The sequence below is a fragment of the Saonia sp. genome, from assembly GCF_056326165.1.
Map to the genome: position 1 here is coordinate 1 of NZ_JBWFBN010000001.1, position 230,686 is coordinate 230,686.

General features: G+C 35.7%; 191 protein-coding genes and 2 tRNA genes. 76 read left to right on the forward strand and 117 right to left on the reverse strand.

The window, feature by feature from the left end; all coding sequences use genetic code 11:
- The 8 genes from AC000W_RS00005 to AC000W_RS00040 form a co-directional block, all read right to left on the reverse strand.
- Positions 1-157 (reverse strand): aminotransferase class V-fold PLP-dependent enzyme (locus AC000W_RS00005; protein WP_474745795.1); only part of this gene is annotated, 157 nt, incomplete at its 3' end.
- Between the two features lie 60 nt (positions 158-217).
- Positions 218-1,534, reverse strand: coding sequence for a Fe-S cluster assembly protein SufD (gene sufD / locus AC000W_RS00010; RefSeq protein ID WP_474744980.1), 1,317 nt, complete (start codon positions 1,532-1,534; stop codon positions 218-220).
- Between the two features lie 11 nt (positions 1,535-1,545).
- Positions 1,546-2,298, reverse strand: coding sequence for a Fe-S cluster assembly ATPase SufC (sufC, locus tag AC000W_RS00015; protein ID WP_474744982.1), 753 nt, complete (start codon positions 2,296-2,298; stop codon positions 1,546-1,548).
- A 28-nt stretch (positions 2,299-2,326) separates the two neighbouring features.
- Entirely contained in the window at positions 2,327-3,772 is a 1,446-nt protein-coding gene (sufB, locus tag AC000W_RS00020; protein WP_474744984.1) for a Fe-S cluster assembly protein SufB, read from the reverse strand.
- A 30-nt stretch (positions 3,773-3,802) separates the two neighbouring features.
- Entirely contained in the window at positions 3,803-4,132 is a 330-nt protein-coding gene (locus AC000W_RS00025; protein WP_474744986.1) for a HesB/IscA family protein, read from the reverse strand.
- Between the two features lie 176 nt (positions 4,133-4,308).
- The gene (locus AC000W_RS00030; RefSeq protein WP_474744988.1) at positions 4,309-5,643 is read right to left on the reverse strand and encodes a hypothetical protein; all 1,335 of its coding nucleotides are present in this window, start codon (positions 5,641-5,643) and stop codon (positions 4,309-4,311) included.
- Between the two features lie 26 nt (positions 5,644-5,669).
- Entirely contained in the window at positions 5,670-7,007 is a 1,338-nt protein-coding gene (locus tag AC000W_RS00035) for a hypothetical protein (RefSeq protein ID WP_474744990.1), read from the reverse strand.
- Between the two features lie 3 nt (positions 7,008-7,010).
- Positions 7,011-8,261, reverse strand: a complete 1,251-nt coding sequence (locus AC000W_RS00040; RefSeq protein ID WP_474744992.1) for a choice-of-anchor B family protein — start codon at positions 8,259-8,261, stop codon at positions 7,011-7,013.
- Between the two features lie 64 nt (positions 8,262-8,325).
- Here AC000W_RS00040 and thiL point away from each other — a divergent pair, with 64 nt between their 5' ends.
- Positions 8,326-9,375 (forward strand): thiamine-phosphate kinase, encoded by a 1,050-nt coding sequence (thiL, locus tag AC000W_RS00045; protein WP_474744994.1) that lies wholly within the window; start codon positions 8,326-8,328, stop codon positions 9,373-9,375.
- Positions 9,376-9,377: 2 nt separating this feature from the next.
- Here thiL and AC000W_RS00050 read toward each other — a convergent pair whose 3' ends face one another.
- A complete protein-coding gene (locus tag AC000W_RS00050; RefSeq protein WP_474744996.1) occupies positions 9,378-9,638 on the reverse strand; it encodes a hypothetical protein in 261 nt (86 codons plus the stop codon).
- 259 nt (positions 9,639-9,897) lie between these two features.
- Here AC000W_RS00050 and brnQ point away from each other — a divergent pair, with 259 nt between their 5' ends.
- Positions 9,898-11,193, forward strand: a complete 1,296-nt coding sequence (gene brnQ, locus AC000W_RS00055) for a branched-chain amino acid transport system II carrier protein (protein WP_474744998.1) — start codon at positions 9,898-9,900, stop codon at positions 11,191-11,193.
- Positions 11,194-11,226: 33 nt separating this feature from the next.
- Here brnQ and AC000W_RS00060 read toward each other — a convergent pair whose 3' ends face one another.
- The 8 genes from AC000W_RS00060 to AC000W_RS00095 form a co-directional block, all read right to left on the reverse strand.
- A complete protein-coding gene (locus AC000W_RS00060; RefSeq protein WP_474745000.1) occupies positions 11,227-11,751 on the reverse strand; it encodes a GNAT family N-acetyltransferase in 525 nt (174 codons plus the stop codon).
- A 7-nt stretch (positions 11,752-11,758) separates the two neighbouring features.
- Entirely contained in the window at positions 11,759-12,604 is an 846-nt protein-coding gene (locus AC000W_RS00065; RefSeq protein ID WP_474745002.1) for a bifunctional helix-turn-helix domain-containing protein/methylated-DNA--[protein]-cysteine S-methyltransferase, read from the reverse strand.
- A gap of 250 nt (positions 12,605-12,854) precedes the next feature.
- Positions 12,855-13,523 carry a peroxiredoxin-like family protein gene (locus AC000W_RS00070; protein ID WP_474745004.1) on the reverse strand — a complete coding sequence of 223 codons (669 nt, stop codon included), beginning with the start codon at positions 13,521-13,523 and terminating at the stop codon, positions 12,855-12,857.
- 101 nt (positions 13,524-13,624) lie between these two features.
- A complete protein-coding gene (locus tag AC000W_RS00075; RefSeq protein ID WP_474745006.1) occupies positions 13,625-14,212 on the reverse strand; it encodes a Crp/Fnr family transcriptional regulator in 588 nt (195 codons plus the stop codon).
- Positions 14,213-14,223: 11 nt separating this feature from the next.
- Positions 14,224-15,645, reverse strand: coding sequence for a Gfo/Idh/MocA family protein (locus AC000W_RS00080; protein WP_474745008.1), 1,422 nt, complete (start codon positions 15,643-15,645; stop codon positions 14,224-14,226).
- 106 nt (positions 15,646-15,751) lie between these two features.
- The gene (locus tag AC000W_RS00085) at positions 15,752-16,180 is read right to left on the reverse strand and encodes a DUF1801 domain-containing protein (protein ID WP_474745010.1); all 429 of its coding nucleotides are present in this window, start codon (positions 16,178-16,180) and stop codon (positions 15,752-15,754) included.
- Between the two features lie 19 nt (positions 16,181-16,199).
- Positions 16,200-17,492, reverse strand: a complete 1,293-nt coding sequence (locus tag AC000W_RS00090; protein ID WP_474745012.1) for an aminopeptidase P family protein — start codon at positions 17,490-17,492, stop codon at positions 16,200-16,202.
- A gap of 147 nt (positions 17,493-17,639) precedes the next feature.
- Positions 17,640-17,936 carry a hypothetical protein gene (locus tag AC000W_RS00095; RefSeq protein ID WP_474745014.1) on the reverse strand — a complete coding sequence of 99 codons (297 nt, stop codon included), beginning with the start codon at positions 17,934-17,936 and terminating at the stop codon, positions 17,640-17,642.
- 182 nt (positions 17,937-18,118) lie between these two features.
- Between AC000W_RS00095 and AC000W_RS00100 the strand changes: the two genes are divergently transcribed.
- The 4 genes from AC000W_RS00100 (at position 18,119) to AC000W_RS00115 (ending at position 23,142) form a co-directional block, all read left to right on the forward strand.
- Positions 18,119-20,926, forward strand: a complete 2,808-nt coding sequence (locus AC000W_RS00100; RefSeq protein WP_474745016.1) for a glycosyl hydrolase — start codon at positions 18,119-18,121, stop codon at positions 20,924-20,926.
- 95 nt (positions 20,927-21,021) lie between these two features.
- Positions 21,022-21,735 (forward strand): DUF6090 family protein, encoded by a 714-nt coding sequence (locus tag AC000W_RS00105; protein ID WP_474745018.1) that lies wholly within the window; start codon positions 21,022-21,024, stop codon positions 21,733-21,735.
- A 76-nt stretch (positions 21,736-21,811) separates the two neighbouring features.
- Positions 21,812-22,714, forward strand: coding sequence for a TIGR01777 family oxidoreductase (locus tag AC000W_RS00110; RefSeq protein ID WP_474745020.1), 903 nt, complete (start codon positions 21,812-21,814; stop codon positions 22,712-22,714).
- Entirely contained in the window at positions 22,711-23,142 is a 432-nt protein-coding gene (locus tag AC000W_RS00115) for a pyrimidine dimer DNA glycosylase/endonuclease V (protein ID WP_474745022.1), read from the forward strand. Before AC000W_RS00110 ends, AC000W_RS00115 begins: the two co-directional genes overlap by 4 nt.
- Here AC000W_RS00115 and AC000W_RS00120 read toward each other — a convergent pair.
- From AC000W_RS00120 to AC000W_RS00130, 3 genes are read right to left on the reverse strand one after another with little or no spacing between them, the layout of a single operon-like run.
- Positions 23,135-24,088, reverse strand: a complete 954-nt coding sequence (locus AC000W_RS00120) for a cyclase family protein (protein WP_474745024.1) — start codon at positions 24,086-24,088, stop codon at positions 23,135-23,137. The two genes, AC000W_RS00115 and AC000W_RS00120, sit on opposite strands and share 8 nt — an antisense overlap.
- Before the next feature lie 43 nt (positions 24,089-24,131).
- Positions 24,132-25,085: a succinylglutamate desuccinylase/aspartoacylase family protein gene (locus tag AC000W_RS00125; RefSeq protein ID WP_474745025.1), complete on the reverse strand. Its 954-nt coding sequence runs from the start codon at positions 25,083-25,085 to the stop codon at positions 24,132-24,134.
- Entirely contained in the window at positions 25,063-25,953 is an 891-nt protein-coding gene (locus AC000W_RS00130) for a RimK family alpha-L-glutamate ligase (protein ID WP_474745027.1), read from the reverse strand. The genes AC000W_RS00125 and AC000W_RS00130 overlap by 23 nt, the downstream gene beginning before the upstream one ends.
- Positions 25,954-26,104: 151 nt before the next feature.
- Between AC000W_RS00130 and AC000W_RS00135 the strand changes: the two genes are divergently transcribed.
- The 9 genes from AC000W_RS00135 (at position 26,105) to AC000W_RS00175 (ending at position 42,537) form a co-directional block, all read left to right on the forward strand.
- On the forward strand, positions 26,105-26,782 hold the full coding sequence (locus AC000W_RS00135) for a succinate dehydrogenase cytochrome b subunit (protein ID WP_474745029.1): 678 nt from the start codon (positions 26,105-26,107) through the stop codon (positions 26,780-26,782).
- An 11-nt stretch (positions 26,783-26,793) separates the two neighbouring features.
- Positions 26,794-28,809 (forward strand): fumarate reductase/succinate dehydrogenase flavoprotein subunit, encoded by a 2,016-nt coding sequence (locus AC000W_RS00140; protein ID WP_474745031.1) that lies wholly within the window; start codon positions 26,794-26,796, stop codon positions 28,807-28,809.
- A gap of 9 nt (positions 28,810-28,818) precedes the next feature.
- The gene (locus AC000W_RS00145; protein ID WP_474745032.1) at positions 28,819-29,565 is read left to right on the forward strand and encodes a succinate dehydrogenase/fumarate reductase iron-sulfur subunit; all 747 of its coding nucleotides are present in this window, start codon (positions 28,819-28,821) and stop codon (positions 29,563-29,565) included.
- Positions 29,566-29,681: 116 nt separating this feature from the next.
- Positions 29,682-33,008 carry a VCBS repeat-containing protein gene (locus AC000W_RS00150; RefSeq protein ID WP_474745034.1) on the forward strand — a complete coding sequence of 1,109 codons (3,327 nt, stop codon included), beginning with the start codon at positions 29,682-29,684 and terminating at the stop codon, positions 33,006-33,008.
- 187 nt (positions 33,009-33,195) lie between these two features.
- Positions 33,196-36,234, forward strand: a complete 3,039-nt coding sequence (locus AC000W_RS00155) for a SusC/RagA family TonB-linked outer membrane protein (protein WP_474745036.1) — start codon at positions 33,196-33,198, stop codon at positions 36,232-36,234.
- 10 nt (positions 36,235-36,244) lie between these two features.
- Positions 36,245-37,714: a RagB/SusD family nutrient uptake outer membrane protein gene (locus tag AC000W_RS00160; RefSeq protein ID WP_474745038.1), complete on the forward strand. Its 1,470-nt coding sequence runs from the start codon at positions 36,245-36,247 to the stop codon at positions 37,712-37,714.
- Positions 37,715-37,810: 96 nt separating this feature from the next.
- A complete protein-coding gene (locus AC000W_RS00165; protein WP_474745040.1) occupies positions 37,811-41,080 on the forward strand; it encodes a VCBS repeat-containing protein in 3,270 nt (1,089 codons plus the stop codon).
- A 2-nt stretch (positions 41,081-41,082) separates the two neighbouring features.
- Complete coding sequence (locus AC000W_RS00170) at positions 41,083-41,352, forward strand: hypothetical protein (RefSeq protein ID WP_474745041.1); 270 nt, start codon at positions 41,083-41,085, stop codon at positions 41,350-41,352.
- A 27-nt stretch (positions 41,353-41,379) separates the two neighbouring features.
- Positions 41,380-42,537, forward strand: coding sequence for a methionine aminotransferase (locus AC000W_RS00175; protein ID WP_474745043.1), 1,158 nt, complete (start codon positions 41,380-41,382; stop codon positions 42,535-42,537).
- On the opposite strand, the gene AC000W_RS00180 is transcribed toward AC000W_RS00175, so the two are convergent.
- From AC000W_RS00180 to trhO, 7 genes are all read right to left on the reverse strand, one after another.
- The gene (locus tag AC000W_RS00180) at positions 42,534-43,058 is read right to left on the reverse strand and encodes a GNAT family N-acetyltransferase (protein WP_474745044.1); all 525 of its coding nucleotides are present in this window, start codon (positions 43,056-43,058) and stop codon (positions 42,534-42,536) included. The two genes, AC000W_RS00175 and AC000W_RS00180, sit on opposite strands and share 4 nt — an antisense overlap.
- 343 nt (positions 43,059-43,401) lie before the next feature.
- Positions 43,402-44,055: a 3-oxoacid CoA-transferase subunit B gene (locus AC000W_RS00185; RefSeq protein WP_474745046.1), complete on the reverse strand. Its 654-nt coding sequence runs from the start codon at positions 44,053-44,055 to the stop codon at positions 43,402-43,404.
- A complete protein-coding gene (locus AC000W_RS00190) occupies positions 44,055-44,753 on the reverse strand; it encodes a CoA transferase subunit A (RefSeq protein WP_474745048.1) in 699 nt (232 codons plus the stop codon). Before AC000W_RS00190 ends, AC000W_RS00185 begins: the two co-directional genes overlap by 1 nt.
- 2 nt (positions 44,754-44,755) lie before the next feature.
- Positions 44,756-47,104, reverse strand: a complete 2,349-nt coding sequence (locus tag AC000W_RS00195; protein WP_474745050.1) for a transglycosylase domain-containing protein — start codon at positions 47,102-47,104, stop codon at positions 44,756-44,758.
- Positions 47,105-47,109: 5 nt separating this feature from the next.
- Positions 47,110-47,598, reverse strand: coding sequence for a gliding motility lipoprotein GldH (locus tag AC000W_RS00200; RefSeq protein WP_474745052.1), 489 nt, complete (start codon positions 47,596-47,598; stop codon positions 47,110-47,112).
- Positions 47,591-48,754 carry a PSP1 domain-containing protein gene (locus AC000W_RS00205; RefSeq protein WP_474745054.1) on the reverse strand — a complete coding sequence of 388 codons (1,164 nt, stop codon included), beginning with the start codon at positions 48,752-48,754 and terminating at the stop codon, positions 47,591-47,593. Before AC000W_RS00205 ends, AC000W_RS00200 begins: the two co-directional genes overlap by 8 nt.
- A gap of 165 nt (positions 48,755-48,919) precedes the next feature.
- Positions 48,920-49,951: an oxygen-dependent tRNA uridine(34) hydroxylase TrhO gene (gene trhO, locus AC000W_RS00210; RefSeq protein ID WP_474745055.1), complete on the reverse strand. Its 1,032-nt coding sequence runs from the start codon at positions 49,949-49,951 to the stop codon at positions 48,920-48,922.
- Between the two features lie 291 nt (positions 49,952-50,242).
- Between trhO and recA the strand changes: the two genes are divergently transcribed.
- The 4 genes from recA (at position 50,243) to AC000W_RS00230 (ending at position 53,780) form a co-directional block, all read left to right on the forward strand.
- Positions 50,243-51,250 (forward strand): recombinase RecA, encoded by a 1,008-nt coding sequence (gene recA / locus AC000W_RS00215; protein WP_474745057.1) that lies wholly within the window; start codon positions 50,243-50,245, stop codon positions 51,248-51,250.
- Positions 51,251-51,337: 87 nt separating this feature from the next.
- Positions 51,338-51,757 carry a hypothetical protein gene (locus AC000W_RS00220; RefSeq protein WP_474745059.1) on the forward strand — a complete coding sequence of 140 codons (420 nt, stop codon included), beginning with the start codon at positions 51,338-51,340 and terminating at the stop codon, positions 51,755-51,757.
- Between the two features lie 31 nt (positions 51,758-51,788).
- Complete coding sequence (locus tag AC000W_RS00225) at positions 51,789-52,319, forward strand: RNA polymerase sigma factor (RefSeq protein ID WP_474745060.1); 531 nt, start codon at positions 51,789-51,791, stop codon at positions 52,317-52,319.
- 12 nt (positions 52,320-52,331) lie between these two features.
- Complete coding sequence (locus AC000W_RS00230; protein WP_474745061.1) at positions 52,332-53,780, forward strand: hypothetical protein; 1,449 nt, start codon at positions 52,332-52,334, stop codon at positions 53,778-53,780.
- 51 nt (positions 53,781-53,831) lie between these two features.
- On the opposite strand, the gene AC000W_RS00235 is transcribed toward AC000W_RS00230, so the two are convergent.
- Complete coding sequence (locus tag AC000W_RS00235) at positions 53,832-54,596, reverse strand: lysophospholipid acyltransferase family protein (protein WP_474745063.1); 765 nt, start codon at positions 54,594-54,596, stop codon at positions 53,832-53,834.
- Positions 54,597-54,671: 75 nt separating this feature from the next.
- Between AC000W_RS00235 and trpS the strand changes: the two genes are divergently transcribed.
- Positions 54,672-55,640: a tryptophan--tRNA ligase gene (gene trpS, locus AC000W_RS00240; protein ID WP_474745064.1), complete on the forward strand. Its 969-nt coding sequence runs from the start codon at positions 54,672-54,674 to the stop codon at positions 55,638-55,640.
- A 159-nt stretch (positions 55,641-55,799) separates the two neighbouring features.
- Here the strand turns inward: trpS and dprA are convergent, their stop codons facing one another.
- On the reverse strand, positions 55,800-56,903 hold the full coding sequence (dprA, locus tag AC000W_RS00245) for a DNA-processing protein DprA (RefSeq protein WP_474745066.1): 1,104 nt from the start codon (positions 56,901-56,903) through the stop codon (positions 55,800-55,802).
- A 111-nt stretch (positions 56,904-57,014) separates the two neighbouring features.
- Here dprA and AC000W_RS00250 point away from each other — a divergent pair, with 111 nt between their 5' ends.
- On the forward strand, positions 57,015-57,998 hold the full coding sequence (locus tag AC000W_RS00250; RefSeq protein WP_474745067.1) for an HU domain-containing protein: 984 nt from the start codon (positions 57,015-57,017) through the stop codon (positions 57,996-57,998).
- A 50-nt stretch (positions 57,999-58,048) separates the two neighbouring features.
- Complete coding sequence (locus AC000W_RS00255) at positions 58,049-58,558, forward strand: acyl-CoA thioesterase (protein ID WP_474745068.1); 510 nt, start codon at positions 58,049-58,051, stop codon at positions 58,556-58,558.
- A 3-nt stretch (positions 58,559-58,561) separates the two neighbouring features.
- On the opposite strand, the gene AC000W_RS00260 is transcribed toward AC000W_RS00255, so the two are convergent.
- The 19 genes from AC000W_RS00260 to AC000W_RS00350 form a co-directional block, all read right to left on the reverse strand.
- Positions 58,562-59,788, reverse strand: a complete 1,227-nt coding sequence (locus tag AC000W_RS00260) for a murein hydrolase activator EnvC family protein (protein WP_474745069.1) — start codon at positions 59,786-59,788, stop codon at positions 58,562-58,564.
- Between the two features lies 1 nt (position 59,789).
- Positions 59,790-60,557 (reverse strand): lipoprotein insertase outer membrane protein LolB1, encoded by a 768-nt coding sequence (gene lolB1, locus AC000W_RS00265; RefSeq protein ID WP_474745071.1) that lies wholly within the window; start codon positions 60,555-60,557, stop codon positions 59,790-59,792.
- Between the two features lie 21 nt (positions 60,558-60,578).
- Positions 60,579-61,514, reverse strand: a complete 936-nt coding sequence (locus tag AC000W_RS00270) for a tetratricopeptide repeat protein (RefSeq protein ID WP_474745072.1) — start codon at positions 61,512-61,514, stop codon at positions 60,579-60,581.
- Positions 61,515-61,578: 64 nt separating this feature from the next.
- Positions 61,579-62,595, reverse strand: coding sequence for a sugar phosphate nucleotidyltransferase (locus tag AC000W_RS00275; RefSeq protein WP_474745074.1), 1,017 nt, complete (start codon positions 62,593-62,595; stop codon positions 61,579-61,581).
- Between the two features lie 87 nt (positions 62,596-62,682).
- Entirely contained in the window at positions 62,683-63,117 is a 435-nt protein-coding gene (gene dut / locus AC000W_RS00280; RefSeq protein WP_474745075.1) for a dUTP diphosphatase, read from the reverse strand.
- A complete protein-coding gene (locus AC000W_RS00285; RefSeq protein ID WP_474745077.1) occupies positions 63,107-64,573 on the reverse strand; it encodes a lipopolysaccharide biosynthesis protein in 1,467 nt (488 codons plus the stop codon). The genes dut and AC000W_RS00285 overlap by 11 nt, the downstream gene beginning before the upstream one ends.
- Before the next feature lie 49 nt (positions 64,574-64,622).
- A complete protein-coding gene (locus AC000W_RS00290) occupies positions 64,623-65,123 on the reverse strand; it encodes a hypothetical protein (RefSeq protein ID WP_474745078.1) in 501 nt (166 codons plus the stop codon).
- 211 nt (positions 65,124-65,334) lie between these two features.
- Positions 65,335-66,192, reverse strand: coding sequence for an ATP synthase F1 subunit gamma (gene atpG, locus AC000W_RS00295; RefSeq protein ID WP_474745079.1), 858 nt, complete (start codon positions 66,190-66,192; stop codon positions 65,335-65,337).
- A 127-nt stretch (positions 66,193-66,319) separates the two neighbouring features.
- The gene (gene atpA, locus AC000W_RS00300) at positions 66,320-67,897 is read right to left on the reverse strand and encodes a F0F1 ATP synthase subunit alpha (protein WP_474745081.1); all 1,578 of its coding nucleotides are present in this window, start codon (positions 67,895-67,897) and stop codon (positions 66,320-66,322) included.
- A 2-nt stretch (positions 67,898-67,899) separates the two neighbouring features.
- On the reverse strand, positions 67,900-68,439 hold the full coding sequence (gene atpH / locus AC000W_RS00305; protein WP_474745082.1) for an ATP synthase F1 subunit delta: 540 nt from the start codon (positions 68,437-68,439) through the stop codon (positions 67,900-67,902).
- Positions 68,440-68,445: 6 nt separating this feature from the next.
- Positions 68,446-68,946 (reverse strand): F0F1 ATP synthase subunit B, encoded by a 501-nt coding sequence (locus AC000W_RS00310; RefSeq protein ID WP_474745083.1) that lies wholly within the window; start codon positions 68,944-68,946, stop codon positions 68,446-68,448.
- 79 nt (positions 68,947-69,025) lie between these two features.
- Positions 69,026-69,217, reverse strand: coding sequence for an ATP synthase F0 subunit C (gene atpE, locus AC000W_RS00315; protein ID WP_424350270.1), 192 nt, complete (start codon positions 69,215-69,217; stop codon positions 69,026-69,028).
- 36 nt (positions 69,218-69,253) lie between these two features.
- Positions 69,254-70,360, reverse strand: coding sequence for a F0F1 ATP synthase subunit A (gene atpB, locus AC000W_RS00320; protein WP_474745084.1), 1,107 nt, complete (start codon positions 70,358-70,360; stop codon positions 69,254-69,256).
- A 119-nt stretch (positions 70,361-70,479) separates the two neighbouring features.
- Positions 70,480-70,872 (reverse strand): DUF6168 family protein, encoded by a 393-nt coding sequence (locus AC000W_RS00325; protein WP_474745085.1) that lies wholly within the window; start codon positions 70,870-70,872, stop codon positions 70,480-70,482.
- Entirely contained in the window at positions 70,872-71,099 is a 228-nt protein-coding gene (locus AC000W_RS00330) for an AtpZ/AtpI family protein (RefSeq protein WP_474745086.1), read from the reverse strand. The genes AC000W_RS00325 and AC000W_RS00330 overlap by 1 nt, the downstream gene beginning before the upstream one ends.
- A complete protein-coding gene (locus AC000W_RS00335; RefSeq protein WP_474745087.1) occupies positions 71,077-71,514 on the reverse strand; it encodes a bactofilin family protein in 438 nt (145 codons plus the stop codon). Before AC000W_RS00335 ends, AC000W_RS00330 begins: the two co-directional genes overlap by 23 nt.
- 4 nt (positions 71,515-71,518) lie before the next feature.
- Positions 71,519-74,074 carry a type IX secretion system periplasmic lipoprotein PorW/SprE gene (gene porW, locus AC000W_RS00340; protein WP_474745088.1) on the reverse strand — a complete coding sequence of 852 codons (2,556 nt, stop codon included), beginning with the start codon at positions 74,072-74,074 and terminating at the stop codon, positions 71,519-71,521.
- Positions 74,075-74,209: 135 nt separating this feature from the next.
- Positions 74,210-74,905 carry an ABC transporter ATP-binding protein gene (locus AC000W_RS00345; protein WP_474745089.1) on the reverse strand — a complete coding sequence of 232 codons (696 nt, stop codon included), beginning with the start codon at positions 74,903-74,905 and terminating at the stop codon, positions 74,210-74,212.
- Between the two features lie 31 nt (positions 74,906-74,936).
- Entirely contained in the window at positions 74,937-76,406 is a 1,470-nt protein-coding gene (locus AC000W_RS00350) for a DUF5687 family protein (RefSeq protein ID WP_474745090.1), read from the reverse strand.
- Between the two features lie 128 nt (positions 76,407-76,534).
- On the opposite strand from AC000W_RS00350, the gene AC000W_RS00355 reads away from it, so the two are divergent.
- From AC000W_RS00355 to AC000W_RS00375, 5 genes are all read left to right on the forward strand, one after another.
- The gene (locus tag AC000W_RS00355) at positions 76,535-77,584 is read left to right on the forward strand and encodes a 2Fe-2S iron-sulfur cluster-binding protein (RefSeq protein ID WP_474745091.1); all 1,050 of its coding nucleotides are present in this window, start codon (positions 76,535-76,537) and stop codon (positions 77,582-77,584) included.
- 169 nt (positions 77,585-77,753) lie between these two features.
- The gene (locus tag AC000W_RS00360) at positions 77,754-79,568 is read left to right on the forward strand and encodes a DUF885 domain-containing protein (protein WP_474745092.1); all 1,815 of its coding nucleotides are present in this window, start codon (positions 77,754-77,756) and stop codon (positions 79,566-79,568) included.
- 353 nt (positions 79,569-79,921) lie between these two features.
- Entirely contained in the window at positions 79,922-80,257 is a 336-nt protein-coding gene (locus AC000W_RS00365; RefSeq protein WP_474745093.1) for an arsenosugar biosynthesis-associated peroxidase-like protein, read from the forward strand.
- Positions 80,258-80,333: 76 nt separating this feature from the next.
- On the forward strand, positions 80,334-81,389 hold the full coding sequence (gene arsS, locus AC000W_RS00370; RefSeq protein ID WP_474745094.1) for an arsenosugar biosynthesis radical SAM (seleno)protein ArsS: 1,056 nt from the start codon (positions 80,334-80,336) through the stop codon (positions 81,387-81,389).
- Positions 81,390-81,649: 260 nt separating this feature from the next.
- Positions 81,650-82,276: a TetR/AcrR family transcriptional regulator gene (locus tag AC000W_RS00375; protein ID WP_474745095.1), complete on the forward strand. Its 627-nt coding sequence runs from the start codon at positions 81,650-81,652 to the stop codon at positions 82,274-82,276.
- Here the strand turns inward: AC000W_RS00375 and AC000W_RS00380 are convergent.
- Genes AC000W_RS00380 through AC000W_RS00390 form a run of 3 tightly spaced genes read right to left on the reverse strand, consistent with a single transcriptional unit; the run spans position 82,266 to position 84,758 of the window.
- Complete coding sequence (locus AC000W_RS00380) at positions 82,266-83,315, reverse strand: glycosyltransferase family 9 protein (protein ID WP_474745096.1); 1,050 nt, start codon at positions 83,313-83,315, stop codon at positions 82,266-82,268. The two genes, AC000W_RS00375 and AC000W_RS00380, sit on opposite strands and share 11 nt — an antisense overlap.
- Positions 83,302-83,904, reverse strand: coding sequence for a DUF4254 domain-containing protein (locus AC000W_RS00385; protein WP_474745097.1), 603 nt, complete (start codon positions 83,902-83,904; stop codon positions 83,302-83,304). The genes AC000W_RS00380 and AC000W_RS00385 overlap by 14 nt, the downstream gene beginning before the upstream one ends.
- A 32-nt stretch (positions 83,905-83,936) precedes the next feature.
- Positions 83,937-84,758, reverse strand: coding sequence for a DUF6427 family protein (locus tag AC000W_RS00390; protein WP_474745098.1), 822 nt, complete (start codon positions 84,756-84,758; stop codon positions 83,937-83,939).
- 153 nt (positions 84,759-84,911) lie between these two features.
- Here AC000W_RS00390 and AC000W_RS00395 point away from each other — a divergent pair, with 153 nt between their 5' ends.
- Positions 84,912-85,133, forward strand: coding sequence for a DUF6341 family protein (locus tag AC000W_RS00395; protein WP_474745099.1), 222 nt, complete (start codon positions 84,912-84,914; stop codon positions 85,131-85,133).
- On the opposite strand, the gene purD is transcribed toward AC000W_RS00395, so the two are convergent.
- The 26 genes from purD to AC000W_RS00525 form a co-directional block, all read right to left on the reverse strand.
- Positions 85,128-86,399: a phosphoribosylamine--glycine ligase gene (gene purD, locus AC000W_RS00400; protein ID WP_474745100.1), complete on the reverse strand. Its 1,272-nt coding sequence runs from the start codon at positions 86,397-86,399 to the stop codon at positions 85,128-85,130. The genes AC000W_RS00395 and purD overlap by 6 nt on opposite strands.
- A 164-nt stretch (positions 86,400-86,563) precedes the next feature.
- Positions 86,564-87,547 (reverse strand): UDP-glucuronic acid decarboxylase family protein, encoded by a 984-nt coding sequence (locus tag AC000W_RS00405; protein ID WP_474745102.1) that lies wholly within the window; start codon positions 87,545-87,547, stop codon positions 86,564-86,566.
- Positions 87,548-87,652: 105 nt separating this feature from the next.
- The gene (locus AC000W_RS00410) at positions 87,653-89,005 is read right to left on the reverse strand and encodes an undecaprenyl-phosphate glucose phosphotransferase (protein ID WP_474745103.1); all 1,353 of its coding nucleotides are present in this window, start codon (positions 89,003-89,005) and stop codon (positions 87,653-87,655) included.
- Between the two features lie 55 nt (positions 89,006-89,060).
- Positions 89,061-89,750 (reverse strand): glycosyltransferase, encoded by a 690-nt coding sequence (locus AC000W_RS00415; protein ID WP_476658660.1) that lies wholly within the window; start codon positions 89,748-89,750, stop codon positions 89,061-89,063.
- Between the two features lie 37 nt (positions 89,751-89,787).
- Positions 89,788-90,921, reverse strand: coding sequence for an O-antigen ligase family protein (locus AC000W_RS00420; protein ID WP_474745107.1), 1,134 nt, complete (start codon positions 90,919-90,921; stop codon positions 89,788-89,790).
- A 127-nt stretch (positions 90,922-91,048) separates the two neighbouring features.
- Positions 91,049-92,164 carry a glycosyltransferase gene (locus tag AC000W_RS00425; protein ID WP_474745108.1) on the reverse strand — a complete coding sequence of 372 codons (1,116 nt, stop codon included), beginning with the start codon at positions 92,162-92,164 and terminating at the stop codon, positions 91,049-91,051.
- Positions 92,149-92,790: an LbetaH domain-containing protein gene (locus tag AC000W_RS00430; protein WP_474745109.1), complete on the reverse strand. Its 642-nt coding sequence runs from the start codon at positions 92,788-92,790 to the stop codon at positions 92,149-92,151. Before AC000W_RS00430 ends, AC000W_RS00425 begins: the two co-directional genes overlap by 16 nt.
- Positions 92,768-94,027 carry an O-antigen ligase family protein gene (locus tag AC000W_RS00435; protein ID WP_474745110.1) on the reverse strand — a complete coding sequence of 420 codons (1,260 nt, stop codon included), beginning with the start codon at positions 94,025-94,027 and terminating at the stop codon, positions 92,768-92,770. The genes AC000W_RS00430 and AC000W_RS00435 overlap by 23 nt, the downstream gene beginning before the upstream one ends.
- Positions 94,008-94,985 (reverse strand): glycosyltransferase, encoded by a 978-nt coding sequence (locus AC000W_RS00440; protein WP_474745111.1) that lies wholly within the window; start codon positions 94,983-94,985, stop codon positions 94,008-94,010. The genes AC000W_RS00435 and AC000W_RS00440 overlap by 20 nt, the downstream gene beginning before the upstream one ends.
- A 3-nt stretch (positions 94,986-94,988) precedes the next feature.
- Positions 94,989-95,924 carry a sulfotransferase family protein gene (locus AC000W_RS00445; RefSeq protein WP_474745113.1) on the reverse strand — a complete coding sequence of 312 codons (936 nt, stop codon included), beginning with the start codon at positions 95,922-95,924 and terminating at the stop codon, positions 94,989-94,991.
- Positions 95,917-96,786, reverse strand: a complete 870-nt coding sequence (locus AC000W_RS00450) for a sulfotransferase family protein (RefSeq protein ID WP_474745115.1) — start codon at positions 96,784-96,786, stop codon at positions 95,917-95,919. The genes AC000W_RS00445 and AC000W_RS00450 overlap by 8 nt, the downstream gene beginning before the upstream one ends.
- On the reverse strand, positions 96,776-97,336 hold the full coding sequence (locus AC000W_RS00455; protein WP_474745116.1) for an acyltransferase: 561 nt from the start codon (positions 97,334-97,336) through the stop codon (positions 96,776-96,778). Before AC000W_RS00455 ends, AC000W_RS00450 begins: the two co-directional genes overlap by 11 nt.
- Before the next feature lies 1 nt (position 97,337).
- Entirely contained in the window at positions 97,338-98,636 is a 1,299-nt protein-coding gene (locus AC000W_RS00460) for a flippase (RefSeq protein WP_474745117.1), read from the reverse strand.
- 17 nt (positions 98,637-98,653) lie between these two features.
- A complete protein-coding gene (rfbD, locus tag AC000W_RS00465) occupies positions 98,654-99,517 on the reverse strand; it encodes a dTDP-4-dehydrorhamnose reductase (RefSeq protein WP_474745118.1) in 864 nt (287 codons plus the stop codon).
- Positions 99,514-100,059 carry a dTDP-4-dehydrorhamnose 3,5-epimerase gene (gene rfbC, locus AC000W_RS00470; RefSeq protein ID WP_474745119.1) on the reverse strand — a complete coding sequence of 182 codons (546 nt, stop codon included), beginning with the start codon at positions 100,057-100,059 and terminating at the stop codon, positions 99,514-99,516. Before rfbC ends, rfbD begins: the two co-directional genes overlap by 4 nt.
- Complete coding sequence (gene rfbA, locus AC000W_RS00475; RefSeq protein WP_474745120.1) at positions 100,056-100,925, reverse strand: glucose-1-phosphate thymidylyltransferase RfbA; 870 nt, start codon at positions 100,923-100,925, stop codon at positions 100,056-100,058. Before rfbA ends, rfbC begins: the two co-directional genes overlap by 4 nt.
- Before the next feature lie 34 nt (positions 100,926-100,959).
- Complete coding sequence (gene rfbB / locus AC000W_RS00480) at positions 100,960-102,003, reverse strand: dTDP-glucose 4,6-dehydratase (protein WP_474745121.1); 1,044 nt, start codon at positions 102,001-102,003, stop codon at positions 100,960-100,962.
- A gap of 92 nt (positions 102,004-102,095) precedes the next feature.
- Complete coding sequence (gene cysN, locus AC000W_RS00485) at positions 102,096-103,349, reverse strand: sulfate adenylyltransferase subunit CysN (protein WP_474745122.1); 1,254 nt, start codon at positions 103,347-103,349, stop codon at positions 102,096-102,098.
- 27 nt (positions 103,350-103,376) lie between these two features.
- On the reverse strand, positions 103,377-104,282 hold the full coding sequence (cysD, locus tag AC000W_RS00490) for a sulfate adenylyltransferase subunit CysD (protein ID WP_474745124.1): 906 nt from the start codon (positions 104,280-104,282) through the stop codon (positions 103,377-103,379).
- On the reverse strand, positions 104,275-104,877 hold the full coding sequence (gene cysC / locus AC000W_RS00495) for an adenylyl-sulfate kinase (protein ID WP_474745126.1): 603 nt from the start codon (positions 104,875-104,877) through the stop codon (positions 104,275-104,277). The genes cysD and cysC overlap by 8 nt, the downstream gene beginning before the upstream one ends.
- On the reverse strand, positions 104,862-105,284 hold the full coding sequence (locus AC000W_RS00500) for a DUF2061 domain-containing protein (RefSeq protein WP_474745797.1): 423 nt from the start codon (positions 105,282-105,284) through the stop codon (positions 104,862-104,864). Before AC000W_RS00500 ends, cysC begins: the two co-directional genes overlap by 16 nt.
- 11 nt (positions 105,285-105,295) lie before the next feature.
- Positions 105,296-106,096, reverse strand: coding sequence for a 3'(2'),5'-bisphosphate nucleotidase CysQ (gene cysQ / locus AC000W_RS00505; RefSeq protein ID WP_474745127.1), 801 nt, complete (start codon positions 106,094-106,096; stop codon positions 105,296-105,298).
- Between the two features lie 555 nt (positions 106,097-106,651).
- A complete protein-coding gene (locus AC000W_RS00510) occupies positions 106,652-107,707 on the reverse strand; it encodes a hypothetical protein (RefSeq protein WP_474745128.1) in 1,056 nt (351 codons plus the stop codon).
- Entirely contained in the window at positions 107,707-109,395 is a 1,689-nt protein-coding gene (locus tag AC000W_RS00515) for a DUF6909 family protein (RefSeq protein WP_474745129.1), read from the reverse strand. The genes AC000W_RS00510 and AC000W_RS00515 overlap by 1 nt, the downstream gene beginning before the upstream one ends.
- 64 nt (positions 109,396-109,459) lie before the next feature.
- Positions 109,460-110,959 carry a GH3 family acyl-acid amido synthetase gene (locus tag AC000W_RS00520; protein WP_474745131.1) on the reverse strand — a complete coding sequence of 500 codons (1,500 nt, stop codon included), beginning with the start codon at positions 110,957-110,959 and terminating at the stop codon, positions 109,460-109,462.
- A gap of 6 nt (positions 110,960-110,965) precedes the next feature.
- Positions 110,966-111,835, reverse strand: a complete 870-nt coding sequence (locus AC000W_RS00525) for a M23 family metallopeptidase (RefSeq protein ID WP_474745132.1) — start codon at positions 111,833-111,835, stop codon at positions 110,966-110,968.
- 180 nt (positions 111,836-112,015) lie between these two features.
- On the opposite strand from AC000W_RS00525, the gene tatA reads away from it, so the two are divergent.
- Complete coding sequence (gene tatA, locus AC000W_RS00530; RefSeq protein WP_474745134.1) at positions 112,016-112,201, forward strand: twin-arginine translocase TatA/TatE family subunit; 186 nt, start codon at positions 112,016-112,018, stop codon at positions 112,199-112,201.
- 288 nt (positions 112,202-112,489) lie between these two features.
- A complete protein-coding gene (locus tag AC000W_RS00535; RefSeq protein WP_474745136.1) occupies positions 112,490-114,895 on the forward strand; it encodes an OmpA family protein in 2,406 nt (801 codons plus the stop codon).
- A gap of 69 nt (positions 114,896-114,964) precedes the next feature.
- Here the strand turns inward: AC000W_RS00535 and AC000W_RS00540 are convergent, their stop codons facing one another.
- The 3 genes from AC000W_RS00540 to AC000W_RS00550 all read right to left on the reverse strand — a co-directional run bounded on the left by AC000W_RS00540 (position 114,965) and on the right by AC000W_RS00550 (position 118,908).
- Positions 114,965-115,954, reverse strand: coding sequence for a DUF4837 family protein (locus AC000W_RS00540; RefSeq protein WP_474745137.1), 990 nt, complete (start codon positions 115,952-115,954; stop codon positions 114,965-114,967).
- Between the two features lie 10 nt (positions 115,955-115,964).
- A complete protein-coding gene (locus AC000W_RS00545; protein ID WP_474745138.1) occupies positions 115,965-117,599 on the reverse strand; it encodes a lytic transglycosylase domain-containing protein in 1,635 nt (544 codons plus the stop codon).
- A 118-nt stretch (positions 117,600-117,717) separates the two neighbouring features.
- The gene (locus AC000W_RS00550) at positions 117,718-118,908 is read right to left on the reverse strand and encodes a phosphoglycerate kinase (RefSeq protein WP_474745140.1); all 1,191 of its coding nucleotides are present in this window, start codon (positions 118,906-118,908) and stop codon (positions 117,718-117,720) included.
- Between the two features lie 159 nt (positions 118,909-119,067).
- Here AC000W_RS00550 and AC000W_RS00555 point away from each other — a divergent pair, with 159 nt between their 5' ends.
- Together AC000W_RS00555 and AC000W_RS00560 are read left to right on the forward strand one after the other, a co-directional pair.
- Positions 119,068-120,219: a DNA polymerase III subunit gene (locus AC000W_RS00555; protein ID WP_474745142.1), complete on the forward strand. Its 1,152-nt coding sequence runs from the start codon at positions 119,068-119,070 to the stop codon at positions 120,217-120,219.
- Positions 120,220-120,230: 11 nt separating this feature from the next.
- Complete coding sequence (locus tag AC000W_RS00560) at positions 120,231-120,629, forward strand: DoxX family protein (protein ID WP_474745144.1); 399 nt, start codon at positions 120,231-120,233, stop codon at positions 120,627-120,629.
- Positions 120,630-120,681: 52 nt separating this feature from the next.
- Here the strand turns inward: AC000W_RS00560 and AC000W_RS00565 are convergent, their stop codons facing one another.
- The 6 genes from AC000W_RS00565 to AC000W_RS00590 all read right to left on the reverse strand — a co-directional run bounded on the left by AC000W_RS00565 (position 120,682) and on the right by AC000W_RS00590 (position 128,663).
- Positions 120,682-121,188, reverse strand: a complete 507-nt coding sequence (locus AC000W_RS00565; protein WP_474745146.1) for an OmpH/Skp family outer membrane protein — start codon at positions 121,186-121,188, stop codon at positions 120,682-120,684.
- A gap of 254 nt (positions 121,189-121,442) precedes the next feature.
- On the reverse strand, positions 121,443-122,273 hold the full coding sequence (locus AC000W_RS00570; protein WP_474745148.1) for a class I SAM-dependent methyltransferase: 831 nt from the start codon (positions 122,271-122,273) through the stop codon (positions 121,443-121,445).
- A complete protein-coding gene (locus AC000W_RS00575) occupies positions 122,251-122,808 on the reverse strand; it encodes a hypothetical protein (protein ID WP_474745150.1) in 558 nt (185 codons plus the stop codon). The genes AC000W_RS00570 and AC000W_RS00575 overlap by 23 nt, the downstream gene beginning before the upstream one ends.
- A gap of 123 nt (positions 122,809-122,931) precedes the next feature.
- Positions 122,932-124,800 (reverse strand): tRNA uridine-5-carboxymethylaminomethyl(34) synthesis enzyme MnmG, encoded by a 1,869-nt coding sequence (mnmG, locus tag AC000W_RS00580; RefSeq protein WP_474745151.1) that lies wholly within the window; start codon positions 124,798-124,800, stop codon positions 122,932-122,934.
- A gap of 1 nt (position 124,801) precedes the next feature.
- Positions 124,802-125,227 (reverse strand): rRNA maturation RNase YbeY, encoded by a 426-nt coding sequence (gene ybeY, locus AC000W_RS00585; RefSeq protein WP_474745799.1) that lies wholly within the window; start codon positions 125,225-125,227, stop codon positions 124,802-124,804.
- On the reverse strand, positions 125,220-128,663 hold the full coding sequence (locus AC000W_RS00590) for a hypothetical protein (RefSeq protein WP_474745152.1): 3,444 nt from the start codon (positions 128,661-128,663) through the stop codon (positions 125,220-125,222). Before AC000W_RS00590 ends, ybeY begins: the two co-directional genes overlap by 8 nt.
- 329 nt (positions 128,664-128,992) lie before the next feature.
- Between AC000W_RS00590 and AC000W_RS00595 the strand changes: the two genes are divergently transcribed.
- The 3 genes from AC000W_RS00595 (at position 128,993) to AC000W_RS00605 (ending at position 132,074) form a co-directional block, all read left to right on the forward strand.
- Positions 128,993-129,493 carry an N-acetyltransferase family protein gene (locus AC000W_RS00595; RefSeq protein ID WP_474745154.1) on the forward strand — a complete coding sequence of 167 codons (501 nt, stop codon included), beginning with the start codon at positions 128,993-128,995 and terminating at the stop codon, positions 129,491-129,493.
- A 58-nt stretch (positions 129,494-129,551) separates the two neighbouring features.
- Complete coding sequence (gene gltX, locus AC000W_RS00600) at positions 129,552-131,054, forward strand: glutamate--tRNA ligase (protein ID WP_474745155.1); 1,503 nt, start codon at positions 129,552-129,554, stop codon at positions 131,052-131,054.
- Positions 131,055-131,147: 93 nt separating this feature from the next.
- Complete coding sequence (locus tag AC000W_RS00605; RefSeq protein ID WP_474745157.1) at positions 131,148-132,074, forward strand: SPFH domain-containing protein; 927 nt, start codon at positions 131,148-131,150, stop codon at positions 132,072-132,074.
- A 228-nt stretch (positions 132,075-132,302) separates the two neighbouring features.
- Here AC000W_RS00605 and AC000W_RS00610 read toward each other — a convergent pair whose 3' ends face one another.
- The gene (locus tag AC000W_RS00610) at positions 132,303-133,988 is read right to left on the reverse strand and encodes a glutamine--tRNA ligase/YqeY domain fusion protein (protein WP_474745158.1); all 1,686 of its coding nucleotides are present in this window, start codon (positions 133,986-133,988) and stop codon (positions 132,303-132,305) included.
- Between the two features lie 237 nt (positions 133,989-134,225).
- Here AC000W_RS00610 and AC000W_RS00615 point away from each other — a divergent pair, with 237 nt between their 5' ends.
- From AC000W_RS00615 to AC000W_RS00640, 6 genes are all read left to right on the forward strand, one after another.
- Positions 134,226-136,484, forward strand: a complete 2,259-nt coding sequence (locus AC000W_RS00615) for a T9SS type B sorting domain-containing protein (protein WP_474745159.1) — start codon at positions 134,226-134,228, stop codon at positions 136,482-136,484.
- A gap of 7 nt (positions 136,485-136,491) precedes the next feature.
- Positions 136,492-138,588 carry a PorP/SprF family type IX secretion system membrane protein gene (locus AC000W_RS00620; protein WP_474745160.1) on the forward strand — a complete coding sequence of 699 codons (2,097 nt, stop codon included), beginning with the start codon at positions 136,492-136,494 and terminating at the stop codon, positions 138,586-138,588.
- Positions 138,588-152,909: a T9SS type B sorting domain-containing protein gene (locus AC000W_RS00625; protein WP_474745161.1), complete on the forward strand. Its 14,322-nt coding sequence runs from the start codon at positions 138,588-138,590 to the stop codon at positions 152,907-152,909. Before AC000W_RS00620 ends, AC000W_RS00625 begins: the two co-directional genes overlap by 1 nt.
- A gap of 20 nt (positions 152,910-152,929) precedes the next feature.
- Entirely contained in the window at positions 152,930-153,877 is a 948-nt protein-coding gene (locus tag AC000W_RS00630; RefSeq protein WP_474745162.1) for a PorP/SprF family type IX secretion system membrane protein, read from the forward strand.
- Between the two features lie 49 nt (positions 153,878-153,926).
- The gene (folB, locus tag AC000W_RS00635; protein WP_474745163.1) at positions 153,927-154,286 is read left to right on the forward strand and encodes a dihydroneopterin aldolase; all 360 of its coding nucleotides are present in this window, start codon (positions 153,927-153,929) and stop codon (positions 154,284-154,286) included.
- A gap of 49 nt (positions 154,287-154,335) precedes the next feature.
- Positions 154,336-154,406 (forward strand) — tRNA-Cys (locus AC000W_RS00640).
- Positions 154,407-154,436: 30 nt separating this feature from the next.
- Here the strand turns inward: AC000W_RS00640 and AC000W_RS00645 are convergent.
- The 3 genes from AC000W_RS00645 to rnr form a co-directional block, all read right to left on the reverse strand.
- Complete coding sequence (locus AC000W_RS00645; RefSeq protein ID WP_474745164.1) at positions 154,437-155,099, reverse strand: LysE family translocator; 663 nt, start codon at positions 155,097-155,099, stop codon at positions 154,437-154,439.
- 13 nt (positions 155,100-155,112) lie between these two features.
- On the reverse strand, positions 155,113-155,796 hold the full coding sequence (locus tag AC000W_RS00650) for a head GIN domain-containing protein (protein ID WP_474745166.1): 684 nt from the start codon (positions 155,794-155,796) through the stop codon (positions 155,113-155,115).
- A 62-nt stretch (positions 155,797-155,858) separates the two neighbouring features.
- Entirely contained in the window at positions 155,859-158,051 is a 2,193-nt protein-coding gene (rnr, locus tag AC000W_RS00655) for a ribonuclease R (protein ID WP_474745167.1), read from the reverse strand.
- 597 nt (positions 158,052-158,648) lie between these two features.
- Between rnr and AC000W_RS00660 the strand changes: the two genes are divergently transcribed.
- The 3 genes from AC000W_RS00660 to AC000W_RS00670 are packed head-to-tail and all read left to right on the forward strand — an operon-like array spanning position 158,649 to position 160,443.
- Entirely contained in the window at positions 158,649-159,080 is a 432-nt protein-coding gene (locus AC000W_RS00660) for an RpiB/LacA/LacB family sugar-phosphate isomerase (RefSeq protein WP_474745169.1), read from the forward strand.
- 3 nt (positions 159,081-159,083) lie between these two features.
- Positions 159,084-160,001, forward strand: a complete 918-nt coding sequence (locus AC000W_RS00665; RefSeq protein ID WP_474745171.1) for a cation diffusion facilitator family transporter — start codon at positions 159,084-159,086, stop codon at positions 159,999-160,001.
- A gap of 4 nt (positions 160,002-160,005) precedes the next feature.
- Positions 160,006-160,443 (forward strand): GNAT family N-acetyltransferase, encoded by a 438-nt coding sequence (locus tag AC000W_RS00670; protein WP_474745172.1) that lies wholly within the window; start codon positions 160,006-160,008, stop codon positions 160,441-160,443.
- A 7-nt stretch (positions 160,444-160,450) separates the two neighbouring features.
- Here the strand turns inward: AC000W_RS00670 and AC000W_RS00675 are convergent, their stop codons facing one another.
- From AC000W_RS00675 to AC000W_RS00730, 12 genes are all read right to left on the reverse strand, one after another.
- A complete protein-coding gene (locus tag AC000W_RS00675; protein ID WP_474745173.1) occupies positions 160,451-161,065 on the reverse strand; it encodes a hypothetical protein in 615 nt (204 codons plus the stop codon).
- Positions 161,066-161,068: 3 nt separating this feature from the next.
- Positions 161,069-162,289 carry a DNA (cytosine-5-)-methyltransferase gene (gene dcm, locus AC000W_RS00680; RefSeq protein WP_474745174.1) on the reverse strand — a complete coding sequence of 407 codons (1,221 nt, stop codon included), beginning with the start codon at positions 162,287-162,289 and terminating at the stop codon, positions 161,069-161,071.
- Positions 162,290-162,350: 61 nt separating this feature from the next.
- Positions 162,351-164,465: an outer membrane protein assembly factor BamB family protein gene (locus tag AC000W_RS00685; protein WP_474745175.1), complete on the reverse strand. Its 2,115-nt coding sequence runs from the start codon at positions 164,463-164,465 to the stop codon at positions 162,351-162,353.
- A gap of 133 nt (positions 164,466-164,598) precedes the next feature.
- On the reverse strand, positions 164,599-164,985 hold the full coding sequence (locus AC000W_RS00690) for a GyrI-like domain-containing protein (protein ID WP_474745176.1): 387 nt from the start codon (positions 164,983-164,985) through the stop codon (positions 164,599-164,601).
- On the reverse strand, positions 164,982-166,544 hold the full coding sequence (locus tag AC000W_RS00695; protein WP_474745178.1) for an NAD(P)/FAD-dependent oxidoreductase: 1,563 nt from the start codon (positions 166,542-166,544) through the stop codon (positions 164,982-164,984). Before AC000W_RS00695 ends, AC000W_RS00690 begins: the two co-directional genes overlap by 4 nt.
- Before the next feature lie 48 nt (positions 166,545-166,592).
- A complete protein-coding gene (locus AC000W_RS00700; RefSeq protein WP_474745179.1) occupies positions 166,593-168,221 on the reverse strand; it encodes a S41 family peptidase in 1,629 nt (542 codons plus the stop codon).
- Positions 168,205-168,594 (reverse strand): ribonuclease P protein component, encoded by a 390-nt coding sequence (gene rnpA / locus AC000W_RS00705; protein WP_474745180.1) that lies wholly within the window; start codon positions 168,592-168,594, stop codon positions 168,205-168,207. The genes AC000W_RS00700 and rnpA overlap by 17 nt, the downstream gene beginning before the upstream one ends.
- 15 nt (positions 168,595-168,609) lie before the next feature.
- Positions 168,610-170,472, reverse strand: a complete 1,863-nt coding sequence (locus AC000W_RS00710) for a M1 family metallopeptidase (RefSeq protein ID WP_474745181.1) — start codon at positions 170,470-170,472, stop codon at positions 168,610-168,612.
- 11 nt (positions 170,473-170,483) lie between these two features.
- Positions 170,484-172,103: a S8 family peptidase gene (locus tag AC000W_RS00715; RefSeq protein ID WP_474745182.1), complete on the reverse strand. Its 1,620-nt coding sequence runs from the start codon at positions 172,101-172,103 to the stop codon at positions 170,484-170,486.
- Positions 172,104-172,195: 92 nt separating this feature from the next.
- Entirely contained in the window at positions 172,196-173,056 is an 861-nt protein-coding gene (locus tag AC000W_RS00720; protein WP_474745184.1) for an MBL fold metallo-hydrolase, read from the reverse strand.
- On the reverse strand, positions 173,053-175,272 hold the full coding sequence (locus AC000W_RS00725; protein ID WP_474745186.1) for a SulP family inorganic anion transporter: 2,220 nt from the start codon (positions 175,270-175,272) through the stop codon (positions 173,053-173,055). The genes AC000W_RS00720 and AC000W_RS00725 overlap by 4 nt, the downstream gene beginning before the upstream one ends.
- Position 175,273: 1 nt before the next feature.
- A complete protein-coding gene (locus AC000W_RS00730; RefSeq protein WP_474745188.1) occupies positions 175,274-176,131 on the reverse strand; it encodes a universal stress protein in 858 nt (285 codons plus the stop codon).
- A 211-nt stretch (positions 176,132-176,342) separates the two neighbouring features.
- On the opposite strand from AC000W_RS00730, the gene AC000W_RS00735 reads away from it, so the two are divergent.
- Positions 176,343-178,175 (forward strand): cation:proton antiporter, encoded by a 1,833-nt coding sequence (locus tag AC000W_RS00735; RefSeq protein WP_474745190.1) that lies wholly within the window; start codon positions 176,343-176,345, stop codon positions 178,173-178,175.
- Here the strand turns inward: AC000W_RS00735 and lepA are convergent.
- Entirely contained in the window at positions 178,172-179,968 is a 1,797-nt protein-coding gene (gene lepA / locus AC000W_RS00740) for a translation elongation factor 4 (RefSeq protein WP_474745192.1), read from the reverse strand. The two genes, AC000W_RS00735 and lepA, sit on opposite strands and share 4 nt — an antisense overlap.
- 198 nt (positions 179,969-180,166) lie before the next feature.
- Between lepA and AC000W_RS00745 the strand changes: the two genes are divergently transcribed.
- Positions 180,167-182,575 carry a TonB-dependent receptor domain-containing protein gene (locus AC000W_RS00745; protein ID WP_474745194.1) on the forward strand — a complete coding sequence of 803 codons (2,409 nt, stop codon included), beginning with the start codon at positions 180,167-180,169 and terminating at the stop codon, positions 182,573-182,575.
- 1 nt (position 182,576) lies between these two features.
- Here the strand turns inward: AC000W_RS00745 and AC000W_RS00750 are convergent, their stop codons facing one another.
- On the reverse strand, positions 182,577-183,677 hold the full coding sequence (locus AC000W_RS00750) for a TolB family protein (protein WP_474745196.1): 1,101 nt from the start codon (positions 183,675-183,677) through the stop codon (positions 182,577-182,579).
- A gap of 37 nt (positions 183,678-183,714) precedes the next feature.
- Between AC000W_RS00750 and AC000W_RS00755 the strand changes: the two genes are divergently transcribed.
- Positions 183,715-184,935 (forward strand): M28 family peptidase, encoded by a 1,221-nt coding sequence (locus tag AC000W_RS00755; RefSeq protein ID WP_474745197.1) that lies wholly within the window; start codon positions 183,715-183,717, stop codon positions 184,933-184,935.
- A gap of 11 nt (positions 184,936-184,946) precedes the next feature.
- Positions 184,947-185,939, forward strand: a complete 993-nt coding sequence (dusB, locus tag AC000W_RS00760; protein WP_474745202.1) for a tRNA dihydrouridine synthase DusB — start codon at positions 184,947-184,949, stop codon at positions 185,937-185,939.
- Positions 185,940-185,947: 8 nt separating this feature from the next.
- Here dusB and AC000W_RS00765 read toward each other — a convergent pair whose 3' ends face one another.
- Both AC000W_RS00765 and rbfA read right to left on the reverse strand, forming a co-directional pair.
- Entirely contained in the window at positions 185,948-187,168 is a 1,221-nt protein-coding gene (locus tag AC000W_RS00765; protein ID WP_474745203.1) for an ABC transporter permease, read from the reverse strand.
- Positions 187,169-187,171: 3 nt separating this feature from the next.
- A complete protein-coding gene (gene rbfA, locus AC000W_RS00770; RefSeq protein WP_474745204.1) occupies positions 187,172-187,564 on the reverse strand; it encodes a 30S ribosome-binding factor RbfA in 393 nt (130 codons plus the stop codon).
- Positions 187,565-187,623: 59 nt separating this feature from the next.
- Between rbfA and mce the strand changes: the two genes are divergently transcribed.
- The gene (gene mce, locus AC000W_RS00775) at positions 187,624-188,028 is read left to right on the forward strand and encodes a methylmalonyl-CoA epimerase (protein ID WP_474745205.1); all 405 of its coding nucleotides are present in this window, start codon (positions 187,624-187,626) and stop codon (positions 188,026-188,028) included.
- Positions 188,029-188,112: 84 nt separating this feature from the next.
- Positions 188,113-188,186, forward strand: a tRNA-Ile gene (locus AC000W_RS00780).
- A gap of 34 nt (positions 188,187-188,220) precedes the next feature.
- Here the strand turns inward: AC000W_RS00780 and AC000W_RS00785 are convergent.
- On the reverse strand, positions 188,221-189,321 hold the full coding sequence (locus tag AC000W_RS00785; protein ID WP_474745206.1) for a Gfo/Idh/MocA family protein: 1,101 nt from the start codon (positions 189,319-189,321) through the stop codon (positions 188,221-188,223).
- Positions 189,322-189,457: 136 nt separating this feature from the next.
- On the opposite strand from AC000W_RS00785, the gene AC000W_RS00790 reads away from it, so the two are divergent.
- From AC000W_RS00790 to AC000W_RS00810, 5 genes are all read left to right on the forward strand, one after another.
- Positions 189,458-190,222, forward strand: coding sequence for an SDR family NAD(P)-dependent oxidoreductase (locus tag AC000W_RS00790; RefSeq protein ID WP_474745208.1), 765 nt, complete (start codon positions 189,458-189,460; stop codon positions 190,220-190,222).
- Between the two features lie 122 nt (positions 190,223-190,344).
- Entirely contained in the window at positions 190,345-190,872 is a 528-nt protein-coding gene (locus AC000W_RS00795) for an RNA polymerase sigma factor (protein WP_474745209.1), read from the forward strand.
- A gap of 3 nt (positions 190,873-190,875) precedes the next feature.
- Positions 190,876-191,670 carry a HEAT repeat domain-containing protein gene (locus tag AC000W_RS00800; RefSeq protein ID WP_474745211.1) on the forward strand — a complete coding sequence of 265 codons (795 nt, stop codon included), beginning with the start codon at positions 190,876-190,878 and terminating at the stop codon, positions 191,668-191,670.
- Positions 191,671-191,711: 41 nt separating this feature from the next.
- The gene (locus tag AC000W_RS00805) at positions 191,712-192,581 is read left to right on the forward strand and encodes a DUF4097 family beta strand repeat-containing protein (RefSeq protein ID WP_474745213.1); all 870 of its coding nucleotides are present in this window, start codon (positions 191,712-191,714) and stop codon (positions 192,579-192,581) included.
- A gap of 26 nt (positions 192,582-192,607) precedes the next feature.
- Positions 192,608-193,414: a DUF4097 family beta strand repeat-containing protein gene (locus tag AC000W_RS00810; RefSeq protein WP_474745215.1), complete on the forward strand. Its 807-nt coding sequence runs from the start codon at positions 192,608-192,610 to the stop codon at positions 193,412-193,414.
- Between the two features lie 49 nt (positions 193,415-193,463).
- On the opposite strand, the gene AC000W_RS00815 is transcribed toward AC000W_RS00810, so the two are convergent.
- Positions 193,464-194,855, reverse strand: a complete 1,392-nt coding sequence (locus tag AC000W_RS00815; protein ID WP_474745216.1) for an AGE family epimerase/isomerase — start codon at positions 194,853-194,855, stop codon at positions 193,464-193,466.
- Positions 194,856-195,035: 180 nt separating this feature from the next.
- Here AC000W_RS00815 and AC000W_RS00820 point away from each other — a divergent pair, with 180 nt between their 5' ends.
- The 5 genes from AC000W_RS00820 to AC000W_RS00840 are packed head-to-tail and all read left to right on the forward strand — an operon-like array spanning position 195,036 to position 203,577.
- A complete protein-coding gene (locus tag AC000W_RS00820) occupies positions 195,036-197,879 on the forward strand; it encodes a TonB-dependent receptor (RefSeq protein WP_474745218.1) in 2,844 nt (947 codons plus the stop codon).
- Between the two features lie 19 nt (positions 197,880-197,898).
- A complete protein-coding gene (locus AC000W_RS00825; protein WP_474745220.1) occupies positions 197,899-199,125 on the forward strand; it encodes a DUF4249 domain-containing protein in 1,227 nt (408 codons plus the stop codon).
- Positions 199,122-200,432, forward strand: a complete 1,311-nt coding sequence (locus tag AC000W_RS00830; protein WP_474745222.1) for a DUF4249 family protein — start codon at positions 199,122-199,124, stop codon at positions 200,430-200,432. Before AC000W_RS00825 ends, AC000W_RS00830 begins: the two co-directional genes overlap by 4 nt.
- 38 nt (positions 200,433-200,470) lie before the next feature.
- The gene (locus AC000W_RS00835) at positions 200,471-201,781 is read left to right on the forward strand and encodes a DUF4249 domain-containing protein (RefSeq protein WP_474745223.1); all 1,311 of its coding nucleotides are present in this window, start codon (positions 200,471-200,473) and stop codon (positions 201,779-201,781) included.
- Positions 201,782-201,792: 11 nt separating this feature from the next.
- A complete protein-coding gene (locus AC000W_RS00840; RefSeq protein ID WP_474745224.1) occupies positions 201,793-203,577 on the forward strand; it encodes a hypothetical protein in 1,785 nt (594 codons plus the stop codon).
- A gap of 65 nt (positions 203,578-203,642) precedes the next feature.
- Here the strand turns inward: AC000W_RS00840 and AC000W_RS00845 are convergent, their stop codons facing one another.
- Positions 203,643-204,398 (reverse strand): sulfite exporter TauE/SafE family protein, encoded by a 756-nt coding sequence (locus AC000W_RS00845; RefSeq protein WP_474745225.1) that lies wholly within the window; start codon positions 204,396-204,398, stop codon positions 203,643-203,645.
- Positions 204,399-204,472: 74 nt separating this feature from the next.
- Between AC000W_RS00845 and AC000W_RS00850 the strand changes: the two genes are divergently transcribed.
- The 4 genes from AC000W_RS00850 (at position 204,473) to AC000W_RS00865 (ending at position 211,597) form a co-directional block, all read left to right on the forward strand.
- Positions 204,473-206,284, forward strand: a complete 1,812-nt coding sequence (locus tag AC000W_RS00850; protein WP_474745226.1) for a sodium:solute symporter family protein — start codon at positions 204,473-204,475, stop codon at positions 206,282-206,284.
- A 105-nt stretch (positions 206,285-206,389) separates the two neighbouring features.
- Positions 206,390-210,187 (forward strand): transglutaminase domain-containing protein, encoded by a 3,798-nt coding sequence (locus tag AC000W_RS00855; RefSeq protein ID WP_474745227.1) that lies wholly within the window; start codon positions 206,390-206,392, stop codon positions 210,185-210,187.
- Positions 210,188-210,245: 58 nt separating this feature from the next.
- Positions 210,246-211,331, forward strand: coding sequence for an acyltransferase family protein (locus AC000W_RS00860; RefSeq protein WP_474745229.1), 1,086 nt, complete (start codon positions 210,246-210,248; stop codon positions 211,329-211,331).
- Between the two features lie 35 nt (positions 211,332-211,366).
- Positions 211,367-211,597 (forward strand): (4Fe-4S)-binding protein, encoded by a 231-nt coding sequence (locus AC000W_RS00865; protein WP_474745230.1) that lies wholly within the window; start codon positions 211,367-211,369, stop codon positions 211,595-211,597.
- Between the two features lie 23 nt (positions 211,598-211,620).
- Here the strand turns inward: AC000W_RS00865 and AC000W_RS00870 are convergent, their stop codons facing one another.
- Positions 211,621-212,211 (reverse strand): riboflavin synthase, encoded by a 591-nt coding sequence (locus AC000W_RS00870; RefSeq protein WP_474745231.1) that lies wholly within the window; start codon positions 212,209-212,211, stop codon positions 211,621-211,623.
- Positions 212,212-212,266: 55 nt separating this feature from the next.
- On the opposite strand from AC000W_RS00870, the gene pdxA reads away from it, so the two are divergent.
- The 12 genes from pdxA (at position 212,267) to AC000W_RS00930 (ending at position 223,536) form a co-directional block, all read left to right on the forward strand.
- Positions 212,267-213,313, forward strand: coding sequence for a 4-hydroxythreonine-4-phosphate dehydrogenase PdxA (gene pdxA / locus AC000W_RS00875; RefSeq protein ID WP_474745232.1), 1,047 nt, complete (start codon positions 212,267-212,269; stop codon positions 213,311-213,313).
- A 163-nt stretch (positions 213,314-213,476) separates the two neighbouring features.
- The gene (locus AC000W_RS00880; RefSeq protein WP_474745233.1) at positions 213,477-214,010 is read left to right on the forward strand and encodes a YceD family protein; all 534 of its coding nucleotides are present in this window, start codon (positions 213,477-213,479) and stop codon (positions 214,008-214,010) included.
- Positions 214,011-214,018: 8 nt separating this feature from the next.
- Positions 214,019-214,216 (forward strand): 50S ribosomal protein L32, encoded by a 198-nt coding sequence (rpmF, locus tag AC000W_RS00885; RefSeq protein WP_167963172.1) that lies wholly within the window; start codon positions 214,019-214,021, stop codon positions 214,214-214,216.
- Positions 214,217-214,390: 174 nt separating this feature from the next.
- Positions 214,391-215,389, forward strand: coding sequence for a beta-ketoacyl-ACP synthase III (locus tag AC000W_RS00890; RefSeq protein WP_474745234.1), 999 nt, complete (start codon positions 214,391-214,393; stop codon positions 215,387-215,389).
- Between the two features lie 28 nt (positions 215,390-215,417).
- Positions 215,418-215,897 carry an acetyl-CoA carboxylase biotin carboxyl carrier protein gene (gene accB / locus AC000W_RS00895; RefSeq protein ID WP_474745236.1) on the forward strand — a complete coding sequence of 160 codons (480 nt, stop codon included), beginning with the start codon at positions 215,418-215,420 and terminating at the stop codon, positions 215,895-215,897.
- 97 nt (positions 215,898-215,994) lie between these two features.
- Entirely contained in the window at positions 215,995-217,344 is a 1,350-nt protein-coding gene (accC, locus tag AC000W_RS00900; RefSeq protein WP_474745237.1) for an acetyl-CoA carboxylase biotin carboxylase subunit, read from the forward strand.
- A gap of 182 nt (positions 217,345-217,526) precedes the next feature.
- Positions 217,527-218,165: a hypothetical protein gene (locus AC000W_RS00905; protein WP_474745239.1), complete on the forward strand. Its 639-nt coding sequence runs from the start codon at positions 217,527-217,529 to the stop codon at positions 218,163-218,165.
- 70 nt (positions 218,166-218,235) lie between these two features.
- Positions 218,236-219,348: an NAD(P)/FAD-dependent oxidoreductase gene (locus tag AC000W_RS00910; protein WP_474745240.1), complete on the forward strand. Its 1,113-nt coding sequence runs from the start codon at positions 218,236-218,238 to the stop codon at positions 219,346-219,348.
- 77 nt (positions 219,349-219,425) lie between these two features.
- A complete protein-coding gene (gene lpxD, locus AC000W_RS00915; RefSeq protein ID WP_474745242.1) occupies positions 219,426-220,418 on the forward strand; it encodes a UDP-3-O-(3-hydroxymyristoyl)glucosamine N-acyltransferase in 993 nt (330 codons plus the stop codon).
- Complete coding sequence (locus AC000W_RS00920; protein WP_474745243.1) at positions 220,419-220,865, forward strand: 3-oxoacyl-ACP synthase; 447 nt, start codon at positions 220,419-220,421, stop codon at positions 220,863-220,865.
- Positions 220,866-220,959: 94 nt separating this feature from the next.
- Positions 220,960-222,681, forward strand: coding sequence for an IlvD/Edd family dehydratase (locus AC000W_RS00925; RefSeq protein ID WP_474745244.1), 1,722 nt, complete (start codon positions 220,960-220,962; stop codon positions 222,679-222,681).
- An 18-nt stretch (positions 222,682-222,699) separates the two neighbouring features.
- Entirely contained in the window at positions 222,700-223,536 is an 837-nt protein-coding gene (locus tag AC000W_RS00930; RefSeq protein ID WP_474745246.1) for a fumarylacetoacetate hydrolase family protein, read from the forward strand.
- Here the strand turns inward: AC000W_RS00930 and arfB are convergent.
- From arfB to AC000W_RS00965, 7 genes are all read right to left on the reverse strand, one after another.
- Complete coding sequence (gene arfB / locus AC000W_RS00935; RefSeq protein WP_474745247.1) at positions 223,533-223,937, reverse strand: alternative ribosome rescue aminoacyl-tRNA hydrolase ArfB; 405 nt, start codon at positions 223,935-223,937, stop codon at positions 223,533-223,535. The two genes, AC000W_RS00930 and arfB, sit on opposite strands and share 4 nt — an antisense overlap.
- Positions 223,938-223,946: 9 nt before the next feature.
- Positions 223,947-224,927: a sulfate/molybdate ABC transporter ATP-binding protein gene (locus AC000W_RS00940; protein ID WP_474745248.1), complete on the reverse strand. Its 981-nt coding sequence runs from the start codon at positions 224,925-224,927 to the stop codon at positions 223,947-223,949.
- Between the two features lie 64 nt (positions 224,928-224,991).
- Positions 224,992-227,148, reverse strand: a complete 2,157-nt coding sequence (locus AC000W_RS00945; protein ID WP_474745249.1) for a prolyl oligopeptidase family serine peptidase — start codon at positions 227,146-227,148, stop codon at positions 224,992-224,994.
- A 98-nt stretch (positions 227,149-227,246) separates the two neighbouring features.
- The gene (locus AC000W_RS00950) at positions 227,247-228,236 is read right to left on the reverse strand and encodes an aspartate-semialdehyde dehydrogenase (RefSeq protein ID WP_474745250.1); all 990 of its coding nucleotides are present in this window, start codon (positions 228,234-228,236) and stop codon (positions 227,247-227,249) included.
- 191 nt (positions 228,237-228,427) lie between these two features.
- Positions 228,428-228,832: a large conductance mechanosensitive channel protein MscL gene (mscL, locus tag AC000W_RS00955; RefSeq protein ID WP_474745252.1), complete on the reverse strand. Its 405-nt coding sequence runs from the start codon at positions 228,830-228,832 to the stop codon at positions 228,428-228,430.
- Positions 228,833-228,898: 66 nt separating this feature from the next.
- The gene (gene alr, locus AC000W_RS00960; RefSeq protein WP_474745254.1) at positions 228,899-230,008 is read right to left on the reverse strand and encodes an alanine racemase; all 1,110 of its coding nucleotides are present in this window, start codon (positions 230,006-230,008) and stop codon (positions 228,899-228,901) included.
- Complete coding sequence (locus AC000W_RS00965) at positions 230,001-230,645, reverse strand: thymidine kinase (RefSeq protein ID WP_474745256.1); 645 nt, start codon at positions 230,643-230,645, stop codon at positions 230,001-230,003. The genes alr and AC000W_RS00965 overlap by 8 nt, the downstream gene beginning before the upstream one ends.
- Positions 230,646-230,686: the final 41 nt, after the last annotated feature.

Sequence of the window (230,686 nt, forward strand, 5' to 3'; positions counted from 1 at the left end):
AACCACTATAATATGCTACAATTACATCTATTACCTGTTGCGGAGTTTGCGATGTAGCGGCATTATCCAAATATACCAGAGGTTTCCCATTTACTTCTCGGTAAAGAATGGGAAAATCTTTGCGAATGGCTTGTATGTCTAATGCTGATTTTATCATGTTGATACAGGTCTTATACCCTTCGACTCCGTTCAGGGATACATTGTCAGTAAAAATTAACTATAGGTCAAACCCTAAACGAACACCCAATTTATTGGCAATCAACTTATTTATTCTGGTTTTTAATTCTGGTATTTTTACACTTTCCAACACATTGTTTGCAAAAGCATACATTAACAATGCTCGTGCCTCTTTCTTTGGAATTCCTCTTGATTGAAGATAAAATAGTGCTTCCTCATCCAATTGCCCAATAGTACAACCATGCGAGCATTTTACATCATCAGCAAAAATCTCTAGCTGTGGTTTTGTATTGATAGTCGCTTTATCGCTCACTAAAATATTATTGTTCTGCTGAAAAGCGTTGGTTTTTTGGGCAATCTTATCTACGATGATTTTACCATTGAAAACTCCAGTTGAGTTTTCCCCATAAATACCTTTATAGTCTTGATGGCTTTCACAATTAGGCTCTATATGATGCACCAAGGTATGGTGATCCACATGCTGCTTATCTCCCAAAATAGTAACTCCCTTCATAGTAGAGTCAATGCGCTCTCCATTTTGGTAAAAGTTAAGATTGTTACGAGTTAATTTTCCGCCAAAAGAAAAAGTATGCACTTTAACATGGCTATGGTTCTTTTGAGAAATATAGGTGTTGTCTATTAAAGAGGCCGAATTTGTATCATTCTGAACTTTATAGTAGTCCACAATAGCATTTTTCGCAGCGAAAATTTCGGTAACTGAATTGGTAAAAACCTCATTAACAGTTAAGCTTTGATGGCGCTCTATCACCTGCAATTCTGAATTTTCTTCTGCGACAATCAAATTACGAGGTTGTAACATTAAAGAAGCTTCTGTGCCCGTAGAAAAATGAACAATTTCTACTGGTTTTTTAGGCATTTTGTTCTTGGGAATATAAATAAACGCCCCTTCTCTACTAAATGCCGTATTTAAGGTTGTTAATGACTCGTCTTTAGATGCTACCTTATTAAAATAAACATCAATCACCTGCTTGTACATAGGTTTTGTGAGTGCAGAACTCATTAAACAAATGTCTACCCCATCATGTGTTGTTTCTGAGAGAAAAGAACTGTAAATACCATCTACAAATACAATTTTGTACGTGTCTATCTCATGAATGAAATATTTTTTTACATCCTTATATTCTAGTGCATTTATTTCTTTTGGAAAAATGCTAAAATCTTTCTTTTGAAGCGAATTAAGTGACGTATACTTCCAAGCTTCCTCCTTTTTGGATGGAAACCCTTTTAACTCAAAATTCTTTATGGCCTCTGATCGGATGTCATGCACTGGGCTTTCTACGTCCACATTGTTTTCAAAAGCCAAGAAAGAGGAAACTAATTTTTCTTTTAAACTCATTTTCTAAGTTTTTAAACCGCTACTTCATTTTTAAGCCAATCGTATCCTTTTTCTTCCAATTCTAAGGCGAGTTCCTTGCCGCCAGATTTTACAATCCTACCATTGTGCAATACATGGACAAAATCTGGAACAATATAATCTAGCAGTCTTTGGTAATGTGTAATCACAAGAACTGCATTGTCTTTACTTTTTAATTTGTTAACTCCGTTTGCCACAATTCTTAAGGCGTCAATGTCCAATCCAGAATCGGTTTCATCTAAGATGGCCAATTTTGGTTCTAACATTGCCATTTGAAAAATTTCGTTCCTTTTTTTCTCTCCTCCAGAAAATCCTTCATTTAATGAGCGAGATAAAAATTTTCTATCTATTTCCAATAATTCCGCCTTTTCACGAATCATTTTTAGCATTTGATTGGCTGGCATATCCTCCAATCCTTTTGCTTTCCGAGATTCATTAATCGCCGTTTTCATAAAATTGGTAACGGAGACTCCTGGAATCTCTACTGGGTATTGAAAGGAAAGAAATATACCTTTATGTGCTCTTTCTTCTGGTGCATCCTCCTCTAAATTTTCACCATTTAATTCAACTGAACCTTTAGTGACTTCAAATTCTTCTTTCCCTGCAATTACTGATGCCAAAGTACTTTTACCTGACCCATTTGGCCCCATGATAGCATGTACCTCTCCTGCCTTAATCTCGAGATTGATTCCTTTTAATATTTCTTTATCCTCTACACTTGCGTGCAGGTTGTTAATTTTCAACATAACGAATGAATTGTATTCTTTTTTATTTTTATCCTACTGAACCTTCTAGACTAATCTCCAAAAGTTTTTGAGCTTCTACTGCAAATTCCATTGGAAGTTTATTCAATACTTCTTTACTAAAACCATTCACAATTAATGCAATCGCTTTTTCAGTATCTATCCCTCTCTGGTTACAGTAAAAAATTTGATCTTCACCTATTTTACTGGTAGTGGCCTCATGCTCTATCTGCGCTGTTTTATTCTTTACCTCTATATAAGGAAAGGTATGTGCACCACATTCATTTCCCATAAGTAGTGAATCACATTGCGAAAAATTTCTTGCATTTTTGGCTCTACTGCCTACCTGTACCAACCCTCTATAACTATTTTGAGACTTACCAGCAGAAATTCCTTTAGAGATAATAGTGCTTTTCGTATTCTTTCCTAAGTGAATCATTTTTGTGCCAGTATCTGCCTGTTGGTAATTGTTAGTAACCGCTATAGAATAGAATTCTCCAATAGAGTTATCTCCTTTTAAGATACAAGACGGATACTTCCAAGTTACTGCTGAACCAGTCTCAACTTGAGTCCAAGAAATTTTAGCATTTTTTTCAGCTATACCTCTTTTAGTTACAAAATTAAAAACACCACCTTTTCCTTCTTTATCCCCAGGATACCAATTTTGAACAGTTGAATATTTTATCTCTGCATCGTCCAGGGCAATAAGCTCTACTACTGCAGCATGTAATTGATTCTCATCTCGAGAAGGTGCCGTACAGCCCTCTAAATAACTTACATAACTACCCTTGTCGGCAATGACCAAAGTTCTTTCAAATTGACCAGTTCCCGCTTGGTTGATTCTAAAATAGGTTGATAATTCCATTGGGCAACGCACTCCTTTTGGAATATAACAAAACGATCCGTCTGAAAATACGGCCGAGTTTAAGGCTGCATAAAAATTATCTTTTTGCGGAACTACAGTCCCTAAATATTTTTTTACCAACTCAGAGTGCTCTTTGATAGCTTCTGATATAGAGCAAAAAATAATCCCTTTTTCTGCCAGTGTTTTCTTAAAAGTTGTTGCTACAGAAACGGAATCCATTACAATATCAACAGCTACACCAGCCAATTTTTTTTGTTCATCCAAAGAAATACCCAGTTTTTTAAAGGTGTCCAACAATTCTGGGTCTACCTCATCTAAACTATTATATTTAGGTTTTTTGTTAGGTGCCGAATAATAAGAAATATCTTGAAAGTTAGGTTTGTTATAAGTAACATTTGCCCACTCAGGCTCTTCCATTTGTTTCCAAGCGCGAAAAGCCTCCAAACGCCACTCCGTCATCCAATCTGGTTCTTCCTTCTTTTTGGAAATAGCAATAACTATCTCCTCACTTAATCCTTTAGGAAAAGTGTCCGACTCAATATCTGTATAGAAACCATACTCATATTCTTTGGTTTCCAGTTCTTTTTTTAATTCTTCTTCTGTATAAGCCATAATTCCCTTTAATCTCTACAATGAGAGAATTTATAGTGAAAAACTTTCTCCACAACCGCAAGTGCGTTGCGCATTGGGATTGTTAAAAACAAAGCCCTTTCCATTTAAACCTCCTGAATATTCCAAGGTGGTGCCAACAAGATATAAGAAGCTCTTTTTATCAACAATAATTCTTACTGAATTGTCTTCAAAAACCTTATCCGCTTCCTCCATTTTATTATCAAACTTCAATTCATAAGACAAGCCACTACAACCCCCGCTTTTTACCCCAACCCGAACGTAATCTTGGTTAGCATCAAAGCCTTCTTCTGCCATCATCATGACAACTTTTTCCTTAGCCGTTTCCGATACTTTAATCATACTAATTGGATTAATTCTAAATAGTTTACAAATATAGTATATAAGTAGGGTTTTACCATATAACCTAACATTATTATAACGAATAAGCGGATAAGGGTTTTCTATGGAGAAATTAACATGAGAAGTTTTAAAATAGCATTACAAGTAAATACGAGCACTATTTACAATTGAGATTGTTAAAATGTATCTCCAAACACTACTGTTCCATCCAATTTTTTTAGAAAAATTTCATCCACTTCTCCACTTCCTTGAAAGGTAAAGTCTAAGCCTTTTAGGTTGTTGGACAAAGAACTAAAATCTAGGTCATAAACAAAATCACCATTAATGTAAAGCTTTCCAAGGCCGTTTTCAAAAATCAATTTAAGAGCCACCCAATCAGAAAAATCCACTCCAAGTTTAGAGGGGTCTCTGTTTTTACCATTTAAGTCAAAAAGCCCTATTTGGGACACACAGCCTTTTATAGATAAAGGAATGCCGATAAATGCGCCATCAAATCGAAGATCTACACTTGTAAACTGACATACGGCAGCACCTTCTTTGTAGGTGTTTCTAATGCGCGTTTCCAAAATAAAGTTTTGGATGTTTATATCACCCATTTCAGTCATGTAATAATAATGAACCCATGGGACTTTAGGCTGCATACTTATATTTTTGTCCTTAAACTGATTTTGGGAAATATACATTCTTCCATCTTTCCTTATAACCTCTTCCTCAGAAAAATAAACTGGCACATCTCCACCATATTCAACTAAGGGCAACCATCCTTTGGATTTTATATAGAGATCATGTTCTTGCATTATAGTATCCCGAACCACAAGTTTAGCCTTAAAATATCCTGGATGATAATATATTGAACTATGGTTTTTATCATTTTTAGACACTTGTTCCCTTAATCTTTCGTCCCATGACTGCTGAATGTATATAGTATCCCTGTCATCAGCAAAAGAAGCGTCATAGTCAAAAATTACAGAGTTGGGAACACCTTCTGTGACCATTTTTCTACTGCTAAATTGATATTCTGATGGATTCAAAGGTTTTAAAGGTTCTTCTGATTTTTTAAATTGGGTCCATCCCAATAAAATCAATAACGTACACAAAACGCCAATTTTTGTTAAACTTCCAAGAGGAGCGATTGATAAAGCCTTGTCTTTCTTACCTGTTTTTAAATTTTTAGAAGTGGTTAAGTTTTGCTCAAAAGCCCTCCAGTTTTCATAGCCAATAAATTGTGATAAAGCATCCATTGTGGTAATCGTTGGACTACTTGTATAGGATATTCTTCCCCAAATTCTCTTAAGTGTTGCCACACTTAGGGTCACCTTGGTCTCTTCATGGATTTTGTCACTAAGGTTTTGATAATCTTTAGTTGTCCATTTTTCACCAGGTCCCCAGCTAAGTTTATCCTCAATTAACTCTAGGCAAGATTTTATATGTGTTTTATCAATGTCCATTTTAGTATATCCATTAAAAGTACTAAAAAGGACAAAAAGGCTAGACAATACATCCTTGTTCAATCTTGTTCAAAAAGAAGCCCTACCAGTTATTTAATTTTAATTACAACCATATCGGACAATCCCTTTCGTTGGGTTTCATTAAAATCTAAACTATGACTTTCCCCAACCAGCATAATTCCTCCATCATTTGTATCCAGTGCATCAAAACCATAATCCAAATTGGTTCCTCCAAAAGATTGCTGCCATAGTAATTCTCCTTCAGAATTTGTTTTTAAAACCCATAAATCGTTCTCTCCTGCATTTGTACTTGCATCCATATCTGAGCTTTTAGAGTTTCCAGAAACTAAAAATCCTCCATCTGTTGTAAGTGTTACATTTTCTGCAGCATCAAATTCTGTTCCGCCATAGGTCTTTTCCCAAACCAAATTTCCAGTATCATCAATTTTAATGAGCCAGACATCAGACTCACCATTGTTCTTTGAAATATCTGTATCATTACTAAAGGTATTGCCTGTAATAACATATCCATTGTCATTGGTTTTGGTCATGCCATACGCAATTTCAATACCTGTGCCTCCAAAAGAATTTTCCCAAACAAAATCACCTGTCTCATTGATTTTTACTACCCAAAAATCGTAGCTGCCTTTGCTGTTGCTAATGTCAAAATCATCACTTTCTGAAAAACCAGCCAAGACAAATCCACCATCATTTGCTTGTACTACAGAATGAGCTCTATCATTGTTTGTGCCACCAAAATACCTACGCCATACAAGATTTCCTTGGGCATCTAATTTTGTTCCCCAAAACTCGCCCACACCATGTCGTGTCCAATAATTTCCTTTTCCAAAATTGCCTTCTCCTCCAGATTGGGTTACATCCAAAAATCCTGCAAAAAAGAATCCGCCATCTATAGTTTGAACAACATCGTACGAATGGTCATGTCCAGAAAAACCAAAACTTTGCTCCCATTCAATTTCACCTGCCGCATCCAATTTTAAGATCCAATTGTCATGGAAACCTTCATTATTACTGCCATCCCCATCATCACTCATGGCATATCCTACAATGGCGTAACCATCATCCTGAGTTTGAACAATACTTTGTCCTCTATCATCTTTGCTCCCTCCATATGTTTTATTCCATTGAAGATTCCCTTCCACATCTAATTTTAAAAGCCAATAATCATTTACGGCCAGGGTTTTGTCGGTTATATCACCATCAATACTATTAGTATAGCCAAAAACGGCAAAACCCCCATCATTGGTAGTAATTATGGCATGCGCAGTTTCATCTCCTGAGCCTCCAAAATTTTTAACCCAATCCAATTCCCCAAGAAAAGTCAATGGCTCCCCCATATCGTTACTTTCCAAATCCTTGGAGCAGGACCATAGGCACAGTAGTGCTACAAAGAATATTTTTTTCATTCTTTAATTTGATTTTTTAATTACAAATAATCCTGAATTTATATCCCCTATCACAATCTTACCGCTTTCAAAAAATGGATAAATGCTCCATACCCCTTCAAAGGCCGCGGTATTATTACTTGGAAATGTGTCAAAAAACCCTGTCTCTGTAATTGTTTCTTGTTCAATTCCAGATATATCCAATATTCTAACTCCTGCCGTATAATTCGCTAAGAAAAATTCATCTCCTTTAACATAACCATTATGATCAATTGCTGATGTTTCACCCAAATAGGTAGTATGCAATATGGGATTGTCCAAATCTGTAAAATCAAAAATCAAAGTACGTGAGTCAAAACCAGAATTAATTTCATCTAACTCATCTCCCAAAATAAAATATGTATGGTCTTCTGTAAACCATCCTTGGTGGGTATATCCAATATTGGGATACTGAATTGTTGAAATTTCAACTGGGTTCTCCTTATCAGTAACATCCACAATAACAACTTGGCTTTCGTTGGATCCAACAAAAATTTCACTTCCAAGATAATCCACATCTGGACCATTATATGTTATCACTTGAGCATCATGAGTGTAACCATTATCTCCAAAGCCTCCCACACCAGTTGGAATTTTAGGGGAATTAATATTAATAAAATGAACCCCTCCATTAAAAGCATCATTCCTATCAGTACCCACTATATATGCAAATCCTGTCTCTTCATTTATGACTATGTTATGGGCGTTTCCAAAACCATTATAATCTACATCTGCACTAAAAACCTCAGGTGGGTTTCCAACATTTCTCAATCTTGTTAAATCAAAAATCTGTAACCCATGGTTAGATGCTTCCGAAACTATATACACGTGGTCTTGATATACTTTAATGTCTCTCCATGAACTGGATACGGTAGCGGTAGGGAGTTTTCCTAAAAAAATAAGGTTCTCGCTATCAGTAATGTCCACAAAGGCAGTTCCATTATCCAATCCCACCAAAGCATATTCTTTGTTTGTTGTTGTATCTGTCCAGCCCCAAATATCATTCCCCGCAGAAGCACCAAATGCTTGTAATGAAATTTGCCCTAATAGATCATACCCATTACATGGATAGATTCCAGCCATGCCATTTTCACAAGGAGTACTTTCAACTATTGGGTCATCTAATGGGTCTCCTGAACTGGGGTTTGAAGAAGCAATCTCTGAACTCTCATTGGAACATGCGCCTGTCAAGAACAGTAAAGCAGCAATTAAAAGAGTTTTTATTTCCGTTTTCATAACAGTTTAAATTTCTTTTTTCATTAAAGATAGAACATAAATTTTTCCTACTTATTTTTGCAATATGTTAGAAGACAAAAATTCTGAAAAAACTTCACTGGAAAAATTAGGAGAGTTCGGACTCATTAAACATCTCACCAAAAGCTTTACTATACAGCATAAATCTACCATAAAAGGGATTGGAGATGATTCCGCTGTGTTAGATTTTAAAGATAAAAAAGCAATAGTTTCCACCGATTTGTTAATAGAAGGCGTCCATTTTGACCTCAGCTATATGCCCCTAAAGCATTTAGGGTATAAGTCTGTGATTGTAAATCTATCTGATATTTATGCAATGAATGCTATTGCAACCCAAGTAACGGTTTCATTGGCAGTTTCCAACAGGTTTCCTCTAGAAGCTTTAGAAGAATTTTACGAAGGAGTAGCACTGGCTTGTAAAATTTACAATGTAGATTTAGTAGGTGGTGATACAACCTCATCAACAAAGGGCATGTTAATTAGTATTACAGCAATTGGGGAGGCAAATGAAATGGATATTGTTTATAGAAGTGGTGCCAAACCCAACGACCTTTTAGTGGCGACTGGAGATCTAGGTGGAGCATATTTGGGTTTACAGGTATTGGAAAGAGAAAAAGAAGTTTTTAAAGTAGACCCTAATAATCAGCCCGATTTATCTATATATTCCTATATAGTTGAAAGACAATTAAAGCCAGAAGCTAGAAAGGATATTGTAGAACTTTTGGAAAAATTAGATGTGCACCCAACTTCTATGATTGACATTAGTGATGGTCTGTCTTCAGAAATTCTTCATTTATGTGAGCAAAGCAATGTTGGTTGTAATTTATATGAGGATAAAATTCCATTAGATCCAACAGTAATTTCTACTTGTGAAGAATTTAAAATGGACAGTACAATGGTGGCTTTAAGTGGTGGTGAAGATTATGAACTGTTATTTACCATTGACCAAAAAGAATTCCCGAAAATAAAGGGCAATCCCAACTTAACTGTTATGGGGCATATGACAGACAAGAACGAAGGTGCTCACTTAATCTCCAGGAATAGCTCTAAAATTCCAATTACCGCTCAGGGATGGAATTCACTTAACAAAGCATAATTTTATGCTACTTGCTTTTGTTTGGAGATTATAGCTTTATGTCTTTTTTTGAAAATATCTTCGAGGGTATCGTTGATTTCCTGTAGCTCTGGAGTTAATTCCGAAAGATTCCCTGTAACATCTGTTGTAACCTCCATGTTACAATGAGCACATTTATATTGTTTAATATGGTGGGTAACCCTTTTAGATACAATATATCTATGCCCAAAAATGTTGCAGAAGAAGGCACTTAATTTATTGCCATTAGTAGTAACTTTATTCATAAGTAGGCGTTTGGTTAGCATAATACGATTGGGGACCGAAAAATGCAATTTATACATTAGGTTGTACTTGTAAATACACTCAAATGAATGCTTTACATATAAACAACGCAGGGGAACTACATTTTATTGAGCGTCCTATATATTTTTTTCTATTTTTTTGTTAAAAAGATGTTTTTTCGATGAACAACACCTAATACTGATTCAATTGCTCTAATGGCAATATATAAAATTGCCCTATCTTTCAAAAGAATTTGACAGAATGAGCAAAAGAAATGACATATTCTTAATATCGTTTGCCTTATTTTCATTATTCTTTGGTGCAGGCAACCTTATTTTGCCACCTTTATTAGGGTTTAAAGCTGGTAACCTTTGGTGGTTAGTAGTTTTGGGATTTTGTGTTTCGGCAGTCTTAATACCTATTTTGGGGATTTTGGCCCATGCTAAATTACAAGGGACCATGTTTAATTTTGCAGAAAAAGTGTCCCCTACTTTTAGTTTGGCCTATTGTCTTTTAGTCTATACTATTTCCATTGCCTTGCCATCACCCAGGACAGCATCGGTTACCCATGAAATTGCTATACAACCATTTTTTGATTCCTCTTCTCTTTTAACCAGCTCCATTTATTTTGCTTTGGTCTTTATTTTTGTCATGAACCGTTCTAAAATCTTGAATATTGTGGGTAAAATATTGACCCCAGCCATTATTTTGATATTGATTTCGCTTATTGGCATAACGCTTTTTTCCTATGATTTTGTTTTTGGAAAAACCACTATAGGAAATCCGTTTACGGCAGGTATTTTGGAGGGCTACCAAACTTTTGATGCCATAGGTGCCGTAGTGGTTGGTGGGGTCATTATTATTTCTATCAACTTAAAAAACAAAGGTGCATCCTATAAAGAGAAAAAAACACTCATTACCCGTGCAGGGTGGTTGGCAGGCTTGGCACTATTTCTAATTTATGGCGGACTCATTTTAACAGGGGCATTGAACAACACAAGTTTTGATGCCGATGTTTCCAGAACAGCGCTTTTATCTGGCATAAGTACCAAAACACTTGGCAATACGGCCAATTTATTTTTAAGTATTTTGGTTGCGCTTGCATGCTTTACCACAGCTGTGGGTATTGTAACAGGCACGTCTGACTTTATAAAATCAAGGTTTAACAATTCACAAAAGGCATACACCATAACTGCTATCATTGGCTGTATTTTGGGTATTGCCATGGGGCAATTTAATGTGGGTTATATTATTGCCGTTGCCGTGCCCGCTTTAACACTAATTTATCCTGTTACCATTGTATTGATTCTTCTAAACGTATTACCAAATAAATATGCCACACCAAGTGTGTTTAAATGGGTGGTTGGCACAACCCTATTGTTTAGTTTGCCAGAGTTTATCCATTATGGTTTGGGGCCTTTGGATATTGGCTTTAATGGTGTAAAGAAATCTTTGTCTTGGATTCCCTTGAGCAAACACCAAATGGGTTGGGTCTTGCCAGCTCTATTGGTTTTCGTTTTGGTGAATGCCTTTAAAAAAAGTATTAGAAATTTTTAATCATAAGCGAAGTAGCCTTTTTAGATTTATAATCTAGTTAAAATAACTAGCTAAATCTATTTCAAACAAGCAGGCAGGTGTATTGTGGTAATGTTCAGGTAACATATCTGTATTTTTTAAATTAAACATTCCTAAAAAGTTAAACCCTGCATTTGTATAATGTTCTATAAGACCAACATTGTTTCCCAACGTATCTAACCTAATATATTGTTTGTTTTGTGATTTGGCATATTCTATTGCCCATGCCACAATCTTTACTACAAAATTGTTTCCCCTAAAATCTGGGTTGGTGGCTATGCGGTGAATATAAATAGCGGCGTCTTTATTTCTTTCCTCCCATATTTGCTCATCACTCAGCGTAATTGCCCAAAGACAGGCAATTTTATTGTTAACGAGCATTTTCCACTGTCTATTTTCCTTTATTTCGGTCACTACAAGTTCTCTTTCAAAATCTGGCCAAACAACAACTGTTTTCTTTGCCTTTTGATAGTTAGATGCAATTTTATAAAGCCTAAAAATTTCATCGATATCGTCTATTGTACAGTTTGTAATTTCCATTTTATACCTATATTAATTGATTCTTAGCCCCTTCCCATCCAATTATTGCAGTTTTACGGGTGTTGCCCCACATATAGCCGCCAAATTCACCACTAGTCAGTATTACTCTGTGACATGGAATTAAAAAAGCTACTGGGTTTTTACCAATGGCTGTGCCTACAGCTCTGGATGCATTTGGATTGTTGATTTGTTGGGCGATACTACCATAGGTTGCCAATTGTCCCATTGGGATTTTTAATAAGGTTTCCCATACTTTTAATTGAAAAATCGTCCCTTTTAAATGGAGTTTAATCTGGTGTAATTTACTCCAATCATTCTGAAAAATGAACAGTGCATTTTGTTGCATCATATCCAATTTTCTATTAAAACCTGCACTTGGAAATTGTTTTTGAAGTAATTCTAATGCCGAATCTTCATCTTTATAAAATGCCATATGACAAATGCCCTTGGGAGTAGAAGCAACAATAATATTACCAAAAGGGCATTCCGCAAAACTATAGTTAATGGTTAAACTTTTTCCGCCATTCTTGTATTCCGCAGGCGTCATCCCTTCTATACCAATAAACAAATCATGGAGACGCCCAGTGCCCGATAATCCTGTTTCATAAGCAGTATCAAACAATGTTTTTTGTTCTTCCCTTAAAAGTTGTTTGGCATATTCAATACTAATGTATTGCATAAATTTCTTTGGACTAACACCCGCCCAATCCTTAAACAACCGTTGAAAGTGAAAAGGGCTTAAGTTAATAGCCTCCGAAATCTCATTTAAAGAAGGTTGGTTTTTAAAATTCGTTTTTATATAATCTATTGCTTTCGCAATTCTATTATAATCAACTTGTTCTTGCTCAGTCATTTCACGTAAATCTTATAATACAAAAGTATATAGTTCGTGAAATCATAAAAACCCGATTGTTGCTAAACTTTAATCTATTTACTCTCTAGTTATATAGCTTCAAAACAACCTTCCCAACTTATAGTGCAGAGTTAAAATTAAGATTGGGCACCTGCGTAAAACGTAGCAATAAAATGTTCTCTTCATAGTGGATTGAGAAAGTAACTTTCCCAATCCACTTAAAATATTAGTAGCCCGTTAAAAATTTAATTTATAATGTTTTATCCAAAAAGTCTATAATCTCCTTTGCACTTATTCGTTTTCTATAATCCCCTCCTTCGGTTTTGGCAAAAGAAATAGTCCCATTTTGTTCTATTATAAATACAGCAGGAATTGGTAACTCTCGTGTATTTTCTGAATAATGTGCATCATAGTCAATTCCCAATTTACCAGCTTCTTCAATAGTACTATCGGAATTTCTGAATACAGTTGTATATTCTTTTGCAACCATATTGTGGTTATCGCTAAGAACGTGGAACTCCAGTTCATTTTTTTCTTTAAAGTTTAATGACTCATCTGGGGTTTGTGATGAAACGGCTACTAATTGGGCATTTGCTTCATGTATTTTTGGAAGTACTTGCTGGTACTGCCTTAAAGCCAAATTGCAATATGGACACCATGTCCCGCGATAAAAGGTTAAGACCACTCTTCCTTGTTTTAATAAATCATAAAGCGAAACAGTTTTATTTACAGCATTTAAGAGCTTAAAATCTATGGCTTTGTCCCCTGTATTTAATTTAAGAATTGATTTGTGCGTTTCATTCAATTCATCAGCGTCATCATCAAATACTTTGAGAGCATCAGCTGGCAGCATTTTTTTTAATGTTGTTCTAAGTTCTTTTACTTCATTTTTGTACGAAGGAATAATTGTTTTTTCCATTTTTAAAATGTTTTAATGATGTTTATAAATTAACACCTCAAAACTCTTTTAAAGAAAGCCTAAATAAAATAAGATAGGACAGGAAATTCTCTTGAACTAGTTCAAGATTTATTTGGTTTTTTGGATCGAATTTTACTTAGAAATTCAGCCGAAACACCTAGATAAGATGCCAAAATATATTGAGGGACACGATTTGCTATTTGTGGATATTTATTGATATAATCAAAATATCGTTCCTCTGCGGTCATGCTAATAGTGCCTATTATTCTATGGCGAGAAAAGGCAAATGCTTTTTCTGTAGACTTTCTAAAATATTCACTTAGTGGATGAATATTTTCGCAGAGGTTTTCTATATCCTCATATTTCATTTGAAAAATAACAGAATCCTCCAGTGCCTCGGCATAATGAGTGGCAGGGGTTTGCATAATGTAACTGTAAAAATCACTTACAAACCAATCTTCTATGCCTATACTTACCGTGTGTTCTTTTCCATTTTGATCAATATAATAAACTCTAAAAGACCCTTTTACGATGTAGTTTCTATACTGACAGACAAATCCAGGTTGAATAATAAACTGTTTTTTCTTTACTCGTGTGGTTTTAATAATAGAAACAAGTTTATCTTCCTCAGATTTATCCAAACTTACATATCGCGAAATGTTGTTTAGAATACTATCGTAATTACTCATTTATTAGGACATCAAAACTCCCTATAAGGGGCATCTAAAAATTCATTGGCCTCTGGCTCTAAAAACCTTGCTGTCTCATTGTCCCAATGCAGTGTTTGGTTAGGAAAACGCCCTGCAATAACCCCCAAAAGAATGGTTTCAGTTAGTCTAGCTGCATAAGAAAAGGGAGCTGTGCATTCATCTTTTCCTAAACAAGCATCCACAAACTGATGGTAATGCTTTGGACCTTCCGAGGCATAGTTACGAATGGGTTTGCCCATATTATGTTCTTTGGATACTTTGGCAATTTCCTTTGAAATATCAACATATTCTCCATCTACGATCATTTTGGGCAATTGCATAAAGTGTGGCAACAAGAGACGTCCTTTTTCACCAATGAACATCGCTCCTTGTTCGGGCAATTCGCCCTCTCCCACCTCTTTGGTATCCAAGGACATTTTATCTTTTACGCTCTGTTCTTCTCCTTGTTTCTTCCCCATGGCCCTTGAGCCGGGCAGCACAAGGTCTTCATGGGCGGTGGGCATACCGGGCCCATCGTACCAAACCCATTTTAATGTTTCGGTCGTATGTTTTGTTCCCGGAAACTCATAGGTAACCATATTATGCTCTGGAAAACCAAACCCAGTTGGCTTTCTGCAATTGTTCGTAATGGTTTTTGGCACATCCAGTTCCAACGCATTGTATGGGGTATCAAAAATATGGACTCCCATATCGCCCAATGTGCCACAACCATAATCCATCACTTTTCTCCAATTACCAGGATGGTACAAACCTTTTTTATACGGTCTTTCGGCCGAGGTGCCCAACCAAAGGTTCCAATCTAGATTTTCTGGTATGGCATCACTTCCTTCAGGTGCCGGGCCATCATAACCCCAGTTTTTTGGTGACCACGCCCTTACACAAGATACTTTACCAATAATTCCCGATTGTATCAACAGCGTTGCCAATTTATAATCATAAAAAGAATGTACCTGAATGCCCATCTGTGTTACCAGATTTTTTTCTGCCGCCATTTTCCGCATCGCTCTAGCTTCGGTCACGTGGTGAGTCAATGGCTTTTGGCAATACACCGCCTTTCCTTTTTCCATAGCCATCATAGAAGCTGGTGCATGGGTATGGTCTGGAGTGGAAACAATAACGGCATCAATATCCTTTGCCATTTCGCCGAGCATTACTCTATAATCTGAATATAATTTAGCATTTGGGTGCAAAGCTTTTGCAGCTACTAAAGCATTAGAGTCCACATCACACAACGCTACAACATCTACCTTGGAATGTGAAGAAATATCCCTTAAGTCTTCCCCGCCCATATTAGAAACACCAATATGTGCTGTCCTTAATCTTTTATCCTTTGTCATTGACCACAAAGATGCTGGTAAAAATGCTGCCGAAGCCAACACAGCTGAGTTTTTAAGAAATTCTCTTTTTTCCATTTTTTAAAATTTAGTTTCCATTCTCCACATATGTCCTTCATTGGCATACGCATGTGAAGTTAATTGATTTAAGGTTAATATTCAAATTGAAAAACCAAGGGGCTTCTTAAATCCCCAATGTGGGTAAATGCTTTACTTTATGGTACATTAAAGCTGCTTTTATACAATATTTTAGCTCTTCTGTTGGAATTTCATCTTCTAAATGAAAAACAATGGCTCTTTTCCCCTCAAACCCAAAAGTATTTTTGAACATTAGCCTAAAAGTCTCCACCAACCTGCTGGTACATTTAAAGTATAGGGCATATTGATTTGGGGTTTTTGGTTTCCAGTCTATTCTAAGGGTACTTCCAAATTTTGTCAAATAACTGGGTTCTCCCCATTTTAGTGTTTCCTCCAGCTTTGTTATTTCATCTATTTCTTCAGCGGACTCAATGACCAGTTTACGAAGATTCAACATTTTGTCCCGAACAAAATCTGGATATCGGTCAAAAACCTGTTTTACTTTGGGGTTGGATTCTATTTGCAGGTTTTTCATCTGATTTTTTTAATCCCATTCAGCTATTCATCAATTCTTCAATCTCCTCAACTTCTATAGGAATATTGTGCATTAAGTTAAAAGGAGTTCCTTTTTCTTGAATTACCACATCATCCTCTATACGGATACCCATCTTTTCCTCAGGAATATAGATTCCTGGCTCCACGGTAAAAACCATATTGGTTTTCATAGGTGTTTTTAGCACTCCATAATCATGTGTGTCCAAGCCAATATGGTGACTTGTTCCGTGCATAAAGTATTTTTTGTATGCTGGCCAATCTTTGTTTTCGTTTTGTACATCAGCTTTGTCCAACAATCCCAATGCTAACAGTTCTGAAGTCATTATTTTACCAACTTCTTTATGGTATTCTGCCCAAATGGTTCCAGGAACCAACATGTTTGTAGCCTCATTTTTAACCCTAAGTACAGCATTGTAAACGTCTTTCTGGCGTTGATTAAATTTTCCGTTTACCGGAATCGTGCGGGTCATATCGCTAGAATAATTGGCATATTCTGCGGCAACATCCATCAATAGTAAATCCCCATCCTTACATTGGTTATTGTTCTGAATATAATGTAATACATTAGCGTTGTTCCCTGATGCTATAATTGGCGTATAAGCGAACCCTTTGGAGCGATTCCGAACAAACTCATGTAGGTATTCTGCCTCAATTTCATATTCCCATACCCCAGGTTTCACAAATTCCAGAATACGTCTAAACCCCTTGTTGGTAATATCACATGCTTTTTGCATCAATTCTAGCTCCTCTGGTTCTTTTACACCTCTGATTTTTTGCAGAATCGGGTTGCTTTTTGCCCATTTATGGGCCGGAAATTTTTTCTTGCAATCTAGTATGAATCGGTCTTCGCGAGTCTGCGTAGTAACTGATTGGCGATAATGTTCGTTCGTATTAAAGTAGATTGTATCGGCCTCGGTCATCAAATCAAAAAACACTTTGTCAAAATCTGACAACCAACAGATGGTTTTTATTCCAGATACTTCTGTAGCTTTTTCTTTGGTCAATTTTTCACCTTCCCAAATGGCAATATGTTCATTGGTTTCTCTTACAAACAGAATTTCTTTTTTCTCTTTGTCCAATGCATCTGGAAAAAGTAACAATATAGATTCTTCTTGGTCGGCACCACTTAAGTAGAAAATATCGCGATGTTGTTGAAAAGGCAGGGTGCTATCCGCACTTATGGGATAGATATCATTTGAATTAAATACAGCAATGCTTTTTGAGTCCATATGACTCATAAACTTCTTCCGGTTTTTAACAAAAAGTTGATTGCTTATCCGCTGATATTTCATAAAAGGTCTTGGGTTTTACCAAAAATAGCAAATCCCAGAGCATGGGGCATAAAAAAGCTATCTAAAATTACTCTTATATACCCACTCGATGGAGAAACAGATAAAAAGAATTCCCTAGATAGCTTAATTATTTTTTAATATTTTTTCTTATTTGGACATGGCATTTTTAATGACCCCAATAATAGCCATTATAACTCCACCGCCAACACCACCGCCAGCAACACTGCCCAAGATGCTTGATATGTCCATGCCATCACCACCAGCTGCAGCTCCAGCTCCAATGCCTAACATTCCTAAGAGTGTTCCTCCTAGTCCGCCACCTAAAATTCCTGAAATTGAATTTCCAAGAGTGCCAAGAGATAAGTTCTTTAATAATTTTCCTGCTACGTTACCACCAACGGCTCCGGAAATAAGTTGAATAATTAACGGTAAATACTCTTCCATGTTTTTATAGTTATTTTAGTTATATGTCAATAAATTAACAAAAATTTAATTTAATATACAATATTAATTATCATAAAATAACATTTTATCATTTTTGGATTCGTCTGTATATCAAATTTTTATGTTTTGCTTGGGACAAACAAATTCATAACTTCACAATGGCTAATTCTAATGAAAACATGATGAAAAATTTACTCTTTATTTCCTTCGTATTCTTTACCTTTTTTGTGCAAGCTCAACAACAAAAGAAGGAAATGGAAACATCTTCTTTGGTTAAAAATATTCCATTTACAAACATTGGTCCAACAGTAATGAGTGGTCGTGTGGTTGATGTAGATGTGAACCCTAACAACCCAACAGAATTCTATGTAGGTTATGCATCAGGCGGGTTATGGTATTCCAACAACAATGGCACTTCTTTTACCCCTATTTTGGATAGTTCTGAAACGCAAAATGTTGGCGACATTGCAGTTGATTGGGCATCGGGGACTATATGGGTGGGAACAGGTGAAAACAATTCTTCCCGTTCGTCCTATGCCGGTATTGGTGTTTTAAAGTCTACGGACAAGGGTAAAACATGGCAAAATATGGGTCTAGAAGACTCACATCATATTGGGCGCATTCTAATTAATCCCACCAACCCAAATGAAGTTGTAGTAGGCGTTATTGGTCATTTATATACCCCAAATGAAGAAAGGGGAATCTACAAAACAACAGACGGCGGAACTACATGGAGCAAAACGTTGTTTGTAAGTAATGAATCAGGTATTATAGATGTTGCTTGTTCACCTACAAATTTTAATATTCAATATGCCGCTTCATGGCAAAAGGATAGAAAAGCCTGGCATTTTGAAGGTGCGGGAACAGGTTCTGGCATATATAAGAGTATAGATGGCGGTGATACATGGACTAAAATATCCACCCCAGAAAGTGGTTTTCCCACAGGAATTGGAGTAGGTAGAATAGGTTTGGCTGTTTTTGATGATGATACGGTATACGCAGTTCATGACAGTCAGTTTAGAAGGGAAAAGAAAGTCAATGATAAAAAGCCCGAAGGCCTACAAAAAGATGATTTTAAATCTATGAGTGTTAATGCTCTTTTAAAATTAGATGATAAAAAATTGAATGCTTTTTTAAAAACCAATGGTTTTCAAGAAAAATACAAAGCAGATAATGTAAAAAACATGGTCCGTGATGGTGCTGTAAAACCTGTTGATCTTGCCAATTATTTGGAAAATGCTAATTCTCAATTGTTTGACACCCCTGTGATTGGTGCAGAAGTGTACCGAAGCGACAATGCTGGTTCTTCTTGGAAAAAAATGAATGAAGAATATATAGATGGCCTCTTCTATAGCTATGGGTATTATTTTGCCCAAATTGCTGTAGACCCCTCTAACAAGGACAATATTTATTTGGCCGGAGTGCCATTGATCAACTCCAAAGATGGGGGTAAAACATATAAATCCATTGATGGTGAAAATGTACACGCTGACCATCATTCTATTTGGATAAACCCAAAAATGCCCGGTCACATAATCAATGGTAATGATGGAGGATTAAACATTACCTATGATGATGGTGCCAGTTGGATTAAGAACAACTCTCCATCCGTAGGACAGTTTTATGCCATTAATGTTGACCATGAAAAACCTTATAATGTCTATGGTGGTCTCCAGGACAATGGTGTCTGGAAAGGAGCTCACAATGGTACTATAAATAACCGATGGCATCAAACAGGGCAAAATCCTTGGAAATCTATAATGGGTGGTGACGGCATGCAGGTGCAGATAGACAATAGAAATTCTAATATTGTCTATACAGGGTTTCAATTTGGGAATTATTATAGGTTAGACTTAGAAAAGGGCAAAAACACTCGTATCCAGCCAAAACATGAATTGGGTGAAACTCCCTATCGCTTTAACTGGCAAACACCCATATTACTTTCTGAACACAATCAAGATATTTTATATTTAGGGGGCAACAAACTTCACCGTTCCTTAAATAAAGGGGATGATTGGGAAGCCATTTCAGATGACCTTACCCAAGGGGGAAAAGAAGGAAATGTAGCTTATGGAACCTTAACTATCATATCGGAATCCAAGTTTAAATTCGGATTAATCTATACAGGAAGTGATGATGGCATGGTTTACCTAACAAAGAATGGTGGAGGAACATGGGCGTTAATTTCCAGTTCCTTACCAAAAAACTTGTGGGTGAGTAGAGTTATGGCCTCAAAACACAAAAAAGAACGGGTATATGTGGCCTTAAATGGATACCGCAACGATGATTTTACACCATATGTGTATAAAAGTGATGACTACGGAAAAACATGGAAAAGTATTGCAAACAATATTCCGGCTTCTCCCGTTAATGTTATTTTGGAAGACCCAGAAAATGAAAATCTATTGTTTGTGGGAACAGACAATGGCCTTTATATTTCGTTTGACCAGGGAGCAACATGGGAGGTCTTCCAAAACGGAATTCCAAATGTTGCTGTACACGATTTGGTTATACAACCAGAAGCCAAACATTTATTGGTTGGCACACACGGACGCAGTATTTACAAAACGGATTTATCATTCTTGCAACAAACAACAAAAGAAATCATGGACAAAGATTTAACCATTTTTGATGTTGAGAACATAAAACACTCTAGTAGATGGGGCAATTCTTATAGCCCTTGGGGCAAACCAAATACTCCAGGGGTAGATGTAAATTTTTACACAAGCAAGCCAGGCACATATACTGCCAGCATTAAAACTATGAATGGAACCGAGGTAAGTTCCACAACCATTGACGCAAACAAAGGTTTTAATATTCTTTCTTATGATGTAGCATTTTCCAAAATAGGTAAGAGCAATTATCTTAAAAAGAACAAAAAGAAATTAATTGAAGCCAAAAACGGTAAAACCTATTTACCAAAAGGAAAGTATATCATAGAAATTTCTGGAAATGGTGCAAGTGAAAAAACGGAGTTTGAGATTGAATGACACAAATGTCATGTAGAGCATAATCGAGATATCTTTATGTAAAATTTCTAAATCGAAACCTTGTTTCTCATTTCGAAATAACAAAACCTAAAAGCATGATTAAATTCTTTCGTAAAATCCGGCAAAATCTTCTTAAGGAAGGCAAAACAACCGAGTATTTTAAATATGCCATTGGTGAAATTATCCTTGTGGTTATTGGAATTTTAATTGCCCTACAAATTAACAATTGGAATGAGAAAAAAAATCAGAGGTCAGAAGAAATAAATTATTACAAGAATATAAAAAGACAATTAAACGAGGATAAAAATGCAATTATTGCGAATATTGACTACAACAATCATTTTCTTAAGCAATTTAAGTATGCCATGAAGGTTATAGAAAAAAATGATAGATTATTAATAGATACTCTAGCCACGATTAGTGTCAATTTATTAGAATTTTCAGATTTTCATCGACAAGGTAATATTTATGAAGCAATGGTTAACAGTGGGGAAATTAAATTGTTGAAGAATCAACAGATTATTGAAAAATTACAACAATTAGAAGAAAAGTATATTTTCATTAATAAGTTAGAGGACACACATTCCCAAGCTGTAATTAAGTTTGTTGTGCCCAAAATTGTAAGTTCATTAAAGGTATATAAAATGAAAGTTGAAAACATTGAAAATATATACTCATTTGAGTTTCAAAACCTATTTGTGCTATTGGCAGACTTAATGAAGGAAAAAAATGAAGCTTATGAAAATGCTATGAGTCGAATAAATAATATAAATAATTTGATTGAGAATGAAATAGGAATTGAAAAATAAATCATGATTAAAAAAAATTCTAAAAACTATTTACCAACAACTTAACATTCCCCATAAATGAACTTTAAATAAAAGTGTGCGAAAAATATTATTAACAGGTGGTACAGGTTTAATAGGTTCTCATTTAATAAAGAAATTGATAGAGAAAGGCTATGCTGTGTCGGTGCTTAGTAGAACAAAATCCACTAAAAGTAATGTTGGTTTTTACCAATGGAATGTGAAAAAAGGAGAGATTGATGTTGATGCCATAAAATCCTGTGACTATATTATTCATTTAGCTGGAGCCAACATTGGAAGTCATAAATGGACATCCAAAAGAAAAGAGGTAATACAAAAGAGCAGAACACAATCTACTGACTTACTTTTTAAAACCGTTAGAGAACACAACCCTAACCTAAAAGCTTTTATTTCTGCCTCAGCTGTTGGTTATTACGGTGCCATAACATCTGATCATATTTTTTCTGAAACGGATGATGCACACAATGACTTTTTGGGTGCAACAACAAAAAAATGGGAACAATCCGTTGACCAGTTTAATGAATTGAATATTAGAACCGTTAAATTAAGAACTGGTGTGGTTTTAACCAGAAACAATGGGGCCTTATCTAAAATGGTAAAACCCATTAAATTATATATTGGTGCTGCTTTGGGCAATGGCAAACAATATATGCCATGGATTCATATTGATGATTTGTGTTCGGCATACATTTACGCCATAGAGAACAAAGAACTGTATGGAAACTATAATATGGTTGCTCCTGAACATGTAACCAATAAAGAATTCACAAAACTGATTGCCCATCAATTAAAAAAACCCTTGTGGCTTCCCAACATTTCTCCCTTTATATTGCGATTGCTTTTTGGAGAAATGGCAGATATATTCTTATATGGGAGCAGAGTATCTCCAAATAAACTTTTGGATACCCGCTTCGCATTTAATTATCCTAAATTAGAAGCTGCTTTAAAAAACTTGTTATGAGAATATGGTCGCTACATCCAAAATATATGGATGCCAAAGGCTTGGTTGCCCTATGGCGAGAAACATTGCTGGCACAACATGTTTTGGAAGGAAAAACGAAAGGGTATAAAAACCATCCCCAGCTAGACCGATTTAAGGCGAGTGAAAAGCCCTTGGAGAACATTAATTTTTATTTATCAGAAGTATATAACGAAGCTGTTTGTAGAGGTTACAACTTTAATAGAGATAAAATAGATTGGAATTTTAACCTGAATCCGATGACCGTTACAACTGGACAAATGGAATACGAAAAAAAACATTTGCTGGGCAAATTAAAAGTAAGGGACATTGATAGATACCAAAATTTCAAAACATTACTGGTTTTTGAACCTCATCCTTTGTTCACTATAATTAATGGAGATATAGAATCTTGGGAAATTATTACCTAATCGCCAAAGGTCTCCCAGGTGAACCCGTAGCTCCTTTAAACCTAATGGGCGTAAAAACGAACATAAATTGGTAAACTTTATCCGCTGCCAAGGTTTCAAAATTCATCCACTCCAGATTAAAGATTCCATTTTTCATGGTCAGTTCGCGGTGCGCATGAAAAATCTCGCCGTCTAAAATAGCATCAGAACCCACCATAGAGGGTTTTTTGGTAATGAGCCATTGTACCACTTCCATACTTATTCTTGGTCGGCGAGCACCATTCATAACAAAATCCGTATGCCAATTGCGCCACCAGCCAAAATTGAACAAAATAGCATCGCCTGGAGTAATCATTTCTTCTGTTATTCCTTGTTTGGATAATGCATCTTTTACTTCTTTTAGGCTTACTTCATATCCATCTACAAGGGTTTCTTTTTCCAAGGAAGCAGCAATATCTATCAACAATCCAGTGGTAATAATGGGCTTAACATGTTCAATTCCTAACTTTTGCAAGCCATATGCGTTTTTCATATCAGCAGCTGAATATCCATTATAAAAAACTTCGGTTGTGGTCCCATCTGCCATATTTACTTGAGAACCAGGGTGGCCTAAACCATCAAACTGAGTTCCCACTTGGCCTATTTGAGCAATTAAAATTTCATCATTAAAAACGGTTCTATTTTCACCAACGGGTCCGTGGGTAGGGAAAGAGGGAATAAATAAATCATAGGTTCTGTTGTCCGGAACAAACATTTCATTCTCATAGATATTTCCCAATTCATATGTTTTCCCTGTTTCTATCCATTTACTGGCTTCCACAATTTTTTCAGGAGTGATCCAGTTAGATGCTCCTGCTTGGTCGCCAGCTCCCCATATAGAATGAGGCCACCAAGGGCCTTTCTCTTTGGTTTGTGCCGTTAAACAAAGGGTGAAAATTAAGATTGGTACTACTAATATTTTTTTCATGTTGGTTGGTTGTTATTATGCTTAAATATACTCTAAATTTCCCTTACCTGCCAACATGGAACAATGCATCTCCCTGATTAACAACCGCTTGGTAATTCACACAAATAACATACCCATCGAAAGGGGCTTTTACTTTCTTGTTTGTTTTAGCATATGTATCTGTAATTAGCCCTAGAACTTGACCTTCATTTACATAACTGCCATTGGTCACTTTTAAAATAAACATCCCAGCTTTAGAAGCACGTATCCATTTACGTTCACTTAAATTGATTGTTCCTTTTTTTTCTTGACCATTAGAAATCATATTAAAGCGGCTCAAAATATTTACAACCCCTTCTATGCCCTGAGAGATGGCATATTCATCAAAACGCATGCTTTCTCCGGCCTCATAAACAATGGTCGGTTTTTTCATTACATAAGCTGCCTTTCTAAAAGAACCACTAATGAGTTTCGCAGGGAAGGAATATGGGGCGTTAAAAATTTCTGCTAATTCTTTACTACTCTCATCCCCATTAGAATAACGTACCTGTGGAAAATTGCTGCGTTGTGCGCCACCTGTATGTAAATCAATCCCAAAATCTATTTGAGGAAGAATTTCTGATGTATAATGATATGCTATTCTACTTGCCAAAGAACCTGTTTTACTGCCAGGGAAACTTCGGTTTACATCTTTGCCGTCTGGTACATCTCTTGAAAAGTGAATAAATCCAAAAATATTGAGAATAGGTACAGCTATTACCGCTCCTTTTTGAATCTTAAATTGTTTGTCCTGAAGCATTCTTCGCACGGCTTCAACGCCGTTTATTTCATCTCCATGTAAACCAGCTTGTACTAATATAGTAGGTCCTGGGTTTTTAGAATTAAAAACATGTACGGGTATGTCTATCAAAGTACCCGTAGGCAAACGTGCAATATTAATTTGCACCAATTTATTTTTTCCTGGAGGCACATCGGTTCCTCCTATTGTAATAATTTTATTTTCTTCTGCGACGTCCATTCTTTTCTACAAACTGAATAATTTCTTTTGCAATATTGACTCCTGTTGCTGCTTCTATTCCTTTTAACCCCGGAGAGGCATTGACCTCTATCAACAAAGGCCCTTTTTTAGACCTAAGCAAATCTACCCCAGCAACACCTAGCCCTAAATATTTTGCGGCGTTCAAGGCAATGTATTTCTCCTTTTCTGTAGGTATAATGGCTTGTGTTTCTCCACCTCTATGTACATTGGCTCTAAATTCACCTACCTCACTGATGCGCTTCATACTGGCAACAACTTTATTACCTACCACAAAAATACGAATGTCCTCTCCATTGGCTTCCTCAATATATTTTTGAATAAGAATACTGGTGTCCATTTTATAAAAGGTGTCAATAATAGATTTTGCAGATTTTTTACTCTCGGCTAAAATTACACCTAAACCCTGTGTACCCTCTTGGAGTTTAATGATTACAGGGGTCCCTCCCAAAATTTTTATTTGTTCTTCTATATTATCTGGGTTTATAGAAAATAAGGTTTCTGGAATGGGAATATTTTTTCTAGCCATTATCTGCAAGGTCCTCACCTTGTTTCTTGCCCTGGTGATTGCTAAAGAACGGGCGGTGCTAAAAACACCGTTCATTTCAAATTGTTTTACAATGGCAGCTCCGTGTCTGGTGACTTTTGTTCCTATTCTTGGAATAACGGCATTAAATTCATTGGTGATATTTTCGTCCCTTAAAAATATTTGTGGCCTACCAGAACCTAGTTTTACTGAACATTTGGTATGGTCTATAAGTTCTACATAATGCCCTAATTTTTCTGCTTCTTCCACTATCCTTTTTGTAGAATACACATTTAAACTAACAGATAATATTCCTATGTCCATTTATGGTGCAATAATTTTAGGTGTAATATCGGCAAAAAAACAGAACGGTGCTTTTAAGGTTCTTTAAATTAATTCTAAATTTAAAAGTATCCCAGTCTAATTTTTGTTAATCCCTACTTGTGCAGTAACTTTGTTGCAAATGACGTAACCAATGAGCGGATTTTTTAAATCTTCGATAGGTAGAAAGTTTACCATGGCCCTTTCTGCTTTTTTCTTGATGTTTTTCTTACTTCAACATTTTGCCATCAATATTTTGTCTGTTATTAATCCAGATGCTTTTAATGAAGTTTCTCACTTTATGGGAACCAACCCATTAATCCAATATGTGCTACAACCCGTTTTGTTATTTGGAGTAGTATATCATTTTGTAATGGGCTTTATTTTGGAGATAAGGAACAAGGGCGCCAGAGCAGTTAAATATGCTAAAAACAATGGCGCGGCAAATTCTACCTGGATGAGCCGTAATATGATTTATAGTGGGTTGTTCATTCTTATTTTTATGGTTATCCATTTTATTGATTTTTGGATTCCAGAACTCAATACCAAATATATTCAAGGAGACATGTCTGGCTTATTGACGGATGGTGAAGGGTATAGGTATTTTGAAGAATTACAGCACAAGTTTTTGCCCCCATGGCGCATTGCCTTGTACTGTTTAGGTTTTATATTCTTGGCATTACACTTACTGCATGGTTTTAACTCCGCTTTTCAATCTGTTGGAGCAAACAATAAATACACAAAAGGTTTAAAAGGATTTGGAAAGGCATATGCTATCTTAATTCCGTTAGGATTCATTTTTATTGCCCTTTTTCATCATTTTAATCATTAATATACAAGCTGATGTCCATATTAGATTCTAAAGTACCTAAAGGACCACTAAAAGATAAGTGGACCGATTATAAAAACCACATAGATTTAGTAAACCCAGCAAACAAACGAAATATAGATATCATTGTTGTTGGGACTGGGCTTGCAGGCGGTTCAGCTGCGGCAACACTTGCCGAGTTGGGTTATAATGTAAAAGCCTTTTGTTACCAGGATTCACCACGTAGAGCACACTCAATCGCTGCTCAAGGAGGTATAAATGCTGCAAAAAACTACCAAGGTGATGGGGATTCTACTTATCGCCTTTTTTATGATACTGTAAAAGGAGGTGATTATCGTTCGCGTGAAGCAAATGTATATCGTTTGGCGGAAGTATCAGCAAATATAATTGATCAATGTGTGGCACAAGGTGTTCCTTTTGCTCGTGATTATGGTGGCTTGTTAGACAACCGTTCTTTTGGTGGGGTTCTTGTCTCAAGAACATTCTATGCAAAGGGGCAAACTGGGCAACAATTATTATTAGGCGCATATTCTGCCATGAATAGACAAATTGCTCGAGGTAAAATACAAATGTACAATCGACATGAAATGTTGGATGTTGTAAAGGTTGATGGTAAAGCTCGCGGTATTATTGCTCGTAATCTTATCACGGGAGAAATAGAGAGACACTCTGCCCATGCCGTTGTAATTGCTTCTGGCGGATATGGAAATGTGTATTTTCTATCCACAAATGCCATGGGAAGTAATGCGACTGCGGCATGGAAAATACATAAAAAAGGAGCGTTTTTCGCCAATCCATGTTATACGCAAATTCACCCAACCTGCATTCCTCGTTCAGGTGATTATCAGTCTAAATTGACATTGATGTCGGAGTCGCTTCGTAATGATGGGCGAATCTGGGTTCCTAAGAATATGGAAGATGTTATGGCAATTCGTGAGGGTCGTAAAAAACCAACCGATTTATCCGAAGAGGAAAGAGATTACTATTTAGAAAGACGCTACCCTGCATTTGGGAACTTAGTGCCTCGTGATGTGGCTTCTAGAGCTGCGAAAGAACGTTGTGATGCTGGATATGGTGTAAATGCAACAGGTGAGGCTGTTTACTTAGATTTTAAATCTGCCATAGAACGCTATGGTAGAGAACAAGCAAAAATCCATGGAGTTTCTAATCCTTCAGCGGATAAAATATATGAATTAGGACAAGCCATCGTTGAAGCAAAATATGGCAACCTATTTCAAATGTATGAGAAAATCGTAGATGAGAATCCATACAAAACACCAATGATGATTTATCCAGCAACCCATTACACAATGGGTGGTGTATGGGTAGATTATAACCTAATGACAACCATACCGGGTTGCTACTGTATTGGGGAAGCAAATTTCTCTGACCATGGAGCAAATAGACTTGGAGCTTCAGCATTAATGCAAGGTTTGGCAGATGGTTATTTTGTTCTGCCTTATACAATTGGTGATTATTTATCCGATGATATTAGAACTGGAAAAATTTCTATTGAAACACCAGAATTTGAGGAAGCGGAAAAAGAAGTAAAAGAAAAAATAGATTTCTTTATCAGCAATAAAGGAACCAAGTCTGTAGATTATTTCCACAAAAAACTTGGGAAAGTAATGTGGGATAAAGTAGGAATGGCCCGTAACGAAAAGGGGCTTAAAGAAGCTATGGCAGAAATTAAGGCTATTCGTGAAGAGTTCTGGAAAGAAGTAAAAGTTACTGGTACAGCAAATGAAATGAACCCAGAATTGGAAAAGGCGGGTCGTGTGGCTGATTTTCTTGAGTTAGGAGAATTGTTTGCTAAAGATGCGCTTAATAGAAATGAATCTTGTGGTGGACATTTTAGAGAAGAATCTGTTGAGTTAGATGGGGAGCAAGAGGGTGAAGCAAAAAGAAACGACAAGGATTATGCTTATGTTGCTGCTTGGGAATATAAAGGTGAGCCTGCAGATGCCATATTGCACAAAGAAGAATTAGAATTTAAGGATATTGAACTAAAACAACGTTCATACAAGTAAAAAGACATTATGAATCTGACACTAAAAATTTGGAGACAAAAAGGACCTCAAGATAAAGGTCGTATGGTGGATTATAAAGTAACCGAAATTTCGGAACATATGTCTTTCTTAGAAATGATGGATGTTTTGAATGAACAACTCATTAATACAGGTGAAGAGCCTGTTGCTTTTGATCATGACTGTAGAGAAGGTATTTGTGGCATGTGCTCCATGTATATTAATGGTGAGGCACATGGTCCAGATAGAGGAGTAACCACCTGCCAATTGCACATGCGTATGTTTAAGGATGGGGACACTATAACAATTGAACCCTTTAGAGCTAAAGCATTCCCTGTAATTAAGGATTTGGTTGTAGACAGAACTTCTTTTGAGCGTATTCAACAAGCTGGTGGATATATTTCTGTAAACACATCTGGTAATACCCAAGATGCAAATTCAATTCCTATTTCCAAACATGCGGCTGACGAGGCGATGGATGCTGCAACTTGTATTGGTTGTGGTGCTTGTGTTGCATCATGCAAAAACTCTTCTGCAATGTTATTTGTTGGGGCTAAAGTTTCTCAATATGCTTTGTTACCACAAGGTCAAGTTGAAGCTATTGACCGAGTAAATAATATGGTGGCCCAGATGGATTTAGAAGGTTTTGGCAACTGTACCAATACTGGAGCTTGTGAAATAGAATGTCCAAAAGGAATCTCTTTAGAAAATATTGCTCGCATGAATAGAGAATTCCTAAAAGCAAACGTAAAGGGATAGATTAATTATTTTCCAATTTTTATTAATGGAAAGTTAAGACTATAGTAGAAGCATAGAGTTTTCCATTATATTCTATATATTGTGTTTGCTTTTATACCAAACTAAATTTTCTTTTCATGACTTCAGTAAAATCAATATCTTGGTTTACAATAGTATCATCATTTCTTATTTTGTCTTGCGGTAATTCTAAAACAAATTCGGAAGCTGATGTAGAAATATTTTCAAGATTAGATTCCAAAAAATCAAATATTGATTTTACAAATACCTTAACAGAGAATGATAGTTTAAATTATTTCACCTACTCCTATCTCTATATGGGAGGTGGAATTTCTACTGGAGACATAAACAATGACGGCCTCTTGGATTTATATTTTACTGGCAACCAAGTTGGCAATAAACTTTACCTCAACAAAGGAAATCTAGAATTTGAAGACATTACTGAAAGTGCTGGGGTTTCTGGAGACAATAGATGGTTCACTGGTGTAACCATGGCAGATGTAAATAGCGATGGTTTTTTAGATATTTATTGTTCTGTAAGTGGGCTCTTTGGCACCAAAAACAATTTATTCTTTTTAAATAATGGTGATGGTACATTTTCTGAAAAAGGGGAGGAATATAAAATCAATGATGGAGGGAACAGTATACAGAGTACCTTTTTTGACTATGACAAGGATGGCGATTTAGACTTATATGTAGCAAACTATCCCCCAACCCCATTTACATCACCCGTTTTCTATTACACCTTTAAAATGAACAACCTGGAAGAAAAGGAATCTGATCACCTATACCGTAATGATGGAGGCTTCTTTACTGATGTTACCAAGGAAGCTGGTGTAGAAAACTTTGGTCTTTCCATTGGAATAGAAGTGGCTGATATAAACAATGATTCTTGGCCAGATTTATATGTTTCCAATGATTTTAGTTCTCCAGATTACATGTATATAAATAATAAGGACAATACATTTAGGGAAGTAATAAAAAAATCTACGGCCAATACTGCTTATTATGGTATGGGATTGGATATTGCTGATTATAACAATGATGGATTCCTTGACATCTTCCAAGTAGATATGGATCCTGCAAAAAACAGGCGGAAAAAAGCCAATATGGCAAGTATGAATCCCCAGTTGTATTGGGATGTTGTAAATGCTGGGTTCCATATACAAAACATGCAAAATGTAATGCAGGTAAATACAGGGGTCATCAACGAGGAGGGGAATCCATATTTTGTAAATGCTTCAAGAATGACTGGTACATCATCAACAGATTGGAGCTGGGGACCTTTGTTTGCAGATTTGGACAATGATGGTTTAAAAGACCTATTTATTTCCAATGGTACACGCAGGGAAATTAATAACAATGATTTTTTTAATTCCATTAAAGGAAAAGGAAAAGAGGAGTTTTTAAAGCTTAGTCAACAAATCCCCTCTGAAAAAATAGACAACTTCGCATATAAAAATATGGGTGGATATGAGTTTAAACAAGCAAATACTCAATGGGGGATTAAATATGAAGGGTTTTCCAATGGAGTTGTCTATGCTGATTTGGACAATGACGGTGATTTAGAAATAGTGCTTAATAATATAGACGATGAGGCTGTAATATTTGAAAATAATGCCGCATCCATAAACAATTATTTAAAACTACAATTTAAAGGAAAAGGAGGAAACACCCATGGTCTTGGCGCAAGAGCCTATATAAAAACCAATGATGGTCAACAAATGCAAGAACTTACATTAACAAGAGGTTTTCAGTCATCAGTAGCACCTGAACTTCATTTTGGTTTGGGAAAAAACAAATTTGTTGATGAATTACGTATTGTATGGCCAGATAAGAAAGAACAGTTACTGCAGAATATTAAAGTAAACGAAACACTAAATATATCTTACGAAAATTCCAAAGAAGTTAACTTACAATCCAAGGAAAAATCTTTATTGTTTGCATCAATAAATGATACACTAAACTTCCCGACATTTATGCACAGGGAAAATCCATACAATGATTTTGCAGAAGAAATATTGCTCCCGCACAGAACATCAACCTTTGGTCCTGCATTAGCCGTTGGAGATTTAAACATGGACGGAAAAGATGATTATTATATTGGTGGAGCTAAGTCCTTTAAGGCTGGTATTTATTTCCAAACTGAAAATGGATTTGAATTACAAAATATGATTTTCTTAGAAAATGATAAAGAATATGAAGATCTTGGCGCCACTATTTTTGATGCCGATGGTGATGGTGACAATGATCTTTATGTGGTAAGTGGTGGAAATGAATTCGCAAAAGATTCGGAAATGCTACAAGATAGATTGTATATCAACAATGGAAGTGGTAATCTAACAAAAAATGAAAGCGCACTTCCAAAAATGATTACCAGTGGCTCTCGCGTTTACCATGCGGATTTTGACAAAGATGGAAAAGAAGATGTATTGGTTTTAGGAAGGTTGGTTCCAAAAAATTATCCTTCACCTGCCAAAAGTTATTTGCTGAAAAATGTAAGTGAGACTGGAATTCCCAGGTTTGGGGATATTACTGAAAGTCATATTCCAGAATTAGAATCTTTGGGTATGGCCACAAGTGCAGAAATAACAGATTTTAACGGAGATGGGTGGATGGACATTATAATAGTGGGCGAATGGATGCCCATAAGAGTGTTCCAAAACATAAAAACAGGGTTTAAAGAAGTTACCAATGACGTAGGGCTAAATGACGACTTAACTGGTTGGTGGTGGAGTATTAAAGGCGGTGATTTTGACAATGATGGAGATACAGATTATATAGCTGGAAATTTAGGTTTAAATTATAAGTACAAAGCTAAAGAAGAAGAGACTTTTGATATTTATTTTAATGATTTTGACAAAAACAATAAAGGAGATATTATATTAAGTTATTATAATGATGGTCAGCAATTTCCTGTTCGGGGTAGGGAATGTTCCTCACAACAAATTCCTGCTATTCAAATTAAATATCCTGATTATGAATCTTTCTCCAATGCGACATTGGAAGATGTATATACCAAAAATGATCTTGAAGAGTCTCTACACTATCAAGTAAAATCATTTGCAAGTGTCTATTTGGAAAATAAAAATGGTAAATTCATAATCCACAAGCTACCAGATGATGCACAGCTTTCGAGCATTAATCAAATTCTTGTAGACGATTTTAATAAGGATGGTCATTTAGACGCTTTGATTGCTGGCAATCTTTTTTGGTCAGAGGTTGAAACGCCTAGAAATGATGCTGGAACAGGTTTACTTATGATTGGTGATGGACAAGGTAGGTTTTCTTCTGTCCCTGCCAACGAAAGCGGTTTTTTTACCCTTGGAGATGTAAAAGACATGGCGTCGGTTAATATAAATGGGCAAAAAGCTCTAATAATAGCCAAAAACAATGCTCCTGTCGAGTATATACAAGCAAAAAGCTCTAATTCATATATTCAATAGATTTAGGTTTTTACTTAATATTTTCTCGATAATTCTTCTATTTTTTGAATATTTCATTGTTTTTTATTGATTATTTTATGATTAATTTACGGAATCGTTTGCGTAAATTTTGGCAAACTCCTATATTTATCCCCTAGTACTTTACATTTTTTTCAAAAAATTAACTAATTTCTTTAAAACTAACGAAATGATTAATCAATTAAAGAAGCAATATTTTCATTTAGAAAGAAAATATTTGCTATTTGCTTTGTTGTGTTCTTTTACTGTATCCTTAAGCGCACAAGACGCTACTGTTTCTGGTACGGTATCAGATGCCAATGGCCCACTACCCGGGGTTAGTGTTATAGTAAGTGGCACCACAAATGGTACTGCAACAGACTTTGATGGAAATTACACAATTTCCAATGTTGCATCAAACGCAACACTTAGCTTTAGTTACATCGGTTATCTGTCACAAACAGTTCCCGTAAATGGAAGAACAACTATTAATTTAACGATGGTAGAGGATTTGGAACAACTTGATGAAGTTGTTGTGGTGGCCTATGGTACTCAATCTCGGGCCTCTGTTACAGGTGCAATTTCATCGGTTGGAGCAGATGAAATTTCAGCTTTGCCCGTAGCCACAGCTGATCAAGCGCTACAAGGTAGGGCTGCTGGTGTTACAGTAACCAATAGTGGTTCCCCTGGTGTTGCTCCTGTAGTAAGAATTAGGGGTGTTGGTTCTCCCAATGGTGGTAATCCTCTTGTTGTGATTGACGGTGTTATTTCCACTGGCCTTGGTTCCATTAACCCAGGTGATATAGAAAGTATCAACGTACTTAAAGATGCTGCAACAGCTGCCGCATATGGTTCACAGGCAGCAAATGGTGTTATAGTCGTAACTACCAAACAAGGAAAGGCTGGTAGAACCGAAGTGGCTTTTAACACATATACAGGTATACAATATGTAACCGAACGTTTTGATTTATTGGATACGGACCAATACTTAACATTTATAGATCAGGCTTTTGGTACTATTCCAAGTAGTCCACTAAGTTCTTCTGGTATTAATACGGATTGGCAAGACGCCATTTTCCAAACAGCACTAATGCAAAATTATGATGTAAGCATGGCTGGTGGTAATGACGCAAGTAATTTTAGAGCCTCTATCGGAATGTTAAAACAAGAAGGTACCATTATTGAAACAGGTTATAACAGGTATAATATTCGTTTGAATAGTAATTTTGATGTAACCGATAAATTAAAAATTGGCCAAACCTTGGCGGTTACCTTTAGAGACAGTAAACCAGAGGTAAATGGAAATAGTACAAATAGGTCTCTTTTGGAACATGCCATTAAAAGTGCCCCTTATTTGCCAATATATAATCCTGAAAACCCAGGAGGTTTCCAAGGACCAACATCAGCATTGGATGGACAGGATGCTGAAAACCCTGTTCGTATTCAAAGAAATGGTACCCGTCTCAATAAAGGGACTCAAGTTTTTGGTAGTGCCTTTGGAGAATATGAAATATTATCTGGTCTAAAATTTAGATCTCAATTTGGTTTGGAATATAATTATGACAACTTTAATCAATTTATCCCTTCCTATGATGATGACAGTAATGGTCAAGCAACACATGCGCAGACTTTTGCTGCTATTACCAAGAACTCATCTACTTTTAGAAGATTTCTCTTCACCAATAGCCTGAATTATAATTTCACCGTTGGTGATAATCACAACTTTGATGTATTGGCTTTGATTGAGAAGAATGAGTCTGTTTTTGAGGGCACCAATACCTCTTCTCAAAATGCGGTCACAAACGATATTACACAACACGGGCCTGATCAAGTGGTTGCGACCTCAACTACTGATGAGGTAGACAAAATAGGTTATCTGGGTAGATTAAACTATAATTACGATGATAAATATCTTCTTTCGGGTTCTATTCGTCGCGATGGCTCATCAAGGTTTGGTCCTAACACCAAATGGGGATGGTTTCCTTCCGTTTCTGCAGGTTGGAACATTGCTAGAGAAAACTTCATGGAGAACTTAAATTTAAACATCCTTAAACTTAGGGCTAGTTGGGGTACTACCGGTTTTGATGGAATTCCAAACTATAGATTCGCAACCACATTGAACCCTAACTGGATATATGTCATCAACGGCAACTCTGTAGGTGGTACTTCGCCAGCTGGGATTCCAAACCCTGATGTTGCTTGGGAAGAGCGAGAAATGTTGAACATTGGTTTGGATATGGGCTTGTTTGAGAACAAGTTCACTGGTGCCATTGAATATTATAAAAATAAGAGTAATGATTTGTTGATCAATTTACCTTTGCCAGGATCATTAGGAAGTTTGGCCTCGACAGTTCCAACAAATATTGGAGATGCCGAAGTAAAAGGTTTTGAAATCAGTTTAGGGTACAATGATTTTAATGGGGACTTTACATGGTCGGCCAATCTAAATCTTTCTACGGCAAAAACTGAAATGTTGAATAAAGGTACAGATGGAATTACAACAGCATCCACTTTTGAAAATTCAATAATCAATGGTCTTCAAGTAGGTGATCCAATCTATGCCTTTTACGGATATAAAACTGATGGTATATACCAAACACAAGCAGAAGTTGAAGCAGTACTGGGTAGTGAACAAACAGCTATTCAACCAGGTGACATTAGATTTGTTGATGTGAATGGAGATCAGCAAATTAATAACGAAGATGTTGTTATGATTGGTCAACCCAACCCTGAAATTACGTATGGACTTAATTTAGATGCCAATTATAAGAATTGGGATTTTAATGTATTCTTTAACGGTGCCGCTGGTCATGAGATATTCAATACCAATATATATGATTTAGAAGGTATGCCAAGAACATTCAACGCAGGAACTGCTGTTTTGGACCGTTGGACATCAACTAATCCCTCAAATTCTATTCCACGTGCGTTTGATGGAAATAATGGTATTAATACTGCCTCATCAGATAGATATTTGGAAGATGGAAGTTTTACTCGTTTAAAAAATGTAACTATCGGCTATACTCTTGGAGAAGACTCTAGACTTTCTGACTACTTCTCAAAATTAAGACTCTATGTTAGTGGTCAAAATTTATTGACCTTTACTGATTATACCGGTCTAGATCCCGAAGTAGGTAACGCAACAAATGCCAATTCAGAATTTGGTGTTGATAGAGGAAACTATCCTCAACCAAAATCAGTAATAGTAGGACTACAAGTAACGTTTTAAAAATAAAATCATGAAAAATAAAATCATTATATGTGTAACCCTTGCGATTGCATTGTTCGTTTCTTGTGATGAGGATTCCTTGTACAAGACCAATCCTAACGAGCTTTCGCCAGAAACATTTTTCGCAACTGCCGCACAAGTAGAATCGGCCGTTAATTCAACGTATGCATCTTTGCAAGAAAGAGGTCTATATTCACGTCATATGTTTTTTATGATGGACAATATGGCACAGGAAAACGGTCGTAACCAACAGCTGGAAGCTGATAAAGTTGAATATATTCAATTTTCGTTCAACTCCAACCATGGGGCTATTCAACTATACTGGGAGGCTTGTTATAGAGGGATTACCAATTGTAACCTAATCATTAACAATGCAGAAAAAATCAATGAAATATCAGATAACGACCTTCCAGGACCAATGAAGAACAAGTTTATTGGGGAGGCCAAGTATATGAGAGCGCTTTATTATTTCTTTTTGGTTACCCGTTATGGCGGTGTGCCCATCAATGATGGTATTAGCACCGAGCACCAACCACGCTCATCTGCAGACGATATTTATAATATCATTATACAAGATTTAACCGATGCTACTACAATGCTACGCTCAAAAGATGTAGAGGACACTGGTAGGGCAACCAGAGAAGCTGCCATTGCCCTTTTAGGAAAAGTTTATTTGTTCAGAAATGACAAAAGTACTGCCCTAACGGAATTTGAAAAAATTTACGGTTCATTTCAGCTAGAAGATAACTATTTTGACAACTTTACTGAAGAAAATGAATTTGGGCAAGAGTCAATTTTCGAAATAGCATACGATGATGAAATTGGAGGGCAACCTTGGGGTATTCCATCAACAGGAACTGCCGAAGCTGGTTTCCGTGGTCAAGAATATGGTCTTTTAAATTGGTACAATGTGCACATTAATGATGATTTATTAGATGAATATGAAGCAGGTGATGGAAGAATACAGGATAATTTTTATCAGCCCGGTGATGATTATTGCTGCGGCACCATCCAGGAAGCTGATTTGGCAGATGCCAGTGGTACAATCTATAGGGCTGGTTGGAAAAAGTACCAAAATTACCATGCCGAGGCATCAGAAGATGCGGCATCGGGTATTAATTTTAAATATTTACGTTATTCCGATGTGTTGCTGATGATGGCAGAATGTGTTTACGAAGCCGATCCAGCAAGAGCCGTAGGTTATATAAACGAGGTAAGAACTCGACCAAGTACAGGTCTGGACCCTTTACCAACAACTTTAACCTCTACCCAGGTTTTTGATGCCATTGTCCATGAACGAAAATGTGAGTTAGCAGGTGAACAAGTGCGTTTTAACGACATTTTACGTTGGGGCAATGCAGCTACAGAATTGGCAGGAAGTAATTTCCAGGCTGGCAAACATGAATTGCTCCCTATACCAGCAGCGGAAATCAATTCCAATGCAGCTTTAACTGATGCTGATCAAAATCCTGGTTACTAATAAATTTGAATTAGTTTTTTAAAAAAAACTCTATTTTAAAAAAACAGCGTGTATAAACACGCTGTTTTTTTATATTGTAAATAAAAGCTTCCAAAGATGACAAAGCGTTTATTTTTATTATTTATAGTGCTAATTGTTGGCTGTAGAAATCAGGAAAAAGGAAAGAAGAAAACATCAGATAGTAGTACACTTTTCACAATGGTTCCTCAAAATAAAACAGGAATAGATTTTGTTAACACTGTAAGACAAACCAATGACTTTAATTGTATTAATTACACATATGCCCTTATAGGTGCTGGCGTGGCGGTTGGGGACATTAACAATGATGGATTGGAAGATATTTATTTTGTATCAAACCAAAAATCCAATAAGCTGTACCTTAATCAAGGAAATTTCAAGTTTAAAGACATTACTACTGCCTCCAATACCTCTGATTCAAAAGGCTGGTCAACCGGAGTTACAATGATTGATATAAATAACGATGGTTGGTTGGATATTTATGTGTGCAAATCGGCCTCACTGAATAATGAGGATTATAGGAAAAATAAGCTGTTTATAAACCAAAAAGATGGATCCTTTAAAGAAGAAGCTGAAAAATGGGGATTGGCCCATGCAGGTTTTTCCATACAATCGTATTTTTTTGATTATGATAAAGATGGAGATTTGGATATGTATTTGGTTAATCACCGGGTGGATTTTGAAAACACATCAAGAATAGAAAAGAGAGAAAATCAAAAATTTTTTCCCGAAACTTCTGACCAATTATTTAGGAATGATGGTGTTCGTTTTACCAATGTAACCTTGCAATCTAGAGTAACAAATAAGGCTTGGGGACTAAGTGCGTCAATAGGGGATTTTAATAACGATGGTTGGCCAGATATATATGTAGCCAATGATTATTTAGCTCCAGACTATCTATACATCAATAATAGAAACGGCACTTTTTCCAATCAAATAAACACACGGTTAAAGCATATTAGCTATAACAGTATGGGTTCCGATTTTGCCGATATTAACAATGATTTTTTGCCCGATTTAATGGTCTTGGAAATGTCTGCTGAAGATCATGTGCGAAGCAAAGAGAATATGCCAACAATGAACACTGAAAGCTTTGAGCGGATGGTAAATGAAAAATATCATTATGCCTATATGGCCAATGTACTACAATTAAACAATGGGAATGGCTCTTTTAGCGATATAGGTCAACTTGCTGGTATTTCCAAAACTGACTGGAGTTGGGGGCCGCTGATTGCTGACTTTGATTGTGACGGGTTAAAAGATGCCTTTATAACCAATGGTGTAGAGCGTAATTTTGCTAATCAAGATTATATTCACAAAGTTCGTAAGAATATGAAGGAACAGATTGAAATGACCAAAATGGAAGTCATTGAATACATGCCCTCCGATAAACTTGCAAACTACAGTTATAAAAACAATGGAGATTTAAGCTTTACCAACACTTCCAAAACATGGGGTCTTGACAAAAAAATAAATTCTAATGGTGCTGCCTATGCTGATTTTGACAATGATGGAGACTTAGATTTGGTTATGAACAACATGTCGGATCAAGCAACACTTTATGAGAATAATGCCACAAACAACTATCTTTCTATTTCATTAATAGGTAGTGCTAAAAATATAAATGCTGTTGGCACAAAAGTTAAAGTATATACAGAAAATAATCAACAGTTACAAGAAATGCAGGTTAGCCGTGGTTATCTGTCCTCCATGACGAATAAGTTAATATTTGGTTTGGGCAACGCTGAAAAAATAAAAAAACTGGAAGTCATCTGGCCAAATGACAATATCACAATAGTGGAAAATTTTGAAGTAAACCAATCAATCAAACTAAACCAAAATACTTCTGTCCATCTCCCACCAACTCTAATAACAGTAAATAGAAAGTTTACCCCCTATAAATCCCAAAATATGGGAATTGATTTTCAGCATCGGGAAAATAAATTCAATGATTTTTCAAAACAAGTGCTACTACCCCAAAAATTATCTCAATCTGGACCTGCAATGGCTGTTGCAGATGTTAATGGTGATGGTTTTGAAGATATTTATTTAGGTGGAGGTAGTAATCAGGAAAGTACGTTATTTCTACAAAACTCATCGGGAAAATTTTCTGAACACCAACAAAACGTTTTCAAAAAAGACTCTTCCTTTGAAGATATAGATGCTATCTTTTTTGATGCGGACGGGGACAAAGATATGGACCTATATGTTATAAGCGGTGGTTACGAGTTTAATCCTAAAAGCCCAAGGTTGCAAGACAGACTATATATAAATAATGGGAAAGGGAACTTCTCTAAATCAACAAATATTCCGGTAATTAAAACCAATAGTAAAACTGTGTTAAATGCAGATTTAGACGGTGACGGTGATCAAGACATCCTTGTTGGTGCCCATGCTATCCCTGGGAAGTATCCATTATCAGATACATCTTATATTTTGGAGAACAACAATGGAAAGTTCGTTCTGGCTACAAACAAATTTGCGCAAGAATTCTCAATCCTTGGGTTAATAAATGACATTGATTTTTCAGACTATGATAATGATGGGGATTATGATTTGATTATTGTTGGTGACTGGCTCCCAATTACAATTTTTGAAAATGAAAATGGAATATATTCAAAAGCAGAACCAACTGTATTTAAAAATACTGAAGGTTGGTGGAATACAATATCTTCCTTAGATTTTGATAATGATGGCGATACCGACTATTTTTTAGGGAATTTAGGAAAGAACAATAAATTTCATCCATCAAAAGAAAAGCCGTTACATATTTATGGAACTGATTTTGATAATAACGGTTCTTATGATATGGTTTTAAGTAAGGTGTATAAAGGAAATTTGGTCCCTGTTCGGGGCAAGGAATGTTCAACTGAACAGAATTCATTTATACAAAATAAATTGACCACCTACAAAGAGTTTGCCAATGCAACCTTAATTGATATTTATGGAGATGAAAAGCTTAAAAATGCTTACCATAAGACAGTACAGACCTTTGTTTCTATTTATGCAAAAAATCTAGGGAATGGTGATTTTGAAATAATAGAATTGCCAAATACCGCTCAAATTGGACCTACTTTGGCTTTTGGTATAACAGATGTAAATGGTGATGGTATTGTGGATGTAATAGGTGCTGGTGCTATACATGAAACCGAGGTTGAAACCATTCGATACGATTCCAATATTGGTTATATACTCTTAGGAAATAAAGATGGTGGTCTAAAACCCTATAAAGATTTAAATTTCTATTTGGGCAACAATACAAAGAACATTAAATTTATTTCTATTAACCAAAACAAGTTTGCGCTTATTGCCAACAATAATGGTCCTTTAGAGTTTTTTAAACTATAATTATGTCCAAAAAATATTCAGAGAACAAAATAAAGGTTCCACGTTTTAAGGAGGAATCTGGTTTTTATACCACGCCCAAACGCTCCAAAATCATGGGAAAGATACGTGGAAAGTACACCAAACCAGAACTGGCTTTTAGAAAGGCTTTATGGGCTACAGGATATAAGGTATTCCAATTTTGGGAAAGTGAAATCAAAAAAGAGTTGGAACATTGTTTGGCAGAAGTGCTGGCACACTTACAAAAACAAAAAATTAATTCCTGCCCTTTTTAGTACATTTATGTACAATAGCCATATCTCATGACTTATAGCAACAAAAGTATTGTTTCAAAATTACCCAATGTAAAAACCACCATTTTTACTACTGTAAATATGTTGGCAAAAAAACACAGTGCAATAAGTCTTTCTCAAGGGTTTCCAGATTATGAAATGGATTCGGACCTTATCAAATTGGTAAACCAAGCAATGAAGGGAAATAACAATCAATATGCCCCTATGCAGGGGGTTTTTTCTCTTCGAGAAGTTATCTCAGAAAAAATTGAAACGCTATATGGCATTAAATACAATCCTGAAACCGAGATTACCATCACGGTTGGAGCTACTCAAGCAATTTTCTCAACCATTTCTGCATTTATTAGACCTGGTGATGAGGTAATTGTTTTTAAACCTGCTTATGACTGTTACGAGCCCGCAATAGAAGTAAATGGTGGGATTCCAGTTTTTGTTCAATTACGAGGAAAAGATTATGAAATTGATTGGCAAGATTTTAAAAGTAAAATAACGCCCAAAACAAAAATGGTGGTTATAAATACACCACATAACCCTAGCGGAACTATTGTTTCTGAAAAGGATATTCTAAAATTACAAGAGATTTTAATAAACACAAATATTCTTGTTGTTAGTGATGAAGCTTATGAGCATATAGTTTTTGATGGAAGGCAACACCATAGTCTCTCAAAATATAATGATTTAGCTTCCAGAAGTTTTATCTGCGCTTCTTTTGGCAAAACCTTTCATGCAACAGGCTGGAAAATGGGCTACTGTGTTGCGCCAAAAGAATTGATGAAAGAATTTCAGAAAACACACCAGTTTAATGTCTTTAGTGTTCACCATCCTACACAAATAGCATTAGCAGAATATCTTAAAGATTCAAAGAATTATCTTGGCTTAAGTGATTTTTTTCAAGAGAAACGTGATTTTTTTCTTGAAGGAATCAAAGACTCAAAGTTTAAATTTTCGCCTAGTGCAGGAACCTATTTTCAGCTTTTGGATTATTCGGCCATAACCAACGAAGGTGATGTAGAGTTTACTGAACGATTAATAAAAGAGTATAAACTGGCTTGTATTCCAATTTCCGTTTTTAATGTTGACAATCTCGACAATAAACAACTAAGATTTTGCTTTGGAAAAAAGAAAGAAACCTTAGAAAAGGCCATAGAAATCTTGAATAAGATTTAATCATATTTCAAATCATAACGCAATAACCAATCGGTTTGCTCATCTCTACCAATAAAATAAGGGTGTGTTCCAAATTTTGAAAAGCCATGGCGCTCATAAAATCTAATTGCCTTTTCATTATGTTCCCAAACTCCTAACCATATATATTCTTTCTGCATTTTGTTTGCCAGAGTTTTTACTTTGCCCAACATCCATTCTCCTATTCTCTTACTCTGAAATTCTTGCGATACATAAATGCGTTCCAATTCCAAGGAGTTTTTTTCTTTTATATCCGTCTGGGCATCCCATTCATTCAATTTAAAATACCCGGTTATAATATCATCGTAGTAAACAAAATAGAAATATGAATTTGGGTTTTGGAGTTCGCGTAAAATCTTTTCCTTCTTAAAAGCAATCTCAATATAAGTTTTAAAGTCTTCAGGGTTGTTTTCAGCTTCAAAAGCATCAACAAATGTTTTTTTGGAAATATGAATTAGCTCCTGTAGTTGGTCAGTCTTGCATTTTTTAATGTGAAGATTCATACAACCAATTTATTCTAAAAATAAAAAAGGAGCAAAACTTATTAGCTTTGCTCCTTTTATTTTGTTTTGGCTTCTAATTATAACATAAATAATTTCTTTGCCAACATCAATACACCTCTATAAAAAGTGTTTCTATTTACATAGATTTCTTCTTCAACAGGCTTGTGGTTAATTTGGGATTCCATAGGTTTTAGGTTTAATACATTGTAAGGTTTGGGTAAAACCTTTTTAATACATTCTAAATATAAAATAAAATAACGCAACATCTAAATTTATGTTGTAAAGTAATTCCATAATGTTGCCAATAAAATGATTGTGATTGCGGCATCGATGAAATGCACTCTTAAATTATCATTTCTGGGATTTCTCCATCAACAGATAAAGTGCCTTCCGTTGCCTTTTCTATGACGTCCACAGAAACTCCAGGAGCTCGTTCTTTTAGAAGAAAACCGTTAGGTGTAACTTCTAAAACCGCTAGGTTAGTCACAATCTTTGTAACACAACCAACTCCTGTTAATGGTAGAGAGCATCTTTTTAACAATTTAGATTCCCCAGCTCTATTGGTATGCATCATGGCTACAATAATATTATCGGCAGATGCAACCAAATCCATTGCACCACCCATACCTTTGACCATTTTTCCTGGAATTTTCCAATTGGCAATATCACCATTCTCCGCAACCTCCATAGCGCCCAAAATAGTAAGGTCTACATGCCTCCCGCGTATCATACTAAAGCTAAGGGCGGAATCAAAAAAAGAAGCGCCCGGAAGCGTTGTAATCGTTTGTTTGCCCGCATTGATAATATCTGCATCTTCTTCTCCTTCAAAAGGGAATGGTCCCATTCCAAGCACTCCATTCTCACTTTGAAATTCCACATTAATATCCTTGCGAACAAAATTCGCCACCAATGTAGGAATGCCAATACCAAGATTTACATAATAGCCATCTTGTACTTCTTGGGCAATGCGTTTTGCTATTCCGTTTTTATCGAGCATTATTTTTGTCTTACCGTTCTTTGCTCTATTCTTTTTTCGTAGTCTTTCCCCTGAAAAATCCTTTGTACAAATATTCCAGGTATATGAATCTCGTTAGGGTTTAATTCTCCTGCAGGAACCAATTCTTCTACCTCAGCAACAGTAATTTTTGCAGCTCCACACATGCATGGATTAAAATTACGCGCTGTACCTTTAAAAATAAGATTGCCTGCTTCGTCCCCTTTCCATGCTTTTACAAACGAGAAATCTGCTTGAAAAGCTTCTTCTAGCACATACATTTTACCGCTAAATTCTCTGGTTTCTTTTTCTTCGGCGACTTCGGTTCCATAACCAGCAGGAGTATAAAATGCTGGGAATCCAGATTGTGCAGCCCTGCATTTTTCTGCCAGCGTTCCTTGGGGTGTCAATTCAACTTCCAATTCCCCGCTTAGCATTTGGCGCTCAAATTCATCGTTCTCGCCAACATAAGAGGAAATCATTTTCTTTATTTGATGCTTTTGCAACAACAGCCCCAAGCCAAAATCATCTACTCCTGCATTGTTAGAGATGCAGGTAATGTCCTTAATCTCTAAACGAACCAACTCTGCAATTGCATTTTCTGGAATTCCGCACAAGCCAAAACCACCTAACATAAATGTCATGCCATTACTGACACCCTCTAATGCTTCTTTGACATTGACTACGGTCTTACGTATCATTTTTAAAAATCTAAGTCTTCCAAATCATCTTCTTGATCAACATCTTGTTCCGTATCCTCTTTATACTTGGTACAATCTACCTCAATGGACAAATTCTCTGGTTTGGGAAATTCTTCAGTGGAAACACCAATTTCCTCATTGGCATAATTCTTTTTCATATAAAGGCCCCAAATAGGCAGTGCCATGGACGCTCCCTGTCCATAATTTATGGTTTTAAAATGTGTAGCTCTATCTTCTCCACCAACCCAGACTCCCGTTACCAAATTGGGAACCATCCCCATAAACCAACCATCACTTTGGTTTTGTGTAGTACCTGTTTTACCTGCAATAGGGTTTGTTAATCCATAAGGATAACCTGTTATTATTTCTTTATAAACATAATTGTCTTTATTAGAGGAATGTCTTAGTCGCGCACCGGCAGACCCTCCTTGGGTAACTCCCTCCATAAGATTTATCATAGCATAGGCCACATCCTTGCTCAACACATCTTTGGTTTCTGGCACATATTCAAACAATACCTGCCCGTTTTTATCCTCAATACGGGTCACCATTACAGGTTTAACATACACCCCTTGATTGGCAAAAGTTCCATAGGCTCCAACCATTTCATATACATTTACATCTGGTGTTCCTAGTGCAATAGATGGTACTTCTAATATCTCTCTAGTTATTCCCGTATTTCTTGCAATAGTAGCAACTGATTTTGGCCCTACCATATCTATTAACTGTGCGGTAACAGAGTTTATAGAATTTGCAAGGGCTTTTTTTAAAGTTAATTCATTACCTGAAAATTTTCCATTAGAATTATCTGGACACCAGGGTTCTGGGTTTCCATGTTTTTCTGCTTCTATACAATATTGAGTATCTGGATAGGAATCACAAGGCGATAATCTTAGTTGGTCAATTGCTGCGGCATATACAAAAGGCTTAAATGTAGAGCCTGCTTGGCGACCTCCTTGAATTACATTGTCATATTGAAAATGCTTGTAATTTAACCCTCCGACCCATGCCTTAACATGACCAGTTTGTGGTTCAATGGACATCATGGCTGTTCTTAAAAAAGTCTTGTAATACCTAATTGAATCCAACGGTGTCATTACCGTATCCTTTTCTTGGGTGTCACTGTTCCAATCAAAAACAGTCATCTCTGTTTCCTTTTTAAAAGAAGCACGTATTTCATTTTCAGATTTTCCCTGTTTTTTCATTTCACGCCATCTATGTGAATTTTTCATGGCCCGCTCCATAATGGCATCTATCTCAAACTGTTCCAAATCTAAAAAAGGAGCTGTCCTGTTTCTATCTGGTGTGTTTTGATTGAAGAATTCCGCCTGCAACTTTTTCATATGCTCTTTTACAGCATCTTCCGCATTGGCTTGCATTCTAGAGTCTACAGTTGTATATATTTTTAAACCATCTAGGTAAAGATTATATCTATCGCGACCATCTTCCATTACCGGTTTAGGGTTTTTATCAATCCAATTGTTCATGAATTTTTGCAAATTCATTCTAAAGTAGGTGGCCAAACCTTCCCTATGATTTTCTGGACTAAAATTAATGTCCATATCCAAAGCCTGCAACGAATCTTTTTCTTTCTCGGTGATATAATCATACTTTGCCATTTGCCCTAACACCGTATTTCTACGATTGCGGACTAATTCTTCCCTTCTAATTGGGTTGTAGTATGATGAATTCTTGAGCATGCCCACCAATACAGCCGATTCTTCTATTTTAAGGTCAATAGGTTCTTTTCCAAAATAAATTCTCGAAGCGGACCGAATTCCATCAGCATTATTAAGAAAATCATATATGTTAAGATACATGGCAATGATTTCTTCCTTAGTATATTGCTTTTCTAATCTGGTGGCCAAAACCCATTCTTTTGCTTTTTGAAGTATGGCTTGCGTCTTTTTTTCCTTTTCACGAGCACCAATAAACAATTGTCTGGAAAGTTGTTGTGTAATTGTACTTGCGCCCCCTTTTTTACCCAAATAAGCCACTGCTCTTAAAGTTCCTCGCGCATCAATTCCTGCATGGTTAAAAAAACGGGCGTCTTCAGTAGCCACAAGAGCGTCTACTAAATTTTGCGGTAAATCTTCAAAAGAAACTGGGGTTCTGTTGTCATCCAAATAAAATTTACCCAACAATTCTCCATCTGAAGATATTATCTGAGAAGCTAAATTGGTTTTGGGATTTTCTAAATGCTCATAAGCTGGCATTTCACCAAAAACCCCCCATGAAGCCAATAAAAATAAGAGTGCAAAAGAAAGAACACCAGTTGCAAACAAAATCCAAAACCACTTAATATATTTAAGGAAACCCTTGTTCTCCTTTTTCTTTACAGCCTTTGCCATAGCTTTTAATTACTTTTTTCAATTTGAAATCCTATATCGGAAATCCCTTCTAAATCCATTATGCCTTCCACATTTCCATTTTTTCTCATGGCGTGGGACAGTCTTACATTATATACGCCGCCGACAGGAAAAACGATGTTTTCCTTATACCATAATTTATTCTCCTTAACACTTCCGTTGCCTTTTCCCATCCACTGCCCATTTGGTAGTGCCATTTCATATTCCAAAGTATCTTTTACAGTCTCGCCGTTAGGGTAGTTTAATTCTGCTATTAAAAAAAGGTTACTGTACTGGAATGTATTGTCGTTTCTTATGTTGATGAATAAATTGTGCGGATTGATGGTGTCCATGTCAGAAAAATTGAATTCCATTATACCATCCATCCGCCAACTGCCATTTTCTGTGCTTTTATACTCCGAAAATAAGATCTTATCATCGTTACAACTACTTGTAAAAATGAGTAAGACTACTATGAAAAACAGTCTTTTATCCATTTTTTACAGGCTTCTTGTTCTTGTTTCTCCTATTTTTGTTCTTGTTTCTGTTCCTTTTTCGCTTTGGTTGATCAAAACGAGTAAGGCTATCTTGGCCAACAACATTTTCAAATACTTTTTTGTCTTCGACTATATTGTCCTCCGAATATTCCTCCAAGCTTTCTACCTTTTCCCCTTTTTTATTTTTTTCCAAAATTTCTGCAACCTGCTCCTTTTTTAAGGTGTGCCAAACTGCAGGTTCATTTCTATAAGAGAACCAAAGGGTTTCTTTAAAAATATCTGATTTCTGACAAAAGGCAAGACCTTTTTCTGTCATAAGTTTGCTGTCGTTCGAAGGGAAATCTTTTAATGCATCCAAATACATGTCTAGCTCATAATTGAGACAGCATTTTAATTTTCCACATTGCCCCGCCAATTTCTGGGGGTTTAATGAAAGCTGTTGATAGCGTGCCGCAGCAGTACTTACAGATCTAAAGTCTGTCAACCAAGTAGAACAACATAACTCTCTCCCACAAGAACCTATACCACCCAAACGTTGGGCTTCCTGCCTATAGCCTATTTGGCGCATTTCTATACGAATACTAAAGGCTTTGGCCATATCCTTTATCAACTGTCTAAAATCCACTCTGTCTTCAGCAGTATAATAAAATGTGGCCTTTGATGCATCCCCTTGAAATTCAACATCAGAAATTTTCATTTGTAAATTAAGAACTATGGCAATTTCACGAGCTCGTTTCTTAATTTCTTCTTCTTTGTTTCGGCATTTCTGCCAAATATCAATATCTTTTTGTGATGCTTTTCGGTATATTTTAGGAAGCTCAGGGTCTTTAAAATCGATTTTCTTTTTGGTCATCTGTACCCGGACCAATTCGCCCGTTAGGGTAACCATTCCCACATCATGTCCAGATTTTGCCTGAGTAGCTACAATGTCCCCAATAGAAAGGGATTGCTTTTCTGTATTTTTAAAAAACTCTTTTCTGCTATTTTTAAAACGGACTTCTACACAGTTAAACTGCTCTTCCCCATTTGGTGGAGACATATTGGAAAGCCAATCAAAAACCGTTAATTTATTACAGCCATCGGTACCACAAGTGCCGTTATTTTTGCACCCTTTAGGCTGGCCGTCTTTACCAGTTGAACAACTGCTACAACCCATGTTTTATATATTGATTTAGTGAAAAGAAATTGCTATTTCACTAAAATAAGGTTCATAAAAATTTACTTAAAGGTAAAGATAGCACAATTTGTTACAGATAAGAAATCTAAGCTTATAAATGGATGTTAAATGAAATCTCGGTTTAATAGTTAAAATATAGCGTAGCTATTTTTTGAATTTTAGTGCCTCTGACCGTCCTTTTTTAAAGATTTTATTGCTTGCATGTTTCCCTTTTCTCAATCTTTTTTGCTCTTCAAAAGGCAACGCGTGTATCTCTTTACAAGCATCAGAACAACAATCGTTCATTTTTTCTGCACAGGATTTACATTGAATAAATAATAGATGGCAAGCCTCATTGGCACAATTAACATGTATGTCACAAGGATTGCCACATTGGTGGCATTTTGCAATTACATCTTGGGATATACGTTCTCCCCTTCTATGGTCAAAAACAAAGTTTTTGCCCATAAATTTATTTTCAAGCTTTTGTTTTTCTACTTGTCTGGCATACTCAATAATTCCACCTTCCAATTGATAAACTTGCTTAAATCCTTTGTGTTTATAATATGCACTAGCCTTTTCGCAACGGATTCCTCCTGTGCAATACATCACCAATTTTTTATCTTCTTTATGGTCTTTTAGATCCTCTTCAATTATATCCAAAGAATCCCGAAATGTATCCACATCTGGTGTAACTGCATTTTTAAAATGACCTATTTCGCTTTCATAATGATTTCGCATATCCACCAATACCGTATCTGGGTCTTCAATAAGCTCATTGAATTTCTCAGCATTAACATGAATCCCTTTATTGGTAACATCAAATGTATTATCGTTTAATCCGTCCGCGACAATTTTATGCCTAACTTTTACCTTTAGTTTTAGAAACGACTTATTGTCTTGTTCTATAGCTATATTAAGCCTAACATTTTCTAAAAAAACAATACTGTCTAAATGTGATTTAAAAGCTTCAAAATTATCCGCAGGGACAGATAATTGAGCATTTATGCCCTCATTGGCAACATAGATTCTTCCTAGGACATCTAGCTCGTTCCAATGAATAAATAAGTGATTTCTAAAAATCTGGGTGTTTCCTATATGTGCATATTTATAGAAAGAGATGGTAAGCCGTTCTCTACCGGCCTCCTCAATCATTGCTGCTCTTTCCTTTGCACTTAATGTATTGTACAGTTGCATGCTATACCAATAGTTTAAGTTAAAGAATATTTTAAAAGGGCAAAGATAGTAATTCGCCTTAAATTAAAAAGAGCTTCGTGAATTACGAAGCTCTTTTAAGGCCATCTCTATATGTTCTCTTTTTCATAGAAATTACAACAAAATGGAAAGAGTATGACCATCGTTGCCCATAGTAAAAACCATGGAATATGAGTTAGTTTGTCTTTAAGATGCATCATTTACAAAAAGGTTGCGTTGGCATTGTTATATGATAAAAGAATTGGTAATTTAGCCTTCCTAACTTAATATATAATGAGCACAGAAAAAGACGCAAAGCTAAAAGCCCTTAAACTTACATTGGATAAACTGGACAAAACCTACGGAAAAGGCGCTGTCATGAAAATGGGGGATAGTGTAATTGAAGATGTAGAGGTCATCTCTTCTGGTTCATTAGGGTTGGATATTGCTTTAGGTGTTGGGGGCTACCCACGTGGAAGGGTTGTAGAGATTTACGGTCCAGAATCGTCTGGTAAAACAACTTTAACCTTGCACGCCATTGCCGAGGCACAAAAAAATGGGGGAATTGCTGCTTTTATAGATGCAGAGCATGCTTTTGACCGTTTTTATGCCAAAAATTTAGGCGTGGATATTGACAACCTTATTATTTCCCAACCAGATAATGGGGAACAAGCATTAGAAATTGCGGATAATCTAATACGTTCTGGAGCAATTGATATTGTTATTATAGATTCCGTTGCTGCATTGACTCCTAAAAGTGAAATTGAAGGCGAAATGGGTGATTCCAAAATGGGATTACATGCCAGATTGATGTCACAAGCCCTAAGAAAATTGACTTCGTCCATAAGCAAAACCAATTGTACCGTGATTTTTATTAATCAATTGCGTGAGAAAATTGGAGTAATGTTTGGAAATCCTGAGACTACAACCGGTGGTAATGCCCTTAAATTCTATGCTTCTGTCCGGTTGGATATTAGAAGGTCTACCCAAATAAAAGATACTGATGGTGCTGTACAAGGAAATAAAACCCGTGTTAAAGTGGTGAAAAACAAAGTGGCGCCGCCTTTTAGGACTGCTGAGTTTGATATTATGTACGGAGAAGGAATTTCTAAAGTAGGGGAAATTTTGGATCTTGGCGTAGAGTACGAGATTATTAAAAAAAGTGGCTCTTGGTTTAGTTATGGAGACACTAAGCTTGGGCAAGGTAGGGATGCTGTAAAAAGTCTCTTGTTAGATAACCCAGAACTGCTCGAAGAGCTAGAAGGTAAAATAAAAGAAGCCCTGAATGCTATAAAAGAATAAGTTAAAATCCCGCAAAAAGCGGGATTTTTTATTTGTAAACGCAACCTTTATTTTTAATTTTCATCTTTAGGAAGAAAATCATGAGTTATGAAGAGGTTGTTTTTCTATATAATTGTTCTATTTGCTGCCATAACTTTAGGGTCTTGCAGCTTGGACAATGATGATGTAAACTTTGAGTTTACCTATTTACAAATTGTAGATGTTGAGGTGCCAGAATCCTTTGACGTAAATGATACTTATCAAATTAATGTTACGTATCTTAGGTCAGATGAGTGTACTTTTTTTCAAGGTTTTGATGTAATTAAGGTAGATCAAACTACACGTGAAGTTGTGGTAGTTGGTTCTGTTTTAACAGATCAAACAACTTGTGTACAGGTGAATCAAGAAGTTCAAACTTCTTTTGATTTTCAAGTACTATATTCAGATACATATCATTTTAAATTTTGGAGTGGGGAAGATGAAAATGGAAATCCTCAATTTATAGAGGTCGATATCCCAGTAAACTAAGCGCTTATAAACTAAATACCTAACCAATATTTTGAGTTTAGACAGGCTCATACACGATTGTAAGAAGGGCAATAAAAAAGCCCAAGAACAACTATACCGCAAGTATGCGAGTGTACTGTTTGGTGTATGCCTAAAATATTCCAGGAATAAGACAGAGGCTGAGGATAACCTTCACGATAGTTTTTTAACCATTTTTAATAAAATAGGCCAATACACCAAAAAGGGCTCTTTTGAAGGGTGGATAAAAAGAATAACGGTAAACACTGTATTACAGAAATATAGAAAAGAAGAATATTTAAACCTGGTTTCGGAAAATTACCAAGAAGAAGCCACTGTGGAAACAAGTTACACGGATATTAGCCTTGCAACATTACTGGGCTATATACAAGAACTCCCAAACAAATACAGAACAACCTTTAACCTTTATGTTTTGGATGGGTATTCCCATAAAGAAATAAGTGACCTTTTGGGAACATCCACAGGAACGTCAAAATCCAATCTTGCAAGAGCAAGAATGATATTAAAAGAAAAAATCGAAAAAGAAAGCATAAACATTGCCTAACGCATTAAAAAAATGAGCAAAAAGAATTTAGATAATTTGTTCCAAGAAAAGTTTAAAAACTTTGAACAGGTTCCAGATGAGAAAGTCTGGAAATCCATCGAAGCTTCTTTGGACAATAATAAAAAAGACCGAAAAATTATCCCCATCTGGTGGAGACTTGGAGGCGTGGCAGCTCTACTGGCCATTTTATTTTATATAATAAATCCTTTTGAAGGTGAAAATAGTAGTGTTGAACCTGTTATTACTGATGTTGAAAACACTGTAGTTCCAGAAAACGTAGAAAAATCAAATTCCGCCAAGGATTTGGGTGTGCCAAATTTAGTTGATGAAGAACAAGTTGTTACTACAGGTGAAATTGATTCCAATTCCAGTAATTTAAATGGCAACAGTATGTCTTCTACAAGTATTTCTGGTAAAAATTCCCAAATTACTTCAGTCAATGCGGCAAAGAATGAATCTAATTTAAAAACATTAAGTAAAAATACCGATAATTATAATTTCCAGTCAAATACTGAAAATGAAGCTGTTGCTGTTCTTAATAAAGTAGATGATTCCAAGGATGAAATTCATGATGTTATCAATAAAAAAGAAAATGAACTTGAAAAAAATCTTTTGAATACCGAAAATGAAGAAGCTATCGCTCTAGTTGATGAGAAAAAAGAAGATGTTTTAGAAGAAACTCTTAAAAAATCCATTTTTGATGAGATAGAGGAAACAAATAAGGAAGATGAAGTAGTGGAAAACAATTCAAAAAAATGGTCTGTTGGCCCAAGTATTGCGCCTGTTTACTATAATGGTATTGGTAATGGGTCTCCTATAGATTCGGATTTTACTTCCAATTCTAAATCCGGAGATGTAAACCTTAGTTTTGGTATTAACGTTTCTTACGATATCAGCAAAAAATTGAGCCTCCGTTCTGGTATTCATCGTGCCGATTACGGTTATAGCACCAATGATATTGCTTTTTCTTCAACTCTAAATGGTTCGGCAGATATAGACAATATAGATTATTCCAAAAGTTCCCGAAATATTGTTGTGGAAAGTAGTTCAAAACCGCAAGCTTTTGCAAATGATGAGACTTCAGCAGCCGATGCCTCTTTGGATGGTAATATGCTACAACAGTTTGGTTATTTAGAAATGCCTTTAGAATTAAATTATGCATTAATAGATAAAAAAATAGGTGTTAATTTAATTGGCGGAGTTAGCTCCATGCTTTTGATAAATAACAATGTTATATTAGAATCTGATGGTCTTGCAACAGAAATTGGAGAAGCCAATAATATAAACCCCATTAATTTTAGTACCAATTTTGGTTTTGGAATAAATTACAAACTTACACCGCAAACACAGCTCAATGTTGAGCCTATGTTTAAATATCATTTGAATACATTTTCTGAGGCTTCCGGGAATTTTCAGCCTTATTCAATTGGGGTCTATAGCGGTATAAAATTTAAATTTTAGAAGATGTTGGTTAGGTAATCACTGTTCTTTACAGTGATGTTTTTAAACGCCTCACAACTCTGTGGGGCGTTTATTTTTTGCATCAGCAACCAATTCGTCATAGATAGTCTCCCGCACTTCTTCCCTTAATGTTGACTTGTCATCTTCATCCAATATTCCGGTTTCCACAAATGAATGTATTTTGGCTCTAATAGGGCCTGGGCTTCCGCTAAGAAAAGTAAACGAAAACCGTTTTTTGTTATCATAAAAAGTCATAGGTACAATGGGAATTTTATGGGCAATTGCCATTCTAAAGGCTCCATCTTTAAATTCATCCAAAACAAGTTTTTCATCAGGCACACCTCCTTCGGGGAAAATACAAATGCTGGAACCTTCATTTAGTCTTTTTTGTGCCCTTCTATAAACACCTACCCTGCTTCTACTGCTATCCCTATCTACCATAATACAAACTCGTTTATAAAAAAAACCAAAGACAGGGATTTTCACAAGTTCCTTCTTGCCAACAAATACAAAAGGGGTTTTGCTTATTTTCAACATCAACATAATGTCTAACATGCTGGTATGGTTTGCAATAAGCATATAGCTTTTTCCTACTTCCATCTTTTGTTCAAATTTAATTTTTGGGACACACCACATACCGTACAGTATAAAATTGGCCCAAACGTTCCTTGCTAACCAAAAAAACTGAGGATATGTTCTCTCTGATATTGAAAAAATAAAAAGTAAGGGAAAAAGCACAAAAATGGGAATGGCCACCAAAATATAGAACCAAATGCGGTAGATTACATGTCCTATATGCCTAAAAAAGGTTCGCATTGTATCAAAAGTAAGAATTTCAAAAGGTTTTTTATGATTTCTTTTACCTTTGTCTCACTTTCATTAAAATAATAAATGGCAAGAATCTTAACAGGAGTACAAAGTACAGGAACCCCACACTTGGGAAATATATTGGGTGCAATTTTACCAGCTATACGAATGGCAGAAAATCCAGAGAATGAAGCTTTTCTTTTTATTGCTGATATGCATTCGCTTACACAAATAAAAGACGGAGCAGTATTGCGAAACAATACTTATGCCACAGCTGCAACCTGGTTGGCTTTTGGCTTGGACATAGAAAAGTCTGTTTTTTATAGACAAAGTGATGTTCCACAGGTAACAGAACTTGCTTGGTACCTAAGTTGCTTCTTCCCATATCAAAGATTAACACTTGCCCACTCATTTAAAGACAAGGCAGACAGGTTAGAAGATGTAAATGCCGGGTTGTTTACATACCCAATGCTCATGGCGGCAGATATTCTGTTGTATGATGCCAATATAGTACCTGTTGGGAAAGATCAATTACAGCATTTGGAAATGACTAGAGATGTTGCTTCCCGTTTTCATGCGCAATTGGGAGAGACTTTTGTGTTACCTGAAGCCAAGGTGCAAGAGGAAACTATGTATATTCCTGGGACTGATGGCGGTAAAATGAGCAAAAGCCAAGGGAATATCATTGATATTTTCCAAACCGATAAGAAATTACGAAAACAAATTATGGGCATACAAACCGATAGTACTCCTATGGAAGAACCAAAAGACCCAACCCATGATAACGTTTTTGCGCTCTACAAAATCTTAGCCTCACAGGAACAGATTGAAGAAATGAGCGCCAATTATTTGGCTGGAAACTATGGATACGGGCATGCAAAGCAAGCCTTGTATGAGGTTATAGTAAACAAGTTTGATGAAGCTCGTGAGAAGTTTGATTATTATATAAACAACCCAAATGAAGTTGATGAAGCTCTAGCAATTGGAGCAGAAAAAGCCAAAAAAGTAGCGAATGAAGTGCTGGCTCGAGTTAGAAATAAGGTTGGGTATTAATTTTAGCCTAACAAACCACCTAGTTTGTTTTTAAAGTTTTACTTCTACTTATCAAAGAATTAGATTCTGATTGGAAAAAGAAAAACATCGATGAAATGCACTATTTATTCATTTCTATCTCTTTTTAAATATTTTACAGACCACGTGGTTTGCTAAATGCTATATAGCTTCAAACAATTTTCCAGGTAAAGGACGTATGGCTCCTTTCATTTCCATGTTCAAAAGGGTAGAAGAAACTTTGTAAACAGGTAGCTTACATTCCAAAGCAATACTATCCAATAACCGCTTTCCATTTTTATGTAAAAAATCATATATGATTTTTTCATCAGTATTAAGTTCAACAAACAATTGCTTTTGTACCGTCTTACTTTCTTTGGTTTTAACTTCCCAGTTCAACAAATAGATTAAGTCAGCTGCCGAGGTCAACATATGTGCTTTTTGTTGTTTTATTAGATTATTGCACCCCGTACTATATTTATCCCCAGCTCGTCCAGGCACAGCAAAAACTTCTCTATCATAACTATTAGCAATATCTGCCGTAACCAAACTTCCGCCCTTCTCTGCAGATTCCACAACAATTGTAGCTTCGGCCATTCCAGCAATGATTCTGTTGCGTTTTAAAAAGTTCTCGCGTTCTGGATTGCTATTGCTCCAAAATTCAGTCATAAAGCCCCCGTTTCTCTCTATTTCAGCAACATACTTAGAATGTACCTTTGGGTATATTTGGTTTAATCCATGCGCCAAACAACCTATTGTTTGCAGATTATACTTTAATGCCGCTTTTTGAATGCAAATATCCACACCATAGGCAAAACCACTAACGATTACCGGATTAAGAGGAGCTAAATCTTCAACCAATTTTTCACAAAATGCAGTACCATAACTTGTAATGTTTCTTGTGCCAACCACACTTATAATTTTTCGATCCATTATGTCAATAGCTCCCTTGCTAAAAATTAAAATAGGGCCATCAATACAATGCTTTAGATAAGCAGGATAATTATCATCCATAAAATAACTGAAAGACACATTACTTCTCTGAATATATTCAAATTCCTGTTCGCCTGCCTCCAAGTGTTCTGCGTCATAAAGACCCTGAATTGTATGTGTGCCAATACCGTTGATTTTTAATAAGTTTTGCCTCTTATCCTCAAAAACGGCCGATGGACTACCACAATGGGAAATCAGCTTTTTAGCCGTAACATCCCCAATATTTGGGATGTTTTGAAGTCTTAAGGCTGCAATCAATTCATCTCTAGTCATTTAAAAAATCTTAACGGTAGCCTACCAAAATACATAATTTAGAATGTTAATAAAAAGTTATGCGACTTATTTTATTCGTCCCTATTTTTTTCAATATTTGTCTTAGAGCCTATGGAAAAATATATAGCTGATTTACTGTATCGATATAACTGTGTAACAGTGCCAAAACTTGGTGCTTTTCTTACACAAGCAAAATCTGCTTATATTCTGGAAAATACCCATACATTTTATCCTCCCAGCAAAGTGCTTTCTTTTAATGAACAGGTGGCCTCCAATGATGGCTTACTAGTTTCCTATATGGCCGATGTTGAAAAGATTTCCTATGAAGATATGTTGATTCATGTAGAGAATTCTGTTGAGGAGTGGAAAACGCAATTAAATAGTGGTAAAAGATTAATGTTACCAAATATTGGCGATATGTGGTTAAATGATGAAGGGAAAATTCAATTTCAGCCTACGCAGTTGGTAAATTATCTTACTTCATCATATGGATTAAAGTCTTTTGTTTCTGCACCTGTAACCAGAGAAGTTTTAAAAGAAGAAGTAATTGAGTTGGAAGAAAGAATTCCTTTTATCATTACTCCAGAAACTAGGGAAGAAGTCGCTGAAAGTAGCTCCTTTAGACCTTATTTAAAATATGCCGCTATTATTTTGCTTGCATTGTCAACGGGTTTTACTGGTTTTCAATTCTATAAAAATACCCTTGGAAATCAAGATGTGGTAAGACAAGATGCCCAAAAAGAAGTTTTTAGAAACATTCAAGAGGCTACTTTCTTTAACACCAAACCTATGGAGTTACCAGCTTTAACCATTGAAGCAAAGGCAAAAAACACTCCCAAGGTTGCGCCAACTCCCAAAAATGGCCAAAAAGTACATCATATCGTAGCTGGCGCTTTTAGAATTGAAGCAAACGCAGAGAAAAAAGTACAGGAGTTAAGGGACAGGGGTTATAATGCAGCATATATTGGCACTAATCCGCACGGACTACACCAAATAAGCTATGATAGTTTTACAGATGCCAAGGAAGCATTGCAATTCCTTAGAAAAGTAAAAAGAACTGAATCTAGTGAAGCTTGGATGCTTTCAGTAAAATAATAATCCCTTCTTTATTTTAAGTAAGTACTATCTTTGCTCAAAATAAAGATATGCAGTCCAAAACGCCCAGTGAATCTATAACCACCATGACGGATATGGTGCTCCCAAGTGAAACCAATTCCTTAAACAATTTATTCGGGGGTGAATTATTGGCCAGGATGGACAGAGCCGCAAGTATTGCTGCTGGTCGCCATAGTAAATGTGTTACCGTAACTGCCTCTGTTAACCATGTTGCTTTTAATATGGCGGTTCCATTAGGAAGTGTGGTGACCGTAGAAGCAAAGGTTTCCAGAGCTTTTAACACATCTATGGAAGTCTATATTGATGTTTGGATGGAAGACGTTGATGGTGGCCGATTAAAAGCCAATGAAGCCATTTATACCTTTGTTGCCGTTGATGACAATGGCAAACCGACAAAAGTTCCAGCTATTCATCCAGAAACTGAGCTTGAAAAGGAACGATTTGCTGGCGCTTTACGAAGAAAACAATTAAGTCTAGTCTTGGCAGGAAAAATGAAGCCCAATGACGCTACAGAGCTTAAGGCGTTGTTTATGGGTTAAGCTTTATAACTGATAAATCCACTCCTCTGGATTTAATTTGGTTGTGTTTTTATACAAATAGAATTTTAATTGGGTTTGTCCATTAGACCGATTGGTATTTATTTCTCCCAATTCTTGTTTAACTACCACTTTGTCTCCTTTTTTTACATACAAATCAGATAAATTATAGTAGGTGCTTATAAAATTTCCATGTTTTATTTGAACACCTTTACTACCCCCTGGAACTGCCAAAATTGCAATAACTTCACCTTCAAAAACAGCGCGAGCCTTGGAGCCCTTGTCTGTTGCTATAATAACACCATTGTTTTGGTGTTTTATTCCAGGATATACGGCGTCGCTATATACACCAAAACCTTTGCTTTTAATTCCTTTTTCAACTGGCCATATTAATTTCCCCTTATTGGCAGTAAAATTATTGGCAATCAAAGTCGCTTCAGGTGTCAATGCAAACGTATTGCTATTGGTAGTGTTTCCAGATGCCTTGTTAGATGCTACAATGGCACTACGAATCAACCTCTCTATCTGTTGGTCTATTTTCCGAGCCTCACTTTTCTTTTTTTGAATAGCCGAAGTGTATTTGCTTTCATTGCTTCTTATGGACCTTAATAATTCTTTTTGGTTGTTCATTTCCCTAGAAAGTGCACTTTTTGTTTTTAAATTCTCGGCTATAAGCACATCCTTTTGCTTTCGCTGTTCAGTAAGTCCTCTATTTAAATTGGCTAGCTCGTCCGTTTTGGAAACAATCTGCTCGCCTTGTTCTTTTCTATACTCCGTATATTGCTTCATATACTGAAAGCGTTTAAACGCCTGAAAAAAGTTTTCTGAGGATAACAGGAACATTAATCTACTTTCTTGAGACTTGTTTTGATATGATTTTTGAATCATATTGGCATATTCCTCCTTTAAGGTCTTTAAATCATCTCTTAACTTAGAAATACTCCGAATGTTAGTATTGATTTGCCTGTTCAATAGATTGGATTGTTGATTAGTAACCCTTATTAACTGCTGACTTATATTAATTTTTTGGTCCAAAGCATCCATTTGATCCAAGACGTTTCCTTTCTCTCTCTTTTCAGCAAAAAGAAGACGATTTATTTCTTTTATTTCATTTTGGAGCTGTGCCCTCTTAGCCTCTAATGCTTTTTGCTCATTGGTTTGAGCAAAAATGGGGGCACACATAAATAGTGTAACTAAAACAACATAAATAAAATGAATGCCTTTATGTTTCATATTACTTTAAAACTACTTCTTTAAAACCTTTTGGTATTTTATATGGAAAATTAACTGATTTATTGAACTCCATGCTCCTATACTTTATATCTATTGTAGTTCTTTCATCATCTTGCAAAGCAACAATGCCAATTTCATTTGGCAAGACTCTTTTCTCTATCTCTTGATAATTTTTATACTGAACTTCTAACAATCTTTTTTCCCAAGGTTGTGAAATTTGCTGAGTTGCCATTTTAAAATTCTGTGGTTCTATTTGAAACAATGCCTTAAATAAATCTTGTGCCTTTCTAGGTTTTAATTCGTAATTGCTATTGTTTACCGAAACATCATACTTTTCTTCTCTTAAGTCAAAAATAGCTTGACCCAACAATAGGTTCTCAACTTTTTCAAAATTCAATTCGGTTCCCAATAAATTGCTTAGATAGCTAAAGTCGCCATCAAAATATTCGTTTTGTAATTTATTATAAAACGACACCCTATTTGGTGTAATATAGACCTTAACCATCCCAAGTGGGGCACTTATCCATATGGCCTTGTCCTTTTCCATACGCAAACTAACACTTACACCTTGTGAAGATTCCCCATCAGAATAATCAATTTTCATTCTGCCAGTAAGCGTTTTATAACTAAGTTGATTATTGTAATGGTTCTTAATGACATTTTTGGCCGCTAAACCATCATCTATCTTACCATCAGTCAAGACCTTATTTGTTTTACAGGAAAACAGTACTAAGGTGGTAATGAAAACCAATATCAACTTTTTTGTCATTTTATAGTGTTTAACCATAATCTACAAACCAGATTTAATTTTACTAAGATAATTATTTGCCTTGCCACTATTTCCAAGTGCATTGAATGCATTTGCCAACTCATGGTAGACTTTATTCATTAAATCCACATCATCCAAAATATAATCCAAAGCCAATTCTAAAATTTCCACAGCTTCTTCTGACTTTCCGTTTTTATTCAAAGCCAATCCATTTACATAATAGAAATAGGGCTGAGAAGGAAAACTTTCCATAGCTTCCAAACTTAAGCTTTCTAATGACTTAAAATCACTTTTGGTCACTAACAACCCTTCAATTTGAAGTTTAAGTTCTTCAACTGGGTTAACTTCTCTCTCTACAACTGTGTTTTTAATGCCTTTTGCGTTAGGTTTAGCTGCATGGTCAATTGAATCCTTGATTTTTGATGTTAAAATTTCTGTGAAGTCAGATTTTTTTATACTCTTCAGTATATTTAATGCTTTATTGTATTTTTTCTGGTTATAATAGACTGTAGCCAAATTCTCTTTTAGCTTGATATTTGTAAATGGAATCTGTGCACTAACACTTTCGATAGTTGTTCCTTGCTTTTGGATGATGTCCACTAAAGTATTAAGATACCAGATATTTTCTGGAGCAGCACTAACCGCATTTATTGCATATTCTTGTGCTGAAACATATTTTTTTGACGCATAGTATGCTTTTGCAAGTTCCGAATCGACCACCTTATTGATAGGGTCTAGGTTTTTGCATTTTAAAAGAAGGTTTATTGCCCTGTCATAATTCTCGATACCCTTTTGTTTTAAAGCTTCAAAAAATGCTTCTTGAAACTCATCTGAATACTCTTCCAGAAAAACCTCAGCGCTCTCTTCTACATCAATCTCTCCTTCTTGGGCGTGGACATCTACGAGGATTACAAACCCAAACAAACAAGATATTAGAAAATGTATACTTGCCTTCATTTCATTCAACAAAAAGATTTTTCGATTCTACTTAAAAATGATATCCAAGTATCAATCACAAAAACTATTCCAGTACTGAATAATCCCCAATACTTATAGTTTCAAATTTACCATTAAAAACCACATGGTTTCCAATCATAGCATTGTCCAAATTAGCACTATTTATTTTGCTATGTGTCTGTATTATACTATTCTTAATGGTTGAATTCTCAATAACAGTATTATTCCCTACCGAAACATATGGGCCAATGGTAGAGTTTTTTAACACCACGTTTTCTCCTATAAAACATGGCTCAATAATATTGGCATTATCCAATTTAACTGAATCCGCAATCAATGCCTCTCCATCTTTTTCCAAAAACCCAAGCATCCTTTGGTTAGTTTCCACAGTTACGTTTTTGTTACCGCAATCCATCCACTCATCTACAGTCCCTGTTTTAAAGACTTTCCCAGTAGCCATCATCCGCTTAATTCCGTCATTTATCTGGTATTCTCCGCCATTTATGATGTTATTATCCAAAACATACTGCAGCTCGTTCTTTAAAACACCTACATCTTTAAAATAATATATGCCAATAACCGCTTGGTCACTTACAAAAGTTTCTGGCTTTTCTACCAATTCTGTAATCTCACCACGCTCATTTAAATTCACCACTCCAAAAGCTTCAGGATTTTCCACTTTTTTTGTCCAAATAACGCTGTCAACTTCCTTGTCTAAATCAAAATTCGCCCTAATCAATGTGTCCGCATATGCAATAACCGCAGGTCCAGAAAGTGATGGTTCTGCACACATTATAGCATGGCCTGTTCCTTTTGGGTCTAACTGACGATAAATAGTAGGCTTGGCATCTAAACTCTGAGCCAATTCTTTTAGGCTCTCAACAACATCATCTCCAAAAAAAGCTGGATCTCCTAAAATAAATGCTATTTCATCAACTTTTTCGCCCAATATTTTAGTGATGTCACTTACCAAACGATGTACAATGGGTTTCCCTGCAACGGGAATTAATGGTTTGGGAACTGTTAAACTATGCGGGCGAAGACGCGACCCACGACCTGCCATTGGAACTATTATTTTCATATTGTTGTATTATTGCTTCAAAAGCAGAAATCTCTTTTTTGAACTAATCATATTTAATGGTTTCCTGCCTTCGCAGGAATTACAATCTTATTTTACTCCTGTACTTCCAAAACCACCTTCTCCTCTTTGAGTTTCGGATAATTTTTCAACTTCTAACCATTCCGCTCTTTCGTGTTTAGCAATTACCAATTGAGCTATTCGCTCTCCAGGTTCCACAACAAATTCTTCGTTGGAAAGGTTCACAAGAATAACTCCTATCTCCCCTCTATAGTCTGCATCTACTGTTCCTGGTGCATTTAACACAGTTATGCCTTTTTTGGCGGCCAAGCCGCTTCTAGGTCTTACCTGTGCTTCAAATTCTATCGGCAGTTCAATAAAAAGACCTGTTTTAATAATGGCTCTCTCTAAGCTTTGTAACGTAACCGATTCTGAAATATTGGCTCGTAAATCCATCCCTGCCGAAGCAATAGTCTCATAATGCGGTAAAGAGTGATTGGAACGGTTAATTATTTTAATCTTCATTCTTAAGAAATATTTTTTTTAGTTTTTCATTTTCTAACTTATATACCAGTCCCAAAAAGAGCGCAAACAGTATGCTGCCAATAATCAAATTCCTGTTAAAAACATAAAACGAAATTGCAGAAAAACTTATCGACACTAATAAATAAAACAAGATTTTTCTCATATTATAGGGTACTGGATAATACCTTCTTCCAAAGAAATAGGAAAGCAACATCATACTGCCATAAGCAGATAATGTAGCAAGGGCTGACGCCATATATCCAATTTTTGGAATCATGGCATAGTTAATCATAATAGTCAAAACAGCACCAATCATTGAAATATATGCGCCATAAATGGTCTTGTCTGTTACTTTGTACCATACAGACAAACTATGATAAATTCCTAAAAAGAAAGCAGCAAGAATTATAATTGGGACTATAGTCATAGCTTCCCAATAATCCTGATTTGGAATAAAAATTACTTTTAACACATCTGAGAATACTATGACCCCCAAAAGAATAACACTTCCAAGAACTACAAAATAATTAGTAATCTGGGCATAGGCTAATTGTGGTTTTCTAGAATTAGAATGGCTAAAAAAGAAAGGTTCTATACCCATTCTAAACGCTGTGCCAAAAAGGGTCATAAATAATGCCAATTTATAACATGCAGAATACTTCCCAACCTCACTTTCTGCAATGTTTTCAGGTAGCAATTCAGTAAGTAAAATACGATCAAAAACCTCATTTATGGTAAATGCAATACCAGCCACAAGAATTGGCAACCCATATTGCATCATTTTTTTCCATAAAGAAACTCCAAACACATAGGGTCTTTTAAAGTAAAGACGTACCATCAATAAAAATGTAACTGCGCTGGCAATAAGGTTTGATATAAAAATGTACGAAATTTCAAAATTTGGTTTGTATAAGCCATTTAAAAATGAATCTGGATTGTTCTCTACAATTTTGGGAAGTACTAAAAGGAAAAAAATATTCAGTCCTAAATTAATAACCACATTCATAATTTTCACCAAAGAATAACGCATGGGTTTCTCCCTTGCCCTTAACCAAGCAAAGGGAACTACAACCAAGGCATCCAATGCAATAATATAAATAGTGTATTTAATGTATTTTTCATCAATCTTAGTAATATCGGCCACTGTATTTTGAAGCATAAGTGCCAATACCAAAAAAATAATAGTGGTCCCAAAAACGGATAACAATGCAGTAGATGTTACTTTGTGCTTATCCCTAGAGCCATTGTAAAATCTAAAAAAAGAAGTCTCCATCCCGTACGCCAAAATCACATTAAATATGGCAAACCAAGCAAAGATGAATGATATTTTTCCATAACCAGCTGTTTCCAAAATGCCAGTATATAAAGGCAGGAGTAAAAACGACAGCATTTTTGGCAACACAGTTGCCAAGCCATATATGAATGTTTGCTTAAAGAGTTTCTTTAGTGGATTCAATACCGTGAAATAGAGTTTAAAAGTAGTTATTTAAACCCTGTGAACAAAGTTAGTTCCGAGGTTTTGCTGCTGGATATATTTTAGGGGCTATTTCCTTTACTTTATCTATTTTAAAGTACTTGGTTTTGCCATTTTCATTAAAACTCAGCACAGCCTCTGTATCATTTAGTTCAAATGGGAACTTCTTTCTATTGTTTTTATCCATTGCAGGAGGTTGATTTCCTGCTTCTTCTCTTGGATCGGCATGCATAATAATATCTGGTTTTGTAGTGGTGTATTTTGCAACTGCAGTTTCCTTATCGTCCATAAAAGAAACTTTGGCAATTCTTCCTCTAAAAAACACCTCTTTTAACTCAACATTATCCATAAGGATTTCTGTCACAGGAATTTTTAACTCATAGCCCGTTCCAGATTGTTCCATACCACCCACCCATTTTTGGGCAGTAACATTTCCTAAAACAAAAGGCACTTCTGTTTGTAGCTTTTTCTGTGAAGAGCAGCCTGAAAATAATAGGGTCATTATTATTCCTGTATATACAAAGTTTCTCATTTTTCTAGATAATTGATTTTATAAAGATATAAAACCAAAAGTAGTGCCAAATACTGAAGAGACAAATATTATGCACAGTTCTATAAACAAAAAACCTCACGGTATTGTGAGGTTTTTTATATTATATGGATTACTGCCTACGCAGGAATGACAAATCATTTAATTGTTCAACGTTTCTGCTCTTTGTAAATTTGGCTTCGCAATGCTACGCCTAATTGTTCAACGCTTCCGCTCCACCAACAATTTCAAGGATTTCATTGGTAATAGCTGCTTGTCTTGCTTTGTTGTATGTTAACTTCAATTGGTCTCTAAGCTCTGTTGCATTGTCCGTAGCCTTATGCATTGCAGTCATACGCGCACCATGTTCACTAGCAAAAGAATCTCGTACTGCTTTGTACAATTGCGTTTTTAGTGACTTAGGAATTAACTGTTCTACAATCTCAACCTTGGATGGTTCAAAAATGTAGTCAGCATTAGAATTAGTATCCCCTTCCAAAGGGACAATTGGCAAAAACTGCTCGCTCATTATAATTTGAGTAGCTGCATTTTTAAATTTGTTATATACCAATTCAATTTTATCATACTCGCCAGTAGTAAATTGCTTCATTAAACTTTCCGCAATCTCAGCTACATTGTCAAATGTAAGATCGTCATAAACACTACTATGATTTGCTATTACATTGAAGTTTTTTCCTAAACTATCATTTGCCTTCTTCCCTATTGCAATAAAATCTACCTGCTTACCTGCATATGTATCGTTTGCTAAAACAATACTTTGTTTTAAAATATTAGTGTTAAAGGCACCACACAAACCTCTGTTTGAGGTAATGGCCACAACTAATACTTTTTCTACTTCTCTATTATCAGCAAATTTGCTTCCACCTTCAGTTAAACTACCACTTAAACTTTGTAAAAGCTCAGTTAATTTATCTGAATAAGGTCGCATAGCAGTAATAGCATCCTGCGCTTTTTTCAATTTAGCAGCAGATACCATTTTCATGGCACTGGTTATCTGCATGGTTGATGAAACCGACGCTATTCTATTACGTATTTCTTTTAAGTTTGCCATTTTATAATATTAAGTATTGAGTAAATAGTAGTTAAACTACATTCTAACAAAACACTTTAAGAATATTAAGCACATAAATAAAAACAACATGTTCTCATTACTTTGTACTTTATATTCTGTACTCTTTTTAATTATACTTCTCAGACATGTCTTTACAAACCGATGTTAAGGTATCAATAACCTCATCCGTAAGTTTACCTGACTTTAATGTATCTAAAACACCTCTATGTTTAGCGTTTAAGAATTCGATAAAATCAGTTTCAAATTCTTTTACTTTATCAACAGGAACATCTTTTAACAAGTTCTTAGAACCTGCATAGATAATTGCTACTTGATCTTCTACTGTAAAAGGGTCGTTTTGTGCTTGTTTTAATATTTCAACGTTACGACGTCCTTTTTCAATCACATTTAAGGTTGCAGCATCCAAATCAGAACCAAACTTAGCAAACGCTTCCAATTCACGGAATTGTGCTTGATCCAGTTTTAATGTACCTGCTACTTTCTTCATTGATTTAATCTGTGCATTACCACCAACACGAGATACCGAAATACCTACGTTAATTGCTGGACGAACACCCTGGTTAAATAAATCTTGTTCCAAGAAAATTTGACCATCTGTAATAGAAATTACATTGGTTGGAATATATGCTGATACATCACCTGCTTGCGTCTCAATAATTGGCAAGGCTGTTAATGAACCTCCACCTTTTACGATTGGTTTTAATGAATCTGGAAGGTCATTCATATTCTTTGCAATACCATCATCTGCAATAACTTTTGCAGAACGCTCTAATAATCTAGAGTGAAGGTAGAATACATCTCCTGGATAAGCCTCACGTCCCGGTGGTCTTCTTAATAATAAAGAAACCTCACGATACGCAACTGCTTGTTTAGATAAATCATCATAAATAATCAATGCTGGTCTACCTGTATCTCTAAAATACTCACCAATTGCAGCACCTGCAAATGGAGCGTATACCTGCATTGCTGCAGGGTCAGATGCGTTAGCAGCAACTATAGTTGTATATGCTAATGCGCCTTTATCTTCTAATGTTTGTGCAATGGCAGCAACTGTAGAGGCTTTTTGACCAATTGCAACATATATACAATATACAGGAACTCCTGCATCGTAAAATTCTTTTTGATTAAGGATGGTATCAATACAAACTGTTGTTTTACCCGTTTGACGGTCACCAATTACCAACTCACGTTGACCTCTACCTACTGGAATCATAGCATCAATTGCTTTAATTCCTGTTTGTAATGGTTCTGTTACTGGTTCACGGAAGATAACACCTGGCGCTTTACGCTCCAATGGCATTTCGTATAAGTCTCCAGAGATAGCACCTTTACCATCAATAGGAAGACCTAATGTGTTTACAACACGACCAACAATCCCTTCACCTACTTTAATAGATGCAATAGTTTGTGTACGTTTTACTGTAGTACCTTCTTTAACATCTCTAGAAGGGCTTAACAATACAACACCTACGTTATCTTCTTCTAAGTTAAGTACGATTCCTTGTAAACCTCCTTCGAACTCCACTAATTCACCGTATCCAACATTAGATAAACCGTACACTCTGGCAATACCATCACCAATTTGTAAAACCGTTCCTACTTCATCCAAAGAAGCTTTAGCTTCGAATCCGGACAATTGTTGTTTTAATATTGCTGATACCTCAGCTGCTTTTACTCCTGCCATCTTTATAGACTATTTGTAAATTCTCTTTTTAATCCGTTTAATTTATTTGCTACGCTAGCATCATATTGCGTATCTCCAACACGCAATACAAAACCGCCCACAATACTTTCGTCAACTTTATTTTCAATAGTGACATTGTTCCCAGTAATCTTAGTTACTTGGGCCAATATTTTCTTTTCCAAATCTGCTGTTAAAGGAACTGCTGTTGTTACATAAGCAATATCCTTTCCTTTTAACTGCTCGTGAAGAATTATATATTTTAAGGCTACGTCTTTTAATAGGTTAATACGCTTATTATCAGTTAGTGTATCAATCAATCCTTTAGTAATCTCATGACTACCTTTAAAAACTTCTTTTAAAGCATTCTTTTTTATTCCACTCTTAGTAACTGGATTGTCTAAAAAATTCTGCAGTTCAGCATTATCCGAAATTGTACTAGAAATAGAACGCATATCTGCATCAATAGCATCTGCTGCTTTCTTCTCGACTGCAAAATCCAAAGTTGCTTTGGCGTAACGTATGGCTGCTCTAGCTTCGTTCATCTTTAATTAGTTCAGTTTGATATCGCCCAACATATCTTCAACCAGTTTTAACTGCTTGCCTTTGTTTGACAATTCTTCTTTGATAACTTTTTCAGCAATTTCTACTGATAAATTAGCTACCTGATTTTTTATATCTGCAACAGCTGCTTTCTTTTCACTTTCGATTGCCGCTTGTGCTTGCTTTATCATTTTATCTCCTTCAGCTTGAGCTTGCTCTTTAGCGTCTGCAACAATTGTGTTTTTTATTTCGCGTGCTTCTTTAAGCAATGCTTCTCTTTCTGCACGTGCCTCTTTCAATAGTTTTTCACTATCCGCAGTAACATTCTGCATTTCTTTTTTTGCATTCTCGGCAGCTGCCAATGCGTCTTTAATACCATCTTCCCTATCGTTTACCGCATTTAGGATTGGTTTCCATGCAAATTTTCTTAATAAAAGAAGTAAGGCTACAAAAAGTATTATCTGCCAAACAAATAACCCAAATGAAAAATCATTAATTAATTTTTCCATAATATTTTTTTTAATTCAATTTGTTATAGGCAATAACTATAACCAACCGTTATAGTTATTGCCTAATAATTGGTTGTTTTTAGCCTACAAATAAAGCTGCAAACCCAATACCTTCAATAAGTGCTGCTGCAATCAACATCGCTGTTTGAATTTTACCAGTAGCCTCAGGCTGACGAGCAATAGCGTCCATTGCTGAACCACCAATTCTACCAATACCGATACCAACACCGATAACAATTAAACCTGCTCCTACTATAGTTGGAATTTCCATAATGTATATATAATTAAAATTAAAAAATTCAATTTATTAATGTGCTTCTTCGTGTTCATGCTCTTCTACTGCAAAACCAAAATATAAAGCTGATAACAGTGTAAAGATATATGCTTGTAATGCCGCTACTAAAACCTCTATTATAGAAAGGAAGAATGCAAGAAACAAACTCAAACCTCCGCCTATCCAATTTTGAAATATAAAAATCAGTGCTATAATACTCATTAGCACTACATGCCCAGCCATGATGTTGGCATATAAACGTATCATTAAAGCAAAAGGCTTGATGAAAACTCCCAGTAATTCAATTGGCGCTAAAATAATTTTCATAGGCCAAGGAACTCCTGGCATCCAAAATATGTGTTTCCAGTAATTTTTATTTCCTGAAAATATCGTGATAATAAAAGTTAGTAAAGCCAATGCTAGAGTAATAGCAATATTCCCAGTAACATTTATTCCAAGAGGGGTGAGCCCCAATAAATTTAAAAACCAAATAAAGAAAAATACGGTCAACAAGAATGGCATATATTTTTTATACTTTTTCTCACCTATATTTGGTTTGGCAATATCATCTCTAATATACAAAACTATAGGTTCAAAGAAACGTCCTGCCCCCTTTGCTATTGGTCCTTTTCCAAAAGATTTAGCCAAGCCTCCAAACAATAAAAACATCAAAATACCAGTGACGAATATCATTACCACATTCTTGGTAATAGAAAAATCTAACGGTTTTGCATTTGAAACATGGTGTTCACTATCATAATCTATTGCACCCTTAGCGTCCGTTTTGTAAATCTTGTTGTGATACAATTTGTAGTAGTTTCCATTGTTTTCAGCAACAGTTTCACCATGATGGAATTTAGAAGAAGAGAAAAACTGTATCCCATTATCCCATAAAATTACAGGAAGAGAAAAACCATAATGTTTGTTCTTTTCTGAATCGGAAAAAAAAGTGAATGAGTGTGAATCTTGTATATGATGATCAATGTCCGCCTTTATTTTATCTCTAAAACTTACCTCAGCTACTTCATGAGTTGAAGGAATCTCATTCGCTTCTTTTGTCTCATGATGCTGAGCAACAGATACAAAAGAAATTAAAAGCAATAAAACTGTAATCTTTTTAATTGAAAATTTTCCTGGCATATCACTCAAATAATCGTGTCTCAAAAATCGGTGCAAATGTAAGCCATTATTGCAAAAAGAAAAAAGCTTTTTTAGAGTTTATTTAATAGCCTTTTTCTTGTAATAAAAGGATCATAAATTTATTCTAAATTTTTAAGCATTTTAGACATGAAAATTGTCTCTATAATCAGGGAAATAACATACGGTACAAAGAACGCAAGAAATTCTAGCCTACTCATTTCCCCATCAGTTTTATACACAGGGTAAAATATTGCAAAAAAGATGATGAACTTTAAAAAACTGCCTGCTATAAAAAGAAAGCCAATCTGGTTTTTGAGTTTCTCCTTTAAAAAAAAAAGAATAATGTAAATTAATGACGCAAGCACACCATTAATCAAATAAGATACTATAATTAAGTTGTCATATTTTGGAAGCCCAGCATATTGTAGTAGTGCAATATGAATAAAGAAAGTGACCCCTAATAATGTTAGAATGATTAGTATAAATTGTACTACAGGGTGAGTTTTTGACATTACTTTTTAAGCCTTTTAAGACGTTGCAAAATTACCCAAATAGAAATTGCCACACCAATTAGTGTGGCAAAAGCAGTAAAAATTCTTTTTTCTGTACCGAAATGATTGTCCAGCCATTTTCCCCCATTGGCAGCCAAAAAAATAATGGCTCCCATCTCAAAAGCAATGCCTGTAAGGATTAAAGCGTTCTTTAATTTACTCTTCTTAGGAGGCTTTTGCTGGTTCATTGGTTTTTATAGCTTCTTGCTTAAAGCCAGAAGTTGTATTAGAAACATTTTTGCTTTTTGCACCCATTGTACAAGCTGCATTAAAGGTAGCCCCTGGTTCAACAGCTAATTTAGCAACTGACACTGTGCCTTCTATTACAGCAGAAGATTTTAAAGACAGCAATTGTGAAACCAAAAGTTCTCCATTAAAACTTCCTTCAATATCTGCATTTACACATTCTACTTTCCCATGAATATAGCCATCTTTTCCGATAACTACTTTTCCAGAAGTTTTTACGTTCCCGTCTAATTTTCCGTCTATTCTAAAATCTGCTTCAGAGATAATATCTCCTTTAATTTTTGTGTTCTTTTCAATCCTGTTCGGTTGTCCGCCTAATTCTGTCATAACTCTGGGTTTTTTGTTGTCTGAAAACATTGTTCTAAGGTTTTGGGGTTAAAACTTGCGCTTTATATTCTTCTATATTTTTATGTACTTGTATTGTTTTATAGTTCTTTGATAAAATTACAAAATTCTCATTAGCAACTTTGTAATCTTTGTTGTTTTTTAACAGCTCTGCATAGCCCAAAGCCCTGTCTTTTGAAGTAAAGCCATGAACTACAATAAATTGGTCTTCCAAATTATAAATATCCTTGGAAACAATATTGCTATATTTCAGTTCCTTAATGGATTTTTGCAAAAGCTCCATCAAAGCAATGGCTTTGTCATTCTCCCTTCTTTTAAAAGGAAATACTACTTTCCAATTTCCTTTTGTTGCGCCAGTTTCCAAAGAAAATTCTTTGGGTTCCAATTTTGGCAATTGATCATCTATCATCTGTTGGGCTTTCTTGCCCTCTGGATTGTTAGGATAGTTAAGTGCAACATATGTAAGGGTCTCTTTAAAATCGTTATAACCCTGTAATCTGCCTATAGCGTTTGCTTTTAGCATTTCAAACTTGGGCACCACTTGATCTCCTGCAAAATTATTGATGTTTGTTTCTGCGCCTGTAATTACTTGTAAAAATTTTTGGTCTTGATATAGTTTAAACAACTTAGCATATTGAGCATCTGGACCATCCGTATTGCCTTCCAAAACTGCTTGAGGGTTCAATAATATTTCCGCATAGCGTGAATTTGGGTGGTTTTTGATAATATTTTCTTTCATTCCGGAAGCCAAATTGCTCCCCGATTCCTCATATATTTTATACAGGTTGTATTTGGATGGAAGTATCAATCGTACTTCTGGGTTAGATTCCAAAACGCTTTCCAGTTTGCCAGCCGCCAAAAGATTCTCTTTAAACTTTTCCTTATAAATAAGCCCTAATTGATAGTTGGCAAAATTTCGTTCGGTTTTTAGACTATCAATAACGGCAACATCTGTCGGTATTTTATCTAAATAGAAATCCAGAGAATATTTTTGTTCCTCCGTTATATTCTCCGCCTCTGTATTTGTTGTAGATACAATTTCTCCTTCTAACCCATCGGTTGGAATAGTTGTTGTTTTGTTAGACCATCTCCAGTTGTCCTCTAAAATACGCTCTCCCCATAAGGTCTTAAAGTCGTTCTTTCCATAACCCAAACTCGTAATGTTATAGAAATAGAATTTACCTTTATTTGCCTTTCCTCCTTTAGTCTCTGCAAATGCTGCTATGCCAGCTGTTACGCGTTCTGTTTCTTTTTTGGCAGCTTCTTCATCCTTTCTTTTTATCTCAGCAATATATTCCTCAAAATAAGCTGTTTGTTTCTCCTTGGGCATATTGTACAAGGCGATTACACTATCTGCATACTGTACCACTTCTTCATAGGCAATAACGTCTTCTAAATTGTCCAATTTCTTTTTTATGGCACGATAAGTTCTTGTGTTCTCTGGTAAGTTAGTCAAGACACTATCATAATACGCCCCGGCACTTTTATATTCATTCTTATCAAAATGATGCTCTGCCAAGTCCGTATAATTAAACGCATTCAATTTGGGTTCGTTTTGAGTTACTCTAAGGGATTTGTTAAAATAGGCCAGTGCCAAACTATCAGATTTGTTTCCCAAATGATATTCTGCAATTTGCCTATATATTTTGTCTAAAAAAGGTCTGTTTTCCCTGTTTTCCTCTAAATCCGTCAAATATTCTAAGAGCTCTTCCTTGTTTTCCTGGGTAACGTTGGTGTTTTTTATTTTTTGTAGATGTGCATTGATCATATACACTCGGGGAGATTTTCTGTTTAAAGCAATCACCTTATCAAAAGCATAGTTGGCACTGTCTTTATGATTTAATTGATTGTACAACTGACCTATAATAAAATAATACCTTCCTTTTTCTGGATTTTTAGTAGTGTAAGTTGATGCTATTTTAAGTTGTTGAATTGCTGTATCAGGAGCATTTAAATTTATATAAGCTTGAGCCATTACTGCCCTTGCATCAGCATATTCTTGATTTTTTAATGTTTCAAACTTAAAGAGCTTTTTTAGATTTTTTATGGCCAATTCTTCATTCTCCAAACGAATGTTCACCTTTTCCCGCCAAATAGTGGCTTCGTTTAGCTTATCGCTCTCTTCATATTTACGAAGGATATAATTAAAAGATTCCAATGCCGGAATGTAACGTTGGTCAAAATATCGAGCCTTGCCCAACAAAAGAAATGCCTCATCAGTCTGTGGGTTACGTTCCACATCCTCAATATCCATACTATGTTTTTGTATGGCCTTAGTAGCTTTTTCTTCAGCAATTATAAAATTTGGGTTGTTGTTTTCAGAATCCAGTTTTATTTCATCTGTCACTTCTAGGCGCTCTATTGGAAGTACTTCCCAATAATCGTCTAGGTACGATTCGTTAAGTGATTCCCTGCCTTCCTCAAAAGCAATGTTCCCATTGTACAAGGTATTGTACTTGGTGTTTAGGGCATGCCAATTTCGATTGATAAGGGCGTCTTTTTTTGTGGAACATGCGTTAAAAACCACAGTCCCCAAAACAGCAGATAAAATAAATTTAAAATGAAGCTTCAAAATTATCGATATTCTTGTCTACTCTTAACAGAAAAACAGGCAGAATATTATATGCTTCATCGGTAAAATGCAATTATTTTTTTGGTTGATGAAATTGCTTTTTTGTGTATTTGGTTCTCCAACCCTGTTCAATGGTTACCCAGCAAAGAAACTTTCTAACTCTTTTAGGGTTTCTTTAGATGTTTCAATGTCTTTTACAATCTCTCCTTTGTTCAGCACTACAATACGTTCACAAACTTCTGTAACATGGATTAAATCGTGGCTAGAAACCAAAACGGTAACATCTTTGTTCTCTGCCAAATCTTTTATTATTCCTTTGAGCCTTATTTGCGTTGTAGGGTCCAAATTGGCAAAGGGTTCATCAAGAATTACGACTTCTGGATTGCCGATAAAGGACGCCACAATACCTACTTTCTTTTGGTTTCCCTTAGACAAATCTCTTAAATACTTTTTCTGTCCCAATATTTCCCCATGAAAAAAATCTTTATAATTGGAAATTAAGGCATTTACATCTGCCCTGTTCTGTCCTCTTAATTCTCCAATGAAGTAAAAATATTCTTCAGGGGTTAAATAGCCAATCAAGAAACTTTCATCAATAAATGCCGATGTAAAAGGTTTCCAATCTTCACTACTATTTACCTGTATATCATTACTTAAAATGTGTCCAGTTGTAGGCTGAATTAAATCTAGCAAGAGGCTAAAAAAAGTGGTTTTTCCAGCTCCATTGTTTCCAACAAGACCAAAACTCTCTCCTTTTGGAATTTCAAGATTTTCTATGTTAAGAACTGTTTGGGTTCCGTATGTTTTACTTAGGTCAGTTGCTTTTATCATTTGTATAATTTAAAATCTTAATCTATAATGTCTACTTTTCTTTGTATGCTAAAAGGGTTTTATATTTCTCCTTTTTATATACCTGTTCTATTTTTTTAAATACCCAGTTTTTAAAAGCAAAACCCAATATGCCCGTTAGCGCAACAAAAATATACCCAGCCGTAGGGCCTAAAGTAAAATGTCCTGCAGCATAAACAACCAAAGGCAATAATAGTTTTGGAAGGGTTAGTAGTAATGTTTTTGCATTAAAAGCCTGTTTGTCTCCAAATGCTTTTTTATTAGATGTTAAATCAATAGGGGTTTTTATATAAGCACCACCCCACAGTACCAAATAGGAGTTAACTCCAATATTATAGATAGCTCCCACCAACACAGCCAGATAGGCATCCCATCCAAAATAAATATAAAATGATGCTATAATTGTACTAACCACTGTGGCAATAAGAATTAAATACCACTTAGAATTTAAATATTCTTTATAAGAAATATTCTGGCTCATCATTAATGGGTAATAGGAACTATCCCAACTAGGGACGTATTGTCCAAAAGTGAACAAAAACCCTCCTGATACAAATATGCCTGCAAAAATCTTCCAAATAGGTCCATCATAAACTTCCACTGCCCCCGTAAAAAATAGCAATCCATAGAAAAGGAACATAACACTCATTATTACTGTTGTCCTTGAACGTTTGTTTCTTTTTATGAGTTTAATATCGTTTTTTAAGAACGTGCCCAATTTTCCGTATTTATCTAACCACGTAAAATCCTCTGTTTTGGCCTCCGTATGTTTTGTGGCCAAGCCACCATCCAAATACATGTTCTTTTTAAAATAGCTGAAAGAAGCATAATACAATCCTATCAAGACCACCCATGGAGTTATTGCGGTCCAAGGAATATCAAATAACCCATCAAATAAAGGAGCGGTATAGGTAGTGACATCAAAGACTTCATAATACTGGCATATTCCCAGAACCCCTATAATTCCAGCAATAATATAAAAAACAACATTCTTATTATTTACTAATACATTAATAAAATTGTTACAGTAAAATAAGGCCATCATCCCCAAATGCCATCCAATGACACCAACCGGTGAATACCCTTTTACCAACAACACAATAGAAAACGGAATAAAGAAAAAGGCATGTGCCCAATTAAAAAATGAGACCACAGTCTTCCCCAGAGAATAATTTACAACCTCACTTTTTTTAAAAGGCAAATACAACAAGGGTTTTATGTTGGTTACTGGCATTTTTTGCAGCATATAGCGCATAACTAAATCCAAAACCAAATAATAGATCATAAATCTATTCACCACCCTTAAAGGGTCCCCCAAACCAGCTTCTTCTATCATAAAATAGGAACCAACTCCCAAGGCCAAGAAAACGGCAATAAAATAGATAGCCCCAAAAATCATTAGTATTTTAAACCAAATCTCTGTTTTAAAAGAAGATGCTCTAAAAAACGATTTCCATTGAAGGTTGATGAAGTGTTTAAACATAATGGCTGGTTAATTTACACTAGGATTAGTAACTAAAATACAATTTTTGTTACACCGCAGGCTATTTTTTTTCAAAACTCAATTAATATGGGCTTTCCTTTCCTTAATTTTGCACAAATTTTTATTTAATGAGCGTTTTTCATTCCCTTACCGTATCTGCCGTTGAGCAATTAACTCCTAATTCTGTTGCCATATCTTTTAATGTACCAGAAACTCTAAAAGAAACCTTCTTATTTATTGCTGGGCAATATATTACCATAAAACATACTGTAGACGGACAAGAACTTAGAAGGGCATATTCTATTTCTTCTTCGCCATCATCCAATAACCTAACAGTCGGAATTAAAAAAGTGGAAGGCGGTACTTTTTCTGTCTATGCAAATGCCCAAATTAAGGCTGGGGATGTTCTAGAGGTTATGCCGCCCGAAGGGCGTTTTGTTTTTCAAGGTGATGGCTCTTCAAAACACATCGCCGCCTTTGCCGCTGGCAGCGGTATTACTCCAATACTAAGTATTGCCCAAACTGTATTAGAAAATAACAATACCAATACTTTTGTATTGGTTTATGGTAACCGAACGCCCCAAGAAACTATGTTTTATAGGGAAATAAGAGAATTATTAAATAAATATACCGATAGGTTTTTTGTTAAGCATGTTTTTAGCCGTACCCAAGAGGATGAGTCTCTATTTGGAAGAATTGAGACCTCAACTGTCAATTATATAATTAAAAATAAGTTCAAGGAAACTTCTTTTGATGCCTTTTACCTTTGTGGTCCAGAGGAAATGATTCATCAGGTTTCCAACACTCTTAAAGATACGGGTGTTTCTGAAGAAAACATCTTTTTTGAACTTTTTACAACTTCTGATGAAGAGGATCTAATGGCGGAAGAATTGGAAGGAAAAACCAAAGTGGAAGTTATCTTAGATGATGAGACCTTCCATTTTACAATGGACAAGAAGAAACTGGTTTTGGATGCGGTCTTAAAAGAGGATATTGATGCTCCTTACTCTTGTCAAGGCGGTGTATGCAGTAGCTGTATTGCCAGAATTGTAGAAGGAAAAGCCGAAATGGTCCAGAACCAGATTTTAACGGACGGTGAAATTGCCGATGGCCTGATTTTAACTTGCCAAGCACATCCTACAACTTCCAAATTAAAATTGGACTATGATGATGTTTAGGTTCTGATACATTTCTGACCTTCAAATCTTCTTTTCTACATAAAAACTGTACCTTCTTTACACGTAAAGTATAAAACCATTTCCATTTTGGAAATGGTACCAGAAAGGGTTATGTTTATACAAGTGTAAAACTATTTAATTTACCTAACTTTTAAACATCTCATCTGCCATGAAAAAACATGTAGCTCTATATAGAACACTAGTCGTTGCCCTAGTTTTTCTGTTATTTTCGGCTTGCAAAGAAACTCCTAAGCAAGAAATAGATCAAACTGAAGAAATAAACCAATGGTTTGATGATAAATATGAAGAATTGCTACAGATGAGCCCTCTAGGACTTACCGCACAGGGGCGTAAAGACCAGTATGATAAAATAGATGACTTAAGTAAAGAAGCTGAGGATAAACAATTAGCTTGGTATACTGCAAGCACTGATGAACTCAAAGAAAAATTTGATTATGATAGCCTTGATGCGTCAGACCAGACTTCCTATGATTTATGGGTATATCAATACGAAACATTAAAGGAAGGATTTGCCTATAGAAATATGGACTATGTTTTTGACCAAATGCGTGGGTTACATGCCCGTCTTCCAAGTTATTTGATTAATTTTCATAAAGTAGATAGTATTGCAGATATGAATGCCTATGTTTCTAGAATTCAAGAAACAGGAAGAGCTATAAATCAATTGGTGGAAAGGGCTAAAGAACAAGCCTCTTTAAATATTCTCCCTCCCAAATTTGCTTTTGAAACTGTAATTACCCAAACTAAGGCATTGATAGATGGTAAGCCCTTACTAAATGATATGAATGGGAAAATTGACGCTCTTTTAGAGAGTGATAAAATAACGACTCAGCAAGCGGACTCCCTTAAAATAACATCAGAAAAAGCTTTAGAAGACCATTTTAAGCCAGCTTATGACAACCTATTGGTCTGGTTAGAAAAAGAAATTGATAATGCAGAAGAAATGCCAACAGGAGTTAGCCGTCATCCTAATGGGGCTGACTTTTATAATTATAGATTAAAGGTTTTTACCACGACCGGTCTTACAGCAGATGAAATCCATGAAATTGGTCTTAGTGAAGTCGCCAGAATAAAACAAGAAATGCTTGCTATAAAGGAAAAAGTGGGTTTTGAAGGAGATTTAAATGCGTTTTTTAAGTTTGTAAATACTGATAAACAGTTTTTCTTTCCAAATACTGATGAGGGGCGACAAGGTTACTTAGATGAGTCTACAAAATATTTGGACGAGTTAACAAAAAAACTGCCAGACTATTTTGGAATTCTTCCTAAGGCTAAATTAGAAGTAAAGCGTGTAGAGGCTTTTCGTGAACAGGATGGTGCTCCCCAGCACTATTCGGCAGGAACACCAGACGGATCTAGATCGGGTACGTATTATGCGCATCTATCGGATATGAATGCCATGCCAAAAACAACCATGGAAGGAGTGGCCTACCATGAAGGAAACCCTGGCCATCATATGCAAATTTCTATTGCCCAAGAATTAGAGTCCGTTCCTAAGTTTAGAACACAAGCAGGCTTTAGTGTATACAGTGAGGGTTGGGGGCTTTACTCAGAGGCCTTAGCAAAAGAAATGGGCGGTTATCAGAATCCATATTATGATTTTGGACGTTTGGTAAATGAAATTTGGAGAGCCATTCGTTTGGTGGTTGATACTGGTTTACATGCCAAAGGATGGACCGAAGCAGACGGGATAAAATATTTTACCGAAAATTCATCCATTTCTGAGGGGGCCATAAAAGCCGAGGTACAACGATACATGGTCATGCCAGGGCAGGCTACTTCTTATAAAATAGGAATGCTTAAAATTCAAGAATTGCGAAAAAAGGCAGAAGTAGAATTGGGAGCAGAATTTGATATTAAGGGATTCCATGATACAGTTCTTGGAGGTGGTGCTTTGCCATTAGAGTTACTTGAGCGCAGAGTCAATGCATGGATAAATTCTAAAAAGAAGGTAATAGGATAATGGTGTAAACTATTTTGCAATGGTTTTTTAATCCGCCAAACATGTATATATTACAATAAGCACTATGTTTTCTGCTTATTTATATTTTTCATGTTTTCAAACTATGTGGTTTGTCTCTAACTTAATTTATTAATCTTATTTTCCTTTTTAGGTCTTTCATCGAAGAAAATTCTTGAGAAATCTTTCATTCTTGCATTTTCAAAGTTTAAAAAACCCTAAAAACAAACCTCATGGTCGGTATCCCGTATTTTTAATTTCTGATAATCTGTAAAGAACCTTTTAGGCTTTCGACCAAAATGCAGTGCATCTTTTATCGTAATTTTAGCTTTTAAAATCACACTAAAAAAATAAAAATGGCAAACTCTTATTATGACCCTTCGGACCTACGAAAATTTGGAAAAATCACTGAATGGAGTGAAGAACTTGGAACAAAATTCTTTGATTACTACGGAAAAGTTTTTGAGGAAGGCGCATTAACGGCACGGGAGAAATCTTTAATCGCCCTAGCAGTTGCTCATGTAGTAAAATGTCCATATTGTATTGATGCTTACACCAAAGATGGTCTGCAACGTGGTATAACCAAAGAAGAAATGATGGAAGCGGTACATGCTGGTGCTGCAATTGAAAGTGGTGCTACACTTGTCCATGGCGTGCAAATGATGAACAAATACAATAAATTATCAATGTAAAATTGTGGTTAGTTTTTGGTTCTTAGTTAAGAATATTAACCAACAACATATATTGCTAACACCCAACACCTAGTTAATGGCAACAAAATCTTTAAAAGCACAAGAAAACGAACTAGCCACCACCAATAAACAGTTGGAAATATTAAATGGTGGTCTTTTTGCAGATGGGGAATTGCCAACTTTTAAGGATAAGATTGCAGAAATAGATCAATTTCCCCTTCGGCCACAAAAACTGGAAATTCTTCAAATAAATGTTGGATACATGTGCAATCAAGTTTGTGCGCATTGCCATGTTGATGCAGGGCCAGACAGAAAAGAGATTATGACCAAAGAAACCATGTGGCAATGTTTGGAAGTAATTAAAAATACTGGAGCCCATACATTGGATTTAACGGGGGGTGCGCCTGAAATGAACCCTAATTTTAGGTGGTTTGTAGAAGAAGCGTCAAAAGCTGGTATTAAAGATTTTATTGTTCGTTCCAATCTCACCATCATACGAGCCAATAAAAAATATTACGATTTACCTGAGTTTTTTAAGAAGTACAATGTCCATGTGGTTTCTTCTATGCCACATTATACAAGAGGCAAAACAGACAAACAGCGTGGAGATGGGGTTTTTGATAAATCTATAAAAGCCCTGCAAGACCTTAATGCTGTTGGTTATGGTATGGCAGATAGTGATTTACGGTTAGATTTGGTTTACAATCCTTCTGGGGCGTATTTACCAGGTAACCAAGCTGCCTTGGAGCATGACTTTAAAAAGGCTTTGAAAGAAGACTTTAACATTCAGTTCCATAATCTATTTGCAATCACCAATTTGCCCATTGCTAGGTTTTTAGATTATTTGATTGCTTCAGAAAACTATGAGGACTATATGTATTCCTTGGTTGAAGCCTATAATCCTGCAGCAGTTGCAAATGTAATGTGTACCAATACAATTTCCGTTAGCTGGGATGGTTGGCTGTATGATTGTGATTTTAACCAAATGTTAGATTTAAAGGTTGCAAGTAAAATAAAACATATTAAGGATTATAATGAAGAAGTGCTCACGGACCGAAACATTATTATATCTCAGCATTGTTATGGTTGTACGGCTGGCGCAGGTAGTAGCTGTCAAGGTACTGTTGCCTAGTTGATTTCTTTAAATTTTATCTACATAATATGCTGAAAACAAATTGTTTGAGTGTATTTTCTTACTTTTTATCCATAAAATAAAACACTTAAACCGACCAGCCGGTTTGTAAACTTTATCAAAAAAAGTGTAGTTCACCCGAATTTCTCCATTTTAACGAATTTTATCTGCTTCTTATCCTTTAGTTTTAACCAAATGCGTGATTCAAGGGTTCTTTGTTACAGACTTAACGGTCTATTAACCATTAAAACCCAAATCTGATGGATAAGAATCTAAAACGCATGGCAACCATGCACAAATTACAAGTAGCAGGATTAGAATTGTTCTACAAAAAAGGATACTATAATACAAGTGTAGATGATATTCTAAAATCTCTTTCTCTTTCTAAAGGTGCTTTTTATCATCACTTTAATTCTAAGGAAGACTTTTTCATTAGTATCATTCAAAATTTAGTTGTTCAAAAAGTATATGGAATGCTAATTGAACCAATAGAAGGAAAAGAAAACCCATTTGTTACTATCGAGAAATGTTTCGAAAATGCTCTTGAAACAGCTGAACACAATGAATTGGACTTTGGTTTTGTACTAAGTAATTTCATGACAGAATTTAATAGAAGAAATCCAGAGATTATGAGATACTTAAAGGATATCTTAAAAATTTGGGAAGTAAATCTTGTTTCTACCTTACAGAAAGGAAAATTAGATGGATATGTTGCAAGACATGTAGATTGTGAAGGGGTGGCCACTTATTTAATTTCTTCATATATAGGTATTAGGTCTATGATGGTAGAAGGAAATTGCAAAGCGTTGAAATATAATTACATACAACAACAAAGGGTGTACTTTAGGTCTTTGTCCGTACAAGAATTTGCAAGTCCTAGTCTATAATTTCTAATATTTTTTTTACAACATTATTGGGGTCAATGGTTTCCATTGCCCTTTCATACCCTTTGGGAAACTTATTCCCGTAAATAGAGGTAGGAATTAATGGGAATTTATTCCTATTAGACACAATTGATTTATTAATCCCTTGTCCAAAAGGAGAAAATCCTGCAAATGGATGAGTTACACCCCATAAGGTTATGGTTGGGATTCCGTACATGGCAGATAAATGACCGTTGCCACTGTCCATAGACACCATTACATCTAAATTAGAGATTACTGAAAGTTCCTCTTTAAAAGAGAGTTTCCCCGCAACTGAAATTACATTTGAGTGCTTTTTGGCAAGTTGATGTAATTGTTCCTCTTCTGTATTTCCACCTCCAAAAAGTAATATTTTATACTTATCGGGATTGTATAGTTTTCTAATAACCTCTTCTATTAAATCAAATGGATACACTTTGCTTTCATAAGCAGCAAACGGCGCTATTCCAATCCATTTTTTAGTGTCATTCCCAATTATTTTTTTTGCCTTTTCAGATAAAATTTCTTTAGATATAAGATGTGGGTTTGATAACTCCAATGAAAAACCTATAGCTTTAAAAACATCAGCGTATCTTTCATGAGTTGTTTTTAGTTGCTTAAAGACTTTGTTTTTTGAAGCGGTAAGGGCTCCTTTTTCTTTTCTTCCTTTATCAATTTGAAAAAAAGGGATATTGCTCCAGTTAAAGTATTTTTTTAAAATATTGCTTCGCAACACATTATGCAAATCAGCCACCGCATCAATTTCTTGGTATTTTAGTTCCTTAAAAAGCCTCCAAAGACCATAAGCTCCTTTGTGCCTTCCTTTTACATCCGCCTCATAAACAGTGACATTTTCTAATTGTGAAAATATAGGTTTAAAAAACGCTCTAGTTAATACTGTAATTTTTAATTCTGGATATTGATTGAGGAGTGTTGCAATAACGGGAACAGTCATAGCCACATCTCCCATAGCCGATAGGCGAATAACCAGTAAATGTGATACTTTTTTATTATTTATTCCCACGAAGAACGGGGTTTAATTCCTCATCATTGTACATCTTCATTTGTTTGTATACTTTCATGTACTTAATGCCATTCTCAATATCAATTAACAATTGGTCAATCGCTGTAGAAAGATCTTTCTTTTGTTCTAATAATATATCAAGCTTGTTTTGGCATTTTTCCAAATGTTGTGGAGATGCATCTGTACGATTTGCCTCTTCTTGCATATGGTAAATCTTTAATGCTAAAATAGAAAGTCTATCTACTGCCCATGCCGGGCTTTCTGTATTAATGGTTGCGCTTTCTTTAGATTGTACCGATTGGTATTTATTGAGAAAAAAGCTATCTATATATTCAACTAAATCCGTCCTGTCTTGATTGCTTGCATCAATTTTTCTCTTTAATATCAATGCTTCGTCTGGGTCTATGTTGGGGTCTCTAATAATATCCTCAAAATGCCACTGCACAGTATCTATCCAGTTTTTTCTATATAATAAATGTGAAATATCATCCTTGTCATAGGGGTTTTCAAAAGGTTGATTTACATCATCTTTAATATGGTAGTCCTCAATACTTTTCCAAAAAATTGAATAAGCCAACTCACTAAACATATGGGAAATTATTTTTTACAAAGATACCGTATTTATTTTATGAGAAAATCTGAGATTGCTATACCAAGAGTGATGACTACTGAACCAATTAATATTATTTCTTTAATATTTTCCCTTTTTATGGATTCTATATAATTGGTGATAAATACTGCCGCGGGAAAAAAGGTTAAAATCAGAAGAGATGTCGACAAGTTATTTAAAACAAAGACTGCAAGTCCAATTATAAGAGATATTAATACCAGCCTAAGTGAAATAATCCTGCCAAGGCCTGTTTTTCCTAGTTTTATAAATGAAAAGAAAATTGTAAAAATGACACTAACAATATATAATACAAACATAATTTGGCCTCTCCAATTTTGGAAAATATCCATGTCAAATTTAAAGGAAAATAGATAATGTTTTTTTATAAAATCTGTGCTGTTTGTAACTGTTAAAAAACAAAATACAATAATGGAAAATGCACAAATAGCAACAATGGGCAATAACCAATTTCTAAAATTTTTTGGCTGGTATAAATAAATGGTTGCAAAAACCAAAACTAAATAGAGTAGAGCCCAATCATAAAATAGACTTGCTATTACCACCCAAATTGTGGCATCAAAAATTTTTTTCTTTACATTGTTCAAGGTCTTTATACTTACTAGCCTTCTTATTGATATTAAAACAAAAAGACTGCACAAGAGCGCCTTGCCGTTTGCCATTACTTCGGGGAAAATTAAGATAAGTAATGTATAAATAAGGATGGTATAGGTGTTAGCTCCTGTCAACTTATTTCTACTTATAACAAAATTGACAACAAAAACACTGAACAATAATGCTCCTAAAGTAAGTAGGTCGAAAAATACTGTTTCCATCAATATGTCTTTTGGAAATAGGAAAAAATTGGTTGCCCAATAAAAAAGAAACAGGAAAGAAAGCACAATGATAAAACTTATTGGCTTTGTTTTTCCAAAAATGCTTGAAATCATCTTGGGTTTTACTATTTTTGTATCGTAAATATAGCTAAGATGAAGTCATTTTTTGAAGGTATAGAAGATTTATTTGTTAATGTGCTTTTTGCTCCCTATGATTTGTTCCGCTTTATGGAAAACTGGTGGGGTTCTAACTCCATTAATTGGATTTTTATGATTATTGGTGCCGTTGCCATGGTTTATTGGATGTTGCAACTTAAAATCTTTAGTGACAATGGTGAGGAAGATAAGAGTATTTCTTCACACTCCTACTTATAGGTCAAACCCAATATCTTTTCGGTAATACATTCCGTCAAAATGTAGATTTTCCAGGTTTTGATAGGATTTTTGTAATGCTTCTTTAAAATTATCTCCAAAGGAAGTAATTGCCATCACTCTCCCTCCATTTGTGACCACATTACCATCATAATGTGTTGTTCCTGCATGAAAGACAAGAGAGTCATTCATGTTTTTATAACCAGTAATTTCTTTCCCTTTTTCATACGCCTCTGGATAACCTTCCGAAACAGTCATTACTGTTGTGGCTGTTCTATCATCAATCTCTAAATCAATTTTATTTAAGGTTTGATTGGCTACAGCTTGAAAAACCTCAACTAAATCATTTTTAATTCGTGGCACTACAACTTCAGTCTCAGGATCACCCATTCTTACATTGTATTCAATTACCATGGGTTCATTTCCAACTTTTATCAAACCAATAAAAATAAATCCTTTATACGGTAATTGATCTCTTTTAAGACCTTCTACTGTAGGTTTAACTATCCTGTCATGGATTTTGTCGTGAAATTCCTTATCAGCGAAAGGGACTGGTGAAATAGCTCCCATACCTCCGGTATTGAGTCCAGTGTCGCTTTCACCTATTCTCTTATAGTCTTTAGCGGTAGGGAGTACTTTATAGTTCTCTCCGTCTGTCAATACAAAAACACTTAGTTCTATTCCAGACAAAAATTCTTCTATTACAACAGTCGTACTCGCGCTACCGAACTTGGAATCCACCAACATGGCCTTTAGCTCCTTTTTGGCTTCTTCTATGTCATTTAAAATTAAAACCCCCTTGCCCGCTGCAAGGCCATCCGCTTTTAATACATATGGAGGAGTCAAACTTTCTAAAAAAGAAAAACCCTCTTCTAAGTTTTCTTTTGTAAAACTCTGGTACGCTGCTGTTGGAATATGGTGTCTCATCATAAACTCCTTAGCAAACTCCTTACTGCCTTCAAGTTCTGCAGCAGCCTTTTGAGGTCCAATTACAGGAATGTGAGCAATTTCAGGGTCATCTAGAAAAAAATCATGAACCCCATTCACCAAAGGGTCTTCTGGTCCTACAACCACCATTTGTACGTTATTGGAAAGCACCACTTCTTTAATGACATCAAAATCATTTACATCAACAGGGATGTTTTCAGCAATTTCAGCAGTGCCTGCATTACCTGGCAACACAAAAAGCTTTCCCAGTTTAGGGCTTTGATACAGTTTCCAAGCAAATGTATGTTCACGGCCTCCTGAACCTAGTATAAGAATATTCATTTTAAAAAATTTGCACAAAAATAAGGGTTGATATTAAAAATGTAGCCCTTTTGGGTTATTAATATTTATCATATCAAAATACATTATTATATATGCGTCTTTTTCAAAAAAGAAAATCCTCAGAATTGTTTCTGAGGATTTAAGCTTATATACATATACTCTATTTACTTTATTCTATCCGTAAAATCTCGATGCTCCGTTCTTTTCAAGTCATCCTTTGAAAGTGTTTTAAAATAGTCAAAGGTTTTTTTCATCCCTTCTTCTCTACCAACCTTAGGTTCCCAACCCAAAATTTCTTTTGCTTTAGTAATGTTGGGTTGTCTTTGCATGGGATCATCCTTTGGTAATGGCTTGTATATAATTTTTTGATCAGTTCCAGTAAGCTTGATGATTTCCTCGGCAAAATCTTTAATGGTTATTTCATGTGGGTTGCCAATATTAACTGGGTCGCTATAATCACTCAACAACAATCTATATATTCCTTCTATTTCGTCATCCACATAACAAAAAGATCTTGTTTGGGAGCCATCACCAAAAACAGTTAAATCTTCGCCGCGCAATGCTTGACCCATAAAAGCTGGAATTACTCGACCATCATTGAGTCTCATTCTTGGACCATACGTATTGAAAATACGAACAATCCTAGTCTCTACACCATGGAAACGGTGATATGCCATTGTAATTGATTCTTGAAACCTTTTGGCCTCATCATAAACCCCTCTAGGACCAATTGTGTTTACATTTCCATAATATTCCTCTGTCTGTGGATGCACCAATGGGTCTCCATAAATTTCCGATGTAGAAGCAATAAGGATTCTTGCGTTTTTGTCCTTAGCAAGGCCTAATAAATTATGTGTCCCCAAAGCTCCAACTTTTAAGGTTTGAATGGGAATCTTTAAATAATCTATGGGACTGGCCGGAGATGCAAAATGGAGTATATAATCCAATTTACCTGGGACATGTACAAATTTTGTAACATCATGGTGATAATATTCAAAATTCTCTAGCTTGAAGAGGTGTTCTATATTTTTTAAATCGCCCGTAATCAAGTTGTCCATGGCTATAACATGGTACCCTTCCTTTATAAAACGATCACAGAGGTGCGATCCTAAAAAACCAGCAGCCCCTGTTATTAATATTCTTTTCATAATTAGCAAAATAATTTAGATTCAAAAATAACTAAGTCCTTTATAGAAGGTAACTAATATTAGATTAAAGCTCTAATTAATAAGTTAAAGTTGCATCATTTGAATCTAATATGCCTTTTCTTCACCTGAAATAGCATTCAGAACTGTTTGTACTATAATTTTTAAATCCAAAAACAAGGACCAGTTCTCAACATAAAAAATATCAAATTTAATTCTATTAAGAATGTCCATGTCATTTTCAATCTCTCCTCTATATCCACGAACTTGAGCTAATCCTGTTATTCCTGGTTTAACAAAGTGACGAAGCATATATTTGTCAACTCTATTGGCATATTCGTTGGTATGTTTGACCATATGCGGTCTTGGTCCCACAACTGACATTGTTCCGAAAAAAACATTGTAAAATTGAGGAAGTTCATCAATGCTCGTTCTCCTAATAAACCTCCCAACTTTTGTCACTCGCATGTCATTTTTAGAAGCTTGAAAATCATCGGCCTCATTGTTAGGGGCCATTGATCTAAACTTATAGCAATAAAATTCCTTGTTGTCGACCCCATTTCTTTTTTGTCTAAAAAAAATCGGCCCTTTGGATTCCAAAGATATTATTATTGCTAACAAAGGTGTTAACCACGTAAGCAAGCCCAAAATCACAAATAAAGAAAATAGAATGTCAAAGGTTCTTTTTATTACTGCATTTATTGTACTGTGTAGTGGAATATCTCTAAGAGAAAGTATTGGGATGTAGTCGTAGTATTCAAATTTTAGCTTTTTGGAAAAAATATTCTTGTTATCTGGAATAAACTTAAGAGTCTTTAAATTGTTATCAGCAAAATTGATAAACTCTGCCAATTCACTGTTTCTAAGCTCAGAAACAGAGCAATAAATTTCATCAATATTCTTTTTATGTATAAAATCAAAACAATTATGTAAGTCAAATGTTTCATCTTTTGGACAAAATTGTTTAATAAATTGATAACCGTATTCTGTTCTTTCGTTAAAAACATTTATTAATTGGTCGGCCTTTTTATTTTTGCCTATTACAACCACGTTCCTAATATTTCCTTTTATTTTTTCCCTATATTTCATAAGCATGATGTGGTTTAAAAACTTTATGGTAGATACAACCATAAAAACGAAAAGAAAATACTTCCCCAAGGCCAGCCTGCTCATTGTTGGCTGCTTAAAAAATCCTATGTATGCATATAAAATCAAGAAGAAGAAGAAGAATTGTATAAATAAAACCCTCAATATGTAGGTGGCTTTTGTATAACGGTATATTTTATAAAAATCGTTCTTTATGGAAAGTATTATCCATGCAATTGAGATATAGCTATGAAAAAGAATGGGGTTTTGAAAATTAATAGGTAAATAATACGCAAATAAATTCATTACTAGCAAATCAATTCCGTAAAAAATTGGATTTATAAAACCAGAGTATCTACCTTGTTTGAAAAACATTTTTTTCAATAAATTAATTATAACTAGCTATAATTAAGGGTGTGTAATTTGTTTTTTATTTCCACTTAATAAAATATTTATATGCAGAAGATAAGTGAATTAATAGTAATCTTATCTTCTTTGCAGACCCTTTCTCTAAAAAATGTACCACTTCTACTAACGGATAATAAAATACTTTTTGTTTGTTTTCGATTATTTTCATGCATATGTCCAAATCTTCCATATACATAAAATATCTTTCATCGAACCCTCCAATGTCTATAAACGATTTTGTTTTAAATAATTGAAAACATCCATTAACACAATCTACAGAGAAGGGAACGGAAAAATCACGATTTAGATAATGTGTTTGTTTATACCTTATAGAAAATAGCTCTCTTAAAAAAGCAACTCTTCTTATTATCAAATCTAATGGCTTAGGGTTTTTTCTTAGCGAATGCTGTAAATCTCCATTGGGGTAAACAATTTTGGGGCTTATTACTCCTATATCATCAGGAAATCCCAAAACAAAATTAATCATGTGGGGTACAACCTTTGATTCAAAATAAATATCAGGATTCAAAATGATATGATATTTGGAATCACATTTGAGCCTCTCAATTATCAGATTGTGTCCGGCTCCAAATCCAATGTTCTTACCCGTATGTATATATTCTACTTCTAATTCCTCTTCAAAAAGACACTTTAGATTATCATTAGAAGAATTGTCAATTACAAAAAGTCTCTTTTTCAACGGTATTTTCAAAAAACTTTTTAACACTAATAATAATTTCTCATCTTCATTATGATAGATTACCAAGGAGGCGGTTAACATTCTTTATATTAGATTTTAAAAATACGTTAGAGAAAATAGCAAAGAAAACAACTCCATGGTGTCTACTTAAAATGTTCTCGGATAGCATAGATACAAAAATTAAAAGTAAAAAAGAAACAAATAAAATGTCTTTAGATGCTAATGCCGATTTCGTTAAGAAAATTAAATTCAATAAAAAAAAAAGGAAACCTACAATGCCCGTTGCAAGCAATATATGAAAATAATAATTATGGCTATTATAGTTTCTTGATTGATAGACTTCTGTGTTATAGTCAGAGTAACATGTATCCAGACTATTCTGTACGTCCCCCAATCCAACCCCTAAAAAAGGGTTTTCTCTAAAGATTTTGATACAGCATAAATATGTGCCTACTCTTAAATTGACTGAATTATGCCTTTTGCCAATTGGTGCTTCCAATTTTGTGACCTTAAACTCATGTATAAACCTAGTCGCAAGAAAGGAGACTTTAGTTACGCTCATAAAGATTAGAAAACCAAGAACAAGAGTGGCATATATTTTTTGCTTCCTGTTAGAAACATATATAATATAAACAGCAATGGCAATAAAAAAAGAAATCAAGCCTATTCTGGAAGATAATAATAGCAGATTTACAACAAAAAAGGTGAATGGCACACCCACAAGTAATTTATGAAAAATTCTCTTCGTCGCTCTAAAATATTCCAACAACAATAAACAGCTAAAAGAATACCACAAAGAAACATATGTTGGATGTAATGAGCCGGACTGTAGCTTAAATACAATTTCACGGAAGGGTAGATTGTAAAATTTTGAATTAAACAATTCCGTATAGGCTCCTTGAGAAACAAAATTTATATCTAAATATAATGCATGACCCAAGCATGTAAGTACAAATACCCCCCCCAAATATTTTTTTTCCAAAGTACTGGGTGTCTTGTTAAAAAAAAACATCACTATTGGTATAATCAATAAGCTAATGCTTTGTAATATTTTTTTAAAACCTTGAGGATAATCTGTTGAATATATTAAGCTTATTAAAAACAAAGGGATAATTGATGAGGTCAATAAAACTATTTTATGGTTTTCCCTAACTCTTGTTTTAAACTCACTTTTTTCATTCATAATGGTGATTAAAATTGAACAAATCACCCAAGCAACTATAAATAATGAGTTTGTGGACATTTTTAACAACGGGAAAAGTAGCATTGAAGCCAAAAAATGTACTCTAATATCTATGTTATTAAAAAATCTAATCATTATTATTTAAAATAAAATTGAAAAAATCTTCCCAGCCTTTTGTAATGGGGTGTGAAATCTCATTCTTTTTATAAGAAAAGAAAACATTTTGTTCATCTATGGCCTTCATCATTATTTCCTTTAATTCCTCTGCCAAATTAGGATTAAAAAAAGCCGCTTTGTCATAATTTCCCAATGTTTCATGAGCATAAGGTAAGTTGGCCAATATAATGGGTTTTTTGTACTCTTTAAATTCTGTAATTGGAAGACCCCATGTTTCTAGTTGGGAAGGAAATATTAAACAACTCGCTAAATCATATTGCTTAAAAACATCTTTTCTCGTTAATAGCCCCATAAAAGTTATGCCCTTAGCATCCTTATATTTGTTTGCGATTTTTTTGGCATACTTATTTAACTGTCCATCTATTGTTATTCTTATTTCGGATTTATTTTGATAAATTTCTGGCAACATTGTATATGCCTCACATATTACTTCAAAATTCTTAAAAGGTCTCGGAAAACTGGGGTAAAAAAATATTTTTTTTCCTTCCATATTCTTCTTATTAGCCAGCAAAGGTCTTGATGGCGTTATGTCCGGATAGGCAACCACAATATTCATTAATCCCCAGAATTTATTAAACTCTTTGCGCATCCAATCCTGCTGAACAACAACATACTTGTTTTTTTTGATATTTATTTTATAAAGATATTTGTAGAATTTTGTAAAAAGGTACACTTTGGGGTTCTCTAGAATCCCTTTATTTTTCATTTTGTAAAATGGTGAGGGATTGTGGCAATAAACATATTGATAATCTGCAATAACGTTTGGCGTAATATCATGAAGGGAAATCCAATGATTAACTCCTATTTTTTTTGATAATTTTTTAAAATAAAAATACTCATAGTACAGTCGAAAAAACCATGCCTTTTTTGATTTAGGAAATTCATAAAACTCTATTCCCTTCTTTACCACACATACGTCTTTGGAATGCACGAGAGCTATTATTTCGTATTGCTCAGAAAAAAATTCGGACAAACACAAAAGACAATCGTTTAAAATTGACAATGGCCCTCCGGAGTCAAAGTTTATGGCAGATATTACAATTTTTTCCTTTATGTTTTCTCCCATTTTTTAGTTTGAACGTTAAATCTCTTTATAACCCTGCCCGGAGTTCCTATTATTAATGAGTAGGGGGGATACTGCCCTTTAATTAATGACATGGCCCCAACAACACAACCCTTGCCTAATTTGGAACCAGAAAGAACACATACATTTTCACCAATCCAAACATCATCTTCAATTAAAATTTTTTTTCCGAATATATTTCTTTCGTCTGGGTGTTTTAAAATGGAAGTATTATTCTCATTGGTATATTGACCATGGTCATGATCGGAAATTAAAACATTGCTGCCAATAAGAACATTGTTGCCTATCTCTATACCATAGGCACATCCAATATGGATATTGTTGTTCATTTTGACCATACTTCCAAATTTCACAGTTGGCGTGCTTTTTTGATTTATTATTTCTCCGCTAAAATTTTTTTTAACCAAAACTTCAATTCTTAAATTCGGCCCAGCGGTAAATTCTTTCCCAAATATTATCTGTCTTTTATTGAGCAAATAAACAGGTTGTCTTAACTTTCTAATTTCCCATCCATAGAAGAATTTTGTAAGCAGCACATCCCTCATCAACCTATAAACATCAATAGTCCCGTATGCCTTAAACACTCTATATATATTTTTTATTCTCATAATTTGACAAATAAAATAAAATAAACATTAGTATTAATCCTAACATTGTGTAGTGTCCTTGCCTTAATAATCTTAATAAGATTAGGACAAATATTCCATTGTTAAACGCCCAAAATAATTTTTCCCGGCCAATGGTGTACTTAATTCTATTATTGAAGAAAAAAAAGAAAAAAAAGAAAACACCAATTATCCCAGTTTCTACAATTAGCCTAAGCAACAAACTGTTGCCATCATCCTTATTTAACCTAAAATGCTCTCTTAAAACAGACTTTGGAACCTCGTCATTAATATGTAAGTCATAATTATAAGAATACGTCCCTAACCCCGTGCCAAACATAGGGCTTTGACTTAGCGCCTTTCTTGTAACTCTATAATTACTATAAAGAGCATACGTACTTAGGTTGATTTTGTCAATTTCATCTCCTGTCACATTCTTGTCAAAAAACAATGAAACTGTATCATCTACTCTAAACTTAACTTCAGGGACTCTATATATAAAAATACTAGTTATGCAAATAGAGACAATTAATAGCCCTAAATATAACGGCTTTTTTAATACAGGGTAAATACTAAATACAACGATCATTAAGCTTAATAACAAGCCTAAAAATCCAATGGATGATTTGGACAACAAAATTACTATAATAAGCATTATTGCTTTTTTCAAACTTATAATAGCTGTAATTTTAAAAACTCTCGCACAAGCAATAAAAATGGCAGGCATAAGAGCGTATACCATGAAAGATGGTTCTTGAAACCAAGCCTGTATTCTATGATTTCTTAATGTTATGTTGCCCATATCAAAACCTAGATAAGAATAATCGACCCCCCATTTAACCTGCATTAAAAAGAAAACAAATTGGACCAGTGCAACAAAGCAAATTAAATATGTAATGCTTAAATAATCTTTTATTATTTGAGTAATATTTCCTCTATAAGAATTTATTAATAACAGAGAAAATATAATATTGAACAATAATAGGGTGGACTGCTTTATATAGCCAAAAATTGGGACTTGTTTTACAACTGGAACAAGTATTAACAGCCCTAGAGCAAGAGCTAAAATCAATATATATATTAGATTAATTCTAATTTTTTTTAAAGTCAGCAGAGTAAAGCCTATAAATAAAAATTGAAAAATATAATTTACCCTAAAGTCAAAATTAAAATTACCCGGCAAAAACAAGTTGTCCAAGAAAACAGTAAGAAAACCTAACCTATTTATCAATTGCCTCATGATAACTTAGTTTGGAATTATAAAGCAATTTAAAGTATAGTTTTATTCTTTCCGGTTGAAATCTAATAACGCGATTAATTATATAAAAAGTTCCAAACAGAAGATGAAATAATATCAATGTTTTTTTAAAAAATTTTTTGTTAAAAAGAAATTTACTTTTTACCCCATAAAAATCTGCCAATTTGGATGAATTTCCAATTGCAGCACCTCCTTTGTGAAAAATTATTGCATCATATTCCACAGCAAAATCCAACCCCTTTTTTTTTGCTCTTAAAGTCCAGTCGTACTCTTCAAAAAACAAAAAATAATCCTCACACAATAATCCAACATTTGTTAAAAAAAAATTTGTAACAAAAAGAGAGGCTCCAATAGGGTAGTCTGGTTTTTTGCTTTTCTTTTTGTTAATCTCAATCATTCCCATATGAGCAATATATTTACCTCCAATACTTTGGATTTCATCAGGTCTATAATATTCCATTAAGATAGATCCAAGCAAATCCACCCTAAGTTTTTTTTGAGAAAAAATCAAGCTATTTAGGGCATTTTTATCTATAACCGTGTCATTATTTAATAACCAACAAAACTTATAATCATTTTTATGTACAACGTATCTTAGCGCAATATTATTTGCGGCTGAAAAGCCCTTATTGCTTTCTGCCTTGACTGTTATAATTTTATTAGTCCAAACTTTAGAACAAAGCTCATGCTCTTCAACAAAATCAATATCTATTGGGGTGCTGGACGGATGTACCAGTTTAAAAAAATTCGTTTCTATATCCTTTAGGTTTCCCTCTCCCCACTTTAATATCCCTTTAATGGAGTCTCTATCTGGTGAATTATCAACAATAATAATTTGGAAATTGGTATATGACTGTTTTAAAATCGATTCCAGACATTCAACCGTATCTTTCCACGATTTATAATTAACTAATATTATATAAACTTTTTCTTTTAACACTGTTTATTCCTTGAACTGGGACCACTCTTTCATACTATTTCCCAATATTATCTTTAATTTCTCAACATCTTTCTTAAAGTAAGACTTTAGAAATTCTTCGTCTTTGGGAATCATTGAGGGGAATTTCTTTTGATTCTCATTAAGAAATTGGTTTTTCATTTCTTTTAAACTTGCCAAAATAGTATCAGGGATAAATTTCTTTGCGCTTGTTTTAAATTTATTGGGTCTTAGTAAGAACTTACTCAATACTCCCTGATTATAGCCCCCGCCCTCATTGAATGTAGTTTGAAGTGAATTTGGAACAAAAGTATGGTCAATTCCTAAAAAATCAAAAATTGTACTGCATGTCTCTAACGGCTTATCAATAAAATTCTCAAACAAAATAATTTTTACATTTTTTTTGCCAAAAACCTTGAATGCTTCTAGAACTGGGTCGGCATACAATGAATGTTTTCTATATTGCCATATATCTCCATAATGGGCTTTTTTTCTTTCCTCTTCTTTTATCATTGCGTTTCTAAAATCTTCCTTTTCATATCCCATTCTAACTTGATGCTTGAAATTTGAATATGTTCTATGTACAGGATTTCTAAGAAGAATACAGACTTTGATGTTTTTACCTAGCTCATCAATAATTTTATTTTTAATTAATGGAAGGTGGTATAAATAGGAAGGTGATACTTCTGCAATAACCCTTTCTTTTTCTACATTCTGATAAATTTTAAAATATTCCTTTTTACTGCTAATTAATTCTCTTAGGACGTTCTTATCCCCTTTTCCATTTACGTTGTTCTTTAATATTTCATAAGAAAAATAATGTAGTTCCTTTTTAGATGGCAAAAAGACATCCGGGTGCTCTTTAATATATTCAAATAAAGACGTGGTTCCCGCCTTAGGCACACCGAGCACTAAAAAATTAGGTTTTATAATTTTATTCATATTTCCATATATCCAATGACCTGTCGAGTATTATCTCAAGGGACTTTATTTCTTTTACAAAAAAATCATTGTAGACTTGTTTTTTTTGATTGTCTGTCAAATTTATTTTTTTTGAAGGTTTTAGGTTTTTTTTGTTTAAAAAAACCATTGTCCTTGATTTCATTTTTTTTGAAAAAAAAAGTTTCCCTCCCCATTTTTTAATTTTATTTGGCTGGTATATAAAATCTCTAAGGATCTTGCTTTTTGCCTCAGAAGCTGGATTGCTTTTTAGATTGTAATTATAGTTATATTTGGGTATTCCAATAAACTCAGAAATTGACTTTATCATTTTACTAGGGTTTTTTATAAATTCTTCAAATAAATATATTTGAACATTTTCTTTCCCAAAAACTCTTATAAACCTCTGTATTTGTTCTGAGTATTTTCCTCTTGATATATAACTATAATGTATTTGATTCCATTTCGAAGTTAGTCTATTTTTCTCTTCTTTAATGGCCTCCAAGTAATTCATTTCCTCATACCCTCTTCGCCTAGTCATTAAAAAATGTGAGTGTGATCTATCAACTGGGTTTCTTAATAGAAAAATTATTTTAACCGTTCCCAAAGTTTTTTTTATCCTTTGAGCACTTTCCTCAAAATAGGCGTACTCAGGGTCAACCTCTCCAAGAACTTGAGCGTCCTTGCCAAAATACGTTTTAAAATAGTGTTCAGCCCCTAATTCATAACTAGAATCGTCCCTAAAAAAATGAGTTTCCTTTATTTCAGGAAGACTTATAAATGGGTTTTGACTCAAAATATCATGCAATGTTGATGTTCCTGCTTTTTGAACACCTACACATAAAAAATTTATTTTATTTTTCATTTCTATACTTTATAAGCTTAGCGGGCACACCACCGACAATAGCATTAGAAGGGACGTCCTTTGTTACCACAGCATTGGCACCAATAATTGCTCCTGAACTTATAGTTACACCTTTTGTAATTACAGCGCCGTGTCCTATCCAAACATTATCTTCAATAATTATTGGCTGTGTAATAATTCCCTGTTGGGTCATTGGGGTAGTTAAATCATCAAATTTATGGTCCGTATCCCTTATTGAAACACTTTGGGCAATCATTACATTGTCTCCTATAACTATTGATTCATTACAACCTATTATGCTGTATGAGCCCAAAAAGGACTTTTTCCCTAAAACAATCTTACCAGATCCTTGAATTATAACATATTTATTCAACTTAGAACCATCTTTCATTATTAGAGAAAGTCCTAATCTATTATAATCGTAAAAAGGCTTTATGCCCACTCCTTTTTCAATTATAGCACCTTTAGAAGCTTTAATTGTTTTTCTATAAAACATCTTGTAAAATGCTGTGTTGCATTTCTGAGATAGTTTGGTGATAATCTTATTCATTTTAATAATTTAAGAAAGTGTAAAACCCCAACCTTTTTTTTATATAAATAATGCACAAAATATTTAATAATAAACCACTCATAAAACTGGCTATTGCCGCTCCATCTATTCCAAACATTTTTATTAAGAAATAATTCATCCCAATATTACAAATTACAGAAATAATGGTGAAATTTCTCATTTCTTTTTGATGAGATGTCATGTTCATTACTTGTCCAACACTGCCAGACAATGCATTTAATAACATTCCTGATAAAATAATAACTAATGTTTTTTCTCCAATAAGATAATCGCTTCCAAAAAGCCCCAATAACTGCTTTCTAAAAAATACAAGTATTACCCAAATAGGTGTAGATGAATAAAAAATGACTCTTGTTGCTTTTTGAACTTCAGTTTTTAATTTTTTTATCTCATTTTTAGCATATAGGCTTGCTATTTTTGGGGCAAGAACTGTGTTAACAGCATTAATAATTATTAATATGATAGCTGCTAATTTATAAGCAGCATTATAAACACCGACTTCTGCCTTTGAAACCATGGAGCCAAGCATAAAAACATCTGTCCAATTAGATAAAAATATAAATGCCATGCTAAACATAAGGGGGAATGAAAAATTAAGCAGCTGTTTATATTTGTAATTGTTAGGATTATTAATCCGTCTTATTGGCTTAAATAAAACCAAGTAAGAAACTAAAATTGTTATTGACAACAAATAAGCATAAATAGCAGCTTGCTCTTTATAATTCATTTTGTAAAAACCATAAAGAAAGAAAAGAAAGAAAAGATAAGGCAATGTATATGTAAAAAGACCATATGTTATAAATTTTTGCTGGCTTCTATAATATTCGGTCAAAAAAGAATGAAATACCACAAAAATCAGAAAGACATTAATTGCATTAAAGTAGGGCACTAATTCAATGTCATGAAAAACAGAAATTGCCAACCATTTTTTTAGACTAAAAAACACTAAAGAACCTACAATACAGCTGCCTGCAAGGATAATAATTGCCTTTTTAATATAGTTGTTTTTCGGCTTGCCATTTAAAAAAAAATTCTTGTCCGCTCCTAGTTTCACCATAAGGAGGGGTATTCCTAATGAAAAAAGGATTGTTAACAATTGTAACAAGGTAAAGGATAGTGAAAATCTTCCATAACCATCAGAACCATATTGGTTAGAAATAAAGATAATCGCCCCATAGGATAAAATCATTCCCATGATTCTAAACAAAAAAACAAAAAAGCTTTTTTTTCCTAGATCGCTTAAAAATCTTCCTTTAATTTGTTCAAATAAGTCTTTCATTAAATTATTTGATTATATTAAAGTGATTTTTTAAAATTATTTAAACAAATGATTAGGCTATCTCTCCAATACGGTATTTTAATATTTAGGTTTTTTTTTATTTTAGATTTATCCATTACACTAAAAGCAGGTCGTTTCGCAGGTGTGGGATAAGCACATGTATTAATAGGAATTAAATTTACATCCATCCCACTTTCATCAAATATTGCTTTTGCAAAATCATACCAACTTGCAACACCTTCATTACTATAATGATATATTCCGTAAGTTCTTTCTTCATGAGTAATTAGTTTTATTATTGCTTTAGCCAGGTCCATGGCATACGTTGGAGTTCCTATTTGATCACATACAATGCTTAACTCAGTTCTATCCCTCCCTAATTTTAACATTGTTTTGAAAAAATTATGGCCATACTCTGAATAGAGCCAAGAAGTTCTTAAAATAAAATGTTCTGCTATAATAGATGTGATAGCTTCTTCTCCTTTTAACTTTGTTTTTCCATAAATTCCCAGTGGTTTTGCTAAATCGTTTTCTTTATATGACTTAGATTGGTTTCCATCAAACACAAAATCAGTTGATATTTGAATAATTACCGCATTAAATTTTTTACATGATTCAGCTAGATATTTAGCGCCGTCCATATTAACCTGTGTTGCTATGACTGTGTCAGTTTCAGCTTTATCAACAGCGGTGTAAGCTGCGCAATTAATACAATATGAAATATTGTTGTTTTTAAAAAAAAATTGCACTGCTTCTTTGTTCGTGATATCTAACTCATCATAATCTACATAAATAAAATTATAATCAGTTAAATTTAAAGCTTGGTCTCTAATGCAAGTAGCCAATTGTCCTTTACCCCCAGTTACTAGAACGTTTTTCATATTCTTGCATCATTAATTTTTGGCAAAATGGCATCTTTTTCCGATACTAAAATTTCATTTGATGATAACTTCCAGTCTATATTTAAAGTTGGGTCATTATAAATTATTCCTCCTTCCGAAGCTTTATTATAATAATTATCACATTTATAAAAGAATTCAGCGGTATCAGTTAATACAACAAAACCATGGCCAAAACCCCTCGGGATAAAAAGTTGTTTATTATTCTTTGCGCTTAATTCTACAGCAACATATTTACCATATGTTGGTGAATTTTGTCTTAAATCTACAGCAACATCCAGAACAACACCACTTAATACCCTCACCAATTTTGCCTGAGAATATTCGCCTGTTTGATAGTGTAACCCCCTTAAAACACCTTTTTGAGAAAAAGATTGATTGTCTTGTACAAAGGAAATTTTTTTCCCAATAGCTTCATTAAAACGTTGCGCATTAAAACTTTCAAAAAAATACCCGCGATTATCTGTAAAGACAGCGGGTTCAATAACAAAACATCCTTTTAATTTAGTTTCTTTTGCTATCATTGATTTTTATTTAGTATTCCCAATAAATTTTTGCCATACCCACTCTTCATTAACGGTTCTGCTAGTTTTATAAATTGTTCTCTGCTTATAAATTTCATTTCATATGCCGCCGCTTCAATGGCGCCTATTTTGAGGCCTTGTCTTTCTTCTATAACCTCAACAAATTGAGATGCCTGCATTAAAGATTGGAAAGTACCTGTATCCAACCAAGCCGTTCCTCTGTCCAAAATACTTACACTTAATTTTTGATTTTCTAAATATACCTTATTCACATCCGTAATTTCTAATTCTCCTCTGTGACTGGGAGGAATATTCTTAGCAATTTCAACAACATCATTGTCATAAAAGTAAATTCCTGGTACCGCATAGTTGGACCTAGGTTCTATTGGTTTTTCCTCTATGCTTATGGCCAATCCTTCATCATTAAATTCTACAACTCCATAGCGCTCTGGGTCATGTACTCTATAGGCATATATTACACCTCCATCTGGGTCATTATTGGATTGCAATAATTTAGCAAGGCCAGAACCGTAGAAAACATTATCCCCCAAAATTAGTGCTACTTTATCCTTGCCAATAAAATCCGCTCCAATGATAAAAGCTTCCGCCAGACCGTTTGGCGCCTCCTGCACGGCATAAGAAAATGAGCATCCATATTTTTTGCCATCCCCTAACAATTCTTCAAACAAAGGCAAGTCTTTAGGCGTGGAGATTATCAAAATTTCACGGATGCCAGCATACATTAATGTTGACAATGGATAATAAATCATTGGCTTATCGTAGATTGGCATTAGTTGTTTACTAACTGATAATGTAAGCGGATGTAGTCTTGTCCCTGAACCTCCAGCTAAAATTATTCCTTTCATGTATTACTTATATATTGTTATTTTTAAATTTGATTTATGAGTACATTTTTTTATAATACTCCTTGTAATTACCAGAGGTTACATTTGACAACCATTCTCCATTTTCTAAATACCAACTAATTGTTTTTGCTAGTCCTTCTTCAAAAGTTACAGATGGTTTCCATCCAAGTTCTTTGTTTATTTTGGTTGCATCTATTGCATACCGCAAATCATGCCCTGGCCGATCTTTAACATAAGTGATTAGCTTCTCACTATATCCTTCTTCCCTTCCTAATTTAGCATCCATTTGCTTACAGAGTAACTTAACTAAGTCAATATTTTTCCATTCGTTAAACCCTCCTATATTATATGTTTCAGAATTTGCTCCTTTACTAAATACTAAATCTATAGCAACGGCATGATCTTCTACAAACAACCAATCTCGAGTATAATTTCCATCCCCATATACTGGTAGTGGTTTTTCATGGATTATGTTATTTATAAATAATGGTATTAACTTTTCAGGAAAATGATTTGGACCATAATTATTTGAGCAGTTACTTATAACATATGGTAAATCATAAGTTTCGCCATATGCTCTTACAAAGTGGTCTGAACTTGCTTTTGAAGCAGAATAAGGAGAATTTGGATTATATGAAGTTGTTTCAGTAAACAAGCCCGTTTCTCCTAATGCTCCATAAACCTCATCGGTACTTACATGATAAAATCTTTTGTTTTTCATATTGCTTTTCCATAGCTCTTTTGCAGCCTGTAATAAGTTTACTGTTCCTATTACATTTGTTCTTACAAAAGCTAAGGGGTCAGTTATTGACCTATCTACATGGGATTCTGCAGCCAAATGTACAATTGCATCAAACGAATACTTTGTGAAAATTTCATTAACAAAAAAAGCATCAACTATATCTCCTTTAAGAAAAGTATAATTCGGTGCTTTTTCAATATCTCTTAAGTTTTCTAGATTCCCAGCGTAGGTTAAAGCATCTAGATTAAAAATATTAAAATTTGTATGCTTTTTCACAAATCTTCGCACTACATGCGATCCAATAAACCCTGCACCCCCTGTAATTAATATATTCATATAATAATTTTTAATATTGCTTCTATATTTTAAAAAAATAGCGCCTTAAAAATAAAGTTTTTAAGGCGCTATAACTAATTTATTAAAGAATTCTACACAATCATTCCTGCGGCTACAGTTTCATTTGTTGCATCATCCACTAAAATAATACTCCCTGTTGTCCTATTATCTCTATAAGAATCTACCATCAATGGTTTTGTTGTTCTTATTTTGACCTTAGAAATGTCATTCATTTGTAAATCCTTATCCTTACTATTTCTATCCAATGAATTAATATCTATCTTATAGATAATTTCCTTAATCATTGCTTTTTGTTCATTTGAAGTGTGTTTAATTGTATATTTTGTCCTTGGTTGAGCTGGTTTATTGTTTAACCAACATAACATGACTTCTATATCCTGAGTTGCTTTGGATTTATTATTGGACCGTACAACCATATCTCCTCTACTTATATCTATATCATCTTCAAGTGTAACTGAAACAGACATCGGTGCAAAAGCCTCTTCAATTTCCCCACTAAAAGTATCAATCGTTTTAATTTTAGAAGTAAATCCCGAAGGCATAACCGTAATTTCATCACCAACTCTTAAAACACCGCTAGCCATTCGTCCTGCATATCCCCTATAATCTATATAGCCTTCTCTTTGTGGCCTCAAAACTGTTTGGACGGGAAAGCGCGCATCAACTTTGTTCGTATCACTGCTTATATGCATCGTTTCTAAAGTGTGCAACATTGGAGCTCCCTGAAACCAAGGCATGTTCTCTGATTTATGTACTACATTGTCCCCTAGTAATGCACTCATGGGTATAAATCGCACATCTTTTACCAACATTTTGGACGAAATTTCTTCAAATTGAGAAACAATTTTATTATAAATTTCTTCTGAAAAATCTATTAAATCCATTTTATTTATGCAGACAATCACATGTGGTATTTGTAACAAGGATGCTATAAATGCATGCCTTTTTGTTTGTTCTATTACTCCGTGTCTAGCATCAATTAAAATAGTCGCCACATTTGACGTTGATGCTCCTGTTACCATATTCCTAGTGTATTGAATATGTCCTGGAGTATCCGCAATAATAAACTTACGTTTGGGTGTTGTAAAATATCTATAGGCAACATCAATTGTAATTCCTTGCTCCCTTTCGTCTCTTAAACCGTCTGTAAACAAGGCTAGGTCTACCCCTTCATGGCCTTTTTTCTTACTTGTGTTTTCTATTGCTTCTAACTGGTCTTCAAATATTGATTTTGAATCATAAAGTAACCGGCCTATTAGTGTACTTTTACCATCATCAACGCTTCCGGCAGTTGTAAATCGCAATAACTGATTGTTATCTAACATAATATAATGTAGCTTTATAATGATTTTTTAAAAATAACCTTGTCTTTTTCTATCTTCCATGGCCGATTCTGACCGTTTGTCATCACTTCTATTACCTCTTTCTGTTTTCCTCATACCCGAAACTTCTTGGGCAATCTTTTCTAAAGTATCTGCATCTGATTCAATTCCACCAGTAATAGTTATATCTCCCAATGTTCTAAAGCGAATTTTCTTGGTTATCACTTCCTCATGATCTTCAAGAACTAAAAATTCAGAATTTGGAATCCAAGTGTCTTGTCTCCATACAACTTCTCTTTCATGGGCAAAATAAAGTGATGGAATGGAAATATTCTCTCGTTTAATATAGTTCCAAACATCCATTTCAGTCCAATTACTAATAGGAAATGCCCTAAAGTGTTCCCCTTGAAAATGTCTCCCATTAAATATATTCCACAATTCAGGACGTTGGTTTTTTGGGTCCCATTGTCCAAAATCATCTCGATGGGAAAAGAAACGCTCTTTTGCCCTTGCCTTTTCTTCGTCCCTTCTTCCTCCACCAATAGCACAATCAACTTTATTCGTTTCAATAGCATCCAAAAGAGTTGTTATCTGCAATGCATTACGAGTAGCATTTTTTCCTCTTTCTTCGGCAACTCTTCCTTCGTCTATTGATTCCTGAACCGAACCAACAATTAGTTCTACTCCCAATTCTTTAATAATATCATCCCTAAACTGAATTGTTTCTGGAAAGTTGTGCCCTGTATCCACATGCATTAAAGGAAACGGAATTTTTGAAGGATAAAATGCTTTTTTTGCCAAATGCGTCACTAATATTGAATCTTTTCCGCCAGAAAATAAAATCACAGGGTTTTGGAACTGTGCCCAAACTTCTCTTAGGATAAAAATCGCTTCGGATTCTAATTCGTCTAAATAATTTAAATAATATTTACTCATTATCTATTAATTCAAGTTTTAATTTGATTTTCTTATATATAATCTCTACTGATTCCTCTATTGTATTTTGGTGTGTAACCTCAATATCTGGGTCTGTAGGGTATTCATAAGGTGCAGAAATACCCGTCATATTTTCAATTTTTCCTTGTCTGGCTTTTTTATATAGTCCTTTTACATCTCGCCTTTCGCACTCCTCTAAACTAGTGTTTACAAAAACTTCAATATAATTGTCTCTTCCAACCGTTGTTTTTATTAATTCACGGTCTTTTTTGTATGGGGCCACAAACGCAGCTAAAACAAGCAATCCAGCATCAATAAAGAGTTTGGAAATTTCCCCTATTCTACGATTATTTTCGGATCTATCTTCGGGACTGAAAGTAAGTCCTTTGTTTATTCCTAAACGCACATTATCTCCATCCAGAATATACGTTTTAATCTTATTGTTAAAAAGTTTTTCTTCCAAAGCGTTTGCTATTGTTGATTTTCCAGACCCCGACAATCCCGTAAAAAAAACAAGAAATGAATTGTGGCCATTTGCAGCTCTTCTTACTTTTCTATCTATTCCAAAATTATGGGCTATTATGTTCTTTTCCACTTTTTTGCTCTATTTCTTTTATCCAAACCAAAATTTATTCTATACCATAATCTCTCGTGAAAATAATAAAGAACCATCTTTGTCAACACCTCTGCAAAACCAATTTTCAATCCTGTTAATGGATTTCCAGATATAAACCAAGATAATAGTATTGTGTCAAGTGTCCCAACAACTCTCCACGTAATTGTTTTTGTTAAATGCCTTTTTTGACTATCCAATAATTTTATTCTAAACCAAACTCTTTCGTGGGCATAGTATAAAATCATTTTAGTCGCCATTTCAGAAATTCCTATTTTCAATCCTGTTAAAGGATTTCCTGTTATAAGCCATGATAAGAATATTGTGTCCAAAGTACCTACCATTCTCCATGTAATGGTTTTCGCAATATGTCTTTTATGTAATTTAATCCCCACTATTATTATTTTACAACAAAATAATCATTTAACAAGTTGCTCTTATTATATTCTAACTCCTTGTTTGTGTGTTTTGAAGTGACTTTTAATCCTACTGCACTACAAATAGCATGACCTGCGGCAGTGTCCCATTCCATGGTTGGGGCAAATCTAGGATAAACATCTGCTCTTCCCTCTGCAACCAAGCAAAACTTTAGGGAGCTACCTTTCGATACAATTTCTATTTCTTTATATTCCTTCTTAAGATTATTAATAAAATCTTGTGTGTCCTGATTCATATGGGAACGACTTCCCACAACTTTTATTAAGTTTTTTTTGGAGCCAGATTGAGATATTTTGTCTTGTTCTTTAAATAGTTCACCTATAATTTTATGGTTTCTATTCAAGATTGTTTTGTATGCATCATTCAGCTCAATACCTGTATAGTAAAGTTCTCTAGTAACAGGAACATATATAATTCCAAGAAATGGAACTCCTTCCTCAACTAATGCAATGTTTACTGTGAATTCTCCATTTCTCTTTATAAATTCCTTTGTCCCATCCAAAGGGTCAACAATCCAACACAATGACCAATCTTTTCTTATTTTATATTCAGTCTGTTTGTTCTCTTCACTTATAATTGGAATGTTTGTTTTTTCCAACTCACTTATAATTGCTTTGTTAGATGCTTTGTCAGCAGATGTTAAAGGCGAATTATCTCCTTTGGTTTCTATTTCAAAACCTTCTTGCTCATAAATAGTCATAATTTTTCTTCCCGCTTCTATGGAGGCTTTAATAGCTGTTTTAAGCAGTTCTAATTTTTTCATATTGCATTTTTATAACACTGTTTGTTGCCCTTTTGGCTAAACTACAATAATTATTTTCCTTAATAGTCTTGACAGAATTTAATCCGTTGTCTTTGATTATTTTTACGGCAAAAATCATCCCAAGTCATATGAACACCATCAATGAAATGGCATACACCAAAATTTTGAATATTCATGATTGTAAAGTTTTAATAATGCATTTTGCAAGATTTTTGGCGTGTGTTGGGTAATCCTTTTGTCATGAGCAAACTAAAACTCCATACAATAAAATCAGATTAAGATATAGAAGCACCATAAGGGTAAGAAGTATGTGGTCTTTTATCAATACTCTCTGAGGACTTCCAATAACACAAAAATTTCTCTAACAATTCATAATTACAAAAGCTCCTTATACAATAATATATTAACTGTTGTTTCATGTTTCTTTTAAATTATCCATAGTATAGGTGAGTTTATCCATTTTGTGAAATTATAATCTGGTGGTTTTTTTCAAATCTTCATACAACATGTGTAAGTCAAGAAAACCTGTGCCTTCTGTAATTAATATACTCATCTTTAATTCTTCTTGTAGTTTTTTAAATATGTACTTAACGACAACAATCCCAACATTATTAATAGAAGCACAAGTAACCCAATTGGCACCCAGAACTTATAACTATACCATATACCCTTAATCTCAACGCCCCTTCTTGGGAAGGATGATATAACATTTAATATACTAGACTTATTGGCCCTTTCAACATTCAACAAAACAAGGTTTTGTTTTAGTTTATCAACCTGATTAATCAAAGCAAGTTCCTTGTTCTCCTCCCCTCCATTTTCCCCAAGCCTTATGTTAGTTCCTTGTAGTGGATTCTCTGCTTCTTTTTCCATAACTCGTTTGTACAAATGTTGAAGAGAATCAATCTCTATCAACTGTCTTTTGTATATACTATCTTGTAATTCTATGTTTTCTTCATTAATTCTATGTTGAAGCTTAAAATATTCGTTTCTAGAAATAGAATTAATTATTGAAGACTCAATTTTTTTTGCAATACTGTTGTTACTAGCCTTAACTGATATAGTATGAAAACGAGCATCTAGTGAATTGAAGTTTTTTAAATAATTTTCAATGTCAATTGCCTTTTGTGTAGTAGTATCTAGGCTTTTTACAAATTTATCAAAAAGCTGTACTTTTTGATTTTCATCAGAGTACGACTCAACGTTTAACTTATCTATATAAGAGGCATCTTCAATTGAAATTCCTAAAGCCTCTGCCAAAGCCACAGAGTCTTTTGCTTCAGCCAATTCATTATAAAAATTAACATTGTTATAAAGCTGCTGTACGCTATTAAAGTTTGGTTCAACTACCATTGTGGATATATATTTTGGCGCCTTTTGTATGTCCAAATAAATTCCAGCTATGAGGCCAAGGATAGCAGCAATAGCAAATTTTAAAAAATGTTTTTGAAGAAAGAGAAGAAAGAGAATTATTAAGTGAAATATCCCTTTAAAAATACTTCCAATAAAATTAAAAAATCTTTTAAATCCATTTCCTATTAATTGAAACAACTGACCCAAATCTACCTCATCAGAAGGTTGTGGATTTTTTGGTTGAACTTGTTTTGCCATTATTTAGTGTTGAATATCTGAGTTAATATTTTATCTGTAATTAAATAGGTAGGTTTAACACCTGTGGTTCCCAAACCACCAGAAGCTAATGTACTTCCCGTTTCCAAAGGGTTGTCAGATGCATAATAAGCATATCTCACAGTAACATTTTCATTGATGCTTTTCCTTATTTTGGAAGCTGACTGAATTGCCTTCTGATAATGAACGCCTTCCATTTCTAAACCAATAACATTCCATGTAGAATCATGGAAAAACTTTAAAATGTCTTTATTTTGCAATGACGTTCCCAAAACCGTTACCATTGTTCCTTCATAAATTTTTAGCCCATGTCCATTAAAATCTTCTGCACACAATGCATTTTCAAAAGGATAATTATCTGCAGTTCCTTCAAAAATATGCGCAGAAGGAATCATAAGATCTCCTTTGCCACCTTCTAAAATACCCGCCTTACCCATTATTGAAATAGAGCTTATATTTAAAAATCTTTTTGGGTGTTTTTTTACTATATATGGTTTTAAAAACTCATCTATAGTCTCATAGGCTTGCTCCCCAAAAGCATAGTCCATTACAAAGATAACAGGTTTTTTCTCATTTGGTATCTCATTGTCAATTTCATAACAGCATACATCTTCTCCCAACTTGGCCATATCAAATATCTGAACATCTATATTGGTTCCAGAGATATCATCAATAGCAATCATACCATTCTTTTTTGCAATTGTCTCCACTTTGTCTCTCAACTCGACATTGTTCGAATCGCTTAATGCCTCATAAATTTCCAGAGAATCTGTATTTTTAAACTCATTTGAAAGGGCCTTTTTTGCAAACAAGCTATTCATTACACTATGCATATTAGCACTAATGATATGAATGGGCCTTTCTAAAAGATTGTGTTTTGCAAGAGTTTCTTTAATTGTATCTGCCCATCTTTCTCCATGAATATGATGCCCTAAACGTTCTCTTAATACAGCGCTAAAGGTTATTGTGCGTTTTTCTCCAGTAGTTTCTTCTTCTATTGCCAATTTACCCAACCAATAAACTATTTTAAGAAATTGTTCTGGGTCTTCCTTAGTTGAAAATTTTCCATAAACATCTAGGGTTTCCTCAAAAGACCTTCCTAAAATGTTTGCAGTATGTATTAAAGCAACCTCCTTTTGGTCTTGAGTAAGCTTTCCTTTTTTAATAGCTTCTTCAAGTTTTTGCCAATCTCTTATGGTTTTGTCTGTATCTTCAATTAAAACCCTGTCACTGATTTTTTTTGATTCTACAAACAAAAATGTAAGGTGGGTAAGTATGTCATAGATATCAGAACGCCCCCTAGTAATCTCAATGTTCATTTGTTCATCATCTATGCGATAACAGTTTCTTCTTCTTTTTGGTGGAATAATCGGTTCTAAATGTGATTTTTTAAAACCCTCATCAGAAGTTAAATTTATAAACCTACACTCCTCTATGCCTTTTGGCAAGCGTTCTAAAACATAAATTAACCCGCTTAATTCTGCCTTTTCTTCTGCAATGGTTCCGTAAATTTCTGGTCTTAAATGAAGCAATGCGTTTCTTAAGGCTTCACCAGATACGCCCGAAGGTTTATAAAAACCTCGATTGAACAAATGACGCATTGTAATGTACAAACGCTCAATTGCATTTGTTGATTCTTGAGCTCTTGTAGTATTCTTTATTTTGCTCATACTTTTCTAAACAAAATTACATCTAATATTTTTGTTAGCAATAATTTAGAAGAAATATCCTTTCTTAAGGTTCTTTTTGAAGTGATAATATATCTGCAACTTTTCTATCATTAGATAAGCGTTGCACTTTGTTTTGCCCGCCAAGTTTCCCAATAGATTTCATGTATTCCACAAAGCCTCCTTTCTTAATGAATAATACTTTTAAGGGTTGAAGTATTTTGCCTTCAATCAAATCATAATAATAGCTATTTTGTTTTTGGAGTGATTTGTCTAAAACCTGAATGAATTTAGAAACATCAGATGGGGTTTTTTCAAATTCTATTAACCATTCATGATAAGGCAATTCCTTTCCCAGAGGTGTAATTTGTGGCGCTACAGTAAACTCATTCACTCTGGCATCTGTTGCATCAATTGCTTGGCGCATTGCCTCCTCTACTTCTTTTGCAATTACATGTTCCCCAAAGGCAGAAATAAAATGCTTTATACGCCCTGAAACTATTATTTTATAGGGTTTTAAAGAAATAAACTGAACGGTATCTCCAAGATTATATGCCCATAATCCCGCATTGGTAGAAATAATCATCACATAGTTAATTCCTGTTTCGACATCTTTAATGGTTATTCTTTCGGGGTTTTCATTAAAAAAATCGTCTGCCTTTACGAATTCATAGAAAATACCAGAATTCAACAACAATAGCATTCCTTTTTCCTTTTGGGAGTCTTGATATGCAAAAAAACCCTCACTTGCCGGAAACAATTCTATACTGTCTACCTTTCTACCGATAAGGTTTTCAAATTTTGCTCTATATGGTTCATAATTTACTCCACCATAGATGAACAACTGAAAATTTTTGAATAATTCTCCAACCTTCTTATTGGTTTTTGCATTTAGCTTCTCAAAATACATTTGGACCCAAGAAGGGATTCCGGCAATAACAGACATATCCTCATGTACCGTTTCATCAACAATGGTATTTACCTTAGTTTCCCAATCCTCTATGCAATTGGTTTCCCAGCTGGGTAATCTGTTTTTTTGTAGATAGCTTGGCACATAATGAGCAGAAATTCCCGAAAGCCTTCCTAGTTTAACACCATTTTTCTCCGTCAATTCAGGGCTTCCTTGTAAAAAAATCATTTTTCCGCCAACAAAATCTACATTACCTGTCTCATAGATATAGTTTAAAATAGCATTTCTAGAAGCTTCAACTTGGTGTTTGATAGATTTTGTACTTATTGGTATATATTTTGCGCCAGATGTGGTGCCGGAGGTTTTGGCAAAATAGATAGGTAGTCCGGGCCATAGAACATCCTTTTCTCCTTTGACTACTTTTTCAACATACGTCTTTAATTCTTCATAATCTCGTATAGGAACACGCGCTACAAAATCTGAATGGGATTTTATTTTAGAAAATTGGTGGTCAGAACCAAATAATGTATCCTTTGCAGTGAAAATTAAGTCTTGGAATACTCTATCTTGTGTTTCAATAGGGTTATTTACCCACTTGGAGGTTTTCTTTGCTATTCTTTTTGCAAACTGTTTTGCTGCTAACGATTTTAAGGACATATAATCTTATTTAAAATCGATATAATCCATTGGATTTACTGGGTTTCCATTGCTCCACAACTCAAAATGTAAATGTGGTCCTGTAGTTAGCTCCCCTGTGTTCCCCACAACAGCAATGACTTCTCCCGCTCTTACCAAGTCTCCTTGCCCTTTATTTAAAGAACCATTGTGTTTATAAACAGATAATAATCCCTCAGTATGTTCTAGGATAATAACGTAGCCTGTCTCAGTAGTCCACTCAGAAAAAATAACTGTTCCGCTAGCGGTTGCTTTAACCGGAGTTTCCTTTGGAGCAACTATATCTACAGCAAAATGCTTCTTTTCTAGGTCATATCCCTGGGAAAGCATTCCAGAAACTGGAGGAAATAAAACAATATTAACATTGTTAACGTCTCTTTCGAACAAGTTGTACTTATCTTCTAAAGCTACTTGAGCCCTAAGAAGAGAATCTTCCTTAATTGGAGTTAAATTTACTGTTGATGGGTCTATTTTAAATTGCTCAAAAAGCGAATCCCTATTTATTTCATTATTTGCGACATCCCCTTTTAATACCATCCTAACATTGTCCAAATACCTATTGGTATAATTTAAAACATTTACCAATGAATCTGTTTTATAAGTAAGCTCCGTAGCCTGTCTTTTTAGTTGTGTAGAAGAGTACCCGGGAATATACTCTCGTAAGGGTGTAAATGCAATTAACAACGTAGTAAGGCCAATTAATAAAATCATTAAAAATGTTCCTGTTACAAAAACATTCAATCTACTTAATTTAAAAGAGATTTTTTCCTCAAAAGTGCTTTCATTTAGTATTACCAAACGGTACTTATGCAAGAGTTTCCTCTTAATTTCTTTCCCTTTTTTTCCTTTTTTGGCCATAGAACACAAATATAAGGTTACTATTGAATTTTAACGAAAGTGATTGCTAATTTATAGAATCCTTAACGGTATCTAAAAACCAAATAGGCATTGGGCAATTAAATATGTTGGTTCCCGTTAATATTAACTGTATCTTATCTCTTTATTTATTACATTTGTTATTACTTAAAATTAATTACTATGATATCATCACATATTTTTTTAGGAATGATAGGGCCGTGGCAAATAGCTATTATCGTTATGGTAATTCTTTTGTTGTTTGGAGGTAAAAAAATTCCAGAATTAATGAGAGGTCTTGGAAGTGGCATCAAAGAATTTAAAGATGCTTCTAAAGAAGAAGAGATTGAAGAAAAAAAAGAAGATTAAATTATCTTTTTAAAAAATAATTATAAACCCATCATTTAAAATGATGGGTTTTTTTGTGTCTAAATGCATAAAAATCATCCTCTTGCATTGTCAGTACAGATAGAGCCTTATCGGTAAAATACATAATTTCTTCGTTTACGACACAAAACCTGTGTTTCACAACAAAAAATATAATTCCTAACTAAGAACCAATAAATTCGAAAATTGAAATTGGCACAAGCATGTGCTGTTCGTTGTTAAAAAACCCAAATTGATGATGGTAGTGGTGTTTTAATAAACATAAAACGCATGAAAACACCTATTAAGGTCTTTATTTTTTTATTCTCTTTTTGTCTGTTCGCAGGTAATCATATTGGTATTAAACCTATGGAACCTGGATTGGCTATCAATCCCTCAAATTCAAAAGAAACCGTAAAAAGCAGAAAATTTGAAAATTTGAAAAACGTAGAAAATGGTTTCTATGTCATTTCCAATGTTTATAAAAACAAAACCTATTTAAATAAAGAGATAAAATCTTTACAAAAGAAAGGCATAGCTGCAAATTTTGTTTTTAATCCAGACAATAAGCTTAATTATCTTTATTTAAAACATTATACTCGCTGGGAAGATGCTTTAATGGCCTGCGAGACAAAATTAGATGGTGCTTATAAAGAAAATTTATGGGTCATGATTGTGGCAAATGAAAGCACGCAGCCAAATATAAAAAACCCTATAGTTAAAGTTGAAGCCATTAGTGTTCCATTAGCTCCAATTAAGAAAAAATTGGTTTCTCAGCAAAAAAATAAAACACCAGACAATAAATTAATTAAAAGAGCAGACGAGTACTTCAACAAAATGTGGTATGCAGAAGCGGCCGAACTTTATGAGCAAGCTCTTTATGGCAACAGGGAAAACCAAACAATGGAGGTCCTACAAAAAGCAGGGGACGCACATTACTTTAATACCAATATGGAAAGAGCTTATTATTGGTATAACATCCTCTATGAAAAATATCAAGGCAGTGTTTCTGCAGATGTTATTTTTAAATATGCACATACATTAAAAGGTTCTGGCAAATATGGTAGGGCAAAAAGGCTTATGAAGCTATATGATAAAATGCCTAAAAACAATGGGACAAATGCTAATAGAAGTAATACTCCCAAAATAAGTCATGAAGCGGTTTTAGACAATATTCTTAATCAAGGTGATAAATTCGAGGTAAAGAATTTGGCAATAAATTCTAAATATTCAGAATTCTCCCCAATGTTCTACAATGAAGACGAAGTTGTTTATGCATCTGCAAAAGATACGTCAGTCTTTACGACCAATACTTATAAATGGAACAAACAACCCTACTTAGATTTATTTGCAGCAAAACTAAACAAAGAAAGCTACGACTTAAGAAACGCTACTAAATTTTCCAAAAAAATAAACACAAAATATCATGAGGCCTCTGTTACCTTTTCTCCAGACAATGAGACCATGTATTTTACTAGAAACAATTATAAAAAGAAATTAAAAAGAGACAAGAAGGGTATAAACAACCTTAAGATATATATGTCCAAAAAAATAGATGGTGTATGGTTAGAAGCTGTTGAAGTACCTTTCAATAGTGACGAATATTCAACTGGTCACCCAGCTTTAAGTCCAGATGGGAAGAAACTTTATTTTGTTTCAGATATGCCTGGAAGCATTGGCATGACCGATATTTTTGTGGTAGATGTACTGGAAGATGGTTTGTTTTCCGAGCCAAAAAACTTAGGGCCAAATGTAAATACTGAAAGAAGAGAGATGTTTCCTTTTATAAATGATGAAAAATTATATTTTTCTTCCAATGGTCATGTTGGTTTAGGTGGGTTAGACGTTTTCGTGGCCACGATAGATGAAGAGGGAGGTTTTTCGGAAATCATAAATGTAGGAGCACCTGTAAACAGTGGAAAAGATGATTTTTCATATATAGTTGATGAGGAAACCCAAAAAGGATTTTTCGCTTCAAACAGAGCAGGTGGAAAAGGGGATGATGATATTTATTCTTTTAAGCGCTTAATTCCTGATGAGGTTGAAGAAAATGCAATTGCCGGTGTTGTTACAGAGCTTATTACTGGCAATGTTATGCCCAAAGCAATGGTAACATTGTTGGATGAAAACAACATCAAACTTAAAGAAATGATGGTTAAAGAAGATGGTAGTTTCATTTTTGAGGATTTAGATGGAAATACAAAATATACCATAGCGACCAAAAAGGAGAGCTACTTTGATGAAGAAGCCCAAGTAAGCACTAAACAAAATGAAGTTGTAAATATTGATGTCTCAATGAGAAAACTAAAAGAATTGATTCTTGTTGAGGAAGGTATAAAGAAGCTTAAAACTGATATGATTTACTTCAACTTTGATAAATTTAATATTAGAAAAGATGCCGCAGAGGAGCTTGATAAGCTAGTTGATGTAATGACCGAATACCAAGACATGGTCATTAAAATTGAATCCCATACGGATTCCTTTGGGGAAAGCGCATACAACAAATATCTTTCTGATAAGAGGGCTAAATCCTCTAGGGACTACTTAATCCAAAAAGGAATATCTCCTGATAGAATTGAAAGTGCTATTGGGTATGGAGAAGAGCGCTTGTTAAACGAGTGTGGTGATGGTGAGCCTTGTAGCAGAGAAAAACACAAACTAAATAGACGATCAGAATTCATAATTGTAAAGATGTGACCTAAAAAATATAGAGCAAACAAAAAGCCATCTTTTTAAGATGGCTTTTTTTATATCTAGATTCTTTACCTAACCTATTTTAAGGGTTTTGAGTATGGCTTCCAGTTCAAACATATAATCTCTTTTCTCAGTAGCGGGGGCAAAAGTAAAGCCTTCTACAACCACCTTTCTTTTATTTGCCTCATCATTGATGATATAGGTTAAAAATGGTCCCGCCATAAAATCATTCTTAACCTCCCATATCCCCCTAACCTCTGCTGCTTTGTTTCCTGCAACTTCTGCTGGAAAAATTGCTGGCGCAAAAGCTTTTTCAGTAATCATATAAGTGGTTTTTCCAGGCATATCAGGTCCGGGAACATACTTTTCTCCTATAGAGTCCCTCATTCTAATAATATCTTTAACAAATGTAGAGTCTGTGTCAAAACTATCTTCTGGCATTGTATAAACAATAATGTTCATATGTCCTTTGGGTATTTGCCTGTCCAACCAAACAAAATTGTCTTCTTGTTTGCCCACTTTATAAACCGATGGGATGGTCATAGAAATCCCAAATTTTTCTTCCAGAACCTTTTCTTTGTTCATAGAACGTTTAAAACGGGTCTGTGCCTCTTCAATTTCTAATGTTTTAAAACTTGTTATAGCGTCTTGAGCTTTATTTTCAATATTCTGCACCAGTTCATCAAGGTTTCTGCCTTTAAAAACACCTATTTTTTGCGGTCTGGCATATAAATTTGTCTTAACATGAGCCACACTCAACGTATCAATATCTACATATAATAAGGTCCTTGAATTTCTTATGGCGCCACTAAATACGCTTTTGGGTATATGGCTAAGTGAAAATTTGGGTTCGTCCCATATCATTCCTTTCAAAGGTGCCGCAAAATGTTCTCTTATTTTATCCCCCGCAGGACCGTTCCACAAATCATTGTCCATAACAACGGTCAATGAGTTTATTGCTCCTATAGATGAGGGTTTGTATTCTGTTTTATTCTTGTTCTTACAGGAGAAGAAAAATGAAATTGTTATGGCAAGTACTAAAAGTGTTCTTAATTTTTTCATTGGTTTAAATTTACGATGAACAATCACACAACTTAAGTTTTGTGCCCGGTTTTAAATTACTACCACTAATACCGTTCCATTCTCGTAAATTTTCAATACTAATTCCAGGATATTTTCTAGAAATGGTCCACAAAGAATCCCCTTGTTGAACAGTATGTACTTTGGTGCCCTTTATAGGGGCTGTTTTAGCCGAGTTTGTTTTGGCACTAGCAACCGCTTGCGTCACGTTTGGGTTCCTTGTAAAAATCGTAAGACGTTGCCCAATTCTCAGATTATTGCTTCGCAATCCGTTCCATCTTTTAATATCACTAACTCTTACTCTATAGCGCTCTGCAATTTTGCCTAAATAGTCCCCGCTGCGAACTTTATATCTAATTTGGTCATTTGCTTTTACCAATTGCGGCAAAGGACTTTCTTTTGATTTAAGTTCTTTTTCTACATGTGCATAAATGGCTTGTTCGTTGGCAACAAATTTACCCATCGCTTCTGTGGGCAGTCTCAAGGAATAGTTTTTCCCTTTAATGAATGGTATAACATTCAACTTATAAGATGGATTCAAAACCTTTAGCTCGTCAACGGAAACATCCACCAGTTCCGAAATTTGATTAAAAGTAATTAAGCTCTTTACTTGGACCGTATCTGTCATAAAATAAGGGCGCTCTACTTTTTTTGTTTTAAGACCATGCTCTTCCGCATACTCAAAAATATACATGGTAGCCAAAAAAGCTGGAAGATAACCCGCTGTTTCTCTTGGTAAATTCCTTCTGATATTCCAATAGTTTTTATACCCCCCTGATCTTCGAATGGCCTTGTTTACATTTCCTGGACCTGAATTGTAGGCTGCCAATGCCAAATCCCAATCCCCAAAAATATCGTACAATTTTGAAAGATATTTTGCGGATGCTTTTGTGGATTTTATTGGATCCATTCGTTCATCAACATAACTGCTCACATCCAAATCATACATTTTGCCTGTTCCGTACATAAATTGCCAAAGACCTGTGGCTCCTACTCTTGATCTGGCGCGTGGGTTCAGGGCGGACTCAACGATAGACAAATACTTTATTTCCAATGGCAAGTCTTGATTGTCTAACTCTTGCTCAAACAAAGGGAAATAGAATTGGCTACTAACAAGCATTCTCTCCATGAGACCACGCTTTCTTGTTAAAAAAGACTTTATTACATTCTCCAGAGATGGATTATATGAAATATTAAAAGGTGTTTTTTGGTTGAGGATTTCCAGTCTTTTTTTTAGTGTCTCGGTATCCAAATTATATGCAGAAGCAGAATCAACCTCTAAATTGGAAACCTCTTCGTACATAATGTCAAAAAGTGATGCCTGATTTACAAGTTCCTTTAACCAAAGACTATCATATGTGGCCGCTTCTTGATTGTCTTGAAGATCATATTTTTTTGAGCCTGATTTTACCGAACCAAACAAAATAGCATCCGGTTCATTAGAGGTTTTTACAAGCTCTTTCTGTTCTGTTGCTTCTTGAATTGCGTAAGTTGAGTCTGAAGCCACTTCTATAGCCCCCGCGGACATCGTAGCATTTATCCTAATACTATCTATTTGTTGGGCATTCAAAAATGAACCCACAAAAGATAAAACAACACAGAAGTGTATTTTTTTTATAGCGCACATAAGGTTTGGTTTAAACTAACAGAGCCGTTAAAAATCGTTTAAATTTCTTGAAAAATAAAACTTTTAACTTAAAAGTAATTCTCGGTTGAGAAAAGCCCGTTAATCGATAACGCCTTATCTACTCTAATATTGCAGCAATTCCAGGCAACGTTTTTCCTTCCAAACTCTCTAACATAGCTCCTCCGCCGGTAGAAACATAGCTTACCTTATCCTCAAAGCCAAACTGTTTAACTGCAGCTACGGAATCTCCTCCTCCTACTAAGGAAAATGCTCCATTTTTTGTTGCTTCATCAATATAGTTCCCTAATGAAATGGTGCCATTGGCAAAGCTTTCCATTTCAAATACGCCTATTGGTCCGTTCCAAAGAATGGTTTTAGATTTAAGTATAACCTCTTGGAAATTTTTTAACGTCATTGGACCGGCATCCAACCCTTGCCATCCGCTTGGTATTTTATCCACATCCAAGACTTTGGTTTGTGCATCATTACTAAAATCATCTGCTGCTAAAACATCAACAGGAATATGTACTTGCACACCCTTTTCTTTTGCTTGTTTTAAAATATCCAATGCCAGTTCCATTTTGTCGTCCTCACAAATAGAATCCCCAACTTCTCCCCCTTGTGCTTTAACAAATGTATAGGTCATTCCTCCGCCAATAATCAAATGGTCTACCTTGTCTAAAATATTTTCAATAATGGTAATTTTAGATGAAACTTTAGCACCTCCTAAAATTGCCAGAACTGGTTTTTCACCGGTACGCATAACCTTTTCTATAGCTTCAATTTCTTTTGCCAAAAGATATCCAAAACATTTATTCTCTGGGAAAAACTTAGCAACAATTGTTGTAGATGCATGTGCTCTATGTGCTGTTCCAAAAGCATCGTTTACATAAACATCTCCCAATTTAGATAACTGTTCTGCAAAGGTTTCGTCTCCTTTTTCTTCTTCGGCATGAAAACGTAAATTTTCCAACAAAAGCACCTCGCCGCTTTGTAGATTAGAAACCGCCGCTTCAGCTTCTTCACCAACACAATCTTCCACAAACTTTACTTGAACACCTATAATGTCTGAAACCTTATCACAAATGTGCTTTAAAGACATGTCTGGATTGATTTGCCCTTTTGGTCTTCCCAAGTGACTCATTAAAATGGCGCTTCCGCCATCCTCCAAAACTTTGATAATGCTTGGCTTAGCGGCTTCAATTCTATTAGTGTCCGTCACATTAAAATCAGCATCCAATGGAACATTGAAATCAACACGAATCAATGCTTTTTTGTCTTCAAAATTTATTGTGTCTATGGTTTTCATTTTGCTTTAGTTTTATAAGAGTGGCAAATGTAAAGATTTATGAGGTGCATATAAAGGCCGACACCTAGAATTTACGGTTATATAAAGAGAATCTTTGTTATTATTTTAACAAGGTCCCAGTCTCATAGGCAGAACATCAAAAAAAACTATCTTTGATTAATGCTTTTCAAAGATATTTTAGGTCTAGCTCATATAAAAAAACATTTGTCGCAAAGTGCTGATGCGGGTAGAATACCACATGCGCAATTATTTGTAGGGCCTGAAGGTTCTGGAACTTTGTCCATGGCTTTGGCCTATGCCCAATATGTTATTTGCCAGAATCTAGATAGTGAAAATATTAATGGGAATAATGCATGCAATATTAAATGTAATTCGCTTTCTCACCCAGATATTCATTTCGCTTTTCCCGTTTCTAATAGTGATAAAATAAAAAGCCATGCGGTTAGCAACCATTATATGGAAGAGTGGCGGCAGTTTTTAACAGAGCAGCCCTATGGAAATCTTTTTGATTGGTACAGATTAATAGGTATTGAAAAAAAGCAAGGGCAAATTGGAGTTGATGAAGCTCAGGATATTGTTAAAAAACTATCCCTAAAATCCTACGAAGGAGGTTATAAAGTAATGTTGGTTTGGATGGCAGATAAAATGAACACTGCTGCTGCAAATAAGCTTCTAAAGCTCATTGAAGAACCACCAGAAAAAACCGTATTTCTCTTAATTGCTGAGGACGAAGAGCAAATTATACAAACCATAAGGTCTCGTTGCCAAATTCTTCATTTTCCTCCTTTGGCCGAAAATGTGATTGCCAATGCTTTAGAAGAAATAGGGACGCAAAAAGAAGAGGCGTTTAGAATAGCACATGAAGCCAATGGAAATTATAACAAAGCATTGGATTTAATAAACAACGATTCAGAAGACTTGGTCTTTGAAAAATGGTTTGTTCAGTGGGTACGTAGTGCTTTTAAGGCAAAAGGCAATAAGGCTGCCATACATGAGCTTATTCTGTGGAGTGAGGAGGTTGCAAAAACAGGGCGAGAAACTCAAAAAAAATTTTTAAAATATTGCTTGGGCGTAATGAGGCAGGCATTGCTTATAAATTATACAGCAACCGATCTTGCCTACATGAAAATTCATGTGGATGGATTTCAATTAGAAAAATTTGCCCCTTTTGTTCACGAAAACAATATTTTAGATATTGCTAAAGAGCTAGAAAGTGCCATTTATCATATTGAGCGCAATGGGAATTCTAAAATAATACTGACTGATTTATCAATTAAACTAACCCGGCTTCTTCATAAAAAGGCCGCCTAAAAAACGTTACGATGGATACTGTTTTAAATTATGCTACTGAACTTCTTTTGTTGCTTTTTTTGGTCATTACATTTCTACAAAGCGGATTGGACAAAATATTTGATTGGAGTGGAAACACTTCCTGGCTAAAAGAGCATTTTTCGAAAACTTTTCTTAAAAACATTGTTCCTTCAATGGTTGCAATTATTTTGGTTTTGGAAATGCTTGTCGCAATTCTGTGCGCGGTGGGTATATACGAACTTATAGCTTTGGACAGGGAAACGTATGCCTTTTATGGTGCGATACTTTCTTGTATAACTCTGTTGTTACTTTTGTTTGGACAACGGGTAGCTAAAGATTATGATGGCGCCAGAACCATTGCCATTTATTTTGTTCCTGCAATATTTTTGGTTTTTCTGTTACAGACATAAAAAAGCCCCAACAAATTAATGCTGAGGCCCTTTAAATTAATTTCCTTAATGCTTACTGCTTGTATTTATCGTTCAAGATTTTTACAATTGCATCCGTAACATCATTGGCATCAGTTCCATATAGAACTGCTCCATTATCTCCACCACTAAATAAATAGGTGAAGCCATTTGCTTTTCCATATGCCTTTATCTCTTTCTTTACCTTAGAAACAACACTATCCAGTTCTGTTTGATTGCCTTGTTGCAAAGCCAGTTCTTCCTGTTGTAATTGTTGGCCAATAAACTGTCCTTTTTGTTGAATTACAGCATATTCTTCTTGAGCTTTTGCCTGAGACATACTTTGGGCTTTCACTTGAAAGGCTTGAGCTTCCATTTGAAACGTTTGCGAAATGCTATCTCTCTTTTTGCCAAAAGTTTCTGCCAATGCTTTATATTTTGCATCAATATCCATTTTTTCTTGATAATCGGTCATCACTTTTATGTTGTCCACGTAACCTACTTTATCCTGTTGGCATGCAACCATTCCCAATAGCACTACTGCCAAAATTATTTTTTTCATCCTAGTTTTTTAAAGTTGGGCAAAAATAGGAAAGCTTTTTAAGAATAAAAGAAAGTTTAGGTTAAAAGACAGATTGACAAACATTGACACCAAAAAAATAACTATAAACAAAAACTATTGTATTTGTTTGTTTCAATTGTTTAAAACAATGGTTTAAGGTGTTTAAATCGGGGTTTATTTGCGCTTTTTTAAATTGGAAAACATGGTAATCGGCTTGTTCTGAGAAAGCTCGTAAAATCGCTTTAAAATGAATATTAGGCTTTTTTAAGGATGTAGATTAGAGAAGAATACTCCTTTGTTCTCCATGCTTTTAAATTGGACCACAATCCAACACAAAAAGCTTTAAAGAAATTCTGTTTTCCGGTTTTGTACTTCTCGGATAAAAGTGAAACATAGAACGAATCAAAAACCATAGGTCTAATTTCTGATATCTTCATGTTTTCTTTTTCAAATAGAATTTTGATACTTTGTTTAGAAAAATGCCACAAGTGTCTTGGAACATCATAAGCTGCCCAAAAAGATTTATAATATTTGGCATCATACGATTTGTAATTCGGAACAGCCACGACCAAGGTTCCGTTTTCTTCAAGGAGTAAGCTTATTTTTTTAATTTGTAATTCTAAATCAGGCAAGTGTTCCAATACATGCCACAATGTAATTACCTGATATTTTTTTGTTGATAATAATACCTCTAGATCTTTAAAGGTTTCAACTCCTTTTTCTTTTGATTTCTGACTTGCAATCTCATTAGGCTCTACCCCATCAACCTGCCAGCCAGCATTTTTTGCAACCAACAAAAAGTCCCCTGTCCCAGCACCAACGTCTAAAAGCGTTTTTTTATCCTTGGTTAGATTTGAAATTAACTTAAGCTTCCTTTTGAGGCTGTGTCTTTTTACAAATTGATAAATTTTATCTACGGCTGTTCTTTGAGAATCTGTATGAGAAATATAGTCATCACTTTGATAATAGACATCCAAGTTCTTTGGTTGGGGCTCAGTAATCAACATATCCATAACTGGGTTTTGCATCAATTGAAACTCTTCGCCTGAAACTGAATAATCTTTAGTTTTTAAATACAACTTCATTGTAATTGTGAGTAGACAAATATTCTTCTTTTAAGCTTCGAAGATACTTTAAAACTACTTCTCTAGAAAGTGAATTTTCGTCTAAGCAATCTCTTTCTATATCACTATAGACTTCAATGGCTATATACCAATTCCCTTTTCTATAGACTCCGCCATTGGGTGTAAAGACGGGTTCATAATCATCACCATCTGTTGCTCTACTCAATGCTACATCCATAAAAACTCCAAGAATTGGAATGCTTTTATCTTGAATCTCGGTCTCATAAAATGAGAAGAAATACTGAGCGTCATCAATCATAAATGGAACATCATCATATACATTTTCATTGTCTAATTGATATTTAATATTTACATACTTATAAAATTGTTCAGCCTCCTTTGGGTCTTCAAAAATGAACATATTGCGTTTGGGAAGGTTTCTTTTGAACTTTTTACCTGTGGTTAATTTGTAGTCGGGTATGTTTGGCGCAATACGAATAGGAATGCATGACTGTATAAAAATTAAAAACAAAAAGGCGGGTATTGTTCTTTTCATATTCAACAAGCTTAGAAGTGGTCTTTAATTCATCAAAAACCAAGCCAACAACAGTGAAATATGTACAAAAAGAAAATGTTCCACGTGGAACATTTTGGCGTGATTAGGCAAACAAGCGCATTGCTAACGCCCCATGAATACCAATAGAACGCTTATGTCGCTTGGAGAAACGCCACTTATTCTTGATGCTTGGGAAATGGTAACAGGTCTTATTGCGTTGAGTTTTTCGCGGGCTTCATAAGACAAAGATTTTAATTTGTCATAGTCAAAATCTGCAGGGATTTTTACATTCTCAAGACGATGCATTTTGTCCGCATTGTTCTTTTCTTTACTTATATATCCTGAATATTTTACTTGTATTTCAGTCTGCTCCATCACCTCTCTATCCAATTTGTTTTCTTTTGCGAAAGTAGAAACAGAGTCAATTTTAAGCATGTGTTCCATCGTAACTTTTGGCCTAGAAAACACCTTAAACATCTTGTCCGATTGTTTTACCTTGGCAGAAGAAACACTTTCTAATATTGGATTAATATCATCTGGCAATACGCTTGTAGTTCTAAAAAATTGGATAAATTCATTAGATTTTTTAAGCTTCTCCTCCATTCTCATCAAGCGTTCTTTTTTAGCCAATCCAATCTCATAACTCATGGGTGTTAAACGCAAATCAGCATTGTCTTGTCTCAACAACGTTCTGTATTCAGCTCTAGATGTAAACATTCTATAGGGTTCCTCTGTGCCTTTTGTAATAAGGTCATCAATTAAAACCCCTATATAGGCCTCGTCCCTTTTTAGAATAAAAGGCTCCTTTTCGTTAATCTTTAGGTGCGCATTAATTCCTGCCATTAATCCTTGCGAAGCTGCCTCTTCATAACCTGTGGTTCCGTTAATTTGACCAGCAAAATACAAATTGCCAACCACCTTAGTTTCTAATGTATGTTTTAATTGGGTAGGTGGAAAATAATCATATTCAATGGCATATCCAGGCCTAAAGAACTTTACATTTTCAAACCCTTTGACAGATTTTAACGCATTATATTGTACATCCTCTGGGAGCGAAGTGGAAAAGCCATTGACATAAACTTCAACCGTTTTCCAGCCCTCTGGTTCCACAAATATCTGATGGCTATCCTTGTCGGCAAATCGATTAATCTTATCTTCAATTGAAGGGCAATACCTAGGCCCAATACTTTTAATACGGCCATTAAACATAGGTGACCTATCAAAGCCTTCTCGCAACAAATCGTGAACCGTCCTACTAGTATGTGTCATATGACAATCCACTTGGGTTGTCAAAGGAAGTGTATTGGTATAAGAGAATTTTTCAGGTATAACATCCCCCGGCTGCGGTATCATAACAGAGTAGTCCAAAGAACGGCCATCCACCCTTGGCGGAGTTCCTGTCTTCATTCTTCCGCTATCAAAACCATAATCCACCAATTGTTCGGTAATTCCAGTAGCTGCTTTCTCGCCAGCTCTACCCCCACCAAATTGTTTTTCGCCAATATGTATAAGGCCATTTAAAAAAGTGCCATTCGTTAATACTACAGACTTAGATTTAATGTCAATTCCCAAAGAAGTTCTAACGCCGACCACTTTGTCCTTTACAACCAATATCCCCGAAACCATTTCTTGATAAAAATCAACGTTTGGAGTTTCTTCCAAAGCCAATCTCCATTCTTCGGCAAAACGCATTCTATCATTTTGAGCTCTAGGACTCCACATGGCAGGTCCTTTAGACTTGTTAAGCATTTTGAATTGAATAGCAGACTTGTCTGTAATAATCCCGCTATATCCGCCTAAAGCATCAATCTCCCTAACAATTTGGCCTTTTGCAATACCGCCCATAGCAGGGTTGCATGACATTTGCCCAATGGTTTGCAAATTCATGGTAATTAAAAGCGTTTTAGAGCCCATATTGGCAGCGGCAGCTGTTGCCTCCGCACCTGCATGACCTCCTCCAACAACAATTACATCATATTCTTTTTCAAACATACTAGTCGTCATGTTCCACGTGGAACAATTTTATCATTTCATTCTCCTTTTGCCGCATAATAGCCTTCTCAGCATCAGTTTTGTCATTAAACCCTAAAAGGTGTAGGATTCCGTGAGACATAACCCTCAACAATTCTTCTTTAAATTCAATATCAAGGGTTTCAGCATTTTCCTTAACTCTTTCGATTGAGATAAAAATATCGCTGGATATAAGGTTGTTCACAGAATAATCAAACGTAATTATGTCTGTATAGGTGTCGTGGTTTAAATACTTCTTATTAACATCAAGTAAATAAGAATCATCACAAAAAATATAATTTATGTCCCCACAAAAACTGTTCTCTACATCAAAAATATGAAGGATCCAATCCTCGTGCCTTTTCTTATCCTGTAACTGGAAATCCGTTTCGTAATGAAAATTAATTATCATTCTTAAAATATACCTGTACCTTGTTTTGAAAATTTTGCTGCAAAGGTAATGCTTGTCTATTTAAAATCTCTATTTGATTTTGATAATCCTTAAGCAACTCAGGTCTGGTAGTAACGGGGTTTATAAAAGAATTGTAGTTTGTCTCACTTTTACGCTCTTCTTTAATGCCTTGCTTTAAAGCTGCATTTTCCAATTTTAATAATTGATGCTGAATAACATTCATTTTGTTAAGGGTTCTTTGTGTTATTCCATTTTCAATTAAATCATTTTCAAAATCCTCCATTTGTCTAATGAGTTTCTGAGCCAACCCTCTTTCCTGATTGTTAATCATATCCTGCAATTGATTCTCCAGCTGTTCTCTAATCTGTTGCTGTTCTTTATAAATTTCGTATAATTCCTGTAACTCCTGCTCACTTGGCTGTCCATCTCCTGAACCTCCCTGATTCTCCCCTCCTTGTTGTTTGCTATTGCCTTTATTACCTTCTTGACCACCTTTGCCAATTTTGCCTTGACTACCTTCTTGACCAGATTCCCCTTCTCCACTCTTTTTTCCATCCCCTTCTTTGCCTTCGCCAGACTGCCCCTCCTTTTCTCCTTTAGAACCAGATTCTTCAGATTTTCCCATCTCACCCATCTTCTTCTGCAACTCACCTTGACCTTTTATAATATCTGGCAATTGAAAACCGCCCTGGCTCTTACCACTTCCAGAGCCAGAAGACATACTCTGTTGCATATTGTCCAAAACATGGGCAAGGAAGTCAGCCAAGCTGTTAGAAGCATTCAAAACATATTGCTGGTAAGATACTCCTTGGTATATTTTATTGTCGGTAATACTGGCAAGGCTTTTGTCTATGTTATAATATACTTCCGTAATTTGTTCATTAACAAATTCTGATAGTTCGGCTCTTCTAAGCGAAAGAGCAAATAAACTGTCATCTACATGCTCAAACAATCCTCTAAGTTCTTGTTGTTTCTTAACCGTGTTAGAGAATTGTGCAATTTCCATGTCGGCTTCATTTAATTCATCATATAAATTTTCCTGTTTAAAGGAAAAAGTAACCAAATTGTCCAATATCTGCCTTAGCATTTCCGCATCTTCTGCGTTTTCTGAATCACTACTGCCAGATGAAGACTGCTGCAAGGATTCACTCATCTCTTTCATTTTTTGAGCAGCAGACTTTTGTTTTTTAGATGCCTTACTTTGAGGTTCGGCGGTATTGTTTTCTCCTGAAAATTGTTGGTCACCTTTTTTCATGTTAAGCTCATCTAAAGCCTCTTCTTGGTCCTTTTTTACACTTTCCTGTTTGGGTTTGCTTATGTCCAAAGACAATGGTTTATTAAGTTCCTGATTGTCTTTTTTTAATTCATCCAACTCATCAGAAATAGTATTGAAATTTTCATTAAGTTGTTCTTGATTTTGCGGTGTAAACTCTTCTGTCTCTACTTTGGAGAGCTTTTCCTGTTCTTTGGAAAGCAATTCCAATTCTTTAGCTAGTTGACTTGCTTTCTCAGTAACGTAATAACGCTTTGTCAATTGCAAAAGCTGATCCAGACTACGTTCACTGTTTTGTTGTTGCTTTCCAAGCTCCTCGAGCTTTTTGGATAGTTCTTCTTTTTTGATTTTATCAGCAACTTTGTTAAGTTCCTCAAGCAGCTTTTCATTCTTTCTTGCCTCTAGTTCCTGGCGTTCCAAGCGCTCTTTCAATAATTGATTAAATTCATTATTTTCATGGTCTTTGTCCAAATTTTCCTTTAGTTGCTTACTAAATTTCTGCATCATGCTTTCTTGTTGCTGTTGCTTATTAAGAAAGTCCTTTATTTGGTTTTTTTCATTAAAGTTAAGTTCTGTGTTCTCCTTTTGCTCTTTGTTAATATCGCTAAGTATTTCCTTTTGTTCCTTTAACTTGTCCAAAGACCTGTCCAAATTATCAATTAAGCTCTCTTGTTTTTTTAACTGGTTGTTTTTCAATTGATTAGAATCTAACAAAGCCATGTTAAAAACTCTACTTTTAGTGGTCTTTCCATTGTGTATGGCATCATTGTCTGTTGCTTGAAAATAAAAATTATAATTTTTCCCCGTATCTATTTGAAGTCCAGAAGGATACGTGTAATAAAATTGATTAAAACTAGTATTTGGGCTTGCCAGTTTTATGGTTTGTTTGTCCGTTTCATTGGAATAACAGACTAGCTCAATTGTTCTAACCTTATAATCATCCGAAACGTCTCCAACAAAATAAAGCACATTAGGGTTTAAAGAATCTATTACCTGATTAACTTCAATGCTAGGGTGCTTATCTTTTATAACGTTTAGAGTATACCCAAGCTTCTCATATTCATCAACATTTGTATTTGATGTAGCTATTTGGTAAGACACATCCGAATATATATTCTTTGATAATTGAAACACCTCATCGGACTTAACAAAAGATATTAGGGTGTCTTGCTCAACAAATTTAATCTCATCCGTGTTATTACCTGCAATCCGCCATGTAACTTGTGTGCCTTCTGGAAAGGTAGCATTGCCTGTGCCTTTAAGAGTTTCATTAGGTTTATTCGTATAGTTAGGGAAATTCAAAATCATATTAAAATTCTGAATAGATGGAACCGTAAGTGCTTTCAATGTATAATTCCTAGACACAATATCGTTAGCATTAAAATGAAAGTCCGTTGTGGTCAAAGGTGGAGAAAAAGTATAGCTATATATACCATTCTCTTCTTGTAAAAGGAACTCTTTACCATCTATTACAATAAAAACCTGCTCTGGCTTAACCTTGCCTTCGGTAGATAGTTGAACAGTGAACGATTCACTTTCCAAAGCATTAAATTCCGTTGAAAACAATTTAAAAGTAAAGGGAGCTGGTGGTTCATACGCCATATCATAATTGACCACCCGTGTATAGCTGCCGAAAAAAGAACTCAAATTCCCAGATATACCAATTAACAATAAAATTATTGCCGGAATTATTAGGTATTTGGCATATTTAACATTCTCCCTAAAGTCTATCGCCTTGTTAAACTGAAAAGGTTTTAAGCTCATTGAACGCTGTTCTATACTGGCCAGCAGCAATTCTGACTTATCTGTATTTTCGACCAGGTCCAATAAATTAAAAAGTTTGTCTTCTACCTCTGGAAAATGTTTCCCTATAAGTAAAGAGGCTTGTTTGTTATCAATCCCTTGTTTTAGCTTAAAAAGATAAAATAAGGGTGTTACAATATATTTGTACAGTAAAAACAGCTCCACGCCTATAAAGAGTAAAAACAGGATGAATCTACCTGTTGAATTCAGCCACAAAAAATATTCAATAGCAAGGGTTGCCAAAAAATAAAGAAGCCCAAAAGAAAGGAAAAGCAGAATTCCCTTAAGCAATACTTTTGTATAATACTTCTTGGAAAAAAGATTCAGCTTATTTAATATGGCATTATAATTATTCAAAAAATCTCGTATTTAATCCTAAGATACCTCATCCAATAAAATGAGGCATCAAAAAAACGTTAAAAAAGCAATTGTGGGTATATATTTAAACGCAAACTGCCCATTGGATTGTATCCAAAAGATGATAATAAACAAACCGATCGGTTTATGGTTTCCCTTTTAAATAATGAATTTAACAGAATTAATGCATTTCATCGATATCTGTCTTTCCCATGTCTATTATGAGAATCGTACCTATTACATGATAAACACTTAATGCCGACTAGTTGGTCGGTTTAATGAATTTTATTTCAATATGAATTAAATTTGTTCTATACAACCAATCTAGGATGCTAAACCAGCTATTAATAAGACCCGCAATTATAGAAGATGTGCCAGAAATCTTAACAATCATAAATTATGAGATTAAGAATTCTACCGTGGTCTATGACTATGTTGAAAGAACGCTTAACCAACAAACCCAATGGTTTTATACAAAGCAAGAGGCTAAAATGCCCATCTTGGTAGCAGAAAAAGAATCAACCGTTATTGCCTTTGGAACTTTTGGGATTTATCGGCCATGGGAAGCATATAAATTTAGTGTGGAACATTCTATTTATGTTTCCTCAGAGTCTAGAGGTCAAGGCGTGGGCAAATTATTAATGCAGGAACTAATTATTCTTGCCAAACTTCAAGGATATCACACCATGATTGCCGGAGTTGATGCTGACAATAAAGGCAGTTACCGTTTTCATGAGCAATTTGGGTTTAAAGAGGTGGGGCGTTTTAATGAAGTTGGTTATAAATTTGACAGATGGTTAGATCTTATCTTTATGCAACTCTACTTATAGCAGTATTCCCTATTAAATCTGTGCTACATAAATTATCTTTGCGCCAAATTATACTTTAATGAGTAAAAAAGTACGAGTCCGTTTTGCGCCCAGCCCTACAGGCCCACTTCATATAGGTGGTGTTCGCACTGCATTGTTCAACTATTTATTTGCCAAAAAGCATGATGGTGATTTTATCCTAAGAATTGAGGATACTGATCAAAACCGATATGTAGAAGGGGCAGAGCAGTACATTGTTGATGCCCTAAACTGGTGTAATATTCCATTTGATGAAGGGCCAAGCAAGGAGGGTGATTACGGGCCTTATAGACAAAGCGAGCGTAAACACTTGTACAAACAATATGCAAATGAACTTATTTCAAAAGGAAAGGCCTATTATGCTTTTGATACTGCAGAAAAGCTAGATTTCCATAGAAAAGACCATGAGGCAAAAGGCAAGACTTTTATATACAACTGGCATAATCGGTTAAAATTGGTGAATTCACTTTCATTATCAACTGAAGAGGTTCAAAACAAAATAAATTCTGGTGAAAACTATGTTGTACGGTTTAAATCTCCTCAGGATGAAAAACTTCATTTAAAGGATATTATCAGGGGTGATATAGAAATTGACACCAATATTCTGGATGACAAAGTCCTTTTTAAAAGTGATGGAATGCCCACGTATCACCTTGCAAACATTGTGGACGACCATTTAATGGATATTACCCATGTTATCCGTGGGGAGGAATGGTTGCCTTCTTTGGCCTTGCACCAACTTTTATACGATGCTTTTGGATGGGAAGCCCCAGAATTTGCTCATTTACCATTGATTATGAAGCCCGTAGGCAAAGGAAAGTTAAGTAAAAGGGATGGCGACAAATTAGGGTTCCCTATTTTTCCTCTTTCTTGGAACGAATCAATCGGATATAAAGAGGTTGGTTATTTTCCAGAAGCCGTTGTTAACTTCTTGGCCATGTTAGGCTGGAACCCTGGAACGGAACAAGAGATTTTTAGCCTTTTAGAATTGGTTGAAGCCTTTTCATTAGAGCGAGTGAACAAGTCTGGAGCGCGTTTTGATTCAGAAAAGACTAAATGGTACAATCAATATTATCTGCAAGAAAAAAGTAATGGGGAGCTGGCAGGGTTGTTTTCTGAGGTTTTAAAGCATAAAGGTCTCGACTCCGCTCGACCAGACAACTATATAGAAAAAGTGGTTTCCTTAATTAAAGAGCGCGCAACTTTTGTTTCGGACTTTTGGGGTTTGTCAGATTACTTCTTTGTTGCTCCAACTTCTTATGGCGAAAAAGCCGTCAAAAAACAATGGAAAGAAGGGACGGCCGAAATTATGAATCAATTAATCGCCGTTTTAGAGCCAATTTCTGATTTTTCCTCTGAAAATGTGGAAAACATTGTGAAAGCATGGATTGCAGAAAAAGAGCTTTCATTTGGAAAAGTGATGCCTCCATTGCGTCTGGTAATTGTAGGTGATATGAAAGGCCCGCATATTTTCGATATTCTTTCACTAATAGGTAAAGAAGAAAGTCTTTCCCGTATTAAAAAGGCAATAGAAACCCTTTAAGTTAGGTTAAGTTTGTAACATTCTTTTATAAAACACTACTAATATCGTACAGAGTTTTGTAAATTGATTCCATTAACTTAAAATCTAACCATCATGGGAAACTTCTTTTTTATACCAATAATTTTCTTTGGACTATTGATTCTTCTTTCGTCCTTTTTTACTGTAAAACAACAAACAGCGGTTATTATAGAGCGGTTCGGTAAATTCCAAAGTATTCGGCCATCTGGACTGCACATGAAAATTCCGCTAATAGATCGAATAGCAGCCAAAGTCGGTCTTAAAATTCAACAATTGGATGTAATTGTTGAGACCAAAACATTAGACGATGTTTTTGTAAAGCTTAAGGTCTCGGTTCAATATGTTGTTCTAAAAGACAAGGTTTATGAGGCCTTCTATAAATTGGAATATCCCCACGATCAAATAACTTCTTATGTCTTTGATGTTGTTAGGGCAGAAGTCCCTAAAATGAAATTAGATGATGTCTTCGTAAAAAAAGATGACATTGCAATTGCCGTAAAAACTGAATTACAAGAAGCTATGTTAGATTATGGGTACGACATTATTAAAACCCTTGTTACAGATATTGACCCTGATGCTCAGGTAAAAGAAGCCATGAACCGTATCAATGCTTCAGAGCGTGAAAAAATTGCCGCTCAGTTTGAAGGTGATGCTGCTCGTATCTTAATAGTAGAAAAAGCAAAGGCCGAAGCAGAAAGCAAAAGATTGCAAGGGCAAGGTATTGCGGATCAACGAAGGGAAATTGCTAGAGGTTTAGAAGAATCGGTAGAAGTATTGAATAAAGTAGGTATAAATTCCCAAGAAGCTTCTGCTCTTATTGTAGTTACTCAACATTATGATACGTTACAATCAATTGGTGAAGAAACAAACACTAATTTAATATTACTGCCGAATTCTCCACAAGCCGGTAGTGATATGTTAAATAATATGGTTGCCTCTTTTACAGCAAGTAATATGATTGGGGAATCTATGAAAACTCAAAACGGGAAAGGTAAAAAATAAGCTTCTTTTTTTACTCTTTATTGTTAAAGCCTCCTTTTGTTCTATAAAAAAGACCATAAGGAGGCTTTTAGTTGTTAAAACTTAAATTAGCGCCCTTAAAAGCACCATTTTTGTTTTACGAATAATAATGAAGCCGAAATTATAAAACCTGCTGAAAACAACTTAAAACAAGCTCGTTATAATAGAAAATATCAATTGGTATATTTTAACTGATAAATAACCTCTATGCTAGTTCTTTTGCTGAACTTTTGCCCAAGTGTCCCGTAAACCAACCGTTTTGTTAAAAACCAATTTTTCAGAAGAAGAATCCAAATCAATATTAAAGTAACCTAAGCGTTGAAATTGAAATCTATCTCCAATTTTGGCCTCTTTTAAACTTGGTTCTACAAAACCTGTAATTACTTTTAAAGAGTCGGGATTTATAAATTCCATAAAATCTTTGTCCTTATGGGCATCCGGAGTTTCATCTGTAAATAAACGGTCGTACAATCTTACTTCAGCAGGAACAGCATGTTCAATAGAAACCCAGTGCAAGGTGCCCTTTACCCTTCTTAAGCTTTCTTCCGTTCCGCTGCCGCTCTTGCTTTTTGGGTCGTATGTACATTGGATTTCAATAATATTCCCATCGGTATTTTTTGTGCAGCTCTCGGCTTTAATAATATAGCCGTTCTTAAGTCTAACTTCTCCTCCAAGCTTTAATCTAAAGAATTTTTTATTTGCTTCCTCTCTAAAATCTTCTTTTTCAATATACAATTCTCTGGAAAAAGGAACTTTTCTAGTGCCTGCACTTTCATCTTCTGGATTGTTTTCTGCATCCAGCCATTCTTCTTGGCCTTCTGGATAGTTGGTAATTACAAGTTTAACGGGATTCAGCACCGCCATGACCCTTGGCGAAATTTTATTAAGGTGTTCCCTTACATTAAATTCCAACAAGGAAACATCTACCACGTTGTCCCTTTTGGCAATACCAATGGTCTTGGCAAAATTCTTTATGGACTCCGGGGTATACCCTCTTCTTCTTAATCCAGAAATGGTGGGCATTCTGGGGTCGTCCCATCCTTTTACTATGCCGTTTTCAACCAACTGTAGTAATTTTCTTTTGCTTACAACGGTATGGCTAAAATTCCGTCTTGCAAATTCACGTTGTTTGGGCCGTACTTTGTTTTCATCATACACCTGATCCAAAAACCAGTCGTACAACTCTCTGTGCATGGCAAATTCCAACGTGCAAAAAGAGTGGGAAACCTGTTCAATATAATCGCTCTCACCATGTGTCCAGTCATACATGGGATAAATACACCAATCGGTATTTGTTCTGTGGTGAGCTCTGTGCAAAATACGGTATATAATGGGATCTCGCATTAACATATTGGAAGATTTCATGTCAATTTTTGCCCTTAACACGTGTGTTCCTTCGTCAAACTCTCCTTTTTTCATCTTTTCAAAAAGCTCAAGATTTTCCTCAACAGAACGATTTCTATACGGGCTATCAATCCCAGGTTCCGTTGGTGTTCCCTTTTGCTTTGCCATTTCTTCAGAAGATTGACTGTCAACATAGGCTAAATTGCTTTTAATCAAGCTAATGGCCCAGTCATAAAGTTGTTGAAAATAATCAGAGGCATAGCATTCCTTATCCCACTCATAGCCAAGCCACTTAACATCCTCCTTAATAGCATCCACATACTCTTGTTCTTCCTTCGCAGGATTGGTATCATCAAATCTTAGATTTACAGGAGAATCATAGCTAAGACCAAGCCCAAAGTTTAAACAAATGGAGCTTGCATGTCCTATATGCAAATAGCCGTTTGGCTCTGGCGGAAACCTAAATCTTAATTTTTCTTTTGGAAAACCTGTTTCTAAATCTTCTTCTACAATATGCTCAATGAAATTGAGTGATTTGGGAGCTTCTTCCATGCAATTGAATTATAGCGCAAATGTAGGAAAAATGGTGCTATTCATCGATAAAAAAGAACATACCATGGAATAAAAGCATTTCACAACATAATTAAATGGTGCTACAACAATAAATTCCCTAGGGTATAATTATATGCCATATTTGTTGTTGAGTATAAGTCTTGTAAATGTTTTTATAGAAAAAACTCAAAAAATAAAGTACTAACGGAGTAGTAATCCCCCAAAACTACATGCACTATGAAACCAAATCTACATTACATTTTCTTATTTACTGTATTGCTTTCCTTCTTTGGAAATGCAGATGCGCTTTATGCACAAACTTTAAATAAGCCCGAACCTGCAGACAACCCAAATTTAGGTGGTAATTCAGTCTGGACCGCTGCTTGTGCCTCAGCAAGCTTCAACGAATACTTTGTAAACTTTACTTGGAATCCTCCATTGGTAAATAGCGACAACGCATTCATATTGGAATTATCAGACGCAAACGGCAGTTTTTCCAATCCAGTTGAATTGGTAAACGACAATACGTTAAATGCTGATTTTGATATTGATTTTCAATTTGCTCTTCCAACAGACACTAGAGGAGAAGGTTATAAATTTAGAGTGAGAAGTACCAGCCCTGCGCTAACAAGTCCAGAATCTGATGCTTTTTCCATGTACTATATAGATTATGATTCACCATTATTGATAAGCCCAAATGGAGATGGCAACATCCCGTCTGGTGGAACCATACAGCTTTGTGATGGTAGTTCTGCTACTCTGGCGCCGCATAACATTCCAAACGCAAATACCTATCAGTATAATTGGTATAAAAGTTCAACTCTCCTAAGTGAGAAGGGCGCCTCATTAACAGTGTCAACTCCAGGAATGTATTACGTTGAGGTAGATTATGGATCCACTTGCTCTGGCTCTGCCAACACTTTATCAAATACAATAGAAATAACTATTGGGGCAAGTTTAGGAATAGCAATCAACAATCCATCCAAAACATCACTGTGTTCTGGGGAGACTGTTGATTTAGAATCAAATATTATTGACCAAGGACTAACATATACTTGGTATAAAGACGGAGTCGCCATCACTTCTCCAACCGTAGATGATGATACTTATACTGTTGATGCGTCTGTTGCTGGTTTTGAAGGTGATTATACAGTAGAAATTGATGGGTCAGGAACTTGTTTAGAAGTTTCTGCTCCAATCACAATCACAAATGCCGGTGATTTTACCGTTACAAGGGATAATCCAGAAAACATAGTGATTTTACCTAGTCAAACAGAAACATTAAGTGTTTCAACAACTGCTAGTTCGCCTTTATATCAATGGTATAAAGACGGTATACAAATAACCGGGGCCACAAGCAGTACTCTTGATGTTGCAGATGCTGGAGTATATTATGCAGCGGTTACACTAAGTGGTGGAGCCTGTGCTTCTACAACGGTAAATTCCGAACAAACTACAGTGGTGTCTCCAGCTTCATTTGAAATAGCGATAGACTATGCAACAGTCTATACGTCTTGTACAAATACCAGTGTTGTTCTAGAGGTTGCGACAATAAATGCTGTCGCAGGAGACGGAAGCAAGACAGATGTTACAACAGACTTATTGTCTGGCTTTACATACCAATGGAAAAAAGATGGTGCTGATATCTCGGGACAAACTTCTAATTCTATTAGTCTTACGGATATTTCTGAAAATGGAAGCTATGAGCTTGATGCCTCTTTAACTAGCTACAGCCCGTCATCTAACTCATTGCCCGTGCAATTGTTGGTAAATGAAACACTAGCAATAACAAGTAGTGGAACTGTTAGCTGTAATACAACTGATCTTATTAATATAAGTACTTCAACGGACCTTGCTTCTGCAGGCTTTGAATGGTTTAGAGATGGTGTTAGTGTAAGTACAACAGATGAAACACTTAGGGTAGCAGAGACTGGAACATATCAATTAGTGGTTCAAAGAAATGGATGTCCCTTGACATCAAACGAAATAATTATTTCGCCTTTGGACGCTTCCTTAATAACATTGGATTCTCCTGAAAGGGTTGTTTTCCCAGAAGGAAGCTCCAAAGTAGTTAGAGCTACTGGTGGTACAGCGTATCGTTGGTTAGATACAGAGAATAATTTATTAAGTAATTCAGATTCTGTAACATTTACAGATGAGGGAGATTACATTCTTATTGCTAGTGTAGGCAACTGTGATATTACAAGAAACTTGACTGTAGATTATTTGGAGACATTTAAGGTTCCAAATGTTATTACAGTAAATGGCGATGGTATTAATGACCAATGGGTACTACCTAACAGCTATTCCAATGATTCAGAAGTTACAGTAACTATATACAATGAAAAGGGAGAGGAAGTGATAAACGAAACCAATTATCAAAACAATTGGCCTTCTTCAACAACTGCATTTGCAAAACAAAATGAAGTTTTCTTTTATAAAATTAGAAGAGCAAACGAGGTCTTAAAACAAGGCACGGTTACTATCATACGATAAAATTAAAATGATACAAAAGAAATTTATATACATCCTATTGTTCTTTCTTGCGCTCTCAAAGGTGAGTGCGCAAGATGAGAACCCTTTTGTTACTTATGACGTTCCATCTCAGAACCTCCTAAAATTCAATAGGTTCTTAATAAACCCTACGTTTTCAACGGTTAGGGAGGACAAGTCGTATATAAATCTTTTACACAGAAACCAATCGGTATCTTTTGATGACAACAACCAAGCATATTTCCTGAGCTACAGCGGTAGAATAGACGACAGAACGGGGCTTGGTCTTAGTTTATATACACAACAAGAAGGAATTATATCCAATTTTGGGATGTTGGCTAACTATGCTTACGGAATAAAACTAAGCGAAAAAAGTAATTTTACTTTTGGAGCCAACCTGTCTTATTATAGTAGTGGCCTGGATCAAAGCAGAATTAACCCCATTGAGGATGATCCCTTGTTAAATGGTTTTCAAGACAGTAATCTAATTTCCTTTCAGCCAGGGTTTAACCTATCCTATGGTAAGTTTGATTTTGGTGTTTTTGCTGAAAACCTTTTTGATTACAATTTAAAAAGTAGCGAGTCTGTTACGGATTTTAAAGAAAAAACATACTCAAGTCACTTACAGTATACCCATGAATTTGAAAATGCACAAGGAGCATTAGAGGGTGGTAGATTAATGCCTTTAGCAAGAGTTAGAAAGGTAGGAGAAAATGACGTTGTTCTTGGTGGTAGTCTAATTCTGGACCTTCCAAAACTTGGATGGGTACAAGGAGGTTATGATAGTTTTTATGGAGCTGCCGCAGGGGTTGGTTTTAACCTCAATAAAAGACTGTCCCTTGGGTACACTATGGAAAAGGGGTTGTCCAACAACTTTGACAATTTTGGCCTAACACATGAAATTTCATTCGCTTATTCATTTACACCAAACTTAACTGAAGATAGGGTAATGTTAGAAAATGAGGATGAGAATGATTTAGTTGAGAGTGATGAATTAGAGAGTTCTGATACATTGGCAGCTAAGGACGCAGAAATTGAAGATTTAAAAAGACGTTTGGCAGAAAACGATGCCATCCTTGCTGAGTTAATGTTTAGACAAGATTCTATTGAAGAAAACAGGCAAAAAAACCTGGAAAAAAGGTTTGAAACCGTAATGAGAATGGTTAGAAATGAAACCAATGGCAACAGACCAGATTTAGAAGAAAAAGCCAAAGAGTTATATTTTGTTAACAATGACAAAACCAATGGCGAAGGGGATTTGGCCCTTGAAAATTATGAAAAGGAAGAAAAAAATCCAAACGGTATAAAAAATGCTCTTCAATCTAAAGATAACATTGACAAAATTACATCCAACAAGAAAACACACCCTGTTGTTGTAAGGGATAAGACGAATAACGATGCCTTTGCTCAAGAAGCTAAGCGCAACAACATTAAAAATAGAAAATTCAAAAATCTTGATGGTGTAAAAGACGGGTATTATGTTGTTGCAAATGTTTATAAAGGAGGGCATTATCTAGATAAGTTTGTTGGTGACCTTAACCAACAAGGCATCAATGCTGATTACTTTACAAACCCAAACAATAACTTAAAGTATGTATATCTAGAAAGGTATGACACATGGCAAGAAGCTTTGGCTGCGCATAAATCAAACTTCAATGGCTCATATAATGGGGACATGTGGATTATGAATGTAGACAATGATGGTGATAATTATGATAAGGCCTATGTAAACAACGTAAATAAGATTAAAGAAAAATCTACCACGTATGATTCTGATGTGTTACAGAAAAATGTTGTGGTAAAAGACAATGTTGCTTCCAACGTTCCTAAAACCCAAACATATAATATAGATGGCTTGGGATCTGGATATTATATTATTGCTAATGTTTTTGCCAACGCCAACAACGCCAATCGTTTTGTTAGATTGTTAAACTCTCAAGGACTAAGTGCTAGCTATTTTATTAATCCAGAAAACAAATACAGGTATGTCTACCTAAAAAAACACGGGTCGTGGAACAACGCCCTAATATCTTACTACTCCAAACTAAACAATATGTATGACGATAAAATGTGGATCATGCGTGTAAAACCTAACCAAGCAGCTTAATGAAACATAAAAAAACTCTGGGAAATAACCGGCCCCTATTCCTAATATTTATGCTTTTTAGCTTGTTCATGGCGAATGGACAAGTAGAGGTTCCCTTTACCCCAAGAATACAGGATGGGGGAAACAGTTATATAAACATTAAAGGGGATTATACTTTTTTGGCAAACAGTATTATAAATAGGCACCAAAATAACGGTAATAATGCCAATGTTCCGTATAATGGCAATTCTAATAACAATGGTTTTCATAGGGATTATATAGATATCGATGGCGACCCAACAACCTTTAGCTCAAGTAGTTCTACTTTGTCTTTGCCGTTTTGTTCTAGAATTTATTATGCAGGTCTTTATTGGTCTGGCAACTATCAACAAGAGGTGCTTAACAATCATCCTTATAGTGGCAATCAAATTCCGGGTTTACCTTGGAATGACACCCAAAGGTTAGACTTTACTGCAGTAAAACTAAAAGTTCCTGGAGGTAGTTATATAGATCTTGTAGCTGATAATGCGGCTGACCCAGTGGGTGAAGAAGACAGTATAATTTATGACAACGTAAACTTTAAGGATTCTCCTTATGTATGTTATAAAAATGTAACCAATGAGCTACAGGCTTTAGCAGACCCTAATGGGGAGTATTTTGTTGCCAATGTTAGGGCGACAAGAGGTGTGAGTCCTGGGGGTGCAGGCGGTTGGACATTGGTAATTGTATACGAAAACCCAACTTTACCTGGTAGATATATTTCAACTTTTGATGGATATGCCGGTGTAAGTGGTAGTACCCAGGCCGATATTAATGTTTCTGGGTTCAACACAATTCCAATTGGGAATGTAAAGGCCAGATTGGGTGCAAGTGTTGTAGAAGGGGACAGGAGCATCACTGGTGACGCTTTTAGAATTCAAACCCCTTTAAACCCTGGTTTTACCAGCCTATCAAATGCTTCAAACCCGTCTAATAATTTTTTTAATTCCAATATCACTATTGATGGTGCAAATGTTACCACTAGGGATATTGCAAGTACTAATACATTGGGTTATGATGCCGACATTTTTGAAATTAGCAATCCAGCAAATAGTGTAATCGAAAACGGAGAAACATCAGCAACCTTAAGATTATATACTCAAGGCGATGCTTTTGGTGCATTTTTAGTTGCCTTTGGTGTTGAAATTATTGAGCCCAATATTGTTCTGGAGAAAAAGGTCGAGGACATAGGCGGAAACGATATTACTGGGCTGGGTGTAAATTTAGGACAAGTAATAGACTATGTTCTTTCCTTTGTAAATACTGGAAACGATGATGCCACTAATTACACAATTAGAGATGTCCTTCCTATCAATACAACTTTGGATGAGACCAATATTACAATGCCTTCTGGCACAACATATGTCTATAATCCAGCAACAAGAGAAATTACATTTTCAATACCCGATAATTTAATTGAGGAGGGGGATCCCATATCAGAAATTAGAATGCGGGTACAAGTGGCAGAAAATTGTTTTGATTTTGTTGATGCTTGTACAGATCAAATTCAAAACTTGGCATATTCAACCTATGAGGGTGTAATTAACGACAATCAAATTAGTGATGACCCTAGTGTGTCAGACTTTGATGCTTGTGGATTTACAACCCCTGGGGCTACCAACTTCTTGCTTGATGATTTAAGTAGTTGTGATTTTAGTAGAACTGTACAAATGTGTGGTGCTGATGTGCTTTTAGATGCTGGGGATGGTTTTGATGATTATGTGTGGTATGAAGACGTGAATGGAGATGGGTTAATAGATGCTGGGGATACTGTTCTTTCAGATGGTAATCCAGATGGTGACTTAAGCACTATGTTGGTAAACAGCGTAGGGGTATATATTGTAGATAAAATAATTGCAGATCCATGTAAAGGTTTTCAGGAAATCATTACAGTTGAGCTTTTTGGAGCCACACAAACCAACCCAATAACAGATTTAATAAATGACACCTCCAATACTGTGGAGGGCCAAATTTTGGTTTGTCCAAATGATGGTGAAGAATTACCAGAAATTTTTCTTTGTGGATTAAATGATACAGAGCTTGTTTCCATAAACATTCCAGATGCAGATAGCATTGTCTGGGAACAATTGGATGAAGCAAGTTGTGGTGCCGCCGCGGCGGATTGTGCAAATAAAAATGGGTCTTGTACTTGGAACAATGTTGGTGGTGGAAATGATTTTACGGCATCCGATGCTGGGCAGTATAGGGTAATCCTTAATTACCAAAATGGGTGTTCGTCTCGTTTTTATTTTAATATTTATAAAAACCCTTTAGACCCTCAATTTAACCAAACAGATATTATTTGTACTACCCCTGGAAACATTACGGTTACCAATATGCCTGTTGATTATGAATATCAACTTTTGGATGCTACAGATTCATCTATTTTGGTGCCATATAGCGCTAACAACGGCCCTAGTTTTACAATTGCCACCAACGGAGCTTATACTGTTGAAATGAGACAGGTAGGCGTTGTTGATGGTTGTATTTTTAGGCTTGAAAATATTGGTGTCCTTTTAAGGGACTATCAAGTTGATATAACAACAAAAGACACAGATTGTAACGGTCTAGGTGAAATTTCTATTTCAGCTTTAAATGTTGAGGCTCAATATTATTATGAGATTTCCCAAGGAGGGTCTCCTGTTGATACTTTTGGCCCTAGCAATGACAATAACTATACGTTTGAAAACTTAAATGATGGTGTATATGATGTGTTGGTAACAACAGATGACGGCTGTACGTATTCAGAACAGGTCACCATAAATGATTTGACCGATTTAGATTTAACTGCGGTTATTTCCCAGCACATTAGTTGTAGGGAGGGAAACATCCAAATGAATTCATCTGGTGGACAAACACCACACACATATGCTATTTGGTCTTATATTGATGAGGGCGGGGCAACAGTTACCTCTTACCCAACAGTGGGTGATATTCCTGCTTCAGCGTATCAAACAAGTGTAATTTTTGATATACTAGATCCAGGCGATTATACTTTTGTGGTTGTAGATAAAAATAACTGTGCGGCATTTTCAAACACGGTAACTATCACGCTTGTACCTGCGGTGGAGTACACTACCGCAGTAACTGACGAAACATGTTTTGGGATTGAAAATGGTTCTATTGTTTATAACATGACTTCAACTAATGGTTATAAGGTAGATTTTTCTCTTGAATATTCAAATGGGACAATAGTTACAAATGCTTCTGGAAATTTCACTAATTTACCACAGGGTGATTATGTTGTTACCTTAACTCAAAGTAAAGGTGGTTCTTCTTGCGATTATTTAGAATCATTTACAATAGGGGGGCCTGTTGACGGTACCACAGGAAATGCCGTGCTTACACAAGATTATACCTGTTTACAAACTGGAACTATTGAAGTTCAAAATGTGGTGGGTGGAACCGCTCCTTATGAGTACAGTATTGATGGCGTAAATTTTGTGTCTGGTGTTGGGGCAGAAACCTTTACTGGTCTTGCAGACGGCACATATTCTATTACAATAAGAGATGCAAACGGATGTCCATTTGTGACCAATTCCATAACAATAGATCCGTTAAATGAACCAACAGATTTAACGTTTACTTCAACACAGCCAAATTGTCCCGCCTTAACATCTGATGTTACCGTAACCGTGGTCGATGGAAATACTCCTTTTGTGTTTGAGATTATTGCCCCTTCAGCAATTGCAGCAAGTTCAACAGCTGGTAATTCTGCAAATTTCAACGGGCTTTCGCCAAATACATACACATTTAGGGTAACAGACAATAAAGGTTGTTTTTACGATGAAAGTTTTACAATTGCCCCTGTTAGCCCTATTACTGTTGTAGGTCAACTGGTTAGTAACATCACTTGCTTTTCGGATACAGATGGTGAAGCGCTTTTTACCGTTGGTGACTTTAATACGAGCTACGATTATTCCATAACAGGGCCTTCCGCGTTTTCTGGAACTGGAGAAACCAGCACAACCATTCCTTTAACTGGATTGGATGATGGTATTTACTCCATTACTGTAACGGACAATGATACGAACTGTACCAATACAGCATCGGTTACAATTGCAGCGCCACCAGCAGCATTAACATTAAGTGCGACTGAAACACAACCAACTTGTGTTTCTGATGGAGGGGTAGTTCTATCCACAACAGGAGGATGGGGAAGTAATTCATTTACCTTAACAAACCCAGATACTACAATATTCGGAACCAACTCTACCGGTTCTTTTGCTAATCTTACACAAACAGGGTTGTATTCTGCTTCTGTAACGGATGCAAACGGGTGTGTGGTTACAACCACATTTACCTTAAACCCTGCTGTTGCGCCAGTATTGGCTATTGTTCCAAATGATATTTGTTATGACAGTGGCGTTGGTCTTATACTAACAGCCAATATAACTTCTGGTGGAGATGGAAATTATGAATATAGCCTAAATGGTGGTGTATTTGGAGCTAGCAATGTTTTCTCTGGTTTGGCTCCTGGCACTTACACTGTTGATGTAAGGGATGGTAAGAGTTGTACCGACTCTCAATCCATAACAATAAATCCAGAATTGACTGTTACTGCATCTGCTGGTAACATTGATGCTTGTGGAACTACAACTGACGTTGTTATAACAGCCGCTGGCGGAGATGGTAACTATGTGTATGCTGTAGTGGGTGACGGAGTTATTCCTGTTGGTGGGGATTTCGGCGCATCAAACTCTATAACAGTAACTGGTGCTGGTGATTATGATGTGTACATAAGGGACAAAAATGGAGGTGTAGATTTTTGTGAAGCCAATTATGATATAAACGTGGCACAGGATGCGCCTGTTGCAATTTCAGTATCCAACACGGCTATTTTATGTAGTGGTGAAGCAACATCTACCATAACAATAACAGCAAGTGGGGGAGAGGCGCCCTATACATATAGCATAGATAATGGTGCAACGTATCAACCTTCCAATACATTTGTAAACCAGGCTGCAGGTAGTTATAATATACGAGTTAGGGATGCCAACAATTGTGATGTAACTCAAATATATACCATAACTGAGCCTTTTACACTATCGGCCTCTGCTGCAGTGACAGAGTTGGTTGAGTGTAACCCATCTGCAGGTGCAGAGATTAGGATAACAAATGCGCAAGGGGGAACTGCTCCGTACGAATATAGTTTTGATGGAGGAAGCAATTATGTAGTAAGTTCAGTAGGCTATCTATTACCTGGAACGCATACTGTTTATATTAGGGACGCAAACGGATGTGACTTTCCAATGACAGTAACTGTTGATCCACAGCCTACAGCACCAAACGCAACTGCTACGGTTGACTATGAATGTGATGGTGAAGGAGTTATTACTGTTACTCCGGACAGTGCGGGTTTTGATTATACCTATGAAATTGATGGTGTGGCCAACACTCCAGACACGTCAAATATCTTCTCAGACGTTGCTGTTGGCAACCATACCATAACAGTAAATTATATTAGTAACACCCCTTCTGCTCCGAGTAATCTTTTATTGGAAAGCTTTGGCTTTGGTGCCAATACAAGTATTACCCAGATTGATCCTGCTTATTGTTATGAGCCACAAGATGGCTCTGCAAGTTTGTGTGGTTTTGGAACTGACACTCATATTCAGGATGGTGAATATTCAGTTACACAGGTTATTGCAAACCCTTACGGCACTTGGCAAAGTCCAAATGACCATACAGGAAATACAAACGGTAGGTTCTTGGCAATAAATGTTGGTGGTGTTGCTGGTGTAGGCGGTATTGTTTATGCGAAAAGAAATATAGAGGTTATAGCAAATAGGGATATCACAGTTTCTTTGTGGGCTTTTAATCTATTAAGAAATGGTACAAGTGGTGGAGATCCAACAATTGAAATACAATTGGTCGACGGCGGCGGAGCCGTTATTGCAAGTACTGCTACGGGTAATGTTCCTAAAAACAACAACGCTAATGATTGGCACAATTATACGGTTACTTTAGACCCTGGTGCAAATACAAACTTGGATATAGTTATACGGACAAATTCTGCTGTGGTCAATGGAAATGATATTGCCATAGATGATATACAAGCTTTTCAAACTCCTGAGCCATGTCCTGGTTCGTTTGATTTTGATGTACTCGTTGAGGGGGGTAATGCCTTTGCTGCCAGTGCAACAAGTGTAATTACCACTACTTGTGATGGTGGTTCCGATGGCAGTATCACTTTTGAAATAGAAAATTTTGATGCCGTTAATGGTTTTGAATATTCAACTGATGGTGGGGCTACGTTCTCTGCTCCTCAAACCAGCTCTCCGATAACAATTGGTGGTTTGGGTGCCGGAACACATAATATCATTGTTAGGGATGTTTTGGACAATTCATGCTCCATTACGGTTTCAGAAACTATTACCGCCCCTACTTCTGTTGTGGCTGTAGCTTCGTTAACCGTCCCAATGACCTGTGTAGATGGGGCTGTAATCACGGCAAGTGCCTCAGGAGGAACCCCTAATTATGAATATCAATTGGAAGACACGCTTGGAAACCCAATTGCAGGATATAATTTTGCCACAAACACGACCAACAATGTATTTACGGTTACTGTTGCTGGCAGTTATTTTGTTAGAGCAAGGGATACCAATCTTTGTGAGGACTTGACAGATTCCGCTGTGGTTGTGGCAGACCCACTTCCAGTGGTTTTTACTTCCACTCCTACAGCTTGTTATGATGGAAATAATGGTGAAATTGTTGTGAATGTTTCCTCTGGAAATGGAGGATATCAATTCAGATTGGATGGGGGTCCATGGATAACGCCTACGCCATCAAGTTCTATAACACACACCTTTAGCGGCTTAACCCCAGGTTCATATAATATAGAAGTTAAGGACCAATATGGTTGTCCATTGCCTTTAAGCGCACAAACGGCAACTATAGAGCCCCAATTGTTGGCAACAGTGGCAACAACAGATGTTAGTCAATGTGCTGATGGGAGTATTGTGGTAACTGCTTCTGGCGGGGATGGTTCTTATGAATACGCCTATGTGTTAACAGGTGTAGACCCAACAGGTAGCTTTGTTGCAAGCAATACTTTTGCCGTAACAGCTGGGAATGATGGAATCTATGATGTGTATGTAAGGGACAACTCTGCAGCATCTCCATTCTGTGAATATATGGAAACCGTGACCGTAAACCCTGTGGTTCCTTTAACTTTTACAGCAACTCCCAATGATCCAGAGTGTCATGACGGGTTGGGCTCTATAGATATCAACATCACATCTGGAACCAGTCCATATATTGTTGAAATAATCGACTTGGACAATGGTGGTGCCTCAGACCAGACCAATACAAATGTCTTTACGACCACATCAACATTTTACAATTTATTGCCCGGTGATTACACCATAAATATTACAGATTCTTTTGGTTGCTTAGTTACTGATACGCCTGTAACTATCACCAATCCTGATGAATTGACCGCTGATGTTTCAGCGATACTTCCTTCTGCCTGTAGTAGTGTGGATCCTAACGATTATGGTTTTCAGTTTAGCAACTATCCAACAACCTTAGGAACAATAGAATTTAGTGCTGATGGTGGGGCCACATGGACCGGGGACAACAGTGTTCCAGGAACAACAGATATTTTAACCGGTTATATTTCGGGAACAAATGTTTACCCATCTCTTAGAACGGTTGATGGGTTTGGAAACACTATATGTCAGACAGATTTACCACGATACACCATTCCTTATCCGTTGGACGACCTTGATATTACCATTTCCACAGTAGTGGTCGCTTGTAATGAGCTTCAGGTAACTGTACAAGGAACTGAAGGTGTTCCAAACTATGAATATGCTTATACAGAAGACCCCGCTAATTTCAACCCTGCTACTGCGGGGTGGACGGCTGCTATTCCAGGAAGTTATACGTGGGTCGGTTTAATTCCAGGTAGAACCTATGTGTTTTATGTAAGGGATTCAAGTGGATGTTTACGTCAAAGTAACGTAAACGTAAATGACATAACAATAAATCCAATTGAAATAAGTGCCACATTTGAACCTTCGTGTTCTGGTGCTAATGATGCTGAAATCACTTATACGTTGAGCCCAAGTGCTGAGCCACAAATGAAATGGGAGCTATTTGATTTAAATACAGGTCTAATAATAGCTTCAAGTGGGAATGTTGGAGGTGGATTGCCCGCTAATATTGTTCCCTATAACACAACAATATCTATTAGTGGTCTGTCTCCTGCTGAATATTATATTGTGGTTACAGAGGTTGACGCTGTAAATGTTGATGCCTGTGTGTCTGGTAGCGAAAATCTCTTGATTGAAGAATTAGACCCTATATCTGCAACCCTGAGTTCGCCACAAAACATAACTTGTAACCAGCCCGGTCTCATCTTGATTGATGATATTGTTGGCGGTAGTGGTCCTTTTACATACACTGTCACAGGTCCTGTGCCTTTTGTTACTATTTCTGGAACAACAGACAACCCTGTTGAAATAATTCCAGGTTCTCCTGCGGGCACATATACAGTTTTGATTGAAGATGAATTTGGTTGTTCTTTTACAGATACTGTTGATGTTAATTTGGACTCAAGGCCTGAAATATCTTTAGAGGTTGTAAGCAATTGCCCAGATGAGGGTGAATTCCAATTGCTTGTCACTTTAGATGCTCCTGGCATTGGCGCGCCATATTTCCTGAGCTTAAATGGCGGTGCTTATGAAAGCATAACATTTGACGGAAGCAATCAATATACCATAACAGGGTTAAGTTCTGGTGCGGCACAGTCCGTTGCTGTTGCAGACCTTAATGGCTGTCCAGACACTGATCCCTTTACAATATACCCTCCATTGGAATTTACGGCCATTCAAACAGCCTTGTTGGATTGTGAAGGGCCTCCTAATAACAATGCAGAGATAACTATTGATGTTACTTCTGGTTCTGGAAATTACGAGTATGAAATTGTTGGGCCCGTAAATGAGGGTAGGGTTGCTTTACCTTCTAATCCATTTACATGGACCCAAGCAAGTATGGCAGGAACCTATAGTGTTATTGTTTATGATGTAGGAACTCCTGTTCCTTATTGTCAAAAAACAATTGATGTTGAGGCTCCGCCAGCAATTACTCCTATTTTCACACACACACCAACAGATATTACGTGCAATGGATCAGATGACGGAACTATCGCGGTTTTTGCGACTGACAATGGTATTAATCCTCTAACTTACACTATTTCTCCTGTTGCTGGAAGTTTTAACGCTACGACCAATACTTTTGAAGGGCTTCCGCCTGGAACCTATGCGGTTACAGCGCTTGGCACAAACAATTGTACAACTACCATTACAGGAATTGTAATAAATGAGCCTGCCATAATTAGCACAATCAATACTACAGTTTTAGAATTTGGTTGTTCGGCAGGAAACAATCCGAACAATGCATCAATAGCAATTGATGACGCGGCCATAACAGGCGGTAGTGGAACTTATGTTATCTATGAGTTTATTAACGACCAAGGCACTGTTGGAACAGGTGATGATGTTGTGGTTCAATCTGGACCAAACACCGCTTATATTGAAACCAATACTGCTGGTGGCACATATATCATAAACGTGTACGATGACAGAGGTTGTATTGGCACAACCAACGCCACAATATTACCTTATGATGAATTGTTGTCCGCAACAGCATCAATCACAAACCCTTTGAGCTGTACACCTGGTACAGATGGAGAAATTACAATTACGGTTACTTCAACCAATAGTGACCCTTCAAGATTTGAATATAGTGATGATAATGGAGCAACCTATCAGGCCTCCAATGTGTTTCCTGGCTTAGATGTTGGAACCCACAACTTCTTAATTAGGCATATTGATACTGGTTGTATCATAACAGTATCGGAAACACTTACAAATCCAAATACATTTACCATCGATGTGGTTAAAATTCAGGACGTAATTTGTTTTGGAACCCAAACTGGTGAAATAACTCTGGAATTAGTTGATGCAACTTATGTAGGAGCATTTAATTGGATTATATGGAATACTAATGGAACAGCGGACACAGCCGATGACACACTAGTAGATAATGACACGTTCCCAACCAATGGACCTACTGCGCCAATTGCTCTTTTTGCCGGGGATTATCTTGTAGAGGTTCTTCAAAATGGTTTCCCTCAATGTACAAATTTCGAGGCGTTCACCATTAGCCAGCCAAGTGCTGCGATTACTGGGGATACCAACGTTACCGATGTTACTTGCGCCTTAAATGATGGTGTAATAGAAGTCATAGATGCTCAAGGTGGATGGGGTGGTTATACCTATTTTGTTGATTTAGCCACTAACCCCGCGCCAACATTCCCAGGCAGCTACCAAGCTTCTCCATTATTTACTGGCCTTGCTGGTGGCGTTGGCCCAGCCGGAACTGATTACCAAGTATGGGTCGCAGATGTAAATGGATGTGTAGAGCAATTGCCAAACGTAAATTTAGTAGACCCAGACCCTATCAACGCTTCTTTACAGGTGAATCAGGAAAACTGTACCAATCTACAAGGAGAAATAGAGGTTGTTGGAACAATCGGAGGTCAAGGAAGTAATTATATCTATCAACTTATAAAAGATGGCGTTGCATTTGGTGCCTCGCAATCTAGTACTACATTCTCAGGTCTAGGTGCTGGAAGCTATGAGGTGTTGATAACAGATCAATGGTCGTGTTCTTTTACAACGGCTGCAGAATTGTTGTATGAAGAAATGAACCTCGTAAGTACAGTTGTAAAAGCCATTGATTGTACAGTTGCTCCTGGTGGGGAAATTACCATTACTGTAACTGGGGGGTCATCCAATTTAGATTATACAGTAACATTCCCCGATGCAACAACTACAATAAACAATGCAACCGGAATATTTACAGGGCTTACACAAGATGGTACTTATACTTTTGTGGTTAACGATTTAGATACAACAAACCCCGTTTGTTCTAAAACCATTATGGAAGTGTTGGATGCGCCAACTCCCGTAACTTTTGATGCGCCAACAAGAACGCATGTTTCTTGTAATGGTGGTGCTGATGGTGAAGTAACAATAAATTTAACTCCTGCATCTTTGGGTGTTAATGACAATCCTGTTTATACGTATACTTTGTATGATGCTATAGGCACAACGATTGTTCAACCTACACAAACAAGTCCAACTTTTACAGGGTTGTCTGCTGCATTCTATCAAGTAGAGGTTGTTTCCTCTAGGGGTTGTTTGGACAGACAAACATTTGAAATTACAGAGCCTGCAATACTGACAGCAAGTGCTACAGCAACTGCTTTTGCATGTAATGCTTCTAATACGGTATCTACATCTACCATTACCGCGATTGCGGGTGGTGGAACAGCTCCATACTTATATAGCATTGATGGTGCTAATTTCCAATCAGCCGCTACTTTTGAAGTAATTGACAATGGAAGTGTGCAAAATATAACAGTTACTGTTGTGGATGCTAATAATTGCTCTATTCCAGCCATTGTGGCCCCTATTCAACCATTAAATGTGTTTACCGCTGTTGTGTCACAAGACACTGCTATTTCTTGCGCAAATCCAGAAGAAATATTGATTTCGGTTACAGATAATGGAAATGGGCTTAACGCATATACCTACGAGTTGCTACCTATTGGAAACCCCGACGGTGCATTAACTGGTACTCCAACAAATGTGACCGCAACATTTAATTTAACTGCTGTTGGAAACTATACATTTAGAGTTACTGATACCTCTACGGGATGTTATTTTGATACAGCTCCATATGAAATTTTGCCTTATGATCTAATTGATGTTGTGGCCACCGCCACAATGCCAGTTACATGTTTTAGTGGAACAAATGACGGAGCATTTGAAATTAATATTACTGGTTATGCTGGAGCATATTCATATGAAATATTCAATGGTTCTGGAATAACAACAGGAATTACTGGTGTAGGAAATACTACAACTAACCCAATGACCGTATCTGGACTTTCTGGAGGAAATTATTTTGTGAGAATTTTTGAAACCAATAATCCTTTGTGTCAGGAAGATTCTAATGTCTTTACAATAATTTCGCCAGACATGCCGCTTACTGCAACTGTTGACCCAATTGCTGATGCCACCTGTACCGATGACCAAGGAGAAATTATTGTTAGTCCTAGCGGAGGTTATGCGCCTTATGATATTGTTTTAACCAACACAACAACGTCACAAATCTATACGGCAAATGGTGTGGTAAGCCATATCTTTACAGGCCTTTCTGCAGGAAACTTCACGGTTGATATTACAGATGCTGGTGGTTGTACAATTAATGATACCGAGGTACTTGTTCCCGCAATTCCTATTACGGCAGATATTTCAGCAACCCTCGCTTCATTGGTATGTTATGGAGACACCAATGCTAGTGTGACGGCTATAAATGTTATTAATGGTCAGGGCGTTTATCAATATCAATTAAACTATTATGACCCAACTGGAACGGTGATTGATTTTTCATCTGGTACTCAGACCAGTCCTGTTTTTGATAATTTAGGAGCTGGTATCTATAGTATTACTGTATCGGACGGTTGGAACTGTGGTGTGGAAACCGTTCAGGTAACCATTACAGAACCTGTAGATGTCTTTAGCTCATTGGTGCAGTTAAGTCAAATGACCTGTAACAACCAAGCTCAAATACAATTATTTGCAGCAGGTGGAACCGGGCCTTACGAATTCAGTGTTGACGGAACGTCCTATGCCCCTATGTCTGGAGGAAATTCACATACTTTTACAGTCTCAGATGGTGTGTACCAATATTATGTTCGAGATTCTTTTGGATGCGATGCAATGCAGTCTAACCAAATATCTATTGAACCAGTGCCGGTATTAACAATAGACATTGATGATAGCGCTGCGACAATAAACTGTACAGGAGAAGCAACAGCAACAATTTTAGCAACAGCAACTGGTGGTCTTGGCAACTATTCATATGAACTTTATAGTGACGCCGCGTTAACCAATCTTGTTTCGGGACCACAAGCCACGGGATTGTTCAGTAATTTGATTGCCGGCAGTTATTTTGTTCATGTAACAAGTGTAGATTGTGAAGAAACATCTGCAGAAATAATAATTATAGATCCACTTCCTCTTCAAATAGATTTTGAAGACTACACAGATGTTGCGTGTAATGGTGCTAATGACGGAACCATCACTGTTGAGGTTTCTGGAGGAACCGGAGAAATATTATATGCTATTTCACCAACACTTAATCAGTTTGATACTGAAAATGTATTCACAGATTTAGAGCCTGGAGATTATGATGTAATTGCACAAGATGAAAATGGATGTTTCATCGTGTTCCGATTCACCATAAGTGAGCCCAATCCACTTGATGTTACATATGCCGCATTGCCAGAAGTTTGTGCGGGCAATGAAGATGGTTCCATTTCAGTTACAATTATCGGTGGTACTGCTCCATATAGCACTGCTTTTAACTCTAACAATGATGCTGATTTTGTACAAGACCAGACGTTATTTACGGATTTGGCAGCTGGCACATACGTAATTTTTGTTAGGGATGCTCAGGGTTGTGAAACCAATATTGTTGCAGAAATTGAGCCAGGTGTTAACCTTAATGGGGTTGCAACTCCAATATACACCTGTTCGGCAGACATGCCAACTGCGTCTATTGATTTGTTGTTTGAAGACCCTTCTGTTTCTTCTGATGTGATGTACGCTTTGGATTCTACAGACCCAATGGATTTACAATTGGATTATGACTTTGGAGACATTGCCCCTGGGAATCACACATTGACTATTTCCCATTCTAATGGGTGTATTAATACCATTGATTTTATAATTGAGGCTTTTGATCCATTAACGCTTGTGTTGGAACAAAACAATATCAATGAAATAACAGCAATTGCAACTGGCGGAACACAGAACTATACGTTTACATTTGACGGAATTAACAATGGTGATGAAAATACATATTATATTACCAGAACGGATACTTTCACAGTAACTGTAACTGACGAAAACGGATGTATGGTTTCGGCTGAAATTTTTGTAGAGTTTATAGATATTGAAATTCCTAATTTCTTTACTCCAGATGGGGATGGAAACAATGATTTCTGGGTGCCTCAAAACATAGAGCAGTTTCCACAAATACTAACCATCATATTTGACCGTTATGGTAGAGAGGTCTATCGCATGGAATTAAATGACTCTGGGTGGGACGGGATTTACCAAAACACTGAGCTTCCAACAGGAGATTACTGGTATATAATTAAGCTCATGGGAGAGAATGACGATAGAGAATTTGTAGGACATTTTACCCTATATAGATAATAAAACTTAACCTAAAAACTATGCGGAATAAACTGTTGGTCTTGTCTTTGTTTTTATCTGTGCTTTGCGCAAAAGGACAAGAGCTTACTATTCCCCAACTTTCTCAATATTTGGCAGACAATCCCTTTGTAATGTCTCCAACATATGCAGGAATAGGCGATCATATCAAAATTAGAGTCAATGGTCTTACCCAGTGGGTAGGTATTGAAGACGCGCCCGACACTCAGTCTCTAGCAGCTGATGCTAGAATTGGAAATAGGTCCGGACTAGGAATGCTGTTATATAATGACAGTAATGGTGAAACAAAACAAAGAGGGGCAAGGGTGTCCTTTGCACACCACCTTACCCTAGATAGGTATGATGATGAATTTTTATCTTTTGGTGTTTCATACAATTTTAATCAGTTTAGAATTGATATTCAAAACTTTGTGGACAATAACGACCCCAACGTAACTGATGACAGAGCAACAACAAACCATAATTTTGACGTTGGGATTATGTACCGTAAGGACAAATTCTATATAAGTGCCAATGCCTCAAATGTATTGCCAAAAGACCTAACAAAGTTTGACACACAATTTGAGCCAAACAAACTAAGAAACTACTACGTCTATACCGGGTATAGTTATTCTAAAAGTAAAAACAGCAATTTAGAAATTGAGCCTTCTATATTCTTTCAGTGGTTTGAAAGCGATGGCCGTTCTGTGACCGATTTAAACACAAAATTTAGATGGCATGATTTTGAAGATTATTATTATGCTGGTGTTACTTATAGGTTTTTAAATGACCAAATTGGCGACCCTTTATATATAGCTCCAATTGTAGGTCTAAAAAAGAACAATTTTTATTTTGGATATTCTTATCAAATTATTCTAAATGAGATTTTAGGGTATAGTACGGGAACCCATGTTGTTACACTGGGAGTAGACCTATTCCAAGGGCTAAGTAATTGTAGGTGTTCTTTCTAATAATTCTCCATTACATTAATTATGTTTGCATAAATTTTCAACATTATTTATGGGTATAATCAATGTAGATAATATTCGCGTTTATGCATATCACGGGTGCCTTAAAGAAGAAACAGCTATTGGAAGTGATTATTTAGTTAATGTTTCTATTGAGGCTAATCTTGCAAAAGCGTCGGTCACAGATAGCTTGCAAGATACTGTAGACTATGTACACATAAACAAGGTGGTAAAAGAGGAAATGTCCATTCCTTCCAAATTATTGGAGCATGTTGCCAAAAGAATTTTAACCCGTCTTTTTGCTGAAATACATTTAATTGATGCGGCACAAGTGTCCGTGTCAAAAATAAACCCTCCTATAGGAGGAGATGTTGAATTGGTTACTGTCTCTTTGTCTGAAAAAAGAGGTTGATTTTTGCTTTTAAGAAACCTAAAAAAAATAGTACATTTGCAGCCTTAATGGCATCGTGGCCGAGTGGCTAGGCACAGCTCTGCAAAAGCTTGTACAGCGGTTCGAATCCGCTCGATGCCTCATAAAACCCATCTATTTAGGTGGGTTTTTTTAATGCCTAATTCTTTCTATTCCTTTTTCAATATTTAATTTATCACTTGGGAGAAACCCTTTGGTAATTAAAACTAGTCCACAGATAACCAGAATAATACCCAACCCTTTTTTTAATAAAACTATTCGCTTGGGCGTTAGTTTTCTTTTTAACTGTTTAGCAAGCAGTATTTTAAAAATATCTGTAATAAAATAAGAAATAAGCATCGCTGAAAAGAAAATAACTATTCTGTTTGGGTTATTGTTAAGACTAGGACCCACAACAATAATAATTCCAAGCCAAAAAACCAGTACGCCTATATTGATAAAGTTCAATAAAAACCCTTTTACAAAAAGGCCGAGATAATTTTTGCTTATTTTTATTTTTTTGTTCTTTTCTTTCAAATCATTTTTAAAAAAAGTGGTGACCCCATAAATAAGAAGTATTACACCACCAAAAACAAACAAACCGGGTTGGTTACTTAAATTTTCAAGTAATTGAAAACTACTGAAGTATGCTATTAAAATAAAAACGGCATCTGCAAGAATTACCCCTAAATCAAAAGAGACAGCTGCCCTAAAGCCTTTTGTTGCGCTAGTTTCTAATAAAACAAAAAAAACAGGGCCAATTATAAAACTTAAGATAAAACCCAAAGGAATTGCCGCCTGTATGTCTTCAAACATAAATTTTATTCAATTACATTCTGGTAATCTTACCACCAAAGACTGTCTTTTCGTCCATTTTTGAAGGGTCCCCATATACTAATACTTCCCCACCAGCTTTTACCGTAGCTTTTACATAATCCGTCGCAAAAATACTGGCATTTGATCCCGCATTTACACTAATGGTACTAAACTTTGTTTGCAAATCTTTTCCTTTATATACACCCCCAGTGTTAATGTTTACATCTTGAAGGTTTGCAGACCCTGTTGTTGTAATAACCCCTCCTGTTACTGATTTAATTAATATTTGCTCAACATTAGCGTTAATTTTAAGCTCTCCGCCTTCTTGAGCTTTTAGTTCTAAGATATCCCCTGCAAAAACCTCTTCCGATGATGATATTACGGCATCCTCATTAACGTCTATTATCTTAAGCGGCTCTGTATAATATAAATCTATGAAAGTTCTATATCCGCTAAATAATTTGACTATTTCCATCCTTATTTTTAAAACACCCTCATTGTTTACTATCGCAACTTTTTTGGTGTTAACCCCAGTGATTACAGCTTTGTTTTCTGTAGATTTTATAAGGTTTATTGATAACCCATCAAAACCTTTAATTTCAGAAAACTTATCAAGAGACTGTATTATTTCTTCGTTCTGCGCAGTACTTGTGTAAACGCTTATACAAACAATTACTAATAAAATTATCCTTTTCATTGATTCGGGTTTTTAGGTAAATTCCTACAAAAGATAACTATTTATGTTCCAGAATAGTATTTTTATTCACCTATTTTATCCAACAAAGTAAAATCTAAATGCCTTTTTATTAAATCTGTACTTTTTACCATTACGGTTACAACATCTCCTAATTGATATGTTTTTCCTGTTCTTTCGCCTACAATTGCGTATTGTTTTTCATCAAAGTTATAATAATCATTCTTTATATCCCTAATCCTAACCATTCCTTCGCATTTATTCTCTATTATCTCAACATATATTCCCCATTCTGTAACCCCAGAAATAACTCCTTTAAACTCCTTATCTTGGTGGTCTTGCATAAACTTAATCTGCATGTATTTAATAGAGTCTCTTTCTGCGCTTGCTGCTAGACCCTCCATATTTGAAGAGTGTTTACATTTTTCTTCATAAACTTCTGCTTTTAATGCTTTTCCATTTTCAAGATAGTGTTGAAGTAAACGATGTACCATTACATCTGGATATCTACGAATTGGAGAGGTAAAATGCGTATAATAATCGAAAGCCAAACCATAGTGCCCAACATTTTCCGTTGTATAAATTGCTTTACTCATACTTCTAATAGCAAGAGTGTCTACTAAATTCTGTTCTTTTTGTCCTTTAACATCCTCTAGAAGCTTATTTAGCGACTCGCTAATGGTTTTTTTGCTTTTAAAGTCTAGCTTATGTCCAAAACGAGAAATAATACCATTTAAGTTCATTAATTTTTCTTCATCTGGCTCATCATGTACTCTATACACAAAAGGTTTTTTTGGCTTTTGTTTGCCAATAAATTCAGCAACCTTTCTATTAGCAAGTAACATAAACTCCTCTATAAGTTTATTTGCATCCTTAGCTTCTTTAAAATAAACACTGACAGGTTCATTTTTTTCATTCAGATTAAAACGCACTTCAACCTTATCAAAAGAAATAGCGCCTTCTACCATTCGTTTGGAGCGCATTATTTTAGCAAGTTTATTCAATGTTAGCGTAGCATCTACCACATCATCTGCCACTTTATAAGCATCCTCTCTAATAGAAATATTTTTAGGTATACTGCCATCACCATTTTCTATGATATATTGTGCTTCTTCATAAGCAAAACGTTCATTAGAATTTATAACTGTTCTACCAAACCATTGGTTTTTTAAAATTGCATTATCATCTAATTCAAAAATAGCTGAAAAGGTATATTTCTCTTCATTTGGGCGTAATGAACAAGCATTGTTGGATAATACCTCTGGCAACATAGGAACCACTCTATCTACAAGATAAACTGATGTAGCCCTTTCGTACGCTTCATCATCTAAAATAGTATTTGGAACCAAATAATGAGATACATCTGCAATATGAATACCTATCTCATAATTTCCATTTTCTAATATTCTAAAAGATAGGGCATCATCAAAGTCTTTTGCGTCTTTTGGGTCTATTGTAAAAGTGAGGATATCTCTCATATCCCTTCTCTTTCCTATTTCCTCTTTCTTTATACTTGTATCTAATGTATTAGCATAACGTTCTACATCTACTGGAAATTCATAAGGCAATCCATATTCAGCTAAAATAGAATGTATCTCTGTATTATGTTCTCCTGGAATACCAAGGACTTCTGTAATTTCTCCAATTGGCGAATCTGCTTTTTCTGGCCATTCAATAATTTCCACTAATACTTTTTCACCATCCTTTGCTTCTCCTATTTTATCAAAAGGAACAAAAATATCCGTATACATTCTAAAATCTGAAGGTTTTACAAAAGCAAAAGTTTTCTGTAAATCCACAATACCAACAAAAGTGGTTTTTCTTCTTTCAAGTACTTTATTTATTTCTCCTTCTAGTTTCTTTCCTTTTTTCTGTGGATAAATGTAAACTTCTACAGTATCACCATGAAAAGCCTTCTTTAATTTATTATAAGGAACAAAAATATCATTATCCATTCCTTCTACTATAACATATGCATTTCCTCTCCCTGTAATATCTATTCTTCCACTATGATACGATTTTGTATTTGATACTGCTTTATATTTTCCCCTTGTAACTTCAATAATTCTTTTCTTCTCTTTTAACTCAACCAATCTTTTTATTAATTCATTCCTATCAAATGCATCGTCAATTCCAATTTTTGCAGCTATTTGTTTATAATTAAAATCTTTATTTGGTTCTTTTTCTAGTACCGTAAAAATTCCTTTTGTAATCTCATTTTTTCTTTGACTCTTAGCTCTTTTATTTTTTTTAGTCATTAACTTTCTTAATTTCTGGAAAATTACAAATTATAATCCATTGACTTCTCTAAAATAGATAGATAGCAACTTTTAATGTTATTAACACATATAAACAAATACATATTTTCTTTTTAATTAATTAATAAAAAATGATGTTTATGATTGCATGTTAATAGTCTCTATAAATTAATTATTGTTTTCTTGCTTTTAACAAGAAAACCTTTTTATTACAATTTTATCATTTCTTATTTCTTATAATTTTCAGGTACTTACGTTTTTTATAAACACATATTAATAACTACTTTCAACATAAATTTTTTAATAAGTAAGTGCTGTGTAAATGTTAACTATGTTGATTTCTTGTATTGAAAAATTAATGTTTCTTTTTTAAAAGTTTATTTTGATATATGAAATGACTTTTATAAGAGGACTTATTTTTGATAAATAAAAATTTAGTTTTATTAATTATTAGTATACTATCAACAAATAGAGTAAAATATTAAAATATTGATAATCAATATGTTATAATAATAAAAAATAGATTGTTAACACACTATTATTTAATTTAATAAAAACGGTTTTGTACCTTTGTTTACACAGAAAAACGGCAATTATATGAAAATAGCTATAGGAAATGATCATGCAGGAACAGAATATAAACTTGCTATTATTGGGCTGTTAAAATCCCTAAATATAGAAGTCAACAATCATGGAACAGATGGGTCGGATAGTGTAGATTATGCAGATTTTATTCACCCAGTAGCTAAAGATGTTGAAGATGGAAAAGTAGATATGGGAATTATAATCTGTGGAAGTGGCAATGGAGCTACAATGACAGCTAATAAACACCAAAAAATAAGATGTGCCCTTTGTTGGAATAAGGAAATTGTAGAATTAGCCAGGGAACATAACGATGCTAATATATTAAGTCTTCCAGCAAGATTTATTTCATTGCCACAAGCTTTGGAGATGGTAAAAACTTTTTTAAACACCAAATTTGAAGGAGGAAGACACGAAAGGAGAATAGAAAAAATACCTTGTGTTTAACACATGGGACACTCTCACAACCATAATCACTCACATGCACATCCAGATCTAAAAGGAAGAAATTTATTTATTTCTATTCTTTTAAATATTTTAATAACAATAGCACAGGTTATAGGGGGGCTTTTATCTGGAAGCCTTTCATTATTGTCTGACGCTCTTCATAATTTTAGTGATGTTATTTCATTAATAATAAGTTATATAGCTAATTTTTTATCTAAAAAGGACGCATCATTTAATAGAACTTTTGGTTATAAAAGAGCAGAAATTATTGCTGCTTTTGTAAATGCATCTTCATTAATTGTTGTTGCTATTATATTAATAAAGGAAGCAATAGAGAGATTTCTAAACCCACAAGTGGTAGAGTCTAATCTTGTTATATGGCTTTCTTTGATAGCTATTTTAGCAAATGGATATAGTGTTTTTTTACTAAAAAAAGATTCTGAAAGTAACATGAATATGAAGTCTGCATATTTGCACTTATTCACAGACATGATGGCTTCGGTTGCAGTACTTGTAGGGGGTTTGTTAATGAAATTTTATAAGATTTATTGGATAGACCCATTGTTAACTTTGGTTATTGCTTTGTATTTAATTTATATGGGATATGCACTTTTAAAGGCATCTACTAAAGTATTAATGTTGTTTACACCAGACACCATAGAAGTGAAAAAAATAGTATCTGCAATAACAAAAATTGAACCTATTAAAAATGTTCACCATGTACACGTATGGCAATTAAACGAAGATGAAGTTCATTTAGAAGCCCATGTCGATTTTAAAAAGGACATTAGTTTATCTGAATTTGACGTTATCTTAAACGCAATAGAGGAAGAAACATATCATAATTTTGGAATAACCCATTTAAATATTCAACCAGAATTTGGTAAGTGCGACAGTAAAGATGTAATTGTCCAAGATTAGAAGAATGAAAATTGAAGTAAAGACTTTTCAAGAATTAAGCACGGAAGAACTATATGATGTTTTGCAGCTGAGATCAGAAGTGTTTGTGGTTGAACAAGATTGTGTGTATCAAGATTTGGACGGAAAAGACCAAAAAGCATTGCACGTTATTGGAAAAAAAGAAGGAAAAATAATTGCTTATACTAGAATTTTTAAAGCAGGTGATTATTTTAAGGAGGCCAGTATTGGTAGGGTCGTGGTAAAAAAAGAGGAAAGAAAATACAGTTTAGGAAAAGAAATAATGAAAGTTTCCATTAATGTAATAAAAGAAAAATTTATCGATGGTACTATTCATATTTCTGCCCAAACCTATCTTAAAAATTTTTACATGGACTTAGGTTTTAAGGAAAAAGGAGAAGAATATTTAGAAGATGGAATTCCACATGTTGGAATGTATATGTGATTTTGTCTTAACAAAGCCGTTTCCCAACCATTATATCAATTAAAAAATCTAATCTTAGAATAAGATTAATGGGTTTTTCTAATTTATTTGATGTGGAAAAATACAAATACCCTTCCTTTTTAGAGTTAAGTTCTGCCATGACAAATTTACCATTATGGCCGATGTTTGATTTTATATAATTGTTTAATGTGCTTTCATTAATTCCTTTAGATGACAACAACCCTACTAATTTTGCACGATTTACAAAGGTTATTTTACAAGAAGTAAATTTATTTAGCTCGTCACTGTAAATACTGGTAACCAAAGAATAGAAAGCTGTTTTTTTGTTTTCATCAAAAAGCCAACCTCTTTTTAAAACATTCGCTTTTTGATATTGAAGCTCAAAGGCAAAGGTTGGCAGACTATCATTTATATAATCTAATTGTGCTTTTTCGTCTATAAAAAATGACACACCAGTTTTTTTTTGTGTAAAGATGACATCTATACCTAACATTTGCCGCTTTATATCATTGATTCTTTCAAAAGAGTAGGTTTTTAGGTATTTGGTGTAGTGCTTATCTAACAAAACAGCAAGTTCTTGCTCTTTTTCTAAGTCTGATTTAAAACTACTTTTTAAGCTCACCTATCAAGAATTAATTTTATTAAAAAGCGCTTCCCCAATTTTTTCAACAACCCCAACAACCAGAGCATTGCCCATAAAAAAAGCCCTTTTTGCGTCACTAATGCCCTCTTGCCTTGTGTGGTTATCTGGGAACATATTTAAACGTTCTAGCTCAACAGGGGTTAAACGACGAAGACCTCTTTTTGTTTGTACAACATGCTTAAATCGACTAGGCGATTTACCGCCTTCACCAGTAATAATAGTTCTTGATGCATTGTCCAAAGAATCTGGAAAAACCATTCCTCCTTCACTATAGTTATATTCAAAACCAGTTTTGGCTTTTCTAACCTCTTTTTTTGCTCCTTTTAAATAGCTCCATTTGGGCAAATCCTCCTGAGAGATGTAAAACTCATTAGAAATTTCACCATTCTGAAGAATATCATTTAAAACAGCTCTTTTTCCACTGTATTTTGCATTTGTTTTGGCCGTATAAACAACCCCATTGACACAAACCCCACTATTTTGAAAAGGAGAAAGGCCACCATTAGCATTGAACCCATTAGAAATGGAAATTAAATCATTATCCAAAACAATGCTGTTTTCATTTTCCATAGTATCCCCAACAGGAAAAGCCGAGGCTAATGTGCCAGTTTCTTGAAGCCAATTTTTTTGTCGTTCTTTTTTTAGCGACTTGTATAAAGATGTGGATTTATGATATCCCAAAAAGAAAACTCGTCTTCTTCGTTGAGGCATACCATAATCAGCCGCATTTATAACGCGCCACTCTACGGCATAATCTAAATCTGATAAGCTTTTGAGTATTATAGCAAAGTCGCGACCTCTTTGGTTAGAGGGTGATTTTAAAAGCCTGTCTACATTTTCAAGGAACAAATATTTTGGTTTGTTTCTTTTCTCTTTAAGAATTCTATGAATAGACCACCAGAGCACTCCTTTTTTTCCAATTAGTCCTTTGGAGTTTTTTAGTGTTGTTGCCACCGAATAATCTTGGCAAGGAAACCCACCAACAAGTAAATCGTGGTCAGGTATTTCACGGGTTGGCACTTCTGAAATATCTTGATTTGAATGATTTTCTGGCCCAAACCGTGCTTCATAAACCATAGATGCATGCTGTGTCTTTGTAGAAGGTTCCCATTGGTTGCTCCAAACAACCTTATATTTGTTCTGTTTTTCTAACCCAAGACGAAACCCTCCAACACCAGCAAACAGCTCAACTACTTTAAGCATTTGTTTTGTTCTTTTGAGCCACTAATATCGTAGATTTTAATACAAGATCCTAATTTTAGAATCACTCTAAAGCAAAAGCTACGATTTGATTTCCTTTTTTTGTCCCCAATTTTTCACCTCCACACGCAATTACAACATATTGTTTACCATTAACCTCATATGTGGCAGGGGTTGCGAAAGCGGTAGCAGGTAGTTTATACTCCCATAGAATTTCACCTGTATGCTTGTTAAAGACTCTAAAAACACCATCTTTTGTTGCCGCAATAAACAACAAACCATTTTCTGTAACAACAGCTCCCCCATAGTTTTCTGTACCCGTTGTGGGAAACCCCTGCTCTTTTAAATGTGGGGTTTCTCCAAAAGGAATGGACCAAAGATATTCACCAGAATTCATGTCAATTGCACTTAAAGTTCCCCAAGGAGGAGAAATAGCGGGCAACCCATTGCTATCCAAAAATTTATTATACCCCATATGTTTGTATGGCACCTTGGAAGCGCCACCATCACCTATCTCCGAACCAACACTATGTTTAGTTTCTAAATCCATTAGAAATCGAAGCAAAGCTTCCTTTTCATCCCCATTTATTTGTGGAAAGCCTGTCATCATTCCTTTTCCTTTTCTTATAGTTTGCGAAATCTCATTCTTATTAAGCCTTTCCTTAATGTTGATTAAGGAAGGAAAACCACTGGCAGGCAGCCCCTCCCTGTTTTTTTGATGACAGGTGGCACAATTTGTTATATAAGTGCGCTCACCCAGGGGAATGGAAGAGGAAGCCTCTTTATTTTCCTCCATTTGTAATATCCATGCCATTTCATTGGAATTTACATATACAATCCCTTCACTTGGATCTGCAGCAGCACCTCCCCATTCTGCAGCTCCATCATATCCAGGCAAGAGAAACACAGGTTTAGTATTTGGTGGAGCATAGGTTCTTTTGTCTGATTTTAAGAAAAGGTCTTTTAATTCTTCTTTGTTTTCAGCATATGGACTTATATCATTTTCAGTTAAACCTTCAGATTGTCTTGCAAATGGTTTTGGTTTTAAGGGGAATGGTTGTGTGGACCAAGTCTTTTCTCCTTTTAAAGAGGAAGACGGAACAAGCCGCTCTTCAATATCAAACAAGGGCGCACCTGTTTTTCTATCAAACAGAAAAACAAACCCCTGTTTGGTTACTTGTGCCACGGCCTTAATTTTCTTTCCGCCATGTGTTACAGTAATTAGGTTGGGAGGCGCAGGCAAATCCCTATCCCATAGGTCATGATGAGTAAATTGGAAATACCACAGCAACTTTCCTGTTGCGGCTTCTAGCGCCAACAAACAATTTGCATACAAATTACTCCCCTTTCTTTGAGCACCGTAAAAATCAGGAGAGGCAGTTCCTGTTGGAACATATAGTACTCCAGTATCTTCATCCAAAGACATTCCGGCCCAATTGTTTGCCCCTCCGATTATATCGTCCTTATAAGCTTCTTTGTTTTCCCAAGTTTGATACCCAGATTCGTTGGGGTGTGGAATAGTGTGAAAAGCCCATTCAACTTTTCCTGTTAGCACATTAAAAGCCCTTAAGTCTCCAGGGGCAGCACCGGCGTCTTCAGAAACTCGTGTGGGCATAATAATTAAATCTTTGAATATGGTTCCCGGAGTATTTGAAACAATGAATTTGTCTTTAGCAGACTCAGGAAAACCAGTACGTAAATCTATTTTTCCACCACTACCAAAAGAAGAAATAGGTTTTCCTGTTAGGGCATTTAAGGCAAAAAGATGTTCGCCTCTGGTGTAAAACACCCGTCTATCATTTCCCCTTTCCCAGTAAGAAACCCCGCGACTTGTTGAGTGCCATACTTTTAGAGAATCACCAAAACGCCAAATTTCCTTTCCTGTTTCCGCATGTATGGCAACAGCCCTAACAGCAGCGGTGACACCATATACAATGGTATCTACTACAATGGGGCTCATTTGCATTTGCCCACTGTCTATAGCTGAATATGACCAAGCTAATTTTAATTGATTAACATTTTTAGGGTTGATTTGAGACAATTTTGAATAATGGTTCCGGTCTGAACCCCCTAAATAAGAAGACCATGTCGTATATTTTTTTATAGCACCCTCCTTTTTTTTAGTACAACCAGATGCTATTAAAAACAAGAAAACAAAAAAAAGAAAATAATTTTTCATTGGGCGGAAGCTTAAATGTTGCCCATACAAGATAGGGCTATTTTAACTTAATAGGTACCCAAACCTCTTCCTGAGAATTCACATTGTTATTTTTATAGGTGTCTACCATTACCTGAAAATGAGGCCTAAAATCCTATGTGTATTCTGATTTTGGAAACCATATTCCAGCTATATAAGCCATTGTCCTAGGAAAATCACTTGCCAACCCTTTATGTATAAACACAGCATAAAGCCCAGCTGGCACCACAAATGTTTTCATGCCCAAAGGAATCATGTCAAAATTGGCTACCGAAACACACGCCCATTGCTCAAAAGTTGTTTCAGGAGAAAAATCTCCAAACAAAGGAGAATTATAAACCTGTAAGGCGTATAACTCTGTGCCTAATTTGTTTTTTATCTCTTTGCCTCGAGGCATAAACCCACCCCATAAGGATTGAGTTTTATTATTCGTCAGAGACATTTCACAAGACATGCCAATCAATTTCTTTTTCTCTATAGATTCTATACGTGGCGCTTTCATGTTCTCATATTTTTTATTGCGGCTTCTGCGCAACGTTCTCCATCCATTGCTGCTGAAACTATACCACCCGCATAACCGCCACCTTCTCCACAAGGGAATAAGCCTTCAATTTCAGGGTGTTCTAAGTTATCATTTCTTGGAATATTTACGGGGGATGAAGTTCTAGATTCTACACCAACCACATTGGCTTCAGCCGTATAATAACCATGCTTTTTTTTACCAAAAGCCGCAAAGCCCTTGCGTAATTTTCCACCTATTAATTTTGGCAGCAAAGAGTGTAGAGGAGCTGATTTTAACCCTGGTTGATAGGAACAACTGTTCAAATCGTTAGATAACTTTCCTTCAACAAAATCAGTTAGGCGCTGTGCGGGTGCCGCTTGACTTTTTCCACCTGCATTAAAAGCCAGCGTTTCCAAGTCCTTTTGATATTCTAACCCTTTTAACTCCCCAAATCTTTCATATTTAGCAAGGTCTTTTTCTGCATTTATTTCAACAACAATTCCAGAGTTTGCATATTTATTGTTGCGTTTAGATGGGGACATTCCGTTTACAACAACCTCTCCGTTTGCTGTTGCAGCAGGAACTATAAACCCCCCAGGACACATACAAAAAGAGTAAACCCCACGACCCTGTATTTGATGGACTAAACTGTATGCGGCCGCAGGCAGCAATTCATCTCGCTTTGCCCCACAATGGTATTGAATTGAATCTATGATGTATTGTGGGTGTTCTACGCGAACCCCCATAGCAAAGGACTTGGACTGTATAGCAATGTTCTTTTTTTGCAACAAATAATAGACATCCCTAGCTGAATGTCCAGTTGCCAAGATTAGAGCCCTTACCGGCATTTCAGCACCATTTTGAAAAACAATGCCCTGTAATTTATTTTCTTTAATTAAAAAATCAACCACCTTGCTTTCAAAGTGAATTTCTCCTCCATGTTTTAGGATTGTTTCTCTAATATTTTGAATAATTTTAGGCAACTTATTCGTGCCAATATGAGGATGTGCATCTATCAAAATCTGTTCTGTAGCACCATGAAATACAAAATTTTCAAAAATACGACGAACATCACCTCGCTTTAAACTTCGGGTATATAATTTACCATCCGAATATGTGCCCGCACCACCTTCTCCAAAGCAGTAATTGGAGTCTTCATTAACATCATGAAATTGATTAATGGCGCGTAGGTCCCTACGCCGATCCTGCACATTTTTTCCACGCTCTAAAACAACAGGCTTATACCCCAGTTCTATGCAACGGAGGGCGGCATACATTCCCGCAGGACCAAAACCAACAATATGAATTTCTTTGGCAGATGAAACATCTTTATAGTCAAAAACATATCCAGAATTTTCAGGAACAGCTTCGTTAATATAAACAACAACCTTGTAGTTAAATATTATTTGGGACTTACGAGCATCTATAGATTTTCGTAAAACAGCTACAGCTGTAATTTCGTTTATAGAAACACCTAACTCTTTTGAAGCTTTTCTTTTTAGAACTCCCTCTTTTTTTTCTTCAATAAGATTTATACGAAGCTGAAGCTCTTTGACCATTCCCCAAAATTAGTTAAAAACAATATGGGGAATCGTTGATAGAGCAGCTTATTTTAAAAGGGAAGCATACTGTGCACTATCATCTAAAAGTTCTGTGGCAGTCATAATGGCGTCATCGTTTTTTAAATAATAATCATAAAGCCCCTCTCTATAGAAGTATCGTTTAACTATTTCGTCCTCAAGATTTTTTTGGATTTCTTTCTGGTATTTGTCCAAAGAGGCTATTTTACTTTTTTCCATTTCTACCAATAGAGCTCTGTAACCATTTTCCACGTCATTGCCGAAAATTGAGCTTGCTTCATCAGCCATAGCTTTCTTTATTACCTTTTCTGCTTTGGTTTCAAATTCAAAATTACTCTGAGAAACATAATTTTTAAAGGAATTAAAATCAGAGTTTGAAAAAGTAAAAGCATCAACATTTCCTATGGCGTTGTCATAATAATACTTGGTAGCATAATCAAAAATCACATGATTAGCTATAAGGGCTCTTGTAAGGACATTTGTTTTCACGGTGCTTATTTCAACATCTGGTAGTACGCCGCCGCCATCTTGTACTTTTCGCCCGTTACGGGTTGTAAAATCATTAAATTCAGTTGTTTTCACCGCATTACCAGAATCGTCCCTATTCCAATAATCCAACGACTGTATACATCTGCCAGAAGGAGTATAATATCTGGAAATAGTTACTTTTAATTGTGTGCCATAGGTCAATTTTAAGGGGCGTTGCACTAGTCCTTTCCCAAAACTCCGAGCACCTATAATAACCGCCCTATCCAAATCTTGCAAACTACCGGAGACAATTTCACTGGCCGAGGCACTACCCCCATTTACAAGTACCACCAATGGAATTTCTTTATCCACAGGTTGATTTTTGGTGTGATATTCTCTATTAAATTTTTTAACCTTTGATTTAGTGGTGACAATAAGCTCCCCTTTTGGAACAAAAAGATTTGTTACGTTAATAGCCTCGGACAATAATCCCCCTGGATTTCCTCTTAGGTCTAATATTAATTTTTCTGCACCATCATTTTTTAAGGCTATAATAGCCTCTTTGGTTTGCTTTGAAGCTTTTGCGTTGAACTTTGCCAAAACAATATAGCCAGTTGTGGCATCCACCATTTTGTAATATGGAACAGCGTCTACCTCTATTCCTTCTCTAGAAATGGATGTGGTTTTTATTTCTCCTTGTCGCTTATAAGTAATGTTAACACTCGTATTGTTGGCTCCTTTTAATAGGTCTGATGCATTTTCTTTAAAATCAACCACCTTTATATCACCAATTTGTATGATTTCATCACCAGCCTTAAGGCCCGCTTTGTCGGCAGGATAATTTTTATAGGGTTCTACAATTAATAAACGGTCATCATAGGAACGAACCAAAGCACCGATACCAGAATATTCCCCCGCATTGTTTATTTTAAAAGCCTCAACATCCTGTTCATTAAGGAATTTTGTATAGGGATCTAACTCATCCAACATATTTTTAATGGCCGTATCCATTAATTCTGCTGGATTAGTTTCATCCACATAGTTCATGTTAAGCTCCTTGAAAAGTGTGGTGAAAATTTCTATTTGTTTGGCTATCTCAAAGAAATCGCTTTTAAAACTTGATGCCGAGACCAAAAGGACCACCGCAAAAAGAGGAATCAAAACACGCTTGTTAATCAGTCTTTTCATGAGTCATTTGTTTTGTAAATTTTTGCACAACCATTACAAAGCTTTTTTCCAAGTCCTTATATGGAGGCATTTCTTTACCAATATATAAAAATAAAAACGCAAAGTTTCCCTCAATGTTGTTAAAAACTTCAGCCTTGTTAAGCCTATATGCTTCTCTTAAAAGCCTTTTAATACGATTCCTTTTCACAGCACTTTTAAAATTCTTTTTGGGAACCGCCACACCTGTCTGGAATTTTACATCTTCAGGGAAATGAGAAACTTTTAGATATATGAGTTTTATAGGATAATTGGAAACACTTTTACCTTCTTCAAAAAGTTTTTCAATGACTTTTTTACTTTTTAGCTTTTCTTTTTTTTGGAAGGAATTTATCATAATTAGGCAAAAGCCCTATTCCTGAGCTTGGTATATATTATTGTCTGGATTTATATCCGCCATTAATTGTGATGGATCTATAAGAATTGCCTTTACTTGATTTAGCGGCTTATCCAAGGTAAATTCATACGTTGGGTTTATCCATGGCCAATCTTCCAAAACAGTTCTGTTGATTGTAGGGTATGGATTTTCTTTTTCTCCTCGCATCATCCGTAAAGGGGCATAGAAAGTTTCTTGAGAACCATCTTCATATACCAACAAAACATCTATAGGCATTGGCATTAGCCCAATTCTTTCAAGAGTAATCTTTGTTTTCTCTCCCTCGGCGGCCACGTCTTTAATTCCATAATCTATGGTATTGGCGGTCTGCGTCCAATCCATTAAATACCAATCCAACTCCAGTCCAGAAACTTTTTCCGCAGTTCTTTTAATGTCGTTTGGAACAGGGTGTTTAAACTTAAAATCTTCATAATATTTTCTGATGGTTTCCATCAATTTGTCCTGACCAATCACATATCCCAATTGAGACAGGAATATAGCCCCTTTACTATAGGCAGCAATACCATAGGGCATATTTGAAGCATAACGGTCTGAATGTGTGGTTTGTGGTTGTTCTTTGCCTGAATTTACGAGGTAGTAATAACCTTTGTAAGAACCCTCAAACGGATTGTCCTTTTTTGGGCCCCTTATTTCATTGCTGCATAGTGCCGAAATAAAAGAAGTGAAGCCCTCGTCCATCCAAGAGTGTTTGGCCTCGTTTGTTGCTAAAACATGCTGAAACCAAGAATGAGCCAACTCATGAATCATGGTACCGATGACACTTCCAGGCTTATCACCCCCAGTTATAAGAGTTGCCATGGCATATTCCATTCCACCATCCCCACCTTGTATTACGGAATATTGTTCATATGGGTATTCCCCTATGTTCTTATTAAAAAAGGCCATGGCCTTTTCGGTCATTGGCTGTACGGCTTTCCATGTCTCTATAAATTTTTCATCGTTTTTATAGAAAAAGTGGAGCATAGGACCATTTTCCATTTGCAAGGTGTCATGAACATACTCTGGGTCTGCCGCCCACATAAAATCATGAACCATTGGTGCTTTAAAGTGCCAAGTAAGTGTTTTCCCCTTTTGTTTTTTAATTTTTGTTCCAGGAGCTTCATACCCATGTCCAATTTCTTGCGGATTCTGTAAATAGCCAGTTCCACCCACCACATAATTTTTATCAATGGTTAGCTTAACATCAAAATCACCCCAAACACCATGAAACTCACGGGCTATATATGGGTCTGCATGCCAACCTTCAAAATCATATTCGGCCATTTTTGGATACCACTGGCTCATGGAAAGAGCCACCCCGTCTTTGTTGTTACGACCAGAACGTCTTATTTGAACAGGAACCTGACCAGAAAAAACCATATCAAAAGAAGCCTTGCCTCCTGATGGAATTGGTTTTGCCAATTCTACAATTAACACGGTCCCTTCTTCTTCATACGATACTTTTTCACCATCTTGGGTTAAGGAGGTGACATGTAAATGCCCTTGCTCATCTGCTTTAAGTTGAGCAATTCTACTTTTGCCATCCACAACCATTCTTCTATCTGGGTCTTCAATATTTTGCAACCGAAGATCCATTTCACTACCAGGCTGAAAAGCATTGAAGTACAAATGATAGTAAACCCTTTTTATTTCATCAGGGGAGTTGTTGGTATAAATCAATTTTTGGGTGCCAGAATATTGATAGTTTTCAACATCAATTTTTACATCCATCGTATAGTCTACATGTTGTTGCCAGTAGTTTGTTGAGTTTTGACCGTTTACCAAGAAGGCCGTACAACCCAGGAACAGCACAAAAAAAACTTTCATCTTATTCTTCATAATCATCAATTTTATTTTCCTTTTGAAACTTCTGCGGCCAACATCAATGCATTATAAGCATTGGCTATCTTCCCAGACTTTGAAACCTTATCAAAAGTCGTTTTTTTAGATGGGTCACCGCCTAAAATTATAGGTGTTTTTAAACTTAAACCAGATTCCATAATAATGTTTTTTACATCTGATGCTGTTAGTTTTGGATATTGCGAACGAATTAAGGCCGCAATACCGGCCACGGCAGGAGAAGCCATAGAAGTCCCTGGCATATACTCATATTTATTGTGTGGAATGGTTGAATAAATATCTGTTCCCGGAGCAAAAACATCTACGTTTATTGTACCATAATTAGAATAAGAGGCCACTACTTCTGAACCATATTTACTATCCAAAGCACCTACTGTTATTACATTATCGGCTATTTCTGGACCATTGTTTGTTTGATCATTTGGAAAGTTTGGATTGGAAGGGCTGTCTAAATCATTCCCATCATTCCCGGCAGCATGGACTATTAGCACATCTTTTGATGCGGCATACTTAATGGCCTCGTATACCCATTCCGCATTTGGAGAGTAAGATTTTCCAAAACTACAGTTAATAATTTTTGCGCCATTATCAACAGCATATCGTATGCCTAAAGCAATATCCTTATCATATTCATCTCCATTCGGAACTGCTCTTATACTCATTATAGCCACATTGTTGGCCACACCGTTGGCACCCTTGTCATTATTTCTTTCTGCGGCAATAATTCCTGCAACGTGCGTACCATGATCTTCGTCTTCACCAATAGCCTGAGGGTTTCCGTTCCCATAACCCAAACTTGTAAAATCATAAGGATTGTCCCCAACATCTTTTCTACCATCAAAATCAGCATTTAAATTGTAATTAAGTTGGTCTGTAAAATGCTTTATGCCCCCATCTAGTTCTTCCAACACTTCTGGAATTGAATCGGCAAAAGTGAACATTTGCATTAAAATGGAAACATTCTGTTGCATGGTGGGGTCTTCTGTTTTAATACCAGCCAAGTCTTTTTTTGTATACGTTTCTTTTCCAAGCTCTTTTTTTACTGCAGCATCTGCATTTTTTACCGCCTGTAGAATTTGCTCATATTGTTGTTTATTCTGTAAAGCTTCTTGATAATTTTTTTCTAATTCTGATTTGGCCTTGGCCTGTAGGGCGGCATCACCCAACTTAAGCCTAAGGATACGGGCGAATTCCAATTGCTCATTGTAGGATTTTCCTAAGAAATTATACCCATGAATATCGTCTACATATCCATTATTGTCATCATCCTTACCGTTTCCTTTAATTTCTTTTGTATTTGTCCAAAGCACCCCATCCAAATCTTCATGGGTTAAATCGATACCAGAATCTAAAACCGCAACAATAACCTTTTTCCCCCTTCTGTTTCCAATAATTTCAGAATAAGCTTTATTAACACTCATTCCAGGGATAGTGTCCTTGAACAGGTCTAGGTGACCCCAATTCTTTTTTTCAGACTCTGTAAGGTCAGCTGTTTTTAAGGGAATTGTATCTATGTTTTCAACAGGAGTAGTAACCAAAGAAGTAGCACCACAGCCAACTAATAAAAAAAGTGTGGCTAAAGCACCACAATACGATAATTTAAATGTCATAATAGGATTTTTATATATGATAATGCGCAAATTTACTTTTATTTAATGATTTCATAAAAAGGAGTTACAGATTAGGGCGGGAAAGCTTAAAATTAGTTGAAAATGGAATCAAAAGAATGTGTTTTGTCTAACCTTACCCCTCTTTCTGTTCTTTTTACCGTACACAGCTCGTTATGGGCGTCATGCTCCAAAAACAAATAAAATTCATTTTTAACAGCAGTATTCATAAACAGCTCTTTTTCATTCATGGATAATAAAGGACGTGTATCATACCCAGTTATATATGGAATGGGAATATGACCAACGGTTGGTAATAGGTCGGCCATATAAACCACAGTTTTTCCTTTGTACTTTATATGCGGTATCATTTGTTTGTCTGTATGCCCATCTACAAAAAGAATACCAAAACCCACTTCTGACTTATTTAGAAAAGGACTATTACCTCTTTCAATAAATTTAAGCCGCCCACTTTCTTGCATAGGCAAGAGGTTTTCCTTTAGAAAAGAAGCTTTTTCCCTAGCATTGGGTTTAGTTGCCCATTCCCAATGGTTTTTGTTGGTCCAAAAAACGGCATTCTTAAAAGCCGGCTCATATCCTGTTCTATTTTTATTCCACTGAATACTTCCCCCACAATGATCAAAATGCAAATGCGTCATAAACACATCTGTTATATCATCTCTATGAAAACCATATTTTCTTAAGGAAGTATCTATTGAGTAATCTCCCCAGCGATGATAATAACTAAAGAACTTGTCTGATTGTTTGTTGCCGATACCAGTATCAATTAAGATCAACCTATTACCATCTTCAACAACAAGACTTCTTGCAGCAATATCTATTAAATTATTTCCATCCGCAGGATTTGTTCTACTCCAGAGAGTCTTGGGAACAACACCAAACATGGCCCCGCCATCCAACTTAAAATTTCCAGTCTCAATAGGATATAGCCTCATGTGTTTTCCTTCTGTAGCAAATCACTCAATTGTTGTCCAAAATAAATCATAGCTTTTACCTCATGAACACTTAACAAACGTTCTTTCTTTAATATTAAGAGAGACGTTCCGTTTGATTCCACATGATAGTAAGGGTGGCTTTCAAAAAAAAGAATAAGCTCATGGGTAAACAATGAAACTATTTGGTCTTTGTTTTCCGCTTTTAAATAAAACCGCTTGTTAAAATCTTGATGATTTTCAATTTTTATGTCTTTAAAGCCAGCTAAACTATAAATTAAATGTAAAAGCCCTTCTTTATCAAGCGTAAACACGGGTAGTTTTTTCTGCAGCTTTATATACATTACAGTTGTTTTAACAACTTCACGAGCGATAAAAGCACCTTCGGTAAATTCCACGTCTAACACCTGATGCTGTTCTTTTGCATCAATAAGCTTGTTGTAGAAGTAGCCTATTTCTCTAGTGTTAAAAAACACAAAATCCGATAAGAAAGAGGTATCTGTATTCTTTTGTGGAATGTAATTCCAGTTAAATTCTTTTGCAGTAGTTTTTAATGAGTTTTGTCTTCTGGTGAAATATCGCTCAATTGGTTTTATGGATGCAAACGGAATTATTTTCCTTATAGCAAAAGGATGTTTGGAATCTGTATCATGTTTATCAAGCCCTACAACCTCAAGGCTTCCTCCTTTTTTTTCGAAGGTTGACATATAGTTTTCCAAGCCTTCCATGGCAGTATGATCAACAAAACTACACATGGAAAAATCTAAGACAACATCTTCGTTCTCAGGAATAGCATCCAGTTTATTTTTAACCCTATAAAAATTTAAAAAACTACAAAAATACTTTACGCTTACATAATAATTACCGCCATCTCTTTCTTTAAACATTAACACATTTGGTTTAAAAAGATGACTTATAAATAGCGCCCCTCCTTTGTTTATGAAAACATGAATAAGTAGAGTGATTAATATACCCGCAGCAATACCGGTTATTAAATTGGTAAACAAAGTAGTAATTAAGGTACCAAGGAAAATTACAATTTGCTCTCTCCCAATTTTGGCCACTTTGCCCAAAGTTTTTGGCGTGGCCAATTTGTATCCAGTATAAACTAAAATTGCCGCGAGTGCCGCCAAAGGAATCATTTTTAACTGTTCTTGAAAAAGAAGAACAAAGGCTAGAAGAAATAGGGCGTGAAAAAAATTGGCAGACCTATTGGTTGCGCCATTATTTACATTCACGGAGCTTCTTGCAATTACAGTGACCACATTTAATCCACCAAGCAAGCCACTTATGCTGGTTGCTAAACCCAAAGCTTTTAAATCTTTATTTACATTAGACCTTCTATTTTGAGGGTCTAATTTATCTACCGCTTTAATGCTTAAAAGAGATTCTATACTTGCTATTAGGGTAATTGCAAAAACAGCCAAAATAAAATCTTTGTTGGCAATCTTAGAAAAATCTGGGAATGCCATATTTCCAAAAACATCATCAGGAATATTAATTAAGAAAGAAGCATCAAGAGGGTGGGCTTTTCCCAATGAGGAATAAACATATCCAAGACCAACAGTAAGTATTAATATCCACATTGGAGCAGGAATCAACTGAAAGTATTTGTTTCTTATTTTGGAATAAAATACCATAATCAAAAGACTAACAATACCAATTGCTGCAGCAATTAGAACACTTGAATTTTCAGATTGAAAAAGCTGAATCAACCCTTTTGGAATGCGAGACAACAATCCAATAATACTTCCTTTTTCTGCGCTATTCCCTATCATTATATGGAATTGCTTGGACAAAATGCCAAGACCTATTGCAGCCAACATTCCTTCAATTGCTGATGCGGGAAAGAAATCTGCCAGCCTTCCCATTTTTAAAAACCCCAATAAAAGCATAAGACCACCAGAGACCACAATGGCAGCTAATGTGAAGAGATACCCTTGATACATATCCCCATTGCCTAAAGTTGTAATGGCCCCTAAAAGAACTATAACCAAACCATTTCCTGGCCCCGTAATGGTGACATTTGACCCCCCTAAGATGGATGCGATTATACCACCAACTACCGCAGCAATAATTCCTGAAATAGGAGGCGCCTCACTTGCTAGGGCAAGCCCTAGACCTAGCGGCAATGCTATAAGCGAAACCACAAAACCAGAAAATATATTTTTTGGCAATGCTCCGATAAAGCTTTTTGTGTTGCTGGTTTTGGTTCCCAAATTATTCCCGAATTATTAAAATATCAGTTGGTAAATCAGATAAAATATATTCAATATCATGAGGAAAAATTCGGTCTAAAATACTTGATTTTTTTGGCGCGTTCATTACTAATAAATCGGCCCTCACTACTTCTGCATAATGGCCAATAGAATACCCCCGTTTTCCAAAAATACTTTGAGTTTTTATTTTAAGATTTTGGGTAAGATTGGGAGGTAAGGTTTTAATGATTTTACGAACCCGGCTTTCTTCCCTATGCTTTAAGCGTTCTTTCATAATATTGGCCTTTTTTAAGGACCGGTCATCTTCAACAACTACATGAACCTCTTTTTGTCTTATTTCCTCTACAACAGTGATTTGTTTTGCGCCCAAAGCATTAGCGACATAAAAAGCATCGGTGATAGCAACAGGTGTTTCTGGCGCATCTAGCCCATTTACCACAATATGTTTGCAAGGAACCCTTTCTGCCGAAGGTTTAATAAGCAATAAGACGGAGCAACACACTTTGCGGGTAAGTTTTCTAGCTATGGAACCCACATAAAATTGATAAAGATTTTCGTGTTGAAGAGCTCCCAACATTAAAAGATCAATGCTTTCCTCCCTGCAGCTGTTTAATATTGTTTCATAGGGATCTCCTTCTTTCCATTTTATATCTATGAACAAACCTTTGTGCTCAATTTGGTCAAGAACCTCCTCTATTTTCTTTTCTTTTTCTGTAGTTTTTTTACCAACATGTAATAAAATAAGCTTTGAATCAAAAAAATGAGCTATCCTGGAAGTTTCCAAAATGTTGATTTTAAGCGAAGGCGAAAAAGCAAACCCCAATAAGATTGATTTAAATGGCTGTACCGAATTTTTCATTAAAAATGTTTCACTGACAATATAGAAAAATTAAGCAAGTGCCCCAATTTAAAAACAACCCTTTCACAATATCTTGAAAAAAAGACCAACAAGAAAAAAACAAGACAAAGCCTATATCTAGAAAAACCTTTACGATCAGTTTTGTGATTAAAGACGAAAGATTCTTAATTTTAGCCAAGTAAGAGTTTAGCTTTAATTCAAAAATAAACCAATGATAGAACTGGCAGGAATCATTATCCTAGGAATTATTGCCCAATGGGTGGCATGGAGATTAAAACTTCCGGCCATTTTGCCATTAATTTTGATAGGCCTTTTGGTTGGCCCAATATCTACGTTATATACAGAAGACGGACTTAAACTTGTAGAACCCATTTGGAATGGGGAAAAAGGACTTTTTCCCGGAGAAGGACTATATTATTTTGTTTCATTGGCCATTAGTATTATTCTTTTTGAAGGGGGACTAACATTAAAGCAGTCAGAAATAAAAAATGTAGGACCTGTAATCACCAAACTAATTACTATCGGTAGTGTCATTACTTTTTTTGGAGCAGGGGTTGCCGCACATTATATTTTTGAATTGGATTGGCAAATTAGTTTTCTGTTTTCTGCTTTGATTATTGTTACAGGCCCAACGGTTATTACTCCTATTTTAAGAAATATACCTTTAAAAAAAGACATTTCCACTGTTTTAAAATGGGAGGGAATTCTTATAGACCCTATTGGCGCATTGGTGGCAGTATTAGTATTTGAATTTATTAGTGTAGGTGGTGGTAACGGCTATACTCAAACTGCTTTAATGGAATTTGGCAAGATTTTGCTTTTTGGCACCACTTTCGGATTCACATTTGCGCACGCATTGGCTTTTTCTATTAAAAAGAAATTAATACCACATTATTTGTTAAATGTTGCCACATTATCTGCTGTCCTGCTTGTTTTTGTTCTATCGGATATGTTTGCGCATGAATCTGGCCTTTTAGCGGTTGTGGTCATGGGAATGGTTATGGGGAACATAGATTTACCTAACCTTAAAGAGTTGCTCTATTTTAAGGAATCGCTCAGCGTTTTATTGATTTCCATTCTTTTTATTCTTTTGGCGGCCAACATTAATATTACAGACTTAGAACTTATTTATAATTGGAAGACAGCGCTGCTTTTTGTTGTTATTGTATTCGCGGTACGCCCATTGGGAGTGTTCGTAAGCGCCCATGGTTCCAACCTTAAATTCAACGAAAAACTTTTTATTGGTTGGGTAGGCCCAAGAGGTATTGTGGCCGCAGGAATTGCTTCTTTATTTGGCTCTAAGCTTTTGGCAAAGGGAGAACCGGGAGCAGAGTATATTACCCCATTGGTTTTTATGATTGTTTTAGGTACTGTTTTATTGAATGCCACTACTGCTAGGATTTTTTCTAAATGGATAGGAGTGTTTTTAAAAAAATCTGATGGAATTCTTATCATTGGTGCATCCAAAGTATCAAGGCTTATTGCTAACTATCTGAAAGAAAATAATCGACATGTAGTTGTAATTGATAATAATCAAAACAATGTTGAAAAAGCAAAGGCACTCGGATTGGAGGCTATGGTAGCAAATATTTATTCTGATTCGTTAACTGACAATATTGAATTGAACGATGTTGGTTATTTGATGGCACTTACTGGAAATTCGGATATTAACAATTTTGCAATTGATAAGTTTAAAAAGCAGTTTGGGGAAAATGGCTCTTTTAGATTGGTAAATACAGATGAAATGAACAACCCAGAAAATAACCCTCGGGAAGGTCTTTTTTCACACACAGATGATTTTATAAAATTAACTGAAACGGTTAGAAAATACCCATCAATAAATGAGATAGACCTAAAGGACAAAAACCATTATGATAAGCTGATAGAAATCACAAAAAAGGATGAAGAAATTATCCCTGTTTTTCTAAAAGTGCCTGATGGGGAATTGATTATAATTTCTTCATATAGTGAAGAAATCAATAATATTGAAAACCGGAGTAAATTGGTGTATCTAGGCAAGCAGTTTAAAGCAGAAATAGATTAATCATTCAATTTTAGAACGGCCATAAATGCTTGTTGCGGAATTTCTACATTACCAACTTGTCTCATGCGTTTTTTACCTTTTTTCTGCTTTTCCAGCAATTTCCTTTTACGGGAAATATCACCCCCGTAACATTTTGCAGTCACATCTTTTCTAAGCGCCTTAATGGTTTCTCTTGATATGATTTTTGCTCCGATAGCAGCCTGTATAGGAATATCAAACTGTTGCCTTGGAATTAACTCTTTAAGTTTTTCGCACATTTTCTTACCAATGTTCGCAGCATTATCCGCATGTATTAATGCAGAAAGCGCATCCACTGGCTGAGCATTTAAAAGAATATCAACCCTAACCAATTTCGAGGTTCTCATGCCAATTGGAGCGTAATCAAAAGAAGCATAGCCTTTAGACACGGTTTTTAATCGGTCATAAAAATCGAAGACAATTTCTGCCAAGGGCATATCAAAATTAAGCTCTACCCTTTCTGTTGTCAAATAGGTTTGATTGGTAATAATTCCTCTTTTTTCAATACAAAGAGACATAACATTGCCAACAAAATCAGATTTCGTAATAATGGTAGCTTTTATATATGGTTCTTCTACCCTATCTATTGTTGAAGGGTCTGGTAAATCTGAAGGGTTGTTCACAATTAAATGCTTTTCAGGGTCCTTCCTTGTAAAAGCATGGTAACTAACATTGGGAACGGTTGTAATTACCGTCATGTCAAACTCACGCTCTAAACGTTCCTGAATAATTTCCATGTGCAACATTCCCAAAAACCCGCAGCGAAATCCAAAACCAAGAGCGGCACTGCTTTCAGGAGAGAAAACGAGAGATGCATCATTTAACTGTAATTTTTCCATGGAAGAACGCAACTCTTCAAAATCCTCTGTATCAACAGGATAAATACCAGCGAACACCATTGGTTTTACATCTTCAAACCCCTCAATTGCATTTACAGTGGGTTTTGCTGCATCTGTAATAGTATCTCCTACTTTTACTTCTCTTGCATCTTTGATTCCAGTAATTAAATACCCAACATCTCCTGTTTTAATACTTTGCTTTGGCGACTGTGTTAGGTTAAGGGTTCCTACCTCATCGGCAAAATAATCTTTTCCCGTAGCAACAAACTTAATTTTCTGACCCTTTTTTATTTCTCCGTTTATCACTCTAAAATAAGTCTCAACACCCCTGAATGGATTGTAAACAGAATCAAACACCAATGCTTGTAGGGATTCCTCTGGATTTCCTTTTGGAGCAGGAATACGCTCTATAATGGCAGTCAAAATTTCTTCAATTCCAATACCAGTTTTGGCACTGGCCGGTATTACCTCATCTGGACTACACCCTAGCAAATCAACTATATCATCTGTAACTTCTTCTGGACTGGCACTAGGAAGGTCAACTTTATTTAAAACAGGAATAATCTCTAAATCATTTTCCAGAGCAAGGTATAGATTACTTATGGTCTGTGCCTGAATGCTTTGAGCCGCATCGACAACCAAAAGAGCTCCTTCACAAGCGGCTATTGATCTAGAAACTTCATAAGAAAAATCTACGTGCCCAGGAGTGTCAATTAAATTCAAAATATATTCTTCTCCTTTGTAAACATAATCCATTTGTATGGCATGACTTTTTATAGTAATACCACGCTCACGCTCCAAATCCATACTGTCCAACAATTGGTCTTGTTTTTCACGCTCTGTGACCGAGCCTGTAAAGTCCAATAATCTATCTGCCAAGGTGCTTTTACCATGGTCTATATGGGCAATAATACAGAAATTCCTGATTTTTTTCATACACTCAATTACATTTGCTTCTAGGTAAAAACGTAAGCAACTGCAAATATAAATTATTTGTACACCTAGATTGTGAATTTGGCCAAATATGAAGAAAATAGTGTGACAGGTAGTCTAATTCTGGCAAAGAATACAATTTTTGTTAATAAAAGCCTAAATATTTTCTTAGATTTGAAAACCGAACCCCCAGATGAATAGATGAAAAACCTATATCCTTTATTGATATTAGCATTCGTCAGTACTTTAAGTTTAACCGCTCAAGACTATCAAGTTAGTGGATGGGTAAAGGATGGTGTAAATGAAATCATTCCTTATGCCAATGTTTTTCTTCTTCAAGTATCAGATTCTACTATAGTTAAAGGTGCTTCGGCAGATGAAGAAGGGTTTTTTAGCATCAATGAAGTTGTACCTTCTTTATATTGGATTAGCGCAAGTTATATTGGTCAAACATCTAAACTTACAGCCATTGATGTTCAACGAGACACCAAAATTGGAACTTTAGTCATTGAAGAAAGAGCTGATGTTTTAGATGAAGTTGTTGTAACGGCAAAAAAACCAACCATAGAGCACAAAGTAGATAGATTGGTTTTTAATGTTGAAAACACTGTAGCCTCTGAGGGGAATACTTGGGATATCTTAAGAAGAACCCCTGGAGTTATTATGGTACAGGACCAACTGCAAATAGGAAGCACAACCCCAAGTATTTACCTTAATGATAGAAAAGTACATTTATCACAATCTGAGATAAAAGATTTGTTGGAGGGCTTGTCGGGGGTTAATATAAAATCTGTTGAGGTAATAAAAAACCCACCTGCAAGATATGAAGCAGAAGGCCGAGCTGTTTTGAATATTGTTACCAGCAAAAATGTAATCCCTGGATATAAAGGGAGCATCAATGGCAGTTATACACAGGCTATTTTTCCTAAATATAGTTTTGGAACAAGCCATTATTTTAAGGCTGATAAATTAAACGCATTTGTCAATTATTCCATAAACCCTAGGAAAGATAAAAAAAGGACTTTTAGTAACATTAATTATATTGATGATACCAATAGTATTTTTTCAATTTGGGAGACGAACTATAACAGGACCACTAAATCATTGGCACAAAATGCCAATGTAATTTTGGATTATGATATTGATGATAAAAACAGCCTTAACCTGACCACTAATTTGTCTCTATCCCCAAACAAGACATATACAAACACCTTGGACGGACAAGCTTATAACGGACAAAGACAATTGGACTCTACGTTTGCAACAAAAAGTAATTTAGAAAATGATAATTTAAACCTTGCTTTTGACCTATCGTATAAACATAAATTTAAAAGGGAAGGGGCGTCTTTAACATTAAATGGACACTACACAACATATGATGAAACACAAACACAAAATGTGTCTTCCGATTATTTTGACACCGCTAATGTCTTTTTAAGAAATAACAGTTTTTTTACAGATGCCGCCCAAGACATAGAGATTCTAACGGGGCAGATAGACTACACCACTCCAATTGGCACTACAGTTTTTGAAACTGGAGCAAAAATTTCTACCATAAACTCTATTAGTGGTTTGGACTTTTTTAATGTGTTAGGAAACAATCAAACCCTTAATTCTAGTTTGTCAGACAATTTTGAGTATGATGAAGTTGTTTCTGCGGGATACATAAGCATTCTTAAGGACTGGGACAAATGGTCAATAAAAGCGGGGGTTAGAGGGGAGTATACAGATGCGAAAGGAAAATCCTTGACCTTGAACAGCACCAACTCTCAACAATATTTTGAATTATTCCCTAGTGCTTATATTTTATATACAGCTTCGGACAAGCATAGCTTTTCTTTTGATTATAGCAGAAAATTGGAAAGGCCTAGGTATGATGATTTAAATCCATTTAGGTATTTTCTTTATGAGAATGATTTTACAACAGGTAATCCAAATTTGCAACCAAGTTTTGCACATAGATTTGAACTTAGTTACACCTTAAACAATGATTTTATTTTTGCTATATATTATAATGACAACGGCAACGATATAAGCACCTTAAGTTTTCAGGACAATCAAACACAAACATTACACACATTAAACCAAAATGTTCTTGAAAGTGTTTCATATGGGTTAGATTTTACCATTAATAAATCTATCCTTAAAAACTGGTATTTATATGCATATACTTCATTATTTTATGAAGATGAGACTTTTGTGGCAGAAGAAACCAACGGCATTCCTTTTACCAATATTGTAGAAGGGGTGTATTTTCAAATGTCCAATTACCTCACTCTCTCTAAAGACGGAACGTTTACGGGTGAATTGGGGTTTTTTCATTTTTCAGATTTTATTTCAGGAACTTATGTAATGGGCCCAAAAACAAACCTTACGTTTGGGTTGCGCAAAACGCTCTGGGACAATAAAGCGGCCTTATCTTTGTCAGTAGAAGATATTTTAAACAAGTCCAATTCAGACTACACAGCTAAATTTCTAAACCAAAACAATTCTTATTCTCCCGTATCGGAATGGCAGTTTGTACGTTTAGGCTTTACCTATAACTTTGGCAACTTTAAGTTAAGTGACAACGAGCGGGATATTGATAAAAACGAGCGGGACAGATTATAAGCTAATCCTGCCATTCAGCAATAAACAAGTTAGTATCACGCGTACCCCCATTGTTTCTATTACTGGAAAAAATTAATTTTTCACCATTGTTAGAAAAAACAGGAAAAGCATCAAAAGTTTCCCCATGGGTTACTCGTTCTAGATTCTTCCCATCAATATCTATTAAATATAAATTAAAAGGAAAGCCACGTTCTGATTCATAATTACTTGAAAAAAGAATTTTTTCTCCTGAGGGATGAAAAAACGGACTCCAATTAGCATTACCCAAATAAGTGAGCTGCTTAAGATTTCCGCCATCAGCATCGCAGATAAACAACTCCATTTCAGTAGGCTGAACCAATCCTTGAGATAAAAGCTCTTTATATTCTGTAATTTCTTCATCTGTTTTTGGTCTAGAAGCCCTAAAAATTATTTTAGTGCCATCAGGAGAAAAGAACGCACCGCCATCATACCCAAGCTCATCTGTTACTTGGTGTACATCACTGCCATCTAAATTCATGGTATATAGTTCTAAATCCCCACTTCGCATGGAAGTAAAAACAATTTTGTCGCCTTTTGGAGACACTGTTGGCTCAGCATCATACCCTACTTCGTTTGTAAGTTGATTAACTATATTGCCATCCAAGTCGGCCACAAAAATGTCAAAAGAATCATAGACTGGCCATACATACTTTCCATTTTTTCTAAGAGGCACTTCTGGGCATTCTTTGTCCACTAAATGTGTAGAAGCATAAATAATATGTTTATTATCTGGCAAAAAGTAGGAGCAAGTGGTGCGCCCCATGCCAGTACTTACCATAGGAGGAATTTTATCCTCAAAAGTTTCGCCAATATTCATTAAAAACATTTGATCGCATTCAACATTCCAATTGGTGTTATTGGATTGAAAAACAATGTTTTTATCATCAAAACTCCAGTAAGCCTCAGCATTATCACCACCAAAAGTTACTTGCTGTAAAGATTTAAAGTGTTTTTCTTCGGGATATATAAGGGAATCGGTTTTAATTTCAATTGTGTTTTCTTCAACAACGGAATTCTTTTTTGGCTCTTGCTTACAGCTAACAAAAAGAAGAACTAAAAATAGGAAAGAGAAAATCCTCATAAGATGCTTATTTTTGTGCAAAATTAACTTTTATGTTATGAATAAGACATTACTTTTTGTGATTTTTCTTGCCTTTTGGTCATGTAAAGAACAGGAAGCTCCCCTAGTTACCATCCAAGAAGATGTAGCTTTTTTGGCAAAGGATGAACTTGGAGGAAGGGAAACTGGCACAGAAAATGAAGTAAAAGCAGCAGCGTACATTAAAGAAAGAATGGAGGGCTTGGGTCTGCTACCAAAAGGCTTAGACAATACATATTACCAAACATTTACTTTTAAACCAAAGAAAGGACCGCATGATGAGGCCCAGTTTGTGGGACAAGGCGACAGTACTATTACAGGGAGAAATGTTATTGGGTATGTAGATAACAAGGCTATAAACACAGTGATTATTGGAGCTCATTTTGACCACTTGGGAATGGGTGGTGAAGGTTCTTTGTATGTTGGAGAAGATATACACAATGGGGCAGATGACAATGCAAGTGGCGTGGGAATATTATTAAAATTAGCTAGAAAACTTAAGGACACTTTGCAAGGAAACAATTATTTATTTATGGCTTTTTCCGGAGAAGAAATGGGGCTTTTAGGAAGTAATTATTTTGCAAAAAACCCAACAATTGACCTTTCCAACGCAAATTACATGATTAACATGGACATGGTTGGGAGATTAAGGGAAGACAAAACACTTTCTGTTAGCGGAACTGGTACGGCACCTATTTGGAACCAAGTACTTAATTCGGTGAACCCAGGATTTAAATTGGTATTGAAAGAGTCTGGAATAGGCCCATCTGATCATACCTCATTTTATCTACAGGATATTCCAGTTTTGCACTTCTTTACGGGCCAGCATGAGGATTATCATAAACCCTCGGATGATTCTGATAAACTGAATTATGAGGGTATGGAAATGATTACAGATTATATTTTGGCAACTATTGGAGAATTGGATGGAAAAGATAAACTTCAATTTAGAAAAACCAAAAACGAAAGTGAAGAAACTCCACGTTTCAAGGTTGGTTTAGGCGTAATGCCAGACTATCTTTTTGATGGAAAGGGAATGCGCATTGATGGTGTTAGCGAGGATAGACCCGCTTTTAACGCAGGATTGTTAAAAGGCGATGTAGTCATAAAATTGGGAGATAGCACTATTACAGACATGATGAGCTATATGAGAGCTCTTTCCGTATTTAAAGAAGGTGATAGTGTAGAAGTTACTGTGGACAGGGAGGGAGAGACCCTAACAAAGAAAATAGATTTTTAGTTTTAAATAAAGTGGTAAAAATAGGGAACATAGAACTACCTAATTTTCCATTGCTTTTAGCACCTATGGAAGATGTGAGCGACCCACCTTTCCGAGCCTTGTGCAAGGAACAGGGGGCAGACGTTGTCTATACTGAATTTATCTCTTCTGAAGGATTGATTCGTGATGCGGCGAAAAGCACGATGAAACTTGACATCTATGAAAAGGAACGCCCCGTTGGTATTCAGATTTTTGGTGCCAATTTGGACTCCATGCTTCAATCCATTGATATTGTTGAAAAATCAAAACCAGACATTATAGACATCAATTTTGGATGTCCAGTTAAGAAAGTGGTCAGTAAAAATGCTGGCGCGGGGATTCTCCGTGACATTCCTCTGATGGTAAAACTAACAGAGGAAATGGTAAAAAGAACCAATTTGCCAATAACTGTAAAAACCCGTTTGGGATGGGACCATGATTCCATTAAAATTGTTGAGGTTGCAGAACGATTACAAGATGTGGGCATTAAAGCCATTGCTATTCATGGGCGCACTAGAGTACAAATGTATAAGGGCGATGCGGATTGGAAACCCATTGCAGAAGTAAAGAACAACTCTAGAATGCATATTCCTGTTTTTGGAAATGGGGATATAGATTCACCTGAAGCCGCCATGAGAATGAGAGATGATTATGGTTTGGATGGTGCTATGATAGGTCGTGCAAGTATTGGTTATCCATGGTTTTTTAATGAGGTAAAACACTATTTTAAAACAGGGGAGCATTGCGCTCCACCCACGATGGAAGAAAGAGTGAATGCCGCTAGAAGACATTTACAAATGTCTATTGACTGGAAAGGCGAAAAATTAGGAGTTTTTGAAACAAGAAGGCATTATACCAATTATTTTAAGGGAATACCAAACTTTAAGGAATACCGCATGAAAATGGTCACCAGCGACGAATCAGTAGATGTTTTTGCCGCTTTTGACGAGGTTATGGAAAAGTTTGGAGATTTTCAATTTGTATAAAAACCTTTTTAGGCCGTAGCCACTAAACGCCTGTTTATTCTACTGCTGGCTATTTTAGAAGCAATAATACCCAAGACAATAATAGTTGCCAATACAATAAGCACATTGACTACCTTAAACTCTACGGGATAAGCAAGAGAAGGAGTTATTTTTAACCACCCAAAGGCCAATTGAGACCAAATTAAGATGGCTCCCAATAGCACACCAATAAACCCTCCTAAGCCTGTAACAAGGACGCCTTGTACAAAGTAAATTTTACGTAACTCTTTAATGGTGGTGCCCAAACTATATAGCGTTCTAGAATTTTGTTGCTTGTCCAAAATCATCATAATAATAGCCCCAACCACATTAAAAAGTGCAATGATAAGTACCAGAGTAAAGATAAGATAGGTTGCTAAATTTTCGGTATTTAGCATCTTATGTAGGGTACCGTTCAATTCTTTTCTGTTTTTTAAAACAATTGCATCGCCCAACACATTTTTAATGGTATTTCTTACTTCCTGCTCATTTGTAGTTTCGTCAAACTTAAAATTAATGCCAGACACTGTTTTATTATCTTTTTCCAATAGGGCTTGTACCAAGGGCAAATCAGCAAATACATATTTGTGGTCCAAATCATTTTCAATGGCATAAACACCACTAATGACCAAGGGTAGTCTGTTAAATAGATTATCAAAAGGATTTGTTGAGGTTTGCTGGGAAATACTTCCTTTTCCTGGCTTGGGAGCTAAAATAGTTAGTGGATTACGGCCATCATTGGTTGCCAAACCCAACAAGTTTACAATACCACGGCCTGCAACACCATAATTACTATCAATTTCCCAACTACCGTAATAAATGGTGCTGTCCATGTTTGTGGTGTTAACATAGTTAGCATCAATCCCTTTTATATTGGCCACATGGCTTTTTTCTCTGTAGGTAAGATATACCTGCTCCTCAATTTCTTTGGCGAAAGAGGCAACTCCAGAAATTTCACTTAACTCCTTTTCTTGTTCGGGTGATATGGAATAAAACTTACCAATTGAAGGCAAAGCCTTTAGGTCTGGGTCTGTAGACTCACTAAAAGACAAGCTAAAGGTTTTTAAACCAGCAAAACCAGAAAGAACTATAAAAAGAGCCATGGAACCAATGACAATCACCAAAAAAGTGACAAAATTAATGATGTTCACTACATTTTGACTGCTCTTGGACCTTACATACCGTTGCGCTATGTACAAAGTAAAGTTCAACCTTTAGGACTTTTTTCTTTTTTCCAATAAATCCCTATTCTCAATAGGGTTTTCTTCTCCTTTAAGTGAGTTTTCTATTCCCTCTATATATTCTAAAGAATCATCCAAAAAGAACAGTAGCTCTGGAATTCGTCTCAATTGATTTCTGGTGCGCTGTGCCAACTCGTGTTTTATGAGAGGTTGATTGGATTTCATCCCCTCCAATAATTCGATAGCGTTTTTTGCAGGAAAAATGCTAACGTACACTTTTGCTATGGAAAGATCGGTTGTCACCACTACTTTGGAAATAGAAATTAATGTGCCCTTTAGCCCTCCATCGGTGGCTGCACGTTGAAGGATATCCGCCAAATCTTTTTGTAAGACACCTCCAATTTTTTTCTGTCTCTGTGTTTCCATTCGGCAAAAATACGTAGAATTATATGTAAATTACAGGTTTAAGACTAAATTGGTAGAAGGTGGATAAAATAGAACATATTGGGATTGCTGTAAAGAATTTGCATTCATCCAATGAACTTTATGAAAAATTATTGGGGGTTGCCCCTTATAAAGAAGAAGAAGTAAAGTCAGAGGGAGTTAAAACATCTTTTTTTAAAGCAGGTCCCAATAAAGTGGAATTACTGGAATCTTTAGATGAAGATGGACCCATTGCCAAATTTATTGACAAAAAAGGAGAGGGCGTGCACCATATTGCCTTTGCAGTAGAGGACATTAATGCAGAAATGAAAAGATTAGAAGCCGAGGGGTTTACCATTTTAAACAAAAAACCTAAAAAAGGAGCAGACAACAAACTCGTGGTATTTGTACACCCAAAAAGCTGCAATGGGGTATTGATAGAGTTGTGCCAAGAAATAGCAAAATAAGGCATTGTTAGGGGTTTTATGAGCGTAAAATTGTTTGCAACGTCTAAAAAATAGTATTAGTTTTGCATCCGCTAGTCAATAGCTGGTCCTATAGCTCAGTTGGTTAGAGCACCTGACTCATAATCAGGTGGTCCCTGGTTCGAGCCCAGGTGGGACCACGAAAAGCCTTCAACATTAATGTTGAAGGCTTTTTTATTTCAAAACAACTTTCCCCCCGTTCTCGGCGGCTTTATAAACAGCTTCAATGACCTTCAAATCTTTAAGCCCTTCTTCGCCAGTAATATGGCTTGGGAGTTGTTTGTTTTCTAGAATTAATTTCCCGATACCATCCAATTGCGCCGCCTGTTGGTTAATTACAGGAAAGTTAAATTCCTTTTCCCGCGTTCTGCCTCTAAATGGACCATAACTTACTGCTGGACTCAATTCAAAAAAACCGTTTTCCGCTCCGGCATAAAACCTATCAATACCACAATTGGATGTGGTTGATGAGGTGCAAACCGCTCCACTGGGAAAGGTTAGTTGCCAGGTAATGGATTCTTCAACCTCTTTAAACAAATGAGGCATGGTAACTGGCCCAAATTGTGCTGTCACAGATACAGGTTCTTCTCCCAACACATAGCGGCTGGCTTGTATGCAGTATACCCCTAGGTTCATTAGCGGCCCTCCGCCAGAGAGCGCTTTTTTAAGGTGCCAATCATCGGGCGGGGTTCCCCTTAAATTATACCCTAGAGAGACTTCTATAAAACGAACTTGTCCAAAGATCTTTTTTTGCCCAAGCCTTTTAATTTCAAGATGATTGGGTTCATAATGCAAACGGTAGCCCACCGCCAATTGTACGCCTGCATCTTTGCAGGCATCAATCATTTCTTTGCAATCCTGGGCTGTATTTGCCATGGGTTTTTCCACAATAACATGCTTCCCTGCTTTGGCAGCCCTTATGGTATATTCCTTGTGCATTCCATTTGGTAACACCACATACACCAAGTCTATATCGGGATTGTCTTTTATGGTATCAAAATTGTCATAATTATAGATGTTCTCTTCTGGAATGTTGTACTTCTTTTTCCAATCAATTGCCTTTTGTGGAGTGCCTGTAATAATCCCCGCAAGGGTACAATATTGGGACTCCATTAAACCATTTGCTAAAATATTGGCGTAACGTCCTAAACCACAAAGTGCAACATTTAATTTTTTGCCCACATACTTTTGAGAATGCTTATTGGAAACTGTATTGAAAGAAGTTAGGGGAGGCAAAAGAGCGGTTGAACCAACCCCCAAACTTAAATTTTTCACGAAAGAACGTCTGGAGTTTTTTTTCAAGGTGTATGTATTTAATGCTTTAAAACCACAAGTTATTATAAGTATAATAGTAATTGCGTATTTTAGAAATAATTAACGTAGTGTGTTAATTATAAGCAAAGTAAGTAATATGGATTTTAAAGGCAAGGTGGTTATTGTAACTGGGGCAGGTCAAGGTATTGGATTGGAAATATGTAGGCAGTTGGTATTGGAGGGAGCAAACGTATTATTAAATGATATTGACCCTAAACTGGCCATTAATGCCGCAAAAGAAATTAACCAAAAACAGGGTAATTGCATTGCCATTTCTGGAGATTCCAGTGATTTAGCTTTTATCAAAAAAATGGTAGACAAAGCCATATTGGACTATGGAAAACTAGACATAGTAGTTGCAAACGCGGGCATTACATTATTTGGAGACTTTCTTTCTTACACTCCGGATTCTTTTTTTAAAGTTATGGAAGTAAATCTTGGAGGTAGTTTTTTTCTGGCTCAGGCTGCCGCAAAACAAATGAAAAAACAGAATAATGGCGGGGCAATTCTGCTTATGTCCTCGGTTACGGGTCACCAAGCCCATAGAAACCTTGCTGCCTATGGAATGAGTAAAGCCGCTTTGGAAATGCTGGCTAAAAATTTGGTGATAGAGTTATCTCCATATAAAATCAATATAAACACAATTGCCCCTGGGGCCACCTTAACAGAAAGAACCCTAAAAGAGGAGAACTATTCCAAAACCTGGGAAACATTGACGCCATTGGGCAGGCCAGCATCCGTTTTGGATATTGCAAAAGCAGCATTATTCCTAGTTTCTGATGATGCCAAACATATTACGGGACAAAGCCTAGTGATTGATGGTGGATGGACCTCTGTTAGCCCTTCCCCTTATGAAGATTGATTTTACACTCACAGGCATTAAAATTTTTTATAAATTTTTGTAACCTTTTCCAAAAAAGGAAGTTTACCCTTTTTGTAGACCTAAAACCAAAACCATTGCAAGCTCTCACAGATAATTCATTAATGCTAAAAGTAAAGTCTGGTGATACAGACAAACTGGGCTTGCTATATGAACGTCATAAGAAAAGATTGTTTGGTTTTTTTTACAACATGAGCGGCAACGCATCTATAAGTGAAGATTTAGTACAGAATGTGTTCATAAAGATTTTAAAATACAAGCACACTTATACAGGAGAAGGATCTTTTGATGCATGGATATTTAAAATGGCTCGAAATATTTATTATGACCATTTTAAAAAACACAATAAGAAAGCAGATGCAAACCCACTCTCTATCATAGAGCATAAGATGCAGGATTCCGAGGATATAAATACAAAAATGGACTATAATGACGATGTATTGCAGCTAAATAAAGCATTGAACAAATTAAGTATAGAGAAACGAGAAATATTGATTTTGAGCAAGTTTAAAGAAATGAAATTCAGTGAAATAGGCGCTGTTTTGGGATGTAGTGAGGGGGCTGCAAAAGTTAAGGCTCATAGAGCATTAAAGGATTTAAAAACGGTTTTTATTCAAATGGAAAAAATGTAACCCATGGAACAGGAAAAATTTGAAATATTAGCAATGGAGCACCTTTCTGGAACCATATCCAAGGAAGGAAGAGAGAAATTTGAAAAGTTCTTGAAAGACAATCCAAAATTTCAACAAGAGTTTGATGAGATGCAATATGCTTGGAACCAGGTAAAACAATTAGAAACCCCTGACCCTTCAGAACAAATGGATGCTCGTTTTTATGAGATGCTCCATGGCCAGAAGGATAATAAGGAAAGAACCACTGATATCATAAAAAGTAGTCTTAATTCTATTTTCAAAAATATTTTACGCCCTCAGCTTGCTTATGGATTGCTATTGCTCTGTATTGGGTTGGGAGCGGGATATTTTTTGAGCTCAGATTCTGCGATAGACACCAATACTGTTGTAAACACAGAAACAGATAAAGTAAGGGGGGAATTGGTCTTAACACTATTGGACCAGCCTTCTGCCAACCAAAGATTACAAGGAGTAAGTGAGGCCAATAAATTTAAAAAGGCCAATGATAGGGTAATCAAGGCGCTGTTACAAACACTTAATAATGACCCCAATGTAAATGTAAGGTTGGCGGCAATCGAGTCTTTGACCAATTACTTAGATAATCCTATAGTTAGAGAGGGACTTGTAGCATCTATAGTAAAACAAGAATCACCTATTGTACAAGTTACCTTGGCTGACCTTATGGTGGCCCTGCAGGAGAAAAAATCAGTAGAACCATTTAAAAAATTAATACGAACCCAGGAATTGGATAAGTCGGTTAAGGAAAAGCTAGAAACCTCTATTCATTCCATTATATAAAAGAATTATCAATCAATCACGAACAGTCAAATTTAAAAATCATGAAACAATTAGCAACATGTGCAGGGCTTATGCTTCTTTTGGGAGTACAGACAGTAAAAGCACAGAGAAAACAGTTTAAAGAACAAATTAAAAAGGAAGTTTCGTTTGTAGGGACTAGCTCAGAGAACACATTAATAATTAAAAATGTATTTGGTTCTATCACGGTGGAAGGGTATGATGGGGATACAGTATTGTTAGAAGTAGAAAAATTAATTTCTGCTGATAATACCGAGGATTTAGAACTTGGCAAGAAGGAGCTGCAATTAAAAGTTGTTGTTATAGAAAATAAAATAATTGCACATCCAGACGCCCCTTATATTAGTTTTAACGAGAATAGATTAAAATTTAATTGGCATGATCGTTATGATGAACCTGAATATGAACACAACTTAAATTTTAATATAAAAGTTCCCAAAAACATAAAAATAGAGGTGTCAACTATTAATGATGGGGAAGTTTTGGTAAAAAATACCCGAGGGGGTTTTATTAAGGCAAACAATATTAATGGAGGTATTGCCTTGGAAAAGGTAACAGGCCAGACCGATGTACATTGTATCAATGGGGAGGTGACTATTTCTTATGTTGACAATCCAGTGGCAGAATCCAGTTATTATTCCTTAAACGGAGATATTAATATTACCTATCAAAAAGACCTATCTGCAAACATTGGTTTTAAAAGTATGAACGGAGAAATGTTCACAGATTTTGATATTGTAAAACAATTTAGCAGAATACGTAAAGATGAACCCAACAACACAAAAAAGGGCAAATATAAGTATGAGTCAAAACAAATGGTACAAATAGGTAAAGGAGGAATCGATTTTGATTTTGAAACCTTAAACGGGAATGTAATCATTAAAAAAATTTAGTAAAAGAACATTAAGAAAATAAAGTCATGAAAAACATAAAAACAATTACAGCACTATTTCTATTCCTAGCCATTTGCACAGTAAAGGCACAGGAAACCGGCACAGAATTATTTTCTATTCCATTAAGTAATCCAAACAATTCTGGAAAATTGGTGGTAGGCCAAATAACAGGTTCCATCAATGTGATTGCCTATGAGGGGGAAGAGGTTATTGTAAAAGCTTCTTTTGGAGATAATGATAAAGGCAATAAAACCAAAAACGGATTAAAACGCATTGCCCATACATCTCTAGCAATAAGTGCAGAAGAAAAGAATAATGTAGTGGAAATAATTAATGAGCAATGGAACACAAAAACAGATTTAGAAATAAAGATTCCTAAGAATTTTTCATTAAAGTTGAGCACCATAAATGATGGTGATATTTATGTAAAAGGAGTAAATGGGGAAATGGAAATAAGTAATATAAATGGCCATATAGACTTGGAAGATGTTAGCGGGTCCGCCTCTGTTAACACTACCAATGGTCATGTAAAAGCAAATTTTAAGACCATTACTAATGGTGCAAGCATGGCTTTCACCAGCTTTAATGGCGATGTTGATATAACCTTTCCAAGCTCATTAAAGGCGAACATAAAGGCAAAATCTGACATGGGCGACATTTTCACCGATTTTGATATGGCCCTGGATAAGCAGGGTCCAGTTACAAAAACCGACAAATCTTCTGGCACCTATAAAGTAGAAATAGAAAGTTGGGTAAAAGGAACCATTAATGGCGGTGGACCAGAAATGCTTTTTAAGAACTTTAATGGGGATATTATAATACGGTCTAAATAAGAAGAGATTATAAAAATAAAAGCCCTCATTTTTAATGAGGGCTTTTTTATTAATGCTCGTTTTGAGTCAATACAAAATCACCTTTTAACATCTGAATGACATTTACCAAAGCTCTAATATTATGATAGTTTACTTTCCAAACTTGCGCTTTTACATCTTTGTTGGCATCAGGTTTAGAGTCTAATCCCTCATGGTACCAACCACCGTGCTCATGGTCTATCATATAGGTGTTTAGGTATGCCCATTGCTTTTCAAACAATTTAGCATACTGCTCTTCTTCTGGATATAGTTTTGATAATAAAAGAAGAGAATTAAGTCCTTCTGCTTGAGTCCACCATACTTTGGCAGGATTTTCTATGACACACTCATCGGAATCATTATAGTAGTATCCACCATCATAAAACCCGCCTTTTTCCGCATCCCACCCTTTGTCAAGGGAATGGTCTACCATTTTTTTGCCTATTGCTAAGGTTTTAGAATCGTCTTCAATGTGCAAAACATGAGATGCTTCTAACATTAAAAACGCTGTTTCTACATCATGCCCAAAAGAAATATGGTCCAGCCAAAAATTGGCCTTTCTAAAGGTTTCGGTTGAATCTTTAAAAGAAACTGGAGTCCAGTCTCTTTCTAGATGTAATGTTAAGGAGCCTATGTCTGTAGTTATGGTATCTCTAATTAAAACTAGTAACTCATTTAAACGTTCTTTTACTAGCGGGTCTGGCCAAACCTCATACAAAGCCGTAAAGGACTCCATCAAGTGAATGGATGAGTTTTGGTCTTTCCAGTCTTTTCTAACAAAATCACTATAATTATTATCATTTTCTGCAACATCTAACATCCAAGAGCCATCTTGTTTTAGCACATCAAAATATCCTTTATGTTCAGGATCATGGGCATGTTCTTCTAACCACAGGAATGTTTTCTTTGCCAAGTTTAGGGCCGTAGTATCTTTAGATATTTTATAGTAGGTAGATAGGCCATAAATAGCAAAAGAATTGCCATAAGCACTTTTAGAGGTTGACAGTAATTTTAGAGAATCGTGTTCTATGCCTTTTAGTGTATAAAAACCCCCATTTTCATCATCCCACATATTGTTTTTTAAAAAATCAACACCATGTTTTGCAATTTCCTGGTATTTGTTGTCACCATAAAACATTGCTAAGGTAGAAGCCGTCCAAACATGCCTTGCTTGGGTAACCAACATTTTATTTTGTGCTCCGGCTGCATTCCATTCTGCATCAAAATCTGCTAAAAACCCCCCATGCACAGTATCTATGCTTTTTGGATACCAAACATTGATTAATTCTTCCAAAGAAGCTTCAATTTCTGGCAAAAGTTGAACAAGCTCATCCTTTTTCTTGACCTCTTCCTGTTTGCAAGATTGAAAAAACAACAAAGCAAAGAGAGAAAAAACTTTGAGTGAAATAAACAAAAACTTCATATAAATCAATATTATACACTAAAACTAACCAATAATTCAATATGGGAGAAAAATTAGTATTGCAATTAAAGTTTTGTTGAATACCTTTTTATAAAATTAAAAAAGTAAATTTAGCTTATATCTTGCTTCAATTTCTTGGGAATAGTTTAAAAGTCAAGCTGTTAGAACACTCGAAACAATATGAAATACGAATTAAATTATAGAACATTTTTAAAGATTGGCAATTTATCAATTCATAGGTTGCGAATTTTGCAAAGAATCACTGTTTCCGTGTTTTTTGCCATAATGTCGGCATGGTCTTATGGCCAAGAACAGCCCCTTTATTCTGGGGAATATTCCAATACGTCTTTGAAAGAAATTCTTGTAAAATTAGAGAAGGAAACAGGCTTTAAGTTCTTTTTTGTAGATGAATGGGTGACAAAGGACACAGTTTCGATAGCTTATGAAAACGAATCGATTCCCAGCATTTTAGAAGAGGTTTTGTCCAAGACAGATTTGAATTTTTATATAAAAGAGAATGAAAAGCGCGTTTTTTTGCTGGAAAACACCATCATTTACGATGAATTGCCAATTGGTTTTTTTAGGAAGATAAATGCACAAGAAGAAGGCGTGGAAGATACAAGGGCAGGCAATGTTCCACCCCCTCCTTTTTTGGGAGATGAAATTAGACGAGCTCAAAAAAAATACAGTATTGCAAGAATTGGCAAGTCTGATCAAACTAATTTAAAACCAACATATACTCTTAAGGGAAAAGCTGTTAACGCCCGTACAGGAGAACCAATTCAGGATTTGGCCATTAGATTAAAGGGGTCAAATTTAATAACAATTACAGATGGCGCGGGAAATTATGAGTTGGAACTTCCATCAGGATATAACATAATTACCACTAGCGCAATGGGAATTGCAGCTTTGGAGCGAGAAATAATCATGTACAATGACGGGAGGTTGGATTTGGTGCTTGAAGAAGGTTTGCAGGAGCTGGAAGAGGTGGTGGTGGAGGCAGATGCCGCCAAAAATGTTGAAGATGCCATAACCGGTAGTGAACAGATTAATTCTGAAGAATCAAAAAACATTCCTTTGGTATTAGGGGAAAGGGACATTCTACAAGTGGCCAAGGCCCTGCCGGGAATATCTTCTGCTGGAGAAGGGGCAACGGGTCTAAATGTACGTGGCGGAAAAACGGACCAGAACCTTGTTCTATTGGATGATGCCGTAATTTATAACCCGCAACATTTTTTCGGGATATTCCAAGCGTTAAACCCTTTTACGACCAAAGGAGTAGATATTTACAAAGGGGCAATGCCCGTAGAGTTTGGGGGTAGGCTGTCTTCTGTTTTTGATATCCGTACCAAAAATGGAAACGTTGAAAAAATAACTGGCGAGGGATCCATTGGCCCCGTCACAGGCAATTTGGCCCTGGAAATTCCTTTGGAGAAGGACAAATCATCACTTGTAGTGGGCGCTAGGGGAGCGTATGCAGATTGGATTTTGCGTTCTTTGGATGACGAGTCATTAAATAATAGCAATGCCTCATTTTTTGATGGAATATTAAAATACCACAATAAAATCAATGAAAACAATGAGGTAAAGGCTACTGCATATTACAGCCGGGATGCTTTTAGTATCACGTCAGATTCCCTCTACAATTATAGTAATCGTCTTTTTTCAACAAGATGGGATCACCAGTTCAATGAAAAGACTAATGCCGCATTGTTTGTTGGCAATAGTGATTATGGGTTTGGAATTGATTTTGATGGAGAGGCCAACACCGATTTCAATTTGAATTATAGTATTAATGAAACGGAACTGAAGTATAAGTTGCGAACCATTTTTAACGATGAAAACGCATTTGATTACGGGTTGTCGCTCAAATATTACTCAGTAAATCCAGGAAGTCTAGAACCTGATGGAATAGGTTCTAACATTGTCCCAACTTTTATAGATAATGAACAGGCGGTCGAAGGGGCCTTGTTTATTGGTGATGAAATTAAGTTTGGGGAAGAGTTTTTGGTCAATTTAGGTCTGCGGTATGCTTTTTTTGCAGCGCTGGGTTCTGGAGAGCAAAGAACGTATTTAGAGGGCTTGCCAAAAAACGAATCAACAGTACAAAACACTACATCCTATGATGGCGGAGAGGTTATTGAAACCTACGGTGGCCCAGAAGTTCGGATTTCCGCTAGATATTTAATTACACCGGATTTTTCTATAAAAGCAAGTGTTAACAATTCATATCAATTTTTGCACACGCTATCCAACAATACAACGGTTTCTCCAATAGACACATGGAAACTGTCTGATTTAAATATTAAACCCCAACAAGGTTACCAAGCATCATTAGGGCTGTATAAAAATTTTAAGGAGAACGAATATGAACTAAGCCTTGAGGGATACTATAAAAGAATGGATGATGTTCTGGATTTTAAGACCGGGGCGAATCTTTTTTTGAATGAAAATGTGGAGACCGAAATACTCCAAGGAGATGGAAAAGCGTATGGGGTAGAATTTTTACTAAAAAAGAATAGGGGCAACCTTAATGGCTGGCTAAGCTATACCTACTCAAGGTCACTGTACCGTTTTGACAGTGAGTTTAGTGAGGAGAGAATTAACAATGGCGAATTTTTTGCATCTAATTTTGACAAACCGCACGATGTAAGTCTAATTGCAAATTATAGGCTCACTAGAAGATATAGTTTTTCCGCAAATTTTGTGTACCAAACAGGTAGACCGGTTACCTATCCAATAGGAACTTTTAGGTTCAACAATGCTGATTTTGTTGCTTTTAGCAATAGGAACGAGTTTCGCATTCCAGATTTTTATAGATTGGATCTAGGGGTAAATATTGAGGGAAATCATAGAAAAAACAAGCTAGCACACAGCTTTGTTACTGTTTCCGTTTATAATGTTCTGGGCCGTAACAACCCTTATTCGGTCTTTTTTGTGACCGAAGATGGAGAGGTAAAAGCTTTGCAGAGCTCTATTTTTGGAATACCAATACCCTCTATCACTTACAATTTTAAATTCTAGAAATCTTTAAATAGAAAAGATGAAAAAGGAACTAAAATGGTTGAGTTTATTTTGTATTGTAAGTTGCATACAACCTTTTGATGCAAAAACCATTGGTTTTAAAAATATTTTGGTGGTGGACGCTTTGTTAACAGATGAGTTGAAATCCCATAAGGTAGTTTTAACGCGCCTTTTTAAATTTGAGGAAGAAAACCCAACAGAAGAAACAGGGGCATTGGTGAAAATTTTAAACGGACAAGATATAGAATATACCTTTGAGGAAACTGAGCCCGGAACTTATTATTCAAACATTGAGTTCGCTGCAGAACATGGGAATGAGTATGTATTAAAAGTCACAACTTCTGATGGCAAAAAATATGAGTCAGAAGTTGTACGCACTCCTCAAAAAGTACCTATCTCCAATCTTATTTCCCAGAGACTCATAAACGATGAGGGTGTAGAGGGCGCTGGGATTTTTTTAAATAATGCTTCAACATCAAAAGACCCAACTTTTTTTCGTTTTGAGTATGAAGAAACTTATAAAATTATTGCACCTAAATGGGATCCTTTTGAATTTGAGGTAGTTTATTACGTTCCTTGTACCAGAAGACAATATGAAGTAGGGATTAAACCCAGGATAGAGGAGCAAAAGACGTGTTTTGGGTCCGCACTGTCATCACGGATTATTCAGGCTTCTACATCGGATTTGGATAAGAATCAAATTAAAAACAAAGAAATACGGTTTATATCAAGAAACAATTATATAATGTCTCATAGGTATAGCATTTTGGTGAGGCAGTTTTCCCAAAACGTGGATGCCCATTCATATTACCAGGGTTTGGAAAGCTTTTCATCATCAGACAATATATTCTCGCAGATACAGCCTGGATTTTTGGAGGGCAACATGGTATCAATATCCAATTCCACGGAAAATGTGTTGGGCTATTTTGAGGTCGCTTCAGTAAGTGAAAAAAGAACGTATTTTAATTATGACGATTTATTTCCTGGAGAACCTTTGCCGCCATATGCAATAAATTGCAATACACTGGGCAATCCACCCTTATATGGTCCGGGATATCATTGTGATGGTCTTGTATGTGATGGGGATTGTGACTCTCCTCTTATTGAGGCTATTCTGGCAGGGTTGATAACCTTTGCTGCTGAAAAGGAAGGGGATGATTTTAGCCCATATTTTACTTGGCCAAGCCCTTGTGGTGATTGTACCAAGTTGGGAAGCAATATTGTACCAGAATTTTGGATAGAATGATGAAAAAAATAGCACTACTAGTTTCTTTAATTGTAATATGCTTCTCTTGTATAGAAGAAGTAGATTTGGCCGTCGGAGCTAAAGGAAGTATAAAACCGGACATTTTAATAGTTGAAGGTACATTAACCAATGAGCTAAAAAACCATAGGGTTATTTTGACCAAAGTGGATACAATTATTGATTTGGAAATAGACTCTACTTACAATCCCTTTATACCATCTTGGGACATTGACAGGGACTTGGTCAATTATGAAGAAAATGCCCAGGTTGAGGTTGTTGATGGTACAGGGGCTATATACACTTTTAATGAGACCAGCCCAGGTGTTTATGAATCAATTTCTCAATTTGCGGCGGAACAAAACAATACATATCAACTAAAAGTGAGAACATCTGCTGGCAAGGATATTTCTTCAAAACCTATGAAGATTCAAGGGGTATCGTCTATTGACAATCTTTATGCAGAAAAAACCATTAGTGATACGGGTGTGGAAGGCATAGGGATTTTTATTGACAATAGTAGTGAAGCTGGGAATGCTCAAAATTTACGTTATGTATATGATGAAACATATAAGATTATTGCCCCGGATTGGACTCCTTTTGAGTTTAAACTAAGCAATTATGACCCATGCGCATTGCCCGTTCCCACGTATGATCTGGAGATTGTGGAACGAACCGAAGAGCAACAAATTTGCTATGCCACAGAGGCTTCAAATGAAATTGTACAAGCACAATTGTCTAATATTGATGATAGCAGTCTAGAACGTTTTATGGTTCGTTTTTTGGGAAAGGATAACTTTATGATTTCGCATAGATACAGTATTGAGGTATCTCAAATGGTTTCAAGTGCAGAGGCCTATGGCTTTTATGATCAATTGAACAATTTTAGTCAAACGGGCAATGTGTTTTCCCAAGTACAACCGGGATTTTTAGAAGGAAATTTATATGCAGATGATGGTAGCCTTGGTGTTGTCATGGGCTTTTTTGATGTGGTATCAGTGTCAAAGGACAGAGTGTTTTTTAATTATACAGATTTTTATCCGGAAGAACCCCTGCCTCCTTTTCCATTTGTTTGTGGCCTGCATTCGTCACCAGAATCGCATGTGAGCTATTGTTTTCAAGGAGAGGCAATGAACAATTGCCCCCAATCAATAATAGAGCGTGTAAATGAAGGATTAATTGCTTTTGTCGGAAATAATGATTTAAATATTGGTACCTGTCCTGGCCCATATATTTATGTGCCATCTGTTTGTGGAGATTGTACAACCTTAGGAAGCAATGTTGTGCCAGAATTTTGGGAGGAAGAATGATAAGACAAATTTGTATATCATACTTTTTAATGATTTGCATGTTTGCATGTGTAGAGCCTATAGATGTAAGTGAAGAAATATCATCCGTAAAAAGCTTGGAAGGAATTATGATAATAGAGTCCAACATAACAGATATAGAGAAACTCCAAAGGGTTTTGTTGAGCAGAATGCTGCGAGTGGAAAGTGACAGTACCGTGAATGTTGAGGAAGATAGGCTGTTTGTTGCAAACTCCCCTTTTCTAATTAAGCATGGGTTGAGACCAGATTTTGAAAGTGATGCACATGTGGAAGTAAAGGACAATATTGGCAATGTTTATCCCTTTGAAGAAATTGAACCTGGCACTTATGAGTCTACAAGCCCCTTTGCTGCATTACCTAATACAACATACCAGCTTTTAGTAAGGACTCAGGATGGGGAGGAATATAATAGCTTGGAGATGCAGACCCCCATTTCCTCAGAAATAGAGAATATTCATGCAGAAAGAATAGTGAACGGAAACGGAGAAGAGGGTATGGGTATTTTTGTGGACACTTCTTTCCCCGAGGACAGCGACAAGTTTTTTAGATATACTTTTGAGGAGACCTATAAGATAATTGCTCCACAATGGACCCTATATGAGTTTGAGATTATCAGGGACGAGTTGGAGTTTGTTCTGGATAATTTTGGCAATGTTGAAGGAATTCTATATCCAGACGTAAGGTTAATCCCAAGAGTAAGAGAGGAACAGGTCTGTTACAAGACGGATGTTTCCAATGTGGAAACATTGTTCAACGCTAATGTCTTGAACAGTTCGATTGCAACCAAAAATAGGGTGAGGTTCATAAGCAGAAACAATCCCATTATTTCCCACAGATACAGCATCTTGATAAGGCAGTTTGGAATAAGCGGGGATTCTTTTGAATTTTATGAACGGTTAAGGGCATTTTCACAGAGCGAATCGGTTTTTAGTCAAATTCAACCAGGGAGTTTGGAGGGGAATGTTTCTAACGTAAATGGCAGTGCTGGGGTCATTGGATATTTTGATGTTAGTAGTGAGACAAGTGAGCGCCTTTATTTTAATTATGAAGACTTTTTCCCTAATGAACCCCTGCCTCCTTATTTTGGGACCTTTGATTGTACCCGTTTGTTGAGTCCACCACTTCCAAATCCCGAAAGGGATGGACCCCCTTCTCCAGATGGGCCATGTCCATACCCTTTGGTTGATAGGATTAATTTAGAATTGGTTGAGTATTATGATGTTAATCAAGGTCCTGGAATCTGTGAAGGACCATATTATGTGGTTCCAAGAATTTGTGGGGATTGTAATGTAGTTGGTAGTAATATAGCGCCTGATTTTTGGGTGGAATAAAATTATAGAGTATGAAAAAGACATTTATTGTAGGAATTGTTACCATGGTATTTTGCTTAACGGCAAATGCACAGTATATTATTAAGACCCCGGAAGAATTAGTCAATTTAAAAAAATTACCACAAGAAAAAACTTATGTGGACCATACGGGCCCTGTGCTTTTTTCGGGGGAGTACTTATATTATGCACTCTATTGTTTCAATGCGCAAAACAACAAACTTAGCAATATCAGTAAAATTGGTTATGTGGAGTTGGTAAATGAGGCCAAGGAAAAGGTATTTGAACATAAAATTAGACTTGAAAAAGGATTGGGCAAAGGAGATTTTTTTATATCGACACACATTCCATCTGGTAAGTATAAGATTTTGGCCTATACCCAGTGGATGAAAAATGGTGGATTGGAACAGGTCTATAAAGATGATATCGTTATAATAAACCCTTACTTAGTAGACCAATCAGCTCTTTTAAAAAATAACCCGCCAATAATAGAGGCAGATGCTGGTACAAGAAAACAGTTGATGAGCAGTGAAATTGACTCGGCCACGATTTCATTTAGTATGGATAAGACAAATTATACATTGCGCGAAAAAGTGCGTCTTTCCATCAAGAATTTTAAAGGTCCTTTGGGTAACGGCACATATACTGTAAAGGTTAAAAAGAAGGATGGGCTTTCCTTAGCCCCTTACTTAAATGCAATTGATTATGCTAGGGATTATTTAAATGTAGACAAACAGATTAAACAAAATGTTGGTGACAGCCTATTTTTGCCAGAGCAACGGGGAGAGCTATTTTATGGAGCCGTAATGGACAGTATGTCAAAAACCCCCATTAAAGATGCTCCTGTAGTAATATCCATTCCTGGGGCGGAGTTTTTATTGAAGTTTTCTCAAACGGATGAAAACGGAAATTTTTATTCTTATCTCCGCAAGAACTATAAAAATGCCTTGGCGGTAGTCCAAGTAGTAGAAGAAGGTAAATCATATAGTATTAGCAAAGGCGGTGTAAAGAATCTTGATTTAGCTGGTCTTGAATTTTCAGATTTTGAGCTTTCCAAAGATTATGAAGATTTGATTAAGGAAAGAAGCATCATTAATCAAATTGAAAATCAATTTTTTACCATTAAACCAGATTCTATTTTGCTGGGAGATCCAATAGATCCTTTTGACGGGGGGCTTCCAGAGGTGATTAAACTTGATGAATATACCCGTTTCCCTACTCTAGAAGAAACGTTGGTAGAAGTTGTAAAGTTTGCAGGCTATAGGTCAGGAGGAAATGAAAATGATTATATCAAAATTTCACAGGAATTTGAGCTTCAGAACGAAGAATATGTCAGTTTCCCTGCAATTGTTGTTATAGATGGGGTTTTTATATTGAACCATGAAAAAATAAGAAAATTTGATGCTCGCAGAATTGAAAAAATAAGTTTGATCAGGGATCAATTTCGTTTGGGGGGGCAAGATTATCAAGGGATTATGTCCATAGAAACTTTTGATGCCGATTATTTAGAAACCCATTCGGCAAAAAACAATCTAGTTGTTGAATTTGATGCTCCAGTTGCCAAGAAAAATTACTATACTCAATTATATAGTGAGGAAGAAGAATTTTCCAGAATACCAGATTACAGGTCTTTGCTTTTTTGGAAACCTCAATTTACCATTGACAGTAGCGCATATGATTTTGAGTTCTATACTAGTGATATTGAAGGGGAATATGAAATCTTTTTGAATGGTTTTACCTCCTATGGCAAACCAATATCCGTAACCAAGAGCATTAATGTGTCCAAGCGGCCTTTTTGATATTGTCCTAGAAAAAATAACGTATTTAAAACATTTTCAATAGAACCCAAGTAGAGTATTGTGGCTTATCGGAACAAAATTAAAAGAGCTCCTAAGGCCGTAAGCCCCAAAATTAACTTTCTATACAACTTATCTTGTATTGTGTTAACCAATTTTACTCCAAAAAACAACCCTAAAAGCACACTTGGAATTAACTTTAGATTGACCATCAATGTGTCGGGAGTAATGGTTTTCCAAACAAAAATGTGAAAAGGCAGCTTAAAAATATTAATAAAAAGAAACAACCATGCAGCTGTACCTATAAACTCATTTTTTGGTAAGCGAATTGCTAAGAAATAGATGTTGGAAAATGCCCCGGCTAAATTACCAATCATGGTGGTAATCCCCGCCATAATTCCTGTAAAACCAGCAAATGCCCAATGACTAGGAACTGTTTTGGAGGGGCGTTTATCCCACCAATACATAGTGATTACGCTTATTAAAATAATCACAGACATACATATTTTAAACGTTTGCTCTGGCATGTCTTTTCCAAGTACAACTCCTACAAGCACACCCGCCATCATCCAAGGAAGAAAGCGGACGATGTGTTTCCATTGGGTATGTCTATTGTAATAAATTACCGCAAAAATATCCCCCACAATAAGCATAGGAACTATAATTCCTGTAGATTCTTTTGCGCCAAAAGCATAAGCCATTAAGGTAACAATAATGATGGCTATCCCTTTGAGCCCCGCTTTAGACACCCCTATGACAAAAGCGGCAATAAAAGCCAACACCCACGATGTGGTTGAAATTTCATTGGCCAAAGAAAGAATCATGGGTTTGGTTTAGTGGTATAGTGGCAAAAGTATCGTAAAAAACAATATATTTATACAATGACCAAAACTAAACTATGGAATTAAGCACTCTGGATTACACCATTATTATCGTTTTTTTCACAATTGTTCTTTCTATAGGAATTTATGTTTCTAAAAAATCTGGAAAAAACACCACGGAATATTTTTTATCTGGAAGAACGATGCCTTGGTGGTTATTGGGACTTTCCATGGTGGCGACGACATTTTCAACTGATACGCCGAACTTGGTTACAGACATAGTAAGAACAAATGGAGTATCTGGAAATTGGGTATGGTGGGCTTTTTTAATAACGGGATTATTAACAGTTTTTGTGTACGCTAAGCTGTGGAGAAAGTCGAATGTAAATACTGATTTGGAATTTTATGAATTGCGATATGGAGGAGCTCCGGCAAGTTTTTTAAGAAAATTTAGAGCCGTGTATCTTGGTGTTATTTTTAATGTAATTACTATGTCCGCAGTTACTTTGGCGGCAATCAAGATTGGCAGTATTATGCTTGGGCTTGAGCCTTGGCAGACAGTGATAAGCGCAGGATTAATCACCGTTACTTTTAGTGCGTTAGGAGGGTTTAAAGGAGTAGTGTATACAGATTTTCTTTTGTTCTTTGTGGCAATGGGCGGTGCCATAGGCGCTGCATATTTTTTGGTTAATATTCCAGAAGTAGGAGGAATGAAAGCACTGCTCACTAATGAAAATGTAACAGACAAGCTTAATATTTTACCAGACTTTAATAATAAAAAGGCGTTAATAACCTTGTTTATTATACCATTGGCCGTACAATGGTGGAGTTCTTGGTACCCTGGAGCTGAACCTGGAGGAGGAGGATATATTGCTCAAAGAATGTTAGCTGCAAAAGATGAAAACCATGCTATTGGAGCCACCTTCTTTTTTAATATTATGCATTATGCCTTGCGACCATGGCCATGGATTTTAGTTGCCTTAGCTTCATTGGTAGTGTATCCCGATATTGCAAGTATACATGAAGCTTTTCCAAATGTAGCAGAAGATAAATTGGGTCACGATTTGGCCTATTCCGCCATGCTTACCAAATTACCTAGTGGCTTATTGGGATTGGTTTTAGCCTCTTTGGTCGCTGCCTATATGAGTACTATTTCCACTCAGTTAAATTGGGGCTCATCGTATATTGTTTATGATTTTTATAAGCAGCAAATAAACCCTAATGCCTCTGAGAAGAAGTTGGTGGCAGTTGGTAGATTGTCTACAATAATTTTGATGATTTTTAGCGCCCTACTAGCCCTTTTATTGCAAAATGCATTACAACTTTTTGATGTGCTCTTAACTTTTGGCGCGGGTACTGGTTTGATTTTTATTTTAAGATGGTTCTGGTGGCGGATTAATGCATGGAGTGAAATTACAGCCATGTTTGCTTCTGGAATAATATCTATTTTATTAAAATTGACACCTATCGGAGCCTATTTTTTTGCTACGGAAACTGGAGTTTTCCCAGATTGGGCCGAATATCTTTTTGTCGTATTGATTACTACCATTATTTGGTTGACCGCTACCTTTATGACACAACCAGAATCTAAGGAAGTACTCCATAGTTTTTATAAAAAAATACAACCAGGGGGCCCAGGATGGAACAAGGTGACTAGAGAGGCCTGTATTGAGAATAATGCAATCATTGATCCAAAACAAAAGTGGAGCGTACCATCTGGGTTATTGGCTATGTTATTAGGTTGTATATTAATTTATTCCTGTATGTTCGCCACGGGTTATTGGATTTATGGCGAAACAACAAATGCATTAATACTAACGGGTACTGCTCTAGTTTCAGGCTTATCTTTAATTAAAGTTTGGAACAAAATGAAAGAACATATTTTATAGAAGTAGCCAAAAGCGGTGTTTTTCAAAAGAGTAATTATACCAATTAGGGTAAAAATGCGTTCATAGTTAACCAAAAAGATTAACCAATAAACCACTTTTGCACCTATGAGGTATTTTTATTTTACAGCCCTTTTCTTCATTTTTTCTATTTCAAAAAATTTTTCACAACAGGTTTTTACTCCAAGTAAAGAGTGGGCTTTGCTTTTGAACAATAGTAGAGAAGAAGCCCTGTTAGAAAGCAAAAAAAACAATGAGAAGAACTTGTATAGCTACTTCACAGAAGAAATAATTAAGTCTGAAAACGGGTTGTTTAAAAGTGAGAAAGGGTTCTTAAATAAAATTAAAGGCTTTGATGACTTTGATTATTATTTGTATGCTTTGTGGAATCAAGGATTTTTCTTTGATAATTATATTAATTCGGGTTTCGCAAAAACCAATATTTCCAATGTAAATGCTATTCCTTATAATGAGATTGAAAATCCAACAGTTAGAGAGGCACTTATCTATTTAAAGAGCATAGTTGCAAGGCACAATAATGATTGGGAAGGGTATTTCAACATTACAAAGAATGTTTCCTCTATTCGTAAGTGGCAGTATTGCGGGGTTTTTGAAAATATGAACGGTAGTGGACTGGATACGGAATATGGACCAGAAAGAATCGCATATTCTACCGAAGGTTTCAATGCAAATAGCAATGGCACTGTAAATTGGTATGCCAATCCAAATTTTGAAAAAGAACCATATCAATTTTACACCAATCATTCAGAATATGGAGCTGGGGTTAATTATGCGCAAACTTTTATCACCAATAATGAAGAAAAAAGAGTTGTATTAAGATTTGGTAGCTCCTCTCGTTTTAAAGCGTGGCTCAATGATGTACTTGTTTATGAAAACATCAATGATGGAATAACAGATTTGGATGCTTATAATGTTGAGGTTACATTACCAAAAGGGATTAACCGCCTAGTGATTAAGAATGCCGATGGAGGTGGTGTAGGTTATTTTATTGCAAGAATAACAGACAAGGAAGGGAATGCTTTGTCAGATTTAAAGTATAGCACCTATTCCGAAGAATATAACAGAAGCGACGTAGCGTTAATTTCTCCCAATAACATTAAACACCCTGTAGAAGAATTTTTTGCCCAAAAAGTGGAAGCAGACCCCAACAACTTTCTATTGCAATTTTGCCTTTTAAACACTTACATAAGAAACTCAAAGTATACAGAAGCAAAAGAGATATTGTCTCCTTTGTTAAAAAAATACCCTAAGAGCTCTATTTTAAAGAAGTACATGATTGTGGCTTATACCATGGAGAAAGATTATACCTCTACAAAGGAACTAAAGGAGAATATCAAAAAAGATGATAAGAATTATTATTTGTCTTTTGTCTATGAGTTTCAAGACTCAAGAAAACTTTACAAATTGCCAATTAAGGAATTTGAGGATTTTATGAATAAATTTTCAGAATCAACTGATTCTGATATACTTAAAAAGATTTCAGAATTGTTAATCCACCTCAGAAATGAGAATAAAGAGAAAACCAAAGAAGCTATGGATTTTATTGCGTTAAATCATAGCGATAATATAAAAATATTAAGGTCGTACCTCTTTGTGTATTCTAAATACTTAAATGAAGATTCTAAATCGTTGGAAATTTTGGAGCAGATAAACAAAGATTACTTTAATTACCCTGCTTTAAAAAGCCTGGCAAGCAACTATAATAAATTGGACAAAAAGGAAAAGGTTTTACCCCTTTTTACTAAGTTATATTCGCCGCTTTTAGGAGATAATTCATATTTACAGGATTATATAGATTATTTGCACCAATATAAGAAGTATGAAGAATCTATTCCTTTAATAGAACAAATGCTAAAAAATTTCCCGCATTCTTTTGTTGCAATGGAACTTATGGGCACTGCGTTAGAACAAATGGGGCAAAAGAAGAAGGCTTTGGAATATTATAACAAGTCATTAAAGCACAACAGCGGTAGCAGTTCTCTTCGTAAAAAAATAAACGACCTGTCCAACACAAAAGATTATTTTAAACAACTAGAGGTTCCAGATGTATACACATATATTGAGGGAAACAGGAATAAAGGAATAGAAAATAATTATGGATACAACTATTTGTTGGACCAAAGCATCATTCAATTATATGAAGAAGGTGGAAACAAATCTAAATACACCTATATCGTTGAAATAACTTCGGATAATGGAATAGAATCGCTCAAGGAATTGGATTTAGGCCTGTCTGGGTCGTATAGTATTTCTAAATCTGAACTTGTAAAGCCAGATAATTCAGTAGTCCCAGCATCAAAAAGAGGATCCAAACTTGTATTTAACAACTTAGAAATAGGGGATATTATCCATATTGATTATGAAATGAACCAAAGCTCATCAGGAAGGTTTTTCAAAGACTATATCAACTATTTTCAATTTGATTCTTTTCATCCTTCTGCCAAAACAGTAGTTAAAATATTAGCTCCAAAAGAAAAACAAATAATAGGAGAAGTTGTCAATGGAGAAATTGACTATACCACAAAAAAAGTAGATGATTTTATTTGCCATATATGGAATGCTGAAAATATTCCAGGCCTAAAGGCAGAGGAAAACTATATGCCAAGCACATCGGATATCAGTAGAACACTCCATATTAGCACCATAGATTCTTGGAAGGATATCGCAATGTGGTACTCGGATTTAGTAAGACCACAATTATTGGTGAATTCTGATGTGGAGGATGCATATAAGCAAATCTTCCCTAAAGGAACCTCCCAACTTTCGGAAGACGAAAGAGCAAAGCGTATCTATTTTTATATTATGGAGAACTTTAGTTATAGCCATGTTAGCTTTATGCAAAGTGGTTATGTGCCTAAAAAACCATCAAAAACCATTAAATCTAAATTGGGTGATTGCAAGGATTTTTCTGCGCTTTATGTTACGTTAGCACAACTGGCTGGTTTAAAATCTCATATGGTTCTCGTTTTGACATCAGATTATGGAGAACGTTCTATGATGCTTCCAAATCAAGACTTTAATCATTGTATTGCAAAGGTTTTTATTGATGGAAAACCTCAGTATTTGGAATTAACGGATAACAATCTACCCTATCGTGCTATCCCCACAAGTTTAGAAGGCGCAACTGCATTGGATATTCCAAATAACTGGTATTCTCCAGAATTAAAAGACATATATAAGCTAAAAGACATTGACCATGTTTCTACGGAAGTAGAAAGTCATATGGAGTACGTATTGGGAGATAACATACATAAACTAAAAATAAATTCAATTTATAAAGGAAGTATAAACTCTAATTATGCCGGGATATTAAAAGAAAAAAAATATACGACTATAAGGGATGCAATCTCGGACGATTTTGCAGCTCGAATCTCAGAAGATTTTAAATTAGATTCCATATATAATATTAAATATGATCTAAGGTCGCCTAATGTTGAATACACTTCTGATCTTACTATAAATGAAGCAATGGATGAAATTGGAAGCATGAAGGTTTTCAGATTGCCTAAAGTCAACAATGCATACAATACTTCTATTATTACTGAAGACGAGCGGTATTTCCCTATTGATTATGTATTGTATGAAAATGCGGATGTGTATAAATCTAGTTATGTAGTGAGAATAGACAAGGATGAGCGTTTTGTTGAAGTCCCAGAAAGCAAGAATTATAGTTTTAAGAACCATAGCTTTGTTATTGATTATAAATTGGGTGATGAAAATGAACTTCTAGTGCGCATAGAGGCACATACCCCAAAAGATAGAATTGCCGTAGAAGACTATTCTGATTTTAAAAAGTATGTTAAAGCCGTTCTAGATGCCAAAGAACAATTAATTGGGTTTAAAAAAGTCACCAAGCCATCTAAGGTTAGCTTTTCCAATAAATAAAAGGCTAGTGTTTTAGGCCAAAAGTGTATCTTTAAAGAACCAACTAATCTTTAAAGACATGAAAAATAGAATCCTATCTGTTGATATTTTTAGGGGATTGACTATAGCCTTAATGGTTTTGGTCAATACGCCAGGTACATGGAGCAATGTATATGCTCCATTTTTGCATGCCAGCTGGCATGGATATACCCCAACGGATTTGGTGTTTCCTTTCTTTTTGTTTATTGTAGGGACATCTATTGTTTTTGCTTACAAGAACAAGAAGATAAACAGTGGCACCTATAAAAAAATCACAATAAGAACTTTAAAATTGATTGGCTTAGGGTTGTTCTTAGGGGCATTTACCTTGAGCTTCCCATTTTTCAAGGATTTTGTTGATATACGTTTTCCCGGGGTGTTACAGAGAATAGGGGTTGTGTTTTTCTTTGCAGCTATTTTATTTTTGAATTTTAACTGGAAAGCATTGATTGGTATTTGCGCAGCACTACTATTGGGTTATTGGGCATTGATGACCTTGATTCCTGTTGGGGGCGTAGCTTCTACTTTGGAAAGGGCACCTAACAATCTGGCCAATTATTTGGATGTGGCTGTGTTTGGAACACATAACTACAAGGCCGACTATGACCCAGAAGGTTTGTTAAGTACTTTACCATCAATTGCAACTTCCTTATTGGGAATATTCACAGGATTAATACTGGTTTCCAAAAGACAAAAGAAAGAAGTTTTATTGGCTGGTTTGGGCGTTGTGTTTCTTGTTGTAGGACATCTGTGGGATTTTGTTTTTCCAATCAACAAAGCTTTGTGGAGTAGTAGTTTTGTATTGGTTACAGCAGGATGGGCAAATTTAGTATTGGCTCTTATTTATTTCTTAACCGATGTTAAAGACATGCAATTGGGCAGCATCTTTAAAAAAGTGGGTGCCAATGCCATTACCATTTATTTCTTGTCCAGTTTTGTTTCCAAATTAATGGGCATGATTAAAGTTGGCGACACTTCTTTACACGGCTGGTTATTTAATACTGTTTATGTGCACGATTTTATACCTATTAAAATGTCTTCTCTATTATATGGTCTTTCTGTGGTGACGTTCTATCTGATTTTGGCACATGTAATGTATAAAAAGAAAATTTTTATAAAGGTTTAAAATCAAAACTATTTATGTCTTAAAAAGATTAGAAAATGGAAAATAAAGAGAAAGTTAAACAATACTCAAATGGAGAAATAACAATTGAATGGAGACCTTCAAAGTGTACGCACGCGGGGGAATGCGTAAAAGCCTTGCCAAAAGTCTATAAGCCAAAAGAGAAACCTTGGATAACCATAGAAAATGCGACTTCTGATGAGTTGAAAAGGCAAATAAATAAATGCCCTTCAGGAGCATTGTCTTTTTTTAAAGACCAAGAAAACTAGGAAAATAAAAAACAATTTGCCCTCTATTTTCTATTCTCCATCAATTTGGCTATATATTTACCAATAACATCAAATTCCAAGTTAACAATCGTCCCCACCTTATAGGAACCGAATCTGGTATTTTCGTATGTATAGGGAATTATTGCTACACTAAAGAAATTAGTGCCAGAATCTACAACCGTTAAACTTGTGCCGTCAATAGTAATGCTTCCTTTTTCTATGGTTAAATTGTTTAGTGTAGCATCATATTCAAACGAAAAAAACCAACTTCCATCTTTTTCTTTAACATCTCTACATATAGCAGTTTGATCCACGTGACCTTGGACTAAATGCCCATCTAACCTAGAACCCAAAACCATTGCTCGTTCCAAGTTAATAGCATCACCGGCCTTTAAAAACCCTAAGCTTGTTTTTTGGAGGGTTTCTTCAATAGCAGTTACTGTATAATTATCTTCATCTAAGTCTATTACCGTTAAACACACACCGTTATGGGCAACACTTTGATCTATTTTTAATTCAGATGTTATGGTAGAACTTATGGTAATGTGGAGGTTGCCTCCCTCTTTTTCTAACTTTTCTATCCAGCCAAGTGTTTCTATGATGCCTGTAAACATGTATCGTTTTAATTAAGTAGTTTTGCTGTAAATTTAGATATAAAGGCATAAAATTATGCATGAGACTGGAAAAATAAAAGTTGGGATTTCTATTGGGGATTTAAACGGTATAGGTTGCGAGGTAGTTCTTAAGACTTTTGAGGACGAAAGAATGCTGGATTTTTGCACCCCTGTTATTTTTGCGTCTAACAAAACAATATCTGCCCAAAAAACAGCATTGGGAATAGAAATTAATTTCCACGGTATACACGATGCTTCCAAAGCATTGGACGGAAAAATAAATGTGGTAAATGCTTGGAAAGAAGTCCCAAAACTTGAGTTTGGAAAAGACAGTAAAGAGGCAGGTTCTTTTGCCATTAAGTCTTTAAAAGTCGCTGTAAATGCTTTAAAAAAAGGAGATGTTGATGTTTTGGTTACGGCTCCTATCAATAAAAATAATATTCAGGCAGAGGATTTTAACTTTCCTGGGCATACAGATTATTTAGCAAAGGAATTGGAAGGCGAAAGTCTAATGTTTATGGTAACAGATAATTTAAAAATAGGACTTCTAACTGATCATGTGGCCGTAAAGGACGTGGCAAAGGCAATCACTCCTAAATTAATCCAGAAGAAAATTAAAATTATAGAAGATTCCTTAAAAATGGATTTTGGTATTCGCAGACCTAAAATCGCTATGTTAGGAATAAACCCTCATAGTGGTGATAATGGCGTCATAGGAAAAGAGGATGATGAGGTAATGAAACCTGTAATCAAGGAACTTTTTGAAAAAGGGCATTTGGTGTACGGCCCCTATGCGGCGGACAGTTTTTTTGGCTCCGAATCCTATAAGAGCTTTGATGCCATTTTGGCCGCATACCATGACCAGGGGCTAATTCCCTTTAAGACAATGTCATTTGGCAGGGGAGTTAATTATACAGCAGGCTTGAACAAGGTACGGACTTCACCAGACCATGGCACGGCCTATGAAATTGCTGGCAAGGGCAAGGCAGACCATAGCTCATTTAAAGAAGCAGTTTTTATGGGAATTAAGATTTTTAGAAACAGAAAAGAATATACAGAACTAACCAAAAACCCATTACAAAAACAAAGAGTTAAAAGATGATTTTTTAGCACTATGTTTTTATAAGTAGCAAAACAATTGTTCCTTTGTAAGGGTAACCAACAAACCATAAGGGATTTAGCTTTAAAAAAGTTGGGATTTTATAAAATAATAGTATCTTTGCAGCCCTGTTTTAAGCAGGAAAAGCATTAAACAAGTGTTGAACATGGTGAAGCTAAAGGAGTTTGATATTCCTTTCTCAGGATTGAGTCTAGGAAAGCACAAGTTTGATTATGACATTAAGAATACGTTCTTTGAATCTTTTGATTACAATGAGTTTAATAAGGCAGATATTCATATTGATGCCCAATTGAACAAAATGACGACCATGCTAGAATTGGAACTATCCGCTACTGGCAGTGTAAATGTAAATTGTGATATCATCAATGAACCCTATGATCAAGAAATAGAGGGTGAATTGGAATTGGTGATTAAGTTTGGTGAAGAATATAATGACGAGAATGAAGAAATATTGGTTATTCCTCACGGCGAACACCAAGTAAACATAGCACAGTACGTTTATGAAATGTTGGTTTTGGCAGTGCCTTTAAAAAGAGTTCACCCAGGAGTTTTAGACGGCTCTTTGGATTCTGAAGCATTGACTAAACTAGAAGAATTGCAACCAAAAGAAGAAAAGAAAAACAAAGAAAATACGGATCCCAGGTGGGATGCACTAAAAAAATTATTAACGGATAAATAAGTTTCATAATGGCACATCCTAAAAGAAAAATTTCTAAAACCAGAAGGGACAAGAGAAGAACTCATTACAAGGCAGCTGATCAACAATTGGCTAAAGACCCAACAACTGGTGAAATACATTTATACCACAGAGCTCATTGGCACGAAGGTAAGTTATACTATCGCGGTGAAGTTTTAATAGACAAGACCGAAGAGGCTGTAGCATAGTTTGTCTCTACAACACAAAATTTAACTCCCACTTTTATTAAAGTGGGAGTTTTTTTATGAAATTTAAAAAAAATCAAAAACAAGAGGGTTTTAATCAAAAAGTCGTTGAAAATGATTAATTTTCACCTCTTTTGAGTCATTTTTGAATGTTTTTGACAAAAAAACAATTTTAGCATGAGTAAATTATCAGCAGCTATTACAGCTGTGGGAGGGTATGTTCCCAAATTTGTCCTAACTAACAAAATGTTAGAAGGAATGGTAGAGACTAATGATGAGTGGATTACTTCAAGGACAGGGATAAAGGAAAGGCGAATCTTAAAAGAGGAAGAAGGAAAAGGGACATCCTATTTGGCGATACAAGCCGCCAAGCAGCTTATAGCAAAAAGCAAGCTTGATCCTTCGGAAATAGACTTGGTTCTTGTAGCGACAGCGACACCAGATAACATGGTTGCCTCAACGGCTGCTTTTGTGGCTTCTGAAATAGGCGCGGTTAATGCTTTTGCCTATGATTTGTTAGCAGCTTGTTCCAGTTTTCTTTTTGGAATGTCTGCAGCAGCAGGATATATAGAAACGGGTAGATATAAAAAGGTACTGTTAATAGGAGCAGACAAAATGTCCTCCATTATAGATTATACAGATAGAACTACCTGTATCATTTTTGGAGATGGTGCTGGAGCTGTTCTTTTTGAACCAAACACGGAAGGCTTGGGATTGCAAGATGAATATTTAAGAGCAGATGGGTCTGGAAGAAAATTTTTAGGCATGGAGGGCGGAGGTTCACTTATGCCTGCAACAGAGGAATCTGTTAAGAACAGGAAACACTATATTTTCCAAGATGGTAAGTCGGTGTTTAAATTTGCTGTTTCTAATATGGCAGATGTGGCAGAAAAAATTATGAAACAGAACAATCTAGAAGATAAGGACGTGTCATGGTTAGTGCCGCACCAAGCTAATAAACGTATAATAGATGCAACAGCAAATAGAATGGGATTAGACCACTCTAAGGTAATGATGAATATTCAGAGATATGGTAACACCACATCTGCTACCTTGCCTCTTTTATTGAGTGACTATGAGAGTCAGTTAAAAAAAGGGGATAATTTGGTTTTTGCTGCCTTTGGAGGTGGTTTTACATGGGGCGCCATTTATTTAAAATGGGCCTATAATTCATAATTAAATACAACTAACAAAAACTTATTTCATGGACATCAAAGAAATTCAAAGCTTGATTAAATTTGTAGCCAAGTCGGGCGCAAGTGAGGTTAAATTGGAAATGGAGGATATTAAAATCACCATTAGAACTGGATCAGCTGATTATACTCCAGAAACTACTTATGTGCAACAAATTCCTGTAGCATCTGCTCCAGTGGCAGCAGCTCCTGCAGTAGCCGAAGTTGCTGCACCAGCAGTACCAGCATCAGATTCTGATGATGATTCTAAATATATTACAATAAAATCTCCAATAATAGGAACTTTCTATAGAAAGCCCTCTCCAGACAAACCTGCCTTTGTTGAGGTTGGTGACACCATTGGAAAAGGAGATGTTTTATGTGTGATTGAGGCCATGAAACTTTTTAACGATATTGAATCTGAGGTTTCAGGTAAAATTGTAAAAGTATTGGTAGATGATTCATCACCAGTAGAATTTGACCAACCATTATTCTTGGTAGACCCGTCTTAGTAAATTTTAAGTGTTGAATGTCTGAATTTCTAACTTTTTAATATTGAAAATTCAACATACTTAAAACTTAAAAATCACAACTTTAAAATTTTAAAGGATGTTTAAAAAAATACTTATTGCAAATAGGGGAGAGATTGCGCTACGAATCATAAGAACCTGTAAAGAAATGGGAATAAAGACGGTTGCTGTTTATTCCAAAGCAGATGAAGAAAGCTTGCATGTAAGATTTGCAGATGAGGCCGTGTGTATTGGACCAGCCGCAAGTAGTGAATCCTATCTTAAAATACCAAATATTATTGCAGCTGCAGAAATAACCAATGCAGATGCTATTCACCCAGGATATGGGTTTTTATCAGAAAATTCTAAGTTTTCCAAAATTTGTGCTGAACACGACATAAAATTCATTGGAGCTTCTGGAGAACATATTGACAAAATGGGAGATAAGGCGACAGCCAAAGAAACCATGAAAAAAGCTGGTGTGCCTACCATCCCAGGCTCTGAAGGTCTTTTGAAATCTGTTGATGACGCCAAAAAGGTTGCCAAGAAAATGGGTTACCCCGTTATGATAAAAGCTACCGCAGGTGGTGGCGGAAAAGGAATGCGGGCTGTTTGGAAAGAAGAAGAAATGGAAGGCTTATACGAAAGCGCCGTGCAAGAAGCTACAGCGGCTTTTGGAAATGGGGGCATGTATATGGAAAAGTTGATAGAAGAGCCTAGACATATTGAAATCCAAATTGTGGGAGATCAATACGGGAAAGCATGCCATTTATCCGAAAGAGATTGTTCCGTTCAACGTAGGCACCAAAAATTAACGGAAGAAACACCATCTCCTTTTATGACAGACAAGTTAAGGGAAGATATGGGCAAGGCTGCAGTTTTGGCAGCAGAATATATTAAATACGAAGGCGCAGGAACAGTGGAGTTTTTGGTGGATAAGCATCGAAATTTCTACTTTATGGAAATGAACACTCGTATCCAAGTAGAACATCCAATTACAGAACAAGTAATTGATTATGATCTTATTAGAGAGCAGATATTAGTAGCTGGAGGAGTTCCAATTTCGGGAAAAAACTATACGCCTAAATTGCATTCTATAGAATGTAGAATTAATGCAGAAGACCCGTATAATAACTTTAGACCTTCCCCCGGAAAAATTACAACTTTACACACTCCAGGAGGTCATGGAATACGTTTGGACACACATGTGTATAGCGGTTACACCATACCACCTAATTATGATTCTATGATTGCAAAGTTGATTACAACTGCCCAAACAAGGGAAGAGGCTATCAACAAAATGAAAAGGGCGCTGGATGAGTTTGTAATAGAAGGTGTTAAAACTACGATACCGTTTCATAGGCAATTGATGGATCATCCAGATTATTTGGCAGGTAATTATACTACCAAATTCATGGAAGATTTTGAAATGGCACCTATAGAGGAATAAGCATCGTTTTTATACCGCCTCGATTAATATTACTTTATTGAGGGCTGTCGTTAAATAGTGTACGCTCAACGAGATTATTTTTTGTTTGGCTTTCTGTTACATATTTATGTATTTCCCCAAGTTATACCTATCTATTATTTTCTATGGTTTGGAGCGCTATTGCTTTTCATATTTTTTAGGAAATGGTAAAATTTTACAATTGTTTTTTTAGGTATTTACTTTTTGTGCCGTTACTTTTCATTGCTGGTTGCTCAGCAAGCAAATCAAACTTTAATAGAGCGTACCAAGAAGAATGGAAAAAAATAATTAAGTCGCAAGCTTGGTACGATGCTTTGGAGCCCAACGATGCCTTAGTGTCTGTAGGCGCTACTGAGCTTTATATAGATAATCCAAAAAGAGCCTTTAAAAACGTTGATTATGAATCAATTATTAAAATTGATAACATTTTCAATGATGAATATAACTCCTTGGTCTCTAGATCTTATTATAAGATTATCAATGAAGCACAAAAGGCAGATGAGCGACTTAAAGCCGAGTACGACCGATTGAATAAAGAAAAGCACGACCCTATCAACAAGAACAATCAGGAGTTTAAAAACCTTCTGGATTTAGTAAATAAAAAATACAATGCGCATAAAGAAATGTTAGAAGGATTAAAAGCGTGGAACATTTTCAGTGAAAATAGAACTGGGGACTTGGACTCTTTTAAAAGAGAAAATGCCCAAGAGGTTTATAGAAGACATAAGAATGATGAGGCAGAAGACTCCATTATTGCTTTTTTGGTTTATCAACTAGCAGATTTATATCATTTTGAAAATTGATTGACACCAAAAAAGACGCTGAGAAAAATATAAAGGGTAAATTTATACCTGTTCATATTTTATCATAGAAATGACCTTTAGCTATTGGGAGTACAAATCATGGTTGTCCAACATAGATTTCACAATTGTTGGCAGTGGTATTGTTGGACTTAATTGTGCTTTATCCCTTAAAGAAAAACATCCCAATGCTAAAATCCTGATACTGGAAAAGGGAATTCTACCCCAAGGCGCAAGTACTAAAAATGCTGGCTTTGCATGTTTTGGCAGTATTTCTGAAATCATATCAGATTTAAATACCCATACCGAGAATGAAGTTGTGGAACTGGTCCAAAAAAGATGGAACGGCATAAAGTTGTTGCGCAAAACTTTGGGCGACAAGCAAATTGATTTTCAAAATCATGGAGGACATGAATTGTTTATGTACTATGATGAGAAGTTGTTTGACAATTGCATGAACAGGTTAGATGAAGTCAACACCTTATTGACACCTGTTTTTGGAGGAAAAGCATTTAAAAAACAACCCAACACCTATAAGTTTAAAAAAGTAAAAGAAACATACATTACCCATGGTTTTGAATCTCAGATTGATACCGGAATGATGATGAACACTTTTTTAAAGAAAGTATCTAATAGTGGTATACATATTTTAAATTCTATAAAAGTAAAGGAGTTTGAAGAGAATGGGGGTAAAGTTTCTGTTAAGACAGATAAGTTTGATTTTACCACCAATAAATTACTGATTGCCACAAATGGTTTTGCGCCAGATTTAATCTACGAAGAAGTGAAGCCAGCAAGAGCTCAGGTGTTAATTACAAAGCCGATTAAAAACCTAGATATTAAGGGGACATTTCATTTGGATGAAGGCTATTATTATTTTAGAAATATTGATGATAGGATTCTTTTTGGAGGAGGCAGAAACTTAGATTTTAAAACAGAGGAAACCGCAACCTTTGGGGAGACAGAGATAGTTCAAAAAAAACTCAGGGAAATGCTTAAAGAAATGATTTTACCCAATACTCCTTTTGTGGTGGATTATAGCTGGAGCGGAATTATGGGTATTGGCAAAACAAAAAAGCCCATAGTAAAACAACTTTCCAACAATGTCTTTTGTGGAGTGCGTTTAGGCGGAATGGGTATTGCTATTGGCAGTTTTGTTGGAAAAGAACTTTCAGATTTGGTGTAGAACCAAATGTACAAATGCCATCAGTTTTTTGTAGTTTCACAAAGTATAAATTTCTAGAAACTAAATAAACCGACCTAATGAAATCGTTTACTATTCGTGAAATCAATGAAATCCTAAACGGGGAATTGATTGGCACCACTACACAACAAATTACTGGCCCAGAAGAGTTAGGAAAGGCCACCAACAGCCATATAACCTTTATAGGAAGTCCAAAATATGTTCGTTTTTGGAAAGATTCTAATGCTTGTGCTGCTATTGTAAATGAAAAACTAGATGTAGAGCCTGGCGAAAACAGAGCATTGATTAAAGTAAAGAATGCAGATTTGGCCATGGCGAAAATACTAGAAGCCTTTGACCCAGGACCTCCACAGTTTGATGAGGATATTCACCCAACAGCAATCATACACGAATCTGCTACTCTTGGAACAGGCTGTAGAATTGGAGCAGGCTGTTATGTGGGCAAAGATGTGGTTTTAGGAGACTCGGTAACATTATATCCACATGTTTCTGTTTTTGATGAAACCAAAATTGGAAACAATACTACAGTATGGTCTGGAACGGTAATCAGGGAACGAAGTATAATAGGTAGCCATTGTATTTTTCACACCAATGTGAGCATAGGCGCAGACGGTTTTGGTTATCGCCCAAGCGATGATGGCAGAGGGTTGGTCAAAATTCCGCAAATTGGAAATGTAATTATAGGCAATGGCGTTGAAATTGGCGCAAACTCTTGTGTGGATCGGGCAAAGTTTAGCTCTACAGTTGTTGGGGACGGATGTAAAATAGACAACTTTGTGCAGATTGCCCATAATTGTATTATGGGTCGCTCTTGTATCATGGCTGGTCATAGTGGTCTTGCAGGCTCCGTGACTTTGGGAGATGGGGTTATTATTGGCGGAAGTGCATCGATTAAGGACCATACAACCATTCATTCTGGTGCTATTGTGGGAGCAGGGTCAGGAGTTATGAAAGACGTACCAGCAGGCCAAACAGTATTAGGCTACCCAGCAATGGAATCTAGGGAAATGCTAAAGCAGTGGGTTGCCATGCGCAAGCTTACTCAAGAATAAATGGAGCATAAGAGATTGAAGGAAGAGCTATTTAATCATTGCAAGGATTTTGTTGACGATAGAATTTTCAGAATAAAGGGCAATATTGAAGCCACTCAAGAGGCATTGACTTCCGAGACTAAAAGCAGTGCTGGGGATAAGCATGAAACGGGTCGTGCCATGATTCAATTAGAGAGAGAAAAATTGGGACAACAGCTTGCGGAAGCAGAAAAAATAAAACGAGTCTTATATCAGATTCAATTAGATAGTAATATTAAACATGTTGGATTGGGAAGTTTGGTTTACACTAATAAAGCCGCTTATTTTTTAGGAATTTCTGCTGGGGAATATAAAAATGTCTTTTGTATTTCAGCAGGAACACCAATAGGGAGACTATTATTAGGCAAATCAAAGGGTGATATTGTCAGCTTTAACGATAACGATTTCGTAATTAAACAAATTCACTGAACAAATAGTGTTTAAGTAACACGTTGAATAGCCTTTGAATCGAATATTTTCCATAATTTAATTGCTTGTAAAAAGACTAAATCCGTCACATTTAATGGGCAAGAAAAAAGACTTACGTAGTAAGGAATGGTTTGGAGGCAATGACAAAATGGGCTTTGTACACCGTTCATGGCTTAGAAATCAGGGATATCCAGATGATTATTTTAGAGGGAAACCAGTAATAGGTATTTGTAATACATGGTCAGAATTGACACCTTGTAATGGACATTTGCGTGATTTTGCAGAGGTGGTCAAAAGAGGTGTTGCAGAGGCTGGTGGTTTTCCATTGGAATTTCCAGTAATGTCATTGGGAGAGACTATTATGAAACCTAGTACTATGCTTTTCAGGAATTTGGCAAGCATGGACACAGAGGAATCAATTAGGGCCAATCCTTTGGACGGAATTGTTCTTTTAACTGGTTGTGATAAAACAACCCCTTCAACAATAATGGGTGCGTGTAGTGTGGATTTGCCCACTATTGTGGTTCCTGGAGGACCTATGCTCAACGGTCGTTTTAGAGGAGGGACCATAGGTTCTGGTTCCTTTAATTGGATGATTAAGGAAAAGCAAAAAACAGGAGAATATTCCGAGGCCGATTTTACGGAAGCTGAAGTGTGCGCAGCACGTAGTATTGGGCATTGCAATACAATGGGAACCGCATCTACTATGGGAACCATGTCTGAAGCATTGGGCCTTACACTTCCAGGTTTTTCATCAATCCCAGCCGCAGATTCTCGTAAAAAAATGATGGCTCAACTATCTGGCAGGCGTATTGTGGACATGGTACATGAAGATTTAACGCTTTCTAAAATATTGACAAAGGAAGCCTTTGAAAATGCCATTGTAACCAATGCTGCTGTAGGAGGTTCTACCAACTTAATTATTCATTTGATTGCTATTGCAAGAAGAATAGGAGTCGATTTAAAACTTGAAGATTTTGATAGTATTGGCAGTAAAATACCACTTTTGGTAAACTTGATGCCATCCGGTAAATTTTTAATGGAAGATTTTTTCTATGCAGGAGGACTTCCTGTAGTAATGAAGGAATTGGGAAATCTTTTACATAATGATATCATTACAGCTAACGGAAAAACTTTTAAAGATAATTATACCGATGCTATTTGCTATGACAAAGAAGTAATCGCAACCATAGACAAACCACTACAGGATAACGCTGGAATCGCTGTATTAAAAGGAAATATTTGTGAAAATGGAGCTGTAATAAAACCTTCGGCAGCCACGCCTAAATTGATGAAACACAAAGGGAAGGCAGTGGTTTTTGAAAGTATGGAAGATTATCACGAAAGAATAGACCTTCCAGATTTGGACATTGATGAAAATAGTGTGATAGTGCTCAAAGGAGTGGGTCCCAAAGGATATCCAGGGATGCCTGAAGTGGGCAATGTAGACCTTCCTGAAAAACTTATTTTAAAAGGAGTTAAGGATATGGTTCGTATTTCTGATGGCCGTATGAGCGGCACGGCATATGGGACTGTTATACTTCATGTTTCACCTGAATCAACAGTTGGTGGTGCCTTTGCGCTCATACAGAATGGAGACCTTATAGAGTTGGATGTTGAAAACCGACTTCTTAATCTAGATATTTCCGATGAAGAGCTTAAGAAAAGAAAAGATGCATGGGTAGCACCAGAACCTGTTGCCTATAGAGGGTATGCAAGAATTTATATAGACCATGTGGAACAAGCAGATAAAGGAGCAGATTTAGATGTTCTGGTGGGAGGATCAGGCTCAAAAGTGGAAAGAGACCTTCATTAAAACATAAAACTCAACCAAATGAAAATTTATAAAGTAAAAAGCGGAATTATAGTTGAAAAAGGCGTAGCATTCCATTTGTTAAAGAATGAGGAATGGGATAGTTTTATCAACAATGATAATTTATTGGAAATTGTTAGCAGTAAAATTAATGCGTCCAACCAAATTGAAAATGCATCAAGCTATTTGGAAAATGAGCTGTTGGCGCCTGTACAAAACCAAGAGATTTGGGCAAGTGGTGTCACTTATTACAATAGTAAAATGGGTAGGGAAGAAGAGTCCAAAGAAGCTGGCGGGAGCAGTTTTTATTCTAGAGTATATGTAGCAGATAGACCAGAACTTTTTTTCAAAGCAACGGCATATAGAACAGTAGGCTCAGGTGGAAAAGTTAGGAAAAGAGCAGATTCTACTTGGGATGTTCCAGAACCAGAATTAACATTGGTTATTACCTCATCAGGTAAAATAATTGGCTATACTATTGGTAATGACATGAGCTCTAGGAGCATAGAGGGAGAAAATCCGTTATACCTTCCACAAGCAAAAACCTATGATGGTTGTGCAGCGGTAGGGCCATGTATTTTACTTACTAATGACCCATTACCACAATCAACCCAAATAAGACTTACTATTTTACGTGGAGGTAATTCTGTTTTTGCAGATACAATTGGTATTGACCAAATAAAAAGAAAGTTTGAGGACTTAGTAAAATATCTTTACTTGGAATGCTCTTTCCCTTATGGAAGTTTATTGATGACGGGAACGGGCATTGTACCTGGCACCGATTTTAATTTACAAAGTGGTGATGAAATACAGATAACTATTGATGGGGTAGGCACGTTAGTAAACAAGGTGGCTTAATCCAAACCTGGCTTTTGTCTATTTACCTTTTTTTGAGCCATTTTTTGTTTGGATTTTAGGCGTTTTTCAACAGCAGATTTTGATGGTTTTGTCTTTTTGCGTTTTTTGGGAACTTTTAAAGCAGTTTTTATCAGCTCCAAAAAACGTTTGATGACCAATTCTTTGTTTTTATGTTGGCTGCGGGATTCATCGCACTGTAAAAGAAGCGCGTTTTCTTTGGTAAGCTTGCTTTCTAGCTTTCCATAAAGCCTTTCTTTTTCAATCTCTGATAATCCTGAGGAGTTTTCTACATCAAAAACCAGCTCTACTTTGGAGGAAACTTTATTCACATGCTGACCGCCGGCGCCACTGCTTCTAATGGCCTTGAACCTAAGCTCTTTTATAATAATTTCCTTGTCCAAAACTGCTGTTTAATTATCTTTCAGCCGCAAGTTAATGGTTTCTAAGGAAACGTTTAGAAACACTTCTGTATCTGCTTCTAATACTTTGTTTGAATTAAAATAAACAGTATCATTTTCATTCATTTTTGCCTCAACTAGATAATGACTTCCTTTAAAATAGGAATGTTTTACCCACACTTTTAACCCAGAACTATCAGAAATTTTAAATTCATGCGGATACACCATAATAGATTTACTAATCTCTGCATATGGCTTAATCAATTGAATGGGAATAAGACTGGCCTCGCCAAAAAGTGAGGCCACATACATTTCTTTTGGGTTTTGGTATATTGCTTCTGTGGCATCATTAACTAATATATGATGGTTCTTTAAAACAAGTACCCTGTCTGCATACGGCAAAATATCATTATGGTCGTGTGTTGCCGTTAAAACGGTAATTCCTTGTTTTTTAAGAAAAGAAAAAAGGTTTCTTCTTAGGCTATTTTTTCTAAAATTATCTATATGACCAAAAGGCTCATCCAATAATAAAACCTCAGGTTCTTGCGCCAGCACTCTTGCTAAAGCTACGCGTTGCTGTTGCCCACCGCTTAAGTTTTTGACCATGGTTTTTGCCATAGTGGTCATTTCAATCATTTCCAATAACTCATCAGTTCTTTTTTTGAGCTCTTTGGGGTCAAAAACAGATAAAAACTGACTCACATTTTCGGCAACAGTAGTGTAGGGCATTAAATCAAAATCTTGGGAAAGATACTTCATGTAAGATTCCCCTGGAACCAAGTTGTAGTTTGGCCCCATGACTTCAATATCTTTCCAAAACACCTTTCCCTCTTCAACATGTAGAAGACCGTAGATTATTTTTAAAAGGGTGCTTTTTCCACAGCCACTTTCTCCTAAAATGGACACATGTTCACCTTTTTGAACCTTAAAAGAAATGTCTTTTAGGACAGGAAAAGAATCATAAGAAAAAGAAGTGATATCTACTTGCAACATGGTTTTGGATAAATAAAAAGTCCGCCTCAATAGAGAAACGGACTTTATGGTATTGTATGTATATTTAGTCTTTAAATTCTTTTAAAACTGCTTTGTTGGGCAAGTCTTCATAACCCATATTAAAAAGGGTAAACCCAAAAATATCGGCATATTGTTCAATAGTTTTGCTTACGGGAGTTCCTGCCCCATGCCCAGCATTTGTTTCTATTCTAATAAGAGTGGGATTGCTCCCAGCTTGTTTTTCTTGCAGTTCGGCTGCAAATTTAAAACTATGTGCTGGTACTACACGATCATCATGGTCTCCCGTTGTGACCAAAGTGGCAGGGTAAGCTGTTCCCGCTTTGACATTATGCACTGGGGAATAGCCCTTTAAATATTCGAACATTTCTTCGCTTTCCTCAGCAGTTCCATAATCATAGGCCCATCCTGCACCAGCTGTAAAAGTGTGGTAACGCAACATATCCATAACTCCCACTGCTGGCAAGGCTACTTTCATTAAATCTGGTCTTTGTGTCATAGTTGCACCCACCAATAACCCTCCATTGGAGCCTCCTCTTATAGCTAAATATTCTGATGAGGTATATTTGTTTTCAATTAGATATTCTGCTGCGGCAATAAAGTCATCAAAAACATTTTGTTTTTTAGTTTTAGTTCCTGCATCGTGCCATTTTTTACCATACTCACCACCACCGCGTAGATTGGGGACGGCATAGACACCGCCCTGCTCCATCCAAACGGCATTTACAATACTAAAGGACGGGGTTAGACTTACATTGAACCCTCCATACCCATATAGGATTGTGGGGTTTTTACCGTTGAGTTTCAATCCTTTTTTATGGGTAATGATCATAGGGATTTTTGTGCCGTCCTTGGACGTATAGAACACTTGGGTAGATTCATAATCATTTGGATTAAAATCTATTTCCGGTTTCCAATACTGGGTGTATTCCCCTGTTTTTACATTGTATTTAAATGAGGAACCGGGTGTGTTGTAGTTGGTGAACGAGAAATAAAATTCATCTTTTTCCTTTTTGCCACCAAAACCACTGGCACTGCCCACACCGGGCAATTGCACCTCTCGTATTAATGTACCATCATAATCATATTGATATACTTTTGAAATGGCATCTACCATATATTCTGCAAAGAAATAGCCGCCACCAGTATTTGGGGAGAGTACATTTTCTGTTTCAGGAATAAAATCTACCCAATTATCTGGAGCGGGGTTAGATGCATCTACTGTTACAATTTTTTGATTAGGAGCATCCATATTGGTTACAATATATAGTTTGGAGCCTACATTTTCAATAATGTAGCTATCCGTTTCTGTATGGTTTAGAATAGTGACCAACCTGCTGTTGGGCTTAGAAAGGTCTTTTATAAATAGTTTGTTTCCAGAGGTTGATATAGAGGCAGAAATCATTAAATAATTTTCATCCTCTGTTACATAACCACCAACATATCTATGTTTTTCAGATGGCACCCCTCCATAGACCAGTACATCTTCCTTTTGAGAAGTTCCCAATTTATGATAGTAAAGTTTGTGTTGGTCTGTTTTGGCAGAAAGCTCACTTCCTTCGGGCTTATCATAACTAGAGTAATAAAAACCATCATTGCCTTTCCATGAAAGCCCACTAAATTTAATATCTACCAAAGTATCTTCAACAATTTCTTTGGTTTCGGCATTTAATACAATTGCCTTTCTCCAGTCGCTACCACCTTCAGAGATTAAGTAAGCTGCTAAAGAACCGTCTTTTGAAAATCTTAATCCCATTAAAGAAGTGGTGCCGTCCTCTGAAAAGGTATTTGGATCTAAGAAAACCTCTTCTTCACCTTCACCTTTTTTACGATAGACCACATATTGATTTTGCAGTCCATCATTCTTATAAAAATAAGTATAATTGCCTTCCTCAAAAGGAGAACCTAGTTTTTCATAGTTCCATAGTTTTTCCAATCGGTTTTTTAGGTCGTTGCGAAAAGGAATTTGGTCCAAATAACTAAAGGTGGTAACATTTTGCTCTTTTACCCAGGCTTCTGTTTCTTCACTCCTATCATCTTCTAACCAGCGGTAGGGGTCTTTTACTTCTGTTCCAAAATAAGTAGTTACTGTATCTGCTTTTTTAGTTATTGGGTAGTTCACAATAATAGATTCTTTTTTTGTTTCAGTTTGACAAGCTATTAGGAGTAGTGTCATAATAGGTATAAGGAGTAGCTTTTTCATTTTTCACCTGATTTTATGTCTTTAAAAATACCACAAAAGAACCTTTGTGTTTGGCACAAAGGTTCTTAATTATTTTAGAAATATATTAGGAGATAATGTTATACTAAATGATTTTCTACCAAGTACTCAGCAATTTGTACTGCGTTGGTGGCAGCTCCCTTTCTTAGATTGTCGGAAACAATCCACATATTTAGGGTGTGTCTTTGTGTTTCATCCCTACGGAGCCTACCTACAAATACATCATCTTTATCATGTGCATAAATGGGCATAGGATAGGTGTTGGTATCTGGATTGTCCTGTACTACAATACCCGGGGTTTCACTCAATAATTTGCGGATAGCGCTTAAATCAAAATCATTATAAAACTCAACATTTACAGATTCTGAGTGCCCACCAGCGGTAGGAATACGTACTGCTGTTGCTGTTACAGAAAAGGTTCTGTCATCCAATATTTTTTGTGGCTCACGTGCCAACTTCATTTCTTCTTTGGTATAGCCATTTTCTAAGAAAATATCGCAGTGAGGCAGGGCATTTCTTCCAATGGGATAGGGATACGCCATTTCTCCTTGTATTCCTGCAATTTCGTTTTCTAATTGTTGTACAGCTTTTACACCAGTACCAGAAACAGATTGGTAGGTAGAGATTACCACACGCTTCATTTTATATTTTTTGTGCAACGGAGCCAAGGCCATTACTAACTGAATAGTTGAACAATTAGGATTAGCAATTATTTTGTCTTCTTTGGTGAGCTCATTGGCGTTGATTTCTGGTACCACCAATTTTTTACTTGGATCCATTCGCCAAGCAGATGAGTTGTCAATCACCGTTGTTCCAACGTCTGCAAATTTTGGAGCCCATTCTAAAGAGGTGTCTCCACCAGCAGAAAAAATGGCAATGTCTGGTTTTGCCGCAACTGCATCGGCCAAGCCAATTATACTATATTCTTCACCTTTGTATGATAGTTTTTTCCCTACGGAACGCTCTGATGCTACCAACAACAATTCGGTTATTGGGAAATTACGTTCTGCCAATACTTTTAACATCACCTCGCCTACCATTCCTGTAGCGCCTACAATTGCAACTTTCATTGTACTAAGTTTATAAATTTAGAGGGCAAATGTACCACTTATAGCCAGTTTCACAAGCAATCAAATTAAGATTAATTAAAATATAACAAATTGTTACAAAAAAACAAACCATCAATTATGTTTAGCTAACAAATTGATGGTTTTAGGCTGATATATAGTGTAGCGGATGGTTCTATTTAAAATAGAACCACTTATTTCTTTTTCAACAAATCCCTTATTTCTGCCAAAAGATCTTCTTGGCTAGGCCCAGCTGGAGCTTCGGGAGCGGGAGGGGTTTTAGTTTTGTTGTATGCTTTAACAATTAAAAACATAATCCAACCCACAATAATTAAATTTATAATAGTGTTTACCCATGAACCCCACATAATGGCGTTTTCAGGAGTCGCAACGGCACCGGCAGCATCAATTACCGCTTCGTCAAGAATAATTTTCTTGTCAGCAAAATCTACACCACCAGCAAAATGCCCCACAATTGGCATAATAATATCTGAAACAAAGCCTTTAACGACGCTTCCAACGGCACCGGCCATAATTACAGCAACGGCAAATTCGATAACGTTGCCGGTCATGATAAAATTCTTGAATTCTTTAAGCATTTTGTATAGTTTATTGGTTAATAAGCTAGCAAAGTAATTAAAAAATGACTTCCTAACAAGGATATTTTAAGGCTGGGAATTTATAAATACTCTCTTCACCCTTTGGGAGATACCAGTAAGAAGCTCGTACGAAATGGTATTTCCTGCATATGCAAAACTCTCGGCAGATGAATTTTTGCCAAAAACAACAACCTCATCTCCTTCTTTACAATCAATTCCTGTAGCATCTACCATAATCATGTCCATACACACATTGCCAACAATAGGTGCCTTTTTGCCATGTATAAGGACAAAAACTTTGTTATTACCATACTGTCTTCTAATACCATCTGCATGACCAAGGGGAAGGGTTGCAATGGTTCTGTAAGTGTCGGATGTAAAACCCATATTGTACCCCACACTCTCGTTGGGTTCTATTTTATGTAGTTGAGAAATAATGGTCTTTAGGGTTGTAATGGGTCTTAGTTCATTATCAATTTTTTGGTTGTTTCCATACCCATAGAGACCAATTCCACTGCGTACCATATCATATTGAGCTTCAGGATAATTGATAATTCCTGATGTATTCAAAATATGTTTTAGCGGTTTGCACTCTAATTTTTCATCAATCTCTTTAGAAATTTTTTCAAAAGTGACTATTTGTTTTAATGTGAATTCTTTTTCCTTGGCATCTTCTGATGCTGCCAAATGTGAAAAAACAGAGGCGACTTTTACATTTTTGGTTAGATGCTCAACAACATAATCTACATCATTCTCCCAAAACCCTAGTCGGTTGAGACCAGTATTGAATTTTATATGAACAGGATATTCTATAAGATTTTTTTGCTGGGCAACTTCTAAAAAGGACTTAAGAATTTTAGGAGAATATAGGCTGGGCTCTAAACTGTGCTCAATGAGTGTTTCAAAATTTATTGCCTGTGGATGCAATACCAAAATGGGAGTTTTTATTCCAGCATTTCTTAGGGAAACCCCTTCTTTTGTGTAAGCCACAGCAAAATAATGGGTTCCTAAAGAATTTAGTTTTTTAGCAATTTCTATGGCGCCACTACCATAACCATAAGCTTTAACTACAGCAAGGAATTTGGTGTTGCTTTTTAGTTTAGATTTTAAATAACGGTAGTTGTGTTCCAGCGCTTTTAGGTCAATTTCCAGAACGGTTTCTGCGGCTTTAGGCATTGTTGTTTTTTTTCTTTTGGGAAACTTCCTCCGCATCTACATCCATTTCCTTTATTTTTTCTTTTAACATAGCCTTGTAAAAAGCTGCTCTGCTCAATGGTTCGTATTCTTCCGTTTCGCCCAACATTACCAATTTATCATTGTTAGATTTTCTAAAACTGTAATTGGCAAGATTCCCAGTTCGGGTACAAATAGCATGCACTTTTGTTACATATTCTGCAGTCGCCATCAATGCAGGCATGGGACCAAATGGATTGCCTTTAAAATCCATATCGAGTCCAGCAACGACTACACGCACCCCTTTATTGGCCAAGTCATTGCAAACGGATATTATTTCATCATCAAAAAATTGAGCCTCATCTATCGCAACCACATCACAGCCATCAGCTAAAATCCGAATATTTGCGGCTGCGGGCACTGGTGTAGAACGTATTTCATTGGCATCATGTGAGACCACCATATCCTCATGGTAACGGGTATCTACCATGGGTTTAAAAATCTCAACTTTTTGCTTAGCAAACTGTGCTCGTTTCAGTCTACGGATAAGTTCCTCGGTCTTACCAGAGAACATGGAGCCACAGATAACTTCTATCCAGCCAAATTGTTCTTTATGATTAACAGTATTTTCGAGAAACATTTTGTAATTTTAATAGACGAAAAGATTGCTATTTCCGTTTT

Coding starts and splice junctions, on each gene's coding strand:
- trpS (WP_474745064.1), top strand. CDS start 54,672: ATGGCAAGAATCTTAACAGGAGTACAAAGTACAGGAACCCCACACTTG.
- AC000W_RS00610 (WP_474745158.1), bottom strand. CDS start 133,988: ATGGAAGAAGCTCCCAAATCACTCAATTTCATTGAGCATATTGTAGAA.
- AC000W_RS00695 (WP_474745178.1), bottom strand. CDS start 166,544: ATGGTCAAAGAGCTTCAGCTTCGTATAAATCTTATTGAAGAAAAAAAA.
- AC000W_RS00025 (WP_474744986.1), bottom strand. CDS start 4,132: ATGATTAAAGTATCGGAAACGGCTAAGGAAAAAGTTGTCATGATGATG.
- AC000W_RS00690 (WP_474745176.1), bottom strand. CDS start 164,985: ATGAAAGCGCCACGTATAGAATCTATAGAGAAAAAGAAATTGATTGGC.
- AC000W_RS00270 (WP_474745072.1), bottom strand. CDS start 61,514: ATGAAGGCAAGTATACATTTTCTAATATCTTGTTTGTTTGGGTTTGTA.
- AC000W_RS00330 (WP_474745086.1), bottom strand. CDS start 71,099: ATGAACCAGCAAAAGCCTCCTAAGAAGAGTAAATTAAAGAACGCTTTA.
- AC000W_RS00100 (WP_474745016.1), top strand. CDS start 18,119: ATGAAAAATTTACTCTTTATTTCCTTCGTATTCTTTACCTTTTTTGTG.
- sufC (WP_474744982.1), bottom strand. CDS start 2,298: ATGTTGAAAATTAACAACCTGCACGCAAGTGTAGAGGATAAAGAAATA.
- AC000W_RS00405 (WP_474745102.1), bottom strand. CDS start 87,547: ATGAAAAGAATATTAATAACAGGGGCTGCTGGTTTTTTAGGATCGCAC.
- AC000W_RS00625 (WP_474745161.1), top strand. CDS start 138,588: ATGAAACATAAAAAAACTCTGGGAAATAACCGGCCCCTATTCCTAATA.
- AC000W_RS00390 (WP_474745098.1), bottom strand. CDS start 84,758: ATGGAAACAGTATTTTTCGACCTACTTACTTTAGGAGCATTATTGTTC.
- atpH (WP_474745082.1), bottom strand. CDS start 68,439: ATGAACGAAGCTAGAGCAGCCATACGTTACGCCAAAGCAACTTTGGAT.
- thiL (WP_474744994.1), top strand. CDS start 8,326: ATGTTAGAAGACAAAAATTCTGAAAAAACTTCACTGGAAAAATTAGGA.
- rbfA (WP_474745204.1), bottom strand. CDS start 187,564: ATGGAAACACAGAGACAGAAAAAAATTGGAGGTGTCTTACAAAAAGAT.
- AC000W_RS00035 (WP_474744990.1), bottom strand. CDS start 7,007: ATGAAAAAAATATTCTTTGTAGCACTACTGTGCCTATGGTCCTGCTCC.
- mnmG (WP_474745151.1), bottom strand. CDS start 124,800: ATGTTTGAAAAAGAATATGATGTAATTGTTGTTGGAGGAGGTCATGCA.
- AC000W_RS00420 (WP_474745107.1), bottom strand. CDS start 90,921: ATGAATGAAAAAAGTGAGTTTAAAACAAGAGTTAGGGAAAACCATAAA.
- AC000W_RS00755 (WP_474745197.1), top strand. CDS start 183,715: ATGAATAAGACATTACTTTTTGTGATTTTTCTTGCCTTTTGGTCATGT.
- AC000W_RS00665 (WP_474745171.1), top strand. CDS start 159,084: ATGGGACACTCTCACAACCATAATCACTCACATGCACATCCAGATCTA.
- AC000W_RS00080 (WP_474745008.1), bottom strand. CDS start 15,645: ATGGAAAAAAGAGAATTTCTTAAAAACTCAGCTGTGTTGGCTTCGGCA.
- AC000W_RS00510 (WP_474745128.1), bottom strand. CDS start 107,707: ATGGCAAAACAAGTTCAACCAAAAAATCCACAACCTTCTGATGAGGTA.
- AC000W_RS00810 (WP_474745215.1), top strand. CDS start 192,608: ATGAAAAACATAAAAACAATTACAGCACTATTTCTATTCCTAGCCATT.
- AC000W_RS00660 (WP_474745169.1), top strand. CDS start 158,649: ATGAAAATAGCTATAGGAAATGATCATGCAGGAACAGAATATAAACTT.
- AC000W_RS00090 (WP_474745012.1), bottom strand. CDS start 17,492: ATGAAATATCAGCGGATAAGCAATCAACTTTTTGTTAAAAACCGGAAG.
- pdxA (WP_474745232.1), top strand. CDS start 212,267: ATGCATGAGACTGGAAAAATAAAAGTTGGGATTTCTATTGGGGATTTA.
- dprA (WP_474745066.1), bottom strand. CDS start 56,903: ATGACTAGAGATGAATTGATTGCAGCCTTAAGACTTCAAAACATCCCA.
- AC000W_RS00180 (WP_474745044.1), bottom strand. CDS start 43,058: ATGAATCTTCACATTAAAAAATGCAAGACTGACCAACTACAGGAGCTA.
- arsS (WP_474745094.1), top strand. CDS start 80,334: ATGGCAACAAAATCTTTAAAAGCACAAGAAAACGAACTAGCCACCACC.
- AC000W_RS00060 (WP_474745000.1), bottom strand. CDS start 11,751: ATGGAAATTACAAACTGTACAATAGACGATATCGATGAAATTTTTAGG.
- AC000W_RS00450 (WP_474745115.1), bottom strand. CDS start 96,786: ATGAAAAATAAAATAAATTTTTTATGTGTAGGTGTTCAAAAAGCAGGA.
- AC000W_RS00865 (WP_474745230.1), top strand. CDS start 211,367: ATGGAAAATAAAGAGAAAGTTAAACAATACTCAAATGGAGAAATAACA.
- AC000W_RS00255 (WP_474745068.1), top strand. CDS start 58,049: ATGCAGTCCAAAACGCCCAGTGAATCTATAACCACCATGACGGATATG.
- gltX (WP_474745155.1), top strand. CDS start 129,552: ATGAGTAAAAAAGTACGAGTCCGTTTTGCGCCCAGCCCTACAGGCCCA.
- AC000W_RS00550 (WP_474745140.1), bottom strand. CDS start 118,908: ATGAAAACCATAGACACAATAAATTTTGAAGACAAAAAAGCATTGATT.
- AC000W_RS00650 (WP_474745166.1), bottom strand. CDS start 155,796: ATGAAAAGGATAATTTTATTAGTAATTGTTTGTATAAGCGTTTACACA.
- atpA (WP_474745081.1), bottom strand. CDS start 67,897: ATGGCAGGAGTAAAAGCAGCTGAGGTATCAGCAATATTAAAACAACAA.
- AC000W_RS00930 (WP_474745246.1), top strand. CDS start 222,700: ATGAAAATTTATAAAGTAAAAAGCGGAATTATAGTTGAAAAAGGCGTA.
- AC000W_RS00575 (WP_474745150.1), bottom strand. CDS start 122,808: ATGAAAAGAACAATACCCGCCTTTTTGTTTTTAATTTTTATACAGTCA.
- AC000W_RS00205 (WP_474745054.1), bottom strand. CDS start 48,754: ATGGGTTGTAGCAGTTGTTCAACTGGTAAAGACGGCCAGCCTAAAGGG.
- rnpA (WP_474745180.1), bottom strand. CDS start 168,594: ATGATAAATTCCTTCCAAAAAAAAGAAAAGCTAAAAAGTAAAAAAGTC.
- AC000W_RS00150 (WP_474745034.1), top strand. CDS start 29,682: ATGACTTCAGTAAAATCAATATCTTGGTTTACAATAGTATCATCATTT.
- AC000W_RS00200 (WP_474745052.1), bottom strand. CDS start 47,598: ATGGATAAAAGACTGTTTTTCATAGTAGTCTTACTCATTTTTACAAGT.
- sufB (WP_474744984.1), bottom strand. CDS start 3,772: ATGGCTTATACAGAAGAAGAATTAAAAAAAGAACTGGAAACCAAAGAA.
- AC000W_RS00165 (WP_474745040.1), top strand. CDS start 37,811: ATGACAAAGCGTTTATTTTTATTATTTATAGTGCTAATTGTTGGCTGT.
- AC000W_RS00220 (WP_474745059.1), top strand. CDS start 51,338: ATGAAGAGGTTGTTTTTCTATATAATTGTTCTATTTGCTGCCATAACT.
- AC000W_RS00525 (WP_474745132.1), bottom strand. CDS start 111,835: ATGGCCAAAAAAGGAAAAAAAGGGAAAGAAATTAAGAGGAAACTCTTG.
- AC000W_RS00925 (WP_474745244.1), top strand. CDS start 220,960: ATGGGCAAGAAAAAAGACTTACGTAGTAAGGAATGGTTTGGAGGCAAT.
- AC000W_RS00700 (WP_474745179.1), bottom strand. CDS start 168,221: ATGAAAAGACTGATTAACAAGCGTGTTTTGATTCCTCTTTTTGCGGTG.
- AC000W_RS00890 (WP_474745234.1), top strand. CDS start 214,391: ATGAGTAAATTATCAGCAGCTATTACAGCTGTGGGAGGGTATGTTCCC.
- AC000W_RS00135 (WP_474745029.1), top strand. CDS start 26,105: ATGAGCGGATTTTTTAAATCTTCGATAGGTAGAAAGTTTACCATGGCC.
- AC000W_RS00560 (WP_474745144.1), top strand. CDS start 120,231: ATGGATACTGTTTTAAATTATGCTACTGAACTTCTTTTGTTGCTTTTT.
- AC000W_RS00125 (WP_474745025.1), bottom strand. CDS start 25,085: ATGGACGTCGCAGAAGAAAATAAAATTATTACAATAGGAGGAACCGAT.
- recA (WP_474745057.1), top strand. CDS start 50,243: ATGAGCACAGAAAAAGACGCAAAGCTAAAAGCCCTTAAACTTACATTG.
- AC000W_RS00715 (WP_474745182.1), bottom strand. CDS start 172,103: ATGACATTTAAATTATCGTATTGTGGTGCTTTAGCCACACTTTTTTTA.
- AC000W_RS00170 (WP_474745041.1), top strand. CDS start 41,083: ATGTCCAAAAAATATTCAGAGAACAAAATAAAGGTTCCACGTTTTAAG.
- AC000W_RS00830 (WP_474745222.1), top strand. CDS start 199,122: ATGATGAAAAAAATAGCACTACTAGTTTCTTTAATTGTAATATGCTTC.
- AC000W_RS00395 (WP_474745099.1), top strand. CDS start 84,912: ATGAAGTCATTTTTTGAAGGTATAGAAGATTTATTTGTTAATGTGCTT.
- AC000W_RS00425 (WP_474745108.1), bottom strand. CDS start 92,164: ATGGGAGAAAACATAAAGGAAAAAATTGTAATATCTGCCATAAACTTT.
- AC000W_RS00190 (WP_474745048.1), bottom strand. CDS start 44,753: ATGATACGTAAGACCGTAGTCAATGTCAAAGAAGCATTAGAGGGTGTC.
- AC000W_RS00355 (WP_474745091.1), top strand. CDS start 76,535: ATGAGCGTTTTTCATTCCCTTACCGTATCTGCCGTTGAGCAATTAACT.
- AC000W_RS00620 (WP_474745160.1), top strand. CDS start 136,492: ATGATACAAAAGAAATTTATATACATCCTATTGTTCTTTCTTGCGCTC.
- AC000W_RS00195 (WP_474745050.1), bottom strand. CDS start 47,104: ATGGCAAAGGCTGTAAAGAAAAAGGAGAACAAGGGTTTCCTTAAATAT.
- AC000W_RS00545 (WP_474745138.1), bottom strand. CDS start 117,599: ATGTGCGCTATAAAAAAAATACACTTCTGTGTTGTTTTATCTTTTGTG.
- dut (WP_474745075.1), bottom strand. CDS start 63,117: ATGAAGATTAAAATAATTAACCGTTCCAATCACTCTTTACCGCATTAT.
- AC000W_RS00230 (WP_474745061.1), top strand. CDS start 52,332: ATGAGCAAAAAGAATTTAGATAATTTGTTCCAAGAAAAGTTTAAAAAC.
- AC000W_RS00050 (WP_474744996.1), bottom strand. CDS start 9,638: ATGAATAAAGTTACTACTAATGGCAATAAATTAAGTGCCTTCTTCTGC.
- AC000W_RS00105 (WP_474745018.1), top strand. CDS start 21,022: ATGATTAAATTCTTTCGTAAAATCCGGCAAAATCTTCTTAAGGAAGGC.
- AC000W_RS00360 (WP_474745092.1), top strand. CDS start 77,754: ATGAAAAAACATGTAGCTCTATATAGAACACTAGTCGTTGCCCTAGTT.
- lolB1 (WP_474745071.1), bottom strand. CDS start 60,557: ATGACAAAAAAGTTGATATTGGTTTTCATTACCACCTTAGTACTGTTT.
- trhO (WP_474745055.1), bottom strand. CDS start 49,951: ATGCAACTGTACAATACATTAAGTGCAAAGGAAAGAGCAGCAATGATT.
- AC000W_RS00130 (WP_474745027.1), bottom strand. CDS start 25,953: ATGGACATAGGAATATTATCTGTTAGTTTAAATGTGTATTCTACAAAA.
- tatA (WP_474745134.1), top strand. CDS start 112,016: ATGATATCATCACATATTTTTTTAGGAATGATAGGGCCGTGGCAAATA.
- AC000W_RS00335 (WP_474745087.1), bottom strand. CDS start 71,514: ATGTTTTCAGACAACAAAAAACCCAGAGTTATGACAGAATTAGGCGGA.
- AC000W_RS00350 (WP_474745090.1), bottom strand. CDS start 76,406: ATGTTTAAACACTTCATCAACCTTCAATGGAAATCGTTTTTTAGAGCA.
- AC000W_RS00445 (WP_474745113.1), bottom strand. CDS start 95,924: ATGAATAAAATTATAAAACCTAATTTTTTAGTGCTCGGTGTGCCTAAG.
- AC000W_RS00965 (WP_474745256.1), bottom strand. CDS start 230,645: ATGTTTCTCGAAAATACTGTTAATCATAAAGAACAATTTGGCTGGATA.
- AC000W_RS00685 (WP_474745175.1), bottom strand. CDS start 164,465: ATGAAAAATTATTTTCTTTTTTTTGTTTTCTTGTTTTTAATAGCATCT.
- AC000W_RS00140 (WP_474745031.1), top strand. CDS start 26,794: ATGTCCATATTAGATTCTAAAGTACCTAAAGGACCACTAAAAGATAAG.
- AC000W_RS00840 (WP_474745224.1), top strand. CDS start 201,793: ATGAAAAAGACATTTATTGTAGGAATTGTTACCATGGTATTTTGCTTA.
- AC000W_RS00235 (WP_474745063.1), bottom strand. CDS start 54,596: ATGCGAACCTTTTTTAGGCATATAGGACATGTAATCTACCGCATTTGG.
- cysD (WP_474745124.1), bottom strand. CDS start 104,282: ATGAGTAAATATTATTTAAATTATTTAGACGAATTAGAATCCGAAGCG.
- sufD (WP_474744980.1), bottom strand. CDS start 1,534: ATGAGTTTAAAAGAAAAATTAGTTTCCTCTTTCTTGGCTTTTGAAAAC.
- AC000W_RS00385 (WP_474745097.1), bottom strand. CDS start 83,904: ATGTTTAGTGAGTTGGCTTATTCAATTTTTTGGAAAAGTATTGAGGAC.
- AC000W_RS00175 (WP_474745043.1), top strand. CDS start 41,380: ATGACTTATAGCAACAAAAGTATTGTTTCAAAATTACCCAATGTAAAA.
- AC000W_RS00375 (WP_474745095.1), top strand. CDS start 81,650: ATGGATAAGAATCTAAAACGCATGGCAACCATGCACAAATTACAAGTA.
- AC000W_RS00920 (WP_474745243.1), top strand. CDS start 220,419: ATGGAGCATAAGAGATTGAAGGAAGAGCTATTTAATCATTGCAAGGAT.
- AC000W_RS00250 (WP_474745067.1), top strand. CDS start 57,015: ATGGAAAAATATATAGCTGATTTACTGTATCGATATAACTGTGTAACA.
- AC000W_RS00160 (WP_474745038.1), top strand. CDS start 36,245: ATGAAAAATAAAATCATTATATGTGTAACCCTTGCGATTGCATTGTTC.
- AC000W_RS00720 (WP_474745184.1), bottom strand. CDS start 173,056: ATGAGGCTATATCCTATTGAGACTGGAAATTTTAAGTTGGATGGCGGG.
- AC000W_RS00535 (WP_474745136.1), top strand. CDS start 112,490: ATGAAAACACCTATTAAGGTCTTTATTTTTTTATTCTCTTTTTGTCTG.
- AC000W_RS00910 (WP_474745240.1), top strand. CDS start 218,236: ATGACCTTTAGCTATTGGGAGTACAAATCATGGTTGTCCAACATAGAT.
- cysQ (WP_474745127.1), bottom strand. CDS start 106,096: ATGAAAAAATTAGAACTGCTTAAAACAGCTATTAAAGCCTCCATAGAA.
- AC000W_RS00670 (WP_474745172.1), top strand. CDS start 160,006: ATGAAAATTGAAGTAAAGACTTTTCAAGAATTAAGCACGGAAGAACTA.
- atpG (WP_474745079.1), bottom strand. CDS start 66,192: ATGGCAAACTTAAAAGAAATACGTAATAGAATAGCGTCGGTTTCATCA.
- AC000W_RS00410 (WP_474745103.1), bottom strand. CDS start 89,005: ATGTTTTTCAAACAAGGTAGATACTCTGGTTTTATAAATCCAATTTTT.
- alr (WP_474745254.1), bottom strand. CDS start 230,008: ATGCCTAAAGCCGCAGAAACCGTTCTGGAAATTGACCTAAAAGCGCTG.
- AC000W_RS00155 (WP_474745036.1), top strand. CDS start 33,196: ATGATTAATCAATTAAAGAAGCAATATTTTCATTTAGAAAGAAAATAT.
- AC000W_RS00845 (WP_474745225.1), bottom strand. CDS start 204,398: ATGATTCTTTCTTTGGCCAATGAAATTTCAACCACATCGTGGGTGTTG.
- AC000W_RS00870 (WP_474745231.1), bottom strand. CDS start 212,211: ATGTTTACAGGCATCATAGAAACACTTGGCTGGATAGAAAAGTTAGAA.
- AC000W_RS00540 (WP_474745137.1), bottom strand. CDS start 115,954: ATGAAAAAATTAAGAACACTTTTAGTACTTGCCATAACAATTTCATTT.
- rfbB (WP_474745121.1), bottom strand. CDS start 102,003: ATGAATATATTAATTACAGGGGGTGCAGGGTTTATTGGATCGCATGTA.
- rfbD (WP_474745118.1), bottom strand. CDS start 99,517: ATGAAAAACGTTCTAGTAACTGGGGGTAAAGGACAATTGGCTACTTGC.
- AC000W_RS00065 (WP_474745002.1), bottom strand. CDS start 12,604: ATGACTGAGCAAGAACAAGTTGATTATAATAGAATTGCGAAAGCAATA.
- rpmF (WP_167963172.1), top strand. CDS start 214,019: ATGGCACATCCTAAAAGAAAAATTTCTAAAACCAGAAGGGACAAGAGA.
- AC000W_RS00115 (WP_474745022.1), top strand. CDS start 22,711: ATGAGAATATGGTCGCTACATCCAAAATATATGGATGCCAAAGGCTTG.
- AC000W_RS00795 (WP_474745209.1), top strand. CDS start 190,345: ATGCTAAAAGTAAAGTCTGGTGATACAGACAAACTGGGCTTGCTATAT.
- AC000W_RS00275 (WP_474745074.1), bottom strand. CDS start 62,595: ATGAAAATAATAGTTCCAATGGCAGGTCGTGGGTCGCGTCTTCGCCCG.
- purD (WP_474745100.1), bottom strand. CDS start 86,399: ATGAATATTCTTATACTAGGTTCAGGAGGCCGTGAACATACATTTGCT.
- rfbC (WP_474745119.1), bottom strand. CDS start 100,059: ATGATAGCAAAAGAAACTAAATTAAAAGGATGTTTTGTTATTGAACCC.
- AC000W_RS00520 (WP_474745131.1), bottom strand. CDS start 110,959: ATGTCCTTAAAATCGTTAGCAGCAAAACAGTTTGCAAAAAGAATAGCA.
- AC000W_RS00950 (WP_474745250.1), bottom strand. CDS start 228,236: ATGAAAGTTGCAATTGTAGGCGCTACAGGAATGGTAGGCGAGGTGATG.
- AC000W_RS00835 (WP_474745223.1), top strand. CDS start 200,471: ATGTTTGCATGTGTAGAGCCTATAGATGTAAGTGAAGAAATATCATCC.
- AC000W_RS00750 (WP_474745196.1), bottom strand. CDS start 183,677: ATGAGGATTTTCTCTTTCCTATTTTTAGTTCTTCTTTTTGTTAGCTGT.
- AC000W_RS00070 (WP_474745004.1), bottom strand. CDS start 13,523: ATGGAAAAAACAATTATTCCTTCGTACAAAAATGAAGTAAAAGAACTT.
- brnQ (WP_474744998.1), top strand. CDS start 9,898: ATGAGCAAAAGAAATGACATATTCTTAATATCGTTTGCCTTATTTTCA.
- dcm (WP_474745174.1), bottom strand. CDS start 162,289: ATGCTTAAAGTAGTTGAGCTGTTTGCTGGTGTTGGAGGGTTTCGTCTT.
- AC000W_RS00185 (WP_474745046.1), bottom strand. CDS start 44,055: ATGCTCGATAAAAACGGAATAGCAAAACGCATTGCCCAAGAAGTACAA.
- AC000W_RS00855 (WP_474745227.1), top strand. CDS start 206,390: ATGAGGTATTTTTATTTTACAGCCCTTTTCTTCATTTTTTCTATTTCA.
- AC000W_RS00945 (WP_474745249.1), bottom strand. CDS start 227,148: ATGAAAAAGCTACTCCTTATACCTATTATGACACTACTCCTAATAGCT.
- mscL (WP_474745252.1), bottom strand. CDS start 228,832: ATGCTTAAAGAATTCAAGAATTTTATCATGACCGGCAACGTTATCGAA.
- AC000W_RS00905 (WP_474745239.1), top strand. CDS start 217,527: ATGGTAAAATTTTACAATTGTTTTTTTAGGTATTTACTTTTTGTGCCG.
- cysN (WP_474745122.1), bottom strand. CDS start 103,349: ATGTTAGATAACAATCAGTTATTGCGATTTACAACTGCCGGAAGCGTT.
- accB (WP_474745236.1), top strand. CDS start 215,418: ATGGACATCAAAGAAATTCAAAGCTTGATTAAATTTGTAGCCAAGTCG.
- AC000W_RS00790 (WP_474745208.1), top strand. CDS start 189,458: ATGGATTTTAAAGGCAAGGTGGTTATTGTAACTGGGGCAGGTCAAGGT.
- AC000W_RS00075 (WP_474745006.1), bottom strand. CDS start 14,212: ATGAGTAATTACGATAGTATTCTAAACAACATTTCGCGATATGTAAGT.
- AC000W_RS00605 (WP_474745157.1), top strand. CDS start 131,148: ATGGGAAACTTCTTTTTTATACCAATAATTTTCTTTGGACTATTGATT.
- folB (WP_474745163.1), top strand. CDS start 153,927: ATGGGTATAATCAATGTAGATAATATTCGCGTTTATGCATATCACGGG.
- AC000W_RS00630 (WP_474745162.1), top strand. CDS start 152,930: ATGCGGAATAAACTGTTGGTCTTGTCTTTGTTTTTATCTGTGCTTTGC.
- AC000W_RS00260 (WP_474745069.1), bottom strand. CDS start 59,788: ATGAAACATAAAGGCATTCATTTTATTTATGTTGTTTTAGTTACACTA.
- AC000W_RS00820 (WP_474745218.1), top strand. CDS start 195,036: ATGAAATACGAATTAAATTATAGAACATTTTTAAAGATTGGCAATTTA.
- AC000W_RS00455 (WP_474745116.1), bottom strand. CDS start 97,336: ATGAATAAGATTATCACCAAACTATCTCAGAAATGCAACACAGCATTT.
- AC000W_RS00460 (WP_474745117.1), bottom strand. CDS start 98,636: ATGAAAGACTTATTTGAACAAATTAAAGGAAGATTTTTAAGCGATCTA.
- AC000W_RS00040 (WP_474744992.1), bottom strand. CDS start 8,261: ATGAAAACGGAAATAAAAACTCTTTTAATTGCTGCTTTACTGTTCTTG.
- AC000W_RS00800 (WP_474745211.1), top strand. CDS start 190,876: ATGGAACAGGAAAAATTTGAAATATTAGCAATGGAGCACCTTTCTGGA.
- AC000W_RS00565 (WP_474745146.1), bottom strand. CDS start 121,188: ATGAAAAAAATAATTTTGGCAGTAGTGCTATTGGGAATGGTTGCATGC.
- lepA (WP_474745192.1), bottom strand. CDS start 179,968: ATGAAAAAAATCAGGAATTTCTGTATTATTGCCCATATAGACCATGGT.
- AC000W_RS00345 (WP_474745089.1), bottom strand. CDS start 74,905: ATGATAAAAGCAACTGACCTAAGTAAAACATACGGAACCCAAACAGTT.
- rfbA (WP_474745120.1), bottom strand. CDS start 100,925: ATGAAAGGAATAATTTTAGCTGGAGGTTCAGGGACAAGACTACATCCG.
- AC000W_RS00515 (WP_474745129.1), bottom strand. CDS start 109,395: ATGAGCAAAATAAAGAATACTACAAGAGCTCAAGAATCAACAAATGCA.
- AC000W_RS00120 (WP_474745024.1), bottom strand. CDS start 24,088: ATGAAAAAAATATTAGTAGTACCAATCTTAATTTTCACCCTTTGTTTA.
- AC000W_RS00310 (WP_474745083.1), bottom strand. CDS start 68,946: ATGGAAAAATTAATTAATGATTTTTCATTTGGGTTATTTGTTTGGCAG.
- rnr (WP_474745167.1), bottom strand. CDS start 158,051: ATGACTAAAAAAAATAAAAGAGCTAAGAGTCAAAGAAAAAATGAGATT.
- lpxD (WP_474745242.1), top strand. CDS start 219,426: ATGAAATCGTTTACTATTCGTGAAATCAATGAAATCCTAAACGGGGAA.
- AC000W_RS00570 (WP_474745148.1), bottom strand. CDS start 122,273: ATGAAGTTGTATTTAAAAACTAAAGATTATTCAGTTTCAGGCGAAGAG.
- AC000W_RS00710 (WP_474745181.1), bottom strand. CDS start 170,472: ATGAAGAATAAGATGAAAGTTTTTTTTGTGCTGTTCCTGGGTTGTACG.
- AC000W_RS00365 (WP_474745093.1), top strand. CDS start 79,922: ATGGCAAACTCTTATTATGACCCTTCGGACCTACGAAAATTTGGAAAA.
- AC000W_RS00615 (WP_474745159.1), top strand. CDS start 134,226: ATGAAACCAAATCTACATTACATTTTCTTATTTACTGTATTGCTTTCC.
- AC000W_RS00880 (WP_474745233.1), top strand. CDS start 213,477: ATGGTGAAGCTAAAGGAGTTTGATATTCCTTTCTCAGGATTGAGTCTA.
- AC000W_RS00555 (WP_474745142.1), top strand. CDS start 119,068: ATGCTTTTCAAAGATATTTTAGGTCTAGCTCATATAAAAAAACATTTG.
- AC000W_RS00815 (WP_474745216.1), bottom strand. CDS start 194,855: ATGAAGTTTTTGTTTATTTCACTCAAAGTTTTTTCTCTCTTTGCTTTG.
- AC000W_RS00850 (WP_474745226.1), top strand. CDS start 204,473: ATGGAATTAAGCACTCTGGATTACACCATTATTATCGTTTTTTTCACA.
- AC000W_RS00735 (WP_474745190.1), top strand. CDS start 176,343: ATGATAGAACTGGCAGGAATCATTATCCTAGGAATTATTGCCCAATGG.
- AC000W_RS00645 (WP_474745164.1), bottom strand. CDS start 155,099: ATGTTTGAAGACATACAGGCGGCAATTCCTTTGGGTTTTATCTTAAGT.
- AC000W_RS00145 (WP_474745032.1), top strand. CDS start 28,819: ATGAATCTGACACTAAAAATTTGGAGACAAAAAGGACCTCAAGATAAA.
- AC000W_RS00730 (WP_474745188.1), bottom strand. CDS start 176,131: ATGAAAAATTCGGTACAGCCATTTAAATCAATCTTATTGGGGTTTGCT.
- AC000W_RS00745 (WP_474745194.1), top strand. CDS start 180,167: ATGAAAAACCTATATCCTTTATTGATATTAGCATTCGTCAGTACTTTA.
- AC000W_RS00095 (WP_474745014.1), bottom strand. CDS start 17,936: ATGGAAGAGTATTTACCGTTAATTATTCAACTTATTTCCGGAGCCGTT.
- AC000W_RS00805 (WP_474745213.1), top strand. CDS start 191,712: ATGAAACAATTAGCAACATGTGCAGGGCTTATGCTTCTTTTGGGAGTA.
- atpB (WP_474745084.1), bottom strand. CDS start 70,360: ATGCCAGGAAAATTTTCAATTAAAAAGATTACAGTTTTATTGCTTTTA.
- AC000W_RS00430 (WP_474745109.1), bottom strand. CDS start 92,790: ATGAGAATAAAAAATATATATAGAGTGTTTAAGGCATACGGGACTATT.
- atpE (WP_424350270.1), bottom strand. CDS start 69,217: ATGGAAATTCCAACTATAGTAGGAGCAGGTTTAATTGTTATCGGTGTT.
- AC000W_RS00860 (WP_474745229.1), top strand. CDS start 210,246: ATGAAAAATAGAATCCTATCTGTTGATATTTTTAGGGGATTGACTATA.
- AC000W_RS00825 (WP_474745220.1), top strand. CDS start 197,899: ATGAAAAAGGAACTAAAATGGTTGAGTTTATTTTGTATTGTAAGTTGC.
- AC000W_RS00085 (WP_474745010.1), bottom strand. CDS start 16,180: ATGAAAAACCTGCAAATAGAATCCAACCCCAAAGTAAAACAGGTTTTT.
- accC (WP_474745237.1), top strand. CDS start 215,995: ATGTTTAAAAAAATACTTATTGCAAATAGGGGAGAGATTGCGCTACGA.
- AC000W_RS00325 (WP_474745085.1), bottom strand. CDS start 70,872: ATGTCAAAAACTCACCCTGTAGTACAATTTATACTAATCATTCTAACA.
- AC000W_RS00435 (WP_474745110.1), bottom strand. CDS start 94,027: ATGAGGCAATTGATAAATAGGTTAGGTTTTCTTACTGTTTTCTTGGAC.
- AC000W_RS00290 (WP_474745078.1), bottom strand. CDS start 65,123: ATGAGAAACTTTGTATATACAGGAATAATAATGACCCTATTATTTTCA.
- AC000W_RS00595 (WP_474745154.1), top strand. CDS start 128,993: ATGCTAAACCAGCTATTAATAAGACCCGCAATTATAGAAGATGTGCCA.
- AC000W_RS00940 (WP_474745248.1), bottom strand. CDS start 224,927: ATGTTGCAAGTAGATATCACTTCTTTTTCTTATGATTCTTTTCCTGTC.